The organism is Planococcus sp. FY231025 (assembly GCF_052078085.1).
Taxonomy (GTDB): Bacteria; Bacillota; Bacilli; order Bacillales_A; family Planococcaceae; genus Planococcus.
The window spans coordinates 288358-483465 of sequence record NZ_JBQJJG010000001.1; the positions used below are offsets into that span (position 1 = coordinate 288358).

The following is a 195108-nucleotide window of genomic DNA, read 5'->3' on the forward strand; positions in this document are numbered from 1 at the left end:
TTCTGATTCAAATAAAACTGATGTGAAAAAAGTCAATTGAATTCTAAATGAACTGCCATCTTCCATTAAAATTGAAGGTGGCAGTTTTAATTTTGAGAAAAATTTAATTTAAAGTACATTTATCGTAAAGGGAGCGATTGCTTCCGGAATAGAAGATATTTTGAATAGAACTGGAGCAGGAAAAAGGGTCATTGAAGGGCATTTTTATAAGAATTTCGACTTGAGGGCAATCGTTAAGAAAAGGAGAAATTCGAATAGGGATTCACTTTATTCGTCAAATAGAACCAAAAGGGCTAGGGCGTAGAATCCGGCATGCAAACGAAGTTTTTAGAATGGAAGAGTTGTTACTAACTCGCGAATCCATCCTCTAAAAATCTTTAATTAACCGTAAAAGCAAACAACTTAGATCCTTTTAATAAAAAATATGTATTTTAATGAAAAGGCTTATGGAAACGGCTGGTCTATCTAGTAAGAAGGGAGAAGATGTGTTCTCATTTCTCCTCTTCATCTAGTTTTTTCACCCGGAGTTCCGTAAAATGAACGGATAAGGAAAAGTGTCTGTTTTCCTATTCTTTCATCGGATGTGAAGCTTCATGGTCATTGCGGAAATTTTAAATGTGGTCTTGCCGGTATTCCTTTTGTTGGGTGTCGGATTTGTTGTCGGCAAATACATGCTGATCGACTCCAAGTCGGTCTCTGATTTATCAATTTATGTTTTCAGCCCTGCGCTGTTCTTTTATTCAGTTTCTACCTCGGAGATGGACATGGCAGATCTCGGCCGGATCGTGCTGTTTTCATTCGGCTTGTTTCTGTTGTTTGCGGTGTTTGTCTTTGCGGCGGGGAAATTGTTCGCTTGGGACAAGGTCTACCAGAATACGCTGATGCTCGCGAGCGGTTTCCCGAACGCCGGAAACTACGGGCTGCCCATCATCTTGTTTGCGTTTGGCGAGGAAGGTGTGGCGATTGGCATTATCTATTTGGTCATGCAATCGCTTTTGATGAATTCGGCGGGAGTGTTTTATGCTTCGAACCACCACGAGATGCCGAAAAAGGACATCTTGTTCCAAGTGCTGCGGATGCCCGGGTTTATTGCCATTTTGCTCGCGTTGGTGTTGAAGGTTCTGGAAGTGCCGCTGCCGTCGGCGGTTGAGAATGCGACAGGGCTTTTGGGGCAGGCGTCGATCCCGACGATGCTGACGCTGCTTGGCATTACGCTCGCGTCGATCCGGTTGCAGAACGTGCTGCGTTTTATCTGGACGGCAACGCTATTGAAATTAACCGTATTTCCGCTGCTCGCTTTTGGCTTGCTGCTGCTCTTGTATCCGGCTGATGCGCTGGAAGCGAAAGTGCTGCTGGTGGCGGCTGCGACTCCGACTGCCGCGACGACGACTTTACTCGCCATTAAATTTGGAATGAACCCTGATATGGTGTCGAGCGCGATGTTCGTCAACACGTTTGCGAGCATCGTGACGATTCCGGTTTTATTGATTGTGTTGTAGAGAAATATATTTTGTATGCTGCCATCCGCTCATTTGAGCCGGGTGGCTTTTTTTGTGCTGAAGGGGGTGAACGCTCATCGGGAGTCGGCGAACGCTCATGACGAGCGGTTGAGTGATCATTGGCAGCCCGAAACCGCTCATAGAACCTGGATAACCGCTCATAGGAATACGAAATCCGTTCATAGAAATCTTCTAACCGCTCATAGAATCCAAAAAACCGCTCATAGAAATAAACCGCTTTCGATTTTGTCAAAAAGAGGCCACTCAAGACCAAAAAGAACCCTCCATTCAATTCAACGCCATGTTTAATTCCAAACTCAACGGGAAAAGGTACATATCAAAAATATAATAATGGAAAATACATACAACTAAGAAAGAAGGTTTCGCTATTGGACTTACATCCTATGGTATTAGTAGTGATCATCTTCATGATCAGCATTGTGTATGTGACGCTCTCAACGATCCGGATGATTTTGATGATGAAAGGGTATCGCTATCTGGCTGCGGGGCTTTCCGTGCTGGAAGTCATCATCAATATCTTGGGCCTTGGCCTGGTGCTCGACAACATCTCGCAGATTCAGAATTTGATCGCGTACGCTGCAGGCTTCGGAGCGGGCATCGTCGTGGGATCGATGATTGAAGACAAGTTGACGCTCGGCTATGTGACCGCGACGGTCGTGTCGCCGGACAACTCGGATCGCTTGTCGAAGCAATTGCGCGAGCTTGGGTTCGGGGTGACGGACTGGGAGACGAATGGGCACGGCGGCCAGCGCCGCTCGCTGCAGATCCTGACGCCGAAAAAACGCGAATTGAAATTGTACCAGACGATCAAGGAGCTGGAACCGCAGGCGTTCGTTGTGGCCAACGATTCGAAGACCATCCACGGCGGCTTCTGGATCCGGACGGTGCGGAAAGGGAGATCAGCGGTTTAAGGCCATGCCTTGCACGCGTTCAATCTTAAGGTGAATAAAAAATGAGAGCCGGCTTCTTCCAAGCGAAGAAACCGGCTCTCTTTGCATTTATTATAATAGAAAGAATTTTCTAACAAAAGCTACTCCAAACGCTTCCCTATCCCTTACACTAGAGGAAAGACCAGGGCAGGGAGGTAAGGGCGATGGAGATGGCGGCGGCGCTCATCGGCGGCATCGGCTTGTTTGTGCTCGGCATGGGGATGATGACGGGGGCGTTGAAGGAGCTGGCGGGCGAGTTCATCAAAGACTGGATGAACCGCATCGCCGGCGGGACCGGCCGCGCCATTTTTTCCGGCGCGCTGATCACTGCAATCATCCAGTCGTCGACCGCGGTGACGCTGTTGACGATCGGTTTTGTCAGCGCCGGCCTGCTGCCGTTTCGCCAGTCGATCGGGGTGATCATGGGCGCGAATATCGGCAGCACGAGCACCGGCTGGCTGGTGTCGCTCATCGGCTTCAAGGTGGACCTGCTGGCGTGGGCGTTGCCGATCGTCGGATTCGGCGTTCTCGCGCAAGTGGCGCTTAAAAAACGGTTGTCCGCGTACGGTACAGCCGTTGCCGGGTTCGGCCTGCTGTTCCTTGGCGTCGGTGTGCTGCAGACCGGGATGGCAGACCTGCAGAAGGCAGTTTCATTCGAAGGGCTGACCAATCCCTTGATGCTGATTGCGATTGGCACGGTGATGACGATCATCATGCAGTCGTCCTCGGTGGCAGTCGCGACGACGCTGACGGCGTTGTTTTCGGGCGTCATCGGTTTTGAGCAGGCGGTCTATTTGGTCATCGGCCAGAACATCGGCACGACTTTGACGGCGGTGCTCGCCGCAATCGGTGCGGGTACAGCGGCGAAGCGGGCGGGCTTGACGCACGTGCTGTTTAATTTAGGCACGGCGATCCTGGCGGTGCTGCTAGTGCCGCTATTGATCGGAGCGACACGCGCAATCAGCACAGCGCTCTTCGGTACGTTTGACGCCGCAGTCGGCATCGCGATTTTCCATACGCTGTTCAACGTGCTCGGGGTGCTGGCATTTGCAGCGGTGCTGCCGTGGTTCGTCCGGCTACTCGAGTGGCTCGTGCCGGACAAAGGGGATCCGCTGCTGCTTTATTTGGACGCACGGGCGGCGGCCATTCCGGAAGTCGCACTCGAAGCCGCGCACCGCACCATCCAGCTGATTTTGGCGGACCTGTTCGGCTTGGCGCGCACGATGCTCGCCGGCGAGGAAGCGGACGAAGCCCGAATTTCCCGTCTGCACGACGCGGCGATGCAGGTGCGGACGTTCCTGGCAAAGATCGAGACGATGTCGCCGGAAGTATTCAACCGCCACGTCCAGATCCTGCACACGCTCGACCATATCGACCGGCTCCTGTTAGTGCTCAGCGAACCGGCCGCAAGGGGCGCCGACCGGCTCCATCCGGGGCTTGCCGAGCGCTGGCTGCCACTCTTGGAATCGGCTGAGAAGCGCATCCTGGATGACAAGCAGCTGCCGGGACTGATCGAGGAACTCGGCGGCGCTTCAGCAGCGATGGCGGACCACCGCAAAGTCCGGCGCGACGAATACTTTATGCGCGCCGCGAAATCCGGCGCTGAACTGGACCTCGTGCTGAAAAAAGTCGAAGCGCTGCTGTGGTATGACGGCGTGCTCTACCATTTCTGGCGGGCGGCGGCCCGGCTCGGGGAATAGATCCGGTGCCTGGCACGCACACAATTTGCACAACAAAACAGCCGGTCCCAAGAGGGAGCCGGCTGTTTCGTCTGCGGAAGGGGTGCCATTCACCCAGTCTTGTAATTGTTGTATCCGGCCATGACTTTGTAGTCGACGTATTTGTGGAAGAACCATTCCCCGGCGGTCAGGACGAGCGCCGCGATCAGGGCAGGTGCCACCATTTCGGACATCGTGCCGCTCAGGAGCTGGCCGATCAGCCAAATGAGCAAAAACGCTGTGACAAAATCGACGAACGAAGCGATGCTGTTGCGCGTCGATTGGTCCTCAGGCTTTCCGGCATGCAGGAAAATCAGCAGATCGCCCATGACGTAGGAGACGGCGGTCAATGCCAGACTGATGAGCAAGGTGTCGACAAACGGCACGTCGAAGATCCACGTAAGGATAATGAGCAGGACAGCGGCGATCATGACGAACTTGATAATGAAAGCGATGACGTGGTTCATGCGGTTTCCTCCTTTGCGAAAATTCTTGTTATGGAAAATGTACCCGTTTTGTGAAGGATTAAGCGGTTCGCGCAAAGAAAATAGTGGGAATGGTTTTATTCCAAAAAGGCGCGGGCGTAACCGGGAATTTATTGCTGCGGGATGTGGTCCTGAGCAGGAAACCGGGTATGAAGGGAATGGATGCGTTACGATATCCATATGAATCAGGAAAGGATGATGGACAATGAAATACAATTTTGATGAAGCGGTCAACCGGAAAGGCACGTATTCGCTGAAATGGGACGGCGGCGAGCTGATCAAGGAGTTCGGCATTACCGACCGGTTTGACGAGGAGACGATTCCGCTGTTTACGGCTGATATGGATTTGCCTGTGCCGCAGCCGCTGATCGAGGCGCTACATAAAACGGTCGACCACCGCATTTTCGGCTATTCGGTGTTCCCCGATGAATATTTCGATTCGATCATCCATTGGCTTGACAAGCGCCATGGCTGGAAGGTCAAAAAAGAGGAGATCGTTTACAGCCCGGGGACGGTGCACGCGTTGAATGTCGCGGTGAAGGCATTCACGAAGCCTGGCGACAGCATCATCATCCAGCGCCCGGTCTACCCGCCGTTCACCGGCGCGATCGAAGGCAACGACCGGAAAGTCGTCAACAACGCGCTCGTGCTGGGCGAGAGCAACCATTACACGATCAACTTTGAGGACTTCGAGGAAAAGGCGAAAGATGAACATACGACGATGTTTATCCTGTGCCACCCGCATAATCCGAGCGGCCGCGTGTTTACGCCGGATGAGCTCAATAAACTAGCGGAAATTTGCCGCCGCCATAATGTCTTGATCGTTGCGGACGAAATCCACGGCGACTTGGTGCGCATCGGGCAGGAATTCGTGCCGATGGCAAAAGCGGTCGAAGATACGAGCAATATCATCACGTTCACAGCGATCAATAAAACCTTCAACTTGGCGGGGCTTCATTGCACGAACGCTGTTATTACGGATGAAGAGCTGCGCACCACGTTCGCGACAGAGATGGGCATGCAGCTGCCGTCGCCGTTCACCGTCTCGGCTTTGATTTCCGTCTACAACGACGGAGACGAATGGCTTGAGCAGCTGAAGGAATACATCGACGGCACCATGGACTTCACGATCGAGTTCCTGGCTGAGCACATGCCGAAAGTGAAAGCGTATATTCCGGAAGGTACTTACATCATGTGGCTCGATTTCAGCGGCTACGGCATTCCGGCTGAGGAGATCCACGACCGCATCTACAACAAGGCAAACGTCGTCCTCGAAGACGGCAAGATGTTCGGCGAGGAAGGCGAGATGTTCCAACGCATTTGCCTGCCGTCGCCGCGCCCGCTGATCCAGGAAGCATTGGAACGGATTGCACGGGAGTTCGAGGATTTGGAAAAAGGGGAATAAATTTTGATAGCCCGGTCTGATGGAACTTTTCCATCGGAGCGGGCTATTTTTATTTATTGATAGAAAAAGAGGATTACAGTTAGAGGGATTTCCAGAATTTTGTAGAATTTTTAACTTAAAAAGATTTATCTCCTAGTAAAAAAATTGGTCAAGCGTTGTTAGAGGGAGAGAAGGAGGGAGATTTGAGGACTTTTTTACAGTATTTAATTTTCAACATTGCTCTTATTCTCTTCCATGTATTCATGTATTTTGTCAGTGCGATGGGCATAGGGGGAGGGGCGGGGCAAGAGCCGAGAAATGAAGTTTTCATTAGCCTCCTGATTGTTGCCGCTATCGGAGCGTCGCCCAATTTGCTGCTTCTGATCAACGCCTTATTACGAAAAGTGCATATTCTGGAGAACGTTCTCTGGACAGCTGTTTTTTCAATCGTTGTCATGGCGGCATACCTTTATCTTTTTTGGCCGGTGATCCAATCGCGGCCTTTGTGAAATCTCTTAGCTGTTAAGATCTTCGTCCATGCGCCTTCCGCTCTCCGTGAAAACGGAAAAGCGAAAGGCGCTTTTTTATTTGTGATGAATGAAACGTGTTTAGCCCACCCCGGAAAAAGGAATAATCCTGTAGTATTCAAAATTATCCTTAACATTTTGTTTCTATTCCCGAAATAAATTCATATAATTGAAAGTATAGCGGCGCACGCAATGCGCATCTGCTAGAAATCCTTTGGAAAGAAGAGGCGAGAACCCCATGGACAAAACAACTTTCGAAATAGAGGAAACAACCATCCACGATATCCAGCAGGCTTTCGGAACGGGCGAATTGACATCAGTTGAACTTGTTCAGGCGTTTTTGGACCGCATCGAAATGTACGATAAGAACGGACCGAAAATCAATTCGGTGCTGTCGCTCAATCCAGATGCGCTAAAGATTGCGGAAGAACTGGATAGCATGCGCGGGCAGGACGGGCAAGGGGCTCTTTACGGCATCCCGGTCCTATTGAAAGACAATATCGAAACGACCGACGACATGCCGACGACAGCTGGGGCGATTGCGCTGAAAGACAATTTCGCGCGGGATGATTCGTTCATCGCCGCGCGGCTGCGCCAGGCAGGCGCCATCATCCTCGGCAAAGTGAACATGAGCGAATGGGCGTATTTCATGTCGAAGGACGGTCCGAGCGGCTACAGCGGGCTTGGCGGACAGGTGCACAATCCGTACGGCGTCGACCGCTTTGAGGCAGGCAGTGTCGGCGGCTCGAGTTCCGGTACAGGTGCTGCGATTGCAGCGAACTTCGCAGTGGTCGGCATTGGCACGGAAACCTCGGGTTCGATTTTGAGTCCGGCAAGCTCCACGTCGATTGTCGGCATCAAACCGACGGTCGGTCTGATCAGCCGCGCCGGCATCATTCCGCTCGCGGAAAGCCAGGATACACCGGGGCCGATGGCGCGCACTGTCGCGGACGCGGCGATTACGCTCAGCGCATTGACGGGTGTTGACGAACGCGATTTGGCGACACAAAAAAGCGAAGGCAAATTTTTGGCTGATTACACCCCGCATCTGAAAGCGGACGGCCTGAAAGGCGCCCGCATCGGCGTCGATGTGACGTTCTTGAATGACGCCGAACCGGACGAACGCGCCATCATGGACCAGGCGATGGCAGACATGGAAGCGCTCGGTGCGGTTATCGTCGAAATGACGATCCCGGTTGAGGAATTCCACTCGGATGTGCTGTGGTACGAGTTCAAGCGCGGCATCAATGCCTACTTGAAAGGCCTATCGGATGACGTTCCGGTGAAGTCGCTTGAGGAGCTCATCGAGTTCAACAAAGAGGATCCGGAAGTCCGGATGAAATTCGGCCAGGCCGAACTTGAGAAAACGCAGATGATGAGCGAGGACCCGGCGGATACGACGTATCTGCTGCACCGCGCGACCGACCTGAAGATTTCAGCAGAAAAAGGCATCGACGCGGCGATGGCGGAGCATAATCTGGACGCGCTCCTATTCCAGAACAACCGAGGCGCCGCCATGCCGGCAAAAGCGGGCTATCCGTCGATTACCGTTCCGGGCGGCTACACAGGGACAGGCATGCCGGTCGGCGTGACGTTCAGCGGCCTTGCCTGGAGCGAACCCCGCCTGATCGAACTGGCCTATGCCTATGAGCAGGCAACAAAAAAGCGCAAAGCGCCTGTATTTGAATAAAATATTTGATGACAGCAGCTCTCTATTTTTTGAAGCTGCTGTTTTTATTTGGCCGAGGAAGTGGGGGATGCTCAAAAGTTAGCGTTGAACGCTCATAGCGAACGGCTGAACGCTCATAATCCGTCGCCCCGAGACTGGGCCATGTTCATGAAGTATTACTTGGGGAAAGGAAGACCTTTTTTCCAGGAGAATGACGGGTTTATGGAGGGCGACACAGCGGTTTAGCCGGTTCGGAATAGGGAACTGTATAGGTAACGATTTGGAAAAAGGAGGGGAGACAGGATGGAAAAGAACATCGGTAGGGTCAATGCAATGATGCGCATTTCCGGGGGCTTGACGCTGCTCGCATGGTCGATTGCCAAGATGGCGAAGGAGGAGCCGACTGGCGGCCAAATGTTTTTGGCATTCATGGGCGCACAGAAAGTCGCAGAAGGCGTCACCCGCTATTGTCCGATGACCCAAGCGCTCGGATTACAGAAAAAGAAGGAAAAGCTGAAGCAGATTAACATGCCGATGCAGAAGCCGATTACGATGTAAGAAATAAACACAGAAACCGCTGGCGGAATCAATCGATTCCGCCAGCGGTTTTCTTATGGAATGAAAAGCCCGCATAAGTTTTTTTATTGGCTGAAAAAGTACAACAGCACAATCGCCGCGTAGCACATCGCCCACAGCATCGCGGCGAAACCGGCGTTGTATTTCAAGCTGATCTCAAACGGGCTCCTGCGGCTGAGCGCGGCAAGCAGCAGGTTCAAGCCGGAAAACGGCGAGACGAGCGTTGTCGCCATCCAGCTCGAAAGCAGCCCGAGGCTCAAATAGAAATGGTCGCCGGCAAACAGCGGCGCATCGCTGAGCGTGATGGCGAGAATCGTTGCGGTGATGACCGGATGGAGCCCGAGCAGCGCCGGGATGACCATAAGTGCGAGCATCAACGGAATCAAAAGCAGGACGTTCGTGATGTTCAACGCATTGAGCAAGGTGACGATCCATTCGTCCGCGCCGTTGTTCAGGAGCGCCGTGCCAAATGCGCCGGCGATGATGAACAGCGACAATTCGTTGCCCATGCCGGGAACGCGCGCATCGAAGAACGCTCGGTAATTGCGGAGGAGCTGCTGGCGGGGCGAGAAAAACAGCGACCAGACGAACGACATGATGATGGCGACAAGCGGGATGATTGTCAGGACGGACAGGCCGGTCAAATTCTCGCTGACCATGATGATCGCCGTGATCAAGCCGATGACCCCTGCAAGTTCTGCGACTTTCTGCTTCGCGCGGTGCAGCTCCAAGGCATCCGGCAGCGGCGCGTCCCGCGGAATCGGCTTAGCGGATCTGCGTTCGAGCAGATAGCCGCTCCCCATGATGAGGAACGTCAGCACGATGCCGACCGGGAACAGCTGCAGCCACGTGACGTCAAAATACGCCAGCACCAGGCCGACCGAGATGAAATAAGGGGACCACAGGAATGCCAGGACGAACCCGCGGATCATCGCCTTGACGCGCAGCATCGTATACGGCGCGAACGACGGCGTATCGGTCAGCTGGTAGAGGATCGGGATCGAGCCGATGTTCATGACGCCGCCGATGCTGCCGGCGGTCAAGGTGGAGAATAAATACAGCCCGTCCGTCCGCTTGATGTAATACGAAAAGATGACTTCTATGTACGTCAGGTAATTGCCTTGGCGTATCGGGATCGCAAGGAGCGGCACGAAAATGAAGATCGCAAGAACATTGGCATTCGTCTGCAGGCCGATGAAGAATTCATGCAGGCCTTGGGCGCTCAAATCCATCGCCAGTGCGCCGACGGTAAGGGCGAGGATCAGCACTTTCGGCACCGTCTTCAAGTATGGAAAAAACGACAGCAGCGCAATGAGGGCGAACAGGCTGATAAGAATAGTGGCAAAGGGGAATGGGAAAAAGATGGACACCAAATAGGTCCCACCCATCAAGAGTGTGCTGAGCGGCCGCAGGATCGGTTTCATGGCAGGAACTCCTTCTGTGTTGGTCTCTTCAGTTTGCCAGAAAAAAGGGGAGACGTCTTTTAAAAGGGCTTTTGGTAAATTGTGTGCGTGCCTGGCACGCACGCAATTTACCTCCATACGAAAAACAGGCTGCCGGAAAAATCTTCCGGCAGCCTGTCCAATTTTACCGCACGTGCATTTCGTTCGGGTGCGAACCTTTGCGGCGGTCTTTATTCAACTCGATGATTGCATCCATTTCATCTGTCGACAGCTCGAAATCGAATACTTGGAAATTCTCTTCGATGCGGGAAGGCGTGACGGATTTCGGGATGACGATCGTGTTGTTCTGAAGGTGCCAGCGCAATACGACTTGTGCCGGCGATTTGCCGTGTGATTCGGCGATCCGTTTCACCGTCTCATCCGACAAGACTTCGCCGCCCTGGTCGAGCGGACTCCACGCTTCTATGAAAATGTCGTGCTTCGCGCAGAATTCCTTCAATTCATTCTGTGCCAGGTACGGGTGGCATTCGATTTGATTGAGCACCGGGACCACGTCGCATTCATCGAGCAGGCGCTGAAGGTGTTCGATCTCGAAGTTGCAGACGCCGATCGCCTTGACGCGGCCGTCGTTGTACAGTTTTTCCATCGCCTTGTATGTATCGACGAATTGGTCGAACTCCGGCGTCGGCCAGTGGATCAGGTACAAATCGACATAGTCGAGGCCGAGGCGCTCGAGGCTTTCTTCATAAGCGCGAAGTGTAGCGTCATAGCCCTGATCGCTGTTCCAAACTTTCGTCGTGATGAACAGCTCTTCGCGCGGAACGCCCGCTTCCTTGATCGCTTTCCCTACGCCTTTTTCGTTTTGGTAGATCATCGCCGTATCGATCGACCGGTAGCCCGACTCGATCGCTTTTCGCACCGCATCCGTCGCCTCATCGTCCGGCACCTGCCAAACCCCGAATCCCAGCTGCGGCATTTGAAGACCATTGTTCAATGTGATATATTCCATTTCGCATTTCTCCTTTTTCCTGAAATTTCGTGTGCCTTAGTAAATACCCTTCCTGCGCCGCTCAAAACCCGCACAACTGAATGTAAAAAAGGAAGTAAATATAATCTGATTTTTCTAATATTTTTATATTTTTATCAAGTTTTTATTGTTAAACTGAAGATACAAGAAAAAACGAACGAGAAAAGGGGTAGAGCCATGAAAAATCTTTTTGCGCCAATTGCCATTGTGCTGTCTCTGTTTCTCCTAGTCCCGGTCCAAGCGGCGCCGCCGGATTTGCCCGCGAGCCATACATTTTATGAGGAAATGAATTATCTGATCGACAAAGGCGTCATCGAGGGCGAGGCGGACGGCAGCGTCAAACCCGACCAGCCGGTGACCCGTGCCGAAGCGGCGATTATGATCGCCCGCTTGAAAAGTTTGAGCGGCACCCAGCAGGCGACGCGCTTCAGCGACGTGCCGAAGACTCATTTTGCGAGCGGTTTTATTGCTGAAGCGGTGAAGGCGGGCTACCTGACCGGCTATCCGGACGGGACGTACAAGCCGGATGCGCCAATCATCCGCGGCGACATGGCGATTGTGCTCGCGCGCGTCTTCAACCTTGGCCTCGGTTTCCAGAACGGCTTTAAGGACGTTTCGCCGAACATGATGGCCTATGATTCGGTCAACCTCATCATTGCGGCGAACATCACCGCGGGCTATCCGGACAACACATACCGGCCGAAAGCCCGGGTGACGCGCGGCCAGTTTGCGGCGTTCATCGCGCGCGGCCTCGAGCCGAAGTTCAAGAACGATGCGGCGATTCCAGGTTCCTACATGAAAGACAAGACGAAGACCTATACGTACCGCATGGCTGACGGCACGTCGGCGGTGCACCGCTTTGTCGATGTGCCGGACCGGGATGGACTCGCCTATGGATTTATGTGGACCGTGGAGTACGCTGGTGAAACCGGCGAGTATGCGGAGCTTGAGAACTACCGCTTCATTGCATTCGGCTGGCCGTATTCGGAATACGACATCGCGCTCCCCTACCCGGTCGTTGCAGGCAAGAAGTTTGATACGTTCAACGGCGACGACAGCCAAGTCAATACCATCACCGCAGTCAATAAAACCGTTGCGACCCGCTACAAGACATTCACCAACGCCACGGAAGTGACGACGTATGACGGCACGCGCTATTACATGGTGCCGGGGCAGTCGACGGTCAAGACGATCAACGCATCGGGAACTGTCGTTTTTGAACTGGTCGATGTGAAATGAATTTCAGGAAGCTGCATCCACTGATTGGGTGCAGCTTTTTTGTGTTTTTTGAGGAATCGAATATCAATTCTCAGTATGTATTTGTTTCTAAAAAGTAATTTAAATACATCTTTTAAGTAAAAAAGCGCTGAAAACTGAAAATTATAAATATTTTTATTAATTAAGTCTTTTTATTCACTAAATTTAGTGATAGAATTTATAACCATTAGAAGATATGAATAAAAAGAACTTGTTTTGTTTTACAAAAGGTATTTTTATGATAATTATGATGCATTAACGTGATTTTGTTTTTGGTATTTCTTATGTTTTGGAACAGTCTTATAGCTTACATAAACATGCAACTTATCATCCGTTAGAAATTCAACTGTTGGTAAAAGGAATATTTAGATGAATTGGGATTTGAAAACAGTCGCCACAGACCAGAAGTTTTCAGAAGTGAACAGCCATTAACATTAGAAAAGCAAAACAGAAGCGAGGGGATTAAATGAGAGAAAGCAAAAGTTTGGCAGAGATATTGGCGATTTTGAAAAAATATGCCGGTGTCATCATTACGTTAACTATATTGGCCGTTGTTATTTCAGCTTTAGCTTCTTATTATTTCGTAAACCCGATTTATCAAGCATCAACTCAGATTCTCGTCAACCAGAACCAGCCTGGCACCATCCAGGTGAATAATTACGACAACGAAACAGATCTACGCCTCATCAATACGTATAGTGTCATCATCAAAAGTCCGGTCATTCTGGATCAGGTCATAGAACAGCTGGGGCTCAGGACAACCATTGCTGAATTGAATGAAAAAATCACCGTCAATACTGCTGAAGAGTCGCAAGTGGTCAGCATCACAGTTAGGGATGTAAGTCCGGAAAATGCAGTGAATGTCGCCAATTTCATTGCGGAAATTTTCCAGGAGGAAATAAAGGAAATTATGAATGTTGACAATGTCCGGATCCTCTCGCCAGCGGTGTTGCCTCAAAATCCGATTCCGGTTGAACCACAGCCAATTCTGAACATGCTGCTTGCTGGCCTATTCGGATTAGCTAGTGGCATCTGTTTTGCATTTTTGATGTCATATTTGGATACGACAATCAAGAATGATGAAGACATTGATGGATCGCTCGATATCCCGGTGCTCGGAATCATATCCACGTTCCCAGAAGAAGAAAAGGTGAAGAAACTGCCAGCGTCCGAATTGAAAAGAGAGGGGGTCTAGCCGATGGTGAAAAAAATCAATGCTGCCGACCACGCTGGCAGAAGGCTCATAGCCGGAAATTTGCCGAATTCTTACGTGGCTGAACAGTTTCGGACGCTACGGACTAATATTAATTTTGCTTCTCCAGACCAAAAAATCCGGACGCTGGTCATTACTTCGGCGTCGCCTTATGAAGGAAAGTCCACCGCCGCCGCCAACTTGGCCATCGTCTTTGCGCAAGAAGGAAAAAACGTGCTGTTGATCGACGCTGACATGCGGAAACCGACAATGCATTTCACATTCAAAAAAGACAATACACAAGGCCTTTCGACAGTTTTGTCAAGGCAAGGTGCGCTTGAGACGGCGATTATTCCGACGTCGATCGAGAAGCTCGATTTGCTTCCAAGCGGGCCGGTACCTCCGAATCCGGCAGAACTTCTGTCTTCTTTATTGCTCCAGAGCACAGTGAAACGACTGCAGGAACTGTACGACCTTATCATTTTCGACTCACCTCCGATATTGTCAGTGACCGACGGTCAAATTCTGGCGAATAAATGCGACGGTATAGTCCTCGTTATCAATGCCGGAAAAACGCAGCGCTATAAAGCACAAAAAGCGAAAGAAGCGATAATTGCTTCGAACGGCAAGCTGCTCGGAGCGGTGTTGAACAATTTCAAATTACCGAAGGGCGACCTTACCCAATCTTATTACCAAAACACGCAATGATTTCGCTTTTTCTGGGATGTGATTCTGAACAATCTGTAAAAACTACTTAATTGAAAGTGGTGAGGTTATTGACAGTTTCGAATGAGAGCAAACAAGAAGTGGTGTCTGAAGTATATGATTTTCCAGATGGTTTCGTGGCAGAGGTATATGACTTCCCCCTTAATATAATAGAGCCCTCTGCTGACCATAGATATTTCTTATACAAGAGAATCGTAGATGTCACTTTATCATTGCTGGGAATCCTGCTGCTGATGCCATTATTCCTAGTCGTTTATGTATTAATCAAAGCGGAAGATATGAAAGCTCCTGTGATTTTCAAACAACAGCGTGTTGGTAAGGGAGAAGAACATTTTTATATGTATAAATTCCGCTCAATGGTGGTCGATGCGGAAGCCCTAAGGGATGGACTTAATGGAAGAAATGAATTAGCCGGGCCAGTTTTTAAGATTAAATCAGATCCTCGCATAACAAAAATCGGAAAATTCATTAGAAAAACCAGTATTGACGAATTGCCGCAGTTGTTCAATGTGCTGAAAGGGGAAATGAGTCTGGTCGGTCCGCGCCCGGCGCTTCCTGATGAAGTGGCTCAATATACCGAATCCGAAAAGCGGCGTCTTCAATGCATGCCCGGTCTCACCTGTTATTGGCAAGTGTGCGGAAGAAGCAGTGTCGGATTTGACGAATGGGTGGAGCTGGATGTGAAATACATCAAAGAACAATGCTTATGGGTCGATTTCAAACTGATTATCCGGACAGTGTTCGTGCTGTTCGGTTCAAGAGACGCTTATTGATCAAAGAAGCATTTTATTGGAAATGGGGAGTTGGCGATGGAACCGAGAATCAACGTGCTGATGGTTGGGTCGAATACAAAAGTCAGGGGTGGGATGACGACGGTGGTCCAATCTTTCCTGAATCATCCGTTTTCTCAAAAAATCCACTTGGCCTACATTCCGACCCATTCTGAAAAAGGACGGCTGTACAACTCTTTCTATTTTGCAAAAGGGCTGATTGCCATCATTTATCACCTTATGTCCATCAACACACAGATTCTCCATTTACATATGTCTGATAAAGGGAGCTTCGTCCGGAAATACCTCGTTTTCAAGATAGCGAAAAGTTTCGGAAGAAAAGTGGTTCTCCATATGCACGGCGGGAATTTTCAGGAATTTTACAATCGCATGCCGAGGATGGGTAAGCGGCGAATCAACAAGTTGCTCAGAGAATCTGACAAAGTGATTGCACTCGGGAGCAAGTGGGAAAAAATACTGCATCACATCGAACCGGAAGCAAGCATCAAAGTATTGATGAATGCCGTGCCTCTACCGGTTCTTGATGAATCGATTTTAAAAAGTAATACCTTCTCTATCTTGTTTTTAGCGGTTCTTCACCAGGAGAAAGGCATATTTGATTTGATTGAGGCTTCTGTTGGAGCAATAAAGAAAGCTGAAGAGCACCAGCTCCAACTGGTCTTTGATATCGCGGGAGATGGTCCGCAACTGGAGCAAGCGAAGCAATTGGTGAACAATCATGGAATCAGCTCTTCTTATTGTTTCCATGGGTGGGCGGGACCAGAAGAAAAACAAAAGCTTATGCGGAAAGCGGATCTGTTCGTTCTCCCTTCTTATTTCGAAGGGCTGCCAATGTCCGTGCTGGAAGCGATTAGCTACGGTATACCAGTAGTTTCAACAAATGTCGGAAGCATCGATGAAGCAGTGAAAGAAGGAAAGAATGGATATTTGATTGCACCGAGGGATGTGGAAGCACTAGAAGAACGGCTGAATCGTGCCATCCATCATCCGGCGTTGCAGGAATTCAGGCAAGCCTCCAGGAGTCTGGCAGAAGCATGGTTTGATGAGAAGGAATATTTTCAGCAAATCGAAGAAATGTATGAAGACTTGTACCGTGAAAAGGCGCACCGGCTAGAAAGGGAAATACCAAAGGGGGTGAGGTGATGTCGGCAAAAGATTATCAAAACCTCGGCAACGTCAAGATTTCGGCAGTGGACAAACCGCTCTTGCTCGATGAACTTGTTGATAGGCTTGAAAGGAACATGAAAGCGCGCGTGTACTTTATCAACGCCCATTGCTTCAATATTGCCCAGCAGGATCCCACGTACCGGCAACTGGTCAATGAAGCAGAGTATGTGCTTAATGACGGAATCGGTATTGAACTGGGTGCTAAACTTTTCGGCATCCAGTTAAAGGAAAACCTGAATGGCACAGATTTCACTCCGGAAGTAATGGCGGCGGCCGGCCGGATGGGCAAAAGCGTCTATCTTTTAGGTGGAAAACCGGGAGTTGCCGAAAAAGCCGGAGCTAATATCCGTAGACATAACCCCGGTTTGCGGATTGCAGGCAGTTCGGATGGCTATTTTGATGATTCTGCTGCAATTGTTGCGGAAATCAATAAGGCACGGCCAGATTTGCTGCTCGTCGGTTTAGGGGTCCCGTTGCAGGAAAAATGGATTGCAGAACATTTCGCCAGCCTTGACGCCACGCTTTTTATGGCGGTAGGCGCATTTTTGGACTTCACTTCCGGAAGCATCAAAAGGGCGCCGCCAATTTTCCGGAACCTCCGCGCAGAATGGCTGTTTCGTTTATTGATCGAACCGAAGCGGATGTGGAAACGTTATTTAGTCGGCAATTTCGTGTTTTTCTTTCATGTTTTCAGATTAGCGATATTCCCGGCGATGGCTAAAAAAGTATAAGCCGGCAAAAGGGAAAATGAGGAATCGGAGTGGATGCCCGTGCAGATCATCGATGAGATCAAAAACAGGACTTATAAGAAGAATTTATACGCGACGGATGTGGTTGTCCGTTCTGCACATGCCAGGAACAATTTAGGAGTGGAAAGGAAGATCCGGGAATTCAGCTGCATCGACTCACTCCAAGAGAGCGGGGAGCTGAAAGAGAAAGTGAAAAGCTTTGAGCGCGCAAAAAACATGATTGGTACAAATTGCATCGGCAGAGAATCCCTTTTGTACGGACACATACAAGCACTCTATGAATATGCCGGTCTTTCAATGAATAAACCGCTCGTGCTGCCGAAAATTGAACATGGTGTGAACTTCTCTGAAAGTGCTGTTGAGAAAATGGAAATCTTTTCACATCCTAATCTGGTATTCCAAGGCGCATACAAGAAGCATATGATTCATTCCGTGAATCCGCTAAAACCGGTTTTTTGCATCGGCCCCTACATTCATTATGCAGCAGATTATTACACGGAAGAGCAAATCGAAAGTATAAGGAGGAAAAATGGCAAAACATTATTGGTGTTTCCGACACATAGCTACGAAGCATCTTCGATGGACTATGATCTGTCTGCTTTTGTTGATAACGTTATGGACGGAATCGCGAAGTCCTACAATACTGTTTTAGTCAGCGGCTATTGGCTGAACTTGAACAGCCGAGTCTATGAGCTGTTTGAAAGCCGGGGGGCGAAGATCGTGTCAGCCGGCGCGCGTTTCGATCCGAATTTCCTGAAGCGGTTAAGAACGATGATTCGGTTGGCTGATGCAGTGGCGAGCAACGACATCGGCACCCATATTGGCTATAGCTTGAGTCTTGGCAAATCGTTCGAGAAAATCCCGTCAAAGATTGTAAAAAGGGACAGCAGCCGGCTTACAGCATCAGAAGCGATTCAGATGGATTTTAATGATCGTCAATTCACTGGAGCTTTCGGCAGCGGTCTGGAACCCGACAAATCCCGACAGGACGATTTGTTCCGTAAGTTTTGGGGAGGTTCAGGGTTATTGAAGTCGCCGGAAGAGATGCGCTGCTTGATCGGGCTTGCACAGCACCATTTGGAAATGAGTAAAGGCCACATCAACCGTTACAATGCCAGCATCTTGAAAATATACAATGATTTACAGCAGTCAGACACAGCCAGTCAGGCAATGCAGTTCCGGCTGCTAAGAGATGCACTGGGCGAGAGCACATGGCGGACTAGATAAAGAGGTTTTATGGGGGGAACAGGCATGTTTGGAAAGTTGAGAAGCTTTGGCAAAAACAATTATTTCATAAGCGCGTCCCTCCTGTACGTCCTCGGGACTGTCTTGCTCCAAGGGATTTCTTTTCTCACGACGCCGATCTTCACCCGAATCATGGATACCGTCGATTTCGGGATTACAGCAGTATTTGCGACATGGGTGGCGTTCATTGCTGTTTTTATCGGCTTTCAAGTGAGCGCATCAATTGCGACTGCGCGTGTCCACATGGAAGAACAGCGGTTTGTGGAATATGTACGGAATATAACCTTATTAACCGTCGTGGCTGGCGCCGTTTTCATAGCTGGCGGATTGCTTTTCAAACCTGCGCTCGCAGGATTGCTGAGTCTCGAAGAGCGTCTGATCCCCCATCTGCTGTTGCAATCGTACGGAACTTCTTTAAGCACACTTTACGGCATGTACTTGATCCACACAAAGCAGCCGAAGGTGAAAATCATTTTTGCCGGGGCAGTCTCAATCAGTCTAGTCGTCCTCGGGCTGCTCTTTGTCATCAGCATGGCGGATGACCGCTATCTCGGCCGCATCTGGGCGGGAACAATCGTCAATTTTGCCATCATCGCTTTTGTCCTCTATATATTCCTCTTCAACCAGAAACGGACTGCATTTAAAATCAGCGATTGGTCATTCTGCCTGAAATTAAGCTGGCCGATCATCATTCACTTGGTGGCAACCACGGTCATAGGCCAATCGAGCCGGCTGTTTATCGTCGAGTTCCTCGGCGAGACCGAAGCAGCCGTTTTCACCGTAGCCTTCAGCATCGGCATTATCGGGATGCTGATTGCAGATGCTTTCAACAATGCTTGGTCGCCTTGGTATCTCGACCATACGCGCTCAGGCGACAAAGGCAAAGTGAATCAATATGCCAAACATTATTCGCTTGTCATCAGCAGTGCGTTTGTCATGGTCATGCTGCTGACCCCGGAACTGCTCCGGTTCATGGCGCCTGAACCGTATTGGAATGGAAAATACACTGTGCTGTTGATCACCATCGGCGTATTTTTCCAGTACTTGTACAGATTCCCCCTCGGGTATGAGCAATTTAAAAAGAATATGAAATGGGTCGCTTTTTGCACAATCATCTCTGCTGTGCTGAATTTAGGGTTGAATTACTTGTTGGTGCCGCTGATGGGAATCGAAGGAGCGGCGATTGCAATTTTGATTTCTTATATTGTGCTGTTTTTGCTCCATGAATTTGTCGCCCGTAAAGTCATTGGCGGTTATAACATCAATTTCAGCACATATATTCCGGCAACTGCGATTGCCTTAGGCGCTTTTTTGTTGGCCTACTTGACAGTGGATTATTTCTTTTTCAGAGCGATGGCCGCACTTGGATACGGCACCGTGTTCATGCTGGCGGCATACCGGATCTGGAGCGGGGGAACGGTTCCAAAGCTAATTAAAGATAGAAATGGAGCGGGATGAGAATGAAGATACTTGCTGTGATCCCCGCACGTGGCGGGTCAAAAGGGATACCCAGGAAAAACGTAAGGCTAATGAATGGAAAGCCGCTTATCGCGTATTCAATCCAAAATGCAAAAGCATGTCCGCTGATCAGCGATGTCGTTGTCACAACCGATGACGAGGAAATCATGGGGATCTCAAAATTGCATGAAACGGCTTTTATCAGACGGGGCGAGAGCCTGGCAGGCGACCATGTCACATTGGATCCTGTCGTCTTCGATGCTGTTCAGAAAATGGAAGAGAAAACAGGCAGCCGATACGACGTTGTCATTACACTGCAACCGACGTCGCCTTTACTGAAAAGCGAAACGCTGACAAAGGCAATTGAATCGTTTTTGGAAAATGACAAGGATTCTTATATCAGCGCAGTCAATAAAGCTCATTTAACCTGGTCGAGAAACGGCGGGCATTACGAACCCAATTACGAAAAGCGGGTGAACCGCCAGCAATTGCCTCCAGTTTATTTCGAGACAGGCGCATTTTTCATTTCACAAAGGGAATGCATCCAACCGGCGAGCCGGCTTGGTGAAAATGTATCTGTCTTTGAAGTACCGGAAGAGGAAGCCATTGATATCGACACGCTTCATGACTGGGTGATTTGTGAACAGGCGTTGAAAAAGAAGCGGATCGTTTTTCGGACAGACGGCCATAAATCATTGGGGATGGGCCATATATTCCACTGCCTGACGCTCGCTTACAATCTTACCGGCCATGATGTGATGTTCGTACTGGATACTAAGCACCGGGAAGGGCTGGAGAAAATCGCTTCCCGCCATTTGCCCTATACGGTCGTCAGCAGTGACGAGGAATTCTTCGGGTTTCTTGAAGAGTGGCAGACGGACGTCATCGTCAATGACTGCCTCGATACTGGCAGAGACTATATGCTCAAACTGAAGAGTTTAGCGGAACGCGTGGTAACAATCGAAGATTTGGGGAGCGGCGCGGAGCATGCAGATGCCATCGTCAATGCGCTTTATCACGAAGAAAGGCCGGCGGACAATGTCTACAGCGGCGAAAAATATGTGTGCCTGCGCGATGAGTTCCTTATCAACCAGCCGAAAGAATTTTCGGAAGATGTGAAAAATGTGCTTGTGCTGTTTGGCGGCACGGATCCGTCGGGCCTGACCGAAAAGATTTACCAGCTTGCCATCGAACTGAATAAAAGCTATCCCGAAATCTGTTTCACTTTCATCACCGGCAGCGGATACGATAATGATCTGCACGGTATCCGGACGATCGAAGAAAAGAACATCCGGGTCATGAGCAATTTAACCCGCTTGAGCGATTATATGAGAGACGCGGATTTGGCCTTCACATCCCAAGGAAGGACGGTGTTCGAGCTCGCATCACTCGGTGTTCCCTCGATTGTTCTAGCACAGAATGAGCGGGAACAGCTCCATACATTCGCCCAGATGCAAAACGGCTTTATGAATCTCGGGCTTGGAAAAGACGTTTCCCCCGACACGATCGAATCGACGTTTAAATGGTTGGTTGAAACTAAACAGATCAGGAGCGAAATGAGGGAATTGATGCTTCGGCATGATTTGAAAAAAGGCATCAACCGGGTCGTCGATATTATTTTGAAAGGGGACGATTAGATGGAAAAAGGGCTTATCAGAAAAGCGATGAATGGAGAATTCGTATTGATCGCGGAAATCGGCGTCAATTTTTACGATATCGCAAAGAAAAATGAAATTCCGTTGATGGAAGCGGCAAAGCTGATGGTAAAAGAGGCGAAGGATGCCGGAGTTCATGCTGTGAAATTCCAGAGCTATAAAGCATCGACGCTTGCGGCGAAAGAATCTCCAGCATACTGGGACACCACGGAAGAGACGACGGCTTCGCAATACGAACTGTTCAAGAAATTCGATAGTTTCTCTTTTGAGGAGTATAAGGAATTGAGCGCTTTCTGCGGAGAAATCGGCCTTGAATTTCTTTCGACAGCATTTGATTTCGAATCGGCAGATTATCTTGATGAACTGATGGATGTATTCAAGATTTCTTCTTCTGATCTGAACAACCATCCTTTCGTCGAATACCAGGCGAAGAAAGGGAAACCGATTTTATTGTCTGTCGGGGCGTCGGATGTGGAGGAAATCGACAACACACTTGAATTGATCCGCAAGTTCAATGAGCAGCCCATCATCTTGCTGCATTGCGTGCTGGAATATCCGACTCCATACGGGCACGCCAATCTGAATAAAATTGCCAGCCTCAAAGAGCGCTATCCCGATGTTATCATCGGATACTCGGATCATACAAAACCGGATCCGGCAGCAGATGTAATTAAGACTGCCTACACACTCGGTGCGGTGGTGGTCGAGAAGCATTTCACGCTCGATAAGACCCTGCCGGGCAACGATCATTACCATGCCATGGATCCCGATGATGTGAAAACCATCATCCGCGGAATCGCTTTCGTGGATGAAATCCGCGGAAGCTACGAAATCAAAAGCTTGGATACGGAAGCCGCGGCGCGGAGCAATGCGAGAAGATCTCTTGTAGCAGCCGGCAACATTAAAAAAGGCGACATCATTACGAGCGACGTCCTGACTTTCAAACGGCCGGGAACAGGCATTCCGCCTAAAGATATGCTGATCGTGCTGGGGAAGACTGCCGTACAGGACATCGAGGAAGATACGATTCTGCAGTTCGAAATGCTCAACTGAATCTCAACAGAAGTTGAAAAACAAGGAGGCGAAACCGGTGAAGAACTACATGAAGAAGCAGGCGCAATATGCGTTGAATAGCCGGACACTGATCCCTCTGAGCAAGGCGTTCATGCCAGTTTTCTCCGGTATCGGCAGTGTGGTCATGCTGCACCGGGTAGTTGCGGATGAGGGCGAAATGCTCTGTGAGGATCTGGAAGTGACCGCCGCATATCTGGAAAACACGATCCGGTATTTCCTGCGTGAAGGGTACGACATCATTTCGCTCGATGCGGTCCACGATATTCTTTCCGGAGGCCGTGAGCCGGATAAAAAATTTGTGGTATTCACGTTTGACGATGGCTATGAAGACAATTATTCCATTGCCTATCCGATCTTCAAAAAATACAATGCACCATTCACGGTCTACGTTACCACGAGCTTCCCGGACCGCCAAGCACGCCTGTGGTGGTATGCATTGAAGGACCTTGTCAATGGCCGGGATCGGGTCGGGTTTTCCTGGGATGGGAAAGCACATATTTTCCCTTCAGGATCACCGGATGCGAAAAAAGATGCCTACATCAAAATCCGACAGCTCGTTTTGGGAACAGCGACCGATCAACAAGAGAAGCTGTTTTCCATTTTATTCAGTGCAAATGGAATCAGTATGGAACGGTATGTGGAAGAACTCGCAATGAGCTGGGAGCAGGTCCGTGAACTCGCTCAGGATGGACTCGCAACCATTGGCGCTCATACGACCAACCATTTTAATTTACGCAACCTTACTCCTGAAGCTGTTGAGAAGGAAATGCTTGATTCAAAGGAGCGCATCCAGTCACTGACAGGGCAGGACGTAGAGCATTTTGCTTTTCCATTCGGCTCAGAAAACGAAGCGGGGAGCAGGGAATTTGAAATTGCCGGGAAATTGGGTTTCAAGACGAGTACAACCACTCGATGCGGCAATATTTTTCCTGGGCATGCAGCCCATTTAAACTGTTTGCCGCGTATCACGCCAAGTCCGTACTTGATCACTACATTCCCTCAATACTATGCAACAGGTTTTATTCCTGCGCTGAAGCAGAAATTCAAGAGGCTGGTGACAGAATAAACGGATTGAATACCAAGGAGGTGGAAAGGATGAGCAGGATTTTGATTGTGCCGAGGTGCCAGTATGGCTATAACACGGATTATTTTCAGATGGCCAACCGATTGGCAGAGAAAGGCATCGAAGTGGAAATGATTTGCTTTGATCAAGGACATGCAAAAATGGCAGAACCGCAAAATGTCCATGTCACATACATCGCGCGAAAAGAAGGCAGCAAGGCAAGGAACTTTCTAGCCTACCTTTCAGCCGTTTCGAATTATGTAGTGGCAAACAGGAAAAAGATCGATTGGGTGGTTGTGAGCGGCACGATTGAATTCTGTGGCATTTTGCCGCTGGTATTAAAAGGGATAGCCCGAAACATCCAATGGATTATCGATATCCGGACTTGTTCCGTTGTGCCGGATCCACGAAAGCGAAAAATTTATGATAGGTTGACCCGTATTTCTGCTTACTTCTTTGACCAAGTTACCGTTATTTCAGGGCTAGTTGCGAAGCGGCTGAAGATACCGGAATATGAAGTGCTCCCTCTTGGAGCAGATTGCTATGTTGATTTGGCCGACAAGGTGCTCAATAGAAATGAACTGAATTTCCTTTATGTGGGCAAATTTGATGACAGGAGAATTGAAGATGTGATCATTGCTTTTGACCGCCTGAGCGGAAAAATGCATAACGGCATCAAGCGGAAATTGGACATTGTCGGTTTTGCTGAGCGTGAAGAGATGCTTGCGACTGTCCTGGAAAGCATTGAGAACACAGTCCATCGCAGCGATATCGTATATCATGGGCGGAAATCTCATGATGAAATCAAAACATTATTCCAAAATGCGACGATTGGCTTTTCCTATGTGCCGATAACGGATTTTTTCGATGTTCAGCCGCCGACCAAAACCTATGAATACCTCATGAATGGCATTATCTGTATCGCAACCGCGACGAAAGCGAATGCAGAAATCATAAATGAAAAGAACGGTGTTCTGACGGCAGATAACGCAGACAGCCTGCTCGAGGGCATCGAAAAGGTCATCGACAATATAGGCCTTTATAGTAGCATTGAACTATCTCAGACAGTGGCGGGAGCAAGCTGGAAGCGCATTGTAGATAATTTTCACGGGTATTTAATTCGCATCAATTGATAGATGGGGAGATGGTCTTTTGGTTCATGCACTCTATAAATACAGGTACCCAATTATCATAATATATGCAGCCATCGCTTTGTTCCTAACGGTTGTAATTCAGCGGGATGCTTTTATGCTCCTGAATTTCGCAATTATCGGGGGAATGATTTCTTTCCTGCTATTGAAAAATGAAATGCTTCTGCTGTTTTCTGCAATATTAGCAGCCATTTTCCACGAAGGCATTTCCATTGTCGTAAGCGGCACTTATATCATGATTTACCTATACGGCTTAATGGCCATTTCGCTTTTGATCAACAAACGTAGAATCGATGTAGCGCCTGCAGTTATGGCTTTTTCTATTATTGCGTTGCTTTTAAGCCTTGCTCCGCTGGTTATTACAGGCACTTCGCTTCCTATTCTTGTCATTTCTGCATTGAAAAGGTTCGGCTTCCTGATTGTATTTGTTTATGCATTGAACATCTCCTCCTTCCGGGAGCGCCACAGCCAGTCGCTGAACCGTCTGATTATTGCCGTGCTGGTCGCAAACTTTCTGGTGGCCGGCATCCAATACTTTCTCGGGACATACAATCAGGATGACATTACAGGACTGCTCGGCGGCAATATGACCGGCATTTTCATGTACTTGTTCATGTTTTACTTAGCCATCATTTCAGGGCTCCATTACCGGAAAAAACTATCGACGCTCCAGTTTTCCATACTGACACTCATTCCGATCATTTACTCGGCGATTGCAGAAGTGAAAGTCGGCTTCGTGTCCATCGCCATCCTGCTAATCGTTTATCTTGTGTTCATTAATAGAGGCTTGAAATCTTTAATTTTGCTGGCAGCTAGCGCTTTTATATTCAGTTGGTCGTATCTGTTGTTCGTTTCCATTTATCCGGATCACGATTTCTTGAACAGCGCATTTCTTGAAGATTATCTTGTTGAACAATCGTATGGCGGCGATGGAACGATCAACCGGTTCGGCTTTAAGCCGACTGTTGACTCGGTGGTTTTCAATGGCAATGACAGCGAAATTCTCTTCGGGAAAGGCCTTGGTGCAGGGAATCCAAGTGAGTTGGAATTACTGAAGGGAGAAGTTTATCGGAACTTCGACTATTTGAAATATAGCTGGTTCACACTGCCTTACCTTTATATTGAAACAGGCTGGTTTGGATCCGTTGCCTATCTCCTAATTTACATCATACCGTTTCTTATCGCGTTGAAAGAATTCAACCGGTCGAGGTCGTTTCTATCGGTTGTGCTCATTTTGATGGGCATCACGAATTTCGTCTTCTTGCCATATAACGCGGGGCTATTCAGTTTCGGAGTTACAACGATTTATTGGATTTACGTCGCCATGCTGCTGAGCAATAAAAAGGATGTAGAATTCACGAATGAAAACAGGCGCGTTTCACACCGGTCGCTTGCCAGGTTGAAAGAGCAGCGATTCAGTCCACGTGAAACGGCGGAGTGAAGAAGGTTTCAATTTTGATATTAGATAAAGAAGGACTAATAGAAAAAGTTGAGGGGATGAGCAGATGACAATTTTAGTGACGGGTGGAGCAGGGTTTATCGGAAGTCATACAGCTGTCGAACTTCTCGAAAAAGGGTACGACATCAGCATCGTAGACAATTTCTCGAACAGTCATGAAGAATCGATCAAACGCATCAAGGAAATCACGAACAAAGAATTTAAAGTCCATAAAGTTGATATGCAGAATTTCGAAGCGCTCGATCAGCTCTTTAAAAAAGAGGAAATTGATGCGGTTATACATTTTGCCGGTTTGAAAGCTGTAGGAGATTCGGTCGTCCGGCCGCTTACATACTACCGGTGCAACATTACTAGTCTTCTCAATCTTTGTGAAGTCATGGCAAAATACGATGTGAAAAAACTGATTTTCAGCTCATCAGCTACTGTATACGGCAATCCGAAAGAAGTGCCGATTGCTGAAACCTCCCCGCTGTCAGCTGAAAACCCTTACGGACATACTAAACTGATGATAGAAGAAATCCTCAGGGATCTTCATAAAGCGGATCCGTCTTGGCGCATCGCGATCCTTCGCTATTTCAATCCGGTCGGAGCACATGAAAGCGGACGTATAGGCGAAAGTCCGATTGGTGTACCAAATAACCTGATGCCTTACATTAGCCAGGTCGCAATGGGCATCCAAGAGAAACTCAGAATCTTCGGGAACGACTACGACACATATGACGGTACGGGAATCCGGGATTATATCCATGTTACTGATCTGGCAAAAGGACATTTAAAAGCTCTTCAGTACTTGGACAATCATGAAGGCATCGATGCGTTTAATCTTGGCACAGGCGTCGGGTACAGCGTTCTGGACTTGGTCAACAATTTCAAAGAAGTGTGCGCAAAAGATATTCCTTATGAAATAACGGACAGACGTCCTGGCGACATAGGTGTATGCTATGCGAATCCAGAAAAAGCAAGAGCGCTCCTTGGCTGGCAGACGGAAAAAAGCGTAGCTGATATGTGCAGGGACGCCTGGAAATGGCAGAGCCAGAATCCACAAGGGTATGTATGAAGAGGAATTTTCAAAGGTCAAAGTTAAATTAATTAGAGGCGAGAATGTCGATCAACAATCGTTAAAATGGGCGAGCCCTCCTGTGAGAGGGCTCTTTTTAATGGAGAGATGGCGCAGAATCGTATTTTAACCTTCGTTGTGCGTATTTTAACTTTTGCTGAGCGTATTTTAACCTTCGCTGAGCGTATTTATTCTCCACCCCCTTCGCTTCCAAAAACACCTAGCATATTTGGTAATTTTTTGATAACATAAAAAGAAGATAGAAAAATCAGAAAAAGGAGTGGTGACATGAAAAGGAAGCTTTTTGCCGTACTGGTTTTATTGCTTTCGCTGATGTTGTTGGCGCCTTCTGCTCTTGCTGCACCGGATCTTTCAGAGAATCACCGGTTTTATGACGAAATCACCTACTTGATGGACAAGGGAATCGTCACGGGCTATTCGAACGGCACCGTCCAGCCGGACCGCGTGGTGACGCGCGCGGAAGCGGCCATCATGATCGGCCGGCTGAAAGGCTTCAGCGGCGAGCAGCAGTCGACGCCGTTCAGTGATGTGCCGAGCGGGCATATTGCCAGCGGCTATATCGCCGAATCGGTGGAAGCGGGGTTGCTGTCGGGCTATCCGAACGGGACCTATCAGCCGGACGCACCGATCATCCGCGGCGACATGGCGATCATATTGCAGCGCGTGTTTGAACTCGGCATGCGGATGGACGAGGAATTCACCGATGTGTCCCTCAACATGAAAGCGTACGGGCCGATCGAGAATCTGCTCGCGGCAAGCATCACGATTGGCTATCCGGATGGTACGTTCCGTCCGCTCGATCATGTGACGCGCGGCGCGTTCTCAGCATTCCTCGCGCGCGGGGTGGATCCGAAGTTCCAGAACGACGCGTCGATCCCGGATTCCTACCTGCGGGACAAGACGAAAACCTACGTCATGACCGGAGGCGGCGATACGCTGACCTACGTCTACAAAAAGCATTCGCTGAATGAGGGCATGGCGCCGGAATTCATGTGGGTGCTGACGTCGAAGTCGGGCAATATGGACACGGCGATTGTCGAACGCGAAAGCTTCACCGAGTACCGGCTCGGCTTCCCGTATTCGGAAACCTACGTCAATCTGGCGTACCCGGTGGTCCAAGGCAAAACCTTCCTCGTAGGCAATGAAGGAGGGGAGCCGGAACGGCGGACGATCACGGCACTCAATAAAACCGTCGCCACCCCATACAAAACATTCACCGACGCGACGGAAGTGACGGGCGGGAACGGAATAAAATACTATTACGCCGAAGGGCACGGCCCGATCAAGACGCTAGATCCATCAGGTGCCGTCATTTCTCAGCTTGCCCAAGTGCGCTAAAACTGCAGGCCTCTCTTTAGAAAAAGGGAGGCTTTTCCTTTGGCTATTTCTCCTTCCAATTCCTTGTTATTAATTCCAATTTTTTCTATCATCGCGATGCTTTTATTGATAGAATTAAATGGAAGATTATAAAAAGAAGAGGAGTGGACATATGAAAAAGAAATTAATCGGTGCATTGGTTTTATTGCTTTCCATGGTGTTGATGGTACCGTCGGTATTTGCGGCGTCGGATCTGCCAAAGGACCACAGGTTCTATGAAGAAATTACGTATTTGATGGACAAAGGGATTGTGAGCGGCTATTTGAACGGCACCGTCCAACCCGATCAACTGGTGACGCGCGCGGAAGCGGCGATCATGATTGCCCGCTTGAAAGGCTTCAGCGGCGCACCACAAGAAACGAAGTTCACTGATGTACCGAAGGACCATCCGGCAAGCGGCTATATCGCAGAAGCCGTGAAAGCTGGACTGCTTTCGGGGTATCCGGGGGATGTCTACAAGCCGGAAGCGCCGATCATCCGCGGCGACATGGCGATGATCGTCAAGCGCTTGTTCGACCTTGGCCTAATGACGAATTGGGAATTCAAGGACGTATCGAGCAATATGAAAGCCTATGATGCGGTCCAGACAATGCTTTTGGCGAACATTACGATCGGCTATCCGGATGAAACGTTCCGGCCGAACATGAAAGTGACGCGCGGCCAATTCTCGGCATTCCTTGCGCGTGGCATGGAGCCGAAGTTCAAGAACGATGCGACCATTCCGAACTCCTACCTGCGCGATAAAACGAAAGTGTATGTGCTGGAGTCAGCTGGAGAGCAAGTGACTCACACATATAAGATGCATACGATCGACCCGAGCCTGCCCGAAGAGTTCATGTGGGTATTGGAGAACAACGTAACCGGCAAGATTATTGCAAATGTCGAAAGCGAAACCTACGATAGCTATTCCGTCGGTTTCCCGTATTCGGAATCGTTCACTGACCTTGCTTACCCGGTCGAGACGGGCAAGGAATTTGTCTATAAATACCTCGGTCTGTACGATAAAGAAATGCGCACGATCACCGGCGTCAATAAAACCGTCGCAACGAAATACAAGACTTTCACCAACGCAACAGAAGTGACTGATGCGAAAGGCACCAAGCATTATTATGTGGAAGGCCACGGCAAAGTCAAATCGGTCCAGCCTTCCGGTGCAGTCTTTGAACTTGTGGACATCCGCTAAAGGGCGTGGTACCCTCTTCGAAAGAAGAGGGTTTTTATTTTCCCAAAACACAGAAAAGAGGTGCGGAAATGGTCGGTAGACAGGATTTGGTGCTGGTGCTGGAGGAGTATGAATGGGCGTTTTCGGTGCGGCTGCTCGACCGGAACGGCACGCTGTTCAGCGAGAGCCGCTTCCCGAAAAATCCCTCGGTCGCGGAAGTGCGGACGCTCGTCGGGACGCTGACGCATATTTTCGGCAATTTCAACCGCGTGACATACAGCCGCAATTTCCATACGATCTGGGACCACGACGCGCGGCCGGATTTTTTTGGCAAGTTCATGGCGGAGCTGTTCGCAACGCATAACGACGGCGGCTGGGACGGCTTCAGCGACTTTCTCGCACGCCAAGAGCGGAAAGTGGATCCGACGGAAGGATTGCCTTTTTGATGTCCGGACTCCAGCGCTTGTCGCAGGGAAATCGTTCGTTCAGGCAGGATTCCGGGGTCCATTCGTGGAATAAAAGAAAGTAGACACAGGGGGTGCACCGATGGCGTTCAGTTCGAAAAAAAGCAAAGCGAGCCAGGCCAGGCTCAAAAAAATGGCCGAGGAAGTGACGTTCAGCGAACGCCCCGACAAGACATTCAACGTCCGGGCGTTCGGCGCAAAAGGCGACGGCAAGACGGACGACTGGCGCGCGCTGCAGCAGGCGATCGCGTTCGCTTACAATAAAACCGGCGGCGGCACGCTGTTCTTCCCGCCCGGCACCTACCGGGTCAGCGAACCGCTCGAAGTGCCAGAAGTCGGCGCGGAGTCGCAGAAAATCGTCTCCTGGGTCGGCTACAGCGACCAAACGACAATCATCGCCCCGTCGAAGAAGATGGATTACATCGTCCGCATGCGCGGCGGCAACGGCCATATCAAAGGCATGAAATTCATGGGGACCGATCCCGGAAACGGCTTTCAGCAGAATGCAAAAGTGTGCATGCTGGCGACCGATATCAAGAACAAGGTGTTTTCGAACGTGTCATTTTCCTGGGGCGCGGTCCACGGGCTGCAGATCACAGGCGAAGGAAATAACAATCTTTGCGTGTTCGACCAGTCGTGCAAGTTCGAACAGAACGGCAAGGTGCTGAAAGGGACGGACGCGAGAGGTTCCGGCGGCAAAGTGACGTTCTCGAGCCTGAAGCTTGGCGCAAGCAATGTTCATGTCGGCGCATTTCTGAAGATCGGCACCGGACCGGGTTCGGTCTACCACATCGACCGTGTCGATGGCAACAGCATCGCCGTGTCGCCGAGCTTGCGCAGCGCACTGGATGCCGGTACCGAGTACAGCATACATATCGGCAGCGGTCTGCAGATGGACCGCGGCAGTGACAATAACGTCTACGGCATCTACGATTGCCATTTTGTCGGCAACGCCGGCGCGGGACTTGTGCAGCGCGGGCTTTACGGCCATAACGTGCAAGGCGGCAACTTCGATGCGAACGGCATCGCCGGAATCCACATCGGCAGCGGCACAATCGGCACGACGCCGTCCTACTCGAACACGATTCAGCACGCATATTTCGAAGCGAACGGCTACGCCAACATCATCCTCGACTACCCGTCCGGCCTCTCCATTATCGAGCCGCTCCTCGCGAAACCGCGGGACGGCACCGGAGGCGGCATCGACTCGATCACGTCTCTCCGCAACCTGCCATTCGACTACTCGACCACAAGCGTCCTCCACAACGGCCGCCTGTACAATTACGTGCTCGCCACAACCGGCAGCTTCGCCATCGAAATCGGCGCCGCCCACCGGATTTCCGTCAACCAGCCGGCGAATGCACGCGGCGGCGCCATCATCAAGCTGCCGGCACCGCCAGCGCACGAGTTCGGCGAAGAGCTCGAAATCTACGTCGAAGACAGCGGCGGCGAACCGGTCCAGCTCACTTGCGACTTTGCCAAAGTCAACAATGTGGCCGGCCGCTTCGGCGTCCAGGCGCCGGCCGGGATCGGCTACAAGATTACTGCATTTTACAGCCGGCGGCATTCGTCTTGGATGGTGTCGCATACAGTGCCAATTGAATAGAGAGTTTTGCACTTCAAAGGAGGGATCCTTTGGGGTGTTTTTTTGTTTGGGGTGAAGTTTTTGGGGTTAGTGGGAATTCGGGTTGGAGGTTGAAGTTCTGAAGAAGCGGGAGAAGGCTTCTTGTAGGGAGTGTATTTTGAGTTATCGACTTTCCCGATCGAAAACCATAGAATGATGCTTTTCGCTGGCGCGAAAAGCGAAAAGGATAAGAGCAAAACCTGTTTGTAGAAAACCAGGGGGTTGGAACTCGGGGCAGGTTGGTTGGAATTCGATCCCCGTTGGTTGGAATTCAAGGGAAGTTGGTTGGAACTCGGAGCCACTTGGTTGGAATTCAGATTTCAAAGCTGATGTGTATGAGGCATTTAGAAGAAAAATCCACTAATTGTAAAATTTTAATTGTTAATAACTGGATTTTACGTTATCTTTGTATATAGGACTATATACACAAGTGGAGTGATTGCCTATCTAATGCAGTGGCTCGCTTTCTATAAGCAAGATCCAAAATCCTTTATTCAAAGAAAAGAGGCACACCTAGTGGAACCCAAACAACACTTCAATCTCATGCGATTTTTCGAAGGCTATGTCCGAAACTATCGGCGCTTCAACCTGTCGACGGTCCATAACCGCTCGATGTTCACCCAGCGCGAGATTAGCCATTTTGCCAATCTCGGAGAAATGCTAGGCTTCGATTCCTTTGTCGAAGACACGAAGTTCGATGCGGCTCGGGGAAGGGCCCGGCCAATGGACCTCTCCTGGTGGAAAATGGACATCGACAAAAGTGAAGAGGAGTATGCGTTTCTGGCGCTGCATCTGGAGCGGGAAAATGTCCGCTCAAAAGATTTGGAGACGATCGACAAGCTGTTTTCGGAAACCTACGCGAATTATGTGCCGCACAACGTCATCGGCATTCAGCACATTGAGTCGGTGGAACGGATGGCTTTTTTGAACGAAGAAGTGGCAAGCCGCAATGCGCTGCAAGGCTCTGCAGCGCTGATGATGTATTGGCATTACGACCGCAAGGCGAATAAAAACTATGTCTACGGCGAATTTTTCGGGCCGTACGGCGAGCGCGAAAGCAAGCAAGCGCTTTGTTCAGCGGATTCGTTCGGCTATTGGTCGATGAATTTAGTGAAGGTCCAGCCGGTCGGCTGAATAAAGAATGGGCTGTGTGCAGATTTTTTGCACGCAGCTTTTTGTATGGAGAATTTGAAATAAAAACGAGTTAATGTATAGTTAGTTTATAAGGGTTATATGGTTTTATTGAAAAGAGGGACTTTTGTGAGCCGAGAAGTGATAGTTGGAATTGACGGAGGCGGCACATTCACACGTGCGGCAGTAGCTGATTTGAACGGAAATATACTGGGATTTGCCAGAACCGCAGGCGCTCATCCAAAAAAGAATCATGAGCCGGGAGAAAATGTCCGGGCGGCCATCTTGGGTGCTTTGGAAGACGCAGGCAGCAAGGTGGATGCGGTCCGTTCGACGGTAGCTGGATTCGCAGGCGTGAACGCACCGGAAGACCAGGTGTGGGCGCGGCAATTTCTCACGGACAGCGGCTTGCAGGGGAGTGCGCAGGTCTTCAATGACGCGGAACTTGCGCAGTTCGGGGCCTTCCTGGGTGGTCCTGGCATCATGGCGGTCTCGGGGACGGGTTCGATAGTGGTGGGGAAAACGGAGAGCGGACGCATCGTCAGGAATTACGATTTCCACCACGAGGAGGAAGCGTCAGCGCGTTTTTTGTCCTATTCGGTGATTTATGATTTGATTACACGCGATGCGGGGCCGGAAAATGCGGCGCTGCTCCAAAAAGTTCTGCAGTTTTGGGATGTACAAACGGTCGACGGCCTCCGGCTTCTGGCGGCAAGCGGTTTTTGCAGCGACAGAATCGAGGCGCGCAACCGGCTGAGCGAGATGGGGACACTCGTCACGGACGAAGCAGAAAGCGGCAACTCCATTGCTATCAACGCCTGTGAGAAAGTGATCGACACGCTCGGAACCGGCATCGGCCTGGTGTCGGCTGTGTTTTCTTCGGAAACGGTGCCGCTTTCCTTGGTCGGCGGCGTCGCGAGAAATCCGTTCACGCAAAATCTCATCCACCAATACCTCGACAATGGCAAGACGAATAAAACCTATCATTATCAGCAGCCTCAGCTGTCGCCGGTGCTCGGCGCGGTGCTGTATGCGCTCAATGAAGTGAAGGGGCATGCGTGTGAGCAGGTTCTGGAAAGGCTCTTGGTGAGCGAGAAGGATCATGATTTTTATTAAAGGCATTGTTTTGGTGAAGCCGCATCTGGGAGTGTTCCGGGTGCGTTTTTTTATTGCTTAAAGCGGAGTCTTTCTTGATGTAGGTTGGAATTCAGAGCGAGTTGGTTGGAACTCAAGGGGAGTTGGTTGGAATTCAGATCCATTTGATTGGAACTCGGCGAGAGGACCATGAAGTATGCTCTTTCACATCTGAAGATGTATTAAAAGAAGCCTGCTCTCTCACCAAAACCCAAAGAATGATGCTTTTCGCTAGGGCGAAAAGCGAAAGGGCAGGAGCCAAGTGGGAACTCAGGCGAGTTTAGGGGTAATTCGCTCGTCCCAAGTGGCAATTCACGCAAGCCAAGTGGGAACTCGATGAAACTACTTCTCACACCAAAACCCAAAGAATGATGCTTTTCGCTGGCGCGAAAAGCGAAAGGGCAAGAGCCAAGTGGTAACTCAGGCGAGTTTAGTGGCAATTCGCTCGTACCAAGTGGCAATTCACACAATCTAAGTGGCAACTCGGACAAGTTTAGTGGCAAGCCGCCCACCCAAAGTAGAATTTCACACACCCCAAGTGGAACCCTGCACAAAACCACAAAAAAAGCACCCAGCAAAAACGCTGGATGCAACTCCCTTACGCAGTGAACCGGCACTTCGGATACGCTGAGCAGCCGGTGAAAGAACCGTGCTTGCCGCTCCGATTAATGAGCGCCTCGCCGCATTTTGGGCAGATGCCGGCGGCGGTTTGGGCTTTTTTGCGTGCTTGGGTGTCTTTGATTGTGGTAACGTGTTGTTTTTTCGCTTCGCGGTCGGTGATGTTCGCTTTTGTAAGATGGTCGGCGTAGGCGAGGACCAACGAGCGCGACAGCAGCGGTTCGCGGTATGCGTGGATGGTGCAGACCAAGTCGCCGGTATGGACGACGTGGGTGTGCTCGGATTTGATGTCGATTTTCTTCAGTTCGCTATTGCCGGTGAAGTTGACGATCGATACCATCGGTTCGGTGTAGCCCGGCAGATGGGTCTGGAGCGTCTTGATGTGGCCGAAGTTCTGGCGCACCGGGTTGTGGAAGCGGTGCTTCGAGCGGTAGATGGTCTGTGTCCACTGCGCGCTGTGCTCGGAGCCAAAGATCCAGCCTTTGTAGTTTTTGGTCTCGATGACGAAAATGCCGTTCGGGCCAAGGACGATGTGGTCGATCTGGGTCGTCGCGTCGGGCGTCTTCAAGGTGATGTTGTGGAGCACTTCGAACGAGTCTTTGTCGAGCCGCTTGAGCGCCAGGCGGACGCCAAGTTCGCCGAACCAGCCTTTGACAACAGGCGACTTCAAGACAGCGGCTAAAACGATCATGAATGCAAGGAAGAGAAATGGCATAGGCACCTCGTGAAATTTGTATTTAGGACTATTATCTCTCTTATTCCCTGATAGTGGAATAAAAATTTCCAGTATCAAGAAAAATAAAAAATTCTTTCCGATTTTATTCAAAAAAGTCGTTAACAAATTGCCAAAACCTGCCGATATCATACTTATAGCCTACCATGTGTTGGGAAAGGTGAGGAGAAATGATTACGATTAGACAGGAGACCTTTATGTTAATGAAAGAAGCGATTCGGACCCCTATTACAAACCTTGAGACGCATGAACTTGTCCAATTGATCGAAACCTTGGACGGCGATGACAAACGCATCGCGGAGAACGCGCTGATGCAGATCCGCCTCTTGCAGGACGAGCTGCAGAATGAAAAAGGGCGCATGCAGGAAGTGACGTCGTTTTTCCACAGCTGGACAGAAGGCTTTGACGACATTTTGAAGACGCCAGTGAACATCGAAAACCATGAGCAATTGCAGATCCGCTATCCGGCGCTCCGCAACTCGGCAAAAAACCTAGTTGACAGCTGCCGAAAGAAAATCAGCGACTTAGATTTTGGGAACGTCCGTAGGTAATTGTGTGCCAGGCAGGCACACAATTCTACAAGGTAAAAACAATCAGAAAAGCCATCGCTGCGGCGATGGCCTTTTTACTTTCTATCAAGAATTCCCATCACTCGATTCAACCGGACAGTAAATCTTTTCAAATTCTTCCGGCGGAAGCGGCCGGTTGAAGAGGTAGCCTTGGGCATAATCGCAGCGGTGCTGCTTCAAGAATGCCAATTGTTCAGCAGTTTCCACGCCTTCGGCAATCACGGTGAGGCCCAGGTTATGGCCCATGCGGATGATTGTGTCGACGAGAGCAGCGTCTTTTGCATCAAGATGGATATTGCGGGTGAAGTATTGGTCGATCTTCAGCGTGTCAATGGGAAACAGCTTCAAATAGCTGAGCGACGAATAGCCGGTCCCGAAATCGTCGATGGACAAATGGATGTTCATCGCCTTCAATTCCTGCATCGTCTCTACAGCATCACTCGTCCCTTGGATGATGCTCTCGGTCAGTTCCAGCTCCAAGAAGCGTGCATCGAGCCCGGACTCGGCTAACGCGCTGCTTACGCTACCGCAAATATCCGTCTGGGAAAACTGGCGGGCCGAGATGTTGATCGCTATCCGGAAGGGCGGCAAACCTTTATCCTGCCACGCTTTGTTCTGGAGGCAGGCATTTCGCAAGACGAAGTTGCCGAGCTGGATGATCGCTCCGGTATCTTCTGCAACCGAGATGAATTCACCGGGTGAAATCGCCCCCATTTGCGGATGCATCCACCGGACCAGCGCTTCGGCGCCAATGATAGTGCCTGTCTTGATGTCAAATTGCGGTTGATAATGGATCGTGAACTCGCCACGCTCCAAGCCTTTGCGGATTCCGATGGCGATTTGTGACCGTCTGGAAGTTTCTTCGTTCATCGCCGGCGTGAAGAATTGGAAACTATTCTTTCCTTGGTCTTTGACGCGGTACAAAGCCAAATCCGCATGTTTGATCAATGTATCTGCGTCTGCCCCGTCTGCTGGATAGACACAAATTCCAATCGACGGCGTGACGAACAGCTCTTCACCGTTGAAATAAAACACTTCGTTGAAAGAATCCAAAACCTTTGTGGCAAAGTAGGCTGCTCCTTTGGCATCGCTTTTTGGCAGCAGGAACGTGAACTCATCTCCGCCGAGGCGGGAAATGGTATCTTCTGGTGCAGTCAGCTTTTTCAACCGCTTAGTCACTTCGAGCAACAGGGCATCGCCCACACTATGGCCGAATGTATCATTGACTATCTTAAAATGGTCTAAATCCATGTAAAGCAGCGAGAACGGTTCCTGCGACTGAACCGAGCTTTCCAGAACAGCCGCCAAGCGTTCACTGAACAGCCGCCGGTTCGGCAAGCCCGTCAATGGATCGAGATAAGCAAGGCTGCTGATTTTCTCTTCCGCCACTTTGCGTTCTGAGATGTCCCGGATGATGCTGCTGAAGAACATGCCTTGCTCGGTCTGCCAACTGCCAAGCGTCAATTCGATTGGGAATTCACTTCCATCTTTACGTAATGCGGAAAGTTCTAAAGTTTTTCCGATCACCCTCGCCTCGCGGGTGGCAACATAGCGATTCAGGCCGGTTTGATGACGTTGTTTATTCTCCTCCGGAATAATCAATTGAAGGTTCTTTCCGATGACTTCATCATGGGAATAGCCGAAAATAATTTCCGCTCCACGGTTCCATTGGATAATCAATCCTGCTCCGTCCGCAACGATGATGGCATCATTCGTTGATTCAAAAACTGCCTGGAATTTGCGTTCGGAATCCGCCGTTTGCATGGTGATCCGTTTGTCGGAGCGGACACTTTGGTACGCAAGGATAAGAATCAACAGCATGGCGCCTCCGATCCGATATGCGAGCAGCTCATTATCGATCACTGAAAAGCCGTCGCCTGGCGCATCTGCCAGCGGTGAAAACAGCACCGCAGACATTCCGGTATAATGCATGCCCGAAACCGCAAGCCCCATGAGAATAGCGCTCGCAATCTTGCTCCAATGGAACCCGGCTACTTTGCGCAGGTGGAATAAAAGATATAGGGCGATAAATGAAGCGGAAAACGCAATGACAGCTGCTAATATCCAAAGTGAGAGGTTATGGGTTATGATAGCTTCTGTCCGCATCGCTTTCATTCCCAGAAAATGCATGGAAAGGATGCCCATCCCGATGTATGAAGCACCGAAGAATAAATGCTTGGTGAAGATCACCGGCCGGCTGATGAGCGAGAAAGCGAGCCAACAGGAAATGACAGCCGGAATGACAGAAAAAAGTACTAAAGGAATGTGGTAAGACACTTCCACGGGCATCCGAAAAGCAAGTATCCCGATAAAATGCATGGCCCAAATTCCGAGGCCCATAACAAGCGCGCCCCATAAAATCCAGCGCTGTTTCAAAATTCCCTTCGCCCGGACCAAACGGCTGCTGATATCCAATGCAATAAACGACGAAAAGATTGCCACTAGAAGGGAAAGACCGACAAGCGGCATATTATATGCCGCAAAAATAAGTTCCATATTGAACAACTCTTTCTATATTCAAATCAAAAAAACAGCATGATATGTTCGTGTGAATAATATTATGGACCGAATCCCAAAGGTGATCGTTTTAAAGGAATGAGTGATATTATTTCCTTACATTATCACAAACTTGGTATCTTATCTTTAGTTTGAGTAAATTATTGTCTACAGTTGATGAAAATCTAAATCCGTATTTTGGATTATCGGTTGAAGCAAACGAATAATAAGGTAAGCTATTAAATAGACAATCAGTTGATAATATTAATCAAACCGTAAAGCGGAAAGGAGCTAGGCATGAACATACAGACAACCCAATTTGGTGCAATAGAAGTGGCGGACGACCGCATTTTGACATTTGAACGCGGCATTCCGGGATTCGAGGAATATAAGGAGTACGCGCTGATTCCGGCGGATTCATCGGAAGCTACGCCGTTCTTCTTCCTGCAATCCGTCGAAGAAGAGGAAGTGAGCTTTTTCCTCGTCGACCCGTTCACGTTCTTCGGCGACTATGACGTGAAGCTAGGCGACCAGCAAGTGGAGCGCGTTTCGCTCGAAGATCCGTCGGACGCCATCGTCCTGACGACGATTACGGCAACTGGCGATTTGAAAGACGCAACAACGAACCTGAAAGCGCCGATTGTTATCAACAACAAAAAGCGCCTCGGCATGCAAGCCGTGCTTGATAATAAAACCTACAATATTAAGCAACCCTTATTCCAAGGTGCAGCTGACGCAAGGCAGGTGTAGGCGATGTTAGTACTCGCGCGTAAAAAAGGCGAATCCATCATTATCGACGACAACATCGAAATCACTGTGACCTCGGTCGAAGGCGAAACCGTCAAGCTCGGGATCTCCGCGCCGAAGCATATCACGATCCACCGCCAGGAAGTCTACCTGGAGATCCAGGAAGAAAACAAGCGGGCGAAATCAAATGTGATTAATTTGAGTGATTTTTTGAATATGAAGAAATGAAAGAAACCGGAAGCGGCTGCGCTTCCGGTTTTTCTTTAGTATTAGAGTGCTTTCTTAAATGATGTGGAACCCAGTGTATGTAAGGTTTTACTTTGTATGAAGCATGGGTTAACGGACTTATTAAAAAGATTTAAAGTTTTTTTCAAAAAACGCTAAACATTTCTAAAGTGCCTCCGATATAAATAGTGTAAGGAAGTTCAAACGGATTTGGGCCCTTGCAAAAAACAAAAAAACATTACACGGAGGTAATACAAAATGATTATCAATAACAACATCGCAGCACTTAACACTCACCGCCAAATGGGCCAGGTTAGCGGAAACGCAGCTAACTCAATGGAAAAACTTTCTTCAGGTATGCGCATCAACCGTGGAGCAGACGACGCAGCAGGTCTTTCGATCTCTGAAAAAATGCGCGGACAAATTCGTGGCCTTGAACAAGCAGCTAAAAACTCACAAGATGCAGTTTCTGTTATCCAAACAGCTGACGGCGCTTTGAATGAATCTCATGCTGTTCTACAACGTATGCGCGAATTGACTGTTCAAGCAGCCAACGATACTAACAGCACAGATGAAAGAACAGCTATTCAGGGCGAGCTTACTGAATTGACTTCTACACTTACAGATATCGTTTCTACTACTCAGTTCAACGGGCAGAAATTGCTTGATGCTTCTGCAGGTTCAGCAGGTACTGGGCAATTGACAATCCAAAGCGGCGCTAACTCTGGCGAAACTTTGACACTTGATCTTGCTAAAGCTGACCTAAACACAACTGTAACTACTTTGCAAACAGGCATGGTAGGTGTTGATACAGCAGGAAACGCAGCTTCTTCTTTGACAGCAATCGATGCAGCTATCCAGTCAGTTTCTGACAGCCGTGCTTACCTTGGTGGTGTTCAAAACCGTTTGGACTACACAATCAACAACGTAAACGCAAGTGCTGAAAACACTCAAGCTGCTGAATCACGCATCCGTGATGTTGACATGGCGAAAGAAATGATGAACTTGACTAAGAACAACATCTTGACTCAAGCTTCACAAGCTATGCTTTCACAAGCAAACCAAGCTCCACAAGCTGTACTTCAATTACTTCGTTAATTCTTGAAAAAGTAATTGAAACAAGGAATAAGAGGCTCTCCTTTCTGGTAGAGCCTCTTATTTTCACTGTTTAAAGCTTTTAATTAAAGATGATTTTTTACATTTTTTTATTTAACTTCAAAATAGGTATAAAGGTGGAGGTTTTTAAATGAGAAGGTATAGTCTTATCTCAATGTTTTTGAGTGCTTTACTAGTACTTCAGTTCGCATTGCCCACTGTCAGCGTTTTTGCAGCTTCTTCAGAAGCTCCAACAAATCTTACAGTGTCCGTGAACAGCGGCAATAATTTTCTTTTGAAATGGACAGGCAGCAGTACTGCCCAGAAGTATAATGTCTATTTAGTAAAAAATGGTGAGAAAACCTTGATCGGTTCACCAACGAATACATTGTTTGGTTATGCCAATAAACCGGAAGGGGAATATGCTTTTCAAGTCACCGCTTTCAATACATTGACAGGCGAATCGGCTCCTTCAAACCAGGTTTCCTATACGCTTGTCCATCCGAAGATGGCCGCTCCCCAAGAGTTGAGTTTGACTATCCGAAACGGCAATGACCTTTATTTGAAATGGGTTGCATCGGAATTCGCAACAAGTTATAACATTTACCAAGTAAACGATGGCCTGAAAAAATTGGTGTTCAATACATCCAATTTAACACGTACCTTCCCTAACATGCCGGCTGGCGATTATGTTTACGAAGTCCATGCTTTAAGTGATCGCTTCGGCGAATCTGTGGATGCTAGCCAAGCAGAGACGACATTGATCCACCCTGTACTGGCAGCTCCTGCTGAATTGGCGTTGACAATCCGTAATGGTAATGATATCAGCCTGAAATGGCCGGCATCGGAATTCGCAACTGCATATAATATTTATGAAATCAAAGATGGCGTTAAAAAACTCATAAATACTACTGACACTTTGACGCGCACTTTTCTGAATAAAGCTCCAGGGGATTATGTTTATGAAGTATATTCGGTAAGCAATCGTTTTGGTGAATCTAAAACAGCTGTTGCAGCTTCAACAGTATTGGTACATCCAGTAATGGTACCTCCAAGCCAATTAACTGTGGCTCCCCATAATGGCAATGATTTGCTTCTTAGATGGCCAGCCGTAGAATTTGCAACTAGCTATAATATCTATCAAATTAGTGATGGAGTTAAAAAATTCCTCTATACGACTGAGAACTTGACTCGCATGTTCCCGAATCTTCCAGCAGGGAATTACCAATATGAAGTGACTTCCGTCAGCAATCGTTTTGGTGAATCGAAATCGGGAGTGCAAGCGGATTACTCACTCGTGCACCCGAAATTGTCTTCACCTACCAACTTGAACATTATTGTCCAAAATGGCAATGATCTATTATTGAAATGGAATGAAGTAGAATTTGCGACGTCTTATAATATTTATCAAATTAAAGATGGAGTTAAGAAATTTATTAAAACAACAGATCGATTAACAAATATTTTCTCTAATATGCCAGAAGACTGGTACGAATACGAAGTGACGGCCGTTAGCGACCGCTTCGGCGAATCCGCTCCATCGAAAGTGGAATACACTCTGGGCCACCCGACTGTTCAAAGTCCAGAATTGAAATTGCTTTCTTTTGATGAGCAAACAGCTACATTGAACTGGACAGAAATTTCCGGTGCTTCTGCATATAACGTGTACGAAGTCGTCGGAGAAGAATATGTCCTATTAGGCACGACTGATAAGCGCAATTACACCGTCACTGACATCGCTGACGGCAAGCACGAATACGTTGTAACCGTCACACACAGCCGCTTCGGCGACTCGGGCTACTCGAATGCGGTAGCGGTTGAAATGCAGAACGACTTGACTCCGCCAGTGACATCGTCAAACGCAGTCACTGACTGGATCAATAAAGATTTTGACGTAATCCTTACTGCGGAAGACGATAAGAGCGGCGTAGACAAGACGTTCTACTCTCTTAACGGCATTGATTTCCTGGAAGGCGCTGACTTCACGGTAAGCGGCAGCCAGAAGATTTCATTCTACTCAACGGATCTTGCGGGGAATGTGGAAGAAGTCCAAACAGCTCAAGTGAATATTGATAAGACAGCTCCAGAAACATCATCCAACGCAAACAGCAATTGGCACCAGGAGTTCACGGTCCAGTTGAAAGCGGAAGATGAGCAAAGCGGAGTGAATCAAACATTTTACTCTGTAAATGGTTCTGAATTCACCCAAGGCGACAGCGTTGTTGTGAATAAAGAAGGCATCAACACGGTTTCATTCTACTCAACGGATGTTGCCGGAAACGTAGAAGAAGCAAAGACTGCGGAAGTGAAAATCGACCGCACTGCTCCTGAAACGGTTTCAAATGCAGATGGCGAATGGCATGCGGAATTCGCTTTGGAATTCACGTCCACTGACGATAAAGCGGGCGTTGAAACGACCTATTACTCTGTGAACGGCGCCCCATTCAAAGAAGGAGCGGCTGCTGCAATCACTGAAGACGGCGTCAACACAATCGAATTTTACAGCGTCGATAAAGCAGGGAACACGGAAGCAGTGAAGACGGCCGAAGTGAATATTGATCTTTCAGCTCCAGAAACCGTGTCGAACGCGGACAGCGAATGGCACCAGGAGTTCCTTGTAGAATTGACAGCAACGGACGACAAGAGCGCAGTTGCGAAAACATTCTACTCGATCAACGGCTCTGAGTTTGCGGAAGGCAGCAGCTTTACCGTAGACCAGGACGGCATCAACGAAATTTCGTTCTACAGCGTCAACAAAGCTGGCGGCACGGAAGAAGTGAAGACGGCGGAAGTAAAAATCGACCGTACGGCACCTGTCACGGAATCGAACGAATCCGCTGACTGGCTGAAAGAAGCGGTCGTGGAATTGACTGCGACGGACGACAAGAGCGGCGTCGACAAGACATTCTACTCCGTAAATGGATCCCCATTTGTCGGAGGCTCGACTGTTGTGATTACGGAAGCAGGCGTCAACGAAGTTTCCTTCTACAGCATCGATAAAGTCGGCAATAAAGAAGAAGTGAAAACGATTCAAGTGAACATCGACGGCATCGCACCTGAGACGGTTTCAAACGCAGGCAGCGAATGGCACCAGGAATTCATGGTTGAGTTGACTGCAACTGACGAACATAGCGGCGTGGAAACGACGTTCTACTCCGTGAACGGATCCGAGTTCGTTGAAGGAACAAGCTTTGCCGTGACTGAAGAAGGCGTCAACACGATTTCCTTCTACAGCGTCGACAAGGCTGGGAACATCGAAGAAACGAAGACGGCCGAAGTGAAAATCGACCGCACCGCTCCGGAAACCCTTTCAAACATAGAAGACAAATGGCTCCAAGGTGAATTTGGAGTGGAACTGACTGCAACGGACGAACATAGCGGCGTTGCGAAGACGTTCTACTCAGTGGATGGTTCAGAGTTTACAGAAGGCACGAGCTTCTCTGTAAGCGAAGAAGGCGTACATGAAATTGCGTTCTACAGCACAGATGCTGCTGGCAATAAAGAAGAAGTGAAAACAGCACAAGTGAAAATCGACAAAACGGCTCCAGTTCTTTCGTGGAACCTTGAAGATGAAGTGGCACTTGGTTCGGAGCTGGCAATTAGCTACAAAGCAAGCGATGCATTATCTGGAATCGCTATGGAGAAGTTGACTGTAAACGGTAAAGAAGTAGCAAACGGCGATCTTGTTTCGTTTGATCAGCCGGGCGTTTACACAATCCAAGTCTCTGTGACAGATCAAGCTGGCTGGACAAGTACTTTGGAAGAAACGATCACAGTATTTATTCCATTAAACGATTTCAAAGTGATGCCAGGCGTCATCAAAGGCAATAGCGGCGTATTCTCTATTCAAGTCGGATTGCCAAAAGGCTTCAGCACAAAAGATTTCGATCTTGAAACAGTAACAATCAATGGCGTTTCTGCCATCTCCGGCAAAAACGGCTTTGAGCAGCAAGCGAAGCAAGGGCATTTCCGCTTCAACCGTGAAGACTTCAAATGGAATGATGGCACGCAATTGCTCGAATTCCGCGGCATGGTTGGCGATTACTTAGTGATCGGCCAGGCGACAGTCGAAACGAAAGCTTCTAAGAAATAAATACAAAAAAACTGTATCCTTATCGGGATACAGTTTTTTTATTGAAAATTAACTTAAAAATGTAACTAACTGGTATTCAGATTGATATAATGGAACTATCAAAGAAAATTTGGGGGATCCGAAATGATTATTAACCGCAATATGGCTGGCATCAATATATTAAGCAAAATGAATGCAAATGCTAAAATTTCAGCGAAAAGCATGGAAAAGATCTCTTCCGGAATGCGCATCAATCAGGCAGCGGATGATGCGGCAGGAACGGCTATTTCTGAAAAGATGAGATCTCAGATCAGAGGGTTGGAACAAGCACAAAAAAATATCCAAGACGGCATTTCTTTCATTCAGACAGCAGAGAATGGGCTGGCCAAAATTGCAGATCCAAACTTGCATCGCCTGCGCCAATTAGCCGTGCAGGCCGGTAATGATACGCTTTCTTCCGGAGACCGCCAAGCGATTCAAAATGAGGTCAATCAGATTTTAAGCAATATAGATGATATAGCAGAAGGAACGAAGTTCAATGGCATCAATTTATTGAATGTGCCGGATACTTTGCCGAAAAGTACAGGCGAACGACCAGCCGATAAGTCTGATATTGTTTTTATTCTTGATAAAACAGGCAGCATGGGAAGCAACCTTGCCCATGTGGAAGAAAACCTGCAGGATTTCACGACACAATTGAAAGCCAAAGGGATTGATATACAGCTAGGGCTAGTCGCTTATGGAGATAGTGCACCTTCTCAAGGAGCAGAACAAGTCGATATCACCTCATTTACAAATGATTTGAAGAAGTTTGAAGAAAGCATCTCCAATATTGTTGTTGGCGGTGGAGGAGACTTTGCAGAGTCCGGTTTGGAAGGAATCAGCGAAGCGATGAATTTCGCTTTCCGTGATGATGCGTCCAAGCAATTCATCTTGGTAACTGATGCTCCGGTCCATGATAACGCTAATCTGGATGGTGGAGATGGCCTATCTGAATTTGATATCGAGGATGTTGCCTTATTGGCTAAAGAAAGTGAAATAAAGCTTACCGTAATTGGCCCAAGAGGGGATGCGACAGAAGAGCAGCTTCGAAGATTGTCTGAACCGACCGGGGGACGATACTTCGATTTGAACGGGGATTTCTCCTCGCAGCTGGACGCCTTGGCGGATGGAATCGTTAGGGATTCACTATCGGGAAATGTGGATCTGTTTCTACAGATTGGCGCGAATGTGGGCGAAGTATACGGTATTGATCTCTCGGACGCGCGGACAGAATCACTTGGAATCGATAATTTGAAAGTTGATCCTTGGTCGGAAGCGCAAAAAGCGATATTAAAGCTTGATGATGCCATGCAACAAGTATCCTCAGAACGTGCTAAGTATGGAGCTTACGAAAATTCCTTGGGCCATCTGCAAAGCAGTGCGGCTGTTAACGCAGAGAACTTGACCGCGGCAGAATCCCAAATCCGTGATACGGATATGGCAAAAGAAATCATGATTCTCACGAAAGCGAATATCCTGAACCAGGCGTCGCAGGCGATGATGGCACAAGCCAACAAGCAGCCGCAATCCATCCTGGAACTACTGAAATAAAGGCAAATTAAAGCAAAAAACAAAGAAACTGCCTCCCAGAGGGAAGCAGTTTCTTTTTATGCGTTTTTCAAATCATTTCTCACTTTTTTCCTCAGGACAGCTGTTAAAATAAGCCCTATAGCACCCAATGCCAAAACCCCGCTCGCAATAAAGAACCCGATCGCATACGCAGGTATGCTCATTTCAGCAACCCGGTCATTGATTTCAAAACTTAAGAAATACACACCGATTCCCGCACCATCCACATCTGTGCCAAGTGCCCTTAAATCCATTCCCTTGCTTGCAGAAAGTGCTGCTAGAACGAGCAGAACACTGGCTGCAATCCATCGATAAGCTGGGTTCATTTTTTCCCCTCCATCCGCTAATGCTCATGTCTCCCATACTATTCGAGAAAAAGTGGAAAAATCCTTCCAGTAAACCTCCAATATAATAGAAAAAATATGCCTAAAGACACATGAAATAGTTGGTAATTGCTATATTAAGCCAATTAAATAATACTTGTTGACACAATTATCCTATTCTATTTTTCCTGGTTTTTCGTATAATGAAATCACGTGCAAATTCTAAAAGGTGGGAAAACACATGACCAGCCCGATTTCATCCAATTGGTTCCAACAAATGACCATGGCTTCCATGGCACAGGCCGCACCGGCTGCCAACCCGTCTTCTATGTCTCCGCTCGGCGGCATGGGAGGCGACAATGCCCTGTTCATGATGATCTTGAATGCGGCGATGCAAAGCCTTCAGCAGCCCGCACCGCCGGAAGTTCCGCTTTCGCAAACTCCGATGGCGATGCAAGGAACCGGTTCTTTCACGCCGATTCAAGTGATCATCCAGCCGATGCAGTCGCCGGTTGCTGGAGCAGCTCCTGCGGTTTCGCCGGTTTCGGCATCGATCCAGCCGATCGATACGCGCGGCGTGCCGACGAGCCCGAATGACAAAAGCGATTTCGGGTTCAAGCCGGTGCAGTTCATCAAGCTCGAGAACACGCTCGAAGGCAAGCTGAGCGGATCGGCGCAGCATTTTATCAATGCCGGCAAGAAGTACGATATTGATCCGGGCTTGCTGACCGCCATCGCAATCCACGAGACGGGCAACGGTTCATCGCGCGCCGTCAATGAGAAAAACAATGTGGCGGGTATGATGGGCAAGAATGGCCTGCGCAGCTATGCGTCGATTGAAGACAGCATTTACGACATGGCGCGGAATCTCCGCAAGAACTACCTGAACCAAGGCAAGGACACCATCGCTGAAATCGGTGCGAAGTATGCGCCGGTAGGGGCGGCGAACGATCCGACCGGGCTCAACAACCATTGGACAAAAGGCGTCAGCCGGCAGTTCAACAACTTAACGTGATGGATGGAGCCGGTTCCTTGGGAATCGGTTTTATTTTTTTGAGGATTCGGGTTAAAAAACTCCCTCTTTCTGCCGATAACTAACCTATAGACGCTGGTTGGAACTGAAAGCCTGGATTTGACAGCGATAGAGATTGGATAAGCAGAGGGAGAGACGACGATGGAAGTGAAAAACACAACAGCCATTTATTTTCCGAATAAACCCGAAACGAAAGTGGAGAAACCGGAGCAGCTGCCTGCACAACCGCCTTTGGAGGGACAGGCCGAGCGGATTCCGAAAGAGAAGCTGATTGAAAAAGTGCGGGAAATGAATGAGTTTTTGGAACACAAATCCACGTCGCTGAAATTCCAGCTGCATGAGAAATTGGATGTCTATTACATCCAGATCATTGACACGGTGACAGACGAAGTACTGAAAGAAATCCCGAATAAGAAATTCCTCGATATGTACGCTTCCATAGCGGAAATCGCAGGATTGCTCGTAGATGAAAAAATGTAACGACCAAAGGAGTGGGCAAAGATGCGCATAGGCGGATTAGCGACTGGAATGGATATCGACCAATTAGTGAAAGACTTGATGTCGGCAGAACGGATGCCGCTTGATAAATTGACCCAAAAGAAAATCTGGACCGAATGGCAACAGGATTCCTACCGCGATTTCAACTTATCGCTTTCGAATCTGCGCACGAGTGCGAACAGCCTGCGGTTCTCGTCTTCATTCAACGCATTCACTGCAAGTTCTTCAAACGCGGCGAGCTTGTCGGTGACGACGACCTCGAGTGCGGTGCAAGGCTCGTACCAGGCGGAAGTGCTCAGCGTCGCGAAGGCTGCAAAACTGCATTCGGAATTTGCCATCCAAAAGACGGACGGCACAGGAGCGGCGAAATCGACGGACAAAATCGGAACGGCTGGCACAGTCACGATCGGTTCTGTTTCAGTGGCTTTAACCGGTGAGGAAACGTATAAAGAGGTCGCGACCAAGCTGCAGGACGCAACAGCAGCGGCTGTCCCGGCACTCCGCGTCAGCTTTGACGACACGACTTCCCGCTTTTTCGTTTCCACCAAGGCGATGGGATCGACCGAGAACTTCACGATGAGCTTTGATTCCGCAGCGCTGGCGAAACAGGTGGTCGGAACGGATGCACAGACTTCATTTTCCACAGCCACAGCCTCGGCATATACGTCGGCCGGAACTGATGGCAAAGTAGTCTTTGACGGCATCGAGATAGGCGGATTGAAAACAAACCAGACGACGGTCAACGGACTGACGCTGAATTTATTGCAAGTGGGTCCGCCGTCGACGATTACGGTGAGCGCTGATACGGCAAAGCCGATCGAGTCGATCAAAAGCTTTGTTGAGCAATACAACAAGACCATCACCGAGATGGAGACGGCGCTTCTCGAGAAGCGCTATCCGGACTTCCAGCCGCTGACGGATGAGCAGAAAAAGGCGATGACGGAAAAAGAAATCGAGTTATGGGAAGAGAAATCGAGAAGCGGCTTGATGCGCAACGATCCAATCCTGCGCGATGCGGTCCTGCAATTGCGGAAAGCGTTCATGGATGAAGTTGAAGGCATTGCCCCGGGCAACATCAGCCTGCTTTCCCAGATCGGCATTTCCACCGGACATTACAGCGAAGGCGCACGCTTGAACATCGATGAAGACAAGCTGAAAAAAGCGCTGACAGAGAAACCGGACGAAGTGGTCGCTTTGTTTACAAATAAAACCGGCGGCCTCGGCATCGGGGACCGCGTCTATAATAAACTGAATGACGCCATCAAAGAGTTGGGAAGCCGTGCCGGAAATCCGGGAAGCGCCATCGACAATAGCGTCATCACCAAAAAAATCAAGCAGATGGATGAAGACATCTCGAAATGGCAGGACCGCTTGTCGCGCGTCGAAGATCGCTACTGGCGGCAATTCACCGCGATGGAAAAGGCGATGAACACCATGAACCAGCAAAGCGTCTGGATGCAGTCGAATATGTTCGGTGGCATGTAAGATGTACGGCCAATACCTTATAGATTTGCTGGGACAGACAAAAGAGCTTCATGCGAAAGCGTCTGCTATAGACGCAAAGATGGAAAACAATGAAGACGGCCAGCTGGAAGAGCTCCAAGCATTGTTCGAAAAGCGGCAGGAAACGATTGCCGGGCTTTCAGCATCCACCGAAAGCGACGGATTCCACTGGACGGCAGTTGACCGGGAAAAGATCTCGGAACTAAAAGAATTGGAAGAAACGCTTCAACCGATGGTCAAGGGCCTGTACCGGGCATTCGGCGAACAGCTGAACCGCATCAACCAGACGAAACAAATGTCGAAGAAATACATCGGCGCCTACCAGAACATGGGCGCCGGCGGATCGTTCATAGATAAACGGAAGTAGGGGAAATTTATGGCAACAATCAATCCTTATCAGGCTTACCAGCAGAACTCGGTGATGACGGCTTCGCCGCAGGAACTGACGCTCATGCTGTACAACGGCTGCCTGAAATTCATGAAGCTGTCGAAAAAAGCGATGGCGGAAAATAAAATCGAAGAGAAGAACACGAACTCCCTCAAAGCGCAGGCGATCATTCAGGAGCTGCGCCATACGCTGGACATGGACATTGCCATTTCCGAAGGGCTTGCCCGGATGTACGACTACATCTACGGCCTTCTCATCGAAGCAAACATGAAAAACGACCTGGCCGCATTGGACGAAGCGGAAGGCTACGTCACTGAACTCCGCGACACGTGGAAGCTCGCGATGGGCCAATTGAAGAATCAATAAAGAGAAAACATAGAGTGAAATGAGGTTTTTGGTGTGGATAAGACATCATGGATAGGCATATTAATGGGGCTGCTTGTATTGGTCGGCGGAATGATTTTGAAAGGGTCCGATCCGATTGCGTTGTACAACCCGGCTGCACTGGTCATCATTTTCGGCGGAACGGCCGCTTCCATCATGATTGCGTTCCCGGGCGATGAAGTGAAGAAGATTCCGAGCTTGTTCAAGGTGCTGTTCGGCGAAGTGAAGATCATGCCGCTGCGCGAGATGATCCCGATGTTCACGGAATGGGCAATGGTTGCCCGCAAGGAAGGCTTGCTGGCGCTTGAAGACCGCGCGGAAGAAGTGGAAGATCCGTTTTTGCAGCGCGGCTTGAAGATGGTCGTCGACGGCCAGCCGCAGGAATACATCCGTGAATTGATGGAAGAGGAAATTGCAGCGATGCAGGACCGCCACGAACTCGGCGCGAAGATCTTTTCGCAGGCGGGCACATACGCTCCGACACTAGGAGTATTGGGTGCGGTCATCGGGCTCGTCGCGGCACTCGGCCATTTGGATGACGTAGCACTCCTTGGGAAGTCGATCTCCGCGGCATTTATTGCCACGCTGTTCGGGATTTTCACGGGCTACGTCCTGTGGCATCCGTTTGCGAATAAATTAAAACGGAAGTCGGAGCAGGAGGCGCGCACAAAGCAGATCATGCTTGAAGGTTTGCTTGCGGTGCAGGAAGGCTTGCCGGTCCGCACAATCGAAGAAAAGTTGCTGACGTACTTGCCGGCGAAAGACCGGATTTTGAAAGAAGAGGAAAAGGTGGGGGCCCGCGTTGAAGCGTAAACACAAGCACGAAGAACATGTCGACGAGTCATGGCTCATTCCCTATGCTGATATTTTGACGCTTCTGCTCGCGCTGTTCATCGTTCTGTTTGCTGCGAGCGAAGTGAACTCCCAGAAATTCCAGGAAATCTCCGATTCGTTCAACCAGGAGCTCCAAGGCGGCACCGGCATCATGGACCACCAGGCGCCGGTCGAGACGCCGGGCGACACATCGAAGCTGGCGGATCTGGAAGAAGACGGGGAAGAAGAGGAAAATCCGGAAGAAGAAATGACGCCGGAAGAAAAAGCGCTGCAGGAGGATTTCAAGGAACTTGGCGAAATCCAGGAAAAAATCGAAGCGTACATCAAAGAAAAAGGTTTGTCTCCGCGTTTGCAGACGCAGCTGACGGCGAAAGGCTTGCTGTTGACGATCAAAGAAGGCGTGCTTTACCCGTCCGGCAGCGCAGACATCACGGCTGCCGCAGAAACGATGGCGACGGAAATCGCGAGCCTTTTGGTGACGGATCTGCCGCGCAATATCTACATCGAAGGCCATACCGACAACATCCCGACAGATCCGGAAGAATACCCGTCGAACTGGGAGCTGAGCTCGGAACGCGCCATCAACTTCATGAAGATCCTATTGGAAAATGATAAACTCGATCCGCGGAAATTCAGCGCCACCGGCTACGGCGAATACCAGCCGGTCGCATCGAACGATACGGCAAAAGGGCGCGCGGAAAACCGCCGCGTCGAAGTGCTCATCTCCCCGCATAGCGTCGAAGGAAAATAAACGAGTAAGAGGTGCATTATGAAAAGTATGAAAATGCTCATGATTTTATTGATCGCTGTCGCAGCCGTCGGCGGAGGCGCGATGTATTTTTTGAAGGATACAACAGCGGAAGCGGAAACCGAAAAAGCGCCATCCGCTGAGGAAATCGCCGCGATGAGCGTCGACACCGACATCATCACGACCAACCTGGCTTCGGCGAACAATTACGCAGTCGTGCAGTTCAACATCCTGCTCAGCAGCGAAAAAGCGAAAGAAGCGACCGAAAAGCGCCATGCGCAAGTGCGTGCTGCGATCATCTCGACCGTGGCCGGATTCGAGAAGGACCAATTGGTCGGCAAAGAAGGAATTTCACTGCTTGAGAAGGAATTGACCCTGAAGTTGAATGAAATCGTCCAGGAAGGCAAAGTCGAACGCGTGCTGGTCACCGAATTTAAATTGCAATAATTCGATTTAGCGCTAAACTTTTCCGGATGGATGCCGATATAAATAGTAGAAAGAACAAGGTGAGGCAAGTGGAACAGGACCGATTGGCGAACTGCCATCTATGCGGCAAACTATACATCAAATCATATTCCGACTGCTGCAGTGATTGCCACCAGGAAATCGAGCAGGACTTCCAGTCGGTCAACGGCTACCTGCGGGAAACCGACGCGGAGCTCATCACGCTTGAAGGTTTAAGCGATGCGACCGGCGTCACCGAGAAGCGGATCACGGATTTCATCCGCGAAGGCCGCATCTACGGCGCCGACTTCCCGAAGCTCGGCTACCCCTGCGCCCATTGCGGCACCGTCATCAAGCGGCAGATGCTCTGCCACTCGTGCTTCGACCTGTTCTCCTCCGACATCAGCCGCACGCTCAAACGCGAAGCACTGATCGGGGACATGAACAAGAAGCGCGATGAAGAGTCCACGAAAGTGAAGTATTGGCAGTTGAAATAGTAAAGAGTTTCTGCAGATATTCCGCAAATCAGCTGCGCTTGCCGCGGGCGAGCGCCAAGCCTCCTCAGTCGCTTTCGCGACTTGCGGGGTCTCGGCTATCTCGCTATCCCGCAGGCAAGACTTACCCGAAGCCTGCGAGGGCAAGTTTTTGCGACGAAGCGCGCAGCGCTGCAGGAGCAGTACGGTTTTCTCCGCTGATTTGCTCCATATCTCAGATAAAGCTTCTCTATTGAGTGAAGCTATCTGCTTTTAATGAGCTAAACCAGCGCCGGCGCGTCCACGGGCTAGACGAAGCAAGAAGACAGGCGTTCTGTGCCTGGCTTCTTGCGGGAGTCATGCCCAAAGCGCCGAAGCGGCTTAAAAAATGCTAAACTAGATTTTATTCAAAATAAAAAAAGAGGGCGGTGGCGAAATGCATATCGATAAAACAACGGGTTCCACGTTCATCAATGCGTATCAGAAGCAGGCGAATGTTCCTCCGGTGGAGAAGGCGAAGCCGATCCAACAAGAAGATCAAGTGCAGATTTCGAACCGGGCCAAAGAAATGTATGAAAAGAAAACCGAAGCGAGCACGGAAAGACAAGAAAAGATCAACCAATTGAAAGCGCAGATCGAGTCTGGTGAATACCAGGTCAACGGCAAAGAAGTGGCCGATAAGGTCTTTCAGTTCTGGTTTGATAAGTAAGTTCGGGCTGCAGAAAGAGGAGGGTGTCGGATGCTGAAGGAATTGGGCGCCGCGCTGGATGAAATGATCCACGTACAGAAAAGGCTGATCGGATTCGCGGACGAGAAACAGGCGGTGCTGATCGAGCGCCGCGTCGATGACCTCAATGTCCTCGTGAAAGAAGAAGCGAAGCTGGTAAAAGAATTGAACGCGATCGAAACCGAACGCGAACGCATCACCGGTATTTTATTGCTGGAACACGGCGCATCGGGGTTCAGCGAAATGGTCGACGGCCTCACGGACGAACTCATGAAGCGCAAACTGCAGAACCAGGTCAGTGCGTTGCAGGACCTTTTGATCGAACTGCAGGCGAAAAATAAAATCAATGAACGGCTGCTGCTCGATTCGATGCAGTTTGTCCAGCACATGATCGATCAGGTGACAAAGACGAAACAGCAGCAATTTAATTACCAGTCGCCGATCGGGCAACCAAAACCACAGACTAATAGCCAAGGCTTTTTTGATACAAAAGCATAAGGCGTAAAAAGGCAGGGAAAAAACATGGCTTCAACATTTCACGGATTAGAACTCGGCAAACGCGGACTCGCGGTTGCCCAGACTAGCATCTCGACGACGGGGCATAATATAGCGAATGCAAATACAAAAGGCTACTCGCGCCAACAAGTAAATCAAACCGCTTCTCCGGCACTCGATGTTTGGGCGAACGGCAGCGTCAACCCGAGCCAGCTTGGCCAAGGGGCGCTTGTCGAGTCGATCACCCGTGTGAGAGACCGGTTTTTGGACGCGCAATACCGCGACCAGTCCGCTGCTGCCGGTGAATGGTCCGTGCGCCAGGAAACCCTCGGCCGCATCGAAGTCGCGATTAACGAACCGAGCGAGACCGGGTTGCGCGCTTCGATGGACCAATTGAGTTCTGCCTGGCAGGACGTGGCGAATGACCCGGCGAGCGGATCGGCCCAAGTGGTCCTGAAAGAACGCGCAGAGGCATTCGTCCAGGTGGCGCAGTCGATGGATACGTCGCTTGGCAACATCACAGCGGACCTTCAATTGCAGCAAGGAGCGGCAGTGGACGAAGCGAACGGCTACTTGAAAGGGATCGCTGAACTCAATCAAAGCATCCTACAGAACGGCAAGAACTCGAACGACCTGCTCGACCAGCGCGATGTGCTCGTGGAGCAATTAAGTTCATTGATTCCCGTGAAAGTGACGGAGAATAAAAACGGCATCTACGATATCAGTTCGGCCGATGGCAAAGCGCTGGTAACCGGAACGGATCAAGTTGGTACGGTGGTTGCGGCCGACGGCAAAAAAGGCGGCAAGATTGCCGGCATCAATGAATCCTTGAAAGCTGTGGAAGCCTATCAAACCGATTTGACGGCAGTTGTAGAGAAATTTGCGGAAGCGAACGGCATGGGCAAAGCGGATGGTTTATTCGCAAGCGGCACGCCGTTTACGATTCAGAACTTAAAAGTCAATGAAGCAGCAACTTATAAAGCGCCAGCGGATCTGGAAGCGGACGCGAAAGCGGCGCAAAGCGATTTCCGTACGCTTGTCAGCAAACTTGGCGCACAAAGCCAAGGGGCGATCAACGCAGTGGCCAATTCGGAAGCTGCGCTCATGGCAACGGACAACCGCCGCCAGTCGGTGACGGGAATCTCGATTGATGAGGAAATGGCGAATTTGATCAAGTACCAGCATTCTTACAGCGCCGCGGCACGTTTCGTCTCGACGACCGACCAGATGCTGGATACGATCATCAACCGCATGGCCCGTTAATAGAACCGAGTGGAGGGGTACCAAATGAGAGTCACACAACAGATGCTGCACCAGAATTCCGTTCGGCACATGAACCAGAACCTAAGCCGGTTCGAAAAAACGAATAGCCAAGTGTCTTCCGGCAAATTGCTCGAGCGCCCGTCCGACAACCCGAACGGCGTCAGCAAAGCGATGAACCTGAAAAGCACGATTGCGGAAAATGAACAATTCACCCGCAACACCGACGAAGCCAAACTTTGGCTCGACGAAACCGACCAGACAATCAGCCGCATGACCGATGTTATGCAGCGCGTACGCGAGCTGGCGGTCCAAGGCAGCAATGATACGCTTTCGGACCATTCCCGTGAAGTGATTTCAACGGAGATTTTGGAACTGAAATCGACAATCGAACAATTGTCTAGTACACAGCTGAATGGGCAGGACTTGCTCGGAGCAGCGAAAAGTTTCACAATCGGCAATGGATTGACGGTCAAGGCGAACGCATCCTCTGCAGAAATTCTTGGCGGCACCGTGAAGATGCTGGAAGATTTGGCCGGAGCGGTCAAAGCGAACACGCCAGTCGATTTGGATGCCATTGACAGCAGCGTGGACCGGATGCTCACCGTCCAATCGGAAATCGGCGCACGCACGAACCGTGTGGATGCGACCGACAATCGTCTTAAAGGCAGCACATTCGAACTGACGAAAATGCTCTCCAAAATAGAAGATGTCGACTACGCTGAAGCGATCATCAAGCTGAAAAGCGAAGAAAGCATCTACCAGGCGAGCTTGTCAGCCACCTCAAAAATCATCCAGCCGAGCTTGATGGATTTTCTGAGATAAGAATGCACCCGCATTTGTGGGTGTTTTTTTGTGTCTTTTTCGCTTTTCGCGGGTAGCGCGAAAAGCATCATTCTTTGGTTTTGGGTTTTGAGGAGAAAGAGTTCCGATGAAAGGGGAGCGGGTTCCAACCAAGTCTGGCTGAGTTCCAACCAAGTAGGTGTGAGTTCCAACCAAGGCGGCCTGAATTCCAACCTTGTTGCCCAGTTTCTACTTGGAACGGGCGAGTTCCAACTAAAACCATTCGAGTTCCAACTAAAACCATTCGAGTTCCAACTAAAACAGGTCGAATTGCCACTAACTCAGTCCGAGTTTCCACTTGGCCCGGAGGCATGGAAAGAATAGAACTCTTCAAATGATTTCCTGCATACCACATATCTATTTCGCTTTTCGCGGCTCGCGAAAAGCATCATTCTTTGGTTTTATGGTTTCGAATAGAATGAATTCCAACGAAAGAGGCGTGAGTTCCAACCAACACGGCGTGAGTTCCAACCAACCCCTTTCGAATTCCAACCACGCCGATCAGTTGCCACTTGTGTCATACGAGTTGCCACAAAACCTCTGCGAGTTGCCACTAAACCCAAGTGAATTCCCACTAAACCCGCACGAATTCCCACATAGCCCACCCAACATTCCTTATAGCAAGTACACCCCTCCCTAACCAAACCCTCCTATCCCACAATTTTCCTTCTATTATATATACGAAAAAAAGCACCCGCAGGAGCGGATGCTTCTAAACCATTAACCACGGATCGTATTCACTAATCCCATCATGTCATCCGCAAACGAAATTGCGCGGCCTTGCGACTGGATCAAGCGCTGCGTCGAGATCAGCTCGGTCATTTCTTCTGTCAAATCGACATTCGACATTTCAAGTGCGCCTTGGCCGATGCGGATCGAACCATCATTCTGCTGGGAAAGATCGACGAGGCTCAAAGTGCCATTGGCGATCTGTTCCCCTTCCGTACCCGGAAGCTGATAGCGGTTGCCGCCAGCTTTCTCCAAAAGATTCGGACGGCTGATGTCGGCGATGCTCAATTGGATCGTATCCGCAGCTTTGCCGGGAGTCTTATAAGAAACTTCAATAGTACCGTTCTGGTTCATTTTGACCGAATTATAATCCGAATCGAACGAAATTGGGTTGTTGTTGCGGTCGAGCACGGCGTCGCCATTCGATGTCACGAGATTGATGCGGTTCGAATTGAGTACCGGCTGCGTCTGGAAAGAGCCGTCCCGTGTATAGAAGACGTTCCCTTCAGAGGCGACCCGGAAAAATCCGTTGCTGCCTTGGATGTTGAAATCAAGGTCGCGGCCGGTCTGCCGGATGGTGCCTTGTTCGCTTCGAAGGCTCGTTTCGGCGACTTTGACGCCCGAACCAATCCGTAGTCCATTTGGCGTACTCCGTCCAATTTCATGTGCCGGACCGGCTTGTTTTGTGATCGACTGGACGAGCGTATCGGAGAAGTTTGCTTCGTGCCTTTTATAGCCATTTGTATTTACATTGGAAATGTTATTGGCGATGACGTCGACTTTTTTCTGAAGTTCGCGCATCGAATTTCCAGCTGTGTTCATTTGAATGTTCATCGTTTGGAAACCTCCTCGTTAAACGCGGCCAATTTCGTTGACCGCTTTTTCCATGCTCCGGTCATATGCCTGTAGGACTTTCTGGTTTGATTCGAATCCGCGGTAGGTGCTCATCATGTCAGTCATCGTCTGGGTCAGATCGACATTGGACGATTCCACGAACCCTTGTTTGACAAATGACCGCGAATTATTTAGGAAAGGAACACCTTCGGCAAGCTGCGGAACTTCCAATCCGTTGCCAGCCCAGCGCAATAAACCATGGCCTTCTTTAACCAATTGCTGAGGATTTTCTGTATAGCCAATCCATAGGTCATTGGTAGCGGTTCCGTTTGCCGAAGTTATTGTGCCATCTTCTTCGACAATGAAATCTTTAGAATCAACTCTTATAGGAGATAAGTCCGAACCGAGGACATTATACCCTTCACTCGTTTTCAACAACCCGTCCGGGCCGACAGAAAACTGGCCGTTTTTGGTGTAGCGGACCTCATTATTGGGAAGCGCGACGGCAAAGACTAAAGACCCCCGCTCATTTGTGGCGGGATTGACCGGCAGCAGATCGTCCATTAACGCAAAATCTGTTGCGTTTCCAGTCGATTTTAAAGCGCCTTGCGCGAAAGACGGAATGCCTTCCTGTGCATAGACGCCTGTCGACATGCTGCCGAGATGATGCCCGGAAGCCATTGTTTTCGCGGATCCCATCGCTTTGATCAGCTGATCGGGAAAAGAGCGGATGACCGTTTGGTCTTGTTTGAAGCCTGGCGTATTGGCATTCGCCAAATTATTGGTCAGCATTTGCTGTTTCCGGTTATGCGCCATCATGCCGGAAGTGGCCGTGTATAAACCACGAAACATATTAGTTCATTCCTCTCAAAATGGGATATGCTCATTTACGGGTAAGCATAACATCTTTTTGCGACGAACAACAGAAAAAAATGTAAAATATATACTAAAAAATTTATAAAAGAAAAATATACAAATTAATAAAATCATGTTACTATAATTTTCGAACTTGAAAATCAAATTGGTACGAAATACCGAGTTTGAAAAACAGAATAGTGATTATCATACGATAACGGCAAACTTTTCCGAAAGGGGAGGGCGCAAAGCCACGGGCCTAAATTACGTTGTAATATGGCAGCCGGGTTACCGAAAAATGGTAGATTGAATGTAAATCCGCCCTTTTTTGAGTGGGTTTTTTTATTGGCCAAAATTCAGCAAAGGAGCTATAAAATGAATCTCTTTCCCCAATCGTTCCAATCATTGGAACAAGCGATGTCAACTGCCACATTAAAACAGCGTGTCCACACTGCAAATATTGCGAATGTGGATACCCCCAACTATAAGAGCAAGCAAGTGAGCTTCAAGTCGGCATTCGACACGGCAATAAGCACCCAGGCCATGGCAAGCAAGAAAACCGATCCGCGGCATCTTGCTTTTAGTACCGAGAACGGGCAAGGCTCTTCTTCCATCATCAAAGCAAACCACTCAACCAAAATAACGCCGAACGGAAACAACGTCGACATGGACGCCGAAATGGCGGAATTGGCGAAAAACCAATTATGGTACAACGCCTTAACAGAACGGGTCAATGGAAAATTCAATTCCCTGCGCACCGTCATTGAAGGGAGATAATCATCAATGAATTTATTCAACGGCTTGAATATCAGCGCATCCGGCTTGACGGCAAACCGCCTGCGGATGGACGTTGTGTCATCGAATATCGCGAACGCTAACACGACACGCGGGCACATGGTCAACGGCGAATGGGTTCCATACCGCCGGAAAACGGTGGAACTGTCGCAAAACGGCGTTTCGCCGTTTCAGCAGCATTTGTCTTCAGCAATCAGCCGGGGAGCCGGTCCGGTTTCGGGCGTTTCGGTCTCCCGCATCCGAGAAGACCAGGCACCGTTTGTCCAGACATACGACCCGAACCATGCGGATGCTGATGAAAACGGCTATGTCTACTCGCCGAACGTCGATCCGGTCAAGGAAATGGTCGATCTGATGTCGGCCACCCGGTCTTATGAAGCGAACGTCACAGCACTCAACGCATCGAAGAGCATGTTTATGAAAGCATTGGAAATCGGCAAATAAATAAAGTATATATTCCGCTTCGCCGCTTTGGGCATGGCTCCCGCAATGAGCCGAGAAGAACACTCGTCTCATTACATCGCCTAGCCCTTGGACGCGGCGGCGCTAGAAACTTCTTTGAGGAATGAAAGCATACCTCATTTTGCAATGCTATCTGAGGTATGGAGCAAAACAGCGGAGAAAACCGTACTGCTCCTCCAGCGCTGCGCGCTTCGTCGCAAAGACTTGCCCTCGCAGGCTTCGGGTAAGTCTTGCCTGCGGGAAAGCGAGACAGCCGAGACCCCGCAAGTCGCGTAAGCGGCTGAGGAGGCTTGGCGCTCGCCCGCGGCAAAGAGATGGCACTAAGGAAGTTTGAGCCATCTCTTTGCGACGAGCGCATAGCGCGCAGGAGCACACGGGTTTACGTAGCGGTTTTGCGGAATATCGATATTGAAAAGTCATTAAATCAATAAATGCAGTATATCTAGGAGGTCATTATGGAAATCACCAGCCAAGTACAAGCACCCTTTTTACAAAACTCGCAAATCGCCAAACCCGCGGTTGAAAATAAAGTCGAAGGTTTCGGCGAAATCTTGAAGAATACGCTCCAAGATGTGAAGGCGGCCCAGAACGAATCGGATAAACTGACCGGCCAGCTCGTCACCGGCGAAGTACAGGATGTCCACGAAGTGATGATCGCTTCGCAAAAAGCGAGCCTGTCGCTTCAGATGACCGTCCAAGTCCGCAACAAAGTGGTCGAGGCTTACCAGGAAGTCATGAGAATGCAATTATGATTCCAGCACATGAGAAGAAGGATGGAGCATAAATGAAAGAAAAGATAACTGTATACCGTACAAAGGTGAAAGAGTCGTGGGAGAAGTTTCCGAAGGCGACGAAATGGATCATCGCCGGCTCATTGATCGGGACGATCTTATTGCTGTCGATTTTTACGTTCTTGAATTCGCAAACCGACTATGCGGTGCTTTATTCCGACCTGTCAGCTTCCGAAGCGGGGGAAATCAAGGCGGCGATTGAGGAGCAGGGGATACCGGTCGAAGTATCGGCGGATTCCAAGGTCATCAGCGTACCCAAAGAAAACGTCTCGAATTTAAAAGTCAGCTTGGCGGCTGACGGCATTCCGCAAAGCGGCAATGTAAATTACAGTATTTTCAGCGAAAACATGGGGCTTGGCATGACGGATCGCCATTTTGATGTGGTGGAGCGCGATGCGATGCAGAACGAATTGTCGAATCTCGTCAAACAGATCGACGGCGTCGAAGATGCGAATGTCATGATTACGCTGCCGAAAGAGAACGTCTGGATCACCGACGAAGAACAAGTGGCGACGGCATCGGTCGTTGTGCAGGGCGCTCCGGGGTTCCAACTGGACCAGAAGCAGATCAATGGCTTGTACCATCTGATCAGCAAAAGTGTTCCGAACCTGCCGGCTGACCAGATTGTCATCATGAACCAGAACGGCCAGGTGTTCGAAGCGATCGAGGAAAACCAGCTCGACACGACGCTGTCGGTTTACCAGCAGCAGCGCGAAATCCAGAAAGACATTGAAAAAGATATCCAGCGCCAGCTGCAGCAGATGCTCGGCATGACGATGGGACAGGATAAAGTGATCGTTTCCGTGATGACCAGCATGGATTTCACCAAAGAGAAACGCGAAGAGAATCTGGTCGAAGCGGTCAATGAAGACGGCACCGGGCTTGACCTCAGCGTCGAGCGCATTGTCGAGACGTATAAAAGCGAAGGCGCTGGATTGGATGCGGCAGCCGGCGTCGGCGAAACGGAAATTGCGAATGACCCGGCTACGTATCCTGCCGGAGACGGCGGATCGAGCGAGTCGGAGCGGACAGAAGAACGCATCAACCGTGAAGTCAACCGCATCAACCGCCAGATCGAGATGAGCCCGTATGTCATCGATGACATCACGATCAACGTCGGTGTGGAACCGCCGGTGCCGACGGATCCCGGAAGCTTATCGCCGGAAAATGTTGCGGATATCCGGAATTTATTGCGCAATACGGTGGCCACGACGCTCAGCATGAACGGAACAGAAGTGGCGGAAGAAGACCTCAACAACCGGATTTCCGTATTTGCGACCGAGTTTAAAGGCAAGCCGGAATTGGTGGTTGAAGAGCCGACGCCGACTTGGTGGACGGTGCTGCCAGCAAGCCTCATGTGGATCATTGGCGGAAGCCTGGCAGTCCTGGTGATCGGGCTCGTTGTATTCCTATTGATGCGCCGCAAGAAGCGCGAAGAGTTGGAAGAGGAGTTCGAGTTCAGCATGTATGAAAATGGGATGCCTGGAACCCGCATTGATGAAATTGAGGAGATCGACTTGTCGGAACTGACGGCGAAGTCGAATCCGAAACGCAAAACGATTGAAAAACTTGCCAAGGAGCGGCCGGAAGATTTTGCGAAATTATTGCGCACGTGGATGGCTGAAGAATAGGAGAGTGGCTCATGTCTAAACAACGCATGAAAGGGTTGACCGGCATTCAGAAAGTTGCCGTGCTGCTCGTAGGGCTCGGACCGGAAGTGTCGGTCGAGATCTTCAAGCAGCTGAGTGAACCTGAAATCGACCAATTGACGCTCGAGATTTCGAACGTGCGCCAATTGAAGAACAGCCAGAGCGAACAAGTGATGAACGAATTTTATAACATGATTCTAGGCCAGGACTTTATGAGCGATGGCGGCTTGGATTATGCAAAAGATATATTGGAAAAAGCCCTTGGAAAAGAAAAAGCGCTTGAAACAATCGGCCGTTTGACAAGCCGTTTGGAAGTGAAGCCGTTCAGCTTTGCACGGAAAGCGGATCCGAATCAGATCCTGGCTGTTTTGCAGCATGAACATGCACAGACCATCGCGCTCGTGCTGTCGTACTTGGATCCGAAACAGGCGTCGCAGATCATTTCGCAGCTCGCACCCGCGAAGCAGGCGGAAGTTGCGCGCCGCATCGCCTTGATGGAGAGCACATCACCGGAAGTCATCCACCAAGTGGAACAGATTCTGGAGCGGAAATTATCAGCCACCGGCTCGTCGGATTACACAGCGACCGGCGGCGTCGAAGCGATCGTCAAAGTGCTCAGCAAAGTCGACCGCGGCACCGAGAAATCGATTCTCGCCGAACTCGAAATCGAATCGCCGGACCTCGTCGAAGAAATCAAGAAGCGCATGTTTGTCTTTGAAGACATCGTTCTCTTGGATGCCCGCACGATCCAGCGCATTATTCGCGAAGTGCAGGACGGCGATCTGATCTACGCCTTGAAAGTGGCGAACGAAGATGTCAAAGAAGGCATCTACCGCAACATCTCGACGCGCCGGGCAGACGCCATCAAAGAGGAGATCGAATCGATGGGCCCTGTCAAGCTGAAGGACGTCGAAACGGCACAGACGAACATTGTCGCGCTTGTCCGCAGCCTCGAAGAAAAAGGCGAAATCACAGTCGCGCGCGGTGAAGGGGAGGAAATGATTGTCTAATATCATTCGTTTCCAAGACACCGCCACGTTCGAGAAGAAAATCATCGGCACCCGCAAGATTGAGAATAAAATCATAAACAACGAAACACTCGAAGTCGATCCTATTCAGCTAAAGCAGTCGCTCCTGCAGGAAAACAATTCATTGCAGGCGCAGCGTGAAGAGCTGGTGTCGGCTTTAAAGGCTGAAGAACAATCGGCGCGCGTAGCAATTGAAGCCTGGCGTGAATCGGAGCGGGAAGAAGCGAAGCTTGAAGCGGAACACATTTACAAGCAGGCTTCCGAACTCGGGTATTCTGCCGGATTCGACCAAGGTGCGAAGCAAGCGGAAGAAGAATTCCGACAGGCCCGGGAAGACATGCAGCGATTGATCGAAACAGCTTACGAAGAAAAAACGAAAATCATCCAGGACGCCGAACCGTTCCTATTGGCCTTAAGCGTCCGGATTGCCGAAAAAGTCTTGAAAAAACAATTAAAGCAGCACGACGACCTGCTTTTGAACATCGTCCAGCGCGCATTGAAGCGCGTCGAGGAAGCGGAGGACGTGGTCATGCAGGTGTCGCTTGAAGACTACCCGATCATCCTGCCGTTCCTTGATGAGCTGAAAACCTACGTCCGGGCGGATTCGGAATTGAAATTGGTGCCTGTCATGAACCTGGCAAAAGGCGGCTGCATGATCCATACTGCGAGCGGTTCATACGACGTCACCGTCGACAGCCAGCTGGAAGAAATCAAACGCCAGATGCTAGCCCATTGCGAGGAGAAGTCAATCCATGAACCTTCAAACTGACGAATACCTGGAATTGATAAGGGAAATGGAGCCGGTGAAAAAACATGGCAAAGTGATCCAGGTGATCGGCCTGACAATCGAGTCGAAAGGGCCGTATGCTAAGATTGGCGAACTTTGCCTCTTATATCCGAACCATTACGAACGCCCGATCGAGGCGGAAGTGGTCGGCTTCAAGGAGAACAAAATCCTCCTGATGCCGCTGCAGGACCTGTCGCAAGTCGGACCCGGCTGCCTGGTCGTTGCGACCGGCGTGCCGCTGCAGATCAAAGTCGGCCCGTCAATACTTGGAAAAATCCTGGACGGCACAGGCAAGCCGCTCGATGAAAGCACGCTGCCGTCAGGCCTAACAAAATACTCGACGAACAACATGCCGCCGAATCCGTTGAAACGGCCGCGCATCACGCGTCCGCTTGAAGTGGGCGTAAGGGCGATCGATGGTTTATTGACAGTCGGACAAGGGCAGCGCATCGGCGTATTTGCCGGAAGCGGCGTCGGGAAAAGTACGCTGCTCGGCATGATCGCCCGCAACACTGAAGCCGACATCAACGTCATCGCGCTCATCGGCGAGCGGGGGCGCGAAGTTCGGGACTTTATCGAACGCGACCTCGGCCCCGAAGGCTTGAAGAAATCCGTCGTCATCGCAGCGACATCCGACCAGACGCCGCTCCAACGCATCAAAGGCGCTTTGACTGCAACCGCGATCGCGGAGTATTTCCGCGACCAGGGCAAGAACGTCATGCTGATGATGGACTCGGTCACGCGGTTCGCGATGGCGCAGCGCGAAGTCGGGCTTGCTGTCGGCGAACCGCCGACGAGCAAAGGCTACACGCCGAGCGTATTCGCGCTCCTGCCGAAATTGCTCGAGCGCTCCGGTACATCGAATAAAGGCTCGATCACCGCATTTTACACAGTGCTCGTCGACGGCGATGACATGAACGAACCGATCGCCGATGCGGTGCGCGGGATTCTCGACGGCCACATCGTCCTCGACCGCAAGATTGCGCAAAAAGGGCAGTTCCCGGCGATCAACATCATGTCGAGCGTCAGCCGCGTTATGCACGATGTCGTCTCGGAAGAACACCATAAGGCATCGGTCGAATTCAAACGGCTGCTGTCAGCCTATGACGCCTCGGAAGATTTGATCAATATCGGCGCCTATAAAAGCGGCGCAAACAAAGAGATAGACGACGCCATCCGTTCCTACCCGCTGATCAAGGAATACCTGCAGCAGGACATTTACGAAAAAACCAAGCTGGAAGAAAGCGTCGACCGGCTATCCGCACAATTTGGGGGAGTGTAGAACATGACACAATTCAATTTCCGGTTCCAGAAAATACTCGATCTAAAAGAAAACGAAAAAGGCTTTGCACAAATCCAAATGGCGGATGCCATCAAGCAGCAGGAAGCAGGCTACCTGCGGAATGAGGCGATCTACAAAAAGATCATCGACGCTGAGCATCTTGTGAAAGCCAAACAGGAAGACGGCGTCAACATCTCCGAACTCCGCATGCTCGTCAATTACATCCAGCAGCTCCAGGAGCAATTGCTGGCTTCGAACCGCGAACTCGAGCTCCTGCAGAGCAATGTCGCCCGCACGCAGAACCAGCTGCAGCGCAAAGCGCAGGAAGAAAAGACATGGGACAACCTGAAGCAGCAGAAGCATTCGCAGTTTGTCGAACAGGCAAAAACGACGGAACAGAACTTTTTTGACGAATTGGCAAGCACCCGGTTCTACCGGACGAGCCAAGCCGCCATCGCAGAAAGAGGGTGAGTCCGATCGATGCATTGAAAACCACAGGGCAGATCCCGGTGAAACTCTCTGGCTCAACCGCCAAAGTGAAAACCGAAACCGCGCCTGAGACCGGCGCTTTCTTGAAGCTGCTTTCTTCAGTAAGCAATGAAGAAAACGCACAAGAACCTGCAGCACCAGCCGAATTGCTGGCGAAACTTGAAGAAGCACTCGAATCACTGGACGCGATTCCCCTTGAGGAACTGCCGCCAGAACAGCAGGAATTGCTCGCTGCCATGATTGAGTTGCTGACGCTTCAAACTGCCCAGCAGAAAATTGGAATGGCAGGGCAAAACCCCGATTATGTAAAACCTGAAACAGGAAGTCCGGCTCAAAACGGCCCGGCAACTGAGAATCATGCGGTGAATGCGCAGCTCCAGCAAAAAATGGTGGAATTGATGCACCAGATTGCTCAGAAAGTGCAAGATCTGCAATCAAACACTAACAAAGAATTCGCCGTTGTCCCTATTTTTATGGGGGTCAAAAAGGAATATATTTTAAATGAGCCAAAAAAAGTTAATGAAACCATAAAACTCCTTCAAGAAGTCGTGGCTGACCTTGAAAAAGGGCATGCGCAAGAAGGGCATGCAGCTGCGGCAAAAATCCTCGGTGAAGCCGGCGATGGGCTGAAAACGGCGGCAGGGATTGCCGCTGCACTTGAATCCGCTTTGCCGGTTCCGAAGATGGAAAGTCCACCGGTGAAACACTTACGCATGCAGACAGAGCAAGCCGCGCTGCAGACATCGGAAGCGCCGGCGGTCCGGTTGGAAGCAGTTCAAGCGGAAACGCCGGCTGCCCCGCTGGAGGCACCGAAAGCTATCCAGCCATCTGCACGCACGGAAGCACCGGCTCCGACAGTTCGCATGACGAACTTGGCGGATGACCTTTCCGGCATTATGAAAAACACCATAAAGCTCACCGGCAGCGGTGAAAATGCCCAAATCAAAGTCAGCATCTTCCCGGAACACCTCGGGCATCTTGAAATCCGCCTGAGCACGGTCGACGGCAAGATGGCCGCACAGATCTTCACCAGCAACATGGCGGCGAAAGAAGCGCTCGATCTGCAGGTCTACCAGCTGAGAAACTCACTGGTCCAGCAAGGCATCACCGTGGACCGGATTGAAATCAGCCAGCAGGGTACGGGAACGAATTTCAGCCAGCAAAGCGAGCAGCGCTTCGCCCAGCAGCAACAGAGGCAGCAGGCAACCACAAAAAACGGCTACCAGCGGCTTGAAGAGGAAACAGCGGCGTTTGTTCGCCCGGCTCCTTCAGCCGGCACGGTGATTTCGGTCGATTATACAATTTAACCTAGGAAGGAATGTTCCGATGAACGTCAGCAATTCCAACGCAGCCCTCATGCAAACCGCACAGACGGCAAAGACCGGTGCGGAAAGCACGCTCGGCAAAGACGCGTTCCTGAAAATCCTCGTCACCCAGATGAAAAACCAGAACCCGCTCGAACCGCTGAAAGACACCGAGTTCATCGGACAGATGGCGCAGTTCAGCTCACTCGAACAATTGACGAACCTGAATACGACGATGACCGCATTCGTCGGCGGGAAAGGGACGGGATCGCTTGCTGACCACGCGAACCTGATCGGCAATAAAGTCTTCTGGGAACGCGGCGAAGGCGATAGTGCTGAATCCGGCGAAGGCCTCGTTAAAGCGATCGCCATGAAAAACGGCGAAATCATCGTCGAGCTTGAAGACGGCGGCAAACTTCCAATCAATACAATCCAACGCATCGAAAAATATACAGGTGAAACCAACGGACCACAGACCGTCTGATCCAAAGGATCCGGCCGGTACACGAAAGGGGAAAACAAAATGTTACGTTCAATGTATTCAGGTGTTTCAGGCATGAAAGGCTTCCAGACCAAACTAGACGTCATCGGAAATAATATCGCCAACGTCAATACGATCGGCTTCAAGAAAAGCACGATCAACTTCCAGGATTTGCTCAGCCAGAACATGTCAGGCAGCGGTGTGAATCCGATGCAAGTCGGACTCGGCGTGCAGACTTCAGCCGTCAATGTGATCCATACACCAGGGTCAGCAATGACGACTGGCGTCGGAACGGACGTGGCGATCATGGGGGACGGGTTCTTCATGGTGAAAGATCCAGCGAACGCTGCGGGACAAACATTTCTGACACGCGCAGGAAATTTCGTAGTAGATGCTGATGGCGACTTGGTCACTTCACAAGGCTACGCTGTCCAGAGCACCACAGGCGCGAACATCCGCATCGATCCTGACACATACGCGTCCTTCTCCATCAACCGTGAAGGACAAATTATCGGCAAGCGACCGAATGGAACTGAGGATACTCTGCAGACCATCGGAGTGGCCAATCCTGAAAATCCGACTGGCCTCCGCAAATTTGGCGGGTCGCTTTATGAAATGACTGGAGCTGCAGGAAACATGAATCCTGGAACAGCGGCTGCTGCCACGTCCATGATTTCCGCCGGCATGCTCGAAATGTCGAACGTCGACTTGACGGAAGAATTCACGGAAATGATCGTTGCGCAGCGCGGTTTCCAGGCGAACTCACGGACCATCACAACTTCTGATGAAATCCTGCAGGAAGTCGTCAACTTGAAACGATAAGGGAGGGACAGGCTGAAAGCGCCTAGCGCGCTTTCAGCTGTTTACATGATTCAACTGACAAGACTGAACCAGACGCCGTTCACCTTGAACGCCATCTATATCGAACGGATCGAATCGACGCCCGATACGATGGTGACGCTGATGTCCGGCAAGAAAGTGCATGTGCTTGAACCGGTCGACGAAGTCGCCGACAAGATCACCGCCTACTACCAGAAGATCAACATACTGCCGAGCCTGCAGCACCCGAACTGGGCTGAATGAAAGGAGGGACCCCGATGGACAATCAATTGACCGATGAAAATCTCGAAGCGATTCTTTCGACGCTGCAGCAAAATGCGCCGGCAGCGGCGCCGGTGATGCGGGAGCGGAAAGTGCAGACCTACGATTTCAAAAAAGCGCTGCGCTTCTCGCAGGACCAGATCCGGACGCTGACGCGCATCCATGAAAACTACGCGCGTCTGTTGACTTCCTACTTGTCGACGCTGCTCCGGACTTACGTACAGATTTCGGTCGCGTCGGTCGAGCAGTTCACGTATGAAGAGTTTGTCCGCAACGTACAAAAAAAATCCATCCTGGGCGTCATCAAAGCCCCTCCTCTTACCGGGAGCCTGCTGATGGAATTTTCGCCGGACGTCACTTACATCATGCTCGACCGGATGCTGGGCGGACAAGGCATGAGCAAACCGGCAATGAACGAATTGACCGAGATTGAAATGAGCGTCATCGAACGCGTCTTCATCAACGCGCTCAGCAGTTTTCAGGAAGCCTGGGCATCAGTCATCAAGCTGTCGCCGGAGCTGAAGGAAGTGGAAGTGAACCCGCAGTTCCTCACCACCTCGGCGCCGAATGAAACCGTCATTCTGGTAAGCCTGCAGACGAAGATTGGCGACGTCGAAGGCATGATCAACATCTGCCTGCCGCACGTCGTCCTCGAACAGGTCCTGCCGAAACTGTCGGCGCGGCATTGGCTGGCCAATCAGAAAAAAGAGATCGAAAGCCACGAAGCGGTCGCACTCGAACTGAAAGTGCAAAGCACGAAGCTCGACGTCAGAGCGGTTCTCGGAAAATCATCGATCGACATCAGCGACTTTTTGAACTTGAAGCCGGGTGATGTAATCCGCCTGGACGAATCATACACAGACCCTGTGACGGTCCTCGTCGATGAAAAACAGAAATTCTTCGCACAGCCCGGCGTCTCAAGAGGCCGGATTGCGATTCAGATCACCGATATCCAGTCAGAAGGGGAAGAATGAAATGAACTTAGACAAATTGTCCCCGGACGAAATCAGCGGCCTTCTTGGCCGGAAGAAAACGGAGGGGAACCCGATGCCTGCACATTCTTTATTGCCAACCGAAAAAGAAGCGTTGATGGAACTCTTGGCCGTATCGCTCGGCGGCTCGTCCAATGTCCTTTCCGAATTGCTCGGTAAAGGGATCGCCATTTCGCCGCCGGTCCTCGCGGTCAAACAGCGGGAAGACCTTCTGTCTGCTGACGACTCACCGTTTTTCGTCGTCCTTGGCGAATACACAGGCGACGTGAACGGAATCCAGATTCTCTCGATTCAGAAAGAAGACGTCCAGCGGCTGGTGCAGTCAATCCAGCCGGGCAGCGATGCAGAAGACATGGAGAAGCAATTCCAGGTGCTGCAGCAAGTGGTCGAAGGGATGTTCACATCCGTTTCAAAATCGATGGCGATGGTGCTCGAGCAGAACGTAGCCTATTCGCTATCAGGAATGGATGTTGTCGACAAACAGCAGGACTTCCCGATTGCCAAATTCACCAGCGAAGAGTGGTTTTTAGAAGCTGCCTTCCATGTGAAAGTGGACAATTCAAAACCAGCCAGCTTCGAACTGGGGATCCCGGTCGGGTTGGCGAAGCAAATGGCAGGGGTTCTGATCGATGAACCCGCCGAGGATTACGCGGAGGAGACACAAACTATGGAATTCCAAACGAACAACCAAACCACAACAGAACCGAAAAAGAACGACACGCCGAACATCCAGTCGGTCCAGTTTTCGAGCTTCGACGACACATCGTCCGTGCAAGGCGAACCGAACAACCTGAACATGCTGCTGGATATCCCGCTGCAAGTGACAGTGGAGCTCGGCCGCACCAAGCGGATGGTCAAGGAAATCTTGAACGTGTCGCACGGCTCGATCATCGAGCTCGACAAATTGGCGGGGGAGCCCGTTGACATCCTTATCAACAATAAAGTCATCGCAGTCGGAGAAGTGGTCGTCATCGACGAAAACTTCGGCGTCCGTGTAACGGACATCCTCAGCACAGCCGACCGCATCTCGAAACTGCGGTAATGCCGGACAGAAGGAGTACATCGAGATTGAGCAGAGTAAATTCGCTATCCATCCTCATGATTTTCATTTTCGCAATAGGTTTTGCCGTTTCGGTGCCTGATGCAGCATTTGCAGAACCGAATGTCGCCGACTGGGTCGGCGATAAGGCGCCGGATAAAGAACAGCCGGCCGAAAGCGCAGAAGCGCCGGAAGAGCAGAGCCTCTTCGGCATCATCGCAAAACTCGTATTCTATACGCTTTTGATCCTCGCCATGATTTACGGGCTCATCAAGTTCCTGGCGCTGCGCCAGCAGAAGTTCCAGCCGAACCAGGCGGTCAAACCCCTGGGCGGCACACCGCTCGGGAATAATAAATCCTTGCAGCTCGTGAAAGTCGGCGGCAAAGTCTTGCTGGTCGGCGTCGGAGACGACATCACGCTCCTCAAGGAATTCGATGATGCAGACGAAATCGGCGCAATCGAAAAGGACCTCGAGAAGCCGCAGGCGATGTTCCAAAAAACGGCGTTGAAACTGCCGAACTGGAAAAAGAAATCAGGCCAGGGCTTTGAGCAATTGTTTGCGCAAAGCTTGAACAAACAGAAACAAAAGCAGGAAGAAATCAAACGCAGCCTGCTGAAGACGGACGGCAAGGAAGGGAATTCGAAATGACGGCAGACTTGCTCCTACTCGTAAATATTCCGGGCATCGATTTCGGCAATGACAACCCGGAAGATGTCGGGGTGACGCTGCAGCTTTTGGCGCTCTTGACCATCCTGTCGATTGCACCGGCCCTGCTCATCCTGATGACCAGCTTCACGCGCATCGTCATCGTCTTGTCGTTCGTCCGCACCGGGCTCGGCACCCAGTCGATGCCTCCGAACCAAGTGCTTGTCGGCCTCGCCTTGTTCCTGACGTTCTTCATCATGGCGCCGGTGTTCACTGAAATCAACGAGACCGCGCTCCAGCCTTACCTCGCAGGGGAGGCGACACAAGAAGAAGCGATGGAAACAGCCGTTGTGCCGATCAAGCTTTTCATGGCGGAACATACGCGGGAGAAAGACCTGGCCTTGTTCTTTAAATACCAGGAACTCGAAAAGCCCGACAGCATCGAAGAAATTCCGCTCATGTCGCTCATTCCGGCATTCGCCATCAGTGAACTGAAGACCGCGTTCCAGATCGGCTTCGTCATCTTCATCCCGTTCCTGATCATCGACATGGTCGTCGCCAGTACGCTGATGGCGATGGGGATGATGATGCTCCCGCCGGTCATGATCTCGCTGCCGTTCAAGATCCTGCTCTTCGTCCTCGTCGACGGCTGGTACCTGATCGTCGAATCGCTGCTTGTGAGTTTTTAGCTTCTCTAAAACTAGTTGAAGTTTACCGGATATTCCGCAAAACAGCTGTGCTTGCCGCGGACGAGCGCCGAGCCGCTTCGTCACTGCGCTCCTGCAGGGTCTCGGCTGTCTCGCTTTCCCGCAGGCAAGTATCGGCCAAACAGCATTTGGCCGGTACTTTGCGACAAAGCACGCAGTGCTGCAGGAGCAGTACGGTTTTCTCCGCTGTGTTGCTCCATATCCTAGGTTAATAAAATAATAAAAATGATCTATTACTATTCAAGATGAATAGATTTTAGATAAAGTCGAACTTTTTAATTACGTATATCTTATTAGAAGAAAGAGCGGAAGGCGACTCCAGCGGGGATGACGGGCCAAGTGAGACCCCGCAGGGCGTATGCCCGAGGAGGCTCACGGACCGTCCCGCGGAAAGCGTCCGCCTGCAGCGATTTCTTCATCTTCACCCTTCATTTATTATCATCAAAACAAGATCCATCCCCTCACCGAAAGGAAGAACAAGATGACACCAGACGTAGTGATAAAACTGGCGGAACAATCGATATACATGATCATCATCATTTCCGCGCCGATCCTCTTGATCGCCCTCGGCGTCGGGCTGATCGTCAGCATTTTCCAGGCTATGACGCAAATCCAGGAACAGACGCTGGCGTTCGTGCCGAAGATCCTCGCGGTGTTCCTGTCGATCGTTATCTTCGGGCCGTGGATGCTGACGATGCTGCTGGACTATACGCGCGATCTGTTCCAGCAGCTGCCGCAGCTCATCGGGTAGCGCATGGAACCATTTCTTGCATCGCTGCCTTATTTACTCCTGGTCCTTGTCCGCATCACCAGTTTCTTCGTCGTCGCGCCGCTGTTCTCCATGAAAGGCGTGCCGAACCATTTGAAACTGGGATTGGCGGCATTCCTTGCGCTGATCGCGTGGTCTAGCCTGGAGACAGGCGAGCCGATTCCGCTCGACGGCTATTACGTAGGGATGGTCATCAAGGAATTCGCGGTCGGCATTGCGCTCGGCTTCACGGCCGCGCTCGTGCTCTACACCGTCCAGATTGCCGGAGCGTTCATCGATTTCCAGATGGGCTTCGCGATCGCTTCGGTCATGGACCCGCAGACCGGGACACAGGTGCCGATCATCGGCCATTTCAAGTACATCCTGGCGCTCCTGTTCCTTTTGACGGTCGACGGCCATCACATGATGCTCGATGGCCTCATGCGGAGCCTGCAGGTGTTTCCCGTGGGCACGCTCGAAGTCGCCGCTGAATTTGGCGACATCGCCCAATTTGTCACCAACCTTTTCACGGATATGTTCCTGATTGCGCTGCAGATTGCGCTGCCGATTGTCGGTGCGCTGTTTCTGGTGGATGTGGCGCTCGGGATTCTGGCGAAGACGGTGCCGCAGCTGAACATTTTCGCTGTCGGCTTCCCGCTGAAAATTTTCACCGGCTTTGTGCTGTTGATGTTTTCCATGCCGATCTTCTTCTATATCTTGCAGTCGCTGTTCGAAAAAATCATGGTCAGCATGGGCGACTTGACCCGGCTGCTGGGAGGGGCATGAAGATGAAAAACCGATTGTCCCTGGATCTGCAGTTTTTCTCGGGGGAAAAGACTGAGAAAGCGACACCTCAGAAACGCCAAGAATCGAAACGCAAAGGGCAGGTGGCGAAAAGCGCTGAACTGCCGTCTGCGATGATTATGATCGGCGGCATCCTGCTGCTGAGCTTTCTCGGCGGCTGGATGCTCGACCAGGTGCTCGCGATTTACCGCATCAATTTCACCGAATACATCGCCTGGGACTGGACGGAGAAGAACGTCCGGACGCTGTTCGAACAGATGACGATGAACGCCATGAAGCTGATGGCGCCGATGATGGGCGCCGCAATCGTTTTCGGCATACTCGGCAACTTCATCCAGGTCGGGGCGATGTTCACGACCGACCCCTTGAAGATGAAACTGGACCGGTTAGACCCGATCCAGGGCGCGAAGCGGATCTTCTCGGTCCGTGCACTGGTCGAACTGGCCAAATCGCTGCTGAAGATCTCCATTATCGGATTCGCCGCCTTCACGGTGTTATGGGGCGAAAAAGAGGAATTGTTTTTATTGTCCCAAAAGAGCTTGACCGAATCGTTATCGTTTATCGGCGGGCTGGTCCTGAAGCTTGGCATCACAGCGTCCATCATTTTGCTGGTTCTCGCAATCCTCGATTATATGTACCAGAAATACGAATTTGAGAAAAACATCCGGATGTCGAAACAGGACATCAAGGACGAATACAAGAAATCCGAAGGCGACCCGCTGATCAAGCAGAAGATCAAAGAGCGGCAGCGTTCGATGAGCATGAACCGCATGATCCAGGACCTGCCGAATGCGGACGTCCTGATCACCAACCCGACCCACTACGCCATCGCCATCCAGTACGACGCGGAGACGATGGAGGCGCCGAAGGTCATTGCCATGGGCAAAGATCACCTGGCGTTGAAAATCAAGGAAAAAGCGAAAGAGCTCGATATCGTCATTATGGAAAACAAGCCGCTCGCCCGCGCGCTTTATGCACAAGTCGAAGTCGGGGATTCGGTTCCCGAAGACTTGTTTCTCGCGGTCGCAGAGGTTCTCGCATATATCTACCGGTTAAAAGGCAAGATCAGCTGACAATGAGTGAGGAGAAAAACGCATGAAAATCAAAGATTACGCCATCTTAATATCGGTCATCATGATCATCGTCATGATGGTCATCCCTCTCCCTCCACTATTGCTGGACATCTTGATCATGGTCAATTTGAGCATCGCGCTGACGATCATTCTGGTCGCGATGAATACGAGGGAAGCGTTGGAATTCTCCATCTTCCCGACGCTGTTGTTGCTCACCACCTTGTTCCGCCTCGGTTTGAACGTCTCCACAACGCGGTCGATCTTGACCAATCAGACGGGCGGGGAAGTCATTGAGACATTCGGTTCGTTTGTAGTAGGAGGCAGCGCCATCATCGGGATACTCGTGTTCCTGATCCTTGTCATCATCCAGTTCCTCGTCATCACGAAAGGCTCGGAGCGCGTAGCGGAAGTCGCTGCGCGGTTCACGCTCGACTCGATGCCCGGCAAGCAGATGAGCATTGATGCGGATCTTGGGGCGGGAATGATCTCCGACCAGGAAGCGAAAAAACGCCGCGAGAAAGTCGGCCAGGAAGCGGATTTCTACGGCGCCATGGACGGCGCCAGCAAATTCGTCAAAGGGGACGCGATCGCCGGCATCATCATCACGCTGATCAACATCATCGGAGGCTTGATCATCGGCGTCGTCGTCCACGGCTTGCCGTTCGGCGAAGCAGCCCAGCTGTTCACGCTCCTGTCAATCGGCGACGGGCTGGTCAGCCAGATTCCGGCACTGCTCATTTCAACGGCCGCCGGCATCGTCGTGACGCGTGCGGTATCCGAAGGCAACCTCGGGACCGACATCACCAAGCAATTGTTCGCATATCCGAAACTCTTATATATTGTCGCAGGAACACTGGCTTTGATCGCGGTCTTCACGCCGATCAATCCGATGCTCGTGCTGCCGGTCGCAGGGCTGGTCGCATACGGCGGCTACGCGATGCAGCAGAATCTGAACAAAGAAGAAAAGCTGGAAAAGGAAACGTCCGAGAAGAGCCCGGAACTCGAAGGCATGAAGAGCCCGGAAAGCGTCATCGACCTATTGCATGTCGACGCGATCGAATTCGAGTTCGGCTACGGGCTGATCCCGATTGCCGATAAGAACCAGGGCGGCGACCTGCTCGACCGGGTCATCATGATCCGCCGGCAATGCGCCATGGAGCTCGGCATCGTCGTTCCGGTCATCCGGATCCGCGACAACATCCAGCTGCAGCCGAATGAATACATCATCAAAATCAAAGGCAACCGCGTCGCTTCCGGGCAGATCATGCTTGACCATTACTTGGCCATGAGCCCGGGAATCGACGACGAAAGCATCGAAGGCATTCCGACCGTCGAGCCGGCGTTCGGCATGCCGGCCCTCTGGGTCAATGAAGACATGAAAGAAGAAGCGGAAATGTCCGGCTACGCCATCGTCGATCCGCCTTCTGTCGTTTCGACCCATCTGACTGAAGTGATCAAACGCCATGCGCATGAACTGCTCGGCCGCCAGGAAGTGCGGGCGCTCGTCGAGAATGTGCGGGAAACGTCGCCGGCAGTGGTCGAGGAGCTGATCCCGAACCTTATGGCGATCGGCGAAGTGCAGAAAGTGCTAATGAAACTACTGAAAGAGAAAGTGTCGATCCGGAATTTATTGGCGATCCTCGAAACTTTGGCCGATTTCGCCTCCCAGACAAAAGACACCGACATCCTGACGGAATATGTGCGCCAGGCGTTGTCGCGCCAGATCACCCTGCAATATGCACAGCCATCCCAGGCGCTGCAGGTCTTGACCGCAGGGGCGAGCCTCGAGAAGCGCTTTGCGGAATCGATCCACCGGACGGACCAGGGAACGTATTTGTCGATCGACCCGGAAACGTCGCAGGCCATTTTCCAGAACATCTCGGAACAAGCCGCGCAGCTGCAGCAGACCGGCGTCCAGCCGATCTTGCTGACGTCGCCCGGAACGCGCATGTATATGCGCCAATTCATCGAACGGTTTGCGCCGGACTTGCCGGTCCTTTCCTATAACGAACTGGAGCCGGATGTTGAAATCCAGAGCGTCGGCGTTGTCAATCTTTCAAGCGGGGCGGTTAATCTATCATGAGACTGAAAACATATATCGTAGACAATGTAGCGGATGCCATCCCTCAAATCAAACGGGACTTGGGCGCGGATGCGCTCATCCTGAGCACAAAAAAAGTCAAAAAGGGCGGCGTGTTCGGGCTTTTCCAAAAAGAGAAGCTTGAAGTGATCGCGGCCATCGAATCGAAAGGCGCGGAAAAGGCGAAGGGCCAGCCGGCCAACGAACGGCCGGTTCCGGTGTTTACCGAACCGGAAACCATTCGGCCCCAGGCAATGCGCGAAGAGGCCGCGGATGAAACCGGCAATTTGATCGCTGAACTGAAAAGCATCAAGCAGTTCATGATGCACGTTATCGAAGAAGACCGGCTGCCGGATGTTTTGAAGCCGCTGAGCGGGCGCTTGGATGAACAAGGCGTGAAAAAGGAAGTGCAGTCGGAAATCCTCGCGAAGATGATGGTGGTCCTGGATAAAAACCCGGCAGCGACGGAAGCCGAAATCGGGGAAGCGGCCCGGTTGGAAATCATCCGCATGATCCGCGCCCACCAAAAGGCGCCGTCCGGCCAGAACCCGGATATTGTCTGCTTTATCGGCCCGACCGGCGTCGGCAAAACGACGACGATTGCGAAAATCGCCGCTGATTACTTGCTTCGCGAAGACAAGAAGGTCGGACTGATCACGTCTGACACGTACCGCATCGCCGCCGTCGAACAATTAAAGACATATGCGAGCATCCTGAACATCCCGGTGAAGGTCGTGGAATCGTTCGATGACTTGGTGAAGGCCATGGAAGAACTTTCGGACTGCGACATTGTGCTGATGGATACAGCCGGACGCAATTACCAGCAGAAGCAGTATATCGACGACCTTGAAAGCTTGCTGCCGAACCAATCGAATGTCCAGATCAACTTGGTGCTGAGCTTGACCTCGAAATTCGAGGACATGAAGCGCATCATCGACAACTTCAAGACCATCAAGATGGACAATCTGATATTGACTAAAAAAGACGAAACCAGTTCAGCGGGTGCGATGCTGAACCTGATCTACCGCTACTCGATTCCGGTGCGCTTTATCGCAAACGGCCAGAACGTGCCTGACGACTTGCTCGCGGCGACGCCTGAACTGATTGCAGATTTCGTGTTAGGGGAAAACGGCCATGATTGATCAAGCAAAAGCGCTGCGCGACAAAATGCAGCAGAAAAAAGTGAAAAAAGACCGCCGTCCGACACGCGTCATCGCGGTGACAAGCGGCAAAGGCGGCGTCGGCAAATCCAATTTTGCGCTGAACTTCGCCCTGAGCCTGGTGGCGCAAGGCAAGAAAGTGCTGATTTTCGACGTCGACCTCGGTTTTGCGAACATCGACGTCCTACTCGGCCGTTCGCCGGAAGAGACGATTGCGACCATGCTCGACAAGAATCTGTCCATTTGGGACATCATCGAAGAAGGCCCGAACGGCTTGCAGTTCATTTCCGGCGGGACAGGATTTGATGAAGTATTCCGCCTCGACGAGGACAAAATGAACAAATTCTTTACCGAGCTCAGCCAGCTTCAAGGGCATGTCGATTACATCATTTTGGATACTGGAGCGGGGCTGTCCTACGAAAACCTGCGTTTTATCCTGGCAGCGGACGATGTCATTCTGGTCACGACGCCGGAGCCGACGTCGATCACCGACGCCTACTCGGTCGTCAAGATGGTCCAGGGCAAAGATCCGAACGTCCACATGAAACTGGTCGTCAATCAATGCACAAGCGATAAGGAAGGCCGGCAGACCGCGGACAATTTCCAGCAGGTCACCGGCAAATTCCTCAACAAGGAAATCGGCATGCTCGGTTTTATTCCAAGCGATGTTCACGTGCCAAGTGCGGTGAAAAAGCAGGTGCCGTTCACGATCGCTTATCCTAACAGCCAGGCGGCGCGCGCGATGCAGAAGCTTGCGTTCGATTTCCTCGAGCTGCCGGTGCCGTATAAACTGGGATTGAAAGGCTTTTTGCTGAAAATCCTCTTCAAATAAATCTGTAAAACAGGTGGTGGAACTCATAGTGGCGATGACAATATCGGAAAACGAACTGAATTATTGGGAAGACTGGAAAACGCATCGCGATTCAGAAGCCGGGAATTTCCTGGTGGAAAAATACTTGCCGCTGGTCGACTTCATTGTCCAGCGCTTCAGCATCAGCCTGCCAAAGACGGTCGACAAGGACGATATCCGCAGCCTCGCCTATGAGGGATTGCTGGATGCCTTCGATAAATTCGACTTGAACAAAGACTTGAAGTTTGAGACCTATGCCTCGTGGCGCATCAAAGGGGCAGTCATCGACGGGCTGCGCCAGAGCGACTGGCTGCCGCGGTCGATCCGGGACAAAGTGAAAAAGATCGAGAAGGCCTATGTCGAACTCGAACAGCAGCACAACGCCTCGGTGACCGACGAAGAGGTCAGTGCGTTTCTCGGCATCACCAAAGCCGAGCTGAATAAAACCGTTTCGGAAGCCGCGCTGTCGGCAATCGTGTCAATTGATGAAACCATCTACGACGACGAATCGGCAGACAAATACAATATCGTCGAAAACGGCATTGCCGCATCGCCGGAGAGGAGCTTATCGGCCCAAGCCATCAAAGAAGCGCTCGCGCAGGCGGTCGACCGCTTGCCGGAAAAAGAGAAGCTGGTGATTTCGCTCTGCTATTTCGAAGAATTGAAGCTCACGGAAATCGCGGAAGTGCTGAGCGTCAGCGTCTCGCGCGTGTCCCAGCTGCATTCGAAAGCGATCCTCCGGCTGCACGCCGCGACGGTCAATACGTACGACCATTATTAAAAAAGGTTCGGGTGATGGATGTGAACGGATTATTGATAGCGCTGCTGGTGGTTTCGGCTTTATTGAATGCCGGAGCGGTAATGTTTTTCATCAAATGGAATAAAGAACGGATAATAAGTTCGAATAGCGATAAATTACTCATTAGTATTGAAGAATTTGTAAATAAAATAGAAGAAAAGAATGAAGAACTCTTCCAAAACATGACGGATTATATTAAAGTAAAAGAAAGCGATTTCGAACAGCGGATTGCGCTTTTGGAAGAAAAACAGAACTTCAAGATCGAGGAAATTGTCTTGCCGGAAGCCGCGGAGCCGGCCAAAGCGCCGGAAAGCGTGGAAACCTTGTACAAGCAAGGCTTCTCTGCTAAGCAGATCGCTAAGGTATTGGGAATGGAAAACGGCGAAGTCGAACTCGCCATCAACATGCTTAATAAAAAGAAAAGCTATCAAAAGTAAAACGGGGTGCTCCATTTGCGGATTGACGGGCATACAACATTCCTGGGCGAACGGATTCAAAAAAGCGCCGGGGAAACAAAGAATATCGATTCTTTTGCACATGTCATGAAAAAAACACAAACAAAGCACCAGCTCGATTCGCTGAAAGGGCTGCTCGACCGCGTCGATCAGCACGGGCAGAAACTAGCGAAGCAGCGGACGCTGGAAAACTTAATCGCCTATAAGAATACGGTGAAACAGTTTATCAGCGAAAGCCTCAGCTACGGCTTGCAGCTTACGGACAAGGAAAGCTTCCATCCGAACGGCGGCATGAAAGCCCATCAGCTCGTGGAGATCATTGATGAAAAATTGCTCGAGATCCAGGATGAAGTGCTAAGCAGCGAAAAAGACGGCCTCGAGACACTGGAACTGGTCGGCGAAATCAAAGGCTTATTGATTAATTTATATATGTAAAACTGAAAACAGGGGGCATGAAATGAACGAGAATCGCCGCGAATTTTTCCGGGTATTTCTCCAAGGCGCTGTCGGCGGCAAAATCGCCATCGGCGGCGGAGAACTCCAGCCGATCGACATTGAAGACATCAGCGTCAAAGGACTGCGTTTTCTATATGAAGAAAACATTCCAATGGATGAAAAAGTCGCTTTCAGCTTCGAAATCCTCGACAAACCGTTCTTCTTGGAAGGCACCATCGTGCGCAAGCAGCAAGTGGACGACAAGACCGAATACGGCGCCGGCTTTGAAATCGATCAGCCGACCGCTTCACATCTGTTCAAGCAATTGAATTACTACCAGATCCGCCAACGCAAAGGCGTGCTGGAAGACTAAAGGGCACCCCGGACAAGAAGGCTGTAGAAGCTTTGTTGGTCGGGTTTTTTGTTTGTGTGGGCGAGTTCCCACTTAGAAAGCTTGAGTTCCCACTTGGACCGCTCGAATTCCCACTTGGAGCCGGTGAGTTGCCACTTGGCTGCAGGAAAGAGGGTTTTATCGCTTTTCGCCTTGGCGAAAAGCATCTTTTGGGCAATTGGGGGTTGGAGTGAGTTCCAACCAAGTATGGGCGAGTTCCAACCAATCGAGGCTGAGTTCCAACCAAATAGCTTCGAATTCTAACCAACTTGTTTCGAATCCCAACCAAGTTCTTCTCGAATTCTCACTTGGCTGCAGGAAAGAGGGGTTTTATCGCTTTTCGCCTTGGCGAAAAGCATCTTTTGGCAATTGGGGGTTGGAGTGAGTTCCAACCAAGTGCGGGTGAGTTCCAACCAAATGGGGCTGAATTCCAACCAACTAGCTTCGAGTTCCAACCATCCCTTTCCGAATTCCAACCAGCTCTCTGCAAATTCAAAAAAACCATACCATCTTCAAAGAAAACACCTCTTTTATTTCCGCCTCTGCCTGTGCCATCCTTTCCATTAAATGCTATAATAACAATTACGGAAAAATGGCCGGAAAATTTCTCCATAAAGGAACGAATCCAATGAATAAAGAGAAAACAATCGCCTGGGGGGCGGTAATCGCCTGGATGGCGCTGATCTTCTTTCTGTCCCACCAGCCCGCAGACATCTCGAGCAGTATGAGTTCCGGGATTGCGGAAAAAATCAAAGCCGTCATCGAAACGACGGCGCCGGCTGCAGGCATCGATGCAGATTTCCTCCATACGTTCGTCCGCAAGAATGCCCATTTTTTTGCATACTTGGTTTTGGGGACACTCATCTTTTATGCCATGCGGCAATCGGGAGTGCACGTGCTGCGCGGAGCGCTGATGGCATTCGGCATTGCTGTACTCTACGCGGTATCGGATGAAACGCATCAATTGTTCATCCCGGGCCGGAGCGGGGAAGTGCACGATGTTTTCATTGACAGCGCCGGTGCAGCAGCAGGGATCGGAATTTATTTCCTTATAGCGAAAATGCGCCGCCTGACCAGCCTTTCTGCCAGGCGGGACAGGCTCCAAGAAACAAACGAATGACAAAAGCGTCCAAGATGAAAATTCTTGGGCGCTTTTCTTTTGGCTCACCATTCGATTTCGTCCGGGTATTCTTCGCCGTAGCGCAGCTGGGACACATGGACGCCGGTTTCTTCAGAGGCATCGAGGAATTCGGAGCGGAAGGCGTAATAAAAATGGTCGAGCTCGCCGATGGATTTGGCGGCGGCGCTGATGTGGCTGAGACGCTTGTGGGGAGGCAGCCGCAGGTGTTCGATGTTCAGGCTGTCGACGTATTGCACAAGGTAGCTCTGGTATTTGTTTTTGGCGAACATGCCATGCGGATTGATGTATTTCTTCAGATCCCGGAAGCGGGCTGGCGGCAGTGTATCCGCGAGGCAGCGGGCGACTGCGCTCTGAAATTTGCGGACGGTGGCTACATCGGGATCCCAATCGTGCTGTGCGTCGTAATGGCCGATAAAATCATTGAGCACGAATGAGATGAACAGCATTTCGGGCCATAGCACGTCGATCGTATAGTAGAGGTTAGTTCCTGCGCCATTCGGAACTTCCCTGGTTCCACGGTTGCCCATGAGCGCTTGGCGCATTTCGTAGCAGATGCTGAGAATCCGCAGGCGCGATCCGCCGTATCCTTCAAGTTCTTCTTCGTCGCGGGCAATCAGGTGGAATGCATCGTATAAATCTTCAAAGTCGTAGAAGTCGCCGGAAATCCTCGCACCGGCATGCTTTGGTGTGTGTTCGATCTGGATCATGGCCCCGCCCCTCCTTTTTTTATTTTCAGTTTAGCAGATTTCGGGTAAATTCCTACAGGCAATAATTTGACTTGTCAAAAAACTTTGCTGACAATTAAATAAACGTTCTTAAAAATTTAACACCAAGGAGAGGGTGGCTGCCATGAAAGTGAGGAAAGCGATCATTCCGGCCGCGGGATTCGGGACCCGCTTTTTGCCGGCGACAAAAGCGATGCCGAAAGAGATGATGCCGATCGCCGGCAAACCGGCGATTGAGTATGTTGTCGAGGAGGCAGTGGCTGCCGGAATTGAGAGCATCTTGATCGTCACCGGGAAGAACAAGAGGGCCATTGAAGATCATTTCGACCACGTCTCTGAACTCGAAGCGAAGCTATCAGAAAAAGGGAAGAGCGAAGCTTTGGAGGATGTCGTCCGTTCGGCCGAAGCCGAAATCTATTACATCCGGCAGAAACAGGCGCTCGGTGTCGGCGACGCGATTTGGAGCGCCCGCCATTTCATCGGCAATGAGCCGTTCGCCATCCTGCTCGGCGACAGCATCATCGACAGTACAGAACCTTGCCTCGGGCAGCTGATGGAAGGGTTCAATAAAACCGGTGCCAGCATCATGGGCGTCCATGAAGTGCCGGAATCGGAGACCGGACGGTACGGCATCATTGATCCCGGCGAGCGGGAACACGGCCTGATCCGTGTCAAAGCAATCGTCGAGAAGCCGGAAGCGGGGAGCGCCCCTTCGAACTGGGCCGGCATGGGCCGCTATATCCTGACACCGGAGATCTTTGATTTTCTCAAGGAGCGGAAAGTCGGAAGGGGCGGCGAGATCCAGTTGACCGATGCCATGCAAGAGCTGCTGAGTGTGCAACCCTTATATGCCTGTGAATTCAAAGGGCGGCGTTTCGACATTGGGGAAAACTGGGGCTTTCTGGAGACCAATATCGAGTATGCTTGGAAGCAGCCGGAGCTGCGGAAAAAACTGGCGCAACTTTTCAGAGAAAAGCTGGAGGAAGGGGAACAATAGAATATTTTTTTGTGATTCCAGCGTTTTTTGATTGAATAAAGCGGCAATTAGGAATATTATATGGGAAATTAGTCAGGGAGGAGGTGCCGCTTTGAGATTCAAACTTTTACTGGCTGTTTTATGGGCAGCGGTTATTGTGGTTGCGACATGCAATAACGATGCCGAAGCATTCCTGTTCGACCAAGAAGTCCGCTTCAGTTTGACGGCGGCTCCCGAGTACAGCGACCTCCTGATCCTGAACGACATCGACTTTACCGATGATTTTTATTTTCTGCAGAAAACCGGCCATTTCCTGTCCTTTGCCCTGTTGTTCGTGCTTCTTTACACCGCATTGAAAAGCCGGAAAACAGCTTTCTATCTTAGCGCCGCTTTTGCGCTGTTCACCGAAGTGCTCCAATTGTATTTCGAGCGGGACGGGCGGCTGTTCGATGTGCTGATTGACGTGTCCGGAGCGTTCTTCGCGCTGGCACTCGTCAACGTACTCCTGACCATCAGAAAAACCTCGGCGGAAGATTCCTTTTAAACGATTTTTCCGGCGGCAAGGAAATTCATCAAAAGCATGCCGTGAACGCACCGTTCATGGCATTTCTTTTTGGAATAAACGCCAAAGAAAAGGGCTTACCGAATCTTTATTTATTCGAACATTCTGATGATTCATTGACAGAAAGGGCAAGCCTTGGTAGATTTACCCTAAGTACATGCATTACTATTGAATTAGATAGGATTATATTTCAGCTGAGGAGATGAGCATGATGGCGGAAGCGGTTCAGAAGAAGGTGTTGATCTTAGGCGGCATCGACCACATGATTGATGTGGTAAAAACGGCCAATAGGATGGGGTATCTCACAATCGTCGTCGATAATAATCCGGATTCGCCTGCGAAAAAACACGCCTACCAATCGTTCGATATCAGTACGGCTGATATCAGTCAGTTGGCAGAACTGGTACAGAACGAAGAGGTGGATGGCGTCTTTACGGCATTCGAAGACATCAACACCTGGAACGCCCAAGCCCTTGCCAGCAGGACCGGCCTGCCTTTCTATGCAACCAAAGAACAGCTGGAAATCGCTTCGAATAAAAACAAGTTCAAGGAATTCTGCCGGCGCTACGGCGTGCCTGTCATCCAGGAGTATACAGCAGACAGCACACTGGATGCCCGTGAGCTTGAAGGGATGAAGTATCCGGTGATCATCAAGCCGGTCGACAGCTATGCCAGCAAAGGCATCACAGTTTGCTATGATGCCGGAGAAGCGAGGGATGGATTTGCCAAAGCGCTGGAATTCTCAAAATCCGGGACAGCCATCATCGAACCGTTCATCGACAATTCCTACGGCGTCCAAATGTTCTATACGGTCCGGAACAAGGAAATTGTGTTGAGCGGCGTGACGGACCGGTATGTCCATAAACAAGCAAAAGAGCATCCACCGCTGCCGATTGCCATGACGTTCCCCTCGAAGCACCAGGAACTTTACATTGAGACGGTCGATCCCAAAGTGAGGGAAATGATCCGCGGCATGGGCATCGAAAACGGACTGGTGTTCATCCAGTCGCTTTTCGAAGATGATTCGTTCTACATTTATGAGATGGGCTGTCGTTTCAGCGGCGAGCAGCATTACAAAATTATCGAAAAGCAGACCGGCATCAACTTGCTGGAGATGATGCTCGAGCATGCGGTCGGAGAAGATATCAGCGGCTATGCAATCAGCCAATACGATAACGGCCATATGCCTTATCCTTCCTGCAATTTGCCGATTTTACTCGGCAGCGGAACCATCGGGGAAATCCAAGGGATGGACGAAGTCGATGCGATGCCGGAAGTTGTTTCCTATGTCTTGAACCATGGCACGGGCGATGAAATCCAAGCAAACGGCTCGTATTCTCAAATGTTCGGTCGGTTCAACCTGGTGGCTCCGACGCAGGAAAAGCTCCGGCAGGCGATCGACAACATCTACAGCCGGCTGAAAATCATTTCGACCGAAGGCAATGAAATGATCATTGCCAAGCATAGCCTGCTTGAAGCCGCCGTACCAAAAGACAGCGCCTGAAGATTGTAGACAAAAGAATAATTTTTCAATTAGCTGAATAAAACTAATGGAAGCTGCGTTGGATTCTCCACTTCAGGCGGACGCTTTCCGCGGGCTCGCGCCGAACTAACTCGGACTTGCGTCCGAGTGGATTTCGGCACTTCGCTATCCCCCTGGCAAAACCGGTGCTCCTGTCTCTGCATCGCTGCGCTAGCTTCGAGACATGAAAGGGCGTTGCATCGCTTCGCTGCTTCGTCGCAAACAAGTCGGCCGAACTGCCTTCGGCCAACTTGCTCGCCGCCTTCCGTTGCGGATCCTGAAGCCAGCGGCTTGTTCCTGGCAGATTAAAGCAGGATCAGCGTTCTTATCTTATCTATTAGAAACAGGTGACACTCCCGACCGTGCTGGCCACGAGACTCCTGTGGGAGCAGCGAAGCGACTCGAGCTGAAGACCCTGGACTGAGCGAAGCGAATGTTTTTTCAATTTGTGACGAGTAATCGCAGGAGCAAGGGAAGCGGCTGAAGCCGAGCCCACGGAAAGCGAAGTGGCCAGCCCGTTCGGGCTTATATATCTCTATTCATCATAATTAAACTTTGTCTACAGTCTACAGCGCCTGAAGATTGCTCTTCAGGCGCTGTCTTTTATTTTCCCCGCTAAGCCGATTATCCGCGGTACAGCGGGAAATGTCCGGGGTTTTGTATGCCTTCGCGCGCTTTTTTCGCTTCGACCAGCAGGGCATAGGCGTCTTCGTTCCGCACTTTCTTGCCGGTCAAGATATCGAGCGGTTCGGTTTTGGTGAAGCCCCGTTTGAACCGGTACAAGGCGTCGGTCGATGCGCCGCCGAGGTGCATTTCCTTTTTGCCGTTTTCCACGCCCCAGCGGCAGCCTTCATGAAGAATCAGGCTGTTGCCCGCCACGTTGAAAAAATCGGGGTCATTCGCGGCGAGATGGTAATGGAGAAAGTCGCCGTGATGCAGATATAGCGCTGCGGATATATATTGGCCGCCGTATTTGGCGTAGATGATGAACTGCTTGCCTTCGAGCAAGTTGAACGATTCAGCAAGGAGCTCTTCGCTGAACATATAATGGTCCGGTATGTCATTTTTCTTTGCCATAATCGTATAAAGCCGATGGAATTCCTTGATGGTCGCCCCGGTAAAATCGTATTCCACTTCCACGCTGTTCTTCAGCGCGCGCCTTACTTGCTGCCGCGTGCCCGACTTGAATTCCTGCATGAATACATCGCCGACAGTGAGGTCAATGTACATGGTAATGCCCCGGTTGTCCATTCCGTAAAGATGGCTGAAATCTTTGGCATTGTTCAGCCAGCCGTTGAAGCGGACATATTCCGATACGATCCGGTTTTCTTCACAATAGACTTGGAATGCTCCATCGAACGCATCGGCGAGCTTTTTTTCCTTTCCTTCTTCGCATTCGACGATCAGCGGGCCGCTTTGGCCGAAGGGGGTGATTGTGTCGTAAAACTGGGCACCACCTGCATCAATCGGAACCGGCCGTTTGATGAACTGGTAGAAGACATGTCCGGTCCCGTTTCTGAATTCAAAGATGCAGTTTTCCCCGTGGTCCTGGCTCTCGTAAGCTTTTCCCCATTCCGGCAAAAAGAAAATATCAGGTATAGCAGTATTCAACATGACAGTCATCGATCGTTCCTCCTTATGATTGGATGAGCATAGAAAACGAATTGTGGAGCAAGTTTGCTCAATCATAATAAAGCTGAGTTAAAAATAGGTTAAATTAATCAGCGCTACCCCCAAAAAAGTGACCAAGCGATCCTGAAACTAACTTAATTTGTAAATGATATTTAAAAATTCAGATAACAATATTGACACCTTTATTTTTTATTGGTAAGTTGGTAGTAAATAGGTAACGGATATGAGGCCTGTTTGGAAGAATTCTTAATAATTTTTTAAGTGTTTTCTATCCGGAAACGGGATATTCTTTTGACTATACAGAAATGACCGCGCCACCGCACACCAAAAGAACTAGCTGCCAGAAGGGGCCAAGCTGCCCTTCACATTAAAGACCGGGGGATGTTCATGATGAGAAAACAGAAGAGAGTTTTAATCCTAGGCGGAATCAAACAGATGATTGAAATCGTTGAAGCGGCAAAAAGAATGGGCTTTTACACGATTGTGGCAGACAATGAATTTGGGGCTGCGGCCAAGCGGCATGCCGATAAGTCGGTCGATCTCGGACCTACGGAAGTTGCGGAATTGGCTAAATTGGCAGTTGTGGAAAAAATCGAAGGGGTCTTTACTGCAATCGATGATATCAATGTCTGGAATGCGCTCAAGCTATGCAAGACGGCTGGACTTCCGATGTTCGCATCGCAGGAGCAGATGAATATGGGGTCTGCAAAAAACAAATTTCTGGAATTTTGCCGGATTTTCAATGTACCCGTCCGTCTTGAACTGGAAGCAGCGGATCTCGCAATAGAGGGCAAGCCGTCCATTCCTTTCCTGCCGCTATCGGCTGGGGAAAGTGCTGGCCATTCGCATAAAGTGAAAATGTATTACACCATCCACAACGGGAATTCCTGGACCCATCAACGGCCGCGGCTGTTCATAAAAGCGCCTGCAGGAAGCCGCCGGCGAGTTGCCCCTTTGTACAGCAGGGGCGGCAACAAAGCCGTTTCAGAACCGGTTTATCAATGAATGACCAATATACAAGGCATGATGCCTTTCCGCTTGATGATTTGCAGGGCTCCGGGCATTGCAAATTTTACTAAAGTTACTTTGGGAAAGAGGTTGCGCAAATGATGGATCTGTTTTTTGAGCCTAATTACGGGAGATTATATGAAGAAGTCGAACATGGAGTTTGTGAAGTTTATGAATTCAATCATGAGCTCGGGACCGTAAAGCATCTTTTCATCAAACGGGAAGTTCCCATAAGAATCCATGGAAAAAAATACTATGACCTGGTGACTCCCTACGGCTATGGGGGGCCGCTGATTACAGCCGTCCAGGAAGGGCGCAAAATGGAATTGGCGGCTGCTTTTACCAAAGCGTTCCAGCAGTATTGTGATATACACAATATTGTCAGTGAATTCATCCGTTTCCACCCTGTGCTCGGGAATGCCTTTGAATTCAAGGACAGCTACGATGTGGTGTTCCTGCGCAAAACAGTCGGCACCAACTTGCGGGATTATGACGATCCGGTGCAGGAAGAGTTTTCGAAATCGACCCGAAAAGCCATCCGGCATGCGCTGCGCACCGGCGTGGAATACCGGGTGACGGTCAATCCGGAAAGCTTGGATCTGTTTTCGGAAATCTACCGCATAAACATGGAAAGGGTCCAGGCGGATTCCTATTATTATTTCGATAAAAGCTATTTTACCCGCTGCCTGGAATACTTCGGTGAACACATCGTGCTGGTCGAAGCGGTTTTCGAAGACAAGGTGATCGGTGCAGAAATGCATTTCGCCTACAATAATCTGATCCATACCCATCTATCCGGGACACTCTCCGAATACCATTACCTTTCGCCGGTATATGTCATGACCTATGCGATTGCCATGTGGGGCAAAGAGAACGGCATGGATCTGATCCACGTCGGGGGCGGTACGACCAATGAACCCGATGATACGCTGTACCTGTTCAAGAAGAAGTTCGGAAAGAACACCGACTTTGATTTTTATATCGGCCGCCGAGTCTGGAATAAAGCGGTCTATGCGGAACTTTGCGCTGCCTCCGAAGTGGTGGCGGAAGAAGGGTTCTTTCCTGCATACCGGGGAAAATCGGCACGCAATTTCAGCAAAGTGTAAATTTGGTTTAAGACCGGCTGCCGGAAAGGCTGCCGGTTTTTTTTGCGGCCGGAAACAGCGGGAAATGGAAAAAGGAATTCCGCGTCGGTCCGAAACATGAGATAATGGAGGAAGATGGAATTGCCAGGGAGGAAATTGAATTGAAATGGGTAAGGATTTCAATGGTGCTCGTCACCATTTTATTGTTGGCGGCATTGTTTGCAGCCAAAAATAGCTGGGATGCAAAAATCGAACAGCACGCTGAGCGCGCCAATGAATTGAAAAGCGAAAGCGGCGAAGCAGCAACACCGGCAGAACAGGCGCCTCAAGAAGAACCGGAGGCGCCGGAAGAAACGGATGAAACATCGAGCGTTTTTTATGACGCGCTGGTTAACAAGGAAATTTCGACGGTCAAGCTGATCGGCGACGGCCTGACAGCAGGTTATGGACATCCGGAATACGCATCGCCGGATGAAGGGCGCATCATTTTCAGCGGCAACGGAGAGACGTTCCGCGAAGCCGGGTTCAACTTCGGTTCGTGGGCGAACAGTTTGCGGGAGTATGTGGCCAACCCGGAATTCGGGGAAGTCGAGGTGATCAATGCAGGCATCCGCGACAAAACCGCAGACTGGGCTTTGCGGAACATCGACGGACTGCTTGCGCCGGATGAAGATGCCGTCATCGTGATGATCGGCACTGATGACCGCATCTTCAGCACTTTGGAAAAATACGAAGCCGTCATGCGCGAACTGCTGGCGATTGCCGATGAACGGTCGGAACACCTGGTTGTCATGTCTCCGCCGCCTTCCAAAGAAGACATCCAGCCATATAATTTCACGATGGAACAGGCGGATGCCGTCTTAAAGGAAATCAGCGAAGAAAAAGGCTATCCATTTATCTCACATTATGACGGGATTCAGCAACAGCTTGCTGAAGGCGTCCCGTATGAATCTTTGATGCAGACAGAAGCGGCCAATCCGGTAGCGGGCGGCTATGAAGCCATGTGGGAAGAAATGCAGAGCAGATTGGGCCTTAACTGATCGGCTGTTGGCAATGAAACATTGAGACGCATCCCGAAGCAGTACAAAGAAAAGATGGTTTGGAAATACCTATTTATATGATGAAAGCCTTGAGGATTCCCTCGAGGCTTTTTTATTTTCGTCATTTGAAGCGAATTGAAGAATAAATTTATAAAGTACATAGAAAACAAGAAAAATTTAACTTAATTTTAACTTTAAAGTCTGATAATCAGTTCTAAGAAGAGAATTGTTTAATGGCACGTCGCATGTCAAGAAAGGGGGCATTAATCATGAACACCGATACTCAACTTACCAGCCTTGCCGTCATTGACGACAAGGAGACTTGGAATGGCGTGATAGAAGGATTTCCTGAGAATGACGTTTATTATACGTTTGAATACTGCCGGTGGAATGCTGAAAAAGAGAACGGTGAAGCAAAATTGGCTCTTTATCAAACGGACTCGGGAACAGTGATTTATCCTTTCATTCTCCGGAAAATCGTTTCAGAAACTGATCGCCAGCTTTACGACATCACGACGCCTTACGGTTACGGCGGTCCGCTGGTATCCGGGGATGAATCGGTGCTGGATGAATTTGCCCGCCATTTTCGTATTTATTGTGTGGAGGCCGGAGTGGTTTCGGAGGTGATCAGGCTGCATCCGCTTTTGGAAAACGCCAGGTATCTCGGCCGCTATTGCGATCTCACCTATATCCGGAAGACGACGGCCGTGGATTTGTCAGGGCCATTGTCCGAAATCCGCGAAAACTACAGCAGCATGAACAAACGGAATATCAAGAAAGCGGCATCAAGCGGCATCTTTTGCGTAGAAGTGGAAAAGAGCGATGAAAACATTTCGACATTTTTAGGGTTGTATAACGGAACGATGGAGCGCAAGAGAGCGGCCAGCTATTATTATTTCGGCTTCGCTTCCCTGAAAGAGCAGCTCGCCGAAACGCCGGTCTTCAGATCCCATCTCCTGTTTGTCTATACCGGAGAAAAAGTCATCGCAGGCGCAATTCTGTATACGGCAAAACAGTTTGCCCATTACCATTTGGGGGCATCGGACCGGAGCTATCTGGAATTGCGGCCGAACAATTTGGTGTTCGATGCGATGGTCGAAGTGTCCAAAATTATGGGCTGCACCTTATTGCATTTGGGCGGCGGCTGCCAGGAAAACGACAGCCTGTTCCATTACAAAGCATCGTTCAGCAACCATAATCATTTTGATTATTTTATCGGCACCAATATTTATGACCAGGAGCTCTACACTGAACTGGTGGAGGAAGCAGGCCGCCGGGGCGGATTAAAAGAAGGGTTCTTTCCGCTTTACCGGAGCATTTGAAAAAATGTTGAGTAATTCAGTTTCAAATACAAAGAAAGAGGTGGGACCATGAATATTCAAGGGAAAAAAGTAACACTTCGTGCATTGGAAAGATCCGATATGGAGGAATTGAGAGGATTCCACAATGATCCCGAAATCGGCTTTTTGCTTGGGGGATGGTCACATCCCATTTCTTCCGATCAGCAGCTTAAATGGTTTGAGAGGCTTGCGTTTGACGGACAGCATCTGCGATTTGCAATCGATACGCCCAGTGATGGGTTTATCGGGATTTCAACCATAACCAATATCGACTTTAAAAATCGGTCTGCATACCACGGAATCATGATTGGAAAGAAGAATATGCAAGGCCATGGATACGGGCGGGATGCGGTGATGACAACGATGAAATATGCCTTCGAAGAATTAGGGCTGAACCGCTTGGACGGCGATATTGTCGAACACAATGTCCCATCCTATAATCTCTATGTCCAGAAATGCGGATGGAAAAAAGAAGGGGTATTGCGTGAACATGCTTTTAGGAACAATCAGTATTACGACCGCATCCTGGTGGGGATCTTGAAAAAAGAATACGAAGAACTCTGCGCACAGAATCGCTATTGGGACGAAAAGAATTATGAGAAGGCAATGAACTTTTAAAACAGTTGATAAATATTTTCAGAATGGAGGAAGACCCATGGCAGGAAGACTGGAAGGGAAAGTGGCTGTTATCACGGGCGGCGCCGGGGCGCTGGGCAGAAATGTAGCGGAGCTGCTGCTTCACGAAGGCGCTAAAGTGGCTTTGGTTGATATCAACGAACAAGCGCTTCATGCACAAATCAGCCGCTTGGAAAATAAAGGACAGGTCATCGGATTGAAGTCCGATCTCAGCAGCGAAGAGGATGTCGAAGCGTATGTCAGGCAAGTCGTGGAAAAATGGGGAAGAATCGATGTGTTCTTGAACAACGCCGGGATCATCGGCAAAGTAGCGCCGTTGATCGAACAGACGATGGAAGATTTTGAGTCGATGTTCAATATTAATGTAAAAGGTGTATTTTTGGGGCTGAAGCACGTCTTGCCCGTCATGGCAGCCCAAAAAAGCGGAAGCATCATCAATACGTCGTCCGTCTCCGGGCTGATGGGAAGCAGCGGGAATTCCCTATACTCCGCTTCAAAACATGCTGTTGTGGGGCTGACGAAAACTGCAGCGCTCGAGGCGGCCAGAGACTCCGTCAGGGTGAATTCCATCCACCCTGCGCCACTGGACTCGGAGATGATGAAGAAGATAGAAGAAACGCTGAACCAAGAAGATCCTTCCGCAGTCCGGAGCAACATCTCTTCACGAATTCCTTTAGGGCGTTACGGAAGCATGGAAGAAGTCGCGAAGCTCGTCTTGTTCCTGGCAAGTGATGATTCGGAATTCATTACAGGGAGCCAGTATCGGATAGACGGCGGAATGGGTGCTCGCTGAATAGAGGGGAAATAGAAAAGCTGCAGCAGGCGCTGCAGCTTTTTCAGATCGTTGAGAAATTTATAAAATACTTGCCTCTTAACCGATATTCCGCAAAACAGCTACGTAAACCCCTGTGCTCCTGCGCGCTATGCGCTCGTCGCAAAGAGATGGCTCAAACTTCCTTAGAGCCATCTCTTTGCCGCGGGCGAGCGCCAAGCCTCCTCAGTCGCTTACGCGACTTGCGGGGTCTCGGCTGTCTCGCTTTCCCGCAGGCGTCTCCGCTGTTTTGCTCCATATCTCAGATAGCACTGTTTAAAAGGATAGAGTTATCAGCTTTTATGAACGAAACCAGCGCCGGCGCGTCCACGGGCTAGGCGAAGCTATGAGACGGGTGCTTTTCCCGGCTCATGGCGAAAGCCATGCCCAAAGCGGCCGAAGCGGGGGAAGAAGTTTATTTCTTTGATTAACCTATCTGACGAAGGTATCTCGACAGCCTAGAAAAGCTGCAGCAGGCGCTGCAGCTTTTTGTTTATTCCCTCACTTCAAGATTAACGGGGCGGATCGAACCCCATGGCGCGACGTCAAGAGTCACTTGTAGGTCGACTGCTTCTTCAAGGTCCGGCCCGGTGCCTTGTTCGACGTAATACTGTTCCAATTGGGGAGCGGTTACGCGTCTGTCGTAATGCTGGCCTTCGATGGCTCCGAAGAAAGGGTCATTTTCGATCCGGTCGATGACGGCAAAGCCATCCGGCCCTTCTTCCAGCGTGAAGTAGACAGGGCCGTCCTTGATATCGGATGGCGCTTCAAGGTCCGGATACTGGAGCAGCACATATTCACCGTAGAACGGATCGAACGGATCATAGGGTTCTGCACGTAGCACGTACTGCTCGCCGAACCATGAGATTGCGTAGAAGCTGGTCAAAAGCGCTGCCACGAAAAGCGTCATAAGGATTGGGAAAATCCATGAATTCTTCTTCACGGCGACACACCTTCTTTCTTGCGGTTAAGCCGCCAGGCAATGCCGGACAGGGCGAATAATAGCAGCGCCCCGATCAGGAAGAACAGCGACATGTCCAAGCGTTCCCAGGCATAAATCACATAGATGATGAATTGGACGATGATGAAGTACACAAAGCCGAGAGCAAGCGGACGATTCTGCTGCTGCGCGATGATGAGGTAGGCAAGCGCAGAAAGTTCCGCTACGATTGCCAGGGCGATTGCGGTTTCATCAAATAGCAGGATGCCGATAAATCCCAGAATGCCGATCCACATGATCGGCCGGAACTTTACGTAAGACAGCGCCGCGACTCCAATGCCCACGACGGCCAATGCAATGGCTTCCGGCCAATTGAGATCGACCAGCGACATTTCCGTTTCTCCGCGTGCGGCCAGGTAGACGACCAACTGGGCGGCGCCGAATAGGAGGTAAAGCGGCGTAAGGAGCCGCTGCTTTTCCTTCGGCACCAGAAATAGCAGAGCGACGAGCGCAAACAATGTCCATACCGGCCATAACGGGCTGCTGTATTCCACAAGATCCCACAGGACCAAGCCGGAGAAGAACAGCAGCATCCAGCTGAACCGCAGGGAAACCTCGTCCTTGCCGAAATAAAACCAGGCCAGTGCTAGGGCGACGAAAATGCCCCATTCCAGCCAACCCGCACCCGGTACGAAGGAAACCAGCGTGGCAATGCCGAATATGAAGGCTACCACTGTATAAGCCAGGTGGCGCCAATAGAAGAAATGGGCCAGTGCGGCGATGAAGAGTGCCCACGGCAGCAGCGAGTTCGATAAAGAGAAGTGGAACGTCTGCGCCGTGATGATGATGCTTGCTGCAAACATTGCGATGCCGAGCAGCCTGAAGATAATCGGTTCACCGAATTGTTTTTTTGCTGCATAATAAGCCAATCCGTAGAAAATCCAAATCAGCAAGACGGCTAGCGCCACTTTCAGCAAATCGGGGATGGCTTGCCAATTTGCTGCGATAAAACTGAATACGGCGAGGGCGAAGAAGATCAATCCGATGACCAGCAGCAGCGGCAGCTTCTTTTTCTGAGGCTGGCGCTTTTCATAGGCCAGGATCCGGTCGATTGCCGCTTGATCAATCAGCCCGGCGTCCCGCCATTGGATCAGCTTGCGTTTCTCATCCATAGGACATCCCCCTAATCTATATCTCCATTATAAAACTTATTTATCAGAATAGATAGATAACTAGTACTGTCAGAAGCCGAATATTTGTAAAAAAGCTGGTTATCCTAGTCTGGCATTCACATGCTTGGCAAGTGTAGAATTAGGGAAAGGTTGAACAAACGGAACGTGTTGCTCCGGCAACGGATAGGGGGAGAAAGTGGATGGCAAAAGACTATATTCTTTCAATAGATCAAGGGACGACCAGTTCACGTGCGATTTTATTCAATCATGCAGGGGAGATCGTGGCAACGGGACAGCGCGAATTCGAGCAGTTTTTCCCGAATCCCGGCTGGGTAGAGCATGATGCCAATGAAATCTGGACGTCCGTACTGGCATGTATCGCGGAAGTGCTGCGGCTGTCGGATATCAATCCCGATCAGGTAGCGGGCATCGGGATCACCAACCAGCGGGAGACGACAGTAGTATGGGACCGCAATACCGGGCGGCCGGTCTATAAAGCGATTGTCTGGCAATCCCGCCAGACCGACGGCATCTGCAGAGAACTGAAAGAACAGGGGCTCGACGCAACTTTCCGGGACAAGACCGGTTTGCTGATCGATGCATACTTCTCGGGAACGAAAGTCAAATGGATCCTCGACAATGTCCCAGGAGCCCGTGAAAAAGCGGAAAACGGCGATTTGATGTTTGGGACGATCGATACGTGGCTGATCTACAAGCTGTCCGGCGGCAAGCGCCACGTCACCGATTACAGCAATGCCTCGCGCACGCTGATGTACAACATCTATGATCTCCAATGGGACGAGGAGCTGCTCGACATTTTGACAGTGCCGAAAAGCATGCTGCCGGAAGTGCGCCCGTCATCGGAAATATACGCCAATACCGCCGACTACCATTTCTTCGGCTACGAAGTTCCGATCGCCGGGGCGGCAGGGGATCAGCAGGCGGCCCTGTTCGGCCAAGCCTGTTTCGAGAAAGGGATGGCCAAGAACACTTATGGTACCGGCTGTTTCATGCTCATGAACACCGGCGAGCAAGGGATGAAATCCGAGCACGGGCTGTTGACGACACTGGCGTGGGGCGTCGACGGCAAAGTCGAATATGCACTTGAAGGCAGTATCTTCGTAGCCGGCTCTGCAATCCAATGGCTGCGTGACGGGCTAGGGATCCTGCAGAAGGCATCGGACTGCGAAGGGCTTGCCGGCCAAGTGGAAACATCGGAAGGCGTTTATATGGTGCCGGCGTTTGTCGGGCTCGGCACGCCGTATTGGGACACCGATGCACGCGGCGCCATTTTCGGGCTGACCAGAGGAACGACAAAAGCGCATCTCGTTCGGGCGACGCTTGAAGCGCTTGCTTACCAGACAAAAGATGTTGTGGATGTCATGACGCAAGACGCTGGCCTTCAAATGAAGACCTTGCGTGTTGACGGGGGCGGAGTGGCGAACGATCTCCTTATGCAATTTCAGAGCGATATGCTCGGCGTGCCGGTCGAGCGCCCGATGGTACCGGAAACGACGGCCCTCGGTGCGGCCTATCTTGCCGGCCTCGCTGTCGGCTTCTGGAAAGACAAAGAAGAAATCGCGAAGCAATGGAAAGTGGATGCCGTGTTCGAGCCGACAATGGACCAAGCTGTCCGGGATGAGCTGTACAGCGGCTGGCAGACTGCCGTAGCCGCTACCCGGAAGTTCAAAACGGACCGCAGCGGCAATAAATAATACGGTGCGCTATAACAGGACTATTATCTTATTAGGTTGAAAAACTTCTAACCCTTTTTCTGAATCATAGGCCTTATTGTTTAAATCGGTGTAGATAATACCGTTTTAAAGGTTTATGATGAAGGAAATCAGGTTTCATTCTTGGAAAAGGGGTGGAAGCATGAGGGAGAGAAGAAGCAAGGGGTTATTGCAGAAAGCAGCTATATTAGGAGCGACCAGTGCGACGGTCTACGTGTTGCACGTAGTCATTGGCGGCATACTTTGGGATGGCTATAGCAACATCGAGCAGACCATCAGTGAACTGACCGGCAGCGGTGCCCCGTATGCCGGGGAGCTGAGGATACTGACGGTGCTTTATGGCGTATTGGCTCTGGCTTTTTCGGTAGTGGTCTATATGCTTTTTGAGAAATACAATGTCTATAGGACAGCACGCCTCGGCTCGATTCTCTTAGTCCTCATGCATTTCACTTCGTTATTCGGCTACGCGCTGTTTCCGCTTGAAGATAACGGAGCGGTGCTGAACATGAATAATATGATGCATCTGGCCGTTACGGCGGCCATCGTCATCCTGACGATAGCTGCGATCTTTTCCATCGGCATCGGCCTACTGAAAACGAAATACTTCAAAGCGATCGGCATATTCACTCTGGCTTGCGGCATTGTGCTGGTATTATCCGGCGCCGCGACTCCATTTGTCCTGAGCAATGGAATCCCCATTGCCGGTTTGGTCGAGCGCATCAATATTTTCACTCTCCAGCTTTGGATTTTCGTCCTATCCATTTTCCTCTATAGGATTCAGTTGCCGAAAAAGGCAGGCCTTGATCTAAAACGGATGGGCCTTGTCGATGTTTACGGAGAGAATTATAAATAAGAAGATAAAACGAAAAATGCTTGCCCTATTTAAAGGGCAAGCATTTTTTAGTTCTTGATCGGAGAGAAGACGGTGTTCCAGCGGTTCGGATCATTGCCGTACATATTTCTGCCAAGGTCGCCGTCAATCATTGCGAAGAGGACTAAAGCGATCCAGCCTGCAACAGGAACGAGAGCTAGAAGCGCCCACCGTCCACTTCTGCCAGTGTCATGGAGCCGGCGCACTAAAACTGATAATGCTGGAACTATTAGGAGAAGCGAAAAGAGTGCAGTTAGAACACCGGGGCCGCCAAGAATCTGAACCTCTAGAATGGCATCGGCGGCGAACGCACCGGCCATCAAGGCGATTGCAATCGACATGAACACAAAGAATTCTTTTCTTCTGGATCTCCCTTTGAAATCGAACGCTTTTTTGAATGCACCAACAAACTCTTCCATCTTTTCATCCTCCTAATATCACGGTTTTGTTAATCAGATTATAACAATATACCTAAAAAAAGTATATGGTTATTTATTAAATATTCATATTTTTATAACAATTAAAATTTAGCAGGTAAATTTTTCTAAAAGTGCAACTTGCAGTGGTCGAAATGCGTCAAAGAGTTTATAATGGGGACTTGTTGTCACACTAGCCATGAGGATCTTAAACTTCATCAGGAGGTACGTGGAATGTTGTGTAAGAAATGTGGTCATGAAAATGAATCATCTGCAAACTTTTGTAAAAATTGTGGTGCAGCATTAGATAATAAACGAATAAAGAAAGCCAAAAAGCGCAAAGGCCTTGCTGCTGTCCTGTCGATCCTTCTGCTGGGCGGCGCTGGATTCGGCACGGCGCAATTGCTGGCCGATGAGCCGGAGCAGGCAGAACCGCCGGCTGAAGAGCTGGCGGATGCAAAAGACGAACCGACAGCGGAACCGCCGAAAGGGAAAGAGGCAAATCCGGAACCGATCTCGGAGCCGGAAGTGCCGGTTGAAAGCGAAGAAATTACTGAAGGCACAGTGACGAAAGTGGAAGACATTGTCCCGCCTGCTGATCAGCCCGAAAAAGTAGAGCCGAAGAAAATAGAGAAAACGGCTATCATCAAAGAAGCACAGCAAAAAACTTACACGATATTGACGGAAACGGGCCAAGGGTCCGGGTTCCTGTTCACTGATACCGGAATGGTCGTAACGAACGCCCATGTCGTGGCAGGATCCACAGATGTAGTTGTCCGGAATATCAATGGCCAGGATGTTCAAGGGAAAGTGGTGGGCATTTCCGATGAATCGGATATCGCTCTCATCAAAGTGGAAGAATACACAGGGATGATTCCATTGGAAACGGAAATGGCGCCGACGGATGTCGGGACCGAAGTCATTGCGCTTGGCAGTCCTTCGGGATTCGAGAATACAGCGTCCATTGGCTATTTGACCGGCATTGACCGGGATTTTGACCAGGAATTCCTGTATGAAGACATCTACCAGATTGACGCGCATATCGCACCGGGATCTAGCGGTGGACCGCTGATTGACGCAGGCACAGGCAAAGTCATCGGCATCAATTCGCTCGTCATGGAAGAAGGCGATTCAATCGGCTTCTCGATCCCGCTGTATTCGATGCATGCCGAACTATCGGAATGGGCACAGAATCCGATGACAGAAGAAGAAGTTTCATCGAAGTTCCATGTATACGATGATTTTGAAGGCTATGAGGACGAAGATTATGAATACGACCCGAATCTTGAGAAGACATTCGATGAAACGCATCTGAGCGAATTCATCGGCGATTTCCGCTATTACTATGAACAATCGCTTGTGAATGAAGATTTCTTCTACGTCCAGAACCTGTTGGTCTATGAAAGCGATATTTACAACAGCATTTTGACGTACATCGACGAAATCAGCGGTAAAGGCATGGAGTTCAATTTCACGAAACTGGATATTATCGATATCGAGATTTTTGAAGAATATGCGGTCGTTCAGACCGAAGAGGCGTTCGAACTCAAAAACGCTGAAGGTGAGTCGTCGCTAGAAGAGCGCAGCAAGTCCTATACGATTGTTATGGACGAAAACGGCTTCTATTACGTATCCGATATCGTCAATCATGAATAAAATCCGAAACGAGTAGCTCCTGTTTTTCAAAGGGCTGCTTGTTTTTTTATGATTTTTTATGAATTAAAATTAAAAATAACGAATAAATATAAATTAACAGAATTTTAACTTCAATTTAACCTGTTCTTAATATATTAGAGGGGCCAGATAGAAGAACGGAGGTGAAACAGGGCCGGCATATATAAAGGTGCGGAACTGCTAAAGCCATTGGTAGGCTATCCAGCCGGAAAAAGGGAGGAGGAGAAGAGGTGCCATTCTATTATGTGGCTTCAAAAGGAATCCTGGGCATTAAGACGAACATAAAAAATTTCAAATGGTGTTTTGGAAGTGATATGCCGGAAGGGACAGAAGAGGAGTATTTGGACTGCGCGGTGAAAATCCATGTCGTTTTGGAGAATTTCAACGATGATGAAAAACTCAAAACGATGGGCAGGTACCATTATTTCAATGGCTCTCCTGGCGGAGATGAGGTCCACTATACCCGGAAACTGCCGATGAACCAGAAGATGCGCTTCAAGGCAGAGAACCTGATGTCGGACGAAGCAAAGATCACGGTCAACAAAGCTTATTACAAACTCATCACGCACCGCATCATGAATCTGCATTCCATCCACTATATTGCCACGGACCTGGCAGCACTGCTGCTATTGAAAAAAGGGTTCGCCCCGATCCATTGTTCCGCTTTCAAGAAAGGCGAAGAAACAGTGGCGATATTTGCGCCGCCGGATACCGGGAAGACCTTGAGTGCTGTCACTGCCTGCATGGAATTGGGGGCAAGCTTCATCGCTGAAGACATGGCCATAACGGATGGAAAAACGATTTTCGCCGTGCCTTGGACCAATTCGTTCTGCCATTATACCCATAACAGCAAAAAGGACAAGAACCGGGATCCGAAGGCTGAAACCGCAGAAGACAAGAAAAGGCAAGGAATTCTTTCCGCGCCTGTCACCCATGTGGCGGTCCTCGAAAAAGGGGAGGATGAAACGGCGCAGCTGCCGGAAAGCATTGCCATTTCCAAGTTGATGAACTTGAACCGGTATGAATTCAATTACCTGCGGTCCCCGCTGTTGACGGCTTATGAATTCTTCAACCCCGGGCTAATGATTGATGAAGGGCTCGCCAAAGAACGGGAAATCCTTACTGCCCTTGTGCACAACAGCAAGCGGGCATTTACGCTGAGAAGGGAAAATCCGACGCATTATGCAAAATCGCTGTTGTCGGAGATGTCTCCCGAAACGGCTGCCGCGTCCCTTCAGTGAATGGTTTGAAAACCGCCTCCCCAAGAGGCGGTTTTTTGATCCGGAAAAATGGTATATTGATTGCAGCAATTACCATGATAAAGGGGCGGGATACATAATGGACGAAACAACATTGCTTAAGGAAACATACGGAAAGACTGCGTTTCATTTATCGGGGCACGGTTCACGGGATGCATCGGTGCTGAAGAAAGCTTTCAAAGGGATACCGGATGAGTTTGAATCGGATAAATACGGAAGCGGAGAAGTGATCGAAGAGTTCCAAACGAAAATGGCAGGAATTCTGGGCAAAGAAGCGGCCGTATTTTTTCCGAGCGGCACCATGGCTCAGCAGATCGCTTTGCGCATTCATTGCGATGAACGGGGCAGCATGAAAGTGGCTTACCATCCACTCAGCCATCTTGAAATCCACGAAGAAGACGGACTGAAAAAACTGCACCACATTGAACCGGTGCTGGCAGCGGACAAAGACCGCGTCATCGGTTTGGCGGATATCCAAGCGCTTGAAGAAGACGTAGCTTGTGTCCTGCTCGAATTGCCGCAGCGGGAAATCGGCGGACAGCTGCCGAGCTTCCTTGAACTCCAAGAAATAGCTGCGCATTGCCGGGAACGGGGCATTAAACTGCATCTGGACGGAGCGCGGCTGTTTGAAGTGCTGCCTTATTACGGGAAGACTGCAGCAGAAGTGTGCGCGCTTTTCGACAGCGTCTATGTGTCGATGTACAAAGGGATCGGTGGCATTGCGGGGGCAGTTCTTTCAGGCACCGAAGATTTTTGCGCCGATTCTAACGTTTGGAAACGGCGCTACGGCGGAGATTTGATTTCCTTGTATCCGTATATCGTTTCAGCAGATTATTATTTTGATCAGCGAATAGGGAAAATGGAAAGTTATTTCGAGTCAGCAAAAGAGTTGGCCCGGCTTTATAATGCCGCGAGCGGAGTCTGCACCTTGCCGGAAGAACCGGTATCCAATATGTTCCATGTCCATTTCAGTGAAGCCAAAAGCCGGGTTGCCCCGATTCTTGCGGATGTCCATGAATCGTCGGATGTCGGCCTGACGAGCTATCTGGCGGATCTGGCTGATGGCAAAGGCTGTTATTTTGAAGTGAGTCTGGGGGATTTGTATAGCGGCGTACCGCAAGAAAAAATCATCAAGGCATTCCAGCTGCTTGATGAAAAAATGAAAATTCTATAAAGGCATGCCTGCCCGGCGCGTTCTGCTTCCAAGCAGGGCGTGCCGGATTTTTAAGATGTGTACCATTTTTTATAAGCTGGTCTCAATATGTAGCAAAGCATGTGCTCCACAACTTCACGGGTTTCCGGCCCTTCGATCTCCACCCAGTGGATCGAGATGGATTGAGGGGTTTCCTGTGTTTTGGCCTGTTCTTCCCCGGCTTTTTTCAGCTTGGCGAAATGGCGGCGAATGCGGTTGTAGATCGGTGCGCCTTTTCCGATATAGAGGATTTTTTCATCAGAGTCGCAGAAGATGTAGATGCCTTTTGCCATGCCCATATGCTTTTTAAGTTTATTAAGGTACTGAGCGGTCTCTGCAGAATAAAGGAATGGAACATTTTTAATCGATTTCCACTTTTCTTTATCGAAAGCATAATTTTCTTTTTTGAGCAGCTCGTTGATTTTTTCTTTCATTCCTTTTCCCCCCGTTGCTATATATATCGTTTATTGAGAATCCACAGATAAAGGCGTCCTATACATGATTCTTATTCTAACCAAAAGAAAGCGATTTAGCGACACTATTCAAAATTTTAATGAATAATCGTATTATTCCGGCAAATGAAAAAAAGGCCCCTTTTGCGGTGGAAGCTTAAGGGGCCTTCTTTGCTAGGAAGAGGTAAAAGCTTCAAAGTCCTGCAGTTTGTTTCAGAATGTCCCGGCGCAATTTGTTTTTTCGGTCTTCATATTCTTTTGACATCTTTTCCGCTTCTGCTGCAGGCAAGCCGTTCTTTTTCAATTCCTGCTTCATGACTTCCATAAGGGCATAAAACATTTTGTCGGTCCGTTCCTCGAGTTTAGAAGCAGCAGAACTGTATTTGTTATAGAAGTAAGGGTAGCTGATCTTTTGGTCATTCGCTTCCATTTCGAGGTACTCGCTGACGGCAAGGTTGATCAATGCATCCAGCTTGTCATGAGCCTGGCCTTCCAGTTCGGCGATGGCCGGATCGTATTTTGCCCGTATCTGTGTGGCTGTCATCTTTTGAGATGACTTTTTCCCGGCAAAGGCAGCATATGATTTGATTGCTGCTTTTCCGGAGGCGTCGGTCTTCACTTTCGAACCTTTTGTTCCGCTATTATCGCTGCTGACCGAGGCAACTGCCAAGTCGCTTCTTTCGGTAGAAGGAAAGCCTTCAGTGAAAGCCTCGATTTTTTCTGTGCCGTCCTCGTCTGTCACGTGGCGGATCAAGTTGCCGTACTTGTCCAGGATGATTTTGGATCCGTCTGCCAATTCGATGACGTATTCTTCTTCCGCCACTTCATCAACTGCAGCGTCTGTCGTGTCGTAGTCCTTGAATTCAAAAAGGTACGCGATGTACGCGCCTAGAGCAATGACAATGATTCCGAACGCAATGCCGAATTTTTTCATTTCACCATCCTCCTAGTGTCGAATCGGATACGAGGGCAGGGCAGCAGCAAGAAGTGGAGTGAATATTAATCCGGTAGAATGAATTAACTGAATCTTATCACAAATAAATATGAAAGACAATACAATTTATAGTTAAAAAGCTCGATATAAAATACCTAAAAAATCAGAATAATATCCAGGAAAATATTTTATTATCCAGATAATGCATTTTTGAAAAGAGGATCCGGCCAACTGGAGTGGATGGATAGCGAAGAAGAAAGAATTTATGCGGTACAGTAGCAAATTCAGGCAATCATTCTAGGTTTTTTGAGCTGAAAGGACTATAATATTTACACTAATCAAATTATTCGCAATCTCAAATGATGGGTTCCATATCAGTCAGTTGTGCATATACGCAAACTTCTTCACCCGCCGGTTGTGCCGGCGATTCATTCAGTTACATGGCGCGAAAAGAAAAGGGGCATCAGGATGAGAGATATTTATTTCGAAAAAGATTACGGGAAGCTTTTTGAAGAAATCGAACATGGCATAAGTGAAGTGTATGAGTTCATCCATCAGTTGGGAAGGGTACGCCACCTTTTCATCATAAGGGAAATCCCGTTCACCGTCGATGGAAAAGTCTATTATGATTTGGTCACGCCGTATGGATATGGGGGCCCCCAAGTGCTCGAATACAGGAAGGGGCAGAAGCAGGAGCTAGTGGCCGCTTTTGAAGATGAATTCCGGCAATATTGCTTGGACCACAGGATTGTCAGTGAATTCATCCGGTTCCATCCGGTCTTCAAAAATGCTGAGGATTTCAAAGAATGCTATAACGCAATATTCCTCCGTGAAACGGCGGGCACCAACTTAAAAGATTTCCAAGATCCGCTAAAAAGTGAATTCTCAAAATCAGCTAGAAAAAATATCCGGCAGGCATTGAAAGCAGGAGTCGAATTCAAAGCGATCCACCATCCAAAAGACCTTACGGAATTCAAGAAGGTCTATTATGCAACGATGCGCCGGAACCAAGCAGATCCGTATTATTTTTTCGGCGACGCTTATTTCAGCAAACTGGAAGAACTGTTCGGCGAGAACCTCCTGCTCGTAGAAGCGGTCTATGAAGGACAGGTAATCGGGGCAGGCCTTAATTTCGTCTACAACGACATTGCACATACTCATCTTTCGGGGACGCTTGAACAATACCACCACCTTTCACCGGCATACGGGCTTTATTATGCGCTGGCGGTCTGGGCAAAAGAACACGGCGTGGAAGTGATCCATGGAGGCGGAGGGCGCAGCAACAGCCCGGAAGACAATCTGCTTCAGTTCAAAAAGCAATTCGGCAGGAATACCGTATTCCAGTTCTGGGTGGGCCGGAAAATCTGGAACTCAGCAATCTACAGTGAACTGTGCAATGAAGCCGGCGTGAGCGAAGAAACGGAATTCTTCCCCGCGTACCGGACAGTCGCTGCCAAAGAATATAATCGCGTATAAAAATTGAAGAAGCCCAGTTCCTATCCGAACTAGGCTTTTTCTAATGCAAAATAATAAAAAGAGGGTAAAAAGTTTTATTTTGATGCTTTTACCTAGAACTTTTGAATCTTAAGAGCTATAATGAAGGCGTGAAAAGAAATCTGATAATTCAATTTTTAATTCGCTTATCGTAGGATGTATTGCCGCTGATTATGGAAATATATAGAGAATGGGGCTGATCAATTGAGAGATTTATACTTTGATGAGAAATATGGCCGATTATACGAGGAGATTGAGGATGGTACATGCGAAATTTATGAATTCCAGCATCCTCTCGGGAGCATCCGGCATATGTTCATTAAGCGTGAAATCCCTTTGAGAATCAACGATCAGACTTACTTTGATATTGTGACGCCGTACGGCTATGGCGGTCCATTGATCGAGGAATGCTTGGAAAGCGGAAGAGCGGAATTGGTGGAAGCATTCCATGACGCTTTTCGGAAATATTGCGAGCAAGGGAACATAGTCAGCGAATTTATCCGTTTCCAGCCGGTCATCGATAATGCATCCGATTTCAAAAATTGCTATGAAGTCGTCTATATCCGCAATACTGTCGGCACAAATCTGAGGGCTTACGATGACCCGGTGCAGAAGGAATTCTCCAAATCGACCAGGAAAAACATCCGAAAGGCATTGGAAGCTGGCGTCGAATACCGGGTGACGGCAAATCCGAAAGACATCAAAGAGTTCCAGGGCATCTATTATGCGACAATGAGGCGCAATAATGCAGATACCTACTATTATTTCGATGAAGATTATTTCTCGAAACTGCTTAGCCATTTCGGGGAAAATATGGTGCTGGTCGAAGCCCTTTATGAAGGGCAAGTCATCGGCATGGGGCTGAACTTCGTCTATGACCGCATCATCCATACACACTTGTCCGGTACGCTGGAAGAATTCCATCATTTATCGCCGGCCTATATCCTGCAATATGCGCTCGCAGTTTGGGGAAAGGAAAATGGCATCGATCTGATTCATGACGGAGGCGGGAGGACGAACAGCCTCGACGACAATCTATATCTTTTCAAAAAGCAATTCGGCAAGAATACGGGCTTTAAGTTCCATATCGGGAGGAAAATATGGAACCAGGAAATTTATGACGAGTTGTGCATAGCCGCGGAAGAAGAACCCGAAGCGGATTTCTTCCCGGCCTACCGCACGAAGAAAATGAGGGATTACAAAAAAGTCTAGCTCCATACCGCATTGTAAGAAAGGCATTCCGGAAAGTTCCGGAGTGCTTTTTTTATTTTTCTATAAAGTATTTTAACTATTAAAACAATTTAACCTGCATTTAACCTGCTCCTTCTAGTATGGACTCAATAGCAAAAAGCAAAGGGGGAGAGCTGGAATGTTTCACTTGAAGAGGTTAAGCGCTGTTGGCCGGCGCACCGGCTTCCACTATGCAATCCAGTGTGTACCCTCGGATTGGGCACTGCCGTAGAACGCTGCTGGACTGCGGCAGCTTGAAGATAACCGTATATCAATCTTGGAGCAAATGAGGTAGAGAATTATGGAAAAAACCGTCATTGCGCTAATGACAGTAATTGTGATGACCAAAGTGCTCGGATTTTCAAGGGACATCTCCCTTTCCTATTTTTACGGCGCGGACGGCTTGACCGATGCGTACCTGATTTCACAGACTATCCCATCCGTGCTGTTTTCATTCGTAGGCATGGGGATAGCGGCGAGCTTCATTCCGATCTACACCAAGATCAATGAGCATCAGGGAATCAAAGAGGCCAACCGCTTCACGGCCAACCTGACCAATATTGTGATGCTCTTGTCTACGGTGATCGTCGTAGGGATGCAATTGTTTCCGGTGCAGATCGTAAAAGTGTTTGCCAGCGGCTTTGAAGGGGAGACGCTGAAAATTGCCGTCGATTTTACGCGCATATCTGCTTTCAGCATTTATTTCACCGCGTTGGTCTACATCTTCAATAGCTATCTCGATGTCAACAAGCGGTTTTTGGCGACTGTCCTGAGCGGCCTGCCGCTGAATCTGCTGATCATCTTCTTCATCTACCTGAGCCACGAAGTGAACTTTTACTTATTGTCGATCGGCTCGGTCCTTGCGGTTGTGGTCCAGTTCCTGTTCCTGCTGCCGTCGATTCGGAAATCGGGCTACCGGCACAGCCCGGTCGTCAAGCCGGCCGAAAAAAACGTCCGGAAAATGCTGCTGCTGGCAGTCCCGGTCATCATTGGCGTATCGGCAGACCAGATCAACGTACTCGTTGATAAGACTCTGGCATCCCAGATAACAGAAGGCGGAATTTCGGCCCTGACGTATTCCCACCGCATCGTGTTTTTCATCCAGGCCATCTTTGTCACCGCCATCGTCACCGTCATGTTCCCGAAAATCTCCAAGCTGGCGGTCAAGAAAAACATCGAACAGCTGAAGGACATCGTCGGAAAAATCATCACCACCATCGCCTTGCTGGTCATTCCGGCGACATTCGGACTGATGATCTTTTCCCGCCAAGTGACGGAGCTCCTGTTCGGCCGCGGGGCGTTCGAGCAGGATGCGGTCATCCTCACGTCGGGTGCATTGTTCTTCTATTCAATCGGGATGCTCGGGTTCGGTCTGCGGGAAGTGCTCGCGAAAGTGTTCTATTCGCTGGAAGATTCCAGGACCCCGATGATCAGCGCATTCTTTGCGATGTTCCTGAACGTCGGGCTGAACATTTTCCTGTCGCGGATCATGGGCATCAACGGGCTGGCGCTTGCCACAAGTCTTGCGACACTTGCCAGCACGGGCCTGCTGTATGTATCGCTTGTCCGGAAAGTCGGTTCGTTGAACACCCGGAAAATCGTTCTAGATCTTGCCAAATCGATTGCCGGTTCAGCAGTGATGGCCCTTGCGGCTAAAAGTGTATTTGACTATATCGCCCATAGCCATTCCGAACCCCTGGCATTAGCTTGCGGGGTAGGGACTGGCATCATCGTCTACGGGATCATGCTGTGGCTTCTCCAGCTCAGTGACGTCGCCTATTACAAAGCCCGGATCCAGGCGTTGGCGAAAAGATGATGGGTGGTTTCCGATAAAACAAACAGATCTCCGGGGGTGTTCAAACCATGTTTTACGTATTCGCATTCTTTCTCTTAGAAATACTGGCCACTTATCTTATCAAGGACTTTATCCCTCTCGGCGAGGCATACGGCATGATGATGCTGCTGGCGAGCATCATCGCCATCACGCTGTACCTTTACCGGGTGCTCGAGAAGGAATGGCTCATGCTGATCTTCGCGGGATTCGTGGTGCGGGTTATCGTGCTGTTCATCGACCTGTATGTGCCGTCGATCCAGATTTTCTCCAGCGGGACGGACACGGAATATTTCCATGAAGTATCCCTGCTCATCGCAAACGGCATGTTCCCTCTCGAAGACGGAGCAACGAATTATGTGCCATTCCTGTCGGCGATCTACTACATGATCGGGGACCAGCGGCCATTCGCCCAATTCCTGAATGTGGCGTTCTGGGTATTTTCCGCCGTCTACCTGATGAAAGCGCTGATCCATCTGCAGATTGACAAAAAGCTGATTTTCACAGCGCTTTTGATTTTCACGATTATGCCGAACAGCATTTTCATGTCGAGCATCCTGCTCCGTGAATCGATCATCATTTTCCTCATCACGGTTTCGCTTTACCACTTTATCCGCTGGTTCGCAGACGGCACATTCCCGAACTTCCTGATTGCCATCGTCCTGGCGCTCGGTTCGATGATGTTCCACTCGGGCATGATCGGATTTGTTCTGGCATACGTACTGGCGTTCCTGTTCCTGAGCAAGAGCGGATCCAAGAAAATATCGCAGAACGTGCTGTTCGTCCTGTTCCTGGGGTTCCTTGTCCTGGTCATGGCCCAGAATGCGGAAATGTTCCTGAGCAAATTCATTGATGCGGAAGGGAACAACGCCGTTTCGGACCTTGAGATTTCAGGCGAAGGGGGCTCGATGTACCTGTCCAGCTTCAACGGCATGAGCGGTGCCATCGCCATCATGGTCGCGCCGATCAAGATGTTCTATTTCATGTTTTCACCAATTCCGCTCGATTGGCGCGGACTCGGGGACATCGTCAGCTTCCTGTTCGATTCGTCGATCTACCTGTTCTTGGTAGGGGCGACAATCTACGGCCTTTTCAAAAGCGATATGCCGATGCGCAATAAGATCTTTATCCTGATGTTCCTGGCTATCACTGTCCTGGTGTACTCCTACGGTACACAGAGCGCCGGAACAGCGATGCGCCACCGCAATAAAATCATCCCGCTCCTGCTGATCACGTTCACCATAGCAAACAGCAGAGGGCTGCTCCAGATGGCGGAAGGCCGTTTCAGAAGGAAAAAAGGGGAGAAAGCGGCATGATGATCGACAACTTGGTAGTCGCAGTCGTCGGCGTGGGGCACGTCGGCCTGCCGGTCGCAGTAGCTTTCTCCAAAAAATATAACGTAATCGGCTTTGATATCAGCGATAAGCGGATTGTAAAACTGAAAGACGGCAAGGATGACACCCGCCAGTTCCAAAGCGAGGAATTGAAGGGGAGCGGCATTCATTTCACTGCCGACCCTTCGATGATCGGGGAGGCGGGCTTCATCATCATTACGGTGCCCACCCCGCTGGATGAAAATGACCAGCCGGATCTCACTTCGCTGAAGCGGGCTGCCAAAACGGTCGGGGAGAACATGAAAAAAGCGGCGGTCATCGTTTTCGAATCGACCGTTTTTCCAGGCACCACTGAGGAAATCTGCATTCCGCTGCTCGAGGAATACTCCGGGCTTGAAGCAGGGGTTGAGTTCTTCGTCGGCTATTGTCCGGAACGCTTCAACCCGGGAGAACGAAAGACGCCGATCACCAAAATCAGGAAAGTGGTTGCCGGGCAAAACGAAGCGGTGCTCGAATTCGTGGCAGCTGTCTATGGCAACGTACTCGACGCGGGTATCTTCAAGGCGAAATCGATCCGGATCGCAGAAGCAGCAAAAGTCATCGAGAATACCCAGCAGGACGTCAACATCGCCCTCATCAATGAATTCTCCATGATCTTCAACCGGTTGGGGATTGATACCGGTGATGTGCTGGAGACAGCAGGAACGAAAAAAAGCTTCTTGAAATTCACTCCGGGATTCGCCGGAGGGCCAAGGCTTGGCACCGATTCCTATTATCTTGCGCATAAAGCGAATGCGGCCGGCTACAATCCGGAAATCATCATGGCTTCCAGGCGCGTCAACGACGGAATGGGCAGCTATCTTGCCTGCCTCATTGCCAAAAAAATGGCACGGCGAGGCTTGGCTGCCGGCACGCGGCTGACGGTGCTTGGCGTGTCGTACAAGGAAGACAGTGGCGACTTGAGGAATTCGGGTGTGATTGAAGTGGTCTGGGAACTCGAGGAATACGGTTTTGAGGTCCAAGTAGCAGACAGTTGCGCGGATCCCGGTGAAGCGGATGAGCGATACGGACTCGTCTTAACGCCGGAGCAGCAATTGCTTCCAGCTTCGGCAATTATCTTAGCGATTCCACATACTTCTTACAAAGAAGCTGGCTGGCCGATGATAAAAGGGCTGCTCGCTGGCGGGGCTGGGATGGTTTTCGATATTAAAGGCGTCCTGAGCCCGACTGAAAAGCCTATGAATATTGAATTGTGGCGACTCTAGGGAGGAATGAAAAATGACAATCCGAACCACCGAAGCGGTAAAGCGCAAAACGAAATGGGAGCAAATCCCCAAACGGATCTTTGAGTTTACGGCAGCGTCTGTGATGCTTGCCGCCCTGCTGCCGGTATTCGCAGTAATTGCAGGGTGCATCAAGATGGAATCGAAAGGGCCGGTGTTCTTTACGCAGGTTCGCGGCGGCAAAGACAATGTCCACTTCACCATCTTCAAATTCCGGACGATGACGGATGATCCGGCGCTGAGGAATGACGAAATCGAAGTGCTGGCAACGGACGCCCGCATTACGAAGGTCGGCCATGTTCTCCGGAAGTACAGCCTGGATGAACTGCCGCAATTGATCAACATCATCAAAGGCGATATGTCATTTGTGGGTCCTCGGCCTACTTTGACATCCCAGACGGACCGCTACGATGCGCATCAGATGCAGCGTCTGCTGGTCAAGCCGGGCGTAACCGGCTGGGCGCAGGTCAGCGGACGGAATTCGCTGAGCTGGAGAGAGAAGATCGAGTTGGACATCGAATACATCCAGCGGCAAAGCGCACGATTCGACTTTTATATCCTCATGCTGACAGTGCTGAAAGTGTTCAAATCCGAAGGAGTCTATGGCGACTCGTAAGCCTTTCAGAAACCGAAGAAAGGACGATCCGAAACGCCTAAAGCTGAATAACATCAGAGGAGAGAAGCCATATGGGGACAAAAGTGATTTATGCAGTGACGATAGCAGAAAGCCTGGTATTTCTCAAAGGTCAATTGAAATACCTGGAGAGCCGGGGGTATGAAGCCGCAGCGGTTTGTTCAGACGGTCCGTATACCGATGAATTCGAGCAGCAGGAAGGGGCTAGGGTGATGCGGCTCGGGATGGAACGGGATATTTCGTTGAAAAAAGATCTGAAGTCACTGATCGAATGCATCCGGATGATTCGAAAGGAACGCCCCGATATCGTCAATGCAAGCACGCCGAAAGCGGGGCTGATCGTCACGCTCGCAGCGTATTTGTGCGGCGTACCAATTCGGATCTACACGATGAGAGGGCTCCGGATGGAGACGACAACCGGAATCAAACGCCGGATTTTATTGACAGCAGAGAAGATTGCGGCAGGCGCAGCGACCCATTGCCTGGCTATCTCGGAAAGCCTTAAGGATCAAGTCGTTGATTTCAGGATTGCAAGTTCTGAAAAAGTATCTGTATTAGGGCAAGGGAGCGGGGACGGCTTTGATGTGTCGAGATTCCGTGAAAGCAGCGAACTGCTGGAGAAAATGGAAGAGCTTAAGGGCAAGTACGGCATTTCAAAAGACAGTTTCGTGCTCGGATTCACAGGCAGGCTGACCAAGGACAAAGGCGTTGTGGAACTGGTGCAGTCTTTCAATAAGCTGAAAGCTTCCTATGGGAACCTGAAGCTTTTGATCGTAGGCGAGTACGATCAGACCGACCCGGTGCCAGAAGAAGCACGCAAAGAGATCGAAGCGAATCCGGATATCATCCATGCCGGATTTCAAAGAGATCCCATCCCTTATTTTCATTTGATGGATGTATTTGTTTTTTTGACCAAGCGTGAAGGGTTCGGCAATGTTTCGATTGAGGCGGCACTGAGTGGCGTGCCGGTCGTGGTTTCCGGGGTTACAGGCGCAAAGGACACCATTGTGGACGGGAAGAGCGGCTTTTTGGTCGATCCAGAAAACGAAAAAGACCTGCTGGAAAAGCTGGAACTTCTGATCCTGGCACCTGAACTGCGCGGACGGATGGGGGAATTCGGCCGCAGATGGGCAGAAGAGAATTTCAGCAATGAAACGATTTGGCGAGAGCTCGACGATTATTACCATAGCTGCATTGCAGAAAATATGCGGCCGGCCAGACAAGGGTTTTAAGGGGAATCATACATGCGGAACCGAGGAGGAGTTTAGGTGGATCATTATTATATAGCGGCAAAAGGGATTTTAGCGATCAGAACGAATGTGAAAGATTTCAAGTGGTCATTTGGGCATAACATGCCGGAAGCCAACAAGGAAGAATACGAGGCCTGTGAAGTGAAGCTCCATTTGGTCGTCGAGGATTTCAATGAGGACCAGGAATTGGCGGGGCTCGGCAAGTACCATTATTTCAACGGAAATCCGAATGCCGAAAAAATCTATTACACCCGCGATTTCGCGATGCGCAAGAAACTGCGCATCAAAGCGGAGAATCTGTTGTCTGAAGAACCGAAAATCACATTCAATAAAAACTACTATAAATTCATCACACACCGCATCATGAATTTGCATTCGGTCGGCTATATCTTGACAGACTTGGCGACGCTGCTCCTTTTGAAGAAAGGATACGCTCCGATCCACTGCTCGGCATTCAAGAAAGACGGCTCATCCGTTGCGGTATTCGCACCGCCAAGCACCGGAAAAACATTAAGCAGCATGATGGCCTGCATGGATCATGGCGCCCAATTCATTGCGGAGGACCTCGCAATCACAAACGGCCAAGAGATCTTCTCAGTGCCGTGGACCAGTACATTCCGCTTCTATTCGAATATGGAGCAGAGCACCGCATCCAAATTGAAAAACCGGGCGACGAAAATCATTCCGCCGCTTGAATATATTTCATTCTCGAAAGCCAAGCCCGTCACCGATTATGTGGCTGCTTCTTCCATCCTCGATGCGGAAACAGTAACGCATGTCGCAATCCTCGAAAGGGGAGCGGACGAAGTGGCTGTTGAACCGGCTGAAGAGGCGGTCCGAAAAATGCTGAATTTGAACCGCAACGCATTCCACTACCTGAAGTCGCCTTTCCTGACGGCTTATGAATTTTTCAATCCGGGATTGGATATTGAAGAAGCGGCGAAAAACGAGAAAGCGATACTGGAAAGTCTGGTCCGAAACAGCAGCAAAGTGTTCAGCGTCAAAAACGTGAACCCGACCGATTATGCACATGTGCTGATCGAAGAGATCAAACAGGAAACATTTGTGGAAGCGAATTGAAAAAAGCTGATACAAGAGAGGGATGAGGGGGACATGGCAGCGAAAATCCTGCAGGCGGTAACGATTGCCCAAAGCTTGAAGTTGATGAAAGGCCAGCTGGCCTATTTGGAAAGCCAGGGCTATTCGGCCAAAGCGTTGAGCTCCAGTGGAAAGTTTATTGAAGAGTACGAGGCGACCGAAGGTGTAAAAGTCCTGACAGTGGAAATGGAGCGGGAAATCTCCCTGCTGCAGGACCTGAAATCGCTTTTGGCTTGCATCAGACTTATCCATCAGGAACGGCCTGACATTGTCAGTGCGGGTACTCCGAAAGCCGGGTTGATTGTGACGCTTGCGGCCTTCCTGTGCGGTGTGCCGGTCAGAGTTTATAATGTGCTGGGCTTGCGCCTAGAAACAACAAGCGGCCTGAAACGGCGCATCCTGCTGCTGGCAGAGAAGATTGCCGCCTTGTCTGCAACCCATGTAGTTGCGGTGTCCCCAAGCCTTAAATTGCAGCTTGTCGCTCTAGGGATCGCAAACGAAGAGAAAATTTCCATATTCGGCCAGGGCAGCTATAACGGTTTCGACCTGGAAAGCTTTAAGCAAAATGAAAAGCTGTCTGTTAAAATCAGCAGCTTGAAAAAAAGGTATGGGCTGAAGGAAAGCAACACGGTCATCGGCTTTGCCGGCAGAATGACAAAAGACAAAGGCATTGAAGAAATGGTGGATGCATTCCTTTTGCTGCACGAAAAAGACTCGGGCCTCCGCCTGCTCCTCATGGGTGACTTCGAGGATGGCGATCCGGTGAATGAGGCGACCCGAAAAGAAATTGAGGAAAACGATGCCATCATTTTTGCGGGCTATCAGCATGACCCGGTCGCCCATTATTTCCTGATGGACGTCTTCCTGTTCCTGACAAAGCGCGAAGGGTTCGGCAATGTCTCGCTTGAAGCGGCGCTTGCCGGCGTCCCGGTCGTTGCAGCTGACGTGACAGGGGCAAAGGATACGGTCATTGATGGAAAGACCGGCTATCTGGTGGATCCGAATAATCCGGCGGATGTCCTGGAAAAGGTGGAGCGTCTGTTGAATGATCCGGCACTCAGAAAGCGGCTCGGCGAAAATGGCAAGGCGTGGGGAGCAGCAAATTTCAGCAACCAAGATATCTGGCGCGAAATGGATCATTTTTACCGGCAGCAGCTTGCTGCATCGTCTGATGCTTTGGAACAGGCATGAGCATCGCCGTGAAGAATCGCTTCCTTGATCGACGCCTTTTGGTGTAAATTAGAAGGGGGTGATTGAATATGAAATATTTTGCGGTGCTGCTGCCTATGAAGGACAGCGGGAAAAGCACGGAGTTCCGTCCGCAGCATTTGGCGTTTCTTGAAGAGATGCGCCGTGCAGGACATGTACGGGTGAACGGGAAATTCACAGATGGATCCGGCGGCCTTGTCATTTACCAGGCCCCTTCCTACGCGGACTGCGAGGGATTGGTCAAGCTCGATCCATACATACAGCAAGGGGCGCGGGATTACGAAATCAAAGAATGGGAAGCGGTCTGGGCCGACTGATCAGCCACGTTTCTATTCTCCAGCCAGGCAAATGCCTGGCTTTTTTATGTTTCAAGAGCCATCCATCCAATCAGGATGAAAAATAATATGTTTAAATCACTTCCCTGAAGGAAATATTGTTAATTATGCATCATGCATTAACAACTAGAGAAGCGGGAAGTGGATAAGCTTGAAAACGAAAAAAATTATATTAACGGTCTCAATTGCCTTGAACATCATTTTGATCGGAGCGGCCCTCTGGATCATCAATGCACATGGCGGCATGGGATTTGTCAGCGAGCAGCTGAAAGCGATGGGTTCGGACAAAGGCTACCCTGAATATTACGTTCAGAAAAAATCGATTTTTGAAGCACTGGATACACAAGATGCGGATAAGATTTTCCTGGGCGACAGCATCACCGACCATGGGGAGTTCCCGGAATACTTTCCGGATGAAAAAGTGCTGAACCGCGGGATTGCGGAAGACACTTCAAAAGGGGTCTTGAACCGCATCGATGAAGTGGCGGGGCGGAAGCCGAAAGAAGTATACGTCATGATCGGCGTCAACGATATCGCGGCAGGAACAAGCATGGAGACATATAAGAAGAATATGGAGCGGATCATCCAGTCGTTTAATCCGAAAGAAACCCGTGTAGTGGTCCAGTCGATCCTGCCAGTCAACACCGAAAGCTTCAATAACGAAATCTCAAATGAAAAGATCCACCAGTTCAATGAAACACTCGAACAACTTGCCGCGGACAATGAAGCGGAATACGCGGATCTTCATCCGTATTTCGAAGATGGTAATGGCCAGCTGATAAAAGCCATCACCATCGACGGAATCCATTTAAAAGGGAAAGGCTATGACATGTGGGTGGAGCAGTTGGAAAACAGATGATCCACTAAAAGGCTGTGCAGCAATTAGGATTGCTGCACAGCCTTTTTGCTATTTCGTTTATTCGAAAGAAACAATCGGATTCTTCTAATCTTTTAAAAGACGTGAAAATCCTCTCTGCCCGCAATCCGCGCTATACTGGAAAAAGAGAGAGGTGTTTGCATGGACAGATCGATTGATGAAGCGATTCAATTTGCAGCAGTCAAGCACAGGGGGCAAGTAAGGAAAGCGACGGATATTCCGTACATCAGCCATCCGTTTGCTGTCGCAATGATGCTGCAGGAAGCGGGGCATCCGAAAGAAGTCATCATGGCCGGAGTGCTGCACGATGCACTGGAAGACACATCCGCAACCGAAGAAGAAATCAGGGAGTTGTTCGGCGAGGAAGTGCTGGCACTTGTGATTTCGGCATCCGAGCCGGACAAATCGCTGCCGTGGGAAGACCGGAAGCGCCATACCTTATCCGAACTTGCATTCCGCTCGGACCAAGAACTGGCAGTCATCATCGCGGACAAATTGCATAACCTGCGGTCGATCCGATTGGATGTTGAAGCGCATGGCGAAGGGGTGTGGGCCAGATTCAACCGCGGCAAAGACCAGCAGTCCTGGTACTACAACGGAATTATCAATGCCGTGGCAAATCGGAGAGCGCAGCTTCCCCTCATCGAAGAGCTGGAAAATGAAGTCGTTGCAGTTTTTTCGGGCAAATAAAAAAACGCCTGGAGGTCCAGGCGTCCTACAAAAAGAAAATCAGATACACACCGACAAGAATGACAGCCGCTGCATAGAAGGCGAATGATCTTTTCGTCTTTTGGTGGTAATCATATTTGCTGAGGCGCTCTGCACCTTTTTTCTTCGTTGCCTTGTTCGCATTGATATGGTTCGACAAGCCAAGCAGAAGGAAAATGGCAGCCAGCGCCAAAAGGGCAACTTCAATAATCAAATTCATATCCAATTGATCTCAACTCCAGATATCATTTCGTTTCTTCTTTTCATTATAGTATTTTTTAATAGTATTGACTACCTGAAAAAGGAGCTGTCCAAAAAGGCTGCTGTCCATTGCGGCGAACGCTTTCCGCGGGCTTGCGCCGAACTAACTCGGACTCGCGTCCGAGTGGATTTCGGCACTTCGTCGCTACGCTGCCCCGCTGGAGTCGCCGCCTCCATTCCCATCAGCCTTTATAGAATAAAGAAAATGCCAGAGAAGAAAAGCAGTGCTTTTCTCCTCTGGCATTTTTCGTTTTGGGTTTTTTAGACAGCCCCTTTTTGACGTTCATTTCGGAATTACCAGCACCTGCCCGACATAGATGATGTACGGGCTCGGGATTTTATTGGCGGCTGCAATTTTAGCGACTGTCGTATTGTATGTCCGGGCGATGCTGTAAAGCGTATCGCCGGATTTCACGGTGTATTTAAAGACGGCTGCTGGCGGAGCTGGCGCTTTCGGGATGATCAGCACCTGTCCGACTTTAATGAGATTGTAATTCGTAATGTTGTTCGCTGCAGCCAGACTGGAAACGGAGATATTGTATTTCCGGGCAATACTGTAAAGCGTATCGCCGGCTTTGACGGTATAGGTGCTTCCGCCCGATTGCTGCAATTTCAACAACTGGGAAACTGTGACGAACGAATAGCCTTTTGCTTTCAGTTTAGAAATCATGCCGGGCAATGCGCCCGGGGTTCCGGAAGCGCCTGCGCCGGTGTGCATCAGGACGATTGAACCGGGTACGATGTTGTTGACCACTTTATCCGTGATCGCTTTTGAAGAAACGCCTTTCCAGTCGACTGTATCGATATTCCACTGGATCGTGTGCGTGTAGCCCGCAGCGCCGACTCGGCTCAGCACAGTGGCGTTGACTGCCCCGAATGGAGCGCGGAACAGCGGTTTGGTCGATTTGCCGGTAAAGGCCTTGATGACCGCTTCCGTCTTATCGAGCTCCGATTTCACTTGGGTGGCCGTCAGCTTAGTGAAGTCGGGATGCGAAAATGAATGGTTGCCGATCTGGTGGCCGTGCCCGACGATATAGCGGATGGAATTCGGATGGTTGCGCGCGCCGGAGCCGGTCAAGAAGAATGTCGCTTTGACATTATTCGCGGCAAGCGTCCGGAGGATCGTGTTGATATTCGTGCCGTCTGAACCGTCATCAAAAGTCAATGCAACCACTTTGCTGGTGGTCGGAACTTTGGTGACGAACGTAGAAGCGGCGGCTTCCGCCTTGAACGAAAATGACAGCAATGTGAATAAAACCAGTGACAGTGCTGCGATGACCTTGAAGATTTTGCTCCCCATATTGATTTCCCCCTCTTATATCCCGTTGGAAAGCCGGGTATGTATATGGATGAAGATTTACCTATGGATGTGTTTTTAAATTGAAAATTCAGACTTTTATAGCTCTATTATATCACCCTTTATTGTCGGAAGATAGCAGGATAGAAGGATAATGATAAATATTTGCGGTCTAAAACCTTGTTATTTCGAGTGTCGAAAAAGATTTACAAAACTTTTCCATAGATGTAGAATTAATTATTCTGACAATTGAAAGGGGATAGAAAAATGGAAGAGAATAATGGACAGCAGGTAGGTGAAACAGGTTATAAGCAGGAACTGAAGCGTGCGCTGACTTTTTGGGATCTCATGATTTACGGGCTGGTGTTCATGGTTCCGATTGCGCCTTTCGGCATCTATGGCATCATTGCACAAGGTTCGAACGGGATGGTGGCGCTCGCCTATCTGATCGGGATGGTCGCCATGATTTTCACGGCGCTCAGCTATGCCACCATGTCGGAAGCATTCCCGATTGCGGGTTCGGTCTATTCTTATGCGCAGCGGGGCATCAATGATGCTGCAGGTTTTATCGCAGGCTGGCTCATACTGTTGGATTATATTTTCGTTCCGGCACTTTTGTATCTGGTCAGTGCTGCGGCATTGAACGATATTGTGCCGGAAGTTCCGCTGGTGGTCTGGCTGCTCCTATTCATCAGCATCAATACGGTCATCAACGTCATCGGCATCGAATTCACCGCACGGGCGAATAAAATCATTATTGTATTGGAACTTATCGTATTGGCCATTTTTGTTTCCGTCGGGATATTCGCAATCATCCAAGGCGTCAACGGAGCGGAATTCACATTCAAGCCGCTTTACGATGCCGATAACTTCAGCCTCGGGCTGGTCATGGGTGCCGTGTCGATCGCGGTGCTCAGCTTCCTTGGGTTCGATGCCATCGCCACATTGGCGGAAGAGTCGAAAGGCGGCCGGAAAGCGGTCGGGAATGCCATCATCGTATCGCTCTTGGTGGTCGGTGTGCTCTTCATCATCCAAACATGGGTGGCGGCATTGATCTGGCCAGACTATACGACATTCGAAAATGCGGATGTCGCCTTTTACCAGATTGCTGAAATAGCCGGCGGCCCTTGGCTGAAGTGGCTGACAATCATCGCAACAGCAGTCGCATGGGGGATTGCCGATGCACTCGTGGCCCAAGCAGCCATCTCGCGCATCCTCTACAGCATGGCGCGCGACCGGAAATTGCCGAAGATGCTGTCCAAAGTCCATCCGAAATTCAAGACGCCTTGGGTCAGTACAATCTTAGTGGCATTCATTTCATTGGCTGTGACAGTGTTTTTCGCGAACCGCATCGGGGAACTGGCTTCCGTCATCAATTTCGGCGCGTTGTCAGCATTCCTGTTCCTCCACATTTCAGTAATTGTTTATTTTATCAAGAAAAAGAAAAGCAAGAATTACTTTAAGCATTTGGTCCTGCCGCTCATCGGCTTTGTCATCATCGCCTATGTCTGGTGGAACCTCGATGCGTTATCGAAACAGCTCGGGTTTGCCTGGCTGGCCATCGGCATCATTTATCTGCTTTTCCTGAAGCTCACGAAACGGGATACGAAACTGAATTTAGAGGAATGAAAAATGCCGCTCCGAAAGAGCGGCTTTTTAATGGCTGCCATTTCCGTTCAGGGATAGAAATGTGTTTGGTCCATTAAATAGGAAACATTATATTTAGCTTCTTATCTAAAATATTTTGTGCTATTCTTTTCGGTAATCGGCACTTTCAAAAGACAGTGGGGTTGGAAGAGGGCTGATCGGCAAACAATTCATACATAGGGGGAATTTAGCATGATACGAAATAAGATAAACAAAGACCAATTGGTAGCGACGTTTTCGATTGTCGGGGCCGACCCGAGAACCGGTGAAGTGGGGGTGGCCGTGCAGTCGAAATTCCTGGCAGTCGGCGCTGTCGTCCCATGGGCGAAAGCGAATGTCGGCGCAGTGGCGACCCAGTCATGGGCGAACACTTCATACGGGCCAAGAGGACTCCAATTGCTCGAGCAGGGCATGTCGCCGGAAGAAGTCATTGCGGCGCTCGTACTGGACGATGAAGGAAAGGACTTGCGCCAAGTGGCAGTCATCAATGCGGACGGGGAAGCTAGCGCCTTCACAGGCTCCGAATGCTACGACTGGGCGGGCCATAAAGTAGGACGTAACCATTCGGCCCAGGGCAATATCCTGGTCAGCGAAGACACGGTGACAGCGATGAGCGAAACTTTTGAACGCGCAGAAGGCACATTGGCGGAACGCCTGATCGAAGCTCTGGCTGCTGCGCAGCAAGCTGGGGGCGATAGCCGCGGCAAGCAATCGGCGGCGGTCTATGTCCTGCAGGAAGGGGCAGGCTACGGCGGCTATAACGATGTCAAAGTCGACCTCCGCGTCGATGATCATCCGGAACCAATCGATGAATTGCAGCGCCTGTACAAGCTGCACGAATTGTTTGGCACGCCTGCTGAAGTCTTCCTCGATCTGGAAGGGGACATTTTCGAAGATGTGAAGAGGCAGCTCGTGAAACTCGGATTCCTTGATACCGCCGATTACCCTTCTTATGACGGGACTGTAAAAGAAGCGCTAAAGACATTCGCCTTGCGCGAGAATTTTGACGACCGTTGGACCGAGGAAAATCAAATTGACGAGAAAGTTTTTGCATTTTTGCAAGAGAAATAAGAACAGCCCGCTGGAATGATTTCAGCGGGCTGTTGTTTGTTGGAATCGTATTTTTCGTGTTGCTGTGCATATTTTAACCTTTGCTGAGCGTATTTTAACCAAAGCCGAGCGTATTTTAACTTTTGCTGTGCATATTATATAAAAACAGAACCGCCCCGGCCATAATGGCAGGGGCGGTTCTCTGCATTAATTCGTTTCTTTATTGCGGAATTTCGCTACCACTTCATAGACGATCGGCACAATGACCAACGTCAATAGAGTCGAACTTGTCAGTCCGCCGATTACCGTGATGCCGAGGCCTTTGGAGATCAAGCCGCCGCCTTCTGCTCCGATAGCGAGCGGAATGAGCGCGCCGATTGTCGCGAGGGCCGTCATCAGGATCGGGCGAAGGCGCGTCGAGCCTGCTTCAAGCAAGGCTTCCCGCGTTGTGAATCCTTCTTTTTCTTTGTGGATGACGCGGTCGACAAGGACGATCGCGTTCGTCACCACAATCCCGATCAGCATCAAGACGCCGATCAAGGCGTTGACGCTCAGAGCTTCTCCGGAAATCCACAGCGCAACCAATACACCGATTACCGTGAATGGAAGAGAGAAGAGGATTGCAAATGGCGCCAAGGCTCCGCCGAATGTAACCACCAGTACGAAGTAGACGATGGCAATTGCAGCCAGCATTGCCAAGCCGAGCTGCGTGAACGATTCGTTGATTTGTTCAGTGACGCCGCCTTGGTCGGTCGTGACGCCGCTCGGCAACTCCAAATCGTTTATTTCTTCATCGATTTCTGCAGAAATTTCACTGGCATTATTGCCGATAACTTCTGCGGAAAGAGAAGCATACATCTGGCTGTCGCGGCGGTTGATGGTATCAGGCGATTTGCCTTCTTCGACTTCCATGACATCACCGATAGCAACCGTTGTGCCGAGTGCTGTCGGAATTTGGACATCTGTCACGTCCTGAATGCCCTCATATTCGGTTTCCGGCACTTCCACGTAAACATTGACGTCTTTGCCTTCATGCCGGACTGTCGTAAGGACCGGAGCTTCACCTGTACCGCGGATGGCCATGCCGACTTGAGCTGCCGTCAAGCCATTCTGGCTGAGGGCGTCCTGGTTAGCCACAAGCGTAAATTGGTCGTACGCTTCTGTCAGGCTGGATTCCACTCCTTCCAAGCCGTTATTGTCTTCCATGATCGGCTGGATTTCACTGATTGCCGTCTGGATGTCTTCAATGCTGTCACCGTATACGAAGAGTTCAAGACCGCTTCCGCCGACTGCTGCGAAATCCATCGTTTTCCATTCGCCGGTTCCGGTTTGGCCGTTCAATTCTTCGATCAATTTGGTGCCTTCATCGCTGAAATCCTCGAATTCATCATCGTATTCAATGAAGAACAGTGCAGAATTATTGCCTCCGCCGGACATAGCGGCCATCGGATTGCTGCCGCCGAGCGAATACTGGTACGTCGTGACGCCTTCGCGTGCGTCAATCAAACCTTCAGCGTCCAGAGCGATTTGTTCCACATCTTCTCTCGTTTGGCCAGGTTCCGGCGAATAAGTTGCCATAACCATTTTCTGTTCTTCTTCCGGAAGGAAGCTGACGCCGATGACCGGCACCAGGAACAAACTCGCAACAAGAAGGACTGTAGCTGCGCCAAACGTAATGATCTTATGGTTCAACGACCATTCCAGGACGCGCTTATAGAATCCGGCCAGTTTGCCCGGCTTTTCTTCTGCATGAGTGTTATTGTTCTGCAGGCCGCGCAATTGTTTGCCGTACATCGAATGCGCAAGCATCGGCACGATGGTGATTGCCACTAATAGCGATGCCGATAGGGCAAAGACGACTGCCAATGCGAACGGCAGGAACAATTCGCCGATCTGTCCGCTTACCAGGGCAAGCGGCAGGAATACGGCAATCGTCACCACAGTGGATGAAAAAATCGGGATGAACATTTCACGCGTCGCTTCGCGGATCAGTGCTTTACCGCGCAAAGGTTCGCCTGGGAGCGACATGCGGCGGTATATGTTTTCAATGACCACTATGGAGTCATCGATGACGCGGCCGATTGCCACGGTCAATGCCCCGAGTGTCATGATGTTCAAAGTGATGTCGAGCTGGTTCAATAGGAAAATTGCCATCAGCAGCGACAACGGGATTGAGATGATCGAGATGATCGTCGTCTTGAAGCTGCGAAGGAACAAGAGGATGATCACCACTGCAAACAGGATGCCGAACAATGCTTTGCTGAGCATCGTTTCAACCGACTGCTCGATCGGTTCGCCTTGGTCGAACGTTGTCGTGATCGTCAAATCGTATTCTTTTTCCAAATCGGCCGCAATGTCTTTGACGGCATTGACGACTTCGACTGTATTGGCGTCAGGCGATTTGACAATCTGGATGCCGATCGATTCTTCGCCATTCGTGCGCGAGATCGATTCGGCTTCGCTGACCACTTCGATTTCCGCCAGTTCGCCCAAAGCGACAGTCGGAAGTTGGGCAGCAGCAGCGGCTGGCATTTCGCCAGGTACCGCACCCGGTGCTGTTTGGCCCGGTGCGGGTGCGCCAGGCGCATTGCCCGGATTAGCCGCTTGCGGCACTGCCGGGATCTGAAGGGCTTTCAAATCGTCGATTGCCGCCATATTGCCGTCGATGACGAGGTTTTTCAGCTCGCCGTCAAATTCAGTGAGGCCAAGCGGAAACGTAAGGTTGGAAGCTTGAATCAGCCCTTGGACCGTTTCCTGGGTCAAGCCGTATTGCGCCATTTTTTCTTCATTGAACGCCATGGTGACTTTCTGCAGCCGTTGTCCGGAGATCTGGGCATCGGCCAATCCGGCTACCCCTTCAATTTCCGGCAGGACCGTTTCTTCGACAATCGCGGTCAGTTCTTCCAATGACTGGCCGGAGTCGCTGACGCTCAGTGTCAGGACAGGGAATGCATCAATGCTGATGCGCGACACTTGCGGCTCGCTGGCCTGCTCAGGGAATGAAACCTCGGACATCGCCGATTCAACTTCCCGGACGGCTTCGTCCATATCCGTATCGAAATCAAATTGCACTTGGATCGATGAAGCATTTGCCAACGAAGACGAAGTCAGCAATTCCACACCGTTCAAATTCTGGATACGCTGTTCAATCGGCACCGTCAATTCATTCATGACTTCATCAGGAGCGGCCCCTGGATAAGGTGTAATAATCGTAAGCGCAGGGACGGTGATGTTCGGGATCGATTCCTGCTTCATCGTAAGTCCTGCGAACAAGCCTGCCACGACGATCATGATCGTCAATATCCATAAAGCAAACTTATTATTCAGGGAAAAATCAATAATCTTCTTCATGCCACTTCTCCTTTAGATGTGCTTCTTTAATAGTGATAACTCTTTTGCGATTTTCGGCTCTTGCGCCAAATAAGCGAGGAGTGCTTCAACCAAAAATTCCTGCCGGTCCGTTTTTTTGGCTTCTTCTTTCAACAGACGGAGGCTGTCGAGCAGCTTTTTCCTTCCGCCGAGGTCCCGGTGGATTTTATCTTCAAGCGCTTTGAAAGGATCTGTGGGTAGAGACGGGATTTCGTTCCGTCCTTTTAATACCGGTTCCAGTCCGGAGAGCCCGCCGACAATCGCATCGATGCTGCCGGAGATGAAGTTGGCGAGCCTATGGACATCGACACTCCGGTTTTCAAAAATCAGTATGAAAAAGTACTCGCGCTTGATGCCTTCAAGGACAGCCACAAGATCAGCCAAGAAAGGCTTGATTTCGTCACCATATACATCAAGCAGGCTGTTTTCCGTCAATGCCAGCTGGGCTGCGCGCAATTCCTCAAACAAAGGCATCATCCGGCTGGCTTCGTCTTTCGGGAAATCCTTGAAAACCATCAAAAAAAACTCCTTGTTGTCGAGCGTCTGTTTGATTTCGAGCTGAAGTTTCCCTTTGAATGCCTCTTTGCGGTCGGCCGTGCCTTCGAAGCTTGAAGCGGCAAGCTCGGCGGTCAATTCATCCTGATGCCGTTTCAGCAATTCGATAAACAGGCTGTCTTTCGATTCGTAATGCTTGTAGAACGCGCCTTTCGATATCCCGGCCGCTTGGGCAATTTCCTGGACCGAGGTTTGGGCAAAGCCTTTTAAAGAAAATAAATGCATCGCCACATCCATCAATTCCTGCTTTTTATCCATCTAATCCCTCCTGGAACCTGCTGGTCATAAAAATGACCGCTTGGTCATTCCTTAACAATAAGGATCTTGAACGGTCAAGTCAATTTCGCAATCCCGAAATTTTATGTACATTTAATGGCAGTGCAAAAATGGCGCAGCAAGGAGATAAGCAGGAATTTTGCCAGAAAAACCGAATAGTTATTACTGTATGGGCTGAAGCGGACGGAGCTATATGGAGAAAGCGAAGGTCGAAACGGTGCAAACAAACCGGTTTCCGGATGTCAGCTTATATAGAAGGAGTTTTCAGCAGTGGAGAAAGGACAGGTGGATATGGCGCATAAATTCAGCAAAGGACCGGGTGTTGAAGTGAAAGCGGAACAACCCTATGTGGCAATTCCGATTCAGACTACACTCAGGGAATGGGGAATGACAGCCGCGATGGTGCCGGAAGTTCTGGATTGGATTTCTAAAAAAGGAGTGAAGGCCGTAGGGGCGCCGTTTTACAGATACTGGTGCCTGGGCGGCCAGGATGGCGAATATGCATTGGAAGTGGGAGTGCCGGTCGAACACATGGTAACCGGCGATGATCGGGTAGTCGCAAGTTCTATACCAGGCGGATCTTATGCAGTCGCTGTGCACCGGGGAGATCCCGACATGCTCGCCGGTTCTTTGGATGCGCTCGAGAAATGGGCAATCGCGGAAGGGCTTCAATTTGATAAGCGCTGGGAAGAAGAAGAGGAAATTTGGAATGGACGCTTTGAATTTTATATGACGGACCCTGAAACTGAACCCGATCCCGCAAAATGGGAAATCGAGCTGGCATTCTTATTGATGAGGGATGAAGCAGCATAAAAGGAAAGACACCTCGCTCTGGATTGGATGGCCGTCCAATACACAGGGAGGTGTCTTTTGCATTCCATGAAAGAAGATTCAACTTCCAATACCGTATTATGTATTGTGTCTATCACGGACTTTCATATAGTAGTAAAGCATTTCGTACATGCGGGTCCGCTGTTTTTCCAATGTATGGATGGAAACGTCCAGATCCAGGGTGATGCCGTATTTCTCATAGATGATGCGGGTCTTGCCGGGTGAAACCTTTTCGGTCCGATAATCGTGATTGAAAATCCAGATGCATTCCGGGTGGGAAGGTGACTTGGTCGGAAAGGCGGCCACTCCGTCATTTGAAATGAGGATCGGCGTTTTTTTATGCTGTTTGAGATTGTGCCTGTTCGCCTTGACACGGCCTTCGTAAGTTGACGCATACAGCATGCAGGTCCGATCAATCAGCTGCATCGCCGAAAGTGGCGAATACATCACTCCATGCTTTGTGACTATTTTGGTTCTCCGTTCTGTTTCAAAAAATGACATTAAATAAAGCGTGGACCGGTCGATAAAATGATACTCATACTTCCTCAACCCCTAAACTCCCCTTTCTGTATTCTAGAAAATTCTACCATTGCAACGGAAAGAAAATCAATACCGTTTTCAGAAAAAAGGATGTTTTTTGACAATTAACTAAATCAAACGTCGCGTATGTATGTAAGCTAAGTTAAAAATCCTTAGATAAAAAGACTCATTCTTCTTTTTGAAGCTTATACACCATTTGATTATGCTGTAGTCACCCGGGAATACCAAGGACGTCCGGAAGGACAAAACAATGAAAGATTTTGACCAAGCAGCAGAACAGTATTCGCCGATGATTTCAGCAATCATCCGCAAACTCCATATTTACCGCGATTACGATGCTTATCGCCAAATCGGAAAAATTGCCCTTTGGCACGCTTGCTGCCGCTACGAAGAAAGCAAAGGGGACTTTACCCCTTTTGCTTACCGGTCAATCCACGGAGCCATGCTTGACGAACTGAAACGGGAATCCCGCTTCACGAGCCGGTTTGCTGCTTCTGAAGACGTTTCGCTGGAAGAGATGGAAAGCGGTTCGATCGAAGACCGGCTTCCTGAATGGCTCGATGAAATCCGTTTGAAAAGAAACGAGCGGAAACTGCTCGATGAGCTTTTCGTCCAAGGCATCACTGTCAGTGATTTGGCGCCGGTCTACGGGCTGTCAGTTTCAGGAATGAAAAAGAGGAGGGAGCGTGTACTGAAAAAAGTGAGAAGCGGCATGCCGGCTGAATTTTTTAAGTAAGCTTTCGAAAAAACTTGGCGGATGGGATGGAATGTGCTGTAACAGAACGGTATAATGAATTTCGCAAGCAAAGGGACAGGAGGCGGACGCTATAGCCCAAATGATGACAGGGATGATCAATAATATATTTTTCATCATTTTTCCGATCCTTCTTTATCAGATGTTCGGAGCCCTCGGCAAACGCAATTTCTTTGTCAGCCACCGTGTAACGCTTACCATCCTTTTTTCAATATCGATCATTCTCTGCATGGTGTTTCCTTACCAGATTATGACAGACCAATACATTTTCGATCTGCGCCAAGTCCCAATGATCGTCGGTGCCCTTTATGGCGGTCCGCTTGTCAGTGCGATTCTTTTCCTGGTTTCTGCGGTCACTCGCATTGCGATTGGCGGCGACGGCATGTACATCGCCATCTTGAACCAATTTGTCGTAGCCCTTGGTGTGCCTTTTCTGCGCCCGCTTTATATGCGGATCAACCGCCTCGAAAAAGTAGGGCTTGTTTTCCTTGTTTCGATTTTGTCGCTGTCGTTTAACGCTGTAGCGGGCTATTTCCTGTTCGGAGATCCGTTCCATGACGTAGTGGGCATCTGGCTGATGTTGATGCTCAACCAAGGGGCGATCATTTCGCTGGCCGCGCTGCTGATCGAACATATCCTGCGGCAGGAATACCTGCTCAGTTCGCTGGTGAAGCACGAAAAACTGGAAACCGTCAGCAATTTTGCCGCTTCCGTTTCACACGAGTTGCGCAATCCAATCCAAAGCATCAAAGGGTTCGTACAATTGATGAAAGAGCATGAGTATTCCCGGGACAAGCAATTGGAGTTCTATGAAACCATGCTCAGCGAAATCAAAGCTGCCGATCAATTAATCGAAGATTATCTCGTTTTTGCAAAACCGGTTTTCGCCAAGCTTGAAACCGTGTCGGTGAAAATGGAAGTGGAGCATGTGGTGAAGGTGCTGAAGCCTTTTGCCAGCTGGCAGAACATCGAGATCCAATTGCTGAAAAATGGGGGAGATGCCCACATTCTAGCTGACCGGCAGAAGTTCCATCAGGCACTCATCAATATTATCCGAAACGGAATTGAAGCGATGCCCGGGGGCGGAACATTTAAAATCCAGATCAAGCAAAGCGCTTCGAAGGTGGCCATCATCCTAATGGATGAAGGAGTCGGCATGTCGAAAGAGGAAGTCCAGCGCCTCGGAGAGCCGTATTTCTCGACAAAAAGCAAAGGCACCGGGCTCGGCATGATGGTCGCTTACAGCATCGTACGCCAAATGAACGGTGAAATCAGCGTCCATTCCGAAAAAGGGAAGGGCACGGTATTCAACGTCGAATTTCCGCTCATTTGATGCACTGCCCAGCTGAATAAACAATAAAAGCGTGCCGGGAATTCCGGCACGCTTGAGCTAGTAGACAAAAGGATATTTATTTTTCATAATAAATGATCATACATTTAGAAGAGTTCCTACCCGATCCTCCACTTCAGGCGGACGCGTTCCGTGGGCTTGCGCCGAACTAACAAAGAACCTGTGCTCCTGCGCAAGCTCGTCGCAAATACTTGCCCTCGCAAGCTTCGGTCAAGCATTGACTGGCGTCCGAGTGGATTTCGGCACTTCGCTATCCCGCAGGGAAAACCGGTGCTCCTGTCTCTGCATCGCTGCGCTAGCTTCGAGACATGAAAGGGCGTTGCATCGCTTCGCTGCTTCGTCGCAAACAAGTCGGCCGAACTGCCTTCGGACAACTTGCTCGCCGCCTTCCGTTACGGATCCTGGAGCCAGCGGCTGGTACCTAACAGGTCAAAGCAGAATCGGTATTCTAACCTCATCTTTTAGATGCCAGCACGGTCGGGCTTATCCATCTCTATTCATTCAAATTAGACTTTGTCTACAGTCTGAAGTGTGCCAGGAATTTCGGCACGCTTTTTCCATTTATATTATTTCCGTATTGCTGTTCTGGCGCTCTTTCAACAGCCGGACAAACGGCAGGACGGACTGTTCTTTCATTTTGGCTTCGAACATGATATCGGCATCCGTGTCGCCTAACAGTACCAGCAGTTCATTGAAATCTTCCTCAGACACAATATCGTGGTGGCGCAGGTCGGTGAAGCCTTCCTTCCCGGTGCTGATATGGATTTTCGGGGTGCCGACCCCTTCCCAGGTGGCAAGGATTTCGGCAAAATCGACCGGCTTGCCGTCGTTATTGCAGTTGTGATGGTGGATGTCGAAGCAAACGGGTACGCCGCACATTTTGTTGACGTCTAAAACGTCGCGGATCGTGAAGGTCTTATCGTCATTTTCCAGGCGGAGCCGGCGTTTGATGCTATTGGATAATAGGGCGTAGTTTTCAGCGAATCGCTGCTTGGCTGTTTCTTTGTCGCCGTATGCGCCGCCGGTATGGACAATCAGGTCGTTGCCGCCCATGAGCGCGATAAGGCGGTCGTGGTATTCAAGATCCTCTACGGATTTCCGGACAACATCCGGTTTAGGGGAATTCAGCACCGTATACTGGCCGGGGTGCATGGAAACCCGCATCCTATGGGTCTCGACAAGCTCCCGGATAACTGATGTGATTTGAAGCACATCAGGATCCTCCCACCAGACCCAGTCATTGACAGGGTGAGTGGAAAGGGGAATGATTGTGCTTGAAGCCCGGTAAAAATAGATATCGTTTTCCAGATTCCACCGGAGGATGTCCAGCGTGGTCTGCAGGTTCACCAATGTCAATTCCTTTATTTTCGACGTGCCTTCAGCTTCGGCAGTCGCAAGGCGCACTGTCCGGAAGACGGTTTTCAATTCTGTATTCATACAGGCATAGCCTAATCTCATATTGATCAACTCCTCAATGGATCTATACCCGATTTCGCGGGGGGCATTCGTGTATAATGGAATTACTTGAAAGCAAGAAAGGGGACAATCCGATGCGTGCGGAAATCGTGCAAACAGAACAAGGCTATACAGCTACTTATAACCGCAATATGGCCCACAGCCCGGAAACGGTCTGGGCGATGCTTGCAGAAAACGGCAAGCTCAAGCAATGGTTTCCGGAGCTGGAAGTGAAAGAACTCCGAAAAGGGGGATTTCTTTCATTTGATATGGGCGATGGCACATTTGAAAAGATGGATATTGTTGATTTCGAAGCTGGCAGTGTGCTGGCATTCGAATGGGATGAAGGGGAAGTCCGCTTTGAAATCCTAGAGGCAGAAAGCGGAAGCCAACTGAAAATGATGGAATCCTTTCCGCAGATCACGCAGCAGACGGCAAAAGATCTTGCAGGATGGCATGTCTGTTTCGACGTCATCGAAGCCCTGTTGGACGGACGGGAAATCGAGCGCAAACAGGAATGGGAAAAAGAATACGAGGAATACAAGCGGCTGCTCCAGAGCCTCAGCGTCGAGTTTGAATAACGGAAAGAAGTGTATTGAAATAAGGGCCTGCGGCGTGAAGCACTGCTTCACGCCGCGGGTCCTTTGCTGTTCAGATTAGCAATGTCATTTGTCCGCTTCGATTTGGAATTCGAAAACATTCTCCTCTTTTACTTCGCCTTTTTCATATACCCGTTCGGCAAAAGTGATATGTCCGTCGTGGCCGACAAGCAAGACCGTCGAAGAACGCGTACCGTACTCAGGAGTGCGGATGAACATCGGTGAAAGGACTCTCTCCCATTGGGCTCCCACACCTGTATCCGGCAATTTGCCTTCTTCGGCCTGGTCAGCATCTTGCAGAAAAGCGAACAGATCCTCTATCCGGATTTCCTGATTGTCTGAGAGATACCGCTCAAGATACATCGTCCCTTTGACGACTTTCGGCCAAGGGGTGTCCAGGAAATGGTTGCTCAATCCGTGGATGCCAGGTTCGACCTTCTCTACTTTCGCATCCATATTATTATAATAAAATAATTGATCGGCATTGCCTGCCAACAGATTGAAGCCGGCATAATCCTCTGGGACCAGGTTTTCCAGGAATTGGCGAGGGCCCATGTCGGATGACAGGAAATTCCGGACGAGGGCGCCTCTAGAAATCTTGTCAGCATCAGGCACCGACGGGTCGCGGAAGTTGGTCAATGCTGCAATTCTTCCGGACGTTGTAACGCCCAGCCAAGTTCCCATCTGCATCAGGTCGCGCCCAGCCAGGAGGGTGGGATGGTCTTTCCAGAAATGCGCCGTTTCGGTCGGGCGCAAATAGAATTCGTCCCGGTTCGCAGCTAGGATAAGCTTGTATTCCGGATGGTCATCAAATTGGAAGTTGATCAAGCACATGGAATCACCCCTTTTTGAAAATTATATCGAAAATAGGGGGAAGTTGACAGGGGAACCACTTCATGCGGAAAGCTGTTGGGCGCATGAGGAAAGGCTGCTGCGGCATGCTGAATTTTTCATTACCAATGCGTGGAATATTGTTATAATGGCAAAAGATATTGGAAAAGGGGGCATCTGCGGTGAAGCGGAAGATCAATCTCGGTTTTATTGCGCCGTATAAAGCGATGGAGCCTGTCATCAAAGAATTGGAGTCCGGCAATCCGGATCTGAAAATAACGGCACGGACCGGCAATCTGGAAACCGGTGTCGCTTATGCTAGGCAGATGGAGAAAGACGGAGCGGACATCATCATCAGCCGAGGCGGTACCGCGAAGATGATCCGGGAATCTGTTGGCTTGCCGGTTGTAGATATCCACATTTCGGGGTACGACTTGCTGCGCTCCATCATGCTGGCAAGCAGCCACTCCGATGACAAAATCGCATTGGTCGGTTTCCCGAATATTACTCTCGGTGCATCGTCGATTGCCAATCTGCTCGAGATTCCATTGGAAGTGGTGACAATCCATAAAGCGGAAGAAGTGGAAGAGGCACTGCTCGGATTGCAGCGCAAAAATTATACCCGCATTCTGGGCGACGTGGTCACGGTAGATGTGTCGTCTCAACTGGGCATGAATGGAATGCTCATTCATTCGGGAAGGGAATCCGTTATGGAATCCTTTGAAGAAGCGCGCCGCCTCTTCAAATCACTGGCTACGAGCCAAAAGCTTCTTCGCATCACTCAAGCGCTGCTTGTCCGGCAGGAATCGGATTTCCTGGTGGCGGATGACGAAGGGCAGGTTCTTCTGCAGAAATGGACTTCTTTTGAAGAGATGCCATTGTCTCCTGAAGATATGAAGAGCCTGCGCATCCAGGCATTAAGAAGTGATGCGGCAACCATCAAGATCGTCCACCAAGAAAGCGGGGCTTTGAGCGTTCGGGCCGAACCTTTGCAGGACCGAGACGGAAAAGCTGTAGCGTTCTTCTTTGAGCCAATCAAAGCAATTTTCCAGCAGACACCGACTATAGAAATCGAACAGATCAGCCAAATTCCTCCGCTGATTGCAAGGAGCCCATCAATGAAAAAAATCAAAGGGATGATTGAATCTCCAGCCAATGCGGAACGCCCTGTTTTTCTGATTGGCGACGCCGGTACAGGCAAAAAGTCGATCGCCCGTTATCTGCATAGTTACCACCGGAAGCCCGGCCTCTTTGTGGCAGCCGAATTCAGCGAGGCGGAAAACCTCCTTGAGGAAATTTTTTCGCTTCCCGTTTCCACGCTTTTTATCAAGGTGGACCCATCACATGACCATGCTGGCCACCGGCTTTCAAATTTAGCTGGAATCGCCGCTTCCCGCAGGGTCCAGCTTGTCATTTCCGCCGCCTCACTGGTGGCAGACATAAACAACACGGAAGAATTTAGAGATGCAGCCATATTCCCGCTTCCGGGTCTTGAGAACCGACGGGAAGACATCGAAGCCATCTCCCATCAATTTTTGGCAGAGTTTCATCTGGACTTGGGGACGCAGCCGGTGAAAATCCGGCAAGATGCCATGGAGGAAATCATCCGCTCGCCGGCTGCGAAAAACCTGTCCTCGCTCAAGAAATACCTCAGGCAACTGGCTCTTCTTGAGAAGGGGTTTGTCATAGAAAAGCGTACACTCCAGCAATTGTCTTCCAGTAAAGAAACGGGTGTCCAAGAAGGGGTCCTCCAATTTTCTGCGGATGAAACCTTGAAAGAAATCGAACGGAAGCTGATCGAACAAATCTTGGAGGAAGAAGATTTCAATCAGACAAAAGCAGCAAAACGGCTGGGCATCAACCGGGCGACATTATGGCGCAAACTCAAAGAATGAGTTTGCGTTCTTTTTTATACTTAAGTGTTGCAAAATTAAACTGTTTTTATTCTGGCTATGAAATTAAACAAAAAATTGTTGCTTTTTAAAACGAATATTCTTAAAGTGAAAGATGAAAGCGGTTTCTCTGGTAAGAATCTGCGAAAAACGGAAGAAAAGAGGCGAAGAAGATGAAAATCAAAAAGACTTTAGACCGGATTCCTGGCGGCATGATGGTAGTGCCTTTATTGCTGGCAGCAACGCTCAATACGTTGGCTCCGGATTTGCTGCGCATCGGCGGGTTCACCCAAGCATTGTTTGTCGATAGTGCAAATGCGTTGATTGCTTTATTCCTGCTTGTGACAGGTGCGCAGATCAACGTGAAAACGTTCGGCGTTTCGCTTGCCAAAGGCGCGACGCTTCTGACGACCAAATGGGTGGTCGGGGCATTGGTCGGACTGGTGGCCTATATGTTCGCAGGTGAAAACGGACTTTGGCTCGGAATTGCACCAATTGCTGTCATAGCGGCGATGACCAACAGCAACGGCGGATTGTTCGTCGCTCTTGTCGGACAATACGGAAGCAAAGAAGACCGGGCAGCTTATTCGCTGCTTGCCTTAAATGACGGCCCTTTCCTGACGATGGTTGCTTTGACAATTTTCGGGGCAATGGGTTTTGTGGAAGGCTTGTTCTCACCCGTATCATTCATTGCTGTACTCTTGCCGATTCTGATCGGGATGATTCTCGGGAATTTGGATGAAGACATGCGCTCTTTCCTGGATGCCGGCAGTTCGATGCTGATTCCATTTTTCGCATTTGCACTCGGCATGGGAATCGACTTTAATGCTATCATCCAAGGTGGATTGGGCGGAATCGTTCTTGGGCTCGCCACGGTGTTCGTAACCGGTACGGCCGGCTATCTGGTTTTCAAAGCGCTGAAATGGAACCCGATTGTTGGGGCTGCTGAAGGCTCGACGGCAGGAAACGCGGTAGCGACGCCGGCAGCAATTGCAGCTGCAAGCGCCAGCTTTGCGGGAGTGGTTGATATTGCAACAGTCCAGGTAGCCGCTTCTACCGTTACGACGGCGATTCTTTTGCCGCTTTACATTGCGTTTCTTGTAAAACGGCTGGAACGGAAAGGTTTTATCTTCGATAACGGCGATCTTATCAAAAAAGGGGCGTAACGAAATGAAGAAGATGGCAACGCAGATCGGCATCATTGCGGATGATTTTACAGGAGCGAATGATACGGGTGTGCGCCTCGCGCAAAAAGGCCTGAAATCAAAAGTGCTGCTGACGGATTCCATTGACTACAGCCGATTGCCGGAACAGGATATCGACGTCTGGATCATTGACACCAACAGCCGGGCAATGGGTCCTCAAGCTGCTTATCAAGCGGTTTTTCAGGAAATCAGCCGGTTAAGCGGATGTGGAATCCAATCATTTTACAAAAAAGTGGATTCAACGCTGCGCGGTTCGATCGCGTCGGAATTGAAAGCCATGCAGGATGCTTCCGGGCTTGACCTGATCTTCCTGGCGCCGGCTTTTCCTGCGATGGGGCGGACTGTCGAAGGCGGAGTCCTGCTTGTCAACGGCAAGCCGGTGGCAGAGACGGAATTTGCAAAGGACCCGAAAACGCCCGTGCTCCATAGCTACATCCCGGACCTGCTGGCAGACGGCGGCTCCAAAACGGCTGTATTGACCAAAGAAATACTCCGCGGCTTGAAGCCTGAACAATGGGTTGATGAACAGCTTCGTGATGGTGTGCAATGGATTGTCTGCGATACGGTCGAGGAAGGGGATTTCCGGAAGCTTTCCGAGCTGGCGAAACAACTGGATGCTGCGGTCGGGTGGGCAGGTTCCGCCGGAATGATCAATCATTTATATACGGAATATGAAAGAGAAAATACAGAAAATGCTCTTGAACGGCCGCTTGAAAAAGTTCTTGTCTTGTCCGGCAGTTTATCGGGGAAAACGGGTGAACAGCTTGAAGCATTGAAACTTCGCCCGAATACCCTGATGATTGAAGTGGATCCGTTGGATTTACTAGAAGGCGAAGCTGAAGTTTTCGAAGGCGTTTCACAAAAAGTCCGGACGGAGGGATTTGACTGCGCCGTGGTCTATGTAGATGGGTCCCAGGAAAACCGCAGAAAAACCGCTTCCTGGGCAGAAATGAACGGCCGGACTGCCAATCAAATTGGGCAAGCAATCTCTGCCGGCATCGGAAAACTCGCACGTCAGGCGCTGGAAACAGCCGCCTTCGATGCGCTGATCATGACCGGCGGCGATACGGCTAAAGACATCTGCAGCGAACTTGGCATCCATGATATGGAGCTGCGGTTTGAAGTGGAAGCAGGATTGCCGTTGGGCATGGTAGCATGGAACGGTAAAGAAATGCCGGCAATTACGAAAGCGGGCGGATTCGGAAATGCCGAATCGCTAACCAATGCAGTCGATTATCTGAGAGGAGCGGGAATACATGCAAGCAATTAAACCGATCATCGGAATTACAATGGGGGACGCTGCAGGCGTCGGCCCGGAAATCATTTTAAAGAGTTTTGAACACGACAGCGTCCACGAGTCAAGCCGCTCGTTCGTCATCGGTGACGCTTCGATCCTTGAGCGGGCGAAAGGGTTCACAGGGAGCACAAAAGCCATCCGCCGGATCAGCGAGCCGGGCGAAGCGAAATTTGAGCGGGATACCATTGACTGCCTGGACATGAACCTCTTGCCGGACACATTGCCGATGGGCGAAGTATCGCCAGAAGCGGGCAATGCCGCATTCCGGTATCTCGAAAAAGCCATTGCTTTAGCCAATTCCAAAAAAATTGATGCCATCTGTACAGCGCCGCTGAACAAAGAGGCATTACAAAAAGGCGGCCACTTGTACCCGGGGCATACCGAGATTTTAGCTGAGCTTACAGGCACGAAGGATTATTCCATGATGCTGTCGGCTCCGAACCTGAAGGTCATCCATGTCACGACGCATGTCGGCATAATTGATGCGATCAATATGATTACGCCGGAACGCGTGCTGCACGTGATCCAGCTGGCCCATGACACGCTTTCGAAAGCCGGTATCAAAAATCCGAAGATTGCAGTGTGCGGCATCAACCCGCACGCAGGGGAAAACGGACTGTTCGGCTATGGGGAAGAAGAGGAGAAAGTCATTCCGGCAGTGAAAAAAGCGCAGGAAGCAGGCATCGATGTTCAAGGCCCGCTGCCGGCAGACACGTTGTTTTTCCGCACAGTCCGCGGGGATTTCGATATTGTGGTAGCCATGTACCATGACCAGGGGCATGCGCCGGTCAAAGTGCTTGGCCTTGAAGCCGGAGTCAATATCACGGTCGGCCTGCCGATCATCCGGACGAGCGTTGACCACGGAACCGCATTCGACATCGCCGGGACCGGCAAAGCGGATGAAAAAAGCTTGGTCGAAGCCCTTCGCCAGGCAGTGGAACTGGCACCGAAAAGAGAAAGCGAATAACAAAGAAAGCCCAGCCGCAAACGCGGCTGGGCTTTTAGGATATCGAGAAACCTTTTTTAGATTAGTTGATAAAAGAAATAAACATTTTACCCCGCTTCGGCCGCTTTGGGCATGGCTTTCGCCATGAGCCGGGAAAAACACCCGTCTCATAGCTTCGCCCAGCCCATGGACGCGCCGGCGCTGATTTCGTTCTTAAAAAGCCGATAACTCTATCCGTTTTAACTGTGCTAACTGAGATATAGAGCAAAATAGCGGAGAAAACCGTACTGTTTCTGCATCGCTGCGCTAGCTTCGAAACATGAAAGGGCGCTGCTCCTGCGCAAGCTCGTCGCAAAGACTTGCGCTCGCAGGCTTCGGGTAAGTCTTGCCCGAAGCAAAGAGATGGCTCTAAGGAAGTTCGAGCCATCTCTTTGCGACGAGCGCAAAGCGCGCAGGAGCACACGGGTTTACGAAGCTGTTTTGCGGAATATCGGTTAAGAGACAAGCATTTTATATCTTTCTTAACAAGCTGAAAGCCCAGCCGCAAACGCGGCTGGGCTTTTTCTATTCTGTCCCTAGATGAGCCTTCATTGCAGATTGCACTTCGGCCAGCTCCTGTTGGTCCATCATGTAATACCAAATTCCGCCTATTGTTTCACCGTAGCCGTTCTCAAAGCTCAGCTGTTCGACTTCTTTGGTCGCATTCCGGTAATTTTTCTGGACATCGATCATTTCATTGAATCCCATATTCGTTTTGACGTTATCGCCGAGGGCATCAAAGATTTTCGGATAATTGAACAAGGTCGTGGCAGACACTGCTTGGACCATGATGCTTTTGACGACTTGCTTTTGGCGGTTTTGCCTTCCGAAATCCCCGTTTGGATCGTTTTTCCGCATGCGGACATAATCGAGCGCCTGGCTGCCGTCCAGTGTAATTTCGCCTGCAGGAAAATCGTCGAAGGCGAAAGCATTGTCGACGCTGATGCCGTCGAGCGCATCCACGATATCTTCAAACCCTTCCATGTTCAGTTGGACGACGTAATCGATCGGTATGTCCAACAGCTTTTCTGTTGAGGCAAGCGACATTTCAATGCCGCCGAAGGCGTAGGCATGATTAATCTTGTCTCTCATGCCGAGGCCGACAATTTCTGTATACGTATCCCGGGGAATGCTGATCATCTTGGTAGATTCTTTTTCGGGATTGATCGCCAGTACGACCATCGTATCGGAACGGCCGCGGTCGTCCTCACGCTCATCGACGCCCAGGAGGAGGACCGAAATGGGATCTTTGTTCTCAAGGACGATTTTTTCCTCGCGTTTTGGAGAGGCTTCCCGGACCAACGGCTCGTGGATTTCATCAAGCGTACTGGTAGCTTTCGGGAACAGGACTAGCAGGTATAGCGCTCCTGCAAGGATGGACAATTTAACGAATATACTCAACCAGGAACGTTTCTTTTTCGTCTTATCGGTTGTTTTTCTCTGGAACATCGTCTTCACCTCATTTATGGCCGTTAAGCCTGTATCATAAATCATGCGACAAATGAACCCTAGCTTTTCTTTTTATTAGAGTATTCCCTTTGTTTCGATAGGTCAATAGTTTTAATTGAATTTTCAGATTAAATTTTCTTTTCTTTTAACCGGTTAAATGGTATTATTTTAACAAGTTCTTATGCTACTTATGGTATATATCCTGCTAGACAATAAAATCTGATAATTCAAATAAATAATTTTCGGCTTTTCCTTCATTCAGGCTAGGTTTGGACAATATGTTTTTACATACGGATGAATTTTAGAAATAGAGGTGTGCCATTATGTCCCCACTTTATCGGAATCTCTCCAACGCGGTAAAAATTGCGTTTGTCCTTATTGTTTTATTATTTTTCATGAGCGGAGATAAACAGGTCGGCGATCTTGAAGACAGCGGCCGTGCGATCCAGTTGGATGATACAGCCGAAAAAATGGAAATCGGAAGCGGAATGTCGATTTTTATCGATGAGGCCGGCGATTTGGACATCGGTGAAATCACCCAGCCGCTTATGACCATGCAGTTCATGCCGAATGTAGACGGCACCTTGAATGCCGGATATACAGAAGAGGTCTACTGGATCCGTTTTGAGGCAGAAAATACATCAACCGAAAAAACGTGGCTGCTTGAAGCAGCCGCTTCGACGCTCGACAGCTTGACCCTTTATGCTCAGCAGGGGGATGGAAGCTATACCGCGGTACAAAGCGGCTCTGATATTCCGGCTGCCGAGCGTATCTATTATCACCGCAATTTTGTCTTTCCCTTGGATGTGCCGGCAGGGGCCAGCCGGACCTTCTACTTGCGAGCGCAAACCGACGGACCAATGCAGCTGCCGCTGGCAATCTGGGATGAAAAGGCTTTCGAAGCCAACACCCGGACAACCACAGCACTTATCGGCCTTGCCGCAGGGGTGCTTGCAGTTCTGCTAGCTTACCAGTTTGTACAGTTTGCGCGGCTTCGACAATTGGGCTATTTGTATTTCGGATTGATGGCCATGGCTTTGCTAGCCACCGTTTCTTCCTTGGCCGGTCTGACTTTGACGTTCATCTGGCCGGATTTGGTTTGGTGGAATGAACGCTCGATCCTGCTGTTCATCGGACTTAGCAGCATTTTCCTTTTGCTGTTTACCGTAAACTTCCTGGATACACGCCGGCATTTGCCGCGCATTAAAAAAGGGCTGCAGTTGCTGATCTTGTTCCATTTGCCGCTATTGGCCATCCTGCTTGTCTCCATGGAAGCGGTGAAGCATCTTCTGCCGCTCCTGCTGCTGGTTTCATCAGCCGTTGTGTTCGCATTATCGATGGTGAGCCTGAAAATGGATATCCGCTATGCGCGCTATTATACAATCGGATCATTTCTGCTGCTGTTCGGAGTCTTGTTATCCTATCTATCGCTGAACGGGTTTATCCCTTTTACAGACCGTTCGCGGCACGGAGCGTATCTGGCGGCAGGATTAGGAATCTTTTTGACGGCCCTGGCCCTGGCGGATAAAGCAGCGGCCAAGAAACTGGAGAAGCGGGAACTGGAGAAGAAAGCCATAGAACGGCAAAGGCTGGCGATGGAATCGCTCAAGCATGCCAATGAACGGAAAGACGAAATGCTGGCGATCACATCTCATAGCCTGCGGACGCCCCTGTATGGCATGATCGGCATTGCTGAGTCGCTGCAGGAAACGGTCAGCGGCAGAAATTCACAAGGAGTCAGCCAGCAACTCGGCACCATCGTCGCAAACGGCAAGAAACTTGCACATATGATCAACGATATTCTGGATTATTCAAAATTGAAGCAGAATGCATTGGACGTCCATGTTGAGCCGGTGGAGCTGCGGGGCTTGGCGGATTCGGTGATCGCCGTCTGCCGGCCGCTTCTGAAAGATAAAGAAGTAGCACTCTACCAGAAGATGCCGGACGATCTGCCCGAAGCCATCGCCGATCCCAACCGGGTTCAGCAAGTGCTTTTCAACTTGATCGACAACTCGATTAAGTTCACTGAAAAAGGTGAAATTACGGTTTCCGCCAAAAAGGCGGGCAAAGGAATCCGCATTTCCGTAAGAGATACGGGAATTGGCATAGACGAAGCCAAGATTTCCACCCTTTTCGAGCCGTCCCGTTCCAGCGGCATTCAGGAAGACGGCCTTAGCGGAGCCGGTATCGGCCTTAATCTCACCAAGCGGCTGGTGGAGCTGCAGGGCGGTTGGCTGGAAGTGGAATCCAAGCCGGGCGAGGGCTCCGTTTTCAGCTTTACGCTCCCGATTTACAAGAAGGAAGAAGCTGAAGAGGCCGAGCCGCTGGAAACGGTGGAGATCGAAGAACTGACGGCCGCTCAGTTGAGCGAATCCTTGTCGGAGCGCCGGCGGGACCAAAAGGAAATCCGCATCCTGGTGGTCGACCATATCGATGTAAACCGGGAAATGCTGACCTATCAGCTGATGCGGGACGGCTATGAAGTGACTGGCGTATCGGAAGGGGCGGAAGCCATCCAGCTCCTGTCGGAACAGCCGATCGATCTGGTCATATTGGAATGGGCATTGTCAGACATGACCGGCGACGAATTGTGCCGGAGCATACGGAGGGATTTCACGCTCACCGAATTGCCGATCCTCATGCTGTCAGAAGAAGAAGACATGAAGCATAAATCGAGTGCATTCACTGCAGGGGCGAACGATTACCTCGTCAAACCCTGCGACAAGGAAGAATTTCTGCTGCGGGTGGAAACGCTGGCGAACCTGCGGAGCTTGACGCAGGAAATCACCAATGTCAACTATTTCCTGGAGCGGAATATCAAGGAGCGGACGATGGCGCTCGAAATCACCAATATGAACCTGGTGACCGTGAACGATGAAATACAGGAAATCGAGAAATCGCGGAATGAGATGCTGTCCACGATTTCGCATGAACTCGGCACGCCGATTACGCTAATCCACAGTTATATCCAGGCAGTGAAAGAAAGTCTGATCGATGAGAAGAATCCGCGGTATCTGGATATGATCCACAATAAACTGCTGCTGCTCGAGCGGTTGACAGAAGATCTTGTGGAACTTTCAAAATACAAGTCCGGCAATATGACGCTGCGCTTTGAAGAAGTGAAGCTGCCCCAATGGCTGAACCGCCTGGTAATCGGTATGGAGGCCGATGTGACGCAAAGCGGACGCAGATTCGAACATCAGAAAGGGCGGGAGGATCCGCTTGAAGAACAGTTCAAGTTGTCCATCGACATCGACCGGATCGATCAGGTCTTCTCCAATGTATTATGGAATGCCGTGAAGCATACTTCTTCCGAAGACGGCAAAATTACAATATCCGCTGATGTTTACGCCAACGGTACAGAAGGGGCGGTGCTCGACCTTGATGAATTCGACGGGGAAGTCATTATCAAAGTCGAGGACACAGGCTGCGGCATCGACCAGGAAGTGCTGCCGCATATTTTCGACCGTTTCTTCAAAATGGAAAAAACAGAGCAGTATAAAGGGAGCGGGCTTGGGCTGGCCATTGCCAAAGAAATCATCCTCTCGCATAAAGGCGAGATCTGGGCAGAGAGCGAAGTCGGCAAAGGGAGCGCATTTTATATTGCATTGCCTTTGACATTTTAAACAAAAGACAGGGGGACGTACCATGAGCGAAGCTACTGTAATGGTTGTGGAAGATGAAGAAGGCATCCGTGAACTGATCCGGCTATTCCTGATGAAGAAAGGCTACCGCGTTATCGATGCGGAAGACGGCTATGAAGCGATGGACAAGCTGGCAAAAGAAAATCCCGATCTCATACTGCTTGATATCGAGATGCCAGGCATGAATGGAATCGAAGTGTGCGAGCAGATCCGGCTGCAGACCAAACTCCCCATCCTCTTCGTCAGCTATCGGAAAGAGTTGGCTTATAAGATCAACGGGCTTGAAGCAGGCGGCGATGACTATATCACAAAGCCTTTCGACTTCACCGAGCTGGAAGCAAGGATCCGGGCAATCCTTAGGAGAAATGGGTGGAAGAGCGGCGATGAAGACAAGCTGTCCGTGCTGGAGTTCAATGACATCAAGATCCACATTGATGCCCGCGAACTGTATGTCTCCGGCGAACCGGTGCGCCTGTACCATAAAGAATTCCAATTGCTTTTGCTGCTGGCCCAGAATCCGAACCGGGTCTGGACCGCTGAGCAGCTTTACGACAGTATCTGGGGCTATTATTCTGAAGGGGATATCCAGACGGTAAAAGTCCACATTAGCAACCTGCGTCGGAAAGTGGAGAAGGATCCTGCAAATCCTATCCATATCCGCACGGTCCGGGGATTCGGCTACAAATTTACAGCAGAATAATGAACCAGCGAAAGCCGCCTGATCGAAAATGCGATCTAGGCGGCTTTTTCATGCTTTTTTTAAAATAATTTAATTATTAAAACTATTTAACTTTATTTTAACCTTCCCTCCGTAGTATGAGGTCAAATGGTAAAGGATAAAGGAGGAAAAGAAAATGGTTGAGAACAATTTCAAATTCACAGAAGATCATCAGCTTCGAACTTTTGAACAGCAGACTGTGTTCAAGCATGCACAGGATAACAGCGATGCAAGGCTGCACGCCACTTCGCTCGGGCTCCCGGAAAACATTGCCGGTACGCTTGCTTACCTTTTCGGCATCTTTTCAGGAATCGTCTTCCTGCTGATCGAGAAGGATAACCGGTTCGTCCGGTTCCATGCTTTCCAGTCCATTTACCTGTCGCTCGCCTTTTTTGCTGTATTTACACTTCTTGGAATGCTTCCGGTCATCGGTTGGCTGTCAGGCGTCATTCTTTCGCCGATCGGGCTGGTGCTGTGGATCATCCTTATGCTGAACGCGCATAACGGAAAACTCTCCAAGATTTTTTACATCGGCGATCTTGCCGAAAAGCAAACGCGTTAAAAAGCAACCTAAAAATCCATCGGGAACAGAGGTGTAAGGAATGGAAAGTACATTCAATGTCAAAGAATTCATGAAGAACCTGCGCAAACGGATTCCGCTGATCCTCATGGTCACGCTCCTGTTTGTTGCGTTGAGCGGCGTTGTCAGCTATACGCTGATGAAACCGATCTACCAGGCATCGACCCAGATTCTGGTCAATCAGAACGCGACGGCGGCACAGCCGTTCGATGCACAGAACATCGATGCCAACATCCAGCTTATCAGCACCTATAACGTCATCATCAAAAGCCCGGCCATTCTGGCAGCAGTCATTGAGGAACTGAAGCTGAACGAATCGGTGACGGATCTGAATGAGCGGATTGAAGTGACAAGCGTTGAAAATTCGCAAGTGCTGACACTGAATGTGGAAGACGCTTCCATGGAGCGGGCGGTGCTGATCGCCAATACGACAGCATCCGTATTCCAGGCGGAAATCAAGAACTTGATGAAAGTCGATAATGTCAACATCCTTGCACCGGCTGTGTTGCCGGTAGATCCGGAACCAGTTAAGCCGGACCCGCTGTTCAATATGGCGATCGGCGCAGTAATGGGCTTCATGATCGGCACCGGGCTCGCCATCCTGTTGGATCAGATGAATACAACGATCCGTACGGAAGAGGATATTGAGGATATCGTCGGCCTTCACGTCCTCGGCATTGTCAGCCAAGCAGAAAGCACAAAGGAAATGAGAAGATCATCCAATTACAAAGAACAGAAGGAGTTGGTGGGCGATGTGGACAGCGAAAAAGTCAAATCGATCGGCGGCACGAAGATTGGTGGTTCGATCTAATCCGCAATCAATAACGACAGAGCAATACCGGACGATCCGGACAAATATCAATTTCTCCATGCCAGGGCCCGATACTCAGACGATCTTGTTCACTTCGGCAGCCAAGGAGGAAGGGAAATCGACCACGTCCTGCAATATGGCGATCGTCTTTGCGGAAGCCGGCAAGCGGGTGCTGCTGGTGGATGCGGATATGAGGCGGCCAACGCTGCACCATACGTTCCAGATGCCCAATAAAATCGGCCTGTCCAATCTGCTTCTGAAAAAGGGGCGCCTTCAGGATACCGTGAGAAGAAGCGGCGTTCCCGGCCTGGATCTTCTGCTATGCGGCCAGATTCCGCCGAATCCGGCAGAACTTCTCAGCACGCCCGCACTGGACGACCTTCTGGAAGAGATGAAGTCGAAATACGATATCGTCATCATTGATTCGCCGCCGCTCCTGTCGGTCACCGACTCGAAGATCCTGGCGAATAAATGCGACGCCACCGTACTGGTGGTCAATACCGGCAAATCGGAGAAAGACAGTGTCATCAAGGCCAGAGACGCCCTGGTAACGTCAAAGGCGTTCATCATGGGTGTGGTCATGAACAATTACCAGATGTCGAAAGACAATTATTATTACCAGAACTACAGCAAATAGAAGCTGGAAAATGAGAAACGAGATGGGGTAATTAAGTTGACGATAAAGAAAAGATACTTGTCATTATTCTTGATTGATTCGTTGATCATTCTTTCTTCCATCTACGCCTGCTACTTGTTCTTATACCCGTATGCCAGCGTGCTGTCGAATGAAATGCTGTTCATCAGCACAGTGACCTTGTTCATCGCTTGGCACTCATTCGCCTGGCATTACGGGCTATACCGGAAAATCTGGGCATATGCATCCGTCGATGAATTGAAATCAATCGTCAAAGCGGTGACATTGACCATCTTTGTCGCCAGCATCATGCAATATGCATATGGCGAACAATTGTATGCCCGTACGCTGATGCTGTCCTGGATGCTGCTGATTTTCTTCTTCGGCGCTTCCCGGATTTCATTGCGATTGATCCAGGAGCAGTCAATCAGGCGCAAAGCCGTTTTGACGAGCCGGACAATGGTGGTAGGCGCAGGGCAGGCAGGCAGAATGATTGCGCGCCATATGAAGAATAATCCGGAGTGGGGCAGAAATCCCGTCATCTTTGCCGATGACGACAAAACAAAATGGGGACTTGAGATCTACGGGCTCGAAGTTGTCGGCCCTCTTGGGAATATCCCGGAATATGTAGTGGATCACCGCATCGAGCAGATCATCATTGCGATTCCTTCGCTGTCGAAAAGAGCGATGGCCGAACTGACCAAACAATGCCTTGATACAGGCGCCAAGGTGCAAACGATTCCGCGCATTGAGGACCTGATGACTGGAAAAGTGACTGTCAGCGACATCCGCGATGTGAAAATCGAGGATCTGCTCGGCCGGGAAGAAGTGAAGCTCGACATGGCAGCAATCGAAGAACAGATCGCCGGCAAGACGGTTATGGTGACCGGCGCAGGCGGATCGATCGGTTCAGAAATCTGCCGGCAGATCTCCAAATTCAATCCGGGCAAAATCCTGTTGCTCGGCCACGGGGAAAACTCGATCTACACGATTGACATGGAGCTTCGCGGCAAGCTGCCGGAGACCATTGAAATCGTGCCGATCATTGCCGATATCCAGGACCGGGAACGCATTTTCCGAGTGATGGAAACGTATCGGCCGGACCTTATCTACCATGCCGCGGCGCATAAGCACGTGCCGCTAATGGAGGCGAATCCGCTGGAAGCAGTGAAAAACAACGTCTTTGGGACGAAAAACGTCGCAGAAGCGGCGGACAAATACGGCATTGGAAGTTTTGTCATGATTTCCACCGATAAAGCGGTCAATCCGCCGAATATCATGGGTGCGACAAAACGCTGTGCCGAAATGATCGTTCAGAACCTTGCGATCAACAGCAAGACGACATTCGCCGCTGTCCGGTTCGGCAATGTCCTGGGCTCGCGCGGAAGCGTCGTCCCGCTGTTCAAAAAACAGATTGCAGGCGGCGGTCCCGTCACTGTAACCGATCCGGACATGACCCGCTATTTCATGACCATACCTGAAGCTTCGCGGCTGGTCATCCAAGCCGGGCTTCTTGCTTCAGGAGGGGAAGTGTTCGTGCTCGATATGGGCGAACCTGTCAAAATCGTCGACTTGGCGCGCAATATGATCAAGCTTTCCGGATTCGAGGAAAACGAGATCAAAATCCAATTCACAGGAATGCGGCCGGGTGAAAAATTATACGAAGAGCTGTTGGATGCAAGCGAAATCCAAAGCGAAAAGATCTTCCCGAAGATCTATATCGGGAAAGCAACGCCGATCAGCCAGGTGGAGATGAGCCGGATCCTGAAGCAACTGCCAGATATGACTCCCGAACAGACGAAGGAAACGCTTTTGGGACTGGCGAACCGGAAGCGGAAAGAACCCGAACAGGAATGGAAGAAAACATGGGCTGCGAAAGCGGGGAACGAATTTGCTTGATGTTTTCCTGAGCAGCCCAGGAAGCTTGGCTGCATAGAGTAAAACTTGAAGGAGAGAGTGCGGATGCGTGAGCTGCCCATGAAAATCTACGACAATTCGCCGATATACCTGCAGAATCTATTGACCACAATTGAAGGATACCGCAAAACAAAAAGCAGGTATGGACATATCTACTTTGAATTTTTAAGAGCCTTGGGCAACCGCAATGATTCGGATAAAGCGGCCGGAATAACGCATCAGCAGGAAGAAATGCAAAAACTGATCGCATATGCGGTTGACCAGAGCCCATTTTACCAGGAGTTCTATAAAGGGATCGATTTGGAGAGCATCCGGACGGTCGAAGACCTTAAAAAGCTTCCGATCCTCGAGATGGACATGCTCCAAAAGAATATTGCGGGCTTCTATACATTGCCGGAGAGCGCGGCTGTCGTTTCTTATATCCTAGACAATTCAGGAATGCCATTGAAGTTCCTGATTACGAAGGAGGATATGCAGCGACACATGGCATTCCTTGATTTTTTCAAGAACCAGCACGGTGCGACCAATCTGGAAATGAAGCGGGCGTCGTTCAGTTCCAACCGCTTTATCCCGAAGCGGCAGCGGAAGAAAGTGTTTTGGCGGGATAACCATTCCGCAAAGCAGCGCTTGTATTCCTCCTATTACTGCAATGAAAAGAATGCCCGGGCATATATAGAAAACCTCGACAATTACAAGCCGGACTTCATTGACGGGCTGCCATCAGCCATCTGTGAGCTAGCGAAATACATTAATCAGAACAAAATCATTCTCTCCTTCCAGCCGATTGCCATTTTCACAACGGAGGAGAAACTGACTCCGGAATGCCAGAAGGAAATCGAAGCGGCATTTGACAGCCCGGTCCACCACCATTTTGCTTTTACTGAAGGTGCACCGTTCATTGCGGAATGCGCCAAGGGCAAAATGCATTACAATCCTGGCTCCGGAATCATTGAAGCGACAGAAGACAAGGAAATGATCATCACTGGTTTTAATACTTATGGAACCCCGTTGATCCGCTACAAGACTGGGGAACTGATCGATTTGGCGATAGAAGAGGAGCGCTGCGAATGCGGCAGTGCCTATCCGGTCCTCCGCCAGCTTCAAGGGCGGGAAGAAGATTTCCTCCAATCACAGAGCCGGGGGAAGTTTACGGCGCTCTATATGTCCATGGCTGGCAGCAGTTTTTCTTCAGCTATACGAAAAATCCAATTCAGCCAGACTGAACCGGATGCTATAGATGTCATGGTCGAGGCAGCTGAAAGCTACACGGCTGCGATGACCGAATCCATCCAGGAAGAGCTGGTGTATATATTCGGGGAAGATATGAAATATCATATCCGCATAGTCGAAGAGATTCCGCCGAATAAAAAAAATAAATTCCGCCTTGTCATCAATAACGTGAACTGAAGAATTCAAGGTTGCGAAGGAATGGAAAGGGTGAATGATCTGACCTGTAAACCGAAGCGTCCCACTAAGAACAGTCTGACAGGACAATGGAAAAAAGCGTCGCATACCAGAAGTGCATTATTGAATGATGGCGAGGTGGCAGAAAGATGAAAATCCTTCCGATTGAGCAAAACTCCAGCACAAGCTTTTTTATACCGGCAGCAGAAACGAAAGAGAAAATCCTGCTGTCGACTCCGCATATGACGGGGAACGAAATGAAATATATCCAAGAGGCATTCGACTCCAACTGGATTGCGCCGGTCGGCCCGAATGTCGATAAATTTGAAGAAGAATTGGCCGCATATACTGGCGCTGCAGGCGGGGCAGCCTTGAGTTCAGGAACCGCGGCCATTCACTTGGCGCTCCATCTATTAGGGATCGGGAAAGGGGATCGGGTTTTTTGTTCGTCGCTTACGTTTGTGGCGAGCGCAAATCCAATCTTGTATGAAGGCGCGGAACCGGTATTCATTGATGCCGAAGAAGAGACATGGAATATGTCGCCGGTCGCGCTGCGCAAAGCGTTCCGTGCAGCAGCCGATGAAGGAAAGCTGCCGAAAGCTGTCGTGGTTGTCAATTTATACGGGCAAAGCGCACAGATGGATGAGCTGCTGGAAATCTGTAATGAATACGGTGTGCCGATTGTCGAAGATGCGGCAGAATCACTGGGCTCCAGCTATAAAGGGAAAAGCAGCGGGACGTTCGGGAAATTCGGGATCTTTTCCTTCAACGGCAATAAGATCATCACCGCTTCAAGCGGCGGCATGCTCATATCAAACGATACGGAAACGATCAAGAAGGCCCGTTTCCTTGCATCCCAGGCAAAAGATCCGGCACCTTATTACAAGCATCACGAAATCGGCTATAATTACCGGCTGAGCAACGTTTTAGCTGGAATCGGCCGGGCTCAACTGGAAGCGATTGATGAGCGCGTAGCCGCAAGGCGTGCCGTCTACGAAAGATATGTCGCCGGACTGGGCGATATTGAGGCAATTGAATTCCAGCCAGAACCTGAAGGGACGTTTTCAAACCGCTGGTTGACTGCCTTCACGCTCAACCCGGATTTGACCGCGCTGGTTCCTGAAAATATCAAGCGTGCGCTTGCTGCTGAAGAAATTGAATCGCGCAATGTCTGGAACCCGCTTCATTCCCAGGAGCTGTTCAAAGATGCGCAATTCTTTTCCCATGGCGATGGGGAAGCGGTGAGCGAGAAGATTTTCCGCCACGGCTTATGCCTGCCTTCCGGTTCGAACATGACGGAAGAACAGCAAGAGCGGGTCATCCGCGTCATCCGCAGCCTTTTCAACAATTGATCTTTCAAAAGGAATAAGAAGCAGCATCGGGGCAAGCGCTAGAACGGAAAGGGCATTCTGATGAATGCCTTTTTCATGTTAGCCCGAGCGGTGAACGGGTATAGGGGAATAGAGGGAAAAGGAGGCGGACGGAATGGAAATCAAAGCGGAAAGAGATTTGTTCAAGGATGTTTACGGCAATTATTATCTTGCGACAAACGTTGCCCACGGGTCGCTGACACTGGTGAACGCTGCGCTTTACTATGCCTATAAACAGGCATTGGATGAAGCGTTCATCGCGAAAGTGCAGCAGCAATATCCAAAGAAAATCGCTGTCGGCAAATATTTTGCAGACCTGGTGGATGCCCATATCGAAAAGCTGCAGGAGCCTGGGGCAGAAGGCGGCATCTACACCATCGAAGAAGCGAAAGAGCATTTTGATCTGCATATCAAACCGATCTATGATCATTCATTTCATGTATAAAAGAAGGCCCGGAAGCGTTTCCCGGGCCTTCTTTTCGTATGGAGCTTTTACGGTTTTGCGAAATCAAGCGGCTCATCGGTGTCCGAGAGCACTGTTCCCGCCGAATCAGTGATTTGGATGGCCGGCTGCCGTCCTTCAAAATATGCCGACTGCAAATATGCCTGGCGCACTTTTGCATCCAGGAAAGGAGCCGATAGCAGATTGTCGAGCGTATCTCCATTGTTGTTGTTCAACACAATACGGATGTCTATGCCTTTCATCGATACTTCCGAGATTTCCTGGAATCCTTTTTCATCTTTTTCCGGCAGGCTCGACAGGAACCGGTCAAAATCTGTTTCCGATAAGTGTATGCTTTCCCATTCCTCTGCCGAAATGTCTTCGAGCTCCTGATCGAGAAGATGAAGATTGGCGCTTTCTTCCTTGTTGGCCGTAGTGGCGGCTTGTGTTTCGGTATGGGCATCTTCTTGTGAACAGCCGGACAATAACAACGCGCCCGCGATTCCGAAGCATAACATTCTTTTTTTCATAACGTACCCCGCTAATTTCAAATTTCAACTTTTTCATTTTAGCAGGAAAATCTTTGAAATTCTATGATAAGAGAAGAAATTTGTAACAGAATGCATCATTTTGCCGTCTAATCCATAAAGGAGTGATCGCAATGAAAAAGCAAATTGCTTTGGGCCTGCTGCTTTTCGTGCTCGGAGGGTGCGGAACTGAACCGGATCCCGATCCGGTCATACCGGATGCTGTCACGCCGCAGCCGGATACAACCGTTCCCGGGGAAGAAGAGCCGGCTTCCGGCGGGGAAGGAAAAGAGGTTTCCGAAGATCCTTACGCCTTTTTCCTGGAGGACGGCTCGATAGCCCATTACAAAGGGGAGGGGAATGAGTATGCCCAATTGACTGTATGGACGGTCCATCTTGAAGGCGGCCATGTGGCTGTCTATGAAGACAATGGCGGCACGACGGTATTGAGAGTCTATCGCATTGAAGAAAATGCCGCAGAACTTGTGAAAGAAGAACCGGAGTTTTATGAGGAATACGAGCCTTCCCTTGAAGAACTGCAGGCGCTGGAGCCGATCTCACGCTATTTCGAACTGCCGGTCGAAGCCGGGGATGAAGTGAACGGCATGCCGGTCAAGGAGTTGGGAGCCAAAGTGGAGACGCCTTACAGGGATTTCGATAATGCCATTCTGCTGGAAAATAAAAGCGAGGACGGGGCCATCCTCCGTTCCTACTTCGTAGAAGGATACGGAGAAGTGAAGCGGGAATTCATCATGGAAGACGGCGATAACGAATACAAGGTCACTTCTAGCCTGGAAAAAATCGAATGATAACGTTGATGTCCTTCTGCTGAAGCGCAGAGGGACATTTTTTAGGAAGCGGGGTGCGGCAAATGCGGATTTGGTGTAACCTATAGTTCTAGAAGATGGAAAAAGGGTGGAGCGTATGAAACAGATGGTGACGGCGAAAGATGTGGCGAAACTTGCAGGAGTATCTCAATCCTCAGTTTCGAGGGTTTATTTTGAAGGGGCGAAGGTATCCGCTAAAACACGGGCCAAGGTATTGGCGGCTGCGGAAGAGTTGGGCTACCATCCCAACGAATTTGCACGGAGCCTGATCACGAACCGCACAAAAATCATCGGGCTGGTGATGAAAGGCGTACAGAACCCGTTTTATCCGCAGGTGCTGAAACAGTTCACGACAGCTTTCAAGAAGCTGGGGTACAGTGTCTTGTTCGTCCACACGCAAAACGAGGAATTGCAGCGGGAAGACGTCGAAACCCTGCTCAATTACAATGTAGCAGGCGTCATCATCACGGATGCGACGATGTCTTTGACTGTCGCTGAAGATTTCCGGGCCAACCGGATTCCTTTGGTATTTTTCAACCGCAAGCTGAATACAGGCGGCTTTTATTCCGTCTGCTGCAATAACCTCAACGCGAGCCGCGAAGTGGCGCGCTACCTGATCGGCAAAGGGTCGAAAGACTTCGCCTATATTTCCGGCAACAGCGATACATCGACAAGCCGTGAACGCGAAGAAGGCTTTGTGGAAGTCCTGGAGCAATCAGGAATTCCTTACCGGATCTATCAATCCGATTATACCTACGAAGGCGGCTTCAAAACGGCACTGGACATGCTGGAGGGAGGGCATCTTCCGGCTGCGATTTTTGCAGGGAATGATATCATGGCACTCGGCGTGATTGACGCTTTGCGCAAAAAGTCTGTCCGCGTCCCGAGAGACACAAAAGTGATCGGTTTCGATAATATCGACATGGCGGGATGGCCCGGTTACGGATTGACGACCTGGGAACAGCCGATTGAAAAAATGGTGGAAGAAACGATCAATTATTTGATGGATGAAATCGAGGAATACAAAGGTTTCGGCCGTGCATTGGAAATTGAAGGAAGGCTGGTTGAACGGGAAACTGTCTAAAAATTGTTGACATTCAAGATGGATTACAATATTCTTCTTGGTAAGATCATTTTTGCATACGTATTCAAAATGGAGGGATCAATTATGGTGAAAGTTTTTAAAGCAGGAAAATCGCAAGAAGAAGTAAGTGCAAACGACGTGAAAGTCTCGCAGATTGTCGCCGGTGCGCTAAAGGATGTAGAAGAACGCGGGGATGCTGCAGTCCGTGAATTGTCCGAAAAATTCGATAAGTGGGGGCCTGAATCGTTCCGTTTAACTCAAGAGCAGATAAATGAAATCGTTTCCAAAGTTCCTTCTTCAGTGATTGATGACATCAAATTTGCTCAAAAGAATATAAAGGCTTTCGCCGAAGCGCAATTGGCATCATTGAATGACGTGGAAGTTGAGCATATTCCAGGCGTGATTTTAGGCCATAAGAACATTCCAGTCAACAGCGTCGGCTGCTATATTCCAGGTGGCCGTTACCCGATGGTGGCTTCAGCGCATATGAGTGTCCTGACAGCGAAAGTTGCCGGCGTCAAACGTGTAATCGCTTGCACACCGCCGATCAACGGCGAAATCCCGAATGCGACGATTGCTGCAATGTCCCTTGCAGGGGCAGATGAAATCTACCTGCTCGGCGGAATCCAGGCGATGGGCGCCATGGCAATCGGCACCGAAACGATCGAAGCGGTCGACATGATTGTCGGGCCAGGAAATGCCTTTGTCGCAGAAGCGAAGCGCCAACTATACGGAAGAGTCGGAATCGACTTGTTTGCAGGCCCTACTGAAACATTAGTGGTGGCTGACCATACAGCAGATGCAGAAATGATCGCAACGGATCTTCTCGGCCAAGGCGAACATGGACCGACATCGCCGGGTGCACTGATCACCACTTCCGAACAATTGGCGGAAGAAACGGTGAAGGAAATCGAGCGCCAGCTCGAAACTTTGCCGACAGCGGATGTTGCCCGCGTTTCATGGGAAGATTACGGGCAAATCCTGATTGTCGACTCGATTGAAGAGGCGCGCATTGAAGCGGACCGTCTGGCATTCGAGCATGTGGAAATCCTGACGGAAAACCCGGATTATTTCCTTGAGCATATGACGAATTATGGCTGCTTGTTCCTTGGGCCTGAGACGAACGTAGCTTATGGCGATAAAGTCATCGGCACAAACCACACTTTGCCGACAAAAGGCGCTGCCCGCTACACCGGCGGACTTTGGGTGGGCAAATTCATCAAGACCGTCACATACCAGAAAGTGACGACGCCTGAAGCAAGTGCGTATATCGGCGAATACGCTGCACGGCTTTGCCAATTGGAGAACTTTGCAGGGCACGCCGAGCAGGCGCTTCTCCGCGTGAGACGATACGGCAATAAATAAACGATGCTGAACCCGTGAAGTTTGCGCGGGTCTGGCTATACATATACACAATTCCGGCTGGGGCGTTTTGAAATTTAAAGGTCCCGCCAGCCGGCACATCATATTATTTTAAGGCGTTTGGGGGATAATTTATGTTAGGCATGATCGGTTTATTCGGCGGATTGGCATTATTGATTTATTTGACGATGAGAGGGATGAACCTTCTGATTGCTGCTCCGCTTACAGCTTTGCTCGTGGCGGTCTTTAACGGGCTGCCCATTTTTCCGCAATTGGCTCCTGAAGGCGCCGCGAACTTCCTGACCAATTACATGACGGGCTTCACCGGATTTATCGCGTCCTGGTATTTGATGTTCCTGACCGGTGCGATTTTCGGTAAAGTCATGGAAGACAGCGGTGCAGCTGACAGCGTATCGAAATGGATCGTCAGCAAAATCGGCATGAAGCGCGCTGCATTGGCAGTCGTTATTGCCTGTGCGGTTCTAACTTACGGCGGCGTCAGCTTGTTCGTTGTGGCATTCTCGGTTTACCCGATGGCGCTCAGCTTGTTCAAGCAGGCAGATCTGCCGCGCCGCTTCATCCCGGCTGCCCTGGCGTTCGGGTCGACCACATTCACCATGACATCTGCAGGATCGCCGGAAATCCAGAACTGGATTCCAATCGAATTTTTAGGGACTTCTCCGTATGCAGGATGGGAAGTCAGCGCGATCGTCGCAGTCTTTATGATGGTCTTCGGCTATTGGTGGCTGAAAAAGATGATTTCGAAAGCAGTTTCAAAAGGGGAGCATTTTGTGGCCCGGAAGACGGACCCTTCTGCGGAAACGCGAAGAGAATTGCCGAACCCGCTGCTCAGCATGATTCCGCTGCTCGTTGTCTTGATCATTTCGTTTATTTTCCACGATTCCTTGGGGACTTCGGCATTGATCATTGCGCTTTCTGGCGGGATCTTGGCGACGTACCTGATCAACCGGAAGTACTTCCAGAATATCGGCCATGCGTTCGGTGAAGGCGCACTAGGCGCCGTCATCGCCATTGCCAATACAGCAGCGGTTGTCGGTTTCGGCGGTGTAGTCCGTGCCACTCCGGCTTTCGAGTCGGCGGTTGGCGTAATGACGGGGATTCCGGGAAGCCCGCTGATCGGCGGAGCCTTGGCTGTTGCGGTCATCGCCGGCTTGACCGGATCTTCTTCCGGCGGACAGGCGATCGCCTTGCCGCTCCTGGCGCCGCATTACCTCGATATGGGCGTCAACGCAGAAGCTTTGCACCGTACGGTATCCATTTCTTCCGGATCGCTTGATTCCTTGCCGCAGGGCGGATATGTAGTGACGACCATCCGTTCCATCGCAGGCGAGACGCACCGGGATGCATATCCGGCATTCGGGGCATTGTCAGTCGTAGTGCCATTGCTAGGCGCCGTCCTAGCGGTCATTCTATTTTCATTGGGCTTAGGCCTATAAGCAATCATTGCCCAACAAGCTATGTTCTTCCGTAGTTTGTTGGGTATAATTCGTTATACAGAATAAAACAAAAGAGGGGTGCAGCATGGAGAAGATTTCAATTTTAGGATCGGGGACAATGGGCCATTCAATTGCCTTGTCCGCAGCATGGTCAGGCCAGCAAGTGAAAGTATACGGCATCAACGAGCAGGACTTGGAGAATGCGGATAAAGGGTTGGAAAATAAAATTCAGGTTATGGTGGACAATGGCTTGTTTGACGCGGCAGACGGCCGGCGCATCAAGAACAGCATCCACTTTTCGACTTCCTTGGAGGAAGTGGTGGAAGGGGCGACTTTCATCATAGAAGTGATTCCGGAAGTGCTCGATTTAAAAAAGGACATGTACCGGAAGCTTGAAAGCCTGGTCGGGCCCGAGACTGTCATTGCGAGCAATACATCCGGCTTTATGCCAAGCCTGCTGGCAGACGATATGGAACATCCGACCCGGCTGGTCGTGACGCATTTCTGGAACCCGGGACACCTGATTCCGCTTGTGGAAGTGGTCAAAGGCGAGCGGACGGATAATGAAACAGTGGAGCGCGCGATGGCAGTCGTCGCTTCGATGAATAAAAAACCGATCCTTTTGAACAAGGAACTGCCCGGGTTTATCGGCAACCGCCTGCAATATGCGCTGTTCCGTGAAGCACAGGCGTTATTGGATGCAGGGGCAGCCACCAAAGAAGACATCGATGCCGCGGTCACCTACAGCATCGGCCGGCGCCTGCCGGTGACGGGTCCGCTGATGACAGCGGATATGGGCGGATTGGACGTGTTCTCCGCCATTTCGAATTATCTGTTCAGTGACCTGGCGGATGATCCGCGCTCTGGCAAGACATTGACACAGCTTGTTGAAGAAGGGGATCTTGGCGACAAGAGCGGCAAAGGGTTCTACGACTGGGAGCCGGCTGTATCCGAAAAGATCAATGCCGAACGCGAACAGACCTTGATCCATTTCCTGAAAAATGATCTCAAAACCGGGCAGGAGGCTGAATGATGGTCGAATACTTCACGGAACTCAAAGGAAAAACCGTTATCGTCACTGGCGGCAGCAAAGGAATTGGCCGGGATATCGCCCGGACGTTTGCTGAACTCGGCGCCAATGTAGCGATCTCCGGGCGCGGCAAGGAAGCGCTGGACGAAACGCTGGCTGAGCTGCACAGCTTCAATCCGAATTGCATCGCGGTCAGCGGCGACTTGAGCGATATCCAGGAAGTGCGGCGTTTAGTCGACACGGCTGCCGAAACGTTCGGAAGGGTGGATGTGCTGGTCAATAATGCCGGCGTCAACATTGCCAAACCGGCGATGGAAGTCACCGAACAGGACTGGGACACCGTTCTCGACTTGAATCTGAAATCTGCTTTCTTTGCCAGCCAGGCAGCTGCGAAATACATGCTGGAGCAAGGGAGCGGACGGATCATCAATATCGCGTCGCAAATGGCCTTTGTCGGCTATATCAAACGGGCGGCATACTGCTCGAGCAAAGGAGGCCTCGTCCAGATGACCAAAGCCTTGGCTGTGGAATGGGCGAAGGCAGGCATCAACGTCAACGCCGTTGCTCCGACATTTATCGAAACCGAATTGACCGCGAAAATGTTTGAAGACGAAGCGTTTAAAAAAGACGTCGAGAGCCGGATTCTCCTTGACGGTTTGTCACAGCCGAGGGATATTTCCGGAGCGGTCTTGTATTTGGCTTCCGGCCTGGCGAACTTTGTGACCGGCGAAACGATCAAGGTGGACGGCGGCTGGACAGCAATCTAAAATTTCACGAATAAAAGCCTCCAAGGGAACTGGAGGCTTTTATTCGTTTTTATTAAAATTCCAGGTCTTGGAATAGTAAGCGCTTACGTTTCTTTTCCTTCTCGGTCTAAAGACTGAAAATTCATTAAATTAAGCGAAAAGCCTTTTATTTCGCAAAGAACTCTCTATAATAAAGCATTATGAACAAAGGGAGATGAGGCAATGACGAACCTGAGAAACGATTCTTTGCATTTGCATCGCGAGAACCGGGGAAAGCTTGAAGTACGTTCGAAAGTGGCGGTCAGGAACGAGAGGGATTTAAGTCTTGCCTACTCTCCGGGCGTAGCAGAACCGTGCAAGGAGATTGCGCAGGATGCTGAGAAGGTGTTCGATTATACGATGAAGGGCAATACGGTTGCGGTAGTCACGGATGGGACAGCGGTGCTCGGCCTTGGCAATATCGGACCGAAAGCGGCGCTTCCGGTGATGGAAGGGAAAGCAGTGCTGTTTAAGGAATTTGCCGGGGTGGATGCTTTTCCGGTCTGCCTCGATTCCACAGATGCAGAAACCATCATCCAGACGGTCAAATTGCTTGAACCGGGGTTCGGCGGTGTGAACCTCGAGGACATTTCAGCACCTACTTGTTTTATCGTGGAAGAGCGGCTGAAGCAGGAAATGGACATTCCGGTGTTCCACGACGACCAGCACGGCACGGCGATTGTTACGCTTGCCGGGCTGATCAATTCGCTGAAACTCGTCGGCAAAGGTGTCGAGGACGTCAAAGTGGTAGTCAATGGAGCCGGTGCTGCCGGAATTGCGGTCGTAAAGCTCTTGAGCAAATTCGGCTTCAGCCATTTGATCATGTGCGATACCAAAGGGGCAATCTATAAAGGGCGGACAAATGGAATGAACCCCTATAAACAAGAAGTTTCCGAAATGACCAATTACGCAAAGGAAACTGGCGGGCTCGCTGAAGTGATCCAAGGGGCGGATGTTTTTATCGGCGTATCCGCTGCCGGCGCCTTGACAGAAGACATGGTCGCGTCGATGAACCGTGACGCCATCATCTTCGCCATGGCGAACCCGAATCCAGAAATCCTGCCGCATCTGGCGAAAAATGCAGGAGCACGGATTGTCGGAACCGGGCGTTCAGATTTCCCCAACCAGGTGAACAACGTACTGGCTTTTCCAGGCATCTTCCGCGGAGCACTTGATGTGCGGGCTTCCGAAATCAATGACGCCATGAAAATCGCGGCAGTCGAAGCGATTGCCGGCCTGATTGAAGTTAGCGAACTTCATGACGATTACGTCATTCCGGCCCCATTTGACCAACGGGTTGCATCGGCTGTGGCTGCAGCGGTGGCAAAAGCGGCAATTGAAACAGAAGTGGCGCGTCATCCGTCCGCGCTAAAAGAAGCGGTGGACCTAAACGTCCCAATCGGAGCAACTGACAGACGCAGCTAATATATATAATAGAAGAAAGCCGTCAGTGTTAACGCACTGGACGGCTTTTTTTTGTGTAAATTGGGAATCGCCGATAAATCCCTAGAATCGCCGATAAATCCCCAGAATCGCCGATAAAACCCCAGAATCGCCGATAAATCCCCAGAATCGCCGATAAATCCCCAGGATCGCCGATAACCTTCAAGAATCGCCGAAAAACTAAAAAAATGAAAGCCGGATGCACAGAACAGGCATCCGGCTCTCAAGGGTTTATTTCACCAATTCGGCAGGGTGGGCACGCCGTACTTTCTGCAATGCCTGCTCCAGGTCTTCAAGCAGATCGTCCGCGTGTTCAAGCCCGACGGATAGGCGCAGAACGCCGTCCGTAATGCCGCGTTTTTCGCGCTCCTCTTTCGGCATGGAGGCGTGGGACATTGTGGCAGGATAGGAAAGGATCGTTTCAACAGCACCGAGGCTGACGGCGAAAATCGGAATCTGCAGACTTTCCACAAAGGTCTTGGCAGCGGCTTTGTCCGCAAGGCGGAAGGAAAGCACGGCACCGGCACCGGTTGCTTGGCGTTCGTGGATCGGATTCCCGGGATGGAAACGGAAGCCGGGATAATAAACTTCCTCGATAGCTGGATGGGTATGCAGGTAATCGGCGATGATGCGGGCGGAAGCCGATGACTGTTTCAGCCTTGAGCCCAGAGTTTTGATGCCTTGGATCAATGTATAGGAATCCTGTGCGCCTAGCACCGATCCGAACGTATTTTGGATAAATCCGAGGCGGCTGCCGAGTTCCGGATCTTTGGTGACAGCAAGCCCGGCAATGATATCGCTGTGCCCGGACAGGAATTTCGTTGCACTGTGGAGCACAAGGTCTGCGCCCAGATCCAAAGGGTTCTGATAAAGCGGCGTCATGAACGTGTTGTCGACGAACGTCAGACAATCATTCGCTTTGGCCAGTTTTGCGGCAATTTCAATATCGGTGATTTTCATCACCGGGTTAGATGGCGTTTCGATATAGACCACTTTGCTGTTCTCCTGGAAAGCGGCGGCCATTTCACTCAAGTCGGTCATGTCGACAAACGAATAGCTGATTCCGAACCGCGGCAGCACCTCGGTGACAAAGCGGAAAGTCCCGCCGTAGACATCTTCAGAAACGAGGACGTGGTCCCCGGCAGACAATAGCATGAATGCCGAAGAGATGGCGGCCATGCCGGAAGCGAACGCAAAACCGCGTGTGCCGTTCTCCAGTTTGGCAATGGTTTCTTCAAGCTTTTGGCGTGTCGGGTTGCCGGAGCGGCTGTAATCGAACAGACCGAACTCTTCAAAATCCGCTTGGTGGTATGTCGATGATAAGAAAATCGGGACATTCACTGCGCCTGTTTTCTCATCGGTGCCCGCTGCGTGGATCAATTGGGTTTCCAGACGGTTTGTCGTCATAGGCGTACGCCCTCCTTGTCGAATGTTTTCAATGCTTCGGCGAGGTCCGCCGCCAGGTCTTCAGCTTCTTCGATGCCTACTGAGAACCGGAGCAGCCTGTCGCAGATGCCGCGGCTTGTCCGCTCTTCATAAGGGATTTCAGCGTGTGTCTGGGTAGCCGGGTAGGTGATGAAACTTTCAACGCCGCCCAGGCTTTCGGCGAACGTGATCAATTCCAGGCTTTCGAGGAACGAGGCGACCCATTCCGCTTGATTCAGCCGGAATGACAGCATGCCTCCTTTCCCGGGATATAGAACGTCCGATACGGCCGGATGGGATTGCAGGAATTCCGCCATTTCCTTGGCGTTCTTTTCGTGTTGTTTCATGCGGAGCGGCAATGTCTTCAACCCGCGGATCAACAGCCATGAATCAAACGGCGACAGCACTGCGCCTGCCGAATTGTGAAGGACGGCTAACCGTTCGCACAGCGCATCTCCTTTCGCGGCAACCAGTCCGGCGAGTACATCGTTATGGCCGCCGATATATTTCGTGGCGCTGTGCACAACAATATCTGCACCGAGTGAAATCGGCTGTTGAAGATAAGGCGTTAGGAATGTGTTGTCGGCAATCAGCAGCAAATTGTATTTTTTAGCCAAAGCGGCATAGCGCTCCAGGTCGATTTCCTGCATCAAGGGATTGGTCGGCGTTTCGATGAAGAAGGCGCGGGTGTTTTCATTGATCAATGCTTCCGTCTTTTCGCCATCGTTGAAGTCCGAATAGTGCGTGTGGATGCCGAAGACATCTGAGTAATGGTTCAACAGGCGGTAGGTGCCGCCGTAAATGTCCTCAGGCACCACCAGTTCATCTCCCGGGCGGAACAGGGACAGCACCAATTGGATGGCAGCCATGCCGGAACTGCAGGCATACCCGGCATCTGCGCCTTCCAGCGCCGCAAAGCCTTCTTCGAGAACCGTACGCGTCGGGTTTTTCGTGCGGGTATAGTCGTAGCCGGTGGATTTACCGAGGCCTTCATGTTCGTATGCAGTCGATAAGTAAATCGGAGTGCTGACTGCGCCGGTTTTTTCATCGCTGCGGGTGCCTAATTGAACCAATCGGGTTTCTAAACTTCTCTTTGCCATTTCGCTCATCCTTTCAAAAAAAAAACAGGGGCTTTCTTCAGAAAAAGAAGAAAGCCCCTGTATAGGAACACGTTCTTCTCATCTTCTAGGCATGCGCCTATTGGAATTAGCACCTTGGCCTTTGCAGGCTGGTTGCTGAGACTTCACAGGGCCAAATCCCTCCGTCTCTCTAGATAAGAAATAAAATATGCAATTGAATTTATATAATACAGATTACTTTAATCCAATTGGATGGAAAAGACAAGGGGGAAACCGGATTTTTATTAATTTTCACTCAATAAGGGCGTTTGCTGGCGGCAGGAGGATTCCTTACGCGTTCAAGCGGGTATAGGATAAACCGGTGCCCCTGCCGGCGGATTTTCGCTGATGAGGGTTGCCGGCTTTAAAAAAGACAAGCGCTCCTTCTGTATCCAAGTAGTATTGAAATCTTACGGCGCAAAGGACAACGCTTTTAATTCGAAAATCGAAAGGTTATAATAAACACTAGAATTTAGCGAAAAGGGGCTTTTTGATGTATATTGTAACTTCCACTGTAACGGTGCCGGAAGAAAAGACGGACGACTTGATCGCCATCTATAAAAACCGCTCGCGGCGTGTCGACAAAGCGGATGGTTTCCATTCATTCCGTTTGATCCAAAATACCAAAAAGCCGAATGAGCTGACGGTACACCTGGAATGGCATTCAAAAGAAGCCTATATGAAATGGGTCAAGAGCAATGAGTTCAAGGAAATCCATGAACTGGAAAAGCATTACCCGGACCAGCAGCTTGCAGGCATTGTACCGAAAGTGCGGCAGTACGAGGTGGTTGCTGAATGAACACAGAAACCAAAGGCCGCATTGCTTCGGCAACGGCGACCAGCATTTATGAAGCTTATCCCTCGTTATGGGACCGGTTCGGGGAACGCGGATTCCTGCGTACGGAGGAAGACAACCGGCATCACTTGGACCATTTGGAGACGGCGTATGAGCTGCAGGACTCTAAAATCTTTCTCGATTACAGCGTTTGGCTGGAAGGCGTGTTGAACAGCCGCAATGTCGAGACCGGATTGATCATCGATAATTTTGAACGCCTGATGGATATACTGCCCGGAAAGGCAGAAAAGGCAGAAGAGGAATTCATGCTTTCGTGCCTGAAGCAAGCGAATAAAATGTTGTCGGAAAGATGACTTGAAGGAGGTTGAAGAATGATTCAACCGATACAACTCGCGGAATTGTTCCTGGATGGAAATGATGCGGAAGCCCTTGTGCAAGTTCGCAGATTTCTGGAGGAGTATACGCAGCACGAACTTTTTGCGCGATTGCTGACGCCGGCAATGTACCATATCGGCGAATTGTGGGAAAACAATGAGATCGGGGTAGCGGATGAACACTTGGCCACTGCCGTCTGTGATTTTGTTGTTTCCGCTGTCGAAAACCGGAAACAGCAGGGGGATGGCACGGAACGCAAAGTGATGGTCCTTGGCCCGGAAGGCGAAGACCATTACATCGGATTGAAAATGGTATCGAGCCGGTTCCGTGAGAACGGCTGGTCGGTGAAATACCTTGGCCCGAACTTGCCGCTTGACCATGCGTTGGATGCCGCAAAACGCTGGGAGCCCGATGCAATAGCGCTTTCAGCGGCGCTAGTCTACCGCCTGCCGTTGATCAAGACCTATATCAAAGAATTTCTGGAACTGGATCCGAAGCCGATTGTCTTTTTGGGAGGACGGGCAGTTTCAAAAGCGAATCCGGAGGCGCTCCGCAATGAAGGCGCGATCGTCTTGGAGGATCTTGAACAATTAGAGCGATGGCTGACGATGGGAGAGGAACTGCAAGATGGATACGGAATATCAGTTTGAAGGCTTGCCGCTCCCGGCATTCAAATTATCGAAGGAACTGAAAGTGTTGGGGATCTCTCAAGAAGCGGAAAAATTTTTCGGGCCAACGGCTTCATTCAAGGACTTGATTGATGAAGGCAGCTTGAAGAAAGTGGAGAAATTGCTGATGCCGGAAACAGGTCCGGTACGGTTTGAAATGAATGTGGTCTCTGCAAGCGGCGGTCTCCTATTGGCCGACCTTCATGGAAAATGGCAAAGCGACGAAAGCTGGACGGTTGTTGTTATCTCCAAAGAGGACAATATCGAGCGCATCTCGCAGCAATTGCGGCGCCTGCAGGAACGGCTGCGCGAGACCGACTATGATCTGTTTCAGGAAAAGGAGCTTTCCATGCAGCTGCTCCAGCGAGTCCGAATGCTTTCTGCACCGAGCATCCGTCTGGACCTCGACCAGATGCTCATCCCGCTTTTCGGCGACTTGACGGCAGTGAAAATGGAAGCGGTCGGCGACAATGTCCTGAAAAACATCCACGACTCGCACGTCGAAACGGCCATCATCGACTTTACCGCGGTGGACCAGATCGAAGAAGAAGGGCTGAAGCTCTGGAACGGCTTGATGCAATCGCTGAAGGTCATGGGCGTCGAGTGCATTGTGACCGGAATCAAACCGGCGCATGCCAAACGGCTGCATGACCTTGAATCCAATACCGTGATGCGCTTCGCCTCGACACTCCTCGAAGTGCTCAACGAAAAAAGCGGAAGCCGGCTCTGAAAAGAGCCGATTCAGCTTGTATACAAAAGAATATTTATTCCTCTTCAAGAATGAGAGTCATTTAGGAGAAGCTATCCCGGATCCGCCACTTCAGGCGGACGCTTTCCGCGGGCTCGCGCCGAACTAACTAAGAACCTGTGCTCCTGCGCAAGCTCGTCGCAAATGCTTGCCCTCGCAAGCTTCGGTCAAGCATTGACTGGCGTCCGAGTGGATTTCGGCACTTCGCTATCCCGCAGGAAAGCCAATGACCGAAGAGAGTTCGGTCATTGGCTTTGCGACGAAGTGCGAAGCACTGCAGGAGCACAATGTTTGCCCTTGCCGCCTTCCGTTGCGGATCCTAAAGTCAGCGGCTTGTAACTAGATACACAAAGCAGAATAAGCGTCTTAATCCTTTTTTTGATACAGGTGACGCTCCCGACCGGGCTGGCCACGGAGACTCCTGTGGGAGCAGCGAAGCGACTCGAGCTGAAGGCCCCGCAGGAAAGACTTGGCCTGCCAAGTCTTTGCGACGAAGCTAGCGCAGCGATGCAGGAGCATGGTTTTTCAGTGACGAGGAGACTGAAGCCGAGCCCACGGAAAGCGAAGTGGCCAGCCCGGTCGGGCTTATACATCTCTGTTCAATCAAATTAGACTTTTTCTACAGTCTGAGCCGGCTCTGAAAAGAGCCGGTTTTTCTATGCCGTGAGCCGGAAAAGTGAAGGGCGTGGAAGAAATCGCTACAATGGTAAATATGAGGAGTGATTTATTTGGAATCGAAAAAATTCAACAATGTCCCGCTGTCGGTGCTGGACTTGGCACCGATCAATGCAGGAAGCGGCCCGGGGCAGGCGTTCAAGAACAGCGCTGAACTGGCGCAGCACGTAGAGAAATTAGGATTCAACCGGTTTTGGCTTGCAGAACACCACAATATGCCCGGCATCGGCAGTTCCGCAACGTCGGTATTGATCGGCCATATCGCCGGTTCAACGGAGCGGATCCGTGTCGGCTCAGGCGGAGTGATGCTGCCGAACCATGCGCCGCTTGTTATTGCCGAACAGTTTGGGACGCTAGAAGCGCTTTATCCCGGACGGATCGACCTGGGGCTTGGACGTGCGCCGGGAAGCGACCAGGCAACGGCATATGCGCTCCGCCGCACACTGCACAGCAGCGGGGATGAATTTCCGCAATTGGTGGAGGAGCTGGAAAACTTCTTTTCCGATCATCCGAAAGGGCGTGTGCAGGCATATCCTGGAACTGGGCTGAATGTGCCGCTTTGGCTTCTTGGCTCAAGCGGGTTCAGTGCCCAGCTTGCGGCGCTGAAAGGGCTGCCGTTCTCTTTTGCCAGCCACTTTGCGCCAGACTTCACGATGCAGGCGCTGCAATTATACCACCAGAATTTCAAGCCTTCTGCAGCATTGGACGCTCCGTATGCCATGGTTGGCGTGAACGTCATCGCTGCCGATACGCAAGAGCGTGCGGAATGGCTCGCCACTTCCAGCCAGCAGCAGATGTTTGCGCTGATGCGCGGCATGCCGACGACATTCCAGCCGCCGATCGACAAGCTGGAGGATGTGTGGACGGATCGGGAAATCGCTATTTTCCGGGAGAAATTGGATACTGAATCGATGATTGTCGGAACCCCGGATGTTGTTCGCGACAAACTCCAGGCGTTCATCAATAAAACCCGGGCCGATGAAGTCATCGTCAACTCGCAGATTTTCCATCAGGAAGACCGGCTGCGTTCTTATGAAATTGTCGCAGAAATGATGGAATAAAAAAAATCCCTTAAGAGCATGGAGCTCTTAAGGGATTTTTAAATGAAAAGGTTGGTCCGCAAAGAGAGTGATGAAGCTTAATGAAGATCCTGGGCTTTTCTTTCTTCACGCTTCATTTCTTCTGGGACAGAGTCATCCTGGGCAGCTGCATAATCAGGTGCACCTTCACCAATCATATTCAACGCTGCTGAGTAATCCTCATCGAACTGCCGGTCAATTTCCACTGGGTCCACTTGTTTGCGTACCATGGCGAAACAACCTCCTTTTACAGAATGGGCAGCTGCCGAATAAGAATGGCTCTGTCTATCTTCTTTTATTATACTGAATATTCTTTCTTTTAGGAAGCGAAGGGACTCCGCCTTTCACCGTAAATGGGTGGCCAATCTGGCGGATAGGAATGAGACAAGGCCTAGAGTGGCGGCAAGCGAGAGTATGACGTATACGAGAAGCGGAATTTCGTCGATAAATCCCGATGCAACGTCCGTGAACGGCTGAACCATATGCTCAGGGCGTTCTTCGCTTTTGAACAAGTGCGTGACGGTGTCACCGGAAGCAGCCGGCTTCCAAGTGCTCTCTTCTGACACAAGCCAAATTTCAATCTTATCTGAAACAGCGATATCCATTTTCGCGCCGCCTTCCACTTCGAGCCAGTGGGGGATATAGGTGTAGAAGACATCGATCGTTTCGCCGGGGTGTACCAGTTCGGACCCTTTCAGCACTTCCGCAACTTTTATTGACATGACGCGCTCCTGACCCGGAAAATCGATTTCTTTTATGAAAGCATCCTCACTCACTTCTCCGCGCAGATGAAGAGGTGCCGCCTGTTTGATTTCTTTGATTTCCTCCGGATCCATGGCAGCAAATGCAGCTGCGAAGCTGGTGGCCCAGATAAATATTGTCAGTAGCCAAACTTTTCCCATGCCAATCCCTCCCAATTATTCGATAAGACGGATAGGGGAGAAAGAAAGTTACAAAAAAGCCCATCAATTAATGATGGGCAAGTTTTACCGGGTTTGATTGATTTCGGCGTTCAGGATCATCGTCTCGAAAAAGACCGAAGGCGCTGATTCGTTCCATTCTGCAGAGACGGAATCATTGGTGCGTTCTTCAACGACCTCGTATGCGAGTTCTGTCCGAAGGTCGTCTGTCAATGGGATTTTAACGAGCGGCCCTTCCGGCGTCAGCCAGTTCAATTGTTCCTGGCGATTCTCCAGTGCATGATTGATCCAGGCGTCCTCTTCGGACTCAGCGGCAAAGAACGGTTCAGGCGACATCATCAGCCAAGTGTCTGCCTGGTATTTCGGCGATACCCAAAAACTTTTCTCGATGCGTCCTTCTTCTGCAGTGAACTCGGAAACTTCGTGGCGCAGTTCGTTGACTTCTTCGCCATTGCCAAGTGTCAGGCCGCGGGAGACGTAGACGTTGCCCTGAAGGATTTCACCCTCGTCTGCAGGAACAGTGCCGTACGGGTTGGATGTCGGATCGCTGCCGAATCCGGGATCCGCTTCCCGGGAAACCGGTGCCGGATTCCACGTCTTAACAGCGGCGTCATCGATGCCTTCTGTCTGGAGCGACAAAACGAATGGCATCCAGCTCGTATTTTCAACATGCTCGAAAATAATAGATACACCGTTGTCCAATGTCCGCTCAGTCAGCGTGTAGCTTCCAAGCGGAATGCCGAACAATGACAAGCCGCGCTTTCGTATCACATCTGCGCCTTCTTCTCTAACCGATGGATCAGACAACGTGAAGAACGCCGGTTTTTCAGCAAATAGCGTGATTTCTTCATTTGAATAAACTTCCGTTTCGTTTGTAATGAACATCATGCCTGTGAACAGGACCAGCGCCATGAAAAACACCACGAACAGCAACAGGATAATTTTTCTCACCATTTTCAAGCCCACCTCTATTTTTTGCGTCACCGATGATTATAGCACGGAGCAGGGGAGCGGGAGGAGCGAGATATGAGCATCCTTTGAACGTTGGGGCAAACAAAAACCTGTACAGAAAAGCATTCTGTACAGGTTTTTGAGGTTACAGGACTTTTTCAAGGAAATCGCGTGCACGTTCGGTGCGCGGGCTGCTGAAGAACTCGGCCGGCTGGCCCTCTTCGACCAATACGCCGTGGTCGAGAAACAGGACACGGTCCGCCACTTCACGGGCGAAGCCCATTTCATGCGTTACGACCGCCATGGTCATCCCGCTTTTCGCAAGGTCTTTCATGACATCGAGCACTTCTTTGACCATTTCTGGATCAAGTGCGGATGTCGGTTCATCAAACAGCATCAGATCGGGTTCCATTGCCAGCGCACGCGCAATTGCTACGCGCTGCTTTTGTCCGCCGGACAGGCTGCTCGGATATGCGTTTTCTTTTTCCGACAAACCGACGCGCTTCAAGAGCGTGCGCGCTTTTTCTTCCGCCAGCGCCTTTTTTTCCCCTTTGACTTTCATCGGCGCATAAGTCAGGTTCTCCAGCACCGTCAAATGCGGAAACAAATGGAAATGCTGAAACACCATGCCGATTTGCTGGCGGACTTTCTGGATGTCCTTTTTCGGGCCGGTCAAATCCTGTCCGTTGACGATCACTGTCCCGGAAGTCGGGATTTCCAGCATGTTGAGGCATCGGAGGAAGGTCGATTTCCCCGATCCCGATGGCCCAATGATCGAGACCACTTCGCCTTTTTCAATATGGGCCGTGATGTCTTTCAATACTTCATTGTTGCCGAATTTCTTATAAAGGTGTTCCACTTTAATCACTTTGCTTCAGCCTCCGTTCGAACATTCTGCCGAGCACCGTTAATCCCATGACCAAGCACCAGTAGATCAAACCGACGAACAGCAAAGGTTCGAAGTTGCGGAACAAATCGGAGCCGACCACTTGCGCACGGCGCATCAAATCGAGATAGCCGATTGTCGAGACGATCGCCGACTCTTTTGTCAATGTGATGAATTCGTTCATCAGGGCAGGAAGGATGTTCTTCAATGCCTGCGGCAGGATGATATCGGTCATCATTGCCCGGTAAGGGACGCCGAGCGCCTGTGCTGCTTCCATCTGGCCTTTATCGACCGCCTGGATGCCGGCGCGGATAATTTCAGAAATGTAAGCGGATGAGTTCAGTCCGAACGCCAGGATCGCAGACAGGAATGGCGAAATATCATAGCCGGTCAGCTGCGGGATGGAGTAGTAGATGATCATCAATTGCAGGATGAGCGGCGTCCCGCGGAAAATCGACGTGTACGCGTCCGCGAACCAGCGCAGCGGCCGGATGGAGCCGATTTTGAACAATGCCAAGATCGTCCCGAGGATCGAGCCCAGGATGATGGCGAAGAAGACAAACTTTAAGGTGACCCATATCCCTTCCAGCATGAAAGGGATATAGGGGACCATCTGTGAAAAATCCAGGTTCATAGTCTACAACTCTTTTCTATAAGAAAGATTTACTCTTCGATTTCCCATTTCTCTTTCAGTTCCTGCATCTCACCGCTTTCTTCCATTTCGGCAAGCACGCCATTGACTTCCTCGACCAGTTCACTGCCTTTCGGGAATGCGATGGCCATGCCTGGAGATGCAGTTGTCGGATCGTCGAATGCGCCCAAATTCTGGGCTTCTACGTAGCCTTTTGCCACTTCTTTATCCATGTAAGCGGCGTCGATGCGGTTTGAAAGGATCTCCTGGATCAATGCACCTGAATCATCGAGCGCTTTCAACTCGAATTTGATGTCGCCTTCTTCTAGGATTTTATTGGCGCCTTCTTCCTGGATGGTGCCGAGCTGGACGCCGACTGTTTTGCCTTCCAAGTCTTCAAGCGTCTTGACGTCCGAATCTTTCTTCGTTACGAACATCTCACCGGAGAAGTGGTATTCCGTCGAAAAGTCGACATTCTCTTTGCGCTGGTCGGTTGCGGACATTCCTGCTACGACCATATCAACGCGGTCATTCTGCAGCGCGCCGATCAGCCCGTCGAATTTCATATCGGTGATGTTCAATTCATAGCCGAGTTCGTCGGCAATATGATTGGCAAGATCGATGTCAAAGCCGACAAATTCACCGGATGCATCGCGTGATTCAAATGGCGGAAATTCTGCGGAAGTTCCCATTTCCAGTACTTTTTTCTCTTCTGATGATCCGGAATCTCCTGAATCTGCCGTGTCGCTGCCGCACGCTCCAAGCAGAAGAGCTGCCGATGCGAATAAAGCCATTGCTGAATATTTTTTTGCGATTGCCATTTCTATTCCCCCTAAAATTGTCTTTGGATATTTATACATCTAAATGCATTTTAACAAATAAAGGAGCATTTGCAAAGCCCCATTTTTCCCCTCCTTCCAGTGAATAAAAACTGAATTTTCACTTTTAAACAGTTTACCGTATAAAAGAAAGGAAAGGGAGAGGGGGGTGAAAATATTTTTTCATCGATGCGGCTGTTAGGAGGATGGACCTGAAGAGTTGCAGGGTCCGGGACCGGATGCCATTACATGGAGCTACATCCAAATACGTGAAAGATGGAAAGAAAGAGGTACTGGATATCAGCCCGATTTATAGAGAGAAGAAGGAGATTTTGAGGGATTATGCAGAAGATATGCAAAAATATGCAGAAGAAAAACGATCCGCAGGAGCGGACCGCCAGTTTAAAGAATTTCCCATTTGCGCTCTTTTGCAACGGTGAGCAGCCGCGGCTCAGGCTGTACGGCAACAGGATGGCCGACAAGTTCGAGTACAGGAAGATCGGAAAGGCTGTCGCCATAGGCGAAGCTGTTCGCCCAGTCGATGTCTTTCCCGGCAAGGGCTGCGTGGATTTTTTCGGTTTTCAGCGGGCCTTGAATATGGGAGATTTTTGCCCGGTGATCGAGTATGTCGGCTTGGTAAGGGATATCGGTGCCGATTATGGTCCCGATCGGGAGCTTTTCCGTGACGGCATGGAGGAGCGGCGTGAACGCGCCGGAAACCAGCATGACGTAATCCTCGTTGTGGACATGCTTTTTCAGCCGCTCCACCACATTTGGGTTGAAGTCACCGTGCATCTTGTCTGCGATTTCCCGGAAATAGCTTTCCAGTTCAGTCTGGGTAAAACTTTCAAGCGCTGCAAGATATGCCTGGACCGAACTTTCCCGCATCTTCTTGACCGATACCAGCTTCAGCTTTGAGCCGATGTACGGCGGCATGATGGCGCGGTAGAACTGGCGGTAGCGTCTGCTGTGGATGGGGTGGTTCTTCAAGTGTTCCATCATCACCTTGAACGTTTCTTTGGAATATAGCGTTCCGTCAAAATCGAATATCGCAACACGCATGGCATTCACTCCGGTCTCTTGGATTTTTCTGATGGTTTTATCATACCTCAAAGAAGGCAGTGCTTCTAGTTCAGGTTTATTCCGCTCACGGCCGCGGGTATAGAAGAGAAATCGCATTCAGGCATCCCAGGGAGGTTTTTTAAATGGCAGTACAGCGCATAACAGTCGGGTACGTAGAACTGACGGAGCAGGAGTCGGAAGCCCTGTTTGAAAAAGTGAAGAAAGACAAAGGCATCGACAGCTATGATGCCCTTCAGGATTTGATGGAAGACTTCGATTCTCAAATCATCGAGCCTGCCTCCAAACCGTTGAAAGAAGTTCTTGGAGCGGAAGAAGCTCCGGCCGAGCCGGCAAAAAAAGGCACACGTTTTATTGAAGTGTTCAATACGGTCAAAGATGATTCGCGCTATCGCATCCCTTCTTCGGACCAATCGTAAGTCCCGTTAAGCCCAAGCCCGCTGCTTGGGCTTTTTTTGAGTCCGGCAGACCACCTCCGGCCTGAGTAAGCAGGGCGCTGCCGATGCCTCCCGGGCAGCTGAGGTACGGCCCCACAGGGCCAACAGCCAGCTCCATGAAAAAGAAAAAGGACAGCCTTGGAAGGCCGTCCTTTGATCTCCGTCTACTCGTCTTTGTTTGCGCTGCAGCGCTCGCATTCATAGATGATCGATTCGCGTTGTTCCTTGATTTCGCATCCGCATTCCCGGCATTCTTTCTTTGAACGGGTCCCGTAAGTTTGCATGTTTTTCATATTGATCTCCTCCAAGTACGTTTTAGTTTAGTCGTTGATACCCTGGCAGCGTCAGAAATTCAGCAAATTCACTTTGGAGCGTAAGCTCGGCGAACAACGCACGGGCTTCTTCGAAATGTCCTTCGGCGTATTTTGCATCGCCGGCGGCCTCACGGATCTTCGCTGTTTCTTCTTCCATCACTTCTTGGAACAAGGAAACCGTAATTTTCCGTCCATCATCGAGAATCCCTTTCGGATGGCGAATCCATTGCCAGACTTGGGAACGGGAGATTTCAGCAGTCGCTGCATCTTCCATCAAGTTGTTGATGGGAGCGGCGCCGTTGCCGGACAGCCAGGAGGCGATGTACTGGATGCCGACGGAAATATTGGAGCGCAGGCCGTCTTCGGTGATCGTGCCGGTGGGAACTTCGGTCAGGTCCTGTGCAGTGACCTGGATATCTTCCCGTTTCCGGTGGATCTGGTTCGGCTCAGGCATGTGTTCATCAAATTCTTCCATGGCGACCGTGACCATTCCCGGATGGGCAACCCAAGTGCCATCGTGCCCGTCCATCGCTTCCCGGCGCTTGTCTTCGCGCACTTTCTGGAAAGCGGACTCATTCGCTTCAGGATCGCCTTTGACGGGAATCTGGGCAGCCATGCCGCCCAGTGCCGGGGCATTGCGTTTATGGCAAGTTTTGATGCAGAGCTGAGTATAGGCCCGTATGAACGGGACTGTCATTGTCACTTGCGACCGGTCGGGGAAGAGGTACCCCGGCCGGTTGCGCATCCGCTTGATGACGCTGAAGATATAATCCCAGCGCCCGCAATTGAGCCCTGCAGAATGATCGCGCAGCTCGTAAAGGATCTCATCCATCTCAAACGCGGCGAGGATCGTCTCAATCAGGACAGTCGCGCGGATGGTGCCTTGCGGGATGCCAAGCTCGTTTTGCGCAAAGATGAAAACGTCGTTCCACAAGCGGGCTTCCAGATGGCTTTCCAGTTTCGGCAAGTAGAAATAAGGGCCAGTGCCGCGTGCCAAGGATTCTTTGGCATTGTGGAAGAAATAGAGCCCGAAATCGACGAGGCTGCCGGACACCGGTTTGCCATCGATCTGGATATTCTTCTCCAAGAGATGCCAGCCGCGCGGGCGGACCATCAGCACTGCAGTTTTTTCATGGAGTGCGTATTTCTTTCCGGTCTCCGGCGCTTCGAAATCGATTTGCCGCCGAACAGCGTCATACAGATTCACTTGGCCGTCAATTACATTGAACCAGCTGGGCGCCGTAGCATCCTCGAGATCGGCCATGAACATCTTCGCGCCGGAATTCAGCGCGTTGATGAGCATCTTGCGATTCGTCGGGCCAGTGATCTCCACCCTGCGGTCTTTCATGTCCTCCGGCAACGGCGCAATCGTCCAGTCGCTTTCCCGGATATGCGCCGTTTCCGGCAGGAAGCTGAGCGGTGTACCCGCATCGATTTCCTGTTGACGCACTTGCCGCTGTTCGAGCAGGCCTTCGCGGCGTTTGTTGAAGTTCACATGCAGTTTTTCAATGAATTCCAACGCTTCCGGCGTTAAAATGGTTTCCATTCGAGGGATTTTCTCACCTGTAACTTGAATTGTCGATTTGGTCAGCAATGGGATCATCCTTTCATTTTGCTGCTGTGAACTGGGCTGCTTCTGTAGAACCGCTCATGGCAGTCGTCGAACTTGTGCCGCCAGAGATGATCTGCGACACTTCATCGAAATAGCCGGTGCCGACTTCGCGCTGGTGGCGGGTTGCCGTGTAGCCTTTCGCTTCGTTGTCGAATTCGGCCTGCTGCAATTTCGAGTAGGCGGCCATGCCGTGGTCTTTGTAGTCGTAAGCAAGTTCGAACATGCTATGGTTCAAGGCATGGAAGCCGGCAAGTGTAACGAATTGGAATTTATAGCCCATCTTGCCGAGTTCGACCTGGAACTTCGCAATGGTTTCTTTGTCGAGTTTCGCTTCCCAGTTGAACGAAGGGGAGCAATTATAAGCGAGCAGCTTGCCAGGGAACTTGGCATGGATCGCGTCCGCGAACTGCTGCGCTTCCTCCAAGTTCGGATGGGACGTTTCGCACCATACCAGATCTGCATAAGGTGCATAGGCAAGTCCGCGGGAAATGGCTTGGTCGATTCCGGCTCTGGTCCGGTAAAAGCCTTCCGGTGTGCGTTCGCCGGTAATAAACTCATGGTCGCGCGGATCGATGTCGCTCGTGATCAAATCTGCGGCATCGGCATCGGTACGCGCGATGATCAAGGTCGGTACGCCGAGCACGTCAGCGGCGAGCCTCGCTGAAACCAGATTTCTTACGGCGTTCTGCGTAGGCAAGAGCACCTTGCCGCCCAAATGGCCGCATTTTTTCTCGGAAGCAAGCTGATCTTCAAAATGGACGCCGGCGGCTCCGGCTTCGATCATCGATTTCATCAATTCGAATACGTTGAGCGGTCCGCCGAAACCGGCTTCTGCATCTGCGACAATCGGCGCGAACCAGTCGAAACCTTCCGTATTCTCAACACTGTCGATTTGGTCAGCGCGCTGCAAGGCGCGGTTGATCTTTTTCACGACATCGGGCACGGAATTGACCGGGTACAAACTTTGGTCCGGATACATCTGGCCGGCAGAGTTGGCATCCGCCGCTACTTGCCAGCCGCTCAAGTAGATGGCTTGCAGGCCCGCTTTCACTTGCTGGACCGCCTGGTTGCCGGTCAGTGCGCCAAGCGCATTGACAAAATCGGTTTCGTGGATCGAACGGAACAGCCGCTCTGCACCCCTTTTAGCCAGTGTATGTTCAATAAGGACAGACCCGCGAAGCTTCACGACTTCCTCCGCTGTATAAGGGCGTTCAATACCATTCCATCTGCTGTCCTGTTCCCAACTCGTTTTCAATTGTTCTGCTTGCTGCTGCTTTGTCGTCATTCATCCCATCCCTTTCGAATAAAAAATTTTGAATCAACTGTATTAATACAGTTTGTTTTGATGTATATTACTATATAACAGATAATTCAAACTGTCTTGAAAATTGGATGAAATCAAATATAACGTGACAAGAGCGGAAATATGGCGACAAACTCAGTTGAAAGGGGAGCGGCGGTATGGAACATAATGTGTTGGAGCAGATGGGGTTCATTATCGGGGATTGGATTCCAAAGGAGGCTTCCATTGCAATCGCGGTGGATGGGTGCTACATATATTGCAAAGAAGGGATCCAGCGGCTGCCGATTGTGGAAGGGCAGCCTGTACTTGCGGGAAGCATCGCCGACCATGTGGGGAAAGAAGGCAAGCGGATTGAAAAAGGGGTGGACGCTGCTGTTGCAGGTTGGCCGTATTACGGCATCGGCTACCCCGTCCAAATAGGCGGGATGAGCGGTGTGCTTGTCGTCATATTGCCGGCGGATTACCCATTGCGGCAAAAGGGCCCGCTGAAATTCCTGACAGGGAAGATGGAAGAAGCATGGCGGCCGGTGCCGGTCGAGAGAATCTCCCATATTGAAAGCAGCCAGAAAAAGACTTGGTTCTATGCAGAAGAAGAAACCTATTGTTCAATCCATACCTTAAAAAACCTCCGCTCCCAGCTGCCGGACTATTTTTTGCCGGTCCACCGTGCCTATATTGTCAACATTCATTATATAGAGGAGATCTCGCGCGATTTGGCTTCTAATTTAGGGCTTACGCTGAAGGATGGGTCGGTTTTGCCAATCAGCCAGAATTTTGCAGCAGAGGTGAGGGAAAGACTCGGTTTTTAAACAGCAGAAGAAGCGCCATCGGGCTTAAAATGATTTGCGGTAGGGTAAACAGACTCTAATGAAAGGAGCTGGGAGCTTATGGCAAACGAACAATTTTATCATTTCGAAGATGATGGCGTGATTCCGAACAACCCTGCGCTGAATGTCATTTTCTATCCGGAGGCGTTCAAAGAGGACCCGGAACGAATGGAGAAAGTCTTCAATCAAAACAATTGGCAAAACAGCTGGACCGGGGGCGTTTTTGATTACCACCACTATCACAGCAATACGCATGAAGTGATCGGCATCCGCTCCGGAACGGCTATTCTTCAGCTGGGCGGCGAAAGCGGCGAACAGTTGAAAGTGAAAGAAGGCGATGTCCTTGTGCTGCCTGCCGGAACCGGTCATAAAAAAATCAGCTCGGACAGCGCATTTCAAGTGGTCGGCGCATATCCGAACGGCGTCAGCTACAACACAAAGACCGGAGAACCCGGCGAGCGGCCCTATGTGCTTGAAGATATCCAAAGTGTACCGCTACCTTTGACGGATCCTGTTTATGGTAAGAACGGCACGCTATTGGACAATTGGTCATGAAAAATCCGGTCCGGCAATGGTTGCCGGACCGGATTTTTCTATACAGAGCACTTTGCAAGATCGTCTTGCGGATAAAGTGCAATCCTTCTTATTCGTAATAGCCTTCGGTCGATTTCCGGAAAGACTTGAACTGGGCAGCGTCGTGGCCAAACCAGACATCGGAATTCGTCTCCTGTGCAATTCTGCGGATCCGCTCCGCGGTCGAATTGAAGCCGACGGAATCATACAAGATGCCCGGTGGTTTTACCGGCGGCCCGTAACTCTCAGCAGTATACAGGGCATCAGACGCGAGAATGATGCCGCCTGATTCAGGCATATTGATCTGTAGGCCGAGCATGCCCCATGCATGGCCGCTGCCGAAATTGAGCAAGTGAACGCCTTCAGCAAGCTTGAGACCGTCTTCAGTTCTCCGGACGGTTTTCCATTGGAGGTTGTTTTTGATCCAGGCATCAATGTCGCCCCAGATATAGGCGCCTTCCTGGGTATTTCGCGCATACGTCTGCAATGCGCCGTTCAATTCATCTTCATGCACAATGATTGTTGCGTTGGTGAATAGTTCAAGGCAACCTGCGTGGTCTAGGTGAAGGTGGGAAGCGACAACATATTTGATGTCCTCGGGGCGGACGCCGAGTTCTTCCAGGCGATGGTGAAGGTAGCATTCTTCCGGCATATCAAGCGGAAATAGCGACTGGGTCACTTTGCCCCAGCGACCGTTCAAGCCGGTCGATTCGGGATTGCATGCGGTATCAAAAAGGATTTTGCCTTCTGGGTGATCGATCAGGACGGTGTAAACCGGGAATTTCACCATTTCCGTCTGTGCATTTGGATTGGCGGCGCTAGCCGGGTTATGCATGGAAATCATATAGTTCTTGTCCATACTGAGCTGGCCGTTATCCATTACATAAAGCTTCGGGTTCGGTTTGATTATGCCTGTCATTAAATTTCCTCCCTTCAGAATGAATCCATAATATCATAATATTCTGATTTTATAAACATCTATTTACCTAAGTCTGTCTTCAAGCGGCGGGAAGTTTTCCATAAAAAAAAGCGGAAGCTGTGGGCTTCCGATTAGACTGTAGACCAAGTCTACTATTGATAAATTGAGATGCATAAGCCCGACAGGACTGGCCACTTCGCTTTCCGTGGGCTCGGCTTCAGTCTCCTCGTCACTGAAAAACCATGCTCCTGCATCGCTGCGCTAGTTTCGTCGCAAAGATTTGGCAGGCCAAGTCTTTCCTGCGGGGCCTTCAGCTCGAGTCGCTTCGCTGCTCCGATAGGTGTCTCGTGGGCCAGCCCTGCCGGGAGCGTCACTTGTATCTAATAAAAGAGGCAGGAGAAATAGATCCACCTGTACCTTGCTAAGTACAGGCCGCTGGCTTGGGATTCGTAACGGAAGGCGGCAAGTGCAAACATTGTGCTCCTGCAGTGCTGCGCACTTCGTCGCAAAGCTAATGACCGAACTCTCTTCGGTCATTAGCTTTCCTGCGGGATAGCGAAGTGCCGAACTAACTCGGACGCCAGTCCGAGTTAGTTCGGCGCGAGCCCGCGGAACGCGTCCGCCTGAAGTGGAGAATCCGGTACAGCTTCTATTTAATTTAAAAAAATTCTTTTGTCTACAAGCTCAGCGGAAGCTATGTGCTTCCGCTTTTTCGTGTTATTATGCCAGAACCGGGGCGAAGAATTCGCTGTAGAGTTCCTTCAGGATTTTGGTTTCGTCTTGCTTCAGGACGCCGAACACCAAGCTAACTTCGGACGAGCCTTGGTTGATCATTTCGATATTGGCACCTGTGCGTGCAATTGCCAGCGTCGCTCTGGCAGCTAGGCCTGTGGTATACTTCATGCCTTCACCGACCAGGACGACCATCGAGAAATCGCTGATCAGCTGAACATCATCGGCCTGCAGTTCGTCCTTCACGCGGCTCACGATCCGCTGTTCCTTTTCGGGAGTCAGCTGATGGCTCCGCAGGATGACGGACAAGTTATCAATGCCGGATGGGATGTGTTCATATGAAATGTGTTCATCTTCAAGAATCTGCAGCAATTTCCGCCCGAAGCCGATCTCCCGGTTCATCAAGTACTTGCTGACATAAAGTGTGGAAAAGCCGCTGTCCGCGGAAATGCCGGTCACAGGCCGTTTGGAGAAATCCCGTTCCGAAACGATCATTGTCCCGGGCGCGGAAGGGTTGTTTGTATTTTTGATGCAGACAGGAACTGAGGCTTTGAATGCCGGCATCAGGGCTTCATCGTGAAGGACGGCAAAGCCTGCGTAGGAAAGTTCCCGCATTTCCCGGTATGTCATTTCTTCGATTTCTGCCGGGTTGTCGACGACTTTCGGATTCGCTGCAAAAACACAGTCGACATCGGTAAAGTTTTCGTACAGATCGGCTCCGACGGCTGCAGCCAGGATGGAGCCGGTAATATCAGAGCCGCCCCGGTCGAATGTCCGAAGCTCTCCGTCCTTGGTGAACCCGAAAAATCCGGGGAATACACTGATTGTTTTCCGGTTTTTCAATGCCGAAAGATTGTGGAGGGATTCCGGCAATGCTTGTACGCGAGCGGGCGCACTGGTGACGATCATGCCGCCGTCCAATGGATTGATGTATTCGGCATGGAGGCCGATCGAAGAGAGGTAGGCTGAGACCAGTTTCGCGGAATTGTCTTCCCCGCTTGCTTTCATCTGATCATAGAACAAAGAAGGATTCGCTTTGCTGGCCGCAAGGCGCCAGGACAAATCTGCAGCGATAATGGCAACGACTTCGCTGCCAAGCCCCAGGTCCATCGCAATCTGGCTATAGCGGCTGAGCACTTTGTCTAGCGGGCTTTTGGTATTTTTATCGGCGAGTGCCGCTTCTGCCAAGCTGATCAGCAGATCCGTCACTTTCTCGTCGCCGTCAAAACGCTTGCCGGGAGCTGATACTACAACGATCCGGCGCGCTGGATCCGCCTGGATGATGTCTGCCACTTTTTTGATCTGTTCTGCGCTGGCAACTGATGTGCCGCCGAATTTACATACTTTCATCATAATCAGCTCCAATGTTTAATGGAATTAAGGGTTGCTTTCGATTTGGTATAATACTATAATGTCCTTATGGAAAAAACAACTGTATTTTTACAGTGTACACAGCTTAGGGGGAATCGTCAATGAAAAATGAAATCTCAATCGGACTATTAGGAATGGGGACAGTAGGCAGCGGAGTGGCGACCATTCTGCAGCAGCACCAAGAAGATCTCCGCCATAAACTCGGCGTTCCGGTCACGATCAAAAGAGTCCTAGTCAAGGACTTGAACAAGGAGCGGCTGTCGAGTCTGGATCCGGTTGTATTCACCACCGATATTCATGAAATTCTAGATGATTCTTCTTTGGATATTATCGTTGAAGTCATGGGAGGCATTGAAGGGGCAAAAAATGCGATTGAAAGCGCATTGAAAGCCGGCAAAGGAGTGGTCACAGCGAACAAGGACGTCATGGCGCAATACGGCCATGAATTGCTGAAGCTGGCAGACGAACAGAAATGCGACCTTTTCTATGAAGCAAGCGTGGCAGGCGGCATCCCGATTATCCGGACGCTTGAAGACGGCCTGGCATCGGACCGGATCACCAGTTTGATGGGGATTGTCAACGGCACGACCAATTTCATCCTGACAAAAATGAAAACCGACCATATGAGTTATGAAGCAGCGCTTGCAGAAGCAACGCGGCTCGGCTATGCGGAAGCGGATCCTTCTGCGGATGTCGACGGCCTGGACGCTGCACGGAAGATGGTAATCTTGTCGTCGCTCGCGTTTTCCACAGAAGTCCACCTGGAAGATGTCCTGGTTCGGGGAATGAAGGAAATCGGCGACGGCGATTTGGAGATTGCGGCAGAATTCGGCTACACCATGAAGATGGTCGGCTCCTCGAAAAAAGATGAAGACGGAATCGAAGTATCAGTCGAGCCGGTATTGATGGCGAATTCGCATCCGCTGGCTTCCGTCAATAATGAATTCAACGCCGTCTATATTCACGGTGATGCTGTGGGGGAAACGATGCTTTACGGCCCCGGGGCAGGTTCCATGCCAACGGCGACATCCGTCGTATCCGACATCATTGCCGCCTGCCGCAATCTGCTCCTTGATGTGAACGGCAAGCGTGTCCATTCGGCCCAGCATGAACGGGTCATCAAACCTGAGAGCCGCCGCTACGCCAAGTACTTCCATCGCCTGCTGGTCAACGACGAAGTGGGCGTATTGGCTAAAATTACCGCAACATACAGCAATCACGGAGCGAGCCTGCAATCGGTGATTCAGCGGCCCGGGGAAAAGGCAGGGCAGGCGGAATTGGTTTTATTGACACACCGGATTTCGCGTCAGCAGCATTTGGACGTCATCAATGAATTGGCAGGTACGGCAAGCGTCATCAGCCATTACCGCATCGAAGGAGAGGAAACAGCATGAGATGGCCTGGACTGATTGAACAATATAAAGAATGGCTTCCGGTGAATGAAAACACGCCGGCACTGACGCTGCAGGAAGGCAACACGCCGCTGGTCAGGCTGGAAACATTATCGGAGCGCTGGGGAATCGATTTGTACGTGAAGCTTGAAGGTGCGAATCCGACTGGGTCGTTCAAAGACCGCGGCATGGTGATGGCCGTAGCGAAAGCGAAAGAGGAAGGCAAGACGGTTCTTGTCTGCGCTTCGACCGGCAATACATCAGCATCCGCTGCTGCATATGGAGCCAGAGCCGGCATGCGGACAATCGTCGTCATTCCGGAAGGGCGCATTGCGCTAGGAAAACTCGCACAGGCGAAAATGTACGGGGCCGAAATCCTGGAGATCAAAGGCAATTTTGATGAAGCACTCCGCATGGTAAGAAAAGTTGGCCAGGAGGCCGGCATCGCACTTGTCAATTCTGTTAACCCATACCGGCTTGAAGGGCAAAAGACGATTGCGTTCGAAGTGATCGACCAGCTTGGTAAAGTTCCGGACATCTTCGCATTGCCGGTCGGAAATGCGGGCAACATCTCGGCTTCGTGGAAAGGGTTCAGCGAATATGCCGAAAAAACCGGTGCAAAGCGCCCTGAACTGCTGGGCGTCCAGGCAGCCGGGGCAGCCCCGATCGTCAACAACAAGATCGTCGAGAATCCGGAAACGGTGGCAACCGCCATCCGCATCGGCAATCCGGCAAGCTGGGATTTGGCATTGAACGCATTGGACCAGTCAAACGGAACCATCCTGGCCGCGACAGACGAAGAGATTTTGGAAGCTTATCAATTGCTGGCATCGACAGAAGGCGTATTTGCTGAACCGGCATCATGTGCTTCTATCGCCGGAATCCAAAAACAGGTGGAAAGCGGAAACCTTCCAAAAGGTTCGACCGTTGTAGCTGTATTGACAGGCAATGGCTTGAAAGACCCGGAGACGGCGATTTTAGTCAATGAACACAAGGCACAATTGGTGCCCGAGGATATGGAACGGTTCTGGGAGGATCTGAAGAAAGGGGTCAAGGCATGAAATGGAACGACTTTACCGTAACAGTGCCGGCTTCTACAGCGAACTTGGGCCCTGGATTTGATTCGATCGGACTGGCGCTGGATCTCCATTTGTCCGTCCACGTCTCGCAGGCGCAAGAGTGGGAAGTCCGATACGCCGATGAAAGCTACCAACATTTATCCGGTGCTGCAGACAACCTGATTGTCGAAGCGGCATTGAAGACTGCCGCAAAGTACGGACGCGAATTGCCGTCCGCCAAGCTGGCGGTGGAAACGGACATTCCACTTGGCCGAGGACTCGGGAGCAGCGCCGCTGCCATTGCGGCCGGCATTGAAATTGCCGACCGCCTCCTGGGCCTGGAGATTCCGGCAAACGAGAAAGTGGAGATCGGGACAGAGATGGAAGGCCATCCGGATAATATCTCCGCTGCAATATTAGGCGGTTTGACGATTTCCTACGCGGAAGGCGAAGAACTGTCAGTCATCCATGTGCCCGACGTTGAGATCGGTGTCCTGATCCTGGTGCCGCCGGCCGAATTCCTTACGGCTGAATCGAGAGGCCTGCTGCCGGAGAGCCTGCCGCATACCGAAGCCATACGGAGCAGCATGGCGGCAAATGTCCTGTCTGCAGCTTTGGCAAAAGGGGATTGGGAAACGGCGGGGCGCATGATGGAGAAAGACGGATTCCATGAACCGTTCCGGAAAAGCAGGTTCCCTGATTTTGATGCCATCCGGCAAGCCTGCCGGGATTACGGCGCCTACGGCTCAGCCATCAGCGGGGCAGGACCTTCGCTTTTTGTGGCAACAGAAAAAGGCATGCAGCAAAAAATCTGCCGCATGCTGAGCGAACGGTTCCGACATTACGAATGCCTGGCCATCCGGCCATCAGTTGCAGGGATGAAGTCAGTCCAAACCGTGTTATAGCCATACAAAAAACGGTCCGGAATTCCGGGCCGTTTTTGTATTGCTTTATATTTTGATGGAAATGTATTTGGTCTCCAAGAACGCCTCAAGGCCTTCCTGTCCGCCTTCGCGGCCGATGCCGCTTTCCTTCATGCCGCCGAACGGGGCTTGTGCGGTCGATGGGGCGCCGTCATTCCAGCCTACGATTCCGTATTCCAGATTTTCGGCGATATACGTGCCGCGCGATAAGCTGTCTGTGAAGAAATAAGCAGCAAGGCCGAACCGTGTATCGTTTGCTAGCCGGACCGCTTCCTCGACTGTATCGAAAGCCATGATCGGCGCCACCGGCCCGAACGTTTCTTCATTCATGACAAGCATGTCCGGTGTCGCATTGACAAGCACAGTCGGATTGTAGAAATACGCGCCGTTTTCCGCTTTGCCATCTCCGCCGACCAAGACCTTCGCGCCTTTTTCGACAGCATCCTGCACATGGCGCGCGGATTTTTCATAGCCGTCCTGGTCAACAAGCGGCCCGATCTGCACGCCTTCATCCATGCCGTTGCCGACTTTCAGCTTAGCTGTCGCCTCCTGGAGGCGCTGGGAAAATTCTTCCACAATAGCTTGGTGGACATAGATGCGATTGCCGCAGACACAAGTTTGGCCGGCATTGCGGAATTTCGATGCCATGACACCTTCGACCGCCAGATCCATATTGGCATCATCGCAGACGATGATCGGGGCATGGCCGCCGAGTTCCAAGGAAAGATTCAGCATCGAATCGGCGCTTTGCTTCATCAATTCCTTGCCGATTTCGGTTGAACCGGTAAAGGTCAACTTGCGCACTGCAGGGTGGCTGGTGAAGACGCGGCCGATTTTGCTGGCGCTGCCTGTCACGAGGTTGATCACCCCTTTGGGGAATCCCGCCTCCTCGGCCAATTCGTACATGCGCACTGCCGTCAAAGGCGTCAGTTTGGCAGGCTTCGCTACGAACGTACAGCCAGCGGCAAGCGCAGGCGCCATTTTTCGGGCCATCATCGCGGCAGGGAAGTTCCATGGGGTGATTGATACGACGACTCCGACAGGTTGCTTCAACACCTGGATCCGTTTTCCTTCTTTTGAGGCTGGCACCAGGCGGCCGTTTGAGCGCTTTGCTTCTTCGGCAAACCAAGAAATGAATGAAGCGGAATATTCGATCTCGCCGATCGCCTCAGCAAGCGGCTTGCCCATTTCTTTTGTCATGATTTCCGCCACTTCCTGCTTGTGTTCGAGCAGCAGATCGTGCCACTTCATCAGCAGGGCAGCCCGTTCATATACGGTCGTCTTGGACCAGGAAGGAAAAGCCGCCGCTGCTGCTTCCACTGCAGCGGTCGCTTCCTGTTCACCGCCGTTTGGCACGGTTCCGTATTTTTCACCTGTAGCCGGATTCATCACATCGATGATGCCGTCACCTTCAGTAGACCATTCTCCATTGATATAATGTTTGCCTTCCATTGCTTCATCCTCCTTTAAAGTAAAAAAAACCTATCTTATCCACATACCTCTAATGCAGGATTCTAAACACGGCGAAAAAATAAAATCCAGAATGCCTTTTCGTGCTGCAAAATGCAATATACTGCAATTGTAACCGTTATCATTAAAATCTGCAATTTCTAAATAATCTCTTTATTCTATTTATCCTTTGGTAAGAATGTGCTAATATTGCATCAGCACTTTCACTCAGTGAAGCGCTAGAAAACGTCAAGGAGGAAGAAAAATGGCTCAAATGCTGGCCTTATCAATTCTTGTATTCATCTTATTTATCGGAGAGGCGGTATCCATCCGGACAAAGGCATGGATTCCGTCGATTTTCATTAGCGGACTTTTGTTCCTCATCGGCTACTGGACATTCTTCCCGGCCGAAATCGTGGCAATTGCAGGGATACCGCCGGCTGTCGTCACCATGCTCATTTATCTGTTGATCGTGAACATGGGGACCTTGCTGTCGCTGCAAGAACTAAAAGCGCAATGGAAAACGATCTTGATTGCACTTTCCGGTATCGTAGGGATTATCGCGGCGTTATTCGGCATCGGGATGCTGCTGTTTGATTTTGAAACAGTTGTAGTTGCGATTCCTCCTTTAGTCGGCGGCGTCGTGTCGGCATTGATCATGTCCGAAGGGGCACAAGCGGCAGGTTTACCGACACTAGCCGTATTTGCTATCGTCATTTATGTTATGCAGGGGTTTGCCGGATACCCGCTGACATCGATCATGCTGAAGCGTGAAGGCAGATCGCTTCTTCAGAAATATAGAAACAACGAGCTTGCGCTTTTGCCAAAAGGGCCGGAAGCCCAAATCAAACCAGGCGAAGAAGTCCGGGAACCGCGCATGTTCGCGAAAATGCCGCCTCAGTACAATACGGATTTCTTCAAGTTCACACGGCTTGCGCTGGTGGGCTATGCAGCGTATATCGTATCAACGCTCGCAGCACCATATGTTGAAATCAGCCCGTTCGTACTTTGCTTGTTCTTTGGAGTTGTTGCCCGGAGCATCGGGTTTCTTGAGCGCCATCCGCTTCAAAAAGCAAACGGTTTCGGATTTGCGATTCTTGGATTGCTCCTCTTCGTGTTTGACGGCTTGAAGAACGCGACGCCGGAAATGATGTTGGATCTTATCTATCCGCTCGTTACATTGATTGCACTTGGTGTGGCAGGCATGTATATATTTTCGTTCATTGTGGGCAAGCTATTGAAAATCAGCAAAGAAATGGCGTTTGCCGTATCATTGACGGCGCTTTACGGATTCCCGGCCGATTATGTTATTACGGTTGAGGTGATCAACTCACTGACGAAAGATGAAGACGAGCGAGATGTATTGACCAGCTACATGCTGCCGCCGATGCTCGTGGCCGGATTTATCACAGTGACCATCGTCTCCGTCATTTTGGCAGGTATATTCGTCGGCTTCTTATAAAATTGGAGGGACTATAGCATGATCAATAAAACCATCACGAAACTATTGGAAGAAAACCATGAGAAAACAATTGAAATTAGAAGAAAGCTCCACAGTGAACCGGAATTATCCTGGGAAGAGTACAATACTTCTCAGTTCGTTTACGAATTTTTAACGGATTTGGGCATTGAATGTCGCAAGACCGAACCTACCGGCGTGATCGGCACGTTGACCGGAGGCAAAGAAGGGCGCACAGTTGCGCTGCGTGCGGATATGGATGCGTTGTCCGTGGAAGAACTGAATGCGGATCTGCCCTATAAATCCGGCGCCGCCGGCAAAATGCATGCGTGCGGCCATGATGCCCATACGTCGATGTTGCTGGCAGCTGCGAAAGCGTTGGCTGAAGTCAAAGAAGACATTCCGGGAACGGTGCGCTTCATTTTCCAGCCGGCTGAAGAAGTAGCCACCGGTGCAAAAGCGATGGTTGAACAAGGTGCGATGGAAGGGGTGGATGACGTTTTCGGCATCCACATCTGGTCACAGATGCCGACCCATAAAGTGGCCTGCAATCCTGGGCCGTCATTTGCATCGGCAGATATTTTCAAGGTGCATTTCAAAGGGCAGGGCGGACATGGAGCCATGCCTCAGGATTGCATCGATGCGGCAATCATCGCCTCCTCGTTTGTCATGAACGTCCAGTCGATCGTTTCGCGTACAATCGATCCGCAAAAGGCTGCGGTCGTCACGGTCGGCAAAATGGTAGTGGGCACACGGTTCAACATCATTGCTGAAAACGCAGAGATCGAAGGAACCGTCCGCTGCTTTGATGCGGGAGTACGGGACCACATTGAAAAACAGCTTCAGGTTTATGCCGAACAGACAGCTTCCATTTATGGCGGAAGCGCAACTGTCGAATATATCCGGGGCACTCAACCGGTGATCAACGGCGAAGAAAGTGCGGAACTGGTGCAGCAAGTTGCGAAGGAAGCATTCGGTGAAGATGTGCTCTACCATGAAAAACCGACAATGGGCGGGGAGGATTTCTCGTTCTTCCTGGACGAAGCGCCGGGAAGCTTTGCACTTGTAGGAAGCGGCAATCCTGAAAAGGACACCGAATGGGCGCACCATCACGGGAAATTCAATGTCGATGAAGACGCACTTGCAACAGGAGCTGAACTTTACGCGCAATATGCATGGGCTTATCTGAATAAATAAGATAATGGAGGTGTTTGTATGGCAGTGAAAAATCCGGTATTCGAAGATTTAATGGCAAGCTATGATGCAGGACTGTCGCATTCAGGCATCAACGGGGAACGGCTGGCGAAACGGCTGCATGAACTCTCCGAAATCGGTTTTACCCAGGTAGGAGGCGTGAAGCGGCCCGGCTTGTCGGATGAAGAAAAAAAAGCGAAAGAGCTCGTGAAGTCCTGGATGGCAGAAGCTGGGCTGGATGTGAAAGAAGATGGCGCAGGAAACGTCTTCGGCAGGCTGCCCGGGCGGGATAATGGAAGAAAAGCGGTGGCTTCCGGTTCCCACGTGGACAGTGTGCCGAATGGCGGGAATTTTGACGGTCCGCTTGGCGTGCTGTCTGCTTTGGAAGTAGTGGAAGCCTGGAAAGAGACTGGCTATACTCCTGAGAAGCCGTATGAAATGATCATATTCACCGATGAAGAAGGGTCCCGGTTCAACAGTGGCTTGACTGGAAGCAGAGCGATGGCGGGGGAAATTACAGAAGCGGAAATGGAACAGCTCCGTGATTATAATGGCGAGACGCTTGAAGAAGTGCTTGGGCGTTATGGCAGTTCGATACCGGCATTCAAGGGAGCGAAGCGCGATGTGTCTGAGCTTGAAATGTTCGTCGAAGTCCATATCGAACAAGGGAAAAAGCTCGAACAGGCGGATCAGCCGGTCGGGATTGTAAGCGGAATCGCCGGCCCCGCCTGGCTGGAAGTTGAATTCAAAGGCGAGGCGGGGCATGCCGGCAATACACCGATGGCAGGGCGCAGAGATCCGCTGGTCGCTGCTGGAGAGCTGATCAGCAAGCTTCCGGAGTTTCCAGGGAAAGTGAGTGAAACAGCGGTCGCAACCATTGGGAAGCTTGAAGTGCTGCCGAACGGCATAAACGTCATACCGGAGAAAGTGGTGCTGCACGCAGATATCCGGGATATTCAGGAAGAGCCTCGGGACCGGCTCCTGGAGGCGGTACAGAAAGAAGCGGTTGAAATTGCCGAAAGGCGCGGCATTCAATTGAATATCAAGCAAAATACAAAAATCCAACCGGTGCCGATCAGAGAAGAACTGAAAGAGCAGCTGGCGGAATCCCTTCGGAAATTCGGTATTGATCCTGTATACATTCCAAGCGGAGCCGGTCATGACGCGATGATTCTTGGGCGGCACATCCCGGTGGCGATGCTCTTTGTCAGAAGCAAAGACGGCATCAGCCATAATCCGAAAGAGTGGTCGTCTCTGAATGATTGCGTTATGGGAGTACACGTATTAAAAGATTTCCTCGAAAAAATGATGAAGTCCTAGCACTAAACCTCTTGCCCACTGGGCAAGGGGTTTTATTGTGTAAAAAATAACAAAAAAGTTATGAGAAAAAGAAAAAAACTGAATAAAAAATTAAATTAAGGGTATATATGTAAATATAAGATGATCTAAGTAAAAATTTGGGAGGCGAGAATATGATGTCAGCCAGAAACAGCATTTATGAATCTCGGCCATTCACCGAACAGAGGGTTTTGAAAGAATGCCGAAATTGTTTTGCTGCTGAACCGGATCGGATTGCGGAAACAGGCGAAAGGTTCATGGATTATTTCATGAAAAATGCCACGCAGGAAGGTGTTCTCTTTAAAACCATCAAGGAAATTACACTGGATCTCAATATCCCACACCAAACCTTATCACGAGTCTTAAAGACTTTAGAAAACAATAAAGTGATTTACCGGAGAAATGGAATTATCGGACTTTGGAATGACTGATTGAAACGCTGCTTCCTAGCTGGAGTAGCGTTTTTTTTTTGCGTAAAAACGTGTGCTGAAAGCTTTTATTAAGGTTGAAAATCCTTTTCTTTCTTACCTCTTAATAAGCAAAAGGACCTACCTTAATAAATGTCGGAAAATTAAATGTTATACTACTAGACTATTTACTCAAAAAACATTAATTTTATTTTGTTTTTTTACGATTTAAAGTAGATTGAACTAGGAAAGTGTGATATAAAGGAACTAGAATTATCTGAATTTTAAGAAATGAATTATTCGTTATGTCTTTCTGCTTAAAAGGAGGAAAATTTGATGGGCAAAAAAATACTGATTTTAAATATCATTAAAAATCTCAGAAAAAGGCTTAAACTCATCCTGTTTACCGCCTTGGTATCGATTGGAGCAGTTTGGATTTTCATTAGTTATGTGGTGACCCCTGAATATCAGGCAACAAGCCAGATTCTGATCGGGGAAGCGCCGGAGGTTTCGCAGGAAGGAGCAGCTCTCCCAGCCCTCGATGGCCCTGCCATCGACCAGACTTCAGCTGCCATTATCAGAAGTCCTGAGGTCTTAAAGCGAGTAATTATGAAAATGGGTTTAGAGGACAAAACTTCTATCCGGGTCCTACATGACCAAATTGCCTTTGCAAAAACAGAGGATTCGCAGATTTACAATATCACCGTAACGGGCAATAACAGAAAAGAAGCAGCAGCGATTGCGGATGCAGTAGCTACCATCTTCATTGAAGAAGCGCCAAAAATGATGATCACCAATGAACTGACGCTGATTTCAAGTGCACCTGAGCTTGCTTCCGCTTCGCCGATCGAGGAGAACCTGGTTTTCAGTTTAGGAGTGGCCGGAGCGTTCGGTCTGATTGTCGGTACTTTGCTGGCTTTCATCGTTGAAATGCTGAACACGATATCCAAAACAGGAACCCAAAAAAGAAAAGGAACGAAAGAAAAGCTGCAAACAGTGTTCAAGTGATGTTCAGCGATAGAAATAGGGGGGAGCAGGATGTATGAGGTGATTTCCCTGCAAGATAAGAAGCGATGGCAAGACGTACTCGAAATGATGCAAATCACCGACGTGTACTATGCGAGGGAATATTTTTTAAGTGCATTGAAATTGGATCCTGGCGAAGCCCTGCTTTTCTATTATTCCGATAGAGATGGGGAAGTGGCTTACCCTTTTATCAAACGACCGATCGAAGGAAACCCAGAAGGCTTTTTTGATGTATCGACGCCTTTCGGCTATGGGGGGCCGGTCATTAGGAGCCGCCAGGATCCTGATGCTTTGGTTGATGCATTCCGGAATGCGTTCTCTTCCTTTTGCCGGGAGCAGCAGATTATTGCTGAATTTATCCGATTCCACCCCTTGCAGGGCAATGCCCTTCCTTTCAAAGGCCATTTAAAATTGACACCCATGTACAAAACTTTCACCAAAGAATTGCATTTGGATGATCTTTTAAAGGAAAGTCTCGGGAAGCCGGAAGTCGTGATCAGGAAACTTGGAACTGTCCGGCATATGTTTGAATTTTTAGCGCTTTATTATTCTGAGGTGAGGCGCAGGGACGATGCGGACAGCTATTACTTCTTTACAGATGATTATTTCGAAGCGTTAATCAGTGCGCTTGGGCCGCACCTGCATCTTTTCGGCGCGTACCAGGAGAACGAGCTTGTAACAGCCTGCTACGTCCTGGGAACAGAAAAAATCCTTTACCTGCACCTCGAAGGCAGCCGGCCAGGCGAAAAGGTTGCGGAAGCAAGGATGGAACTTTTCCTGAAGATCGCGGAATGGGGAGAGGAAAACCGTTTTGGGCTTTTCCATTTAGGAAGTGATTATAAAGGGGATATTCAAGCAATGGAAAGCATAAAGGAAAAACTCGCAAATCTCGAACCGGATATTTATTATATCGGGGAGAAAATACATGATGCCAAGATTTATGGAGAATTGATCAGAATCGAAGAAGTCGACACGGCCAAAAGATATCGAAACGTTTAAAGTTCCATAAATAATCTTTGCCAAAAGCCAGGGAGGTTTTTTTATGAGATACTTACAGTATAAGGGGCTTATTGAAAGGGAATATAAAAAATCCTTAAAGAAGATCATGTATGAAATTTGTGTGGAGAAGGGGCTGAATGCTTCTGACGGCGCAAAAAGCTTGGGCATCGCCAAAGAGATTTTTGTCTATTGGCGCCATCATTACCGTTTTGAGAGAAGGCAGTTGTTGTTCGATCAGACCGTAAAGAATCTGGATGGACTAAAGGATCTTTATGCAGAAGATATGAAAACAATCAAACTGGACAAGCCGCTGGAATTTGAAGAGGAAGAGTCGATTCGCGGACTCGAAGAAGTGATTGTCCATATGATCGACTATTATAAATACCTTCATTATCATAGCGATGGCATGTCCCTTGAGACGGCAAAGCTTCCTTTGTTCCAATTCAGCCATAATGTAGTTGAACGGTACAAGGAAGGTGCATTAGGCGGTGAATTGAAAGAGCATACGAAATAATCGATGCACAACCGATGAAAAGATAGGATTGAAAAGACGATGCAGCCATTTACAGAGAAAGCGATCAGTACTATCAAGGCCATCCCGCCGGGGAAGGTCATGACTTATGGACAAGTGGCAGCCTGTGCGGGGAGCCCTCGCGGAGGACGGCAAGTTGCCCGGCTGCTTCACAGCATGAGCAGCAAATATGATTTGCCCTGGCACCGGGTGGTGAATGCCCAGGGCCAGATCATGATCCAGGATCCGGAGGCCCGTTTTGCCCAGCAGACATTTCTTCAGCAAGAAGGAGTGGAAGTGTCGATGAATGGAAAAATTGATTTAAGCCGGTTCAACTTCCATCCGGCAGATGAATGAAGTGAAATGGCCAGGCTTTTGCCTGGTATTTTATTTGGCGTGAATAGCTTGCAGGTTTAGCAATTCAAGAGAGGGGTAAATAAAGCCGGAACGTTTTTTAGGGAGAGGGTATAAAATGAAAAATAAAAAAAAGCCGGTTATCGGCATTACTGCTAGAGTCGAGAAAGATCAAATGTATACATTGGATCCTGTCTACGGGCAGGCCATTCTGCAGTCAGGCGGTTTGCCGCTGATTGTTCCGATTGTAGATGAAGAAGACATTCCTGCTCTTTGCGAGCGGCTGGATGGCTTGATTGTTACAGGCGGAGGCGATATCAATCCGACATTGTACGGAGAAGAGCCTCATTTGAAGCTCGGTGCTGTTTACCCCGGGAGCGATCAATATGAAAAAGAATTGATATTATCTTTCCTGGAACTTGATAAGCCATTTATCGGCATGTGCCGGGGTCTTCAGATGTTGAACATTTCATTAGGCGGCACGAATTACCAGGATCTCGAATCCCAATTCGAAGGTACGCTTTATCAGCACAAACAGATGGCGCTGCGGACCCACCGCACCCATTCAGTAGAGCTTGAAGAAGGCAGCCAATTGCTGGATATCATGAAAGAAAAAAGTTTCCACGTGAACTCTTTCCATCACCAAGGCGTAAAGGATGTATCGAGCAAGCTGAAAGTGGCAGCCCGCGCGGCTGACGGATTGGTGGAAGCACTTGAAAGCGATGACCACCAATTTGTCATGGGAATCCAATGGCATCCGGAAGAATTCGCTGCACAAGGCGATGAAGCTTCTATTCGGTTGTTTGATGAGTTTGTTAAACAATGCGCAATTGATAAAACACAAAACCAATAACGGGCAGGCCCTTCTATGAGGGGCCTGTTTTTCGTTTTGGATTGGAGTTAGCGTTTCGGATAGGAAGGGTATGTGAATGCTAAAAGGGTTGAAAGGGTGAAGTTATGAATCGTGTTTTCGGTTTAATCGTCCTGGTTGGCGTCCCGTTGACAGTGATGGGGTCGGTCTTTCATTGGCCCAGCATGGCGATGTTCATCATCTGCTCAGTCGTCGTAATTGCATTATCGAGCTTTATGGGGCGCGCTACCGAAAGTCTGGCCATCGTTAGCGGACCGAGAATCGGCGGCTTGCTGAATGCAACGTTCGGGAATGCGGTGGAACTGATCATTTCCATCTTCGCTCTACAGGCTGGCCTTATCGGCGTTGTCCTCGCTTCATTGACGGGATCGGTGCTGGGGAACCTGCTGCTCGTGGGCGGCCTGTCTTTCTTTTTGGGCGGCATCAAATTCAAGCGCCAGAAATTCAATGTCCATGATGCCACGCATAACTCCGGACTTTTGATTTTCGCTGTCATTGTCGCTTTTGTCATTCCGGAAGTCTTCGCAATGACGATGAATGAAAGGGAGACCATCCAATTGAGCGTCAGCATCTCTGTTATCATGATTTCATTATACTTGGCTGGCCTGTTCTTTAAGCTGGTCACCCACCGCGGGGTCTATGCCCATGCAGAACCGGAAGTGGAGCATTCCCACGAGGAACCGGAATGGTCGAAGCCGAAAGCCATTCTGATTCTGCTTATTGCGACATTGATCGTGGCTTACGTTTCAGAAAATCTTGTGCACACCTTCGAGGACGTAGGAGAACAGCTCGGCTGGTCTGAATTGTTTATCGGGGTCATCATCGTGGCAATCGTGGGGAATGCTGCCGAGCATGCTTCGGCTTTGATCATGGCCATGAAAAATAAAATGGATGTTGCTGTCGAAATAGCGATCGGCTCCACTTTGCAAATTGCGATGTTCGTCGCCCCTGTATTGGTACTGGTGTCATTGTTCATGCCTGTCCAGATGCCATTGGTCTTCACGCTATCTGAATTGGTCGCTATGGTAACTGCCGTCTTTCTGGCCATCAATATCATCAATGACGGCGAATCCAACTGGTTTGAAGGGTTGACGCTATTGGCAGCCTATTTGATCATGGGCGTCGGCTTCTATTTGTTGTAAACCCGTCTCTATGCAATCAAAAAATGGTAAAATGAAACTATCTTAAAAAGTGGGGGTTGTTCATGTGGCGCTGACGTTAAACAGGAAATACATTGAAGGATTTGTAGGACAGGTGGAGCTGGATGCACTGGCTGATTTCGTGTCCGCTGCACACCAGAAAATCCATAATAAAACAGGAGCGGGCTCAGAGTTTCTCGGCTGGCTCGATTGGCCATCAGGAATGGACGCTTCTGAACTTGCCAGACTGGAAGAAACAGCACTGAAACTGCGGGAAACGGCCGATGTCCTGGTAGTGATCGGCATTGGCGGTTCGTATCTGGGGGCTAAAGCGGTCCAGGATCTGTTGCAGCCTGCATTCAATCTAGGCGGAGTGGAAGTGGTTTTCGCAGGGCAGAACATTAGCGGCCGGTATCTCGATGACCTGATCATGTACCTGGAAGGCAAAGAGGTGGCGCTGAATGTCATTTCAAAGTCCGGCACAACTACTGAGCCGGCAATCGCTTTCCGTATCCTGCGCAATTGGATGATGGAGAAATACGGAGATGAAGCAGCGGAGCGCATCGTTGTCACTACTGACGAAGCAGCCGGGGCGCTCCGTAAAACAGCCGATGATGCCGGGTACACCTCATTTGTCATCCCAGATGATATCGGAGGTCGGTATTCCGTCCTGACACCTGTCGGACTTCTGCCGCTTGCTGTGGCCGGCATCGACATCCGTGCGCTTCTAAAAGGGGCGGAAGAAGCTGAGAAGGCGCTGTCCACTTCGTCTCTTGAAGACAACGCTGCATACCTTTATGCAGCATACCGGCAAATCCTTAACATGCGCGGCTATTCAGTTGAAGTGTTTGCGAGCTTTGAGCCGGCCATGGCCGGAATCAACGAATGGTGGAAGCAGCTGTTCGGGGAAAGCGAAGGGAAGCAGGGCAAAGGGGTCTTCCCGGCGTCTGTTATCTACTCGACTGATCTGCATTCTATGGGTCAATATTTGCAGGACGGCCGGCGGATGCTTTTTGAAACGATGGTCAGTTTTGTGGAGGACCAGGCAAAAATGGAAATTCCATTTGATGAGGAAAACGGCGATGGACTGAATTACCTTGTAGATAAATCCCTCCATGAAGTCAACCAGCAGGCGATGGAAGCCACAGCAATGGCGCATGTGGAAGGCGGCGTGCCGATCCTGGGGCTTGAAGTGCCGAAGGTTGATGAGTACCACACCGGCTATCTGCTGTATTTCTTCATGAAAGCCTGTGCCATGAGCGCTTACCTATCCGGAGTCAATCCGTTCGACCAGCCGGGGGTCGAGCAATACAAGCAAAATATGTTTGAATTGCTGGGGAAACCCGGTTATGAAAAGAAATGATAATGCAAAAGAACGGCCAGCTCATTTGAGCGGGCCGTTCTTTTTTTGGAGTGATTAAGCTTTTACTGACCAAGGTTCAGGGATGCGCTCAATAGCAACTTCCTGTCTAACAGACCAAGGCTCAGGAATGCGCTCAATAGCAACTTCCTGTCTAACAGACCAAGGCTCAGGAATGCGCTCAATAGCAACTTCCTGTCTAACAGA

187 protein-coding genes and 2 riboswitches (1 of these 189 only partly in view) are annotated in these 195108 nt (G+C 50.1%); of the genes, 148 read left to right on the forward strand and 39 right to left on the reverse strand.

Annotated elements, in window-relative coordinates; translation table 11 throughout:
* The 4 genes from ACTL32_RS01245 to ACTL32_RS01260 all read left to right on the forward strand — a co-directional run.
* Window positions 1-40: the final stretch of a hypothetical protein gene (locus ACTL32_RS01245; protein WP_441339773.1), read on the forward strand. It extends 149 nt beyond the left edge of the window; 40 of the gene's 189 nt are visible here — the last part of the coding sequence; its start codon lies off the left edge, out of view; the stop codon is at window positions 38-40.
* 553 nt (window positions 41-593) lie between these two features.
* Complete coding sequence (locus ACTL32_RS01250) at window positions 594-1499, forward strand: AEC family transporter (protein WP_441339774.1); 906 nt, start codon at window positions 594-596, stop codon at window positions 1497-1499.
* Window positions 1500-1888: 389 nt separating this feature from the next.
* Window positions 1889-2431, forward strand: a complete 543-nt coding sequence (locus ACTL32_RS01255) for a DUF2179 domain-containing protein (RefSeq protein WP_441339775.1) — start codon at window positions 1889-1891, stop codon at window positions 2429-2431.
* Window positions 2432-2613: 182 nt separating this feature from the next.
* Window positions 2614-4149: a Na/Pi cotransporter family protein gene (locus tag ACTL32_RS01260; RefSeq protein WP_441339777.1), complete on the forward strand. Its 1536-nt coding sequence runs from the start codon at window positions 2614-2616 to the stop codon at window positions 4147-4149.
* Between the two features lie 89 nt (window positions 4150-4238).
* Here ACTL32_RS01260 and ACTL32_RS01265 read toward each other — a convergent pair whose 3' ends face one another.
* Entirely contained in the window at window positions 4239-4634 is a 396-nt protein-coding gene (locus ACTL32_RS01265) for a DUF2512 family protein (RefSeq protein ID WP_441339778.1), read from the reverse strand.
* Between the two features lie 223 nt (window positions 4635-4857).
* Between ACTL32_RS01265 and ACTL32_RS01270 the strand changes: the two genes are divergently transcribed.
* The 4 genes from ACTL32_RS01270 (at window position 4858) to ACTL32_RS01285 (ending at window position 8790) form a co-directional block, all read left to right on the forward strand.
* A complete protein-coding gene (locus ACTL32_RS01270) occupies window positions 4858-6057 on the forward strand; it encodes a MalY/PatB family protein (protein WP_441339779.1) in 1200 nt (399 codons plus the stop codon).
* 182 nt (window positions 6058-6239) lie between these two features.
* Entirely contained in the window at window positions 6240-6545 is a 306-nt protein-coding gene (locus ACTL32_RS01275) for a hypothetical protein (protein WP_441339780.1), read from the forward strand.
* A gap of 256 nt (window positions 6546-6801) precedes the next feature.
* Window positions 6802-8253 carry an amidase family protein gene (locus ACTL32_RS01280; protein WP_441339781.1) on the forward strand — a complete coding sequence of 484 codons (1452 nt, stop codon included), beginning with the start codon at window positions 6802-6804 and terminating at the stop codon, window positions 8251-8253.
* Window positions 8254-8535: 282 nt separating this feature from the next.
* Window positions 8536-8790, forward strand: a complete 255-nt coding sequence (locus ACTL32_RS01285) for a YgaP family membrane protein (RefSeq protein ID WP_441339782.1) — start codon at window positions 8536-8538, stop codon at window positions 8788-8790.
* Window positions 8791-8873: 83 nt separating this feature from the next.
* On the opposite strand, the gene ACTL32_RS01290 is transcribed toward ACTL32_RS01285, so the two are convergent.
* Complete coding sequence (locus ACTL32_RS01290) at window positions 8874-10232, reverse strand: hypothetical protein (protein ID WP_441339783.1); 1359 nt, start codon at window positions 10230-10232, stop codon at window positions 8874-8876.
* A 163-nt stretch (window positions 10233-10395) separates the two neighbouring features.
* Window positions 10396-11220, reverse strand: coding sequence for an aldo/keto reductase (locus ACTL32_RS01295; protein WP_441339784.1), 825 nt, complete (start codon window positions 11218-11220; stop codon window positions 10396-10398).
* Between the two features lie 195 nt (window positions 11221-11415).
* On the opposite strand from ACTL32_RS01295, the gene ACTL32_RS01300 reads away from it, so the two are divergent.
* From ACTL32_RS01300 to ACTL32_RS01395, 20 genes are all read left to right on the forward strand, one after another.
* Entirely contained in the window at window positions 11416-12477 is a 1062-nt protein-coding gene (locus ACTL32_RS01300) for an S-layer homology domain-containing protein (RefSeq protein WP_441339785.1), read from the forward strand.
* A gap of 484 nt (window positions 12478-12961) precedes the next feature.
* Window positions 12962-13690: a YveK family protein gene (locus ACTL32_RS01305; RefSeq protein WP_441339786.1), complete on the forward strand. Its 729-nt coding sequence runs from the start codon at window positions 12962-12964 to the stop codon at window positions 13688-13690.
* Window positions 13691-13693: 3 nt separating this feature from the next.
* Entirely contained in the window at window positions 13694-14395 is a 702-nt protein-coding gene (locus ACTL32_RS01310; RefSeq protein ID WP_441339787.1) for a CpsD/CapB family tyrosine-protein kinase, read from the forward strand.
* Between the two features lie 164 nt (window positions 14396-14559).
* A complete protein-coding gene (locus tag ACTL32_RS01315) occupies window positions 14560-15186 on the forward strand; it encodes a sugar transferase (RefSeq protein WP_441339946.1) in 627 nt (208 codons plus the stop codon).
* Window positions 15187-15537: 351 nt separating this feature from the next.
* A complete protein-coding gene (locus tag ACTL32_RS01320) occupies window positions 15538-16347 on the forward strand; it encodes a glycosyltransferase family 4 protein (RefSeq protein WP_441339788.1) in 810 nt (269 codons plus the stop codon).
* Entirely contained in the window at window positions 16347-17102 is a 756-nt protein-coding gene (locus ACTL32_RS01325; RefSeq protein WP_441339789.1) for a WecB/TagA/CpsF family glycosyltransferase, read from the forward strand. The genes ACTL32_RS01320 and ACTL32_RS01325 overlap by 1 nt, the downstream gene beginning before the upstream one ends.
* 33 nt (window positions 17103-17135) lie before the next feature.
* Window positions 17136-18347: a hypothetical protein gene (locus ACTL32_RS01330; RefSeq protein WP_441339790.1), complete on the forward strand. Its 1212-nt coding sequence runs from the start codon at window positions 17136-17138 to the stop codon at window positions 18345-18347.
* A gap of 24 nt (window positions 18348-18371) precedes the next feature.
* The gene (locus ACTL32_RS01335) at window positions 18372-19823 is read left to right on the forward strand and encodes an oligosaccharide flippase family protein (protein WP_441339791.1); all 1452 of its coding nucleotides are present in this window, start codon (window positions 18372-18374) and stop codon (window positions 19821-19823) included.
* Window positions 19824-19825: 2 nt separating this feature from the next.
* Window positions 19826-21460 carry a cytidylyltransferase domain-containing protein gene (locus tag ACTL32_RS01340; protein WP_441339792.1) on the forward strand — a complete coding sequence of 545 codons (1635 nt, stop codon included), beginning with the start codon at window positions 19826-19828 and terminating at the stop codon, window positions 21458-21460.
* Window positions 21461-22531 carry an N-acetylneuraminate synthase family protein gene (locus ACTL32_RS01345; protein WP_441339793.1) on the forward strand — a complete coding sequence of 357 codons (1071 nt, stop codon included), beginning with the start codon at window positions 21461-21463 and terminating at the stop codon, window positions 22529-22531.
* A gap of 37 nt (window positions 22532-22568) precedes the next feature.
* Entirely contained in the window at window positions 22569-23618 is a 1050-nt protein-coding gene (locus tag ACTL32_RS01350) for a polysaccharide deacetylase family protein (protein ID WP_441339794.1), read from the forward strand.
* A gap of 101 nt (window positions 23619-23719) precedes the next feature.
* Window positions 23720-24748: a glycosyltransferase gene (locus ACTL32_RS01355; protein WP_441339795.1), complete on the forward strand. Its 1029-nt coding sequence runs from the start codon at window positions 23720-23722 to the stop codon at window positions 24746-24748.
* A gap of 115 nt (window positions 24749-24863) precedes the next feature.
* Window positions 24864-26207: a hypothetical protein gene (locus ACTL32_RS01360; RefSeq protein WP_441339796.1), complete on the forward strand. Its 1344-nt coding sequence runs from the start codon at window positions 24864-24866 to the stop codon at window positions 26205-26207.
* Between the two features lie 64 nt (window positions 26208-26271).
* Window positions 26272-27282 carry a UDP-glucose 4-epimerase GalE gene (gene galE, locus ACTL32_RS01365; protein ID WP_441339797.1) on the forward strand — a complete coding sequence of 337 codons (1011 nt, stop codon included), beginning with the start codon at window positions 26272-26274 and terminating at the stop codon, window positions 27280-27282.
* A gap of 288 nt (window positions 27283-27570) precedes the next feature.
* A complete protein-coding gene (locus tag ACTL32_RS01370) occupies window positions 27571-28641 on the forward strand; it encodes an S-layer homology domain-containing protein (RefSeq protein WP_441339798.1) in 1071 nt (356 codons plus the stop codon).
* Window positions 28642-28792: 151 nt separating this feature from the next.
* A complete protein-coding gene (locus ACTL32_RS01375; RefSeq protein ID WP_441339799.1) occupies window positions 28793-29863 on the forward strand; it encodes an S-layer homology domain-containing protein in 1071 nt (356 codons plus the stop codon).
* A gap of 68 nt (window positions 29864-29931) precedes the next feature.
* Entirely contained in the window at window positions 29932-30288 is a 357-nt protein-coding gene (locus ACTL32_RS01380) for a hypothetical protein (RefSeq protein ID WP_204890915.1), read from the forward strand.
* Between the two features lie 100 nt (window positions 30289-30388).
* Complete coding sequence (locus tag ACTL32_RS01385; protein WP_441339800.1) at window positions 30389-31912, forward strand: glycosyl hydrolase family 28-related protein; 1524 nt, start codon at window positions 30389-30391, stop codon at window positions 31910-31912.
* A gap of 534 nt (window positions 31913-32446) precedes the next feature.
* Window positions 32447-33064, forward strand: coding sequence for a hypothetical protein (locus ACTL32_RS01390; RefSeq protein ID WP_441339801.1), 618 nt, complete (start codon window positions 32447-32449; stop codon window positions 33062-33064).
* A gap of 126 nt (window positions 33065-33190) precedes the next feature.
* Complete coding sequence (locus tag ACTL32_RS01395) at window positions 33191-34177, forward strand: BadF/BadG/BcrA/BcrD ATPase family protein (RefSeq protein ID WP_441339802.1); 987 nt, start codon at window positions 33191-33193, stop codon at window positions 34175-34177.
* 616 nt (window positions 34178-34793) lie between these two features.
* On the opposite strand, the gene ACTL32_RS01400 is transcribed toward ACTL32_RS01395, so the two are convergent.
* Window positions 34794-35528, reverse strand: a complete 735-nt coding sequence (locus ACTL32_RS01400; RefSeq protein WP_441339803.1) for an NERD domain-containing protein — start codon at window positions 35526-35528, stop codon at window positions 34794-34796.
* Between the two features lie 221 nt (window positions 35529-35749).
* Here ACTL32_RS01400 and ACTL32_RS01405 point away from each other — a divergent pair, with 221 nt between their 5' ends.
* Entirely contained in the window at window positions 35750-36097 is a 348-nt protein-coding gene (locus ACTL32_RS01405) for a hypothetical protein (RefSeq protein ID WP_441339804.1), read from the forward strand.
* 84 nt (window positions 36098-36181) lie between these two features.
* Here the strand turns inward: ACTL32_RS01405 and ACTL32_RS01410 are convergent, their stop codons facing one another.
* Window positions 36182-38611, reverse strand: a complete 2430-nt coding sequence (locus ACTL32_RS01410) for an EAL domain-containing protein (RefSeq protein ID WP_441339805.1) — start codon at window positions 38609-38611, stop codon at window positions 36182-36184.
* A gap of 297 nt (window positions 38612-38908) precedes the next feature.
* Here ACTL32_RS01410 and fliW point away from each other — a divergent pair, with 297 nt between their 5' ends.
* From fliW to ACTL32_RS01435, 5 genes are all read left to right on the forward strand, one after another.
* A complete protein-coding gene (fliW, locus tag ACTL32_RS01415; RefSeq protein ID WP_441339806.1) occupies window positions 38909-39361 on the forward strand; it encodes a flagellar assembly protein FliW in 453 nt (150 codons plus the stop codon).
* A gap of 3 nt (window positions 39362-39364) precedes the next feature.
* Window positions 39365-39586, forward strand: coding sequence for a carbon storage regulator CsrA (gene csrA, locus ACTL32_RS01420; protein ID WP_441339807.1), 222 nt, complete (start codon window positions 39365-39367; stop codon window positions 39584-39586).
* Between the two features lie 255 nt (window positions 39587-39841).
* Window positions 39842-40681 (forward strand): flagellin N-terminal helical domain-containing protein, encoded by an 840-nt coding sequence (locus ACTL32_RS01425; protein WP_441339808.1) that lies wholly within the window; start codon window positions 39842-39844, stop codon window positions 40679-40681.
* A gap of 148 nt (window positions 40682-40829) precedes the next feature.
* Entirely contained in the window at window positions 40830-44771 is a 3942-nt protein-coding gene (locus ACTL32_RS01430; RefSeq protein WP_441339809.1) for an OmpL47-type beta-barrel domain-containing protein, read from the forward strand.
* A 123-nt stretch (window positions 44772-44894) separates the two neighbouring features.
* Window positions 44895-46343, forward strand: coding sequence for a flagellin N-terminal helical domain-containing protein (locus tag ACTL32_RS01435; RefSeq protein ID WP_441339810.1), 1449 nt, complete (start codon window positions 44895-44897; stop codon window positions 46341-46343).
* Window positions 46344-46399: 56 nt separating this feature from the next.
* Here the strand turns inward: ACTL32_RS01435 and ACTL32_RS01440 are convergent, their stop codons facing one another.
* A complete protein-coding gene (locus tag ACTL32_RS01440) occupies window positions 46400-46687 on the reverse strand; it encodes a hypothetical protein (protein ID WP_441339811.1) in 288 nt (95 codons plus the stop codon).
* 238 nt (window positions 46688-46925) lie between these two features.
* On the opposite strand from ACTL32_RS01440, the gene ACTL32_RS01445 reads away from it, so the two are divergent.
* The 13 genes from ACTL32_RS01445 (at window position 46926) to flgL (ending at window position 56296) form a co-directional block, all read left to right on the forward strand.
* Window positions 46926-47699, forward strand: coding sequence for a glucosaminidase domain-containing protein (locus ACTL32_RS01445; protein WP_441339812.1), 774 nt, complete (start codon window positions 46926-46928; stop codon window positions 47697-47699).
* Between the two features lie 159 nt (window positions 47700-47858).
* A complete protein-coding gene (locus ACTL32_RS01450) occupies window positions 47859-48197 on the forward strand; it encodes a flagellar protein FlaG (RefSeq protein WP_441339813.1) in 339 nt (112 codons plus the stop codon).
* A gap of 21 nt (window positions 48198-48218) precedes the next feature.
* Window positions 48219-49700, forward strand: coding sequence for a flagellar filament capping protein FliD (gene fliD / locus ACTL32_RS01455; RefSeq protein WP_441339814.1), 1482 nt, complete (start codon window positions 48219-48221; stop codon window positions 49698-49700).
* A gap of 1 nt (window position 49701) precedes the next feature.
* Window positions 49702-50085: a flagellar protein FliT gene (locus ACTL32_RS01460; protein WP_441339815.1), complete on the forward strand. Its 384-nt coding sequence runs from the start codon at window positions 49702-49704 to the stop codon at window positions 50083-50085.
* A gap of 9 nt (window positions 50086-50094) precedes the next feature.
* Complete coding sequence (gene fliS, locus ACTL32_RS01465) at window positions 50095-50472, forward strand: flagellar export chaperone FliS (RefSeq protein ID WP_441339817.1); 378 nt, start codon at window positions 50095-50097, stop codon at window positions 50470-50472.
* A gap of 33 nt (window positions 50473-50505) precedes the next feature.
* Entirely contained in the window at window positions 50506-51303 is a 798-nt protein-coding gene (motA, locus tag ACTL32_RS01470) for a flagellar motor stator protein MotA (protein WP_204890894.1), read from the forward strand.
* Entirely contained in the window at window positions 51293-52075 is a 783-nt protein-coding gene (gene motB, locus ACTL32_RS01475) for a flagellar motor protein MotB (RefSeq protein ID WP_441339818.1), read from the forward strand. The genes motA and motB overlap by 11 nt, the downstream gene beginning before the upstream one ends.
* Before the next feature lie 18 nt (window positions 52076-52093).
* The gene (locus tag ACTL32_RS01480) at window positions 52094-52519 is read left to right on the forward strand and encodes a flagellar basal body-associated FliL family protein (protein WP_204890892.1); all 426 of its coding nucleotides are present in this window, start codon (window positions 52094-52096) and stop codon (window positions 52517-52519) included.
* Window positions 52520-52578: 59 nt separating this feature from the next.
* Window positions 52579-53013: a flagellar protein gene (locus ACTL32_RS01485; RefSeq protein WP_441339819.1), complete on the forward strand. Its 435-nt coding sequence runs from the start codon at window positions 52579-52581 to the stop codon at window positions 53011-53013.
* A 412-nt stretch (window positions 53014-53425) separates the two neighbouring features.
* Window positions 53426-53698 (forward strand): flagellar biosynthesis anti-sigma factor FlgM, encoded by a 273-nt coding sequence (gene flgM, locus ACTL32_RS01490; protein ID WP_204890890.1) that lies wholly within the window; start codon window positions 53426-53428, stop codon window positions 53696-53698.
* A gap of 30 nt (window positions 53699-53728) precedes the next feature.
* Window positions 53729-54214: a flagellar protein FlgN gene (locus ACTL32_RS01495; RefSeq protein WP_204890889.1), complete on the forward strand. Its 486-nt coding sequence runs from the start codon at window positions 53729-53731 to the stop codon at window positions 54212-54214.
* A gap of 24 nt (window positions 54215-54238) precedes the next feature.
* Window positions 54239-55474, forward strand: coding sequence for a flagellar hook-associated protein FlgK (gene flgK, locus ACTL32_RS01500; RefSeq protein WP_441339820.1), 1236 nt, complete (start codon window positions 54239-54241; stop codon window positions 55472-55474).
* A 24-nt stretch (window positions 55475-55498) separates the two neighbouring features.
* Entirely contained in the window at window positions 55499-56296 is a 798-nt protein-coding gene (flgL, locus tag ACTL32_RS01505) for a flagellar hook-associated protein FlgL (protein ID WP_441339821.1), read from the forward strand.
* A 738-nt stretch (window positions 56297-57034) separates the two neighbouring features.
* Here flgL and ACTL32_RS01510 read toward each other — a convergent pair.
* Together ACTL32_RS01510 and ACTL32_RS01515 are read right to left on the reverse strand one after the other, a co-directional pair.
* Window positions 57035-57877, reverse strand: coding sequence for a flagellar hook-basal body protein (locus ACTL32_RS01510; protein ID WP_441339822.1), 843 nt, complete (start codon window positions 57875-57877; stop codon window positions 57035-57037).
* Window positions 57878-57895: 18 nt separating this feature from the next.
* Window positions 57896-58729, reverse strand: coding sequence for a flagellar hook-basal body protein (locus tag ACTL32_RS01515; RefSeq protein WP_441339823.1), 834 nt, complete (start codon window positions 58727-58729; stop codon window positions 57896-57898).
* Between the two features lie 212 nt (window positions 58730-58941).
* A riboswitch (cyclic di-GMP riboswitch) is annotated at window positions 58942-59028 on the forward strand.
* A 79-nt stretch (window positions 59029-59107) separates the two neighbouring features.
* Here ACTL32_RS01515 and flgB point away from each other — a divergent pair.
* From flgB to ACTL32_RS01650, 27 genes are all read left to right on the forward strand, one after another.
* Window positions 59108-59509: a flagellar basal body rod protein FlgB gene (flgB, locus tag ACTL32_RS01520; RefSeq protein ID WP_441339824.1), complete on the forward strand. Its 402-nt coding sequence runs from the start codon at window positions 59108-59110 to the stop codon at window positions 59507-59509.
* Between the two features lie 6 nt (window positions 59510-59515).
* Window positions 59516-59971 (forward strand): flagellar basal body rod protein FlgC, encoded by a 456-nt coding sequence (flgC, locus tag ACTL32_RS01525; protein ID WP_441339825.1) that lies wholly within the window; start codon window positions 59516-59518, stop codon window positions 59969-59971.
* A gap of 473 nt (window positions 59972-60444) precedes the next feature.
* Window positions 60445-60741, forward strand: coding sequence for a flagellar hook-basal body complex protein FliE (gene fliE, locus ACTL32_RS01530; RefSeq protein ID WP_204890882.1), 297 nt, complete (start codon window positions 60445-60447; stop codon window positions 60739-60741).
* A gap of 32 nt (window positions 60742-60773) precedes the next feature.
* The gene (fliF, locus tag ACTL32_RS01535; RefSeq protein WP_441339826.1) at window positions 60774-62411 is read left to right on the forward strand and encodes a flagellar basal-body MS-ring/collar protein FliF; all 1638 of its coding nucleotides are present in this window, start codon (window positions 60774-60776) and stop codon (window positions 62409-62411) included.
* Between the two features lie 11 nt (window positions 62412-62422).
* Window positions 62423-63439 (forward strand): flagellar motor switch protein FliG, encoded by a 1017-nt coding sequence (gene fliG, locus ACTL32_RS01540; protein ID WP_441339827.1) that lies wholly within the window; start codon window positions 62423-62425, stop codon window positions 63437-63439.
* Window positions 63432-64226 (forward strand): FliH/SctL family protein, encoded by a 795-nt coding sequence (locus ACTL32_RS01545; RefSeq protein WP_441339828.1) that lies wholly within the window; start codon window positions 63432-63434, stop codon window positions 64224-64226. Before fliG ends, ACTL32_RS01545 begins: the two co-directional genes overlap by 8 nt.
* Entirely contained in the window at window positions 64210-65526 is a 1317-nt protein-coding gene (fliI, locus tag ACTL32_RS01550) for a flagellar protein export ATPase FliI (RefSeq protein WP_441339829.1), read from the forward strand. Before ACTL32_RS01545 ends, fliI begins: the two co-directional genes overlap by 17 nt.
* A 3-nt stretch (window positions 65527-65529) precedes the next feature.
* On the forward strand, window positions 65530-65997 hold the full coding sequence (fliJ, locus tag ACTL32_RS01555) for a flagellar export protein FliJ (RefSeq protein ID WP_204890877.1): 468 nt from the start codon (window positions 65530-65532) through the stop codon (window positions 65995-65997).
* Entirely contained in the window at window positions 65994-67322 is a 1329-nt protein-coding gene (locus ACTL32_RS01560; protein WP_441339830.1) for a flagellar hook-length control protein FliK, read from the forward strand. The genes fliJ and ACTL32_RS01560 overlap by 4 nt, the downstream gene beginning before the upstream one ends.
* A gap of 19 nt (window positions 67323-67341) precedes the next feature.
* Window positions 67342-67803 (forward strand): flagellar hook assembly protein FlgD, encoded by a 462-nt coding sequence (flgD, locus tag ACTL32_RS01565; RefSeq protein ID WP_441339831.1) that lies wholly within the window; start codon window positions 67342-67344, stop codon window positions 67801-67803.
* Window positions 67804-67842: 39 nt separating this feature from the next.
* The gene (gene flgF, locus ACTL32_RS01570) at window positions 67843-68622 is read left to right on the forward strand and encodes a flagellar basal-body rod protein FlgF (protein WP_441339832.1); all 780 of its coding nucleotides are present in this window, start codon (window positions 67843-67845) and stop codon (window positions 68620-68622) included.
* Between the two features lie 45 nt (window positions 68623-68667).
* A complete protein-coding gene (locus ACTL32_RS01575) occupies window positions 68668-68883 on the forward strand; it encodes a flagellar FlbD family protein (RefSeq protein WP_204890873.1) in 216 nt (71 codons plus the stop codon).
* Window positions 68884-68897: 14 nt separating this feature from the next.
* Window positions 68898-69875, forward strand: coding sequence for a flagellar motor switch protein FliM (gene fliM / locus ACTL32_RS01580; RefSeq protein ID WP_441339833.1), 978 nt, complete (start codon window positions 68898-68900; stop codon window positions 69873-69875).
* A 1-nt stretch (window position 69876) separates the two neighbouring features.
* Window positions 69877-70935, forward strand: a complete 1059-nt coding sequence (gene fliY / locus ACTL32_RS01585; RefSeq protein WP_441339834.1) for a flagellar motor switch phosphatase FliY — start codon at window positions 69877-69879, stop codon at window positions 70933-70935.
* A gap of 26 nt (window positions 70936-70961) precedes the next feature.
* The gene (locus ACTL32_RS01590) at window positions 70962-71582 is read left to right on the forward strand and encodes a flagellar biosynthetic protein FliO (protein WP_441339835.1); all 621 of its coding nucleotides are present in this window, start codon (window positions 70962-70964) and stop codon (window positions 71580-71582) included.
* The gene (fliP, locus tag ACTL32_RS01595; protein ID WP_441339836.1) at window positions 71579-72268 is read left to right on the forward strand and encodes a flagellar type III secretion system pore protein FliP; all 690 of its coding nucleotides are present in this window, start codon (window positions 71579-71581) and stop codon (window positions 72266-72268) included. The genes ACTL32_RS01590 and fliP overlap by 4 nt, the downstream gene beginning before the upstream one ends.
* A gap of 499 nt (window positions 72269-72767) precedes the next feature.
* Window positions 72768-73037: a flagellar biosynthesis protein FliQ gene (fliQ, locus tag ACTL32_RS01600; protein WP_204890869.1), complete on the forward strand. Its 270-nt coding sequence runs from the start codon at window positions 72768-72770 to the stop codon at window positions 73035-73037.
* Window positions 73038-73040: 3 nt separating this feature from the next.
* On the forward strand, window positions 73041-73820 hold the full coding sequence (gene fliR / locus ACTL32_RS01605) for a flagellar biosynthetic protein FliR (RefSeq protein ID WP_441339837.1): 780 nt from the start codon (window positions 73041-73043) through the stop codon (window positions 73818-73820).
* A 2-nt stretch (window positions 73821-73822) separates the two neighbouring features.
* Complete coding sequence (gene flhB / locus ACTL32_RS01610; protein ID WP_441339838.1) at window positions 73823-74911, forward strand: flagellar biosynthesis protein FlhB; 1089 nt, start codon at window positions 73823-73825, stop codon at window positions 74909-74911.
* 22 nt (window positions 74912-74933) lie between these two features.
* Entirely contained in the window at window positions 74934-76994 is a 2061-nt protein-coding gene (gene flhA, locus ACTL32_RS01615; protein ID WP_441339839.1) for a flagellar biosynthesis protein FlhA, read from the forward strand.
* Window positions 76991-78133, forward strand: coding sequence for a flagellar biosynthesis protein FlhF (flhF, locus tag ACTL32_RS01620; RefSeq protein WP_441339840.1), 1143 nt, complete (start codon window positions 76991-76993; stop codon window positions 78131-78133). The genes flhA and flhF overlap by 4 nt, the downstream gene beginning before the upstream one ends.
* A complete protein-coding gene (locus ACTL32_RS01625) occupies window positions 78126-78983 on the forward strand; it encodes a MinD/ParA family protein (protein WP_441339841.1) in 858 nt (285 codons plus the stop codon). Before flhF ends, ACTL32_RS01625 begins: the two co-directional genes overlap by 8 nt.
* A gap of 34 nt (window positions 78984-79017) precedes the next feature.
* Complete coding sequence (locus tag ACTL32_RS01630) at window positions 79018-79782, forward strand: FliA/WhiG family RNA polymerase sigma factor (RefSeq protein WP_441339947.1); 765 nt, start codon at window positions 79018-79020, stop codon at window positions 79780-79782.
* Window positions 79783-79796: 14 nt separating this feature from the next.
* Entirely contained in the window at window positions 79797-80237 is a 441-nt protein-coding gene (locus tag ACTL32_RS01635; RefSeq protein WP_441339842.1) for a DUF6115 domain-containing protein, read from the forward strand.
* 6 nt (window positions 80238-80243) lie between these two features.
* The gene (locus ACTL32_RS01640; protein ID WP_441339843.1) at window positions 80244-80690 is read left to right on the forward strand and encodes a YaaR family protein; all 447 of its coding nucleotides are present in this window, start codon (window positions 80244-80246) and stop codon (window positions 80688-80690) included.
* A gap of 22 nt (window positions 80691-80712) precedes the next feature.
* Complete coding sequence (locus ACTL32_RS01645; RefSeq protein WP_441339844.1) at window positions 80713-81063, forward strand: PilZ domain-containing protein; 351 nt, start codon at window positions 80713-80715, stop codon at window positions 81061-81063.
* A 646-nt stretch (window positions 81064-81709) separates the two neighbouring features.
* Window positions 81710-82201 carry a VanZ family protein gene (locus ACTL32_RS01650; protein WP_441339845.1) on the forward strand — a complete coding sequence of 164 codons (492 nt, stop codon included), beginning with the start codon at window positions 81710-81712 and terminating at the stop codon, window positions 82199-82201.
* Between the two features lie 44 nt (window positions 82202-82245).
* Here ACTL32_RS01650 and ACTL32_RS01655 read toward each other — a convergent pair whose 3' ends face one another.
* Entirely contained in the window at window positions 82246-82929 is a 684-nt protein-coding gene (locus ACTL32_RS01655; RefSeq protein WP_441339846.1) for a DUF6904 family protein, read from the reverse strand.
* A 142-nt stretch (window positions 82930-83071) separates the two neighbouring features.
* Here ACTL32_RS01655 and galU point away from each other — a divergent pair, with 142 nt between their 5' ends.
* The 3 genes from galU (at window position 83072) to ACTL32_RS01670 (ending at window position 85989) form a co-directional block, all read left to right on the forward strand.
* The gene (gene galU / locus ACTL32_RS01660; RefSeq protein ID WP_441339847.1) at window positions 83072-83944 is read left to right on the forward strand and encodes a UTP--glucose-1-phosphate uridylyltransferase GalU; all 873 of its coding nucleotides are present in this window, start codon (window positions 83072-83074) and stop codon (window positions 83942-83944) included.
* Between the two features lie 91 nt (window positions 83945-84035).
* On the forward strand, window positions 84036-84467 hold the full coding sequence (locus ACTL32_RS01665) for a VanZ family protein (RefSeq protein ID WP_441339848.1): 432 nt from the start codon (window positions 84036-84038) through the stop codon (window positions 84465-84467).
* Window positions 84468-84696: 229 nt separating this feature from the next.
* The gene (locus ACTL32_RS01670; protein WP_441339849.1) at window positions 84697-85989 is read left to right on the forward strand and encodes an ATP-binding protein; all 1293 of its coding nucleotides are present in this window, start codon (window positions 84697-84699) and stop codon (window positions 85987-85989) included.
* A gap of 642 nt (window positions 85990-86631) precedes the next feature.
* Here ACTL32_RS01670 and ACTL32_RS01675 read toward each other — a convergent pair.
* A complete protein-coding gene (locus ACTL32_RS01675) occupies window positions 86632-87630 on the reverse strand; it encodes a GNAT family N-acetyltransferase (RefSeq protein WP_441339850.1) in 999 nt (332 codons plus the stop codon).
* Between the two features lie 396 nt (window positions 87631-88026).
* Between ACTL32_RS01675 and ACTL32_RS01680 the strand changes: the two genes are divergently transcribed.
* From ACTL32_RS01680 to ACTL32_RS01705, 6 genes are all read left to right on the forward strand, one after another.
* A complete protein-coding gene (locus ACTL32_RS01680; protein WP_441339851.1) occupies window positions 88027-88644 on the forward strand; it encodes a hypothetical protein in 618 nt (205 codons plus the stop codon).
* A gap of 101 nt (window positions 88645-88745) precedes the next feature.
* Window positions 88746-89753, forward strand: coding sequence for a GNAT family N-acetyltransferase (locus ACTL32_RS01685; protein WP_441339852.1), 1008 nt, complete (start codon window positions 88746-88748; stop codon window positions 89751-89753).
* A gap of 140 nt (window positions 89754-89893) precedes the next feature.
* The gene (locus tag ACTL32_RS01690; protein WP_441339853.1) at window positions 89894-90772 is read left to right on the forward strand and encodes an SGNH/GDSL hydrolase family protein; all 879 of its coding nucleotides are present in this window, start codon (window positions 89894-89896) and stop codon (window positions 90770-90772) included.
* A 269-nt stretch (window positions 90773-91041) separates the two neighbouring features.
* Window positions 91042-92094, forward strand: coding sequence for a GNAT family N-acetyltransferase (locus ACTL32_RS01695; protein WP_441339854.1), 1053 nt, complete (start codon window positions 91042-91044; stop codon window positions 92092-92094).
* Between the two features lie 48 nt (window positions 92095-92142).
* Entirely contained in the window at window positions 92143-92730 is a 588-nt protein-coding gene (locus tag ACTL32_RS01700; protein WP_441339855.1) for a GNAT family N-acetyltransferase, read from the forward strand.
* 37 nt (window positions 92731-92767) lie between these two features.
* Window positions 92768-93541, forward strand: a complete 774-nt coding sequence (locus ACTL32_RS01705) for an SDR family NAD(P)-dependent oxidoreductase (protein WP_441339856.1) — start codon at window positions 92768-92770, stop codon at window positions 93539-93541.
* Between the two features lie 511 nt (window positions 93542-94052).
* On the opposite strand, the gene ACTL32_RS01710 is transcribed toward ACTL32_RS01705, so the two are convergent.
* Window positions 94053-94502 carry a GDYXXLXY domain-containing protein gene (locus ACTL32_RS01710; protein WP_441339857.1) on the reverse strand — a complete coding sequence of 150 codons (450 nt, stop codon included), beginning with the start codon at window positions 94500-94502 and terminating at the stop codon, window positions 94053-94055.
* Window positions 94499-95671 carry a DUF2157 domain-containing protein gene (locus tag ACTL32_RS01715; protein ID WP_441339858.1) on the reverse strand — a complete coding sequence of 391 codons (1173 nt, stop codon included), beginning with the start codon at window positions 95669-95671 and terminating at the stop codon, window positions 94499-94501. The genes ACTL32_RS01710 and ACTL32_RS01715 overlap by 4 nt, the downstream gene beginning before the upstream one ends.
* Before the next feature lie 200 nt (window positions 95672-95871).
* Here ACTL32_RS01715 and glpK point away from each other — a divergent pair, with 200 nt between their 5' ends.
* Together glpK and ACTL32_RS01725 are read left to right on the forward strand one after the other, a co-directional pair.
* Complete coding sequence (gene glpK, locus ACTL32_RS01720) at window positions 95872-97386, forward strand: glycerol kinase GlpK (protein WP_441339859.1); 1515 nt, start codon at window positions 95872-95874, stop codon at window positions 97384-97386.
* A gap of 160 nt (window positions 97387-97546) precedes the next feature.
* Entirely contained in the window at window positions 97547-98257 is a 711-nt protein-coding gene (locus ACTL32_RS01725) for a DUF998 domain-containing protein (RefSeq protein ID WP_441339860.1), read from the forward strand.
* A 47-nt stretch (window positions 98258-98304) separates the two neighbouring features.
* Here the strand turns inward: ACTL32_RS01725 and ACTL32_RS01730 are convergent, their stop codons facing one another.
* Window positions 98305-98694 (reverse strand): DUF805 domain-containing protein, encoded by a 390-nt coding sequence (locus tag ACTL32_RS01730; protein WP_441339861.1) that lies wholly within the window; start codon window positions 98692-98694, stop codon window positions 98305-98307.
* Window positions 98695-98925: 231 nt separating this feature from the next.
* Here ACTL32_RS01730 and ACTL32_RS01735 point away from each other — a divergent pair, with 231 nt between their 5' ends.
* From ACTL32_RS01735 to ACTL32_RS01745, 3 genes are all read left to right on the forward strand, one after another.
* On the forward strand, window positions 98926-100347 hold the full coding sequence (locus ACTL32_RS01735) for a trypsin-like peptidase domain-containing protein (protein WP_441339862.1): 1422 nt from the start codon (window positions 98926-98928) through the stop codon (window positions 100345-100347).
* A 248-nt stretch (window positions 100348-100595) separates the two neighbouring features.
* Window positions 100596-101606, forward strand: a complete 1011-nt coding sequence (locus tag ACTL32_RS01740; protein ID WP_441339863.1) for a hypothetical protein — start codon at window positions 100596-100598, stop codon at window positions 101604-101606.
* Window positions 101607-101703: 97 nt separating this feature from the next.
* Window positions 101704-102798 carry a threonine aldolase family protein gene (locus ACTL32_RS01745; RefSeq protein WP_441339864.1) on the forward strand — a complete coding sequence of 365 codons (1095 nt, stop codon included), beginning with the start codon at window positions 101704-101706 and terminating at the stop codon, window positions 102796-102798.
* A gap of 50 nt (window positions 102799-102848) precedes the next feature.
* On the opposite strand, the gene ACTL32_RS01750 is transcribed toward ACTL32_RS01745, so the two are convergent.
* Together ACTL32_RS01750 and ACTL32_RS01755 are read right to left on the reverse strand one after the other, a co-directional pair.
* Window positions 102849-103250 (reverse strand): GIY-YIG nuclease family protein, encoded by a 402-nt coding sequence (locus ACTL32_RS01750; protein WP_441339865.1) that lies wholly within the window; start codon window positions 103248-103250, stop codon window positions 102849-102851.
* Window positions 103251-103461: 211 nt separating this feature from the next.
* Window positions 103462-104202: a hypothetical protein gene (locus ACTL32_RS01755; protein ID WP_441339866.1), complete on the reverse strand. Its 741-nt coding sequence runs from the start codon at window positions 104200-104202 to the stop codon at window positions 103462-103464.
* 468 nt (window positions 104203-104670) lie between these two features.
* Between ACTL32_RS01755 and ACTL32_RS01760 the strand changes: the two genes are divergently transcribed.
* The 12 genes from ACTL32_RS01760 to ACTL32_RS01815 all read left to right on the forward strand — a co-directional run bounded on the left by ACTL32_RS01760 (window position 104671) and on the right by ACTL32_RS01815 (window position 117467).
* Window positions 104671-105678 carry a peptidoglycan bridge formation glycyltransferase FemA/FemB family protein gene (locus ACTL32_RS01760; RefSeq protein ID WP_441339867.1) on the forward strand — a complete coding sequence of 336 codons (1008 nt, stop codon included), beginning with the start codon at window positions 104671-104673 and terminating at the stop codon, window positions 105676-105678.
* A 330-nt stretch (window positions 105679-106008) separates the two neighbouring features.
* Window positions 106009-106908 carry a GNAT family N-acetyltransferase gene (locus tag ACTL32_RS01765; RefSeq protein ID WP_441339868.1) on the forward strand — a complete coding sequence of 300 codons (900 nt, stop codon included), beginning with the start codon at window positions 106009-106011 and terminating at the stop codon, window positions 106906-106908.
* Window positions 106909-107227: 319 nt separating this feature from the next.
* Complete coding sequence (murJ, locus tag ACTL32_RS01770) at window positions 107228-108742, forward strand: murein biosynthesis integral membrane protein MurJ (RefSeq protein WP_441339869.1); 1515 nt, start codon at window positions 107228-107230, stop codon at window positions 108740-108742.
* A 47-nt stretch (window positions 108743-108789) separates the two neighbouring features.
* The gene (locus tag ACTL32_RS01775; protein ID WP_441339870.1) at window positions 108790-110073 is read left to right on the forward strand and encodes a hypothetical protein; all 1284 of its coding nucleotides are present in this window, start codon (window positions 108790-108792) and stop codon (window positions 110071-110073) included.
* Window positions 110070-111356 (forward strand): nucleotide sugar dehydrogenase, encoded by a 1287-nt coding sequence (locus ACTL32_RS01780; protein ID WP_441339871.1) that lies wholly within the window; start codon window positions 110070-110072, stop codon window positions 111354-111356. The genes ACTL32_RS01775 and ACTL32_RS01780 overlap by 4 nt, the downstream gene beginning before the upstream one ends.
* Window positions 111357-111369: 13 nt before the next feature.
* A complete protein-coding gene (locus ACTL32_RS01785) occupies window positions 111370-111990 on the forward strand; it encodes a sugar transferase (RefSeq protein ID WP_204890835.1) in 621 nt (206 codons plus the stop codon).
* 71 nt (window positions 111991-112061) lie between these two features.
* On the forward strand, window positions 112062-113240 hold the full coding sequence (locus ACTL32_RS01790) for a glycosyltransferase family 4 protein (protein ID WP_441339872.1): 1179 nt from the start codon (window positions 112062-112064) through the stop codon (window positions 113238-113240).
* A gap of 36 nt (window positions 113241-113276) precedes the next feature.
* Window positions 113277-114338, forward strand: coding sequence for a hypothetical protein (locus ACTL32_RS01795; RefSeq protein WP_441339873.1), 1062 nt, complete (start codon window positions 113277-113279; stop codon window positions 114336-114338).
* Window positions 114339-114371: 33 nt separating this feature from the next.
* Window positions 114372-115547 (forward strand): glycosyltransferase family 4 protein, encoded by a 1176-nt coding sequence (locus ACTL32_RS01800; RefSeq protein WP_441339874.1) that lies wholly within the window; start codon window positions 114372-114374, stop codon window positions 115545-115547.
* A 68-nt stretch (window positions 115548-115615) separates the two neighbouring features.
* A complete protein-coding gene (locus ACTL32_RS01805) occupies window positions 115616-115882 on the forward strand; it encodes a YciI family protein (RefSeq protein WP_441339875.1) in 267 nt (88 codons plus the stop codon).
* A gap of 169 nt (window positions 115883-116051) precedes the next feature.
* Window positions 116052-116759, forward strand: coding sequence for a GDSL-type esterase/lipase family protein (locus ACTL32_RS01810; protein ID WP_441339876.1), 708 nt, complete (start codon window positions 116052-116054; stop codon window positions 116757-116759).
* 159 nt (window positions 116760-116918) lie between these two features.
* Window positions 116919-117467: an HD domain-containing protein gene (locus ACTL32_RS01815; RefSeq protein ID WP_441339877.1), complete on the forward strand. Its 549-nt coding sequence runs from the start codon at window positions 116919-116921 to the stop codon at window positions 117465-117467.
* 25 nt (window positions 117468-117492) lie between these two features.
* On the opposite strand, the gene ACTL32_RS01820 is transcribed toward ACTL32_RS01815, so the two are convergent.
* The gene (locus ACTL32_RS01820; RefSeq protein ID WP_441339878.1) at window positions 117493-117711 is read right to left on the reverse strand and encodes a hypothetical protein; all 219 of its coding nucleotides are present in this window, start codon (window positions 117709-117711) and stop codon (window positions 117493-117495) included.
* Window positions 117712-118029: 318 nt separating this feature from the next.
* On the reverse strand, window positions 118030-119046 hold the full coding sequence (locus tag ACTL32_RS01825) for a LysM peptidoglycan-binding domain-containing protein (RefSeq protein ID WP_441339879.1): 1017 nt from the start codon (window positions 119044-119046) through the stop codon (window positions 118030-118032).
* Between the two features lie 264 nt (window positions 119047-119310).
* Here ACTL32_RS01825 and ACTL32_RS01830 point away from each other — a divergent pair, with 264 nt between their 5' ends.
* Both ACTL32_RS01830 and ACTL32_RS01835 read left to right on the forward strand, forming a co-directional pair.
* Window positions 119311-120672, forward strand: coding sequence for an APC family permease (locus tag ACTL32_RS01830; RefSeq protein WP_441339880.1), 1362 nt, complete (start codon window positions 119311-119313; stop codon window positions 120670-120672).
* A 210-nt stretch (window positions 120673-120882) separates the two neighbouring features.
* Window positions 120883-121761, forward strand: coding sequence for a DUF1028 domain-containing protein (locus ACTL32_RS01835; protein ID WP_441339881.1), 879 nt, complete (start codon window positions 120883-120885; stop codon window positions 121759-121761).
* A 186-nt stretch (window positions 121762-121947) separates the two neighbouring features.
* Here the strand turns inward: ACTL32_RS01835 and ACTL32_RS01840 are convergent, their stop codons facing one another.
* Together ACTL32_RS01840 and ACTL32_RS01845 are read right to left on the reverse strand one after the other, a co-directional pair.
* Complete coding sequence (locus ACTL32_RS01840; protein WP_441339882.1) at window positions 121948-125091, reverse strand: efflux RND transporter permease subunit; 3144 nt, start codon at window positions 125089-125091, stop codon at window positions 121948-121950.
* 12 nt (window positions 125092-125103) lie between these two features.
* The gene (locus ACTL32_RS01845) at window positions 125104-125922 is read right to left on the reverse strand and encodes a TetR/AcrR family transcriptional regulator (RefSeq protein ID WP_441339883.1); all 819 of its coding nucleotides are present in this window, start codon (window positions 125920-125922) and stop codon (window positions 125104-125106) included.
* A 288-nt stretch (window positions 125923-126210) separates the two neighbouring features.
* Between ACTL32_RS01845 and ACTL32_RS01850 the strand changes: the two genes are divergently transcribed.
* Window positions 126211-126753, forward strand: coding sequence for a GyrI-like domain-containing protein (locus ACTL32_RS01850; RefSeq protein ID WP_441339884.1), 543 nt, complete (start codon window positions 126211-126213; stop codon window positions 126751-126753).
* Between the two features lie 96 nt (window positions 126754-126849).
* On the opposite strand, the gene ACTL32_RS01855 is transcribed toward ACTL32_RS01850, so the two are convergent.
* Window positions 126850-127320 carry a competence protein ComK gene (locus tag ACTL32_RS01855; RefSeq protein WP_441339885.1) on the reverse strand — a complete coding sequence of 157 codons (471 nt, stop codon included), beginning with the start codon at window positions 127318-127320 and terminating at the stop codon, window positions 126850-126852.
* A gap of 241 nt (window positions 127321-127561) precedes the next feature.
* Here ACTL32_RS01855 and ACTL32_RS01860 point away from each other — a divergent pair, with 241 nt between their 5' ends.
* The gene (locus ACTL32_RS01860) at window positions 127562-128047 is read left to right on the forward strand and encodes a sigma-70 family RNA polymerase sigma factor (protein ID WP_441339886.1); all 486 of its coding nucleotides are present in this window, start codon (window positions 127562-127564) and stop codon (window positions 128045-128047) included.
* Window positions 128048-128159: 112 nt separating this feature from the next.
* The gene (locus ACTL32_RS01865) at window positions 128160-129398 is read left to right on the forward strand and encodes an ATP-binding protein (protein ID WP_441339887.1); all 1239 of its coding nucleotides are present in this window, start codon (window positions 128160-128162) and stop codon (window positions 129396-129398) included.
* A gap of 579 nt (window positions 129399-129977) precedes the next feature.
* On the opposite strand, the gene uvsE is transcribed toward ACTL32_RS01865, so the two are convergent.
* Window positions 129978-130874, reverse strand: coding sequence for a UV DNA damage repair endonuclease UvsE (uvsE, locus tag ACTL32_RS01870; protein ID WP_441339888.1), 897 nt, complete (start codon window positions 130872-130874; stop codon window positions 129978-129980).
* Window positions 130875-130930: 56 nt separating this feature from the next.
* Here uvsE and ACTL32_RS01875 point away from each other — a divergent pair, with 56 nt between their 5' ends.
* Window positions 130931-131452, forward strand: coding sequence for an SRPBCC family protein (locus ACTL32_RS01875; RefSeq protein WP_441339889.1), 522 nt, complete (start codon window positions 130931-130933; stop codon window positions 131450-131452).
* Between the two features lie 84 nt (window positions 131453-131536).
* Here ACTL32_RS01875 and ACTL32_RS01880 read toward each other — a convergent pair whose 3' ends face one another.
* On the reverse strand, window positions 131537-132304 hold the full coding sequence (locus tag ACTL32_RS01880) for an NRDE family protein (protein ID WP_441339890.1): 768 nt from the start codon (window positions 132302-132304) through the stop codon (window positions 131537-131539).
* 179 nt (window positions 132305-132483) lie between these two features.
* Between ACTL32_RS01880 and ACTL32_RS01885 the strand changes: the two genes are divergently transcribed.
* The 4 genes from ACTL32_RS01885 to pdxA all read left to right on the forward strand — a co-directional run bounded on the left by ACTL32_RS01885 (window position 132484) and on the right by pdxA (window position 137662).
* Window positions 132484-134196, forward strand: a complete 1713-nt coding sequence (locus ACTL32_RS01885) for a PrpR N-terminal domain-containing protein (RefSeq protein ID WP_441339891.1) — start codon at window positions 132484-132486, stop codon at window positions 134194-134196.
* Window positions 134197-134366: 170 nt separating this feature from the next.
* Window positions 134367-135359, forward strand: coding sequence for a 2-keto-3-deoxygluconate permease (locus ACTL32_RS01890; RefSeq protein ID WP_441339892.1), 993 nt, complete (start codon window positions 134367-134369; stop codon window positions 135357-135359).
* A gap of 4 nt (window positions 135360-135363) precedes the next feature.
* Complete coding sequence (locus ACTL32_RS01895) at window positions 135364-136668, forward strand: four-carbon acid sugar kinase family protein (RefSeq protein WP_441339893.1); 1305 nt, start codon at window positions 135364-135366, stop codon at window positions 136666-136668.
* On the forward strand, window positions 136655-137662 hold the full coding sequence (gene pdxA / locus ACTL32_RS01900; protein WP_441339894.1) for a 4-hydroxythreonine-4-phosphate dehydrogenase PdxA: 1008 nt from the start codon (window positions 136655-136657) through the stop codon (window positions 137660-137662). The genes ACTL32_RS01895 and pdxA overlap by 14 nt, the downstream gene beginning before the upstream one ends.
* Window positions 137663-138205: 543 nt before the next feature.
* On the opposite strand, the gene ACTL32_RS01905 is transcribed toward pdxA, so the two are convergent.
* Window positions 138206-139129: an LCP family glycopolymer transferase gene (locus ACTL32_RS01905; protein WP_441339895.1), complete on the reverse strand. Its 924-nt coding sequence runs from the start codon at window positions 139127-139129 to the stop codon at window positions 138206-138208.
* Between the two features lie 323 nt (window positions 139130-139452).
* Between ACTL32_RS01905 and ACTL32_RS01910 the strand changes: the two genes are divergently transcribed.
* The 9 genes from ACTL32_RS01910 (at window position 139453) to ACTL32_RS01950 (ending at window position 150652) form a co-directional block, all read left to right on the forward strand.
* Window positions 139453-142755: an ATP-binding protein gene (locus ACTL32_RS01910; RefSeq protein ID WP_441339896.1), complete on the forward strand. Its 3303-nt coding sequence runs from the start codon at window positions 139453-139455 to the stop codon at window positions 142753-142755.
* 22 nt (window positions 142756-142777) lie between these two features.
* On the forward strand, window positions 142778-143473 hold the full coding sequence (locus ACTL32_RS01915) for a response regulator transcription factor (protein WP_441339897.1): 696 nt from the start codon (window positions 142778-142780) through the stop codon (window positions 143471-143473).
* Window positions 143474-143627: 154 nt separating this feature from the next.
* Window positions 143628-144053 carry a DUF4870 domain-containing protein gene (locus tag ACTL32_RS01920; protein WP_441339898.1) on the forward strand — a complete coding sequence of 142 codons (426 nt, stop codon included), beginning with the start codon at window positions 143628-143630 and terminating at the stop codon, window positions 144051-144053.
* 40 nt (window positions 144054-144093) lie between these two features.
* Entirely contained in the window at window positions 144094-144882 is a 789-nt protein-coding gene (locus ACTL32_RS01925; RefSeq protein ID WP_441339899.1) for a YveK family protein, read from the forward strand.
* Window positions 144869-145519, forward strand: coding sequence for a CpsD/CapB family tyrosine-protein kinase (locus tag ACTL32_RS01930; RefSeq protein WP_441339948.1), 651 nt, complete (start codon window positions 144869-144871; stop codon window positions 145517-145519). The genes ACTL32_RS01925 and ACTL32_RS01930 overlap by 14 nt, the downstream gene beginning before the upstream one ends.
* Window positions 145520-145555: 36 nt before the next feature.
* Window positions 145556-147415 carry a polysaccharide biosynthesis protein gene (locus ACTL32_RS01935; protein WP_441339900.1) on the forward strand — a complete coding sequence of 620 codons (1860 nt, stop codon included), beginning with the start codon at window positions 145556-145558 and terminating at the stop codon, window positions 147413-147415.
* Window positions 147416-147478: 63 nt separating this feature from the next.
* Window positions 147479-148840, forward strand: a complete 1362-nt coding sequence (locus ACTL32_RS01940; protein ID WP_441339901.1) for a hypothetical protein — start codon at window positions 147479-147481, stop codon at window positions 148838-148840.
* Between the two features lie 146 nt (window positions 148841-148986).
* Window positions 148987-150189 (forward strand): DegT/DnrJ/EryC1/StrS family aminotransferase, encoded by a 1203-nt coding sequence (locus tag ACTL32_RS01945; protein ID WP_441339902.1) that lies wholly within the window; start codon window positions 148987-148989, stop codon window positions 150187-150189.
* Between the two features lie 133 nt (window positions 150190-150322).
* Window positions 150323-150652, forward strand: a complete 330-nt coding sequence (locus tag ACTL32_RS01950) for a hypothetical protein (protein WP_441339903.1) — start codon at window positions 150323-150325, stop codon at window positions 150650-150652.
* A gap of 47 nt (window positions 150653-150699) precedes the next feature.
* Here ACTL32_RS01950 and ACTL32_RS01955 read toward each other — a convergent pair whose 3' ends face one another.
* Window positions 150700-151179, reverse strand: a complete 480-nt coding sequence (locus tag ACTL32_RS01955) for a hypothetical protein (RefSeq protein ID WP_441339904.1) — start codon at window positions 151177-151179, stop codon at window positions 150700-150702.
* 131 nt (window positions 151180-151310) lie between these two features.
* On the opposite strand from ACTL32_RS01955, the gene ACTL32_RS01960 reads away from it, so the two are divergent.
* From ACTL32_RS01960 to ACTL32_RS01990, 7 genes are all read left to right on the forward strand, one after another.
* Complete coding sequence (locus ACTL32_RS01960; RefSeq protein WP_441339905.1) at window positions 151311-151985, forward strand: hypothetical protein; 675 nt, start codon at window positions 151311-151313, stop codon at window positions 151983-151985.
* A gap of 115 nt (window positions 151986-152100) precedes the next feature.
* Window positions 152101-153087, forward strand: a complete 987-nt coding sequence (locus ACTL32_RS01965; RefSeq protein ID WP_441339906.1) for a LacI family DNA-binding transcriptional regulator — start codon at window positions 152101-152103, stop codon at window positions 153085-153087.
* 84 nt (window positions 153088-153171) lie between these two features.
* On the forward strand, window positions 153172-154452 hold the full coding sequence (hisD, locus tag ACTL32_RS01970; RefSeq protein WP_441339907.1) for a histidinol dehydrogenase: 1281 nt from the start codon (window positions 153172-153174) through the stop codon (window positions 154450-154452).
* A 131-nt stretch (window positions 154453-154583) separates the two neighbouring features.
* Entirely contained in the window at window positions 154584-155906 is a 1323-nt protein-coding gene (locus ACTL32_RS01975) for a GntP family permease (RefSeq protein WP_204890799.1), read from the forward strand.
* An 85-nt stretch (window positions 155907-155991) separates the two neighbouring features.
* Window positions 155992-156939: a 3-hydroxyacyl-CoA dehydrogenase family protein gene (locus tag ACTL32_RS01980; RefSeq protein WP_441339908.1), complete on the forward strand. Its 948-nt coding sequence runs from the start codon at window positions 155992-155994 to the stop codon at window positions 156937-156939.
* Window positions 156939-157703, forward strand: a complete 765-nt coding sequence (locus ACTL32_RS01985; RefSeq protein ID WP_441339909.1) for an SDR family NAD(P)-dependent oxidoreductase — start codon at window positions 156939-156941, stop codon at window positions 157701-157703. The genes ACTL32_RS01980 and ACTL32_RS01985 overlap by 1 nt, the downstream gene beginning before the upstream one ends.
* 201 nt (window positions 157704-157904) lie before the next feature.
* On the forward strand, window positions 157905-159146 hold the full coding sequence (locus ACTL32_RS01990; RefSeq protein WP_441339910.1) for an NAD(P)-dependent malic enzyme: 1242 nt from the start codon (window positions 157905-157907) through the stop codon (window positions 159144-159146).
* Between the two features lie 249 nt (window positions 159147-159395).
* On the opposite strand, the gene metC is transcribed toward ACTL32_RS01990, so the two are convergent.
* Together metC and ACTL32_RS02000 are read right to left on the reverse strand one after the other, a co-directional pair.
* The gene (gene metC, locus ACTL32_RS01995) at window positions 159396-160571 is read right to left on the reverse strand and encodes a cystathionine beta-lyase (RefSeq protein ID WP_441339911.1); all 1176 of its coding nucleotides are present in this window, start codon (window positions 160569-160571) and stop codon (window positions 159396-159398) included.
* On the reverse strand, window positions 160568-161689 hold the full coding sequence (locus ACTL32_RS02000) for a methionine biosynthesis PLP-dependent protein (protein ID WP_441339912.1): 1122 nt from the start codon (window positions 161687-161689) through the stop codon (window positions 160568-160570). The genes metC and ACTL32_RS02000 overlap by 4 nt, the downstream gene beginning before the upstream one ends.
* 75 nt (window positions 161690-161764) lie before the next feature.
* Window positions 161765-161869, reverse strand: a riboswitch (SAM riboswitch).
* Between the two features lie 331 nt (window positions 161870-162200).
* Between ACTL32_RS02000 and ACTL32_RS02005 the strand changes: the two genes are divergently transcribed.
* From ACTL32_RS02005 to ACTL32_RS02025, 5 genes are all read left to right on the forward strand, one after another.
* Window positions 162201-162506: an antibiotic biosynthesis monooxygenase family protein gene (locus ACTL32_RS02005; protein WP_441339913.1), complete on the forward strand. Its 306-nt coding sequence runs from the start codon at window positions 162201-162203 to the stop codon at window positions 162504-162506.
* On the forward strand, window positions 162503-162856 hold the full coding sequence (locus ACTL32_RS02010) for a hypothetical protein (RefSeq protein ID WP_441339914.1): 354 nt from the start codon (window positions 162503-162505) through the stop codon (window positions 162854-162856). The genes ACTL32_RS02005 and ACTL32_RS02010 overlap by 4 nt, the downstream gene beginning before the upstream one ends.
* A gap of 18 nt (window positions 162857-162874) precedes the next feature.
* Complete coding sequence (locus ACTL32_RS02015) at window positions 162875-163528, forward strand: cobalamin B12-binding domain-containing protein (RefSeq protein WP_441339915.1); 654 nt, start codon at window positions 162875-162877, stop codon at window positions 163526-163528.
* Window positions 163506-164276, forward strand: coding sequence for an STAS domain-containing protein (locus ACTL32_RS02020; RefSeq protein ID WP_441339916.1), 771 nt, complete (start codon window positions 163506-163508; stop codon window positions 164274-164276). Before ACTL32_RS02015 ends, ACTL32_RS02020 begins: the two co-directional genes overlap by 23 nt.
* A gap of 746 nt (window positions 164277-165022) precedes the next feature.
* Window positions 165023-166030 (forward strand): LLM class flavin-dependent oxidoreductase, encoded by a 1008-nt coding sequence (locus tag ACTL32_RS02025; RefSeq protein WP_441339917.1) that lies wholly within the window; start codon window positions 165023-165025, stop codon window positions 166028-166030.
* A gap of 77 nt (window positions 166031-166107) precedes the next feature.
* Here the strand turns inward: ACTL32_RS02025 and ACTL32_RS02030 are convergent, their stop codons facing one another.
* From ACTL32_RS02030 to ACTL32_RS02060, 7 genes are all read right to left on the reverse strand, one after another.
* Window positions 166108-166278, reverse strand: coding sequence for a hypothetical protein (locus tag ACTL32_RS02030; RefSeq protein WP_204890788.1), 171 nt, complete (start codon window positions 166276-166278; stop codon window positions 166108-166110).
* Between the two features lie 114 nt (window positions 166279-166392).
* The gene (locus tag ACTL32_RS02035) at window positions 166393-166950 is read right to left on the reverse strand and encodes a hypothetical protein (RefSeq protein WP_441339918.1); all 558 of its coding nucleotides are present in this window, start codon (window positions 166948-166950) and stop codon (window positions 166393-166395) included.
* 84 nt (window positions 166951-167034) lie between these two features.
* Window positions 167035-167922 carry a hypothetical protein gene (locus ACTL32_RS02040; protein WP_441339919.1) on the reverse strand — a complete coding sequence of 296 codons (888 nt, stop codon included), beginning with the start codon at window positions 167920-167922 and terminating at the stop codon, window positions 167035-167037.
* Between the two features lie 142 nt (window positions 167923-168064).
* Complete coding sequence (locus ACTL32_RS02045) at window positions 168065-168787, reverse strand: amino acid ABC transporter ATP-binding protein (protein ID WP_441339920.1); 723 nt, start codon at window positions 168785-168787, stop codon at window positions 168065-168067.
* Window positions 168780-169439: an amino acid ABC transporter permease gene (locus ACTL32_RS02050; RefSeq protein ID WP_204890784.1), complete on the reverse strand. Its 660-nt coding sequence runs from the start codon at window positions 169437-169439 to the stop codon at window positions 168780-168782. Before ACTL32_RS02050 ends, ACTL32_RS02045 begins: the two co-directional genes overlap by 8 nt.
* Before the next feature lie 29 nt (window positions 169440-169468).
* Complete coding sequence (locus ACTL32_RS02055; protein ID WP_441339921.1) at window positions 169469-170257, reverse strand: transporter substrate-binding domain-containing protein; 789 nt, start codon at window positions 170255-170257, stop codon at window positions 169469-169471.
* A gap of 399 nt (window positions 170258-170656) precedes the next feature.
* The gene (locus tag ACTL32_RS02060) at window positions 170657-171316 is read right to left on the reverse strand and encodes an HAD family hydrolase (RefSeq protein WP_441339922.1); all 660 of its coding nucleotides are present in this window, start codon (window positions 171314-171316) and stop codon (window positions 170657-170659) included.
* A 143-nt stretch (window positions 171317-171459) separates the two neighbouring features.
* Here ACTL32_RS02060 and ACTL32_RS02065 point away from each other — a divergent pair, with 143 nt between their 5' ends.
* Entirely contained in the window at window positions 171460-171753 is a 294-nt protein-coding gene (locus tag ACTL32_RS02065; protein WP_441339923.1) for a hypothetical protein, read from the forward strand.
* 182 nt (window positions 171754-171935) lie between these two features.
* On the opposite strand, the gene ACTL32_RS02070 is transcribed toward ACTL32_RS02065, so the two are convergent.
* Genes ACTL32_RS02070 through aceA form a run of 3 tightly spaced genes read right to left on the reverse strand, consistent with a single transcriptional unit; the run spans window position 171936 to window position 174982 of the window.
* Window positions 171936-172064, reverse strand: coding sequence for a YhfH family protein (locus tag ACTL32_RS02070; protein WP_204890780.1), 129 nt, complete (start codon window positions 172062-172064; stop codon window positions 171936-171938).
* Window positions 172065-172086: 22 nt separating this feature from the next.
* On the reverse strand, window positions 172087-173688 hold the full coding sequence (gene aceB, locus ACTL32_RS02075) for a malate synthase A (protein ID WP_441339924.1): 1602 nt from the start codon (window positions 173686-173688) through the stop codon (window positions 172087-172089).
* Window positions 173689-173692: 4 nt separating this feature from the next.
* Window positions 173693-174982, reverse strand: a complete 1290-nt coding sequence (gene aceA, locus ACTL32_RS02080; protein ID WP_441339925.1) for an isocitrate lyase — start codon at window positions 174980-174982, stop codon at window positions 173693-173695.
* A gap of 176 nt (window positions 174983-175158) precedes the next feature.
* On the opposite strand from aceA, the gene ACTL32_RS02085 reads away from it, so the two are divergent.
* Both ACTL32_RS02085 and ACTL32_RS02090 read left to right on the forward strand, forming a co-directional pair.
* Window positions 175159-175809 carry a LytR/AlgR family response regulator transcription factor gene (locus ACTL32_RS02085; RefSeq protein WP_441339926.1) on the forward strand — a complete coding sequence of 217 codons (651 nt, stop codon included), beginning with the start codon at window positions 175159-175161 and terminating at the stop codon, window positions 175807-175809.
* Window positions 175810-175887: 78 nt separating this feature from the next.
* Window positions 175888-176382 carry a cupin domain-containing protein gene (locus ACTL32_RS02090; protein ID WP_441339927.1) on the forward strand — a complete coding sequence of 165 codons (495 nt, stop codon included), beginning with the start codon at window positions 175888-175890 and terminating at the stop codon, window positions 176380-176382.
* An 88-nt stretch (window positions 176383-176470) separates the two neighbouring features.
* On the opposite strand, the gene ahlS is transcribed toward ACTL32_RS02090, so the two are convergent.
* Entirely contained in the window at window positions 176471-177319 is an 849-nt protein-coding gene (ahlS, locus tag ACTL32_RS02095; protein WP_441339928.1) for an AhlS family quorum-quenching N-acyl homoserine lactonase, read from the reverse strand.
* Window positions 177320-178039: 720 nt separating this feature from the next.
* Window positions 178040-179401 carry an aspartate kinase gene (locus ACTL32_RS02100; RefSeq protein WP_441339949.1) on the reverse strand — a complete coding sequence of 454 codons (1362 nt, stop codon included), beginning with the start codon at window positions 179399-179401 and terminating at the stop codon, window positions 178040-178042.
* A 122-nt stretch (window positions 179402-179523) separates the two neighbouring features.
* Here ACTL32_RS02100 and ACTL32_RS02105 point away from each other — a divergent pair, with 122 nt between their 5' ends.
* From ACTL32_RS02105 to thrB, 3 genes are read left to right on the forward strand one after another with little or no spacing between them, the layout of a single operon-like run.
* Entirely contained in the window at window positions 179524-180816 is a 1293-nt protein-coding gene (locus ACTL32_RS02105) for a homoserine dehydrogenase (RefSeq protein ID WP_441339929.1), read from the forward strand.
* Window positions 180813-181874: a threonine synthase gene (gene thrC, locus ACTL32_RS02110; RefSeq protein ID WP_441339930.1), complete on the forward strand. Its 1062-nt coding sequence runs from the start codon at window positions 180813-180815 to the stop codon at window positions 181872-181874. The genes ACTL32_RS02105 and thrC overlap by 4 nt, the downstream gene beginning before the upstream one ends.
* The gene (gene thrB, locus ACTL32_RS02115) at window positions 181871-182776 is read left to right on the forward strand and encodes a homoserine kinase (protein ID WP_441339931.1); all 906 of its coding nucleotides are present in this window, start codon (window positions 181871-181873) and stop codon (window positions 182774-182776) included. Before thrC ends, thrB begins: the two co-directional genes overlap by 4 nt.
* 45 nt (window positions 182777-182821) lie before the next feature.
* Here thrB and ACTL32_RS02120 read toward each other — a convergent pair whose 3' ends face one another.
* On the reverse strand, window positions 182822-184246 hold the full coding sequence (locus ACTL32_RS02120; RefSeq protein ID WP_441339932.1) for an NAD-dependent succinate-semialdehyde dehydrogenase: 1425 nt from the start codon (window positions 184244-184246) through the stop codon (window positions 182822-182824).
* A gap of 262 nt (window positions 184247-184508) precedes the next feature.
* Between ACTL32_RS02120 and ACTL32_RS02125 the strand changes: the two genes are divergently transcribed.
* The 11 genes from ACTL32_RS02125 (at window position 184509) to ACTL32_RS02175 (ending at window position 194904) form a co-directional block, all read left to right on the forward strand.
* On the forward strand, window positions 184509-185705 hold the full coding sequence (locus tag ACTL32_RS02125; RefSeq protein WP_441339933.1) for a hypothetical protein: 1197 nt from the start codon (window positions 184509-184511) through the stop codon (window positions 185703-185705).
* An 18-nt stretch (window positions 185706-185723) separates the two neighbouring features.
* Window positions 185724-186899 (forward strand): amidohydrolase, encoded by a 1176-nt coding sequence (locus ACTL32_RS02130; protein WP_441339934.1) that lies wholly within the window; start codon window positions 185724-185726, stop codon window positions 186897-186899.
* A gap of 18 nt (window positions 186900-186917) precedes the next feature.
* The gene (locus tag ACTL32_RS02135) at window positions 186918-188216 is read left to right on the forward strand and encodes a M20 family metallo-hydrolase (protein ID WP_441339935.1); all 1299 of its coding nucleotides are present in this window, start codon (window positions 186918-186920) and stop codon (window positions 188214-188216) included.
* Between the two features lie 152 nt (window positions 188217-188368).
* Window positions 188369-188665, forward strand: a complete 297-nt coding sequence (locus ACTL32_RS02140) for a replication/maintenance protein RepL (RefSeq protein ID WP_441339936.1) — start codon at window positions 188369-188371, stop codon at window positions 188663-188665.
* Between the two features lie 312 nt (window positions 188666-188977).
* Window positions 188978-189649: a YveK family protein gene (locus ACTL32_RS02145; protein WP_441339937.1), complete on the forward strand. Its 672-nt coding sequence runs from the start codon at window positions 188978-188980 to the stop codon at window positions 189647-189649.
* Between the two features lie 30 nt (window positions 189650-189679).
* Window positions 189680-190666, forward strand: a complete 987-nt coding sequence (locus tag ACTL32_RS02150; protein WP_441339938.1) for a GNAT family N-acetyltransferase — start codon at window positions 189680-189682, stop codon at window positions 190664-190666.
* A 43-nt stretch (window positions 190667-190709) separates the two neighbouring features.
* Complete coding sequence (locus tag ACTL32_RS02155; RefSeq protein WP_441339939.1) at window positions 190710-191180, forward strand: hypothetical protein; 471 nt, start codon at window positions 190710-190712, stop codon at window positions 191178-191180.
* A gap of 39 nt (window positions 191181-191219) precedes the next feature.
* The gene (locus tag ACTL32_RS02160) at window positions 191220-191534 is read left to right on the forward strand and encodes an MGMT family protein (RefSeq protein WP_441339940.1); all 315 of its coding nucleotides are present in this window, start codon (window positions 191220-191222) and stop codon (window positions 191532-191534) included.
* Between the two features lie 115 nt (window positions 191535-191649).
* Window positions 191650-192384, forward strand: a complete 735-nt coding sequence (locus ACTL32_RS02165; RefSeq protein WP_441339941.1) for a gamma-glutamyl-gamma-aminobutyrate hydrolase family protein — start codon at window positions 191650-191652, stop codon at window positions 192382-192384.
* 104 nt (window positions 192385-192488) lie between these two features.
* A complete protein-coding gene (gene cax / locus ACTL32_RS02170) occupies window positions 192489-193544 on the forward strand; it encodes a calcium/proton exchanger (RefSeq protein ID WP_441339942.1) in 1056 nt (351 codons plus the stop codon).
* A 64-nt stretch (window positions 193545-193608) separates the two neighbouring features.
* Window positions 193609-194904 carry a glucose-6-phosphate isomerase gene (locus ACTL32_RS02175; RefSeq protein WP_441339943.1) on the forward strand — a complete coding sequence of 432 codons (1296 nt, stop codon included), beginning with the start codon at window positions 193609-193611 and terminating at the stop codon, window positions 194902-194904.
* The last annotated feature ends 204 nt before the right edge of the window (window positions 194905-195108 follow it).

Coding starts and splice junctions, on each gene's coding strand:
- ACTL32_RS01815 (WP_441339877.1), top strand. CDS start 116,919: ATGGACAGATCGATTGATGAAGCGATTCAATTTGCAGCAGTCAAGCAC.
- flgF (WP_441339832.1), top strand. CDS start 67,843: ATGTTACGTTCAATGTATTCAGGTGTTTCAGGCATGAAAGGCTTCCAG.
- ACTL32_RS01925 (WP_441339899.1), top strand. CDS start 144,094: ATGGAAAGTACATTCAATGTCAAAGAATTCATGAAGAACCTGCGCAAA.
- flhF (WP_441339840.1), top strand. CDS start 76,991: ATGAGACTGAAAACATATATCGTAGACAATGTAGCGGATGCCATCCCT.
- ACTL32_RS01385 (WP_441339800.1), top strand. CDS start 30,389: ATGGCGTTCAGTTCGAAAAAAAGCAAAGCGAGCCAGGCCAGGCTCAAA.
- ACTL32_RS01495 (WP_204890889.1), top strand. CDS start 53,729: ATGCTGAAGGAATTGGGCGCCGCGCTGGATGAAATGATCCACGTACAG.
- ACTL32_RS01990 (WP_441339910.1), top strand. CDS start 157,905: ATGACGAACCTGAGAAACGATTCTTTGCATTTGCATCGCGAGAACCGG.
- fliJ (WP_204890877.1), top strand. CDS start 65,530: ATGACACAATTCAATTTCCGGTTCCAGAAAATACTCGATCTAAAAGAA.
- ACTL32_RS01920 (WP_441339898.1), top strand. CDS start 143,628: ATGGTTGAGAACAATTTCAAATTCACAGAAGATCATCAGCTTCGAACT.
- uvsE (WP_441339888.1), bottom strand. CDS start 130,874: ATGAGATTAGGCTATGCCTGTATGAATACAGAATTGAAAACCGTCTTC.
- ACTL32_RS01335 (WP_441339791.1), top strand. CDS start 18,372: ATGTTTGGAAAGTTGAGAAGCTTTGGCAAAAACAATTATTTCATAAGC.
- ACTL32_RS01635 (WP_441339842.1), top strand. CDS start 79,797: ATGGATGTGAACGGATTATTGATAGCGCTGCTGGTGGTTTCGGCTTTA.
- ACTL32_RS01400 (WP_441339803.1), bottom strand. CDS start 35,528: ATGCCATTTCTCTTCCTTGCATTCATGATCGTTTTAGCCGCTGTCTTG.
- ACTL32_RS01460 (WP_441339815.1), top strand. CDS start 49,702: ATGTACGGCCAATACCTTATAGATTTGCTGGGACAGACAAAAGAGCTT.
- ACTL32_RS01700 (WP_441339855.1), top strand. CDS start 92,143: ATGAATATTCAAGGGAAAAAAGTAACACTTCGTGCATTGGAAAGATCC.
- flgC (WP_441339825.1), top strand. CDS start 59,516: ATGAATTTATTCAACGGCTTGAATATCAGCGCATCCGGCTTGACGGCA.
- ACTL32_RS01425 (WP_441339808.1), top strand. CDS start 39,842: ATGATTATCAATAACAACATCGCAGCACTTAACACTCACCGCCAAATG.
- ACTL32_RS02065 (WP_441339923.1), top strand. CDS start 171,460: ATGGCAGTACAGCGCATAACAGTCGGGTACGTAGAACTGACGGAGCAG.
- flgD (WP_441339831.1), top strand. CDS start 67,342: ATGAACGTCAGCAATTCCAACGCAGCCCTCATGCAAACCGCACAGACG.
- ACTL32_RS01380 (WP_204890915.1), top strand. CDS start 29,932: ATGGTCGGTAGACAGGATTTGGTGCTGGTGCTGGAGGAGTATGAATGG.
- ACTL32_RS01515 (WP_441339823.1), bottom strand. CDS start 58,729: ATGTTTCGTGGTTTATACACGGCCACTTCCGGCATGATGGCGCATAAC.
- ACTL32_RS01960 (WP_441339905.1), top strand. CDS start 151,311: ATGAAAAAGCAAATTGCTTTGGGCCTGCTGCTTTTCGTGCTCGGAGGG.
- ACTL32_RS01755 (WP_441339866.1), bottom strand. CDS start 104,202: ATGAAAAAATTCGGCATTGCGTTCGGAATCATTGTCATTGCTCTAGGC.
- ACTL32_RS01940 (WP_441339901.1), top strand. CDS start 147,479: ATGCGTGAGCTGCCCATGAAAATCTACGACAATTCGCCGATATACCTG.
- hisD (WP_441339907.1), top strand. CDS start 153,172: ATGGTGAAAGTTTTTAAAGCAGGAAAATCGCAAGAAGAAGTAAGTGCA.
- ACTL32_RS01905 (WP_441339895.1), bottom strand. CDS start 139,129: ATGTTCCAGAGAAAAACAACCGATAAGACGAAAAAGAAACGTTCCTGG.
- csrA (WP_441339807.1), top strand. CDS start 39,365: ATGTTAGTACTCGCGCGTAAAAAAGGCGAATCCATCATTATCGACGAC.
- ACTL32_RS02165 (WP_441339941.1), top strand. CDS start 191,650: ATGAAAAATAAAAAAAAGCCGGTTATCGGCATTACTGCTAGAGTCGAG.
- ACTL32_RS02040 (WP_441339919.1), bottom strand. CDS start 167,922: ATGGTGAGAAAAATTATCCTGTTGCTGTTCGTGGTGTTTTTCATGGCG.
- ACTL32_RS01435 (WP_441339810.1), top strand. CDS start 44,895: ATGATTATTAACCGCAATATGGCTGGCATCAATATATTAAGCAAAATG.
- ACTL32_RS01955 (WP_441339904.1), bottom strand. CDS start 151,179: ATGAAAAAAAGAATGTTATGCTTCGGAATCGCGGGCGCGTTGTTATTG.
- ACTL32_RS02020 (WP_441339916.1), top strand. CDS start 163,506: ATGGATACGGAATATCAGTTTGAAGGCTTGCCGCTCCCGGCATTCAAA.
- fliY (WP_441339834.1), top strand. CDS start 69,877: ATGAACTTAGACAAATTGTCCCCGGACGAAATCAGCGGCCTTCTTGGC.
- ACTL32_RS01775 (WP_441339870.1), top strand. CDS start 108,790: ATGTTTTACGTATTCGCATTCTTTCTCTTAGAAATACTGGCCACTTAT.
- fliQ (WP_204890869.1), top strand. CDS start 72,768: ATGACACCAGACGTAGTGATAAAACTGGCGGAACAATCGATATACATG.
- ACTL32_RS01680 (WP_441339851.1), top strand. CDS start 88,027: ATGATGAGAAAACAGAAGAGAGTTTTAATCCTAGGCGGAATCAAACAG.
- ACTL32_RS01760 (WP_441339867.1), top strand. CDS start 104,671: ATGAGAGATATTTATTTCGAAAAAGATTACGGGAAGCTTTTTGAAGAA.
- murJ (WP_441339869.1), top strand. CDS start 107,228: ATGGAAAAAACCGTCATTGCGCTAATGACAGTAATTGTGATGACCAAA.
- ACTL32_RS01630 (WP_441339947.1), top strand. CDS start 79,018: ATGACAATATCGGAAAACGAACTGAATTATTGGGAAGACTGGAAAACG.
- ACTL32_RS02100 (WP_441339949.1), bottom strand. CDS start 179,401: ATGAAAGTATGTAAATTCGGCGGCACATCAGTTGCCAGCGCAGAACAG.
- ACTL32_RS02140 (WP_441339936.1), top strand. CDS start 188,369: ATGATGTCAGCCAGAAACAGCATTTATGAATCTCGGCCATTCACCGAA.
- ACTL32_RS02030 (WP_204890788.1), bottom strand. CDS start 166,278: ATGGTACGCAAACAAGTGGACCCAGTGGAAATTGACCGGCAGTTCGAT.
- thrC (WP_441339930.1), top strand. CDS start 180,813: ATGAGATGGCCTGGACTGATTGAACAATATAAAGAATGGCTTCCGGTG.
- ACTL32_RS01410 (WP_441339805.1), bottom strand. CDS start 38,611: ATGGAACTTATTTTTGCGGCATATAATATGCCGCTTGTCGGTCTTTCC.
- glpK (WP_441339859.1), top strand. CDS start 95,872: ATGGCAAAAGACTATATTCTTTCAATAGATCAAGGGACGACCAGTTCA.
- fliP (WP_441339836.1), top strand. CDS start 71,579: ATGACGGCAGACTTGCTCCTACTCGTAAATATTCCGGGCATCGATTTC.
- ACTL32_RS01695 (WP_441339854.1), top strand. CDS start 91,042: ATGAACACCGATACTCAACTTACCAGCCTTGCCGTCATTGACGACAAG.
- ACTL32_RS01780 (WP_441339871.1), top strand. CDS start 110,070: ATGATGATCGACAACTTGGTAGTCGCAGTCGTCGGCGTGGGGCACGTC.
- ACTL32_RS01805 (WP_441339875.1), top strand. CDS start 115,616: ATGAAATATTTTGCGGTGCTGCTGCCTATGAAGGACAGCGGGAAAAGC.
- ACTL32_RS02010 (WP_441339914.1), top strand. CDS start 162,503: ATGAACACAGAAACCAAAGGCCGCATTGCTTCGGCAACGGCGACCAGC.
- ACTL32_RS02135 (WP_441339935.1), top strand. CDS start 186,918: ATGGCAGTGAAAAATCCGGTATTCGAAGATTTAATGGCAAGCTATGAT.
- ACTL32_RS01310 (WP_441339787.1), top strand. CDS start 13,694: ATGGTGAAAAAAATCAATGCTGCCGACCACGCTGGCAGAAGGCTCATA.
- ACTL32_RS02155 (WP_441339939.1), top strand. CDS start 190,710: ATGAGATACTTACAGTATAAGGGGCTTATTGAAAGGGAATATAAAAAA.
- ACTL32_RS01985 (WP_441339909.1), top strand. CDS start 156,939: ATGGTCGAATACTTCACGGAACTCAAAGGAAAAACCGTTATCGTCACT.
- ACTL32_RS01655 (WP_441339846.1), bottom strand. CDS start 82,929: ATGATCCAGATCGAACACACACCAAAGCATGCCGGTGCGAGGATTTCC.
- ACTL32_RS02060 (WP_441339922.1), bottom strand. CDS start 171,316: ATGCGTGTTGCGATATTCGATTTTGACGGAACGCTATATTCCAAAGAA.
- ACTL32_RS01745 (WP_441339864.1), top strand. CDS start 101,704: ATGGACGAAACAACATTGCTTAAGGAAACATACGGAAAGACTGCGTTT.
- ACTL32_RS01440 (WP_441339811.1), bottom strand. CDS start 46,687: ATGAACCCAGCTTATCGATGGATTGCAGCCAGTGTTCTGCTCGTTCTA.
- flgK (WP_441339820.1), top strand. CDS start 54,239: ATGGCTTCAACATTTCACGGATTAGAACTCGGCAAACGCGGACTCGCG.
- ACTL32_RS01345 (WP_441339793.1), top strand. CDS start 21,461: ATGGAAAAAGGGCTTATCAGAAAAGCGATGAATGGAGAATTCGTATTG.
- ACTL32_RS01325 (WP_441339789.1), top strand. CDS start 16,347: ATGTCGGCAAAAGATTATCAAAACCTCGGCAACGTCAAGATTTCGGCA.
- ACTL32_RS01645 (WP_441339844.1), top strand. CDS start 80,713: ATGAACGAGAATCGCCGCGAATTTTTCCGGGTATTTCTCCAAGGCGCT.
- ACTL32_RS01445 (WP_441339812.1), top strand. CDS start 46,926: ATGACCAGCCCGATTTCATCCAATTGGTTCCAACAAATGACCATGGCT.
- ACTL32_RS01375 (WP_441339799.1), top strand. CDS start 28,793: ATGAAAAAGAAATTAATCGGTGCATTGGTTTTATTGCTTTCCATGGTG.
- ACTL32_RS01685 (WP_441339852.1), top strand. CDS start 88,746: ATGATGGATCTGTTTTTTGAGCCTAATTACGGGAGATTATATGAAGAA.
- ACTL32_RS01950 (WP_441339903.1), top strand. CDS start 150,323: ATGGAAATCAAAGCGGAAAGAGATTTGTTCAAGGATGTTTACGGCAAT.
- fliM (WP_441339833.1), top strand. CDS start 68,898: ATGGACAATCAATTGACCGATGAAAATCTCGAAGCGATTCTTTCGACG.
- ACTL32_RS01370 (WP_441339798.1), top strand. CDS start 27,571: ATGAAAAGGAAGCTTTTTGCCGTACTGGTTTTATTGCTTTCGCTGATG.
- flgB (WP_441339824.1), top strand. CDS start 59,108: ATGAATCTCTTTCCCCAATCGTTCCAATCATTGGAACAAGCGATGTCA.
- aceB (WP_441339924.1), bottom strand. CDS start 173,688: ATGATCCCATTGCTGACCAAATCGACAATTCAAGTTACAGGTGAGAAA.
- ACTL32_RS01750 (WP_441339865.1), bottom strand. CDS start 103,250: ATGAAAGAAAAAATCAACGAGCTGCTCAAAAAAGAAAATTATGCTTTC.
- pdxA (WP_441339894.1), top strand. CDS start 136,655: ATGCAAGCAATTAAACCGATCATCGGAATTACAATGGGGGACGCTGCA.
- ACTL32_RS01890 (WP_441339892.1), top strand. CDS start 134,367: ATGAAAATCAAAAAGACTTTAGACCGGATTCCTGGCGGCATGATGGTA.
- ACTL32_RS01450 (WP_441339813.1), top strand. CDS start 47,859: ATGGAAGTGAAAAACACAACAGCCATTTATTTTCCGAATAAACCCGAA.
- metC (WP_441339911.1), bottom strand. CDS start 160,571: ATGACGACAAACCGTCTGGAAACCCAATTGATCCACGCAGCGGGCACC.
- ACTL32_RS01765 (WP_441339868.1), top strand. CDS start 106,009: ATGTTCATTAAGCGTGAAATCCCTTTGAGAATCAACGATCAGACTTAC.
- ACTL32_RS01305 (WP_441339786.1), top strand. CDS start 12,962: ATGAGAGAAAGCAAAAGTTTGGCAGAGATATTGGCGATTTTGAAAAAA.
- ACTL32_RS02120 (WP_441339932.1), bottom strand. CDS start 184,246: ATGGAAGGCAAACATTATATCAATGGAGAATGGTCTACTGAAGGTGAC.
- ACTL32_RS01910 (WP_441339896.1), top strand. CDS start 139,453: ATGTCCCCACTTTATCGGAATCTCTCCAACGCGGTAAAAATTGCGTTT.
- ACTL32_RS01980 (WP_441339908.1), top strand. CDS start 155,992: ATGGAGAAGATTTCAATTTTAGGATCGGGGACAATGGGCCATTCAATT.
- ACTL32_RS02125 (WP_441339933.1), top strand. CDS start 184,509: ATGGCTCAAATGCTGGCCTTATCAATTCTTGTATTCATCTTATTTATC.
- ACTL32_RS01945 (WP_441339902.1), top strand. CDS start 148,987: ATGAAAATCCTTCCGATTGAGCAAAACTCCAGCACAAGCTTTTTTATA.
- ACTL32_RS01835 (WP_441339881.1), top strand. CDS start 120,883: ATGATACGAAATAAGATAAACAAAGACCAATTGGTAGCGACGTTTTCG.
- ACTL32_RS01510 (WP_441339822.1), bottom strand. CDS start 57,877: ATGAACATTCAAATGAACACAGCTGGAAATTCGATGCGCGAACTTCAG.
- aceA (WP_441339925.1), bottom strand. CDS start 174,982: ATGACGACAAAGCAGCAGCAAGCAGAACAATTGAAAACGAGTTGGGAA.
- ACTL32_RS02150 (WP_441339938.1), top strand. CDS start 189,680: ATGTATGAGGTGATTTCCCTGCAAGATAAGAAGCGATGGCAAGACGTA.
- ACTL32_RS02145 (WP_441339937.1), top strand. CDS start 188,978: ATGGGCAAAAAAATACTGATTTTAAATATCATTAAAAATCTCAGAAAA.
- ahlS (WP_441339928.1), bottom strand. CDS start 177,319: ATGACAGGCATAATCAAACCGAACCCGAAGCTTTATGTAATGGATAAC.
- ACTL32_RS01290 (WP_441339783.1), bottom strand. CDS start 10,232: ATGAAACCGATCCTGCGGCCGCTCAGCACACTCTTGATGGGTGGGACC.
- ACTL32_RS02000 (WP_441339912.1), bottom strand. CDS start 161,689: ATGGCAAAGAGAAGTTTAGAAACCCGATTGGTTCAATTAGGCACCCGC.
- fliW (WP_441339806.1), top strand. CDS start 38,909: ATGAACATACAGACAACCCAATTTGGTGCAATAGAAGTGGCGGACGAC.
- ACTL32_RS01430 (WP_441339809.1), top strand. CDS start 40,830: ATGAGAAGGTATAGTCTTATCTCAATGTTTTTGAGTGCTTTACTAGTA.
- ACTL32_RS01360 (WP_441339796.1), top strand. CDS start 24,864: ATGCTCCTGAATTTCGCAATTATCGGGGGAATGATTTCTTTCCTGCTA.
- ACTL32_RS01880 (WP_441339890.1), bottom strand. CDS start 132,304: ATGTGCTTGATCAACTTCCAATTTGATGACCATCCGGAATACAAGCTT.
- ACTL32_RS01295 (WP_441339784.1), bottom strand. CDS start 11,220: ATGGAATATATCACATTGAACAATGGTCTTCAAATGCCGCAGCTGGGA.
- fliI (WP_441339829.1), top strand. CDS start 64,210: ATGAACCTTCAAACTGACGAATACCTGGAATTGATAAGGGAAATGGAG.
- ACTL32_RS01625 (WP_441339841.1), top strand. CDS start 78,126: ATGATTGATCAAGCAAAAGCGCTGCGCGACAAAATGCAGCAGAAAAAA.
- ACTL32_RS01260 (WP_441339777.1), top strand. CDS start 2,614: ATGGAGATGGCGGCGGCGCTCATCGGCGGCATCGGCTTGTTTGTGCTC.
- thrB (WP_441339931.1), top strand. CDS start 181,871: ATGAAATGGAACGACTTTACCGTAACAGTGCCGGCTTCTACAGCGAAC.
- ACTL32_RS02090 (WP_441339927.1), top strand. CDS start 175,888: ATGGCAAACGAACAATTTTATCATTTCGAAGATGATGGCGTGATTCCG.
- ACTL32_RS02055 (WP_441339921.1), bottom strand. CDS start 170,257: ATGGCAATCGCAAAAAAATATTCAGCAATGGCTTTATTCGCATCGGCA.
- ACTL32_RS01895 (WP_441339893.1), top strand. CDS start 135,364: ATGAAGAAGATGGCAACGCAGATCGGCATCATTGCGGATGATTTTACA.
- ACTL32_RS01715 (WP_441339858.1), bottom strand. CDS start 95,671: ATGGATGAGAAACGCAAGCTGATCCAATGGCGGGACGCCGGGCTGATT.
- fliF (WP_441339826.1), top strand. CDS start 60,774: ATGAAAGAAAAGATAACTGTATACCGTACAAAGGTGAAAGAGTCGTGG.
- ACTL32_RS01480 (WP_204890892.1), top strand. CDS start 52,094: ATGAAAAGTATGAAAATGCTCATGATTTTATTGATCGCTGTCGCAGCC.
- ACTL32_RS01730 (WP_441339861.1), bottom strand. CDS start 98,694: ATGGAAGAGTTTGTTGGTGCATTCAAAAAAGCGTTCGATTTCAAAGGG.
- ACTL32_RS01705 (WP_441339856.1), top strand. CDS start 92,768: ATGGCAGGAAGACTGGAAGGGAAAGTGGCTGTTATCACGGGCGGCGCC.
- galE (WP_441339797.1), top strand. CDS start 26,272: ATGACAATTTTAGTGACGGGTGGAGCAGGGTTTATCGGAAGTCATACA.
- ACTL32_RS01675 (WP_441339850.1), bottom strand. CDS start 87,630: ATGACTGTCATGTTGAATACTGCTATACCTGATATTTTCTTTTTGCCG.
- ACTL32_RS02085 (WP_441339926.1), top strand. CDS start 175,159: ATGGAACATAATGTGTTGGAGCAGATGGGGTTCATTATCGGGGATTGG.
- fliG (WP_441339827.1), top strand. CDS start 62,423: ATGTCTAAACAACGCATGAAAGGGTTGACCGGCATTCAGAAAGTTGCC.
- galU (WP_441339847.1), top strand. CDS start 83,072: ATGAAAGTGAGGAAAGCGATCATTCCGGCCGCGGGATTCGGGACCCGC.
- ACTL32_RS01845 (WP_441339883.1), bottom strand. CDS start 125,922: ATGGATAAAAAGCAGGAATTGATGGATGTGGCGATGCATTTATTTTCT.
- ACTL32_RS02015 (WP_441339915.1), top strand. CDS start 162,875: ATGATTCAACCGATACAACTCGCGGAATTGTTCCTGGATGGAAATGAT.
- ACTL32_RS01965 (WP_441339906.1), top strand. CDS start 152,101: ATGAAACAGATGGTGACGGCGAAAGATGTGGCGAAACTTGCAGGAGTA.
- ACTL32_RS01670 (WP_441339849.1), top strand. CDS start 84,697: ATGGCGGAAGCGGTTCAGAAGAAGGTGTTGATCTTAGGCGGCATCGAC.
- ACTL32_RS01725 (WP_441339860.1), top strand. CDS start 97,547: ATGAGGGAGAGAAGAAGCAAGGGGTTATTGCAGAAAGCAGCTATATTA.
- ACTL32_RS01735 (WP_441339862.1), top strand. CDS start 98,926: ATGTTGTGTAAGAAATGTGGTCATGAAAATGAATCATCTGCAAACTTT.
- ACTL32_RS01320 (WP_441339788.1), top strand. CDS start 15,538: ATGCACGGCGGGAATTTTCAGGAATTTTACAATCGCATGCCGAGGATG.
- ACTL32_RS01875 (WP_441339889.1), top strand. CDS start 130,931: ATGGAATTACTTGAAAGCAAGAAAGGGGACAATCCGATGCGTGCGGAA.
- ACTL32_RS01865 (WP_441339887.1), top strand. CDS start 128,160: ATGATCAATAATATATTTTTCATCATTTTTCCGATCCTTCTTTATCAG.
- flhB (WP_441339838.1), top strand. CDS start 73,823: ATGAAAAACCGATTGTCCCTGGATCTGCAGTTTTTCTCGGGGGAAAAG.
- ACTL32_RS02050 (WP_204890784.1), bottom strand. CDS start 169,439: ATGAACCTGGATTTTTCACAGATGGTCCCCTATATCCCTTTCATGCTG.
- ACTL32_RS02105 (WP_441339929.1), top strand. CDS start 179,524: ATGAAAAATGAAATCTCAATCGGACTATTAGGAATGGGGACAGTAGGC.
- ACTL32_RS01270 (WP_441339779.1), top strand. CDS start 4,858: ATGAAATACAATTTTGATGAAGCGGTCAACCGGAAAGGCACGTATTCG.
- ACTL32_RS01800 (WP_441339874.1), top strand. CDS start 114,372: ATGGCAGCGAAAATCCTGCAGGCGGTAACGATTGCCCAAAGCTTGAAG.
- ACTL32_RS01650 (WP_441339845.1), top strand. CDS start 81,710: ATGAATAAAGAGAAAACAATCGCCTGGGGGGCGGTAATCGCCTGGATG.
- ACTL32_RS01405 (WP_441339804.1), top strand. CDS start 35,750: ATGAAAGAAGCGATTCGGACCCCTATTACAAACCTTGAGACGCATGAA.
- ACTL32_RS01280 (WP_441339781.1), top strand. CDS start 6,802: ATGGACAAAACAACTTTCGAAATAGAGGAAACAACCATCCACGATATC.
- ACTL32_RS01785 (WP_204890835.1), top strand. CDS start 111,370: ATGACAATCCGAACCACCGAAGCGGTAAAGCGCAAAACGAAATGGGAG.
- ACTL32_RS01300 (WP_441339785.1), top strand. CDS start 11,416: ATGAAAAATCTTTTTGCGCCAATTGCCATTGTGCTGTCTCTGTTTCTC.
- flgM (WP_204890890.1), top strand. CDS start 53,426: ATGCATATCGATAAAACAACGGGTTCCACGTTCATCAATGCGTATCAG.
- ACTL32_RS02130 (WP_441339934.1), top strand. CDS start 185,724: ATGATCAATAAAACCATCACGAAACTATTGGAAGAAAACCATGAGAAA.
- ACTL32_RS01830 (WP_441339880.1), top strand. CDS start 119,311: ATGGAAGAGAATAATGGACAGCAGGTAGGTGAAACAGGTTATAAGCAG.
- ACTL32_RS01575 (WP_204890873.1), top strand. CDS start 68,668: ATGATTCAACTGACAAGACTGAACCAGACGCCGTTCACCTTGAACGCC.
- ACTL32_RS01285 (WP_441339782.1), top strand. CDS start 8,536: ATGGAAAAGAACATCGGTAGGGTCAATGCAATGATGCGCATTTCCGGG.
- ACTL32_RS01330 (WP_441339790.1), top strand. CDS start 17,136: ATGCCCGTGCAGATCATCGATGAGATCAAAAACAGGACTTATAAGAAG.
- fliR (WP_441339837.1), top strand. CDS start 73,041: ATGGAACCATTTCTTGCATCGCTGCCTTATTTACTCCTGGTCCTTGTC.
- ACTL32_RS02035 (WP_441339918.1), bottom strand. CDS start 166,950: ATGGGAAAAGTTTGGCTACTGACAATATTTATCTGGGCCACCAGCTTC.
- ACTL32_RS01840 (WP_441339882.1), bottom strand. CDS start 125,091: ATGAAGAAGATTATTGATTTTTCCCTGAATAATAAGTTTGCTTTATGG.
- ACTL32_RS01825 (WP_441339879.1), bottom strand. CDS start 119,046: ATGGGGAGCAAAATCTTCAAGGTCATCGCAGCACTGTCACTGGTTTTA.
- fliD (WP_441339814.1), top strand. CDS start 48,219: ATGCGCATAGGCGGATTAGCGACTGGAATGGATATCGACCAATTAGTG.
- ACTL32_RS02160 (WP_441339940.1), top strand. CDS start 191,220: ATGCAGCCATTTACAGAGAAAGCGATCAGTACTATCAAGGCCATCCCG.
- ACTL32_RS02070 (WP_204890780.1), bottom strand. CDS start 172,064: ATGAAAAACATGCAAACTTACGGGACCCGTTCAAAGAAAGAATGCCGG.
- ACTL32_RS01860 (WP_441339886.1), top strand. CDS start 127,562: ATGAAAGATTTTGACCAAGCAGCAGAACAGTATTCGCCGATGATTTCA.
- fliS (WP_441339817.1), top strand. CDS start 50,095: ATGGCAACAATCAATCCTTATCAGGCTTACCAGCAGAACTCGGTGATG.
- ACTL32_RS01915 (WP_441339897.1), top strand. CDS start 142,778: ATGAGCGAAGCTACTGTAATGGTTGTGGAAGATGAAGAAGGCATCCGT.
- ACTL32_RS01250 (WP_441339774.1), top strand. CDS start 594: ATGGTCATTGCGGAAATTTTAAATGTGGTCTTGCCGGTATTCCTTTTG.
- ACTL32_RS01975 (WP_204890799.1), top strand. CDS start 154,584: ATGTTAGGCATGATCGGTTTATTCGGCGGATTGGCATTATTGATTTAT.
- ACTL32_RS01790 (WP_441339872.1), top strand. CDS start 112,062: ATGGGGACAAAAGTGATTTATGCAGTGACGATAGCAGAAAGCCTGGTA.
- fliE (WP_204890882.1), top strand. CDS start 60,445: ATGGAAATCACCAGCCAAGTACAAGCACCCTTTTTACAAAACTCGCAA.
- flgL (WP_441339821.1), top strand. CDS start 55,499: ATGAGAGTCACACAACAGATGCTGCACCAGAATTCCGTTCGGCACATG.
- ACTL32_RS01265 (WP_441339778.1), bottom strand. CDS start 4,634: ATGAACCACGTCATCGCTTTCATTATCAAGTTCGTCATGATCGCCGCT.
- ACTL32_RS02005 (WP_441339913.1), top strand. CDS start 162,201: ATGTATATTGTAACTTCCACTGTAACGGTGCCGGAAGAAAAGACGGAC.
- flhA (WP_441339839.1), top strand. CDS start 74,934: ATGAAAATCAAAGATTACGCCATCTTAATATCGGTCATCATGATCATC.
- cax (WP_441339942.1), top strand. CDS start 192,489: ATGAATCGTGTTTTCGGTTTAATCGTCCTGGTTGGCGTCCCGTTGACA.
- ACTL32_RS01340 (WP_441339792.1), top strand. CDS start 19,826: ATGAAGATACTTGCTGTGATCCCCGCACGTGGCGGGTCAAAAGGGATA.